General features: G+C 67.1%; 197 protein-coding genes and 1 tRNA gene (2 of these 198 running past the window's edge). 90 read left to right on the forward strand and 108 right to left on the reverse strand.

Annotated elements, in window-relative coordinates; genetic code table 11:
- Positions 1-657: the 5' portion of a transaldolase gene (gene tal, locus ABDJ85_RS14185; RefSeq protein ID WP_347705441.1), read on the reverse strand. It extends 285 nt beyond the left edge of the window; 657 of the gene's 942 nt are visible here — the first part of the coding sequence; its start codon is at positions 655-657; its stop codon lies off the left edge, out of view.
- 107 nt (positions 658-764) lie between these two features.
- Between tal and zwf the strand changes: the two genes are divergently transcribed.
- Both zwf and ABDJ85_RS14195 read left to right on the forward strand, forming a co-directional pair.
- Positions 765-2,210: a glucose-6-phosphate dehydrogenase gene (zwf, locus tag ABDJ85_RS14190; protein ID WP_347705442.1), complete on the forward strand. Its 1,446-nt coding sequence runs from the start codon at positions 765-767 to the stop codon at positions 2,208-2,210.
- 82 nt (positions 2,211-2,292) lie between these two features.
- A complete protein-coding gene (locus ABDJ85_RS14195; protein ID WP_347705712.1) occupies positions 2,293-3,153 on the forward strand; it encodes a MurR/RpiR family transcriptional regulator in 861 nt (286 codons plus the stop codon).
- Between the two features lie 20 nt (positions 3,154-3,173).
- On the opposite strand, the gene ABDJ85_RS14200 is transcribed toward ABDJ85_RS14195, so the two are convergent.
- From ABDJ85_RS14200 to ABDJ85_RS14225, 6 genes are all read right to left on the reverse strand, one after another.
- Positions 3,174-3,470, reverse strand: coding sequence for an STAS domain-containing protein (locus tag ABDJ85_RS14200; RefSeq protein WP_347705443.1), 297 nt, complete (start codon positions 3,468-3,470; stop codon positions 3,174-3,176).
- A gap of 19 nt (positions 3,471-3,489) precedes the next feature.
- Positions 3,490-4,116 carry an MlaC/ttg2D family ABC transporter substrate-binding protein gene (locus ABDJ85_RS14205; protein WP_347705444.1) on the reverse strand — a complete coding sequence of 209 codons (627 nt, stop codon included), beginning with the start codon at positions 4,114-4,116 and terminating at the stop codon, positions 3,490-3,492.
- Positions 4,117-4,201: 85 nt separating this feature from the next.
- Positions 4,202-5,065 carry an MlaA family lipoprotein gene (locus ABDJ85_RS14210; RefSeq protein WP_347705445.1) on the reverse strand — a complete coding sequence of 288 codons (864 nt, stop codon included), beginning with the start codon at positions 5,063-5,065 and terminating at the stop codon, positions 4,202-4,204.
- Positions 5,062-5,553, reverse strand: a complete 492-nt coding sequence (gene mlaD / locus ABDJ85_RS14215) for an outer membrane lipid asymmetry maintenance protein MlaD (protein ID WP_347705446.1) — start codon at positions 5,551-5,553, stop codon at positions 5,062-5,064. Before mlaD ends, ABDJ85_RS14210 begins: the two co-directional genes overlap by 4 nt.
- 21 nt (positions 5,554-5,574) lie before the next feature.
- On the reverse strand, positions 5,575-6,357 hold the full coding sequence (gene mlaE / locus ABDJ85_RS14220) for a lipid asymmetry maintenance ABC transporter permease subunit MlaE (protein ID WP_347705447.1): 783 nt from the start codon (positions 6,355-6,357) through the stop codon (positions 5,575-5,577).
- Complete coding sequence (locus tag ABDJ85_RS14225; RefSeq protein WP_347705448.1) at positions 6,354-7,169, reverse strand: ABC transporter ATP-binding protein; 816 nt, start codon at positions 7,167-7,169, stop codon at positions 6,354-6,356. The genes mlaE and ABDJ85_RS14225 overlap by 4 nt, the downstream gene beginning before the upstream one ends.
- Positions 7,170-7,461: 292 nt before the next feature.
- Here ABDJ85_RS14225 and ABDJ85_RS14230 point away from each other — a divergent pair, with 292 nt between their 5' ends.
- Genes ABDJ85_RS14230 through ABDJ85_RS14255 form a run of 6 tightly spaced genes read left to right on the forward strand, consistent with a single transcriptional unit; the run spans position 7,462 to position 14,975 of the window.
- The gene (locus tag ABDJ85_RS14230; RefSeq protein ID WP_347705449.1) at positions 7,462-7,914 is read left to right on the forward strand and encodes a type IV pilin protein; all 453 of its coding nucleotides are present in this window, start codon (positions 7,462-7,464) and stop codon (positions 7,912-7,914) included.
- Positions 7,908-8,504: a pilus assembly FimT family protein gene (locus ABDJ85_RS14235; protein ID WP_347705450.1), complete on the forward strand. Its 597-nt coding sequence runs from the start codon at positions 7,908-7,910 to the stop codon at positions 8,502-8,504. The genes ABDJ85_RS14230 and ABDJ85_RS14235 overlap by 7 nt, the downstream gene beginning before the upstream one ends.
- A complete protein-coding gene (locus tag ABDJ85_RS14240; RefSeq protein ID WP_347705451.1) occupies positions 8,501-8,893 on the forward strand; it encodes a type IV pilus modification PilV family protein in 393 nt (130 codons plus the stop codon). The genes ABDJ85_RS14235 and ABDJ85_RS14240 overlap by 4 nt, the downstream gene beginning before the upstream one ends.
- The gene (locus ABDJ85_RS14245; RefSeq protein ID WP_347705452.1) at positions 8,890-10,026 is read left to right on the forward strand and encodes a PilW family protein; all 1,137 of its coding nucleotides are present in this window, start codon (positions 8,890-8,892) and stop codon (positions 10,024-10,026) included. The genes ABDJ85_RS14240 and ABDJ85_RS14245 overlap by 4 nt, the downstream gene beginning before the upstream one ends.
- Positions 10,027-10,038: 12 nt before the next feature.
- Positions 10,039-10,683, forward strand: a complete 645-nt coding sequence (locus ABDJ85_RS14250) for a pilus assembly PilX family protein (protein ID WP_347705453.1) — start codon at positions 10,039-10,041, stop codon at positions 10,681-10,683.
- Positions 10,684-10,712: 29 nt separating this feature from the next.
- Complete coding sequence (locus ABDJ85_RS14255) at positions 10,713-14,975, forward strand: PilC/PilY family type IV pilus protein (protein WP_347705454.1); 4,263 nt, start codon at positions 10,713-10,715, stop codon at positions 14,973-14,975.
- Positions 14,976-15,029: 54 nt separating this feature from the next.
- Here the strand turns inward: ABDJ85_RS14255 and ABDJ85_RS14260 are convergent, their stop codons facing one another.
- From ABDJ85_RS14260 to ABDJ85_RS14315, 12 genes are all read right to left on the reverse strand, one after another.
- Positions 15,030-16,505 (reverse strand): glutamate synthase subunit beta, encoded by a 1,476-nt coding sequence (locus tag ABDJ85_RS14260; RefSeq protein WP_347705455.1) that lies wholly within the window; start codon positions 16,503-16,505, stop codon positions 15,030-15,032.
- A 9-nt stretch (positions 16,506-16,514) separates the two neighbouring features.
- Positions 16,515-21,260 carry a glutamate synthase-related protein gene (locus ABDJ85_RS14265; RefSeq protein ID WP_347705456.1) on the reverse strand — a complete coding sequence of 1,582 codons (4,746 nt, stop codon included), beginning with the start codon at positions 21,258-21,260 and terminating at the stop codon, positions 16,515-16,517.
- A gap of 133 nt (positions 21,261-21,393) precedes the next feature.
- Positions 21,394-22,104, reverse strand: coding sequence for a transposase (locus ABDJ85_RS14270; RefSeq protein ID WP_347705457.1), 711 nt, complete (start codon positions 22,102-22,104; stop codon positions 21,394-21,396).
- An 18-nt stretch (positions 22,105-22,122) separates the two neighbouring features.
- The gene (locus ABDJ85_RS14275; RefSeq protein ID WP_347705458.1) at positions 22,123-23,262 is read right to left on the reverse strand and encodes a deoxyguanosinetriphosphate triphosphohydrolase; all 1,140 of its coding nucleotides are present in this window, start codon (positions 23,260-23,262) and stop codon (positions 22,123-22,125) included.
- Between the two features lie 8 nt (positions 23,263-23,270).
- The gene (aroB, locus tag ABDJ85_RS14280) at positions 23,271-24,362 is read right to left on the reverse strand and encodes a 3-dehydroquinate synthase (protein ID WP_347705459.1); all 1,092 of its coding nucleotides are present in this window, start codon (positions 24,360-24,362) and stop codon (positions 23,271-23,273) included.
- Positions 24,363-24,422: 60 nt separating this feature from the next.
- On the reverse strand, positions 24,423-24,983 hold the full coding sequence (locus ABDJ85_RS14285) for a shikimate kinase (protein WP_347705713.1): 561 nt from the start codon (positions 24,981-24,983) through the stop codon (positions 24,423-24,425).
- A gap of 29 nt (positions 24,984-25,012) precedes the next feature.
- Positions 25,013-27,418: an autotransporter outer membrane beta-barrel domain-containing protein gene (locus tag ABDJ85_RS14290; RefSeq protein WP_347705460.1), complete on the reverse strand. Its 2,406-nt coding sequence runs from the start codon at positions 27,416-27,418 to the stop codon at positions 25,013-25,015.
- A gap of 2 nt (positions 27,419-27,420) precedes the next feature.
- Complete coding sequence (locus ABDJ85_RS14295) at positions 27,421-29,592, reverse strand: type IV pilus secretin PilQ (RefSeq protein WP_430765557.1); 2,172 nt, start codon at positions 29,590-29,592, stop codon at positions 27,421-27,423.
- 14 nt (positions 29,593-29,606) lie between these two features.
- Positions 29,607-30,146, reverse strand: a complete 540-nt coding sequence (locus ABDJ85_RS14300; protein ID WP_347705462.1) for a pilus assembly protein PilP — start codon at positions 30,144-30,146, stop codon at positions 29,607-29,609.
- Positions 30,143-30,835: a type IV pilus inner membrane component PilO gene (locus ABDJ85_RS14305; RefSeq protein WP_347705463.1), complete on the reverse strand. Its 693-nt coding sequence runs from the start codon at positions 30,833-30,835 to the stop codon at positions 30,143-30,145. The genes ABDJ85_RS14300 and ABDJ85_RS14305 overlap by 4 nt, the downstream gene beginning before the upstream one ends.
- Before the next feature lie 2 nt (positions 30,836-30,837).
- On the reverse strand, positions 30,838-31,449 hold the full coding sequence (locus ABDJ85_RS14310) for a PilN domain-containing protein (RefSeq protein ID WP_347705464.1): 612 nt from the start codon (positions 31,447-31,449) through the stop codon (positions 30,838-30,840).
- Positions 31,446-32,525: a pilus assembly protein PilM gene (locus ABDJ85_RS14315; protein ID WP_347705465.1), complete on the reverse strand. Its 1,080-nt coding sequence runs from the start codon at positions 32,523-32,525 to the stop codon at positions 31,446-31,448. Before ABDJ85_RS14315 ends, ABDJ85_RS14310 begins: the two co-directional genes overlap by 4 nt.
- 288 nt (positions 32,526-32,813) lie before the next feature.
- Between ABDJ85_RS14315 and ABDJ85_RS14320 the strand changes: the two genes are divergently transcribed.
- A complete protein-coding gene (locus ABDJ85_RS14320) occupies positions 32,814-35,177 on the forward strand; it encodes a penicillin-binding protein 1A (RefSeq protein WP_430765551.1) in 2,364 nt (787 codons plus the stop codon).
- On the opposite strand, the gene cyaY is transcribed toward ABDJ85_RS14320, so the two are convergent.
- Positions 35,167-35,508: an iron donor protein CyaY gene (gene cyaY / locus ABDJ85_RS14325; RefSeq protein ID WP_347705466.1), complete on the reverse strand. Its 342-nt coding sequence runs from the start codon at positions 35,506-35,508 to the stop codon at positions 35,167-35,169. The two genes, ABDJ85_RS14320 and cyaY, sit on opposite strands and share 11 nt — an antisense overlap.
- Positions 35,509-35,517: 9 nt before the next feature.
- Between cyaY and lptM the strand changes: the two genes are divergently transcribed.
- Entirely contained in the window at positions 35,518-35,646 is a 129-nt protein-coding gene (lptM, locus tag ABDJ85_RS20350; RefSeq protein WP_430765552.1) for an LPS translocon maturation chaperone LptM, read from the forward strand.
- A gap of 23 nt (positions 35,647-35,669) precedes the next feature.
- On the opposite strand, the gene ABDJ85_RS14330 is transcribed toward lptM, so the two are convergent.
- The 6 genes from ABDJ85_RS14330 to ABDJ85_RS14355 form a co-directional block, all read right to left on the reverse strand.
- Positions 35,670-36,728 carry an ABC transporter ATP-binding protein gene (locus ABDJ85_RS14330; protein WP_347705467.1) on the reverse strand — a complete coding sequence of 353 codons (1,059 nt, stop codon included), beginning with the start codon at positions 36,726-36,728 and terminating at the stop codon, positions 35,670-35,672.
- On the reverse strand, positions 36,725-37,747 hold the full coding sequence (locus tag ABDJ85_RS14335) for an ABC transporter ATP-binding protein (RefSeq protein ID WP_347705468.1): 1,023 nt from the start codon (positions 37,745-37,747) through the stop codon (positions 36,725-36,727). Before ABDJ85_RS14335 ends, ABDJ85_RS14330 begins: the two co-directional genes overlap by 4 nt.
- Entirely contained in the window at positions 37,744-38,664 is a 921-nt protein-coding gene (locus tag ABDJ85_RS14340) for an ABC transporter permease (RefSeq protein WP_347705469.1), read from the reverse strand. Before ABDJ85_RS14340 ends, ABDJ85_RS14335 begins: the two co-directional genes overlap by 4 nt.
- A 7-nt stretch (positions 38,665-38,671) precedes the next feature.
- Positions 38,672-39,649 carry an ABC transporter permease gene (locus tag ABDJ85_RS14345; RefSeq protein WP_347705470.1) on the reverse strand — a complete coding sequence of 326 codons (978 nt, stop codon included), beginning with the start codon at positions 39,647-39,649 and terminating at the stop codon, positions 38,672-38,674.
- A gap of 111 nt (positions 39,650-39,760) precedes the next feature.
- A complete protein-coding gene (locus ABDJ85_RS14350; protein ID WP_347705471.1) occupies positions 39,761-40,849 on the reverse strand; it encodes a porin in 1,089 nt (362 codons plus the stop codon).
- A 159-nt stretch (positions 40,850-41,008) separates the two neighbouring features.
- Positions 41,009-42,058 (reverse strand): porin, encoded by a 1,050-nt coding sequence (locus tag ABDJ85_RS14355; RefSeq protein ID WP_347705472.1) that lies wholly within the window; start codon positions 42,056-42,058, stop codon positions 41,009-41,011.
- A 166-nt stretch (positions 42,059-42,224) separates the two neighbouring features.
- Between ABDJ85_RS14355 and coq7 the strand changes: the two genes are divergently transcribed.
- The gene (gene coq7 / locus ABDJ85_RS14360; RefSeq protein WP_347705473.1) at positions 42,225-42,863 is read left to right on the forward strand and encodes a 2-polyprenyl-3-methyl-6-methoxy-1,4-benzoquinone monooxygenase; all 639 of its coding nucleotides are present in this window, start codon (positions 42,225-42,227) and stop codon (positions 42,861-42,863) included.
- Positions 42,864-42,865: 2 nt separating this feature from the next.
- Here the strand turns inward: coq7 and ABDJ85_RS14365 are convergent, their stop codons facing one another.
- A complete protein-coding gene (locus ABDJ85_RS14365) occupies positions 42,866-43,297 on the reverse strand; it encodes an OsmC family protein (RefSeq protein ID WP_347705474.1) in 432 nt (143 codons plus the stop codon).
- Positions 43,298-43,590: 293 nt separating this feature from the next.
- Between ABDJ85_RS14365 and ilvA the strand changes: the two genes are divergently transcribed.
- Positions 43,591-45,165: a threonine ammonia-lyase, biosynthetic gene (gene ilvA, locus ABDJ85_RS14370; RefSeq protein ID WP_347705475.1), complete on the forward strand. Its 1,575-nt coding sequence runs from the start codon at positions 43,591-43,593 to the stop codon at positions 45,163-45,165.
- A gap of 114 nt (positions 45,166-45,279) precedes the next feature.
- Complete coding sequence (locus ABDJ85_RS14375; protein WP_347705476.1) at positions 45,280-46,368, forward strand: nicotinate-nucleotide--dimethylbenzimidazole phosphoribosyltransferase; 1,089 nt, start codon at positions 45,280-45,282, stop codon at positions 46,366-46,368.
- On the opposite strand, the gene ABDJ85_RS14380 is transcribed toward ABDJ85_RS14375, so the two are convergent.
- The gene (locus tag ABDJ85_RS14380; RefSeq protein ID WP_347705477.1) at positions 46,369-46,932 is read right to left on the reverse strand and encodes a hypothetical protein; all 564 of its coding nucleotides are present in this window, start codon (positions 46,930-46,932) and stop codon (positions 46,369-46,371) included. It abuts the gene before it with no gap.
- Positions 46,933-46,978: 46 nt separating this feature from the next.
- On the opposite strand from ABDJ85_RS14380, the gene gspG reads away from it, so the two are divergent.
- The 14 genes from gspG to ABDJ85_RS14450 all read left to right on the forward strand — a co-directional run bounded on the left by gspG (position 46,979) and on the right by ABDJ85_RS14450 (position 60,650).
- Positions 46,979-47,428, forward strand: coding sequence for a type II secretion system major pseudopilin GspG (gspG, locus tag ABDJ85_RS14385; protein WP_347705478.1), 450 nt, complete (start codon positions 46,979-46,981; stop codon positions 47,426-47,428).
- Positions 47,400-47,882 carry a pilus assembly FimT family protein gene (locus tag ABDJ85_RS14390; protein ID WP_347705479.1) on the forward strand — a complete coding sequence of 161 codons (483 nt, stop codon included), beginning with the start codon at positions 47,400-47,402 and terminating at the stop codon, positions 47,880-47,882. The genes gspG and ABDJ85_RS14390 overlap by 29 nt, the downstream gene beginning before the upstream one ends.
- A complete protein-coding gene (gene gspI, locus ABDJ85_RS14395; RefSeq protein ID WP_347705480.1) occupies positions 47,879-48,244 on the forward strand; it encodes a type II secretion system minor pseudopilin GspI in 366 nt (121 codons plus the stop codon). The genes ABDJ85_RS14390 and gspI overlap by 4 nt, the downstream gene beginning before the upstream one ends.
- On the forward strand, positions 48,244-48,858 hold the full coding sequence (locus ABDJ85_RS14400; protein ID WP_347705481.1) for a prepilin-type N-terminal cleavage/methylation domain-containing protein: 615 nt from the start codon (positions 48,244-48,246) through the stop codon (positions 48,856-48,858). The genes gspI and ABDJ85_RS14400 overlap by 1 nt, the downstream gene beginning before the upstream one ends.
- On the forward strand, positions 48,855-49,883 hold the full coding sequence (gene gspK / locus ABDJ85_RS14405; RefSeq protein ID WP_347705482.1) for a type II secretion system minor pseudopilin GspK: 1,029 nt from the start codon (positions 48,855-48,857) through the stop codon (positions 49,881-49,883). Before ABDJ85_RS14400 ends, gspK begins: the two co-directional genes overlap by 4 nt.
- A 174-nt stretch (positions 49,884-50,057) precedes the next feature.
- A complete protein-coding gene (gene gspL, locus ABDJ85_RS14410) occupies positions 50,058-51,287 on the forward strand; it encodes a type II secretion system protein GspL (RefSeq protein ID WP_347705483.1) in 1,230 nt (409 codons plus the stop codon).
- On the forward strand, positions 51,284-51,811 hold the full coding sequence (locus tag ABDJ85_RS14415) for a type II secretion system protein M (RefSeq protein WP_347705484.1): 528 nt from the start codon (positions 51,284-51,286) through the stop codon (positions 51,809-51,811). Before gspL ends, ABDJ85_RS14415 begins: the two co-directional genes overlap by 4 nt.
- Positions 51,808-52,605 (forward strand): type II secretion system protein N, encoded by a 798-nt coding sequence (gene gspN, locus ABDJ85_RS14420; RefSeq protein WP_347705485.1) that lies wholly within the window; start codon positions 51,808-51,810, stop codon positions 52,603-52,605. Before ABDJ85_RS14415 ends, gspN begins: the two co-directional genes overlap by 4 nt.
- A 5-nt stretch (positions 52,606-52,610) precedes the next feature.
- A complete protein-coding gene (gene gspD, locus ABDJ85_RS14425; protein WP_347705486.1) occupies positions 52,611-54,749 on the forward strand; it encodes a type II secretion system secretin GspD in 2,139 nt (712 codons plus the stop codon).
- Positions 54,750-54,762: 13 nt separating this feature from the next.
- The gene (gene gspE / locus ABDJ85_RS14430) at positions 54,763-56,184 is read left to right on the forward strand and encodes a type II secretion system ATPase GspE (RefSeq protein ID WP_347705487.1); all 1,422 of its coding nucleotides are present in this window, start codon (positions 54,763-54,765) and stop codon (positions 56,182-56,184) included.
- 4 nt (positions 56,185-56,188) lie between these two features.
- Positions 56,189-57,400, forward strand: a complete 1,212-nt coding sequence (gene gspF / locus ABDJ85_RS14435; RefSeq protein ID WP_347705488.1) for a type II secretion system inner membrane protein GspF — start codon at positions 56,189-56,191, stop codon at positions 57,398-57,400.
- A 294-nt stretch (positions 57,401-57,694) separates the two neighbouring features.
- Positions 57,695-58,684, forward strand: a complete 990-nt coding sequence (locus ABDJ85_RS14440) for an AAA family ATPase (protein ID WP_347705489.1) — start codon at positions 57,695-57,697, stop codon at positions 58,682-58,684.
- A 43-nt stretch (positions 58,685-58,727) separates the two neighbouring features.
- Positions 58,728-59,621 carry a 5'-nucleotidase gene (locus ABDJ85_RS14445; RefSeq protein ID WP_347705490.1) on the forward strand — a complete coding sequence of 298 codons (894 nt, stop codon included), beginning with the start codon at positions 58,728-58,730 and terminating at the stop codon, positions 59,619-59,621.
- A 114-nt stretch (positions 59,622-59,735) separates the two neighbouring features.
- On the forward strand, positions 59,736-60,650 hold the full coding sequence (locus ABDJ85_RS14450) for a hypothetical protein (protein WP_347705491.1): 915 nt from the start codon (positions 59,736-59,738) through the stop codon (positions 60,648-60,650).
- Here ABDJ85_RS14450 and ABDJ85_RS14455 read toward each other — a convergent pair whose 3' ends face one another.
- From ABDJ85_RS14455 to ABDJ85_RS14465, 3 genes are read right to left on the reverse strand one after another with little or no spacing between them, the layout of a single operon-like run.
- On the reverse strand, positions 60,651-62,879 hold the full coding sequence (locus tag ABDJ85_RS14455) for a penicillin-binding protein 1A (RefSeq protein WP_347705492.1): 2,229 nt from the start codon (positions 62,877-62,879) through the stop codon (positions 60,651-60,653).
- A 21-nt stretch (positions 62,880-62,900) separates the two neighbouring features.
- Positions 62,901-63,743: an amidohydrolase family protein gene (locus ABDJ85_RS14460; protein WP_347705493.1), complete on the reverse strand. Its 843-nt coding sequence runs from the start codon at positions 63,741-63,743 to the stop codon at positions 62,901-62,903.
- A gap of 40 nt (positions 63,744-63,783) precedes the next feature.
- The gene (locus ABDJ85_RS14465; RefSeq protein WP_347705494.1) at positions 63,784-64,638 is read right to left on the reverse strand and encodes a transposase; all 855 of its coding nucleotides are present in this window, start codon (positions 64,636-64,638) and stop codon (positions 63,784-63,786) included.
- Positions 64,639-64,748: 110 nt separating this feature from the next.
- On the opposite strand from ABDJ85_RS14465, the gene ABDJ85_RS14470 reads away from it, so the two are divergent.
- A complete protein-coding gene (locus ABDJ85_RS14470) occupies positions 64,749-65,336 on the forward strand; it encodes a UPF0149 family protein (RefSeq protein WP_347705495.1) in 588 nt (195 codons plus the stop codon).
- On the opposite strand, the gene ABDJ85_RS14475 is transcribed toward ABDJ85_RS14470, so the two are convergent.
- Positions 65,333-66,883 carry a methyl-accepting chemotaxis protein gene (locus ABDJ85_RS14475; protein WP_347705496.1) on the reverse strand — a complete coding sequence of 517 codons (1,551 nt, stop codon included), beginning with the start codon at positions 66,881-66,883 and terminating at the stop codon, positions 65,333-65,335. The two genes, ABDJ85_RS14470 and ABDJ85_RS14475, sit on opposite strands and share 4 nt — an antisense overlap.
- Before the next feature lie 202 nt (positions 66,884-67,085).
- Here ABDJ85_RS14475 and ABDJ85_RS14480 point away from each other — a divergent pair, with 202 nt between their 5' ends.
- Positions 67,086-67,421 (forward strand): hypothetical protein, encoded by a 336-nt coding sequence (locus ABDJ85_RS14480; protein WP_347705497.1) that lies wholly within the window; start codon positions 67,086-67,088, stop codon positions 67,419-67,421.
- On the opposite strand, the gene ABDJ85_RS14485 is transcribed toward ABDJ85_RS14480, so the two are convergent.
- The gene (locus ABDJ85_RS14485) at positions 67,422-69,224 is read right to left on the reverse strand and encodes an ABCB family ABC transporter ATP-binding protein/permease (RefSeq protein ID WP_347705498.1); all 1,803 of its coding nucleotides are present in this window, start codon (positions 69,222-69,224) and stop codon (positions 67,422-67,424) included.
- Between the two features lie 59 nt (positions 69,225-69,283).
- Between ABDJ85_RS14485 and ABDJ85_RS14490 the strand changes: the two genes are divergently transcribed.
- The 3 genes from ABDJ85_RS14490 (at position 69,284) to ABDJ85_RS14500 (ending at position 71,385) form a co-directional block, all read left to right on the forward strand.
- On the forward strand, positions 69,284-69,694 hold the full coding sequence (locus ABDJ85_RS14490; RefSeq protein ID WP_347705499.1) for an acyl-CoA thioesterase: 411 nt from the start codon (positions 69,284-69,286) through the stop codon (positions 69,692-69,694).
- A 233-nt stretch (positions 69,695-69,927) separates the two neighbouring features.
- On the forward strand, positions 69,928-70,722 hold the full coding sequence (locus ABDJ85_RS14495; RefSeq protein WP_347705500.1) for a hypothetical protein: 795 nt from the start codon (positions 69,928-69,930) through the stop codon (positions 70,720-70,722).
- Positions 70,723-70,770: 48 nt separating this feature from the next.
- On the forward strand, positions 70,771-71,385 hold the full coding sequence (locus ABDJ85_RS14500; RefSeq protein WP_347705501.1) for a phage tail protein: 615 nt from the start codon (positions 70,771-70,773) through the stop codon (positions 71,383-71,385).
- A gap of 117 nt (positions 71,386-71,502) precedes the next feature.
- Here the strand turns inward: ABDJ85_RS14500 and ABDJ85_RS14505 are convergent, their stop codons facing one another.
- The 9 genes from ABDJ85_RS14505 to ABDJ85_RS14545 all read right to left on the reverse strand — a co-directional run bounded on the left by ABDJ85_RS14505 (position 71,503) and on the right by ABDJ85_RS14545 (position 81,336).
- The gene (locus ABDJ85_RS14505; RefSeq protein WP_347705502.1) at positions 71,503-72,267 is read right to left on the reverse strand and encodes an enoyl-CoA hydratase; all 765 of its coding nucleotides are present in this window, start codon (positions 72,265-72,267) and stop codon (positions 71,503-71,505) included.
- 10 nt (positions 72,268-72,277) lie between these two features.
- Complete coding sequence (locus tag ABDJ85_RS14510) at positions 72,278-72,814, reverse strand: DUF1569 domain-containing protein (protein WP_347705503.1); 537 nt, start codon at positions 72,812-72,814, stop codon at positions 72,278-72,280.
- Positions 72,811-73,662, reverse strand: a complete 852-nt coding sequence (locus tag ABDJ85_RS14515; protein WP_347705504.1) for an alpha/beta hydrolase family protein — start codon at positions 73,660-73,662, stop codon at positions 72,811-72,813. Before ABDJ85_RS14515 ends, ABDJ85_RS14510 begins: the two co-directional genes overlap by 4 nt.
- A 29-nt stretch (positions 73,663-73,691) precedes the next feature.
- Positions 73,692-74,906, reverse strand: a complete 1,215-nt coding sequence (locus ABDJ85_RS14520; RefSeq protein ID WP_347705505.1) for an acetyl-CoA C-acyltransferase — start codon at positions 74,904-74,906, stop codon at positions 73,692-73,694.
- A 194-nt stretch (positions 74,907-75,100) separates the two neighbouring features.
- Positions 75,101-77,512: a 3-hydroxyacyl-CoA dehydrogenase NAD-binding domain-containing protein gene (locus ABDJ85_RS14525; RefSeq protein ID WP_347705506.1), complete on the reverse strand. Its 2,412-nt coding sequence runs from the start codon at positions 77,510-77,512 to the stop codon at positions 75,101-75,103.
- A gap of 46 nt (positions 77,513-77,558) precedes the next feature.
- The gene (locus ABDJ85_RS14530) at positions 77,559-78,416 is read right to left on the reverse strand and encodes an alpha/beta hydrolase (protein ID WP_347705507.1); all 858 of its coding nucleotides are present in this window, start codon (positions 78,414-78,416) and stop codon (positions 77,559-77,561) included.
- A gap of 3 nt (positions 78,417-78,419) precedes the next feature.
- Positions 78,420-78,848, reverse strand: coding sequence for a DUF2147 domain-containing protein (locus ABDJ85_RS14535; RefSeq protein WP_347705508.1), 429 nt, complete (start codon positions 78,846-78,848; stop codon positions 78,420-78,422).
- 15 nt (positions 78,849-78,863) lie between these two features.
- Positions 78,864-80,654: an acyl-CoA dehydrogenase C-terminal domain-containing protein gene (locus ABDJ85_RS14540; RefSeq protein WP_347705509.1), complete on the reverse strand. Its 1,791-nt coding sequence runs from the start codon at positions 80,652-80,654 to the stop codon at positions 78,864-78,866.
- Between the two features lie 37 nt (positions 80,655-80,691).
- Positions 80,692-81,336, reverse strand: a complete 645-nt coding sequence (locus tag ABDJ85_RS14545; protein WP_347705715.1) for a TetR/AcrR family transcriptional regulator — start codon at positions 81,334-81,336, stop codon at positions 80,692-80,694.
- A 349-nt stretch (positions 81,337-81,685) separates the two neighbouring features.
- On the opposite strand from ABDJ85_RS14545, the gene ABDJ85_RS14550 reads away from it, so the two are divergent.
- From ABDJ85_RS14550 to ABDJ85_RS14560, 3 genes are all read left to right on the forward strand, one after another.
- Positions 81,686-82,243, forward strand: coding sequence for an HNH endonuclease (locus ABDJ85_RS14550; RefSeq protein ID WP_347705510.1), 558 nt, complete (start codon positions 81,686-81,688; stop codon positions 82,241-82,243).
- Positions 82,244-82,593: 350 nt separating this feature from the next.
- Positions 82,594-83,091 (forward strand): outer membrane lipoprotein, encoded by a 498-nt coding sequence (locus ABDJ85_RS14555; protein ID WP_347705511.1) that lies wholly within the window; start codon positions 82,594-82,596, stop codon positions 83,089-83,091.
- Between the two features lie 184 nt (positions 83,092-83,275).
- Entirely contained in the window at positions 83,276-83,773 is a 498-nt protein-coding gene (locus ABDJ85_RS14560; protein WP_347705512.1) for a 3'-5' exonuclease, read from the forward strand.
- On the opposite strand, the gene ABDJ85_RS14565 is transcribed toward ABDJ85_RS14560, so the two are convergent.
- The 5 genes from ABDJ85_RS14565 to ABDJ85_RS14585 form a co-directional block, all read right to left on the reverse strand.
- Complete coding sequence (locus tag ABDJ85_RS14565; RefSeq protein WP_347705716.1) at positions 83,763-85,289, reverse strand: malonate--CoA ligase; 1,527 nt, start codon at positions 85,287-85,289, stop codon at positions 83,763-83,765. The two genes, ABDJ85_RS14560 and ABDJ85_RS14565, sit on opposite strands and share 11 nt — an antisense overlap.
- Complete coding sequence (locus ABDJ85_RS14570) at positions 85,290-86,261, reverse strand: Bug family tripartite tricarboxylate transporter substrate binding protein (protein ID WP_347705513.1); 972 nt, start codon at positions 86,259-86,261, stop codon at positions 85,290-85,292.
- Between the two features lie 80 nt (positions 86,262-86,341).
- A complete protein-coding gene (locus tag ABDJ85_RS14575) occupies positions 86,342-88,333 on the reverse strand; it encodes a hybrid sensor histidine kinase/response regulator (RefSeq protein ID WP_347705514.1) in 1,992 nt (663 codons plus the stop codon).
- A gap of 87 nt (positions 88,334-88,420) precedes the next feature.
- Positions 88,421-88,879, reverse strand: a complete 459-nt coding sequence (locus ABDJ85_RS14580) for a globin family protein (RefSeq protein WP_347705515.1) — start codon at positions 88,877-88,879, stop codon at positions 88,421-88,423.
- Positions 88,880-88,890: 11 nt separating this feature from the next.
- Positions 88,891-89,049 carry a hypothetical protein gene (locus tag ABDJ85_RS14585; RefSeq protein WP_347705516.1) on the reverse strand — a complete coding sequence of 53 codons (159 nt, stop codon included), beginning with the start codon at positions 89,047-89,049 and terminating at the stop codon, positions 88,891-88,893.
- Positions 89,050-89,183: 134 nt separating this feature from the next.
- On the opposite strand from ABDJ85_RS14585, the gene ABDJ85_RS14590 reads away from it, so the two are divergent.
- From ABDJ85_RS14590 to ABDJ85_RS14605, 4 genes are all read left to right on the forward strand, one after another.
- Entirely contained in the window at positions 89,184-89,954 is a 771-nt protein-coding gene (locus ABDJ85_RS14590) for a response regulator (protein ID WP_347705517.1), read from the forward strand.
- Between the two features lie 125 nt (positions 89,955-90,079).
- Positions 90,080-92,431: a calcium-binding protein gene (locus tag ABDJ85_RS14595; protein ID WP_347705518.1), complete on the forward strand. Its 2,352-nt coding sequence runs from the start codon at positions 90,080-90,082 to the stop codon at positions 92,429-92,431.
- Between the two features lie 91 nt (positions 92,432-92,522).
- Positions 92,523-94,187 carry a type I secretion system permease/ATPase gene (locus ABDJ85_RS14600; RefSeq protein WP_347705519.1) on the forward strand — a complete coding sequence of 555 codons (1,665 nt, stop codon included), beginning with the start codon at positions 92,523-92,525 and terminating at the stop codon, positions 94,185-94,187.
- 14 nt (positions 94,188-94,201) lie between these two features.
- Positions 94,202-95,515: an HlyD family type I secretion periplasmic adaptor subunit gene (locus ABDJ85_RS14605; protein ID WP_347705520.1), complete on the forward strand. Its 1,314-nt coding sequence runs from the start codon at positions 94,202-94,204 to the stop codon at positions 95,513-95,515.
- Positions 95,516-95,533: 18 nt separating this feature from the next.
- Here ABDJ85_RS14605 and ABDJ85_RS14610 read toward each other — a convergent pair whose 3' ends face one another.
- A complete protein-coding gene (locus ABDJ85_RS14610) occupies positions 95,534-95,947 on the reverse strand; it encodes a response regulator (RefSeq protein WP_347705521.1) in 414 nt (137 codons plus the stop codon).
- Positions 95,948-96,522: 575 nt separating this feature from the next.
- Between ABDJ85_RS14610 and uvrA the strand changes: the two genes are divergently transcribed.
- The gene (gene uvrA, locus ABDJ85_RS14615) at positions 96,523-102,162 is read left to right on the forward strand and encodes an excinuclease ABC subunit UvrA (RefSeq protein ID WP_347705522.1); all 5,640 of its coding nucleotides are present in this window, start codon (positions 96,523-96,525) and stop codon (positions 102,160-102,162) included.
- A 434-nt stretch (positions 102,163-102,596) separates the two neighbouring features.
- On the opposite strand, the gene ABDJ85_RS14620 is transcribed toward uvrA, so the two are convergent.
- Positions 102,597-103,052, reverse strand: a complete 456-nt coding sequence (locus ABDJ85_RS14620; RefSeq protein WP_347705523.1) for a cupin domain-containing protein — start codon at positions 103,050-103,052, stop codon at positions 102,597-102,599.
- 217 nt (positions 103,053-103,269) lie between these two features.
- Between ABDJ85_RS14620 and ABDJ85_RS14625 the strand changes: the two genes are divergently transcribed.
- On the forward strand, positions 103,270-103,749 hold the full coding sequence (locus ABDJ85_RS14625) for a hypothetical protein (RefSeq protein WP_347705524.1): 480 nt from the start codon (positions 103,270-103,272) through the stop codon (positions 103,747-103,749).
- Positions 103,750-103,906: 157 nt separating this feature from the next.
- Complete coding sequence (locus ABDJ85_RS14630) at positions 103,907-104,524, forward strand: LysE family translocator (protein ID WP_347705525.1); 618 nt, start codon at positions 103,907-103,909, stop codon at positions 104,522-104,524.
- A gap of 53 nt (positions 104,525-104,577) precedes the next feature.
- On the opposite strand, the gene ABDJ85_RS14635 is transcribed toward ABDJ85_RS14630, so the two are convergent.
- Positions 104,578-106,026 (reverse strand): outer membrane protein assembly factor BamB family protein, encoded by a 1,449-nt coding sequence (locus tag ABDJ85_RS14635; protein ID WP_347705526.1) that lies wholly within the window; start codon positions 106,024-106,026, stop codon positions 104,578-104,580.
- A gap of 88 nt (positions 106,027-106,114) precedes the next feature.
- Positions 106,115-106,441 carry a hypothetical protein gene (locus ABDJ85_RS14640; RefSeq protein ID WP_347705527.1) on the reverse strand — a complete coding sequence of 109 codons (327 nt, stop codon included), beginning with the start codon at positions 106,439-106,441 and terminating at the stop codon, positions 106,115-106,117.
- Between the two features lie 197 nt (positions 106,442-106,638).
- Between ABDJ85_RS14640 and ABDJ85_RS14645 the strand changes: the two genes are divergently transcribed.
- Both ABDJ85_RS14645 and ABDJ85_RS14650 read left to right on the forward strand, forming a co-directional pair.
- Positions 106,639-108,669: an AsmA family protein gene (locus ABDJ85_RS14645; RefSeq protein WP_347705528.1), complete on the forward strand. Its 2,031-nt coding sequence runs from the start codon at positions 106,639-106,641 to the stop codon at positions 108,667-108,669.
- A gap of 85 nt (positions 108,670-108,754) precedes the next feature.
- The gene (locus ABDJ85_RS14650; RefSeq protein WP_347705529.1) at positions 108,755-110,173 is read left to right on the forward strand and encodes an esterase-like activity of phytase family protein; all 1,419 of its coding nucleotides are present in this window, start codon (positions 108,755-108,757) and stop codon (positions 110,171-110,173) included.
- 1 nt (position 110,174) lies between these two features.
- Here the strand turns inward: ABDJ85_RS14650 and ABDJ85_RS14655 are convergent, their stop codons facing one another.
- Positions 110,175-111,074, reverse strand: coding sequence for an alpha/beta fold hydrolase (locus ABDJ85_RS14655; protein WP_347705530.1), 900 nt, complete (start codon positions 111,072-111,074; stop codon positions 110,175-110,177).
- Positions 111,075-111,267: 193 nt separating this feature from the next.
- Between ABDJ85_RS14655 and ABDJ85_RS14660 the strand changes: the two genes are divergently transcribed.
- The 7 genes from ABDJ85_RS14660 (at position 111,268) to ABDJ85_RS14690 (ending at position 119,232) form a co-directional block, all read left to right on the forward strand.
- Positions 111,268-111,867 (forward strand): TetR/AcrR family transcriptional regulator, encoded by a 600-nt coding sequence (locus ABDJ85_RS14660; RefSeq protein ID WP_347705531.1) that lies wholly within the window; start codon positions 111,268-111,270, stop codon positions 111,865-111,867.
- Between the two features lie 92 nt (positions 111,868-111,959).
- Positions 111,960-112,085: a hypothetical protein gene (locus ABDJ85_RS14665; protein WP_347705532.1), complete on the forward strand. Its 126-nt coding sequence runs from the start codon at positions 111,960-111,962 to the stop codon at positions 112,083-112,085.
- A 7-nt stretch (positions 112,086-112,092) separates the two neighbouring features.
- Positions 112,093-112,998, forward strand: coding sequence for an alpha/beta hydrolase (locus tag ABDJ85_RS14670; protein ID WP_347705533.1), 906 nt, complete (start codon positions 112,093-112,095; stop codon positions 112,996-112,998).
- Between the two features lie 145 nt (positions 112,999-113,143).
- Positions 113,144-113,995, forward strand: a complete 852-nt coding sequence (locus tag ABDJ85_RS14675; RefSeq protein WP_347705534.1) for a hypothetical protein — start codon at positions 113,144-113,146, stop codon at positions 113,993-113,995.
- A 27-nt stretch (positions 113,996-114,022) separates the two neighbouring features.
- The gene (locus tag ABDJ85_RS14680; protein ID WP_347705535.1) at positions 114,023-115,111 is read left to right on the forward strand and encodes a helix-turn-helix domain-containing protein; all 1,089 of its coding nucleotides are present in this window, start codon (positions 114,023-114,025) and stop codon (positions 115,109-115,111) included.
- Positions 115,112-115,183: 72 nt separating this feature from the next.
- A complete protein-coding gene (locus tag ABDJ85_RS14685) occupies positions 115,184-117,319 on the forward strand; it encodes a hypothetical protein (protein WP_347705536.1) in 2,136 nt (711 codons plus the stop codon).
- A 2-nt stretch (positions 117,320-117,321) separates the two neighbouring features.
- Positions 117,322-119,232: an apiosidase-like domain-containing protein gene (locus ABDJ85_RS14690; protein WP_347705537.1), complete on the forward strand. Its 1,911-nt coding sequence runs from the start codon at positions 117,322-117,324 to the stop codon at positions 119,230-119,232.
- A 10-nt stretch (positions 119,233-119,242) separates the two neighbouring features.
- Here the strand turns inward: ABDJ85_RS14690 and ABDJ85_RS14695 are convergent, their stop codons facing one another.
- Positions 119,243-121,204: a methyl-accepting chemotaxis protein gene (locus ABDJ85_RS14695; RefSeq protein WP_347705538.1), complete on the reverse strand. Its 1,962-nt coding sequence runs from the start codon at positions 121,202-121,204 to the stop codon at positions 119,243-119,245.
- A 238-nt stretch (positions 121,205-121,442) separates the two neighbouring features.
- Between ABDJ85_RS14695 and hppD the strand changes: the two genes are divergently transcribed.
- Genes hppD through fahA form a run of 3 tightly spaced genes read left to right on the forward strand, consistent with a single transcriptional unit; the run spans position 121,443 to position 124,341 of the window.
- The gene (gene hppD / locus ABDJ85_RS14700) at positions 121,443-122,540 is read left to right on the forward strand and encodes a 4-hydroxyphenylpyruvate dioxygenase (protein ID WP_347705539.1); all 1,098 of its coding nucleotides are present in this window, start codon (positions 121,443-121,445) and stop codon (positions 122,538-122,540) included.
- On the forward strand, positions 122,537-123,073 hold the full coding sequence (locus ABDJ85_RS14705; protein WP_347705540.1) for a VOC family protein: 537 nt from the start codon (positions 122,537-122,539) through the stop codon (positions 123,071-123,073). The genes hppD and ABDJ85_RS14705 overlap by 4 nt, the downstream gene beginning before the upstream one ends.
- Positions 123,070-124,341 carry a fumarylacetoacetase gene (fahA, locus tag ABDJ85_RS14710; protein WP_347705541.1) on the forward strand — a complete coding sequence of 424 codons (1,272 nt, stop codon included), beginning with the start codon at positions 123,070-123,072 and terminating at the stop codon, positions 124,339-124,341. The genes ABDJ85_RS14705 and fahA overlap by 4 nt, the downstream gene beginning before the upstream one ends.
- Before the next feature lie 27 nt (positions 124,342-124,368).
- Here the strand turns inward: fahA and ABDJ85_RS14715 are convergent, their stop codons facing one another.
- From ABDJ85_RS14715 to aceE, 4 genes are all read right to left on the reverse strand, one after another.
- Complete coding sequence (locus ABDJ85_RS14715) at positions 124,369-125,439, reverse strand: endo-1,4-beta-xylanase (protein WP_347705542.1); 1,071 nt, start codon at positions 125,437-125,439, stop codon at positions 124,369-124,371.
- Positions 125,440-125,653: 214 nt separating this feature from the next.
- Positions 125,654-127,453 (reverse strand): dihydrolipoyl dehydrogenase, encoded by a 1,800-nt coding sequence (gene lpdA / locus ABDJ85_RS14720; protein ID WP_347705543.1) that lies wholly within the window; start codon positions 127,451-127,453, stop codon positions 125,654-125,656.
- A gap of 15 nt (positions 127,454-127,468) precedes the next feature.
- Positions 127,469-129,118 (reverse strand): dihydrolipoyllysine-residue acetyltransferase, encoded by a 1,650-nt coding sequence (aceF, locus tag ABDJ85_RS14725; protein WP_347705544.1) that lies wholly within the window; start codon positions 129,116-129,118, stop codon positions 127,469-127,471.
- Between the two features lie 18 nt (positions 129,119-129,136).
- A complete protein-coding gene (gene aceE, locus ABDJ85_RS14730; RefSeq protein WP_347705545.1) occupies positions 129,137-131,848 on the reverse strand; it encodes a pyruvate dehydrogenase (acetyl-transferring), homodimeric type in 2,712 nt (903 codons plus the stop codon).
- Between the two features lie 210 nt (positions 131,849-132,058).
- Here aceE and ABDJ85_RS14735 point away from each other — a divergent pair, with 210 nt between their 5' ends.
- The 4 genes from ABDJ85_RS14735 to ABDJ85_RS14750 all read left to right on the forward strand — a co-directional run bounded on the left by ABDJ85_RS14735 (position 132,059) and on the right by ABDJ85_RS14750 (position 138,150).
- Positions 132,059-134,617 (forward strand): PAS domain-containing sensor histidine kinase, encoded by a 2,559-nt coding sequence (locus ABDJ85_RS14735; RefSeq protein WP_347705546.1) that lies wholly within the window; start codon positions 132,059-132,061, stop codon positions 134,615-134,617.
- Positions 134,614-135,237 (forward strand): response regulator transcription factor, encoded by a 624-nt coding sequence (locus ABDJ85_RS14740; protein ID WP_347705547.1) that lies wholly within the window; start codon positions 134,614-134,616, stop codon positions 135,235-135,237. The genes ABDJ85_RS14735 and ABDJ85_RS14740 overlap by 4 nt, the downstream gene beginning before the upstream one ends.
- 61 nt (positions 135,238-135,298) lie before the next feature.
- A complete protein-coding gene (gene folD / locus ABDJ85_RS14745) occupies positions 135,299-136,150 on the forward strand; it encodes a bifunctional methylenetetrahydrofolate dehydrogenase/methenyltetrahydrofolate cyclohydrolase FolD (protein WP_347705548.1) in 852 nt (283 codons plus the stop codon).
- Positions 136,147-138,150, forward strand: coding sequence for a M3 family metallopeptidase (locus ABDJ85_RS14750; protein ID WP_347705549.1), 2,004 nt, complete (start codon positions 136,147-136,149; stop codon positions 138,148-138,150). Before folD ends, ABDJ85_RS14750 begins: the two co-directional genes overlap by 4 nt.
- 181 nt (positions 138,151-138,331) lie before the next feature.
- On the opposite strand, the gene ABDJ85_RS14755 is transcribed toward ABDJ85_RS14750, so the two are convergent.
- The 5 genes from ABDJ85_RS14755 to hrpA all read right to left on the reverse strand — a co-directional run bounded on the left by ABDJ85_RS14755 (position 138,332) and on the right by hrpA (position 147,462).
- Positions 138,332-138,940 (reverse strand): nucleoside/nucleotide kinase family protein, encoded by a 609-nt coding sequence (locus ABDJ85_RS14755; protein ID WP_347705550.1) that lies wholly within the window; start codon positions 138,938-138,940, stop codon positions 138,332-138,334.
- 95 nt (positions 138,941-139,035) lie between these two features.
- Positions 139,036-139,554: a hypothetical protein gene (locus ABDJ85_RS14760; RefSeq protein ID WP_347705551.1), complete on the reverse strand. Its 519-nt coding sequence runs from the start codon at positions 139,552-139,554 to the stop codon at positions 139,036-139,038.
- The gene (locus ABDJ85_RS14765; RefSeq protein WP_347705552.1) at positions 139,551-142,343 is read right to left on the reverse strand and encodes a M16 family metallopeptidase; all 2,793 of its coding nucleotides are present in this window, start codon (positions 142,341-142,343) and stop codon (positions 139,551-139,553) included. Before ABDJ85_RS14765 ends, ABDJ85_RS14760 begins: the two co-directional genes overlap by 4 nt.
- A gap of 73 nt (positions 142,344-142,416) precedes the next feature.
- On the reverse strand, positions 142,417-143,610 hold the full coding sequence (locus ABDJ85_RS14770; RefSeq protein ID WP_347705553.1) for an MFS transporter: 1,194 nt from the start codon (positions 143,608-143,610) through the stop codon (positions 142,417-142,419).
- 3 nt (positions 143,611-143,613) lie between these two features.
- Positions 143,614-147,462, reverse strand: coding sequence for an ATP-dependent RNA helicase HrpA (gene hrpA, locus ABDJ85_RS14775; protein WP_347705554.1), 3,849 nt, complete (start codon positions 147,460-147,462; stop codon positions 143,614-143,616).
- 37 nt (positions 147,463-147,499) lie between these two features.
- Between hrpA and argA the strand changes: the two genes are divergently transcribed.
- The 14 genes from argA to ABDJ85_RS14845 all read left to right on the forward strand — a co-directional run bounded on the left by argA (position 147,500) and on the right by ABDJ85_RS14845 (position 165,613).
- Entirely contained in the window at positions 147,500-148,849 is a 1,350-nt protein-coding gene (gene argA / locus ABDJ85_RS14780) for an amino-acid N-acetyltransferase (protein WP_347705555.1), read from the forward strand.
- A gap of 49 nt (positions 148,850-148,898) precedes the next feature.
- The gene (locus tag ABDJ85_RS14785) at positions 148,899-149,177 is read left to right on the forward strand and encodes an oxidative damage protection protein (RefSeq protein WP_347705556.1); all 279 of its coding nucleotides are present in this window, start codon (positions 148,899-148,901) and stop codon (positions 149,175-149,177) included.
- A gap of 164 nt (positions 149,178-149,341) precedes the next feature.
- A complete protein-coding gene (locus ABDJ85_RS14790; RefSeq protein WP_347705717.1) occupies positions 149,342-149,638 on the forward strand; it encodes an H-NS histone family protein in 297 nt (98 codons plus the stop codon).
- A gap of 116 nt (positions 149,639-149,754) precedes the next feature.
- Positions 149,755-151,611 carry a DNA primase gene (gene dnaG / locus ABDJ85_RS14795; protein WP_347705557.1) on the forward strand — a complete coding sequence of 619 codons (1,857 nt, stop codon included), beginning with the start codon at positions 149,755-149,757 and terminating at the stop codon, positions 151,609-151,611.
- 291 nt (positions 151,612-151,902) lie between these two features.
- On the forward strand, positions 151,903-154,185 hold the full coding sequence (gene rpoD, locus ABDJ85_RS14800) for an RNA polymerase sigma factor RpoD (RefSeq protein ID WP_347705558.1): 2,283 nt from the start codon (positions 151,903-151,905) through the stop codon (positions 154,183-154,185).
- 72 nt (positions 154,186-154,257) lie between these two features.
- Complete coding sequence (locus tag ABDJ85_RS14805) at positions 154,258-155,229, forward strand: adenylate/guanylate cyclase domain-containing protein (protein ID WP_347705559.1); 972 nt, start codon at positions 154,258-154,260, stop codon at positions 155,227-155,229.
- A 5-nt stretch (positions 155,230-155,234) separates the two neighbouring features.
- Complete coding sequence (gene hemH / locus ABDJ85_RS14810) at positions 155,235-156,347, forward strand: ferrochelatase (RefSeq protein ID WP_347705560.1); 1,113 nt, start codon at positions 155,235-155,237, stop codon at positions 156,345-156,347.
- Complete coding sequence (locus ABDJ85_RS14815) at positions 156,347-156,769, forward strand: RNA-binding S4 domain-containing protein (protein ID WP_347705561.1); 423 nt, start codon at positions 156,347-156,349, stop codon at positions 156,767-156,769. The genes hemH and ABDJ85_RS14815 overlap by 1 nt, the downstream gene beginning before the upstream one ends.
- 39 nt (positions 156,770-156,808) lie before the next feature.
- Positions 156,809-158,206, forward strand: coding sequence for an MFS transporter (locus tag ABDJ85_RS14820; protein ID WP_347705562.1), 1,398 nt, complete (start codon positions 156,809-156,811; stop codon positions 158,204-158,206).
- Positions 158,207-158,279: 73 nt separating this feature from the next.
- Positions 158,280-158,792 (forward strand): nucleotide exchange factor GrpE, encoded by a 513-nt coding sequence (gene grpE, locus ABDJ85_RS14825; protein ID WP_347705563.1) that lies wholly within the window; start codon positions 158,280-158,282, stop codon positions 158,790-158,792.
- Between the two features lie 18 nt (positions 158,793-158,810).
- Positions 158,811-160,826: a molecular chaperone DnaK gene (dnaK, locus tag ABDJ85_RS14830; protein ID WP_347705564.1), complete on the forward strand. Its 2,016-nt coding sequence runs from the start codon at positions 158,811-158,813 to the stop codon at positions 160,824-160,826.
- Between the two features lie 74 nt (positions 160,827-160,900).
- On the forward strand, positions 160,901-162,052 hold the full coding sequence (dnaJ, locus tag ABDJ85_RS14835; RefSeq protein ID WP_347705565.1) for a molecular chaperone DnaJ: 1,152 nt from the start codon (positions 160,901-160,903) through the stop codon (positions 162,050-162,052).
- A gap of 180 nt (positions 162,053-162,232) precedes the next feature.
- Positions 162,233-163,852, forward strand: coding sequence for a response regulator (locus ABDJ85_RS14840; protein ID WP_347705566.1), 1,620 nt, complete (start codon positions 162,233-162,235; stop codon positions 163,850-163,852).
- 120 nt (positions 163,853-163,972) lie between these two features.
- Positions 163,973-165,613, forward strand: a complete 1,641-nt coding sequence (locus ABDJ85_RS14845; RefSeq protein ID WP_347705567.1) for a phosphoethanolamine transferase — start codon at positions 163,973-163,975, stop codon at positions 165,611-165,613.
- Positions 165,614-165,628: 15 nt separating this feature from the next.
- Here ABDJ85_RS14845 and ABDJ85_RS14850 read toward each other — a convergent pair whose 3' ends face one another.
- Both ABDJ85_RS14850 and ABDJ85_RS14855 read right to left on the reverse strand, forming a co-directional pair.
- Positions 165,629-166,249, reverse strand: a complete 621-nt coding sequence (locus tag ABDJ85_RS14850; protein ID WP_347705568.1) for a DUF1349 domain-containing protein — start codon at positions 166,247-166,249, stop codon at positions 165,629-165,631.
- Between the two features lie 13 nt (positions 166,250-166,262).
- Complete coding sequence (locus tag ABDJ85_RS14855; RefSeq protein ID WP_430765553.1) at positions 166,263-167,297, reverse strand: PA0069 family radical SAM protein; 1,035 nt, start codon at positions 167,295-167,297, stop codon at positions 166,263-166,265.
- Between the two features lie 259 nt (positions 167,298-167,556).
- Here ABDJ85_RS14855 and ABDJ85_RS14860 point away from each other — a divergent pair, with 259 nt between their 5' ends.
- Positions 167,557-167,982 (forward strand): c-type cytochrome, encoded by a 426-nt coding sequence (locus ABDJ85_RS14860; RefSeq protein ID WP_347705570.1) that lies wholly within the window; start codon positions 167,557-167,559, stop codon positions 167,980-167,982.
- A gap of 5 nt (positions 167,983-167,987) precedes the next feature.
- Complete coding sequence (locus ABDJ85_RS14865; RefSeq protein ID WP_347705571.1) at positions 167,988-169,394, forward strand: cbb3-type cytochrome c oxidase subunit I; 1,407 nt, start codon at positions 167,988-167,990, stop codon at positions 169,392-169,394.
- 61 nt (positions 169,395-169,455) lie between these two features.
- Here ABDJ85_RS14865 and ABDJ85_RS14870 read toward each other — a convergent pair whose 3' ends face one another.
- On the reverse strand, positions 169,456-169,896 hold the full coding sequence (locus ABDJ85_RS14870) for a YciI family protein (RefSeq protein WP_347705572.1): 441 nt from the start codon (positions 169,894-169,896) through the stop codon (positions 169,456-169,458).
- 193 nt (positions 169,897-170,089) lie between these two features.
- Between ABDJ85_RS14870 and ABDJ85_RS14875 the strand changes: the two genes are divergently transcribed.
- A complete protein-coding gene (locus ABDJ85_RS14875) occupies positions 170,090-170,980 on the forward strand; it encodes an alpha/beta hydrolase (protein ID WP_347705573.1) in 891 nt (296 codons plus the stop codon).
- Positions 170,981-171,116: 136 nt separating this feature from the next.
- Positions 171,117-171,926: a PEP-CTERM sorting domain-containing protein gene (locus ABDJ85_RS14880; protein WP_347705574.1), complete on the forward strand. Its 810-nt coding sequence runs from the start codon at positions 171,117-171,119 to the stop codon at positions 171,924-171,926.
- A 12-nt stretch (positions 171,927-171,938) separates the two neighbouring features.
- On the opposite strand, the gene ABDJ85_RS14885 is transcribed toward ABDJ85_RS14880, so the two are convergent.
- Positions 171,939-172,304: an iron chaperone gene (locus ABDJ85_RS14885; protein WP_347705575.1), complete on the reverse strand. Its 366-nt coding sequence runs from the start codon at positions 172,302-172,304 to the stop codon at positions 171,939-171,941.
- Positions 172,301-172,516: a DUF4287 domain-containing protein gene (locus ABDJ85_RS14890; RefSeq protein ID WP_347705576.1), complete on the reverse strand. Its 216-nt coding sequence runs from the start codon at positions 172,514-172,516 to the stop codon at positions 172,301-172,303. Before ABDJ85_RS14890 ends, ABDJ85_RS14885 begins: the two co-directional genes overlap by 4 nt.
- 196 nt (positions 172,517-172,712) lie before the next feature.
- Here ABDJ85_RS14890 and ABDJ85_RS14895 point away from each other — a divergent pair, with 196 nt between their 5' ends.
- The 5 genes from ABDJ85_RS14895 (at position 172,713) to ABDJ85_RS14915 (ending at position 178,924) form a co-directional block, all read left to right on the forward strand.
- Complete coding sequence (locus tag ABDJ85_RS14895) at positions 172,713-173,039, forward strand: cupin domain-containing protein (RefSeq protein ID WP_347705577.1); 327 nt, start codon at positions 172,713-172,715, stop codon at positions 173,037-173,039.
- 105 nt (positions 173,040-173,144) lie between these two features.
- Complete coding sequence (locus ABDJ85_RS14900; protein WP_347705578.1) at positions 173,145-173,969, forward strand: CbbQ/NirQ/NorQ/GpvN family protein; 825 nt, start codon at positions 173,145-173,147, stop codon at positions 173,967-173,969.
- Entirely contained in the window at positions 173,950-174,873 is a 924-nt protein-coding gene (locus tag ABDJ85_RS14905; protein WP_347705579.1) for a 4Fe-4S binding protein, read from the forward strand. The genes ABDJ85_RS14900 and ABDJ85_RS14905 overlap by 20 nt, the downstream gene beginning before the upstream one ends.
- Positions 174,873-176,678 (forward strand): nitric oxide reductase activation protein NorD, encoded by a 1,806-nt coding sequence (locus ABDJ85_RS14910; RefSeq protein ID WP_347705580.1) that lies wholly within the window; start codon positions 174,873-174,875, stop codon positions 176,676-176,678. The genes ABDJ85_RS14905 and ABDJ85_RS14910 overlap by 1 nt, the downstream gene beginning before the upstream one ends.
- A gap of 149 nt (positions 176,679-176,827) precedes the next feature.
- Entirely contained in the window at positions 176,828-178,924 is a 2,097-nt protein-coding gene (locus ABDJ85_RS14915; protein ID WP_347705581.1) for a hypothetical protein, read from the forward strand.
- 6 nt (positions 178,925-178,930) lie between these two features.
- Here the strand turns inward: ABDJ85_RS14915 and ABDJ85_RS14920 are convergent, their stop codons facing one another.
- The 5 genes from ABDJ85_RS14920 to ABDJ85_RS14940 form a co-directional block, all read right to left on the reverse strand.
- Positions 178,931-180,268 (reverse strand): type II toxin-antitoxin system HipA family toxin, encoded by a 1,338-nt coding sequence (locus tag ABDJ85_RS14920; protein WP_347705582.1) that lies wholly within the window; start codon positions 180,266-180,268, stop codon positions 178,931-178,933.
- Positions 180,265-180,591, reverse strand: coding sequence for a helix-turn-helix transcriptional regulator (locus tag ABDJ85_RS14925; RefSeq protein ID WP_347705583.1), 327 nt, complete (start codon positions 180,589-180,591; stop codon positions 180,265-180,267). The genes ABDJ85_RS14920 and ABDJ85_RS14925 overlap by 4 nt, the downstream gene beginning before the upstream one ends.
- A 130-nt stretch (positions 180,592-180,721) precedes the next feature.
- Complete coding sequence (locus tag ABDJ85_RS14930; protein ID WP_347705584.1) at positions 180,722-182,317, reverse strand: GH39 family glycosyl hydrolase; 1,596 nt, start codon at positions 182,315-182,317, stop codon at positions 180,722-180,724.
- Positions 182,314-183,912 carry a family 43 glycosylhydrolase gene (locus ABDJ85_RS14935; RefSeq protein ID WP_347705585.1) on the reverse strand — a complete coding sequence of 533 codons (1,599 nt, stop codon included), beginning with the start codon at positions 183,910-183,912 and terminating at the stop codon, positions 182,314-182,316. The genes ABDJ85_RS14930 and ABDJ85_RS14935 overlap by 4 nt, the downstream gene beginning before the upstream one ends.
- 5 nt (positions 183,913-183,917) lie before the next feature.
- Positions 183,918-185,027: a LacI family DNA-binding transcriptional regulator gene (locus ABDJ85_RS14940; protein WP_347705586.1), complete on the reverse strand. Its 1,110-nt coding sequence runs from the start codon at positions 185,025-185,027 to the stop codon at positions 183,918-183,920.
- 393 nt (positions 185,028-185,420) lie between these two features.
- On the opposite strand from ABDJ85_RS14940, the gene ABDJ85_RS14945 reads away from it, so the two are divergent.
- Positions 185,421-186,662 (forward strand): thiolase family protein, encoded by a 1,242-nt coding sequence (locus ABDJ85_RS14945; RefSeq protein WP_347705587.1) that lies wholly within the window; start codon positions 185,421-185,423, stop codon positions 186,660-186,662.
- A gap of 24 nt (positions 186,663-186,686) precedes the next feature.
- Here the strand turns inward: ABDJ85_RS14945 and dnaB are convergent, their stop codons facing one another.
- The 7 genes from dnaB to ppsA all read right to left on the reverse strand — a co-directional run bounded on the left by dnaB (position 186,687) and on the right by ppsA (position 194,442).
- Positions 186,687-188,108, reverse strand: a complete 1,422-nt coding sequence (dnaB, locus tag ABDJ85_RS14950) for a replicative DNA helicase (RefSeq protein WP_347705588.1) — start codon at positions 188,106-188,108, stop codon at positions 186,687-186,689.
- Positions 188,109-188,255: 147 nt separating this feature from the next.
- Positions 188,256-188,708, reverse strand: coding sequence for a 50S ribosomal protein L9 (gene rplI, locus ABDJ85_RS14955; RefSeq protein ID WP_347705589.1), 453 nt, complete (start codon positions 188,706-188,708; stop codon positions 188,256-188,258).
- A gap of 12 nt (positions 188,709-188,720) precedes the next feature.
- Positions 188,721-189,011, reverse strand: coding sequence for a 30S ribosomal protein S18 (rpsR, locus tag ABDJ85_RS14960; RefSeq protein ID WP_347705590.1), 291 nt, complete (start codon positions 189,009-189,011; stop codon positions 188,721-188,723).
- A gap of 61 nt (positions 189,012-189,072) precedes the next feature.
- Positions 189,073-189,384, reverse strand: a complete 312-nt coding sequence (gene priB / locus ABDJ85_RS14965) for a primosomal replication protein N (RefSeq protein ID WP_347705591.1) — start codon at positions 189,382-189,384, stop codon at positions 189,073-189,075.
- A gap of 38 nt (positions 189,385-189,422) precedes the next feature.
- Positions 189,423-189,779 (reverse strand): 30S ribosomal protein S6, encoded by a 357-nt coding sequence (gene rpsF, locus ABDJ85_RS14970; RefSeq protein WP_347705592.1) that lies wholly within the window; start codon positions 189,777-189,779, stop codon positions 189,423-189,425.
- A gap of 124 nt (positions 189,780-189,903) precedes the next feature.
- On the reverse strand, positions 189,904-191,946 hold the full coding sequence (locus ABDJ85_RS14975; RefSeq protein WP_347705593.1) for a VC_2705 family sodium/solute symporter: 2,043 nt from the start codon (positions 191,944-191,946) through the stop codon (positions 189,904-189,906).
- A 78-nt stretch (positions 191,947-192,024) separates the two neighbouring features.
- Positions 192,025-194,442 carry a phosphoenolpyruvate synthase gene (ppsA, locus tag ABDJ85_RS14980; RefSeq protein WP_347705594.1) on the reverse strand — a complete coding sequence of 806 codons (2,418 nt, stop codon included), beginning with the start codon at positions 194,440-194,442 and terminating at the stop codon, positions 192,025-192,027.
- 217 nt (positions 194,443-194,659) lie between these two features.
- Here ppsA and ppsR point away from each other — a divergent pair, with 217 nt between their 5' ends.
- Together ppsR and ABDJ85_RS14990 are read left to right on the forward strand one after the other, a co-directional pair.
- Positions 194,660-195,481 (forward strand): posphoenolpyruvate synthetase regulatory kinase/phosphorylase PpsR, encoded by an 822-nt coding sequence (gene ppsR, locus ABDJ85_RS14985; RefSeq protein WP_347705595.1) that lies wholly within the window; start codon positions 194,660-194,662, stop codon positions 195,479-195,481.
- 25 nt (positions 195,482-195,506) lie between these two features.
- Positions 195,507-196,388: an EamA family transporter gene (locus tag ABDJ85_RS14990; RefSeq protein ID WP_347705596.1), complete on the forward strand. Its 882-nt coding sequence runs from the start codon at positions 195,507-195,509 to the stop codon at positions 196,386-196,388.
- A 6-nt stretch (positions 196,389-196,394) separates the two neighbouring features.
- Here the strand turns inward: ABDJ85_RS14990 and ABDJ85_RS14995 are convergent, their stop codons facing one another.
- Complete coding sequence (locus tag ABDJ85_RS14995; protein ID WP_347705597.1) at positions 196,395-197,405, reverse strand: hypothetical protein; 1,011 nt, start codon at positions 197,403-197,405, stop codon at positions 196,395-196,397.
- A gap of 224 nt (positions 197,406-197,629) precedes the next feature.
- On the opposite strand from ABDJ85_RS14995, the gene ABDJ85_RS15000 reads away from it, so the two are divergent.
- Positions 197,630-197,803 (forward strand): hypothetical protein, encoded by a 174-nt coding sequence (locus tag ABDJ85_RS15000; protein ID WP_347705598.1) that lies wholly within the window; start codon positions 197,630-197,632, stop codon positions 197,801-197,803.
- 192 nt (positions 197,804-197,995) lie between these two features.
- On the opposite strand, the gene glgA is transcribed toward ABDJ85_RS15000, so the two are convergent.
- Positions 197,996-199,462, reverse strand: coding sequence for a glycogen synthase GlgA (gene glgA, locus ABDJ85_RS15005; RefSeq protein WP_347705599.1), 1,467 nt, complete (start codon positions 199,460-199,462; stop codon positions 197,996-197,998).
- A 29-nt stretch (positions 199,463-199,491) separates the two neighbouring features.
- Positions 199,492-200,757 carry a glucose-1-phosphate adenylyltransferase gene (glgC, locus tag ABDJ85_RS15010; RefSeq protein ID WP_430765554.1) on the reverse strand — a complete coding sequence of 422 codons (1,266 nt, stop codon included), beginning with the start codon at positions 200,755-200,757 and terminating at the stop codon, positions 199,492-199,494.
- A gap of 188 nt (positions 200,758-200,945) precedes the next feature.
- Here glgC and ABDJ85_RS15015 point away from each other — a divergent pair, with 188 nt between their 5' ends.
- Positions 200,946-201,179 carry a FeoA family protein gene (locus ABDJ85_RS15015; RefSeq protein ID WP_347705601.1) on the forward strand — a complete coding sequence of 78 codons (234 nt, stop codon included), beginning with the start codon at positions 200,946-200,948 and terminating at the stop codon, positions 201,177-201,179.
- Positions 201,176-203,080 (forward strand): ferrous iron transporter B, encoded by a 1,905-nt coding sequence (gene feoB, locus ABDJ85_RS15020; protein ID WP_347705602.1) that lies wholly within the window; start codon positions 201,176-201,178, stop codon positions 203,078-203,080. The genes ABDJ85_RS15015 and feoB overlap by 4 nt, the downstream gene beginning before the upstream one ends.
- Here the strand turns inward: feoB and ABDJ85_RS15025 are convergent.
- From ABDJ85_RS15025 to rpsB, 16 genes are all read right to left on the reverse strand, one after another.
- Positions 203,066-203,845, reverse strand: coding sequence for a TrmH family RNA methyltransferase (locus tag ABDJ85_RS15025; protein ID WP_347705603.1), 780 nt, complete (start codon positions 203,843-203,845; stop codon positions 203,066-203,068). The genes feoB and ABDJ85_RS15025 overlap by 15 nt on opposite strands.
- Positions 203,842-204,477, reverse strand: a complete 636-nt coding sequence (gene rnhB / locus ABDJ85_RS15030; protein WP_347705604.1) for a ribonuclease HII — start codon at positions 204,475-204,477, stop codon at positions 203,842-203,844. Before rnhB ends, ABDJ85_RS15025 begins: the two co-directional genes overlap by 4 nt.
- A complete protein-coding gene (gene lpxB / locus ABDJ85_RS15035; RefSeq protein ID WP_347705605.1) occupies positions 204,446-205,567 on the reverse strand; it encodes a lipid-A-disaccharide synthase in 1,122 nt (373 codons plus the stop codon). Before lpxB ends, rnhB begins: the two co-directional genes overlap by 32 nt.
- Before the next feature lie 4 nt (positions 205,568-205,571).
- On the reverse strand, positions 205,572-206,363 hold the full coding sequence (gene lpxA / locus ABDJ85_RS15040) for an acyl-ACP--UDP-N-acetylglucosamine O-acyltransferase (protein WP_347705606.1): 792 nt from the start codon (positions 206,361-206,363) through the stop codon (positions 205,572-205,574).
- A gap of 9 nt (positions 206,364-206,372) precedes the next feature.
- Positions 206,373-206,813, reverse strand: a complete 441-nt coding sequence (gene fabZ, locus ABDJ85_RS15045; protein WP_347705607.1) for a 3-hydroxyacyl-ACP dehydratase FabZ — start codon at positions 206,811-206,813, stop codon at positions 206,373-206,375.
- Complete coding sequence (lpxD, locus tag ABDJ85_RS15050; RefSeq protein WP_347705608.1) at positions 206,810-207,865, reverse strand: UDP-3-O-(3-hydroxymyristoyl)glucosamine N-acyltransferase; 1,056 nt, start codon at positions 207,863-207,865, stop codon at positions 206,810-206,812. Before lpxD ends, fabZ begins: the two co-directional genes overlap by 4 nt.
- Positions 207,866-207,875: 10 nt before the next feature.
- Positions 207,876-208,385 (reverse strand): OmpH/Skp family outer membrane protein, encoded by a 510-nt coding sequence (locus ABDJ85_RS15055; protein ID WP_347705609.1) that lies wholly within the window; start codon positions 208,383-208,385, stop codon positions 207,876-207,878.
- Positions 208,385-210,700 carry an outer membrane protein assembly factor BamA gene (gene bamA / locus ABDJ85_RS15060; protein WP_347705610.1) on the reverse strand — a complete coding sequence of 772 codons (2,316 nt, stop codon included), beginning with the start codon at positions 210,698-210,700 and terminating at the stop codon, positions 208,385-208,387. The genes ABDJ85_RS15055 and bamA overlap by 1 nt, the downstream gene beginning before the upstream one ends.
- Before the next feature lie 3 nt (positions 210,701-210,703).
- Positions 210,704-212,074, reverse strand: a complete 1,371-nt coding sequence (rseP, locus tag ABDJ85_RS15065) for an RIP metalloprotease RseP (RefSeq protein ID WP_347705611.1) — start codon at positions 212,072-212,074, stop codon at positions 210,704-210,706.
- Positions 212,071-213,240 (reverse strand): 1-deoxy-D-xylulose-5-phosphate reductoisomerase, encoded by a 1,170-nt coding sequence (gene ispC, locus ABDJ85_RS15070; protein ID WP_347705612.1) that lies wholly within the window; start codon positions 213,238-213,240, stop codon positions 212,071-212,073. The genes rseP and ispC overlap by 4 nt, the downstream gene beginning before the upstream one ends.
- Entirely contained in the window at positions 213,237-214,076 is an 840-nt protein-coding gene (locus ABDJ85_RS15075; RefSeq protein WP_347705613.1) for a phosphatidate cytidylyltransferase, read from the reverse strand. The genes ispC and ABDJ85_RS15075 overlap by 4 nt, the downstream gene beginning before the upstream one ends.
- Positions 214,076-214,810 carry a polyprenyl diphosphate synthase gene (gene uppS, locus ABDJ85_RS15080; RefSeq protein ID WP_347705614.1) on the reverse strand — a complete coding sequence of 245 codons (735 nt, stop codon included), beginning with the start codon at positions 214,808-214,810 and terminating at the stop codon, positions 214,076-214,078. The genes ABDJ85_RS15075 and uppS overlap by 1 nt, the downstream gene beginning before the upstream one ends.
- Positions 214,810-215,370: a ribosome recycling factor gene (gene frr / locus ABDJ85_RS15085; RefSeq protein ID WP_347705615.1), complete on the reverse strand. Its 561-nt coding sequence runs from the start codon at positions 215,368-215,370 to the stop codon at positions 214,810-214,812. Before frr ends, uppS begins: the two co-directional genes overlap by 1 nt.
- A 13-nt stretch (positions 215,371-215,383) precedes the next feature.
- Complete coding sequence (gene pyrH / locus ABDJ85_RS15090) at positions 215,384-216,094, reverse strand: UMP kinase (protein WP_347705616.1); 711 nt, start codon at positions 216,092-216,094, stop codon at positions 215,384-215,386.
- Between the two features lie 93 nt (positions 216,095-216,187).
- Positions 216,188-217,093 (reverse strand): translation elongation factor Ts, encoded by a 906-nt coding sequence (gene tsf, locus ABDJ85_RS15095; RefSeq protein ID WP_347705617.1) that lies wholly within the window; start codon positions 217,091-217,093, stop codon positions 216,188-216,190.
- 75 nt (positions 217,094-217,168) lie between these two features.
- Positions 217,169-217,915: a 30S ribosomal protein S2 gene (rpsB, locus tag ABDJ85_RS15100; protein ID WP_347705618.1), complete on the reverse strand. Its 747-nt coding sequence runs from the start codon at positions 217,913-217,915 to the stop codon at positions 217,169-217,171.
- Between the two features lie 291 nt (positions 217,916-218,206).
- On the opposite strand from rpsB, the gene ABDJ85_RS15105 reads away from it, so the two are divergent.
- Entirely contained in the window at positions 218,207-219,484 is a 1,278-nt protein-coding gene (locus tag ABDJ85_RS15105) for an NAD(P)/FAD-dependent oxidoreductase (protein WP_347705619.1), read from the forward strand.
- A 12-nt stretch (positions 219,485-219,496) separates the two neighbouring features.
- The gene (locus tag ABDJ85_RS15110) at positions 219,497-220,960 is read left to right on the forward strand and encodes an NAD(P)H-hydrate dehydratase (protein WP_347705620.1); all 1,464 of its coding nucleotides are present in this window, start codon (positions 219,497-219,499) and stop codon (positions 220,958-220,960) included.
- Here ABDJ85_RS15110 and rnr read toward each other — a convergent pair.
- A complete protein-coding gene (gene rnr, locus ABDJ85_RS15115) occupies positions 220,937-223,279 on the reverse strand; it encodes a ribonuclease R (RefSeq protein ID WP_347705621.1) in 2,343 nt (780 codons plus the stop codon). The genes ABDJ85_RS15110 and rnr overlap by 24 nt on opposite strands.
- 112 nt (positions 223,280-223,391) lie before the next feature.
- Here rnr and ABDJ85_RS15120 point away from each other — a divergent pair.
- Positions 223,392-223,476, forward strand: a tRNA-Leu gene (locus ABDJ85_RS15120).
- 131 nt (positions 223,477-223,607) lie between these two features.
- On the opposite strand, the gene ABDJ85_RS15125 is transcribed toward ABDJ85_RS15120, so the two are convergent.
- From ABDJ85_RS15125 to der, 9 genes are all read right to left on the reverse strand, one after another.
- Positions 223,608-224,129: a phosphoribosyltransferase gene (locus tag ABDJ85_RS15125; RefSeq protein ID WP_347705622.1), complete on the reverse strand. Its 522-nt coding sequence runs from the start codon at positions 224,127-224,129 to the stop codon at positions 223,608-223,610.
- A 29-nt stretch (positions 224,130-224,158) separates the two neighbouring features.
- Entirely contained in the window at positions 224,159-225,544 is a 1,386-nt protein-coding gene (locus tag ABDJ85_RS15130; protein WP_347705623.1) for an adenylosuccinate synthase, read from the reverse strand.
- A 44-nt stretch (positions 225,545-225,588) separates the two neighbouring features.
- Positions 225,589-226,740: an ATP phosphoribosyltransferase regulatory subunit gene (locus tag ABDJ85_RS15135; protein ID WP_347705624.1), complete on the reverse strand. Its 1,152-nt coding sequence runs from the start codon at positions 226,738-226,740 to the stop codon at positions 225,589-225,591.
- A 59-nt stretch (positions 226,741-226,799) separates the two neighbouring features.
- Positions 226,800-226,988, reverse strand: coding sequence for a DUF2065 domain-containing protein (locus tag ABDJ85_RS15140; protein ID WP_347705625.1), 189 nt, complete (start codon positions 226,986-226,988; stop codon positions 226,800-226,802).
- Positions 226,989-226,990: 2 nt separating this feature from the next.
- On the reverse strand, positions 226,991-227,884 hold the full coding sequence (gene hflC, locus ABDJ85_RS15145; protein WP_347705626.1) for a protease modulator HflC: 894 nt from the start codon (positions 227,882-227,884) through the stop codon (positions 226,991-226,993).
- Between the two features lie 21 nt (positions 227,885-227,905).
- Positions 227,906-229,114, reverse strand: coding sequence for an FtsH protease activity modulator HflK (hflK, locus tag ABDJ85_RS15150; RefSeq protein WP_347705627.1), 1,209 nt, complete (start codon positions 229,112-229,114; stop codon positions 227,906-227,908).
- A complete protein-coding gene (gene hflX / locus ABDJ85_RS15155; protein WP_430765555.1) occupies positions 229,111-230,319 on the reverse strand; it encodes a GTPase HflX in 1,209 nt (402 codons plus the stop codon). The genes hflK and hflX overlap by 4 nt, the downstream gene beginning before the upstream one ends.
- Positions 230,320-230,325: 6 nt before the next feature.
- A complete protein-coding gene (gene hfq / locus ABDJ85_RS15160) occupies positions 230,326-230,568 on the reverse strand; it encodes an RNA chaperone Hfq (protein ID WP_347705628.1) in 243 nt (80 codons plus the stop codon).
- Positions 230,569-230,640: 72 nt separating this feature from the next.
- Positions 230,641-230,686, reverse strand: the final stretch of a protein-coding gene (gene der / locus ABDJ85_RS15165) for a ribosome biogenesis GTPase Der (RefSeq protein WP_347705629.1). The gene runs 1,286 nt beyond the window's last position; the window shows 46 of its 1,332 coding nt (coding positions 1,287-1,332); the start codon falls outside the window, past its right edge — the gene reads right to left on this strand; the stop codon is at positions 230,641-230,643.

Genomic DNA, 230,686 nt, shown 5'->3' on the forward strand with positions numbered 1-230,686 from the left:
CACCTCGGTGGCAATGCCATGCTGCTTGTAGTAAGCGTAGATGCGGGTCACGGACTTCACGCCCGGGTCGTTGAGTCCAGCGTTGGCCGCCTCGTCCCACGCGGCGCCGGCCGACTTCTTGTACCAGTCGTAGATGCGCCCGACAAAGGGCGAGATCAGCTGGACCTTGGCCTCGCCGCAAGCCACCGCCTGGGCAAACGAGAACAGCAAGGTCAGGTTGCAGTGGATGCCTTCGCGCTCCAGCTCAGCCGCAGCCTGGATGCCCTCCCAGGTGGCGGCCAGCTTGATCAACACACGCTCGCGCGGAATGCCGGCGGCCTCATAGAGCGCCATCAGGCGGCGCGCCCGCGCGATGCTGGCGGTGCGGTCAAAGCTCAATCGCGCGTCGACCTCGGTCGACACCCGCCCCGGCACGTACTTCAGGATCTCCAGGCCAAAACGCACCAGCACCTGATCAACGATTTCATCCAGCGCCTTGCCTCGGTGGGCCGCCATGGTTTCATGCAGCAGCGGCGCATAGTCGGGCGACAGCACCGCCTTGAGGATCAACGACGGATTGGTCGTTGCATCGCGCGGCGCGAACTGGGCAAGCTGCAAAAAATTGCCGGTGTCAGCGACGACAGTGGTGTAAGACTTGAGTTGATCTAGCTGGGTCATGGAACGGCTGGAATTGACCGGAGGAAGAAACCGGTGCATGATATTTCACGAAACTTTGTTACACAACGGACGCCCGCCGCGCGCGGTGAGGCGAAGAGGTAGTTCCCATGTCCTTCGATCTGGTGTTCTTCGGTGGTACCGGCGACCTGACCTGGCGCAAGCTGATGCCTGCGCTGTTCCAGGCGTTCCGGCATGGCAAGTTGCCCCCGGGTGGCCGGATTCTGGCGGTGGCTCGTGACGATCAGTCCGACCAGCGCTACCGCGACTGGCTGAAGGAGCGCTTCCGCGAGGTGGACGGCGCCAAGCGCCCGACCGAGGAAGAGTTCGAGCAGTTCGCGCAGCTGGTGCACTACCGGCGCATGGACCTGTCCCAGCCCGAGCACTACGCTGGCCTCAAGACCTGGCTGGAAGAGCGCAATGCCGACACCGTGGTGCTCTACCTCGCCACCAGCCCCCACCTCTTCACCCAGATCTGCGAGCAGCTGGGCGCCGCCGGCCTGAACCACGACCGCATCCGCGTCGTGCTGGAAAAGCCGCTGGGCCACGACCTGGCCAGCGCCCAGGCCATCAACCAAGTGGTGCGCAAGGTCTTCGCCGAGAAGCAGGCCTTCCGTATCGACCACTACCTCGGCAAGCCTTCGGTGCAGAACCTGATGGCGCTGCGCTTCGGCAATGCGCTGTTCGAGCCGCTGTGGCGCCGTGAGTCCATCGCCAACATCCAGATCACCCTGGCCGAGCGCCTGGGCGTGGGCACGCGCGGCGGCTTCTACGACGGCACCGGTGCGCTGCGCGACATGATCCAGAACCATGCGCTGCAGCTGCTGACCATGATCGCCATGGAGCCGCCGTCGAGCAACGACGCCGACGCCATTCGCGACGAGAAGCTCAAGGTGCTGCGGTCGCTCAAGCCCTTCACGGCCGAATCGGTCACGCGCGATGTGGTGCGCGGCCAGTACCGGGCCGGCAACGTCGAGGGCGCCGCCGTGCCGGGTTACCTCGAAGAGGTGAAGGTGCCCGAGGGCAGCCAGTGCGAGACCTTTGTGGCCCTGCGCACCGAGGTGGACAACTGGCGCTGGGCGGGCGTGCCCTTTTACCTGCGCACCGGCAAGCGCCTGGCTGAGCGCGATGCGCAGATCGTCGTCAACTTCCGCGACGTGCCGCACAAGATCTTCCCTGGCACCTACCACCCCAACCGCCTGGTCATCAAGCTCCAGCCGGAAGACGGCCTGGAGCTGCAACTGATGGCCCACAAGGGCACGGGCCAGGGCGAGCAGCTCACGCCCGTCTCGCTGGACCTGGACTTCGACAAGGCCTTTGCCACCAACCGCGTCGGCGCCTATGAGCGCCTGCTGCTGGACGCGATTGCCGGCCGCCTGAACCTCTTCGTCCGCAGTGACGAGCAGGAGCAGGCCTGGCGCTGGGTCGAGCCCATCCTCGCGGCCTGGGCCGCAGACACCAGTGGCCCGCGCCCCTATGCCGCGGGCAGCTGGGGCCCGGCCGCCGCCAGCGCCCTGGTGGCGCGCGACGGCTTCAGCTGGGTCGAAGAATCCTGATCTTTTCGGCGGGGCAGCGCCCCGCGCCCAGGGCCAGGCTTGTGGCCCCCTCTCGCCAACACGAGGACTTGAGAACATGAGCATCCTGGAGCGCGTCAAGGCCGCCCTGCCCGCCCTGCCGCCCGCTGAACAGCGCGTGGCCAAACTGCTGCTCGCGGACGCGCGCAGCTTCGCCAGCCTTCCCGTGAGCGAGCTGGCCGACCGCGCCCATGTGAGCAAGCCCACCGTGGTGCGCTTCTGCCGCAGCGTCGGGTACGACGGCCTGGCCGACTTCAAGCTCAAGCTTGCTGGCAGCGTGAACGAGGGCGTGCCCTTCGTGCACCGAGCGGTCGAGGAAGACGACAAGCCCGGCGACCTGATCGTCAAGGTCGTGGATAACGCCATCAGCGCCCTGCTCCACTACCGGAACGACGCCGCCAGCCACGCCTTTGAACGCGCGATTGCCGCGCTGGTGGATGCCGCCAAGCATGGCCGCCGCATCGAGTTCTTCGGCGTGGGCAACTCGGGCATCGTGGCGCAGGATGCGCAGCACAAGTTCTTCCGCCTGGGCGTCAACACCGCCGCCAGCAGCGATGGCCATGTGCAGCTGATGAGCGCCACCATGCTGCAAGGCGGTGACTGCGCGGTCATCTTCAGCAACTCGGGCCGCAGCCGCGACCTGATCGACACCGCCGACATCGCGCGCCGCAAGGGCGCCACGATCATCATCGTGACGGCCAGCGCCTCACCACTGGCGCAGATGGCCTCGGGCCCGAACCAGATCCTGCTGGCCGTGGACCACCCCGAGGACTTCGACCGCTACAGCCCCATGGTGTCGCGCCTGCTGCACCTGATGGTGGTGGACATCCTGACCACGGGCCTCGCGCTCAAGCTCGGCCCCGGGCTGCGCCCGATGCTGCAGGACATCAAGAAGAACTTGCGGACCAAGCGCTACGCGTCCTGAGCGCCAGGCTTGGCCTGGGCTCAGGCAGGTGTGGTCTCGCTCGGCCAGATCAGGTCGGTCAGTCCGTACACGCCGGCCAGTGCGCGCAGCTGCTCCGGCGCGTTGCTCACCACCAGCCGCAGGCCATGTTCGGTCGCCAGGCGCGCACAGCCCAGCAGCACGCTGAGCGTGGCGCTGTCGAAGGACTTGAGCTGGGCGGCCGAGAGACGCAACTCGCGCCCTGCCCCACTGCGCACCTGCAACGCCTCGGCGCGCAGCGCCGGCTCCAACTGCGCCCAGGCGGACGCCGCCTCGGCAAAGCCGAGCTGAGCAGGCAACTGAAGGCTTGCCACCGCGTCAGGCCTTTGCGCCGGCGGCCTTGGCGTTCTTGTCGGCCAGGCTCTTGATCAAGCCGTCGATGCCGTTGACGCCAATTTCCTGGGCAAAGCTGTTGCGGTACTGGTCGCCCAGCCAGATGCCCAGCACATTGACGTCGTAGATCTTCCAGACATCGCCCATCTTGGCCAGGCGGTAGTCCAGCTGCACCGGGTCGCCCTTGCCTCGGATCTCCGTCCGCACCACCACCTCCGGGTCACCCGGCTGGGCGCGCAGCGGCTTCATGCCAATGCTTTGGTCCTTCACCTGGCTCAGGGCGCCGGCGTAGGTGCGCATCAGCAGGGTCTTGAACTCGGCCTGCAGGCGCGTCTGCTGCTCAGGCGTGGCCTGGCGCCAGAAACGGCCAACGGCGGACGCCGTCATGCGCTGGAAATCCACATGCGGCAGGATCTTGGACTCCACAAGCGCCACGATCTTGGACACGTCGCCGGCCTGGATGGCTTTGTCGGCCTTGACGGCCTCAATCGTCTCGATGGAAAGCTGGCGGATCAGCGTGTCGGGCGCGCTGGCGTCGGCCGCATGGGCAGACAGCGCCAGGCTGAGGCCCAACAGGGCCAGCGTGCGTCGGGCGATGGTCAGGAGGTTCATGTCGTCAGTCTTTCGGCATCAAGGCTCTCGATGAGCCCTTAGGTCCAGATTCTGAGGGTGGCAACGCTTCAGGGGCCTGTTTGGTTCACCGGCGGGTGTTGGGGGCAGGTTCGGCGGGCTTGCGCACCTGGGGGCCTTCGCCCTTGGCGGGTTCGGCTTTGTCCGTCTTGTCGGCAGGCTTGGCCGGCTCTTCCGGCACCAGGAGCTCCACCTCGTCATCGTCGTCGAAATGCCCGCGCCGCTGCAGGTAGGCGTCACGGTAGAACACGTATTTGTCGAGGGCAATGCCGTCCACCAGCTCGCCAGCCTTGAGCAAGCTGGCGCGCGTGTTCACCACGCCCAGCACGCCGATGGCGGTCTTGGCCGCTCCGTCGTCAAACACGACCGGCGCCGCCACGCGCATGTCCACCGGCATTGCCAGCGAATCACGCAGCGACGAGGGCCCGAGCACCGGCCACACGACATAGGCCCCGGTGCCGACGCCCCATTTGCCCAGGGTCTTGCCCAGGTCTTGGGTGTTCTTGTCCAGGCCCGCATCGCTGGCGATGTCGAGCACCCCCGCCAGGCCCAGGCCGGTGTTGATCGCCACGCGCATGGTCTGTTCTGCGCCGGCCTTGAAGCGGCCTTGCAGAAAGAGGTTCACCGCCGACCAGGCATCCTGGATGTTGCCGATGAAGTTGCCCACGCCCGTGCGCACGGGCGACGGCACGACGGCCACATAGGCCTTGGCCACGGGCTTGAGCACGGCCTCGTCCAGCTTCTCGTTGAAGGCGAAGACCTTGCGGTTCCAGGACTCCCAGGGGTCTAGTCGGTCTCCCTTGGACCCCAGAACCTTGTCCACCGCGCCCTGCAGCTTGCTGCCCACGTGCTGCACGGTCTGGCAACCGGCCATGGACACGGCCAGGGCCAGCAACAGCACCACGCGGGCGATGGCGCGCGACAAACTCACTTAGCGCCCCCCGAGGCCGGCGTCGCGCTGCCCAGGTCCGAGGCCTTGCTGTTCAGGAACTGGCCAATCAGGCTCTCCAGCACCACAGCACTCTGGGTCTGGCGGATGGTGTCGCCGGCGACCAGGTTCTTCTCGTCAGCACCGGCTTCGAGGCCGATGTACTGGTCACCCAGCAGGCCCGCCGTCAGGATCTTGGCGGAGGTGTCCTTGGGGAACTCGAAGCCCTTCTGGATCTCCATGATCACCAGGCCCTGGTAGGTCTTCGCGTCGAGTGTGATGGTGCTGACCCGGCCGATGGTGACACCAGCGGTGCGCACCGGGGCGCGCGCCTTGAGCCCGCCGATGTTGTCAAAGCGCGCCTGGAGCGTGTAGGTGTCGCCGCCGCCCGCGCCGCCCAGATTGGCGGCCTTGAGTGCCAGGAACACCAGGCCCAGCATGCCCAGCAGCACGAACAGTCCGACCATCACCTCAATACTTTTCTTGGCCACAGCAAGAACTCCGCTGCCCGATCAGGGCGTCGAGAACATCAGGGCCGTGAGCACGAAATCCATGCCCAGCACCCACAAGGAAGAGATGACCACCGTGCGGGTGGTCGCATAGGCCACGCCCTCGGGCGTGGCGTCGGTTTCATGGCCCTGGTAGAGCGCCACCAACGTGCACAGCAGGCCGAACACGCTGGCCTTGACCAGGCCGTTGCCCACATCGCGCCACACATCCACGCGCGTCTGCATGATCGACCAGAAGTTGCCGGCGTCCACGCCAATCAGCATCACGGCCACCACATAGGCCCCAAGGATGCCAACAGCGGAGAACAACACCGCCAGCAGGGGCATCGAGACCAGCCCGCCCAGCAGACGCGGTGCCAGCACGCGGGCCTTGGTGTCCACCGCCATCATCTCCATGGCGGCCAGTTGCTCGCCAGCCTTCATCAGGCCGATCTCGGCCGTCAGCGAAGTACCAGCCCGGCCGGCAAACAGCAGGCCAGTCACGACCGGTCCCAGTTCGCGCACCAGGGCCAGGTTGACGATCAGCCCCAGGCTCTCGGCCGCGCCGTAGGTGACCAGCGCGTAGTACATCTGCAGCGCCAGCACAAAGCCCACGGCCAGGCCCGAGGCCATGATGATCACGAGCGAGCGGTTGCCAATGGCGTGAATCTGCGCCACCACCAGGCCAAAGCGCCGCAGCGCCGCCGGCAGGGCCTTGATGAGGTCGAGCACGAAGAGCGCGGCGTGGCCCCAGCCACGCAACTGGTCCAGCGCGATGAAGCCCAGCCGCTGCAGCACGGCGGTCATGCCACCACCCCGAAATCCACATCCATGTCAGCCGCCGGGTAGTGGAACTTGACCGGCCCGTCCGGCTCACCGCGCACGAATTGCCGAACTTCCGGGTCGGTCGAGTCCATCAGCTCCGCCGGCGTGCCCTGGGCCACCACCCGCCCACCGGTCGCCATCAGGATCACGTGGTCTGAAATCGCCATGCACTCCGGCACGTCATGGCTCACCACCAGCGAGGTCGCGCCGGTCGAGTCATTGAGCGTCCGGATCAACTTGGCGGCCACGCCCATGCTGATCAGGTCGAGCCCGGCGAAGGGCTCGTCATACATCACCAGCTCGGGGTCCAGCGCAATGGCCCGCGCTAGCGCCACACGGCGCGCCATGCCGCCCGAGATCTCGGAGGGCAACAGGTCTCGCGCGCCGCGCAAGCCCACTGCATTGAGCTTCATCAGCACGATGTCGCGAATCATCTGCTCGGGCAGTTGGGTTTGCTCCCGCAGCGGGAAGGCCACGTTCTCGAACACCGACAGGTCGGTGAACAAGGCACCAAACTGATAGAGCATGCCCAGCCGGCGCCGCAGGCGGAACAGCTGCTCCCGGTCACGGGTGTTGATCCGCTCACCATCAAAGATGACCTCGCCCCCCGTGGCCGCATAGACGCCGCCGATCAGGCGCAGCAGGGTCGTTTTCCCACAGCCCGACCCACCCAGGATGGCAGTGACCTTGCCCCGGGGAAAGTTCAGCGAGATGTGGGAGAGGATCGTGCGGCTGGCGTCGTAGCCGAAGCTCACGTCACGCAGCTCGATCAGGGCGGAATCAGAAGCACTCAAGCGGTGTGCCAGATGGAATCAATCGGGAAGGGGCGCAATGATAGGTGGAAACACTAGGCCCCACGAAAGTCACGGCTGCCCCAGGGCGTGGGGTTGCACCGCACATCAGCGGCTCCGTCACAACCCGTTGCAGCGCCACACCGGCCGAAACGATCTGACCCCAGCCAATTCGTGCGCCAGTTCACGAATCGCGATCCACGGCCGATCAGCGCGAATTGGTTCACGACCAACGGTTCGCGGGTCTGGAGGGCAACAACCACAATATCCACACCCCCTCGAATGAGTGTTCCCGATGAACCCGACCCGCCATTCCGCCCACGGCTTCACCTTGCTTGAGTTGTTGGCCGCCGTCGCCATCGTGGCCATCCTCGCCGGCGTTGCACTGCCCCAGTACAAGGACTACGTGACACGCAGCCGCCTGACGGACGCGACGGTTGGCTTGACCACCTTGCGCGCGCAGATGGAGCGGTACTTTCAGGACAACCGGACCTACGCGAACAGCGGCACCTTCGTCGCTCCTTGCAACGCGGACGCCTCGGCACGGACCTTCGGCAACTTCGTCGTTACGTGCACCGGCACTCTGGATGGCACCCAGTTCACGTTGTCGGCGGCGGGTACTGGCGCCTCTGCGGGCTTCACCTACACGATCAACCAGAAAGACGAGCGCGCAACGACGGCAGTACCGAGCGGATGGGGTAGTACCTGCAGCAGCAAGTGGATCCTCAAGAAGGGTGACGCATGTTGACGCGTCTCGTCAGGGGCTTCGGGCTCATCGAGTTGCTGATCGCCGTCAGCATCTTGGCGATCCTGACCGCCGTCACGGTCCCTAACCTGATGAGTTGGATTCGGGGGGCACGTACGCGCGCGGTGGCGGATGCCCTTCAATCCGGCTTGCGCGTTGCACAGGTCGAGGCCCAGCGTCGTTCACACACCGTCGTCTTCTTCTTCACCGACAGCAAAGTGTGCTCGACCGGAGCCACCGCAATCGCAGGCGGCAAGTACTGGCAGGCACGCGTTGTTCCAGATGCACTCCAGAGCGGCGACGTCTCTGAGGCCGTCCAGTGCGGCGTTCTCACGGACGTCGGGTCGGGTGTCAGCGTCACGCCTTCCGCAACGGCCATCTGCTTTGGCGGTGACGGGCGTCTGACTGCCGCCACGGACCCGACCGCCATCGGGGTCGACTGCGCGGCTGCAGCTGCCAACTTTCAGATATCGCCCGACAACCGCAAGAGTCAGGAGCGCCGGCTGACGGTCACCTTGAGCCTGGCCGGCGCGGTACGGATGTGCGATCCCGACAAGTCCTCGGCTGCACCCGACGGGTGCCGTGCGTCATGAACAAGCCCTCGTATCAGCGCCGCAATGGCTACTCGCTCTTCGAGATGCTGGTCTCGATCCTGATCATTTCCTTTGGCCTGCTGGGTGTCCTGGCCCTGCAAGGCCAGACGCTCAAGGCTTCCGTCACCAGCGAAGACGCGCAGCGGGCCGCACTGCTCGCCAGCGACATGGCCGCCGCCATACTGAACGCCAACACGGTCAACGTCTCGCAGGGCGTGATCGACAGCTGGGCGGCCAAGGTCGCTGATCCGTCGTCCGGAGGCGTGCCAAGTGGGGTGGGGACGGTGGCTGTCACGTCAGCGAACAGCGCGCGTATCAGCGTGGTCTGGACGCCCAGCGGTGCCGCGAGCGCCGTGCACAACTACGTCACCGACGTGATCCTGCCATGAACCGCTCATACGCACGCAGCCACGGATTCAGCCTGCCTGAGTTGATGGTCTCGCTGGTGATCGGCTTGGTGCTGGTCCTCGCGATCACCGTCATCGTGGCGCGGCAGGAAGACATTCGTCGCAGCGTGACTTCGGGCAACGATCTTTCCAGCAACAGCGCGTACTCGGCATTTGTGCTGGATCGCGAACTGCGCCACGCCGGGTCAGGCCTCGTGGGCTCCGTAAATTGGGGCTGCCCGGTGGCCGTTTCACGCAACAACGCACAGTTGCTTCCGGCGGTAGCCCCCTTCCCCGCGCCGTTTGCGGCCATCCCAGCGACTGTGCCGTTGGCGCCAGTGGTCGTCCACGCAGGCGCTGGGGCCAATGGCAGCGACGTTCTGGCCATCATGTCCGGCAACTCCGGCCTGAGCGAGTCCGGCCTGCCGATCGCGCCCAAGTCGGCCGCCGCAGGACGAGTTCAACTGAACAACACCATCGGCATGCGAGGTGGCGACCTCGTCCTTGTCACCCAAGCTGGGGCCTGCATGCTGCAGCAGGTCAGCAATGGGTTCGCCGGTGGCGCCACACCCACGTTGACGTTTGGCGGCACTTACGCAGCCAACACGATCGGAAGCGTCACGCTCACGGACTTCGCCAGCAGTAGCAGCAACGGAAGCGCCTATGTCTCGGTGCTCGGCAATGTGGTTGGCAATCGCCCTCGGTTTCAACTGCTCGGGATCGACAGCAACAACACGCTGGTGACCTACGACCTGCTGAACTTGGCTGGGACAACGCCGCAGCCGTTGGTTGAAGGTGTCGTCGAGTTGAAGGTGCTCTACGGCGTCGACGGTACAGGCGCCAGAACGGCAGTGACGACTTGGGTTGCGCCAAGCGCCGCAGGCTACACCGCTGCCGATCTTTCCAACGGCACCAGCGTCGCCCAAACGACGCTCGGCAACATCCTTGCCGTGCGCGTTGGCCTGGTGATCCGAAGCGATCAGGCAGCCAAGGAAGCGGTCACCGCCGACACGATCACGCTCTTCAGTGATCTGGGCGGCGCGCTGACCCACACCTACAACGTCCCGGACGGCACCCAGCAGCAGCGGTATCGGGCCGTCGAATTCACGATTCCGCTTCGGAACGTCCGCTTCTAAATCGAGCAAGTCATGCCCAACCGATCCTGCTCCTATCGAAGCTGCAAGTCCGAGCGCGGCATCGTCCTGATCTTTGCGCTCGTGACCCTGGTCATCATGTTGATCGGCGCGGTCGCGATTTCCAGGTCGCTGAGCTCGAATCAGTTCGCCATCGGCAATATTGGCTTCAAGCGCGACATGACCAATCAAACGGAACGTGCCGTGCAGGCCGCCATGGCAGCGTTCGGGGCCAGCGGTGCACTGGCCACTGTGAACCTGCGAAACACCAATCTCCCGGCGGCCAACTACAGCGCGACGCTGCTACCCACCAACACCCAAGGCATTCCGCTGGCGCTGCTCTCGGACAGCACCTTCAACACGGTCGGCCAGGCTGGGAACGACATCACGCTGGCCGACGTGGGCCTGACGATCCGCTACGTCGTGGATCGGATCTCAACCACGCCCGGCGTTTGCTCGGTCAGCACCTGTTCCATGGTGAACGACGTCATTTACGGCGGCGCGGTGACCGAACTGATCAGCGCACAAAACAACAGCAGTGCCGCCAATAGCACCAACCCATCAGCGGTCACACCACAGCCGGTCTACCGGGTGACGATCCGAGTCAAAGGACCGAGAAATACCTTGTCCTTCTTCCAATCAACGTTCACGTCGAATTGACCCGAGAAGCGACGCCCTGGAGGTACATGATGAACTTCAATCTGACCCAAAAGATCATTCAAGGAGCGTTGGTCGCCGCAGCGATTTCGGGGGTCTGCGTGTCCACGCCCGCTGCCATCCCGCTAGCTGACCAGCCTATCCTTTCGGCCGTCAGCGTCCCTGGCAATCTGGCACTGGCACTGTCCGTGGAGTTTCCAACTGCCATCAGCGTGGCCCACCCCAACCGCACCTACTCGGCGGACAACACCTACATCGGGTATTTCGATCCAGCGAAGTGCTATAGCTACCGCTACACCGATGGCACGAGCACCGACAACTACTTCTATCCTGACGGCGCGGCCACCAACCGCACTTGCTCGAACAAGTGGAGCGGCAACTACCTGAACTGGGCAACGATGCAGACCATCGATCCCTTCCGGTGGGCGCTGACCGGAGGGTACCGGGTCATCGACACCTCCAGCCTGACCGTGCTCGAGAAGGCCTGGGCCTCCAACCAGGGCGGCACGACCAACTTTCCGGACAGCACGCTTTCCGGCGCTACCTTGATCTCTGGGGCCACGCCCTTCAGCAGCACCAGCCTCACCAGCCGCGCCTGGGCCCAGGGCAACAAGTTGCGCTTGGTCACCCCAACCCCCGACGGCCAGAACGGCACGAGCTTCACGGCCACCTATTTCCACAACAAGACCCTGACGGCCCCTTCCGCGATGTCACGTGCAGAGGGCTCGATCAACTACGTCAAGGGCGGCACTTGGCCCACCGGCGTCAATCAGGACAACATGTCGGCACGCTGGGTCGGTCAGGTCACGGCACCGAGCACTGGCAACTACACCTTCAGGATTCGCGGCGACGACGGCGTGCGCTTGAAGGTCAAGAAAAATGCGAATGGCAATTGGACCAGTCTGGGTGACACCGGCTGGAAGGACCAGGGCGCCACGAACTATGACCTTGCCGTGAACGGCGTGACGGCCAACGACACCCTGTACATCGAGGCTGAGTACTACCAGGGTGGCGGTGGGGCAGAGATCAGCCTGCAGTGGCAGCCACCAGGTGCCGGCGGCTTCACCGTCGTAGGCGCCAGCACCGTTTCCATCACCGATACCGCGACACACTACAACCCGGCCAATGCCCTGGTGGCGGGCCAGGTCTACGAGTTCTTCGTCCGTGTAAAGGTCTGCGATTCGGCCCCAGCTGCTGGTGGCCTTGAATCCAACTGCACGCAGTACCCCAACGGCAACTACAAGCCGACCGGCTTGATGCAAGCCTATTCCGACAAGATTCGCTATAGCGCCTTTGGCTATCTCAACGACAGCAGCAGCACCCGGGATGGGGGCGTGCTGCGCGCCCGTCAAAAGTTCATCGCGCCCATGAAGCCCGTGCCAGGCGGCCTTCCTGTGGCAAACCCAAGCACGGAATGGGATGCCGCTACAGGCGTGATGCTGATCAACCCCGATGCCCAGGATGCGACAGACACCACCACCAATTTTGGCGTCACCGTCACCAACAGCGGCGTCATGAACTACCTGAACAAGTTTGGCGAAATCACACCGGGCACTTACAAGACCTATGACCCGGTAGGTGAGCTCTATTACGCCGCTCAACGCTACTTGCGCAATCTCGGCAATGTGTCGGCGTGGACATCCATGGGGGGGGCCAACGTCGCCACCAAGACAACGTATGTCGACGGCTTTCCAGTCATCACGAACTGGAACGACCCCATTCAGTACTCCTGCCAGCGAAACTTCATCCTCGGCATCGGCGACGTCAATACGCATGCGGACCGCAACCTGCCCGGTTCAACGGGGAATTCGGAACCCAGCAAGCCGTCCGAGGTGACCAGCGACAGCAGCGTCAATGCCACCGACTGGACGAACAAGGTCGGCGTCCTGCAGGGCCTGGGCAACTCTCTCGCCGCAAGTCAGCCATACAACGGCTGCTGCACCAACAACGGCGCGCTGATGGCAGGTCTGGCCTACTGGGCCAATGTGAGCGACATCCGACCGGATTTGACTGGAGTGCAGACCATTCAAACCTACTGGCTCGATGTCCTTGAGTTCCAAGCCTACAAGTCAAACAACCAGTTCTACCTGGCCGCCAAGTACGGTGGGTTCAACCCACCGGCCAACTTCTCGCCCGATACGGCAACGGCAGCCCAGTTTGCCAACAACGCCGCGACCAAGTCCTGGTGGGCCACAACTCCGGATACGGTCGCCGACGGCAGCCCAAGACCCGACAACTACTACACGGCAGCGCGGGCTGACCAGCTAGTCAGCGGCTTGAGCAAGGCGTTCTCCAGCATCGCCACCAAGCTGGCGGCCTACTCAACCTCGTTCTCCACCTCACAGCCCCAGGTTTCAACGCTAGGGGTGGCCACCTACTCGGCCAAGTACGATGCCAAGTACTGGACCGGCGACGTTGTGGCCTCGCAAACGTCCTTTGACGCCAACACTGGCGATCCCACCTCAGTGGGGCAATGGAATCTCACCAACACCCTGGCTGCACAGGCCAATGGCACAGGTTGGGACACCGGGCGAAACATCGTCAGCTACAACAGCAGTTCAAAGGTGGGGGTCGCTTTCCGACTTGCAAACCTGGCCGCCGGTCAAGTGACGGCGCTCAAGACACCCTACGGCGGCGGCAACGACGCTGGCAACTACATCAACTACGTTCGCGGTGATCGCACCAACGAGCGTTCATCAGTGACATCTGGCTCCACCCAGGCGTACCGAGATCGCGCCAGTTTGCTGGGTGATGTGGTGAACGCCAAGACCATCCCGGTGGGCCCACCTGCCTTCCCGTTTGCGGCCGCGTACAACCCGGGATACGACACCTTCAAGACCACCTACGCCAACCGCGCGCCAATGGTGTACGTGGCAGCCAACGACGGCATGCTGCATGCAATCGATGGCAGTCTGACCACGAGCACACTGTCCGGAAGCACGCCGGGGCGAGAGGTCTGGGCCTACATCCCGGGAGCCATCATTCCTGGCCCGACTGCCACCCCCAGCGTGAACGGTCTGGCATCGCTCGGGAACCCGGACTTCACGCACCACTACCTTGTCGATGCCACGCCGACTGTGGCTGACGTCAACTTCGGCAAATCGGGAGGCGACAACAGCTCGACGGACTGGCGCACCATCCTCGTCGCGGGGCTCGGCAAAGGCGGCAAGGCCTACTACGCGCTCGACATCACCAACCCGGCCAGTGTCACCAGCGAAGCCACTGCGGCACAAAAGGTACTGTGGGAGTTCTCAGACTCGTCATTGGGCTACACCTACGGGCAGCCCATCGTGACCAAGACGCGCAAGTACGGCTGGGTGGTCATCGTGAGCTCGGGCTACAACAACGCGGACGGCGTCGGCTACCTCTATTTCATCCACCCCAAGACCGGCGCCCTGCTTGAAAAGGTGGCCGTGCCCTGCTCTCCCGATTGCTCGGCCTCCAACCAATCTGGCCTCTCGCCAGTGAACGCCTTCGTGTTGAACGCAGCCGATGGCTATGCAGATGCTGTGTACGCTGGCGATTTGCTCGGCAATGTCTGGCGGCTAGACATCACGGGCACCAGCGGCTACCCCACGCCCATCAAGTTTGCCGTGCTGACGGCATCGGACGGCACTCCACTGCCTGTCACTGCCAAACCCCTGCCTGTCGTGCAGCCGCACACCAATCTGCGCTATGTCGCCATCGGCACTGGGCGCCTGCTCGACCAGAGCGACATCAGCAGCACGCAGCCTCAACGATTCTTCGTCATCCTCGACGGTACGAACGCGGTGTTCAGCAAGGATGGAACCGTCAACAACGAGACTTCGACGCTGCCGGAGAACGTTACCTTCCCGATTCGCACGTCGAACCTGGCCCAACGCGCATCGTTGACCACCCAGATCAATCTGGACCTGCGTACCCAGTTGGGCTGGTACTTCGATCTCGGCCTGTCTGGTTCAGGGTCTGGCTGGCGTGTCCTGACTGACCCGGCCTCGTTCTACGGCATGTTGGCGTTCGCCACGACATCCCCAACCACCGTGGATGCCTGCTCGCCCGACGGAAAGAGCCGCATCTACGTTGTGAGCATCGGCGACGGGTACTGTGCACTCGATACGGCCGACTCGGCCTGCTATGCAAGCAACTTCGACGGAGTGGTGACGGACCTCAGCTTCATCAGCCGAAACGTGGACGGTGTTGGCAAGCTCGGCTTGATCACCGGCACCAGCACGGGCGCCAAGCTGAATATCCGTACCAAGCAGCCAGGCACGATCGGCATCAAGCGGTTGAACACCCGCGAAATTCTGGTCAACTGAAATGAATTCGGGCCACCCAGGGGGTGGCCCGATCCTGTTGCCCAGTCGGATGGATCAGCGCGGCAAGTCGGACGAGCCCATCAGGTACTCATCCACCGCCCGCGCTGCCTGACGGCCTTCGCGGATGGCCCAGACCACCAGGCTTTGACCGCGGCGCATGTCACCGGCGGCGAAGACCTTGTCGACATTGGTCTTGTAGGCGCTCGCACCTTCGGTGCTGGCCTTGCCGTTGCCGCGCGGGTCCTTCTCGATGCCGAAGGCTTCGAGCACGGTGGCGACGGGTGACACGAAGCCCATGGCCAGCAGGGCCAGGTCGGCCTTGAGGATCTGCTCGCTGCCTTCGACTTCGGTCATCTTGCCGCCCTCCCACTTGAGGCGGACGGTCTTGACGCCGGTGAGCTTGCCCTTCTCGCCGATGAATTCCTTGGTGGCGATGGCGAACTCGCGCTCGCAGCCTTCGTCGTGGCTGGAGGACGTGCGCAGCTTGATCGGCCAGTACGGCCAGACCATGGGCTTGTCTTCCTTCTCGGGCGGCTGGGGCATCAGCTCGAACTGGATGACGCTCTTGGCGCCGTGGCGGTTGCTGGTGCCCACGCAGTCGGAGCCGGTGTCGCCACCGCCGATCACGATGACGTGCTTGCCGTCGGCACGGATCTGGTTCTTGAGCTTGTCGCCCGCGTTGACCTTGTTCTGCTGCGGCAGGAACTCCATCGCGAAGTGCACACCAGCCAGGTCACGGCCCGGCACGGGCAGGTCGCGCGACTGCTCGGCGCCACCGGTCAGCAGCACGGCGTCGAACTGGCTCTTGAGCTCGTCGGCCGAGACCGATTCCTTGGCCCAGTTGGTGACCTTGGAGCCCTCGGGCATGCTGCCCACCAGCACGCCGGTGCGGATCTCAACGCCCTCGGCCTTGAGCTGCTCGGCGCGGCGGTCGATGAGCGCCTTGTCGAGCTTGAAGTCGGGGATGCCGTAGCGCAGCAGGCCGCCGACGCGATCGTTTTTCTCGAACAGCGTGACGCTGTGGCCAGCGCGTGCCAGCTGCTGCGCGGCCGCCAGGCCGGCGGGGCCGGCGCCGATCACCGCCACCTTCTTGCCCGTCTTGACGGCAGCGGGTTGCGGCTTGACCCAGCCTTCGGCCCAAGCGCGGTCGATGATGGCGTGCTCGATGGACTTGATGCCCACGGCGTCGCCATTGACGTTGATCGTGCAGGCGGCCTCGCAGGGCGCCGGGCAGATGCGGCCGGTGAACTCGGGGAAGTTGTTGGTGCTGTGCAGCACCGCAATCGCGTTCTTCCAGTCGACCTCACGGCCCTTGTAGACCAGGTCGTTGAAGTCGGGGATGACGTTGTTGACCGGGCAGCCGTTGTTGCAGAAGGGCGTGCCGCAGTCCATGCAGCGCGCGCCTTGTTGCTTTGCCTGCTCGGGGCTCAAGCCGATGACGAACTCTTTGTAGTTCTTAACCCGCTCGGCGACGGGCGCGTAGCCCTCTTCCAGGCGCTCGAACTCGAGGAAACCAGTGACCTTACCCATGTCGACTCCTCAGACCTTGGCAGCCGCAGGCGACTTGGCCTGAGCGATGGTTTGCGCGGCTTCCTTGGCCGCATTCAACTCGCCGAGCGCGCGGCGGTACTCGTTCGGGAACACCTTGACGAACTTGGCGCGTTGCTCGGCCCAGTTGTCGAGGATGAAGCGGGCACGTTGGCTGCCCGTCCAGCGGTGGTGGTCCTCGATCAGCTTCTTGAGGATGGCCTCGTCGGTCTGCTGCTCTGCATCCACCTTGGCGCGGTGCCACAGGGCACGGTCAAGCGTGGCCTGCTGCTCTTCGCTGGAGGCCAGCTTCTCGAGCGAGACCATGCTGGTGTTGCAGCGCTTGGCGAAGCTGGCGTCCTCGTCATAGACGTAGGCGATGCCGCCGCTCATGCCAGCCGCGAAGTTGCGGCCGGTCTTGCCGAGCACAACCACGGTGCCGCCGGTCATGTACTCGCAGCCATGGTCGCCCGTGCCTTCGACGACGGCGCTGGCGCCCGAGAGGCGCACCGCAAAGCGCTCGCCACCCACGCCGGCAAAGAAGGCCTCACCGCGCGTGGCACCGTAGAGCACGGTGTTGCCGACGATGATGTTCTTGGTCGCTTCGCCGCGGAACTCGATGCTGGGGCGCACGACGACGCGGCCGCCGGAGAGCCCCTTGCCGGTGTAGTCGTTGGCGTCACCAATCAGGTAGAAGGTGATGCCGGTGGCCAGGAAGGCACCGAAGCTCTGGCCGCCCGTTCCTTCCATCTGGATGAAGATGGTCTGGTCAGGCAGGCCTTCGGGGCGACGACGGATCAGCTCGCCCGAGAGCATGGCGCCCACCGTGCGACGCACGTTGGTCACTTCCTGCATGAACTGCACCTTCTCGCCCTTCTCGAAGGCGGGCAGGCACTTCTCGATCAGCTTGACATCGAGCGCGCGGTCCAGGCCGTGGTCCTGCGTCTCGGAGTGCAGGCGCGGCACGGTGCCCGGCAGCTGCGGGCGGTAGAAGATGCGCGAGAAGTCCAGGCCCTTGGCCTTCCAGTGGGTGATGGCCTTCTTGGTGTCGAGCCAGTCGCTGCGGCCGATGAGCTCGTCGAACTTGCGCACGCCGAGCTGGGCCATGATCTGGCGCGCTTCCTCGGCCACGAAGAAGAAGAAGTTGATGACGTGCTCGGGCTTGCCGGTGAACTTGGCGCGCAGCACGGGGTCTTGCGTGGCCACGCCCACCGGGCAGGTGTTGAGGTGGCACTTGCGCATCATGATGCAACCCTCGGCCACCAGCGGTGCGGTGGCGAAACCGAACTCGTCAGCGCCCAACAGGGCCCCGATGACGACGTCGCGGCCGGTCTTCATCTGGCCGTCGGCCTGCAGGCGGATGCGGCCGCGCAGGCGGTTCAGCACCAGGGTCTGCTGCGCTTCGGCCAGGCCCAGCTCCCACGGCGTGCCGCAGTGCTTGATGGACGACCAGGGCGAGGCGCCCGTGCCGCCGTCATGGCCGGCGATCACGATGTGGTCGGCCTTGGCCTTGGCCACACCAGTGGCCACGGTGCCCACGCCGACTTCCGACACCAGCTTGACCGAGATGTCGGCCTTGCCGTTGACGTTCTTCAGGTCGTGGATCAGCTGGGCCAGATCCTCGATGGAGTAGATGTCGTGGTGGGGCGGCGGGCTGATGAGGCCGACGCCGGGCACCGAGTAGCGCAGGAAGCCGATGTACTCGGACACCTTGCCGCCGGGCAGCTGACCGCCCTCACCCGGCTTGGCACCTTGTGCCATCTTGATCTGGATCTGATCGGCCGAGACCAAGTACTCGGTGGTGACACCGAAGCGGCCCGAGGCGACTTGCTTGATCTTGGAGCGCAGGCTGTCGCCATCCTTGAGCTCGTAGTCGGCCTGGATGACGCTCTTGCCGAAGACGTCAGTCAGCTTGGTGCCCGAGGTGATCTTGATGCCCTTGAGCTCGTTGCGGTAGCGGGCCGGGTCCTCACCGCCCTCGCCCGTGTTGCTCTTGCCGCCAATGCGGTTCATGGCAACGGCCAGCGTGGTGTGGGCTTCGGTCGAGATGGAGCCCAGCGACATGGCGCCGGTGGCGAAGCGCTTGACGATCTCGGCGGCGGGTTCGACTTCTTCCAGCGGCACGGCCTTGGACGGGTCGAACTTGAACTCGAACAGGCCGCGCAGCGTCATGTGGCGCTTGCTCTGGTCGTTGATGATCTGGGCGTAGTCCTTGTAGGTGTCGAACTTGCCGCCGCGCACCGAGTGCTGCAGCTTGGCGATGGCGTCCGGCGTCCACATGTGTTCTTCACCGCGGGTGCGCCAGGCGTATTCGCCACCGGCGTCGAGCATGTTCTCCAGCAGCGGGTCGTTGCCGAAGGCGCCGACGTGCATGCGGATGGCTTCCTCGGCGACCTCGAAGACACCGATACCGCCGACCTGGGTTGGCGTGCCGCGGAAGTACTTCTCGACGAAGTCGCTCTTGAGGCCGATGGCCTCGAAGATCTGCGCGCCGCAGTAGGACATATAGGTCGAGATGCCCATCTTGGACATGATCTTCGACAGGCCCTTGCCCACAGCCTTGATGTAGTTGTAGCGGGCCTTTTCAGCGGTCAGGCTGGCGGGCAGCTCGTCCTTCATGGCCTCGAGGGTTTCGAGGGCCAGGTAGGGGTGAACGGCCTCGGCGCCGTAGCCAGCCAGCACGGCGAAGTGGTGCACTTCACGTGCCGTGCCGGTCTCGACGACCAAGCCGGCCGTGGTCCGCAGGCCTTCACGCACCAGGTGATGGTGCACGGCCGACAGCGCCAGCAGCGCGGGGATGGCGACACGGTCGGCACTGACGTGACGGTCCGTGATGATGAGGATGTTGTGGCCCGTCTTGATGGCATCGACGGCCGACGCGCACAGCGAGGCCAGGCGGGCTTCGACGCCGTCCTTGCCCCAGACCGCCGGGTAGGTGATGTCCAGCTCGCTGGGCTTGAACTTGCCGTTGGTGGGGCCGGCGATGGAACGCAGGCGCGCCATGTCATCGAAGTCCAGCACAGGCTGGTGCACCTCAAGCCGCATCGGCGGGTTGATGGCGTTGATGTCCAGCAGGTCGGGCTTGGGGCCGATGAAGCTGTTGAGCGACATCACGATGTTTTCGCGGATCGGGTCGATCGGCGGGTTCGTGACCTGGGCGAACAGCTGCTTGAAGTAGTTGTAGAGCGGCTTGTTCTTGCTCGACAGCACCGCGAGCGGCGAGTCATTGCCCATGGAGCCGATGGCTTCTTCACCGTTGGCGGCCATGGGGGCGAGCAGGAACTTGACGTCCTCCTGCGTCATGCCGAAGGCTTGCTGGCGGTCCAGCAGGTTGGCGGCAAAGGCCGGCGCCGGCGTGGCCGGGACGGCGATGTCATCCAGCTTGACGCGAACGTTCTCGATCCACTGACGATAGGGGCGCGCGTTGGCGTACTGGTTCTTCAGCTCTTCGTCGTCAATGATGCGGCCCTGCTCCAGGTCGATCAGGAACATCTTGCCGGGCTGCAGGCGCCACTTCTTGACGATCTTGTTCTCAGGGATGGGCAGCACGCCGCTCTCCGACGCAAGCACGACGAGGTCGTCATCGGTGATGCAGTAGCGGGCCGGGCGAAGGCCATTGCGGTCCAGCGCGGCGCAGACCTGGCGGCCATCGGTGAAGGCCATGGCGGCTGGGCCGTCCCAGGGCTCCATCATGGCGGCGTGGTACTCGTAGAAGGCGCGACGGCGCTCGTCCATCAGCTCGTGCTGCTCCCAGGCTTCCGGGATCATCATCATGGCGGCGTGGGCCAGCGGGTAGCCCGCCATGGTCAGCAGTTCGATGGCGTTGTCGAAGGTCGCGGTGTCGCTTTGGCCCTCGAAGCTGATCGGGTAGAGCTTCTTCAGGTCGTCGCCCAGCACGGGCGACTTCATCACGCCTTCACGGGCGCGCATCCAGTTGAAGTTGCCCTTGACGGTGTTGATCTCGCCGTTGTGGCAGACCATGCGGTAGGGGTGGGCCAACGGCCACTCGGGGAAGGTGTTGGTCGAGAAGCGCTGGTGCACCAAGGCGATGGCCGAGACCACGGCCTCGTTGCCCAGGTCCAGGTAGTACTTGCCGACCTGGTCGGCCAGCAGCAGGCCCTTGTAGATGACGGTGCGGCAGCTCATGCTGGGCACGTAGTACTCGCGGCTGTGCGTCAGGTGCAGGGCCTGGATGGCGCTGGAGGCCGTCTTGCGGATGACGTAGAGCTTCCGCTCGAGCGCGTCGGGGACGATGATGTCCGAGCCACGGCCGATGAAGATCTGGCGGATCACCGGCTCCTTCTCGCGAACCGTGGGCGACATGGGCATGTCGCGGTCCACCGGCACGTCGCGCCAGCCCAGCAGGACTTGGCCCTCGGCCTTGACGGCGCGCTCCAGTTCCTGCTCGCAAGCAAGGCGGGAGGCGGCTTCCTTGGGCAGGAAGATCATGCCGACGCCGTACTCCCCCGGGGGCGGCAGGACCACGCCCTGCTTGGCCATCTCGGCGCGGTAGAACTCGTCAGGGATCTGGATCAGGATGCCGGCGCCGTCGCCCATCAGCTTGTCGGCCCCCACAGCACCCCGGTGATCGAGGTTCTCGAGGATCTTGAGGCCCTGCTGGACGATGTTGTGCGCCTTGGTGCCCTTGATGTGGGCGACGAAGCCAAGGCCGCAGGCGTCTTTCTCGTTGGCGGGGTTGTAGAGCCCTTGGGCGGTCAGGTCCTGAACTTCGCTCTGAAACTGCTGGGTATCGCCCATGGCGCACCTCCTGATACACGACGAGGTGCAAATTTACTGCACCGCAGCAGATTCTTCAATGATAAAAACAGGGGTCAGGTTATTTTTATGAATGCCACCAATGCCTCATAAAAATAATTAGGGTCAAATTAAATCATCCCTCAGCCGATCCTGGCTGAGTTGATTTACGCGGCCGCCCCCGAGGCCGCGGCGTGACCGGGCTACCCAAGGCGGCCTCCAGGCGGGGCTGTTGCGCCTCGTCCGCCAGCGGCCAGCCGCGCAGCACGCACTGGGTGATGCGCGAGGCTTCGTCCACACGCAAGCCCTGTTCCAGCAGGCCTCGGTAGACGTGTTCCCGCTCGAAAGGCGTGTTGCCCAGCGCCCAAAACGCCGGGTGTTCGGTGATCAAGGGGTCACGCCGGCGCCCGAGATGGTGCTGAGCGCTGGACCAACGCCAACTACCTGCCTCGTTCGAGTGCCCGATGCGCACCGGATTGAGTTCGATGTAGCGCAGGCAGGCCAGCACCCAGTCGCTGCCCGCCACAAGATTGGCGCGGAAGCGCCCTTCCCACAGCGTGCCACTGCGGCCATGCCGCAGATTGAACGCGGCGACATAACGTCGCCCCAGGGCTTGCATCAGGCTGCTCAAACCCTCGTCTCCGGCCGGCGTGGCCAGCAGATGGAAGTGGTTCTCCATCAGCACATAGCCGTGGAGCGCTACCTGATGCTGCTGGGCACACTCACGCAGCAGGTCCAGCAGGCGCTGGCGGTCCTCATCGTCCTGGACGATGGGCTGCCGGTTGTTGCCCCGGTGAATGACGTGGTGCGTCTCGCCGGCAAGCATGAGTCGGGGGAGTCGAGCCATCGCGAAGGGAGCTGACGCTCAGAGACCGTCCATGATGTGGGTGCCGGTAATGCGCGCATGCTCACGCAGCGCGAAACGATCCGTCATGCCGGCCAGGTAGTCGGCACAGCGCCGCGGATGGGTCTCTGCACCGGGGAAGTCAGCCGGCAAATCGCTAGGCTGAGCCAGGTAGTGCGCGAACAAATCTCGGACCACCTGCTCGGCACGCGCTCGCTTTTCCAGCACCTGAGGGTGGCGGTAGAGGTTGGCGAACAGGAAGCGCTTGAGGCCCGTGCTCTCGGTGCGCATCTGGCCGGAGAAACGAACGAGCGGCTCGGGCAGCTTGCGCACCTCGTCCGCCGACTGAGGGTCTGCTGTGCGCAAGGCAGCACGGGTGGCGTCGATGATGTCGTAGACCTGGGCCGACAGCATGCGCCGGATGACCTCGCAGGCCAGGCGCTTGCCGGCAAGCCCCGGGTACTCATCGAGCGTTGCCAACAGGTGGCGGCGCACCAGCGGCACCTGTTCCAGCATCTCCCAGGTCAGCAAGCCCGAACGCACGCCATCGTCAACATCATGGGCGTTGTAGGCCACCTCGTCGGCGAGATTGCAAAGCTGGGCCTCGAGGCTCGGCTGCCCACCCGCGAGAAAGCGCCGTGCCACGCCGCCCGGCTCAGCCAGTTCGAGCCTTTCGGCGTTGCTGCGCGAGCAGTGCTTGAGGATGCCCTCACGCGACTCGAAGCAAAGATTCAGTCCATCAAACTGTGGATAGCGTTGCTCCAACTGATCCACCACGCGCAGCGACTGCAGGTTGTGCTCGAAGCCACCATGGTCGCGCATGCACTCATTGAGCACGTCCTGGCCCACATGGCCAAACGCGGTGTGCCCCAGGTCATGCGCCAGAGCGACCGTCTCGACCAGGTCCTCCTCCAGTTGCAGACTCCGCGCGATGCTGCGCCCGAGTTGAGCGACTTCCAGCGAGTGCGTCAGGCGTGTCCGAAAGAGATCGCCCTCGTGGTTGAGGAAGACCTGCGTCTTGTAGACCAGGCGCCTGAACGCCGTGCTGTGGATGATGCGATCGCGGTCACGCTGGAACTCCGAGCGAGTAGGCGCCGGCGCCTCGGGCACCCGCCGGCCCCGACTGAGCGCCGGTTGACAGGCATAGGGGGCGAGCAACACGGCGCCAGTCACGCGCCGCCGTGGGTTTCAAGAACCTGGGCGACCAAGTCGTCCGGTGCGGCATGGGTGCCCGCTCGGCCCAGTGCTTCGATCAATACGAAGCGGATCTCGCCAGCCTCGGACTTCTTGTCGCCCCGCATGAGGCTCATATAGCGCTCCACGCCGAGCGCAGGCGCCACCACGGGCAGGCTCGTGCGCTCCAGCAAGCGGCGCATGCGGTCCACGAAGTCTGCGGGCATGCGCCCCGTACGGGCACTGAGATCCGACGCGAGCAACATGCCGCAGCCGACCGCCTCCCCATGCAGCCACGCCCCATAGCCGAGGCCGGTCTCGATGGCGTGGCCGAAGGTGTGTCCAAAGTTGAGGATGGCGCGCAACCCCGACTCGCGCTCGTCCTGCTGCACCACCCAGGCTTTGATCTCGCAGCTGCGGCGCACGGCATGTGCCAGTGCGGCCTTGTCACGCGACAGCAGTGCGTCCAGGTTGACTTCAATCCAGGTCAGGAATTCGGCGTCGGCAATGGGACCGTACTTGATGACCTCGGCCAGGCCAGCGCGCAGCTCGCGATCCGGCAAGGTGTCCAGCGAATCCAGGTCGGCGATGACCCGGGCGGGCTGGTAGAACGTGCCGATCATGTTCTTGCCCAGCGGGTGGTTGATGGCGGTCTTGCCCCCCACCGAAGAATCAACCTGAGCCAGTAGCGTTGTGGGCACTTGCACAAAGGGCACGCCGCGCATGTAGATGGACGCAGCGAAGCCCGTCAGGTCACCGATGACGCCGCCACCCAGCGCGTAAAGCACGGTCTTTCGGTCGGCTTGACGCTCGAGCAAGGTATCCATGACCGTTTGCAGGGAAACCCAATCCTTGTGGAACTCGCCGTCCGGCAACACAAGCGCCTCCACAGATGCGTGGCGGGCCAGCAGGGCACTGCGTAGGCGCTCCAGGTAATACGGCGCCACACGGTCGTTCGTGACGATGAGGGCCGCTGCAGACTTGGGCAGCCCTTGCCAAGAAGTGGGTTCGCCAAGCAGCTGAGAGCCAATGCGGATTTCGTAGGCGCGCCCGTCCGGCAGCGCAATCGAGACGTTGTGAGCAGTCATGCCCCGAAGTGTAGGAGCCGTCGATGCGGCAAGGCGCGACGGCATTCACCAGCCGACACCTCACACAGGCTCAGCACCAACCGTCGCAGCCACTCGCCCTGGATCAATCAACCCCGCCAACTCCAGTTGCATGAGGGCCATGTTCACCAGCCCATGCACACTCGGGCGGGAACTCTCGAGCACGTAGTGTGCCGTCTTGCGGTACAGCGGGTCACGCTGTTGGTACAGCTCGCGAAGCTTTGCAAGCGGGTCCGCGACCTGAAGCAGCGGCCTTGAAGTGTCATGGCGAAGTCGGCGGTAGATGTCCTCAGGGGTGGACCGGAGGTAGAGCACCGTAGAGCATGCCCTGAGAGACTCACGGTTCCGCTCTCGCAGAACTGCGCCGCCTCCGGTGGCCAATACGCCATCTTTCAGTTGGCCCAAAAGCTCCTCGATGGCAACCGACTCCAATTCCCGAAAGGACTCCTCACCCTCTCGCTCGAAGAAAGTTCGAATGGATTCCCCGATACGCGCCTCAATTTGAGCATCAGAGTCCATAAACGGCACGCCAAGTTGCCTCGCCAGATGCTTGCCTACGGTGGACTTACCACCGCCCGGCATGCCTACCAACGATATCAACAAAGGTTGGCGCGTGGACACGCCGAACACGTCTAGTTAGGGCTCAAGCAGGAGGCTACTTGCCCGTAAGGGCTGAGCTTGAAAGGCGGATCGGCAACTTCCTTCAGTTTCGCCGCGGGAACCGCTGTGCGCTGCTCCGTCCCAGTCAAGGTGAAGAGTGTGTCCCCGGCCTTCGCAACACGTCCAAAGAAGGCAGGCGGGCTGACCACACCGGTCGCACCGACGCGAATCGAGTACTCGGTCCAACTCCCATAGTTCTGCGGATATTCGATACGCAGAACTGCAGTCCCGGAGGCATCTGTCTTGGTCGACCCGACCAAGGCAATCGACACGTCAGATTTCCGAGGATCCAGCTGACCATTGCCATTTACGTCCTCAGAAACACCACCAAAGGTTTCGATGGTGCCGTTCCGATAGCCGTTCACCGCACTGTCCTCGTTCAAACAATGTGCGACTGGACGCCAAACCCAGGACTGCTTGATGTCGTCGTAGAACCAATCCCCCTTGTAGTAGCTGGGGAGGTCCAGAACCGGCGTGAGTTGGACGTCTGACTTTGGATTGCCCGCAGCATCGACAACAAGCACCGTGAAGCGCTGCACATAGGTGAGGCCGCTTGAACCGTTCTCGATAAGTGCATTCGTGCCGATTGAAATCGAGAGCGGCTGTTCGACAACGGTGAGGGAGCCAACGAGCTTGCGGGGCGCAGGGCACGTAGCAATCGACTCAACGGTGTCGTCCTTGGCGTAGCAAGCGAAGATCTTTACCTGATCGGTCGAACTCGCCCGCTGACCAGGAATGAAGCTCGAAACGGCGATGCCGTTCGCATCGGAAGTGACTACCGCATCCTTGCCGGACCCGATATCACCATCCGTGCCGGCGGAGTTGTCCCCCAATCCCAAACGCACACGCACGTTAGGAACCGGCAGATTCTTGTCGGACAGGAATAGCAACCGTAGCTCGGCTCGGTTGTCCTTGGATCCAACAGCATTCACGCTGACGACCGTTGGAGCCACCGTGAACGTAGCAGAAGCGATATTGGTAGATGCTGGTACATCTGACAACTTGGCGTCGATCTGCACAGTGCTGGAAAGCGTAGCCCCACCAGCGCTCGCTGTGATCGGAGTCGGCCCAGATCCAGCAGCAACGTACGAGTAGATGAACTGCCCCCGCCCGTCTGTAATTCCAGTGGCAGATGACGCGCTTCCAGGACCGTTTACTGAGATCGGAACTCCGACCATTGGATTGGCGTTGACATCGCTCAGCGAGTATTGAACCTGCCCCGAATCCCCCACCTTCAGCGTCGCTGGCTGCAACGTGGCCTGGAGTTTCGCCCCCGTCACACGGAAGGATGCTTGGCGGGTGAACGTACCACTCTTCGCTGTGACAGTGACTAGTCGATTCGCACGATCAGCGCCAATGGTGACCGATGCCTTCGCCGTACCGTCAGCGCCAGTCTTGGAGTTGCCAACCACAAGTACCGCATTGCTATCTACCGAGAAGCTCACATCAATGCCTGCGACAGCGTTTCGCTTGCTATCAACAGCGGTAACCACCACGTCGACCGCATCGCCGCCAGAGTTGCCGATGGTGCTCTTGCTCAGACTGATGCTCATGTCAGCTGCGAGAGGCGTGACGGCATTGGAATCGACGACATCAAAAGTGATGGATCGGCTCACCGTGCCACTCGTCGCGACCACGGCGATCGTGCGGTTGGTCAACTTGCCGCCCAAAGAAACCGTGCCGAGCAGCTGCCCACTTTCAGCACCGGTGGTGGTTGCGCCACCGCTTGGCACCACAAACGCTGACTTCTCCGGATCATTCACCGAGAACAGGAGAGGCGCTCCGCCTGCGGCTGCACGTTGCGTATCGAGTGTTGTTGCAGTGACGAGCAGTTGTTCCGTTCCGTTGTTGGGAACATTGACCTTGTTCGCAACCAGAGAGATGTCCGCCACCTTGCTACCAGTGACGCTATCCACCACGTCGAACTTGAACTGCTTCGACAAGGTACCGCTCGTCACTGTGACGACGACAGTACGCGCAGTGCGGTCCGTCAGGCTCACCGTTGCCGACAACTTGGCATCAGACTTACTGGTCACCTTTCCAGCAGGCGTGATCACGGCCCCTGCATCGACACTGAAGGCGATGGGCGTCTCAACGCCAACCAGTGCGGCGTTACCTGCGCCCAAGGCCGTCACGGTCAAGGTGAGCACGTCCGCGCCAGTATTGGGTAGCGTCGCAGGGCCCGCTACCGAGAGATCAGTCGCGGTGCTAACGGCGCTTCCGCCGCCACCACCAATGATGGGCGTGCCTGCTGAACCGCCACCACCGCCGCAAGCAGCAAGTGTTGTGACGAGAACAACAGTGGCCACCCCACTCAAGATCTGGCCGAGCCAGCGCTTCAGATTCTTCATGTCTAGAAACTCCACGACAGTGGCCAAGCTCAGCGCACCTGGGCCCGCTCGCTCACAACTTTGGGGGTCAGAAAGATCAGCAACTCAGTCTTTGACTGAGTGCGCACTTTGTTCTTGAACAGATTGCCGACCACCGGCACATCACCCAGCAGCGGGACCTTGTTCACGGTTTCGCTCTCGTCCTGCGTGTAGATACCGCCAATCACGACGGTGCCGCCGTTTTCGACCAAAACCTGCGTCTTCACATGCTTGGTGTTGATGGCGAAGCCTTGTGGAGTCAGGGTGCCACGGCTGTCCTTGTTGACGTCGACGTCGAGGATCACATTGCCCTCCGGCGTGATCTGCGGCGTCACCTCCAGCTTGAGGTTGGCCTTGCGGAACTGGATGGACGTTGCACCACTCGCGGTCGCCACCTGGTAGGGGAGCTCTTCACCCTGCTCAATCAAGGCCTTGACCTGATCGGCGGTGATCACCCGCGGGCTGGAAACGATCTTGCCCTTGCCATCGGCCTCTAGCGCTGAGAGCTCCAGATTCAAGAACCGGTTGGCCGCCGCGCTGAAGAGTGACAGCGCAAAGTTGGTAGCGTTGGCGCCGCCAAAGGCGTCCGACGACACGTTGGCCGGCAGGTTCACGAACTGGGTGTTGTTGTAGCCCGGGTCCGTGGCGTTCTGGCCGGTCTGCCAACCGACGAGGTTGTAGTTACTGCCGACGGTCACGTAGTTGTTGCCGCTCAGGTTGTAGCCCGGGATGCCCCCAGCGCGACCACGCGCGTCATACGCGCCAAGTTTCACACCCAAGGACCGCCCGAATCGATCATTGGCCTCAACGATGCGCGCCTCGATCAGCACCTGGCGGACCGGCACGTCGATCTTGGCGATCATGGCCGTGATCTCTTCGAGCTTGCTAGGAACGTCACTGACAAAGAGCTGGTTGGTGCGCGGCTCCGCGATGACGCTACCGCGCTGCGACAGCAAGCGCGAGGCCCCACCACTGGCGCCACCACCGCCGCCACCGCCTTGACCCTGACCTGTCAGGCCCTTGGCGATTTCTTCGGCCTTCACATAGTTGAGTTGGAAAGCTTGGCTGCGAACGGGCTCAAGCTGCGCAATTGCAGCCTTGGACTCCAGCTCCATCTTTTCCTTGGCGGCCAGCTCGTCCTTCGGTGCGATCCACAGCACGTTGCCGGACTTCTTCAGCCCCAAGCCCTTGGCCTGCATGATGATGTCAAGCGCCTGGTCCCAAGGCACATCCTTCAGCCGCAAGGTCACGCTGCCGGTGACGGTGTCCGAGGTCACGACGTTGAAGTTGGTGAAGTCCGCAATCACCTGCAGCAGGGCGCGCACTTCGATGTTCTGGAAGTTCAGCGACAGCTTGTCGCCCGCATAGCCGGGTCCTTGCGTCAGCTTGTTCGGATCGACCTTTTGCGGGCGCACCTCCAACACGAACTGGTTATCGCTCTGATAGGCCGAGTGCTCCCAGTTGCCCTTGGGATCGACCACCATGCGAACCTTGTCACCGACCTGGGTGGTCGTGATCAGTTGCACCGGTGTGCCAAAGTCAGTCACATCCAGCTTGCGGCGCAGGTTTTCGGGCAAGCGCGACCGCAAGAACTCCACGACGAGCGACTGGCCCTGCTGCTGAATGTCGACACCGACCTGGTTGCTCGGCAGATTCACCACCACGCGGCCCGCACCATCCGGCCCACGACGGAAATCCACGTCGGTGAGCGACTGCGGTGCGTTGTTCATCGGCTGAGCAAAGTGCACCGGCTCCGCTGCCGAGGCCACCGGCACAGCGGCGCCACCCGCATCCAACACCAGCACCAAGGCACTGCCTTGCAGTTCCGCACGATAGGCAGAGGCTTGCCGCAGGTTCAACACCAAGCGCGCGCGTTCGTCGGACTGCGCGATCGCGGCGGACCGAAGATTGCCTTGGTTGATCTCGATGAGGTTGCGCCCCATGCCGTTGACCACGCCCGGCAGGTCGATGGCAATGCGCGGAGGCGTTTGAACCGTAAAGCCACGCGGCACTGCGGCCAGAGGCTCACTCAACTCGATGCGCACAACCTCGACGCCCGCCTGCTGCGTGCTGTTGATCGAACGAACCTGGTTCTGTGCCCAGACAGCCTGCGCCGCCATGACTGCGACCAAGCCAATAGCCCATCCACGCCAAGCGCCCATCGGCTTGTTCTCCTGATGCATTGCAGCTGTGTTCTTCATCGTCCCTTCTCCTGGAGTTGGAGGGTACTGGTGCGTTCAATCCATTCGCCCGCAGCGTCCTGGACGACTTCTCTCAAGGTGATCGCGGTCTCAGAGATCTTCGTGATGCGACCGAAGTTCTGGCCCAAGTAGTTGCCCACCGAAACCTTGAAGGTCTGGTTGTCCACGCGCAGCAGCGCGTAAGCCTTCTTTTCCTCAGCGCGGAACATCCAGCCGATCATGCTCATGCTGTCGAGGGGGAACTGTTCCAGCTCCTCCTTGCGACGGTTGATCTCGGCCGTCAGCAGCGAGTTGGGCTGCACGGCCTCCTGCTTGATCGCCACGCTCAGCTTTTGTGGGCTGAACGGGTCGACGCCGGCGCCCGCCTCATAGGGCTGTGGCAGGAATTTCTTGGGCGGCAGCAGCGGCGTGACAGTCGCCTTGACTTCCCGATGCTGCTGCTCCATCCACTGGCGCAATTCATCCACGTCTGCACTACAGCCCGCAAGCAAGGCCAGCACCGCCACACCCACCAAAGTCCAGGAGCGCTTGATCATTTCTTGGCCCCCGTCTTGGCATCCTTGGCCGCGGCCTTCTTCTGTTCCGCCACTTCTGCGGTGTCGAGGTAGCGATAGGTACGCGCGATGGCTTCCATGGTCAGCGGCGCATTCGGGTCCTTGGCCGCCGGAGCCAACAGCACGATGTTGTTCAGCGTCACGATGCGCGAGAGGTTGGAGACGTCCGCAGCGAAGGACCCGATGTCGTGATACCGCCCCGACACCTTCACGGCGATGGGCAGCTCGGCGTAATAGTCCTTCACCACGACCTGCCCTGGCCTGAAGAGCTCGAACTGCAGGCTACGCCCGATGCCCGACTGGTTGATGTCAGTCATCAGGGAATCGATCTCGGCTTTGCCGGGCAGTTGCTTCTCCAACTGGGTGACGTACTCCTCGACCTGACTCTTTTGCTTGCGCAACTCGGGCAGGTTGACCGCCTGTGCGAGCTTGGCCGAGTAGTCCGAGCGCAGTTGCGGCTCTCGGTTCTGCTCGGCTTCCAGCGCAGCCTGCTCGTCAGCCAGCACGAGCACATAGCCCACCACAACAGCCACCACCATCACGGCAAACGCCGTGGCCAGCTTGGGCAACAGCGGCCATTGACCGGGCTCCTTGGGATTCAGCCCCCGGAACTGATCGCCGGCGGACTGCAGCCAAGTCTTCAGATTCTGCGGATTGGAAGACTCTGCCATGTTCAGCTCTTCTTGGGAGAGGCCGCGCCAGGCGCACCGGGTGCCGGCTCACGGGCTGGCGCCTTGATGGAGACCCGAAGCGAGAACTCGAACAGCCGCTTCTGGTCGCGGCTGTTGGTCGTCACCGCTGCCACCTTGCTTTCGATCAACTCGGGCCGCTCCAGCCATTCGGAGTTGCGCGACAAGTTGCGCAGCAGTTCAGACACGCGCTCCATCGTCTGCGCCATGCCGCCCACGGTGACGATCTTGTCGGACTGACGGATGCTGGTCAGGAACACGCCCTCGGGTGTCAGACGTGCCAGATCGTTCAGCAGCAGCACCGGCGTGTTGCGATCGGTCTGCAGATCTTCGACCGCGCGCTGGCGCGCCTTCAGCGCTTCAATCTCAGACTTCAGGTTGGCGATGTCCTTGATCTGGGACTCCAGCCGCGAGATCTCGCTGCTGATGTATTGGTTTCGCCGCTGCTGCTCGGTCGTCAGGAAGGTGAGCAGCAGATAGATGGCGACCACGATGCCCGCGCCGATAGCCGCCGCGACTCCCAGAGACACAAAGAACGCGGCACGCCGCCGCTTGCGCCGCTCCTCGCGGTACGGAAGCAGGTTGATCAAAATCACTGGTGGAACCTCCGCATCGCCAGGCCACAAGCCGTGAGATACGACGGAGCCTCCCGCCGCATGCGTGACTCACGCACCGCGGAACCGACACCCATGTTCTCGAAAGGATTGACCACCATGCAGGCAAAGCCCGTGAGGTCCGTGACCCGGTCTTTCAGGCTGGGCAAGGTCGCCGTACCACCCGCCAGCATCACGTAGTGCACCTTGTGGTGCGGCGTGCTGGTGAAGAAGTACTGAAGCGCGCGCCCGATCTCCTGGGAAAGCGTGTCCACGAAGGGGTTCAGCACCGAGGTCTCGTAATCCTCCGGCAAATCGTTGGCCAGCTTCTTTTGCTCAGCTTCTTCAAACGAGAAGCCGTACTGACGAGAAATCAATTGCGTCAGCTGCGAACCGCCAAACGACTGATCACGGTCATAGAGCAGTTCGTCATTGCGTAGCACTTTCAGGCTGGTGGTATCGCTGCCAATCTCGAACAGCGCCACCAGCGCATCGCGCCCCTCGCTGGGCAGGGTTTCGATCAACCGCCCCATCGCCGTACGCGTGGCGTGCGACTCGACATCCAGCACCACAGGCCGCAGGCCGGCCGCCTCGGCCAAGCCCTGACGGTCTTGCACACGGTCTTTGCGTGACGCGGCAATCAGCACCTCCACATCGCCGGCCGACGTCGGACTCGGGCCAATGACGCAGAAATCGAGGCTCACCTCATCCAGCGAGAACGGGATGTACTGGTTGGCTTCAGCCTCAACCTGCAACTCCAGCTCTTCTTCGCGCAGACCGGCGGGAAGCATGATCTTCTTGGTGATCACCGCAGATTGCGGCATCGCCAGGGCGACTTCGCGGGTCCGGGTGCCGCTGCGTGAAACCACACGCCGCACCGCCTCAGCGACCTCGTCGAACTTCTCGATTTGCCCGTCCGCAATCCAGCCCTTTTCAAAGGGTTCACTGGCAAAGCGTTCGAGCACCAATTCCCCATTGTTGGACTGACTCAGTTCGACCAGCTTCACGCTGGAAGAGCTGATATCCAGTCCAATCATGGGCGGGTGCTTGCGACCCAGCAGGATGTCGAGGATTCCCATGCCCTTTGTTCCCCGAGGAGAAAATCCCCTCGGACTATTAATAAGTTACTTGAATGCTAGCAGCAAAGCCCTTGATGCCGAACACGAATTCGGCGCTCGAAAGTAACACCACGTTGCGAAACATACACGTCAAGGGCAAGCCCTGATCCTCTGAATACCCCGTGCTGCAACACAGCGAGAGCTTGTTCACGATTTCTATAATCCCAACCAGCAACGCGCCCGCCCAACATCGTCTTCTCGACATTGGGTGCAGCCTTGAAGGTTTGGCAGCGACTGACATTTCGGCCCATGACTGCCTCCTCCCCCTCCGGCGCGACTGACGCCCCCGCCTCACACGCGCTGCGTACCGCCACCCAACGAGCCCTGGCGTGGCTGGGCATGCTGGTGCTGGGCGGCGCGTTGGGTGTTGCGCTGCTGGTGGGATTGGCCCTGGCCTTGGTCTACCCCCGACTGCCAGACATCGGCGGCTTGACCGACTACCAGCCCAAGCTACCCATGCGCATCCTCTCGCGCGACGGGCAACTGCTGGGTGAATTTGGCGAAGAACGGCGCTCCTACCTGCCGATCGAAGAGATCCCCAAAGTGATGCAGGAGGCCGTCCTGGCCATCGAGGACGCCCGTTTCTATCAACATGGCGGCGTGGACTACCTGGGCGTGCTGCGCGCGGGGCTGGCCAATATCGGCGAGTCCCGCAGCCAGGGCGCCTCCACCATCACGATGCAGGTGGCGCGCAACTTCTACCTGTCGACCGAGAAAACCTTCACCCGCAAGATCTACGAAATCCTGCTCGCGCTCAAGATCGAATCAGCGCTGCCCAAGGACAGGATCCTTGAGATCTACATGAACCAGATCTTCCTCGGGCACCGCGCCTACGGGTTCGCGGCAGCCGCTGAGGTCTATTTCGGCAAGCCACTCGACAAGATCTCGCTCGCCGAGGCGGCCATGCTGGCCGGGTTGCCCAAGGCGCCGTCCGCCTACAACCCCATCAACAACCCCCGGCGCGCCACCGTGCGCCAGCAGTACATCCTCGACCGCATGTACGACACCGGCTACATCACCGAGGAGCAGCGCGACGCCGCCAAGGCCGAGCGCCTGCGCTACCGCGTGGTGACCATTGACACGCCCGGACATGCCGAGTTTGCTGCAGAGACAGCCCGCCAGCTCATCTTCGGCCAGTACGGGGACGAGGCCTACACGCGCGGCATGAACGTCTACCTGACGCTCACCTCGGACGAGCAGACCGCCGCCTACCGCGCGCTGCGCCGCGGGATCATGGACTACGAGCGCCGCCAGGTCTACCGTGGGCCCGAGGCCTACGCCGACCTGCCCGCCGACCCCAAGGCCCTGGATCAGCGCGTGGCCGAACTGCTGGCCGATCACCCGGCCAACGACGAGTTGCTGGCTGCCGTCGTGCTGGAGGCTGACCCGAAAAAGGTCAGCGCCGTGCTCCAGACCGGAGAAACCATCCAGATCACCGGCGAGGGTCTGCGTCCCGCGACCTCGGGCCTGTCAGACCGCGGCAACCCCAAGACCCGCATCCGCCGGGGCGCGGTGATCCGCGTCGTCAAGGACCCCGTCAAGCCACTCTGGACGATCACCCAGCTGCCGGAAGTCGAAGGCGCCTTTGTGGCCCTGGACCCGCAAAGTGGCGAGGTCCATGCGCTGGTCGGCGGCTTTGATTACGCCAAAAGCAAGTTCAACCACGTCACCCAGGCCTGGCGCCAGCCGGGCTCCAGCTTCAAGCCCTTCATCTACTCGTCCGCCCTGGAGCGTGGCTTCACGCCCGCCACCATCGTGAACGACGCGCCGCTCTTCTTCGATGCCGGCGCCACCGGCAGCCAACCCTGGGAGCCCAAGAACTACGACGGCAAGTTCGAGGGGCCCATGCCCCTGCGCACGGCGCTGGCCAAGTCCAAGAACATGGTCTCGATCCGCGTGCTGCACTCCGTGGGCGTCAAGTACGCACAGGAGTGGATCACCCGCTTCGGCTTCGACGCCGAGAAGCACCCGGCCTACCTGACCATGGCGCTGGGTGCCGGCTCCGTCACGCCCATGCAGATGGCGCAGGGCTACGCGGTGTTCGCCAATGGGGGCTACCGCATCACGCCGCAGCTCATTGCCCGCATCACCGACAGCAAGGGCCGACAACTCTACGAGGCGCCCCAAGCCACTCAGCCCAGCGAGGACCGCCGCGCCATCGAGCCGCGCAACGCCTTCATCATGTCGCAGCTACTGCAGGAGGTGACGCGCAGCGGCACCGCCGCCCGCGCCCAGGCCACACTCAAGCGCTCCGACATCTACGGCAAGACCGGCACCACCAATGACTCGATGGACGCCTGGTTTGCCGGCTACCAGAAGGACCTGGTGGCCGTGGTCTGGATCGGTTACGACCAGCCGCGCAAGCTGGGCGACAAGGAGACCGGTGGCGGCCTGTCACTGCCAGTCTGGATCGAGTTCATGGCCCAGGCGCTGAAGAACAAGCCCCAATCCGAACTGGAGCCGCCCGAGGGCGTGGTCCACATCGGCAACGAGTGGTTCTACGACGAATACTCTGGCAAGGACGGGGTGCGTGAGCTGACCGGCGATGAAGGCATCCCGGGCACCGTCAGCGAGGAAGAGAAGAAGTCGATCCTCGACATCTTCAAGCGCTGAAGCTCAGCGCTTGCCCGGCCTGCTCCGACGCCCGCTCCGACAGCAGTGCAAAGAACTCGGCCCCGCTGCGGGTGTCGCGCCAGCAGCCGTCGTCCGCCCACTTGAAGTGATAGCCGCCCGCGCGCGCCGCCAGCCAGATTTCATGCAACGGTGGCTGCGTGTTCAACACGAGCTTGGAGCCGTTGGGCAGGCTGAGTTCCAGCATGCCGCCGGTGCGGCGCGCGTCGATGTCAACAACGTCCGCCTCCAGCAGCGCATCCGTCACCGCCTCCACGCGCGCCAGCACGGCAGAGGCCTTGGCGTGGAATTCGGCATCGCTGAGCTGAGACATACTGGCTGCATGAAGTCAAAGATTCTTGCCAGTGTAGGTCTCGCCCTGATGGCCCTGGCCGCATTGACGGCATGCGGCCAGAAAGGCCCGCTCGTGCTGCCGGACGCAAGCCCGCCGGCCTCCGCGCCCAGGCGCTGACTCGCCTCAGACTCGCCACTGACTCAGGTCCGCCCTTCCTCCACCGCGTGGCAGGCCACCCGTCTGCTTGGCGAGATCTGGCGCAGCACGGGCACTTCCGCACGGCAGCGCGGGCCGGCCAGCGCGCAGCGCGGATGGAAGGCGCAGCCACTGGGCGGCTGCATGGGGTTGGGCACCTCGCCCTCGATCGGCTGACGCGCCTGCGCACGCGGGTGCAGCTTCGGGATCGCGTCCAGCAGCAGCCGCGTGTACGGGTGCAGGGGCGCCTCGAAGAGGCTGGCCTTGTCCGCCCACTCCACCACGCGGCCCAGGTACATCACGCCGATCTCGTCCGCCATGTGGCGCACCACGGCCAGGTTGTGCGAGATGAGCAGGTAGGTCAGGCTGCGCGCTTGCTGCAGGTCGCGCATCAGGTTCAGCACCTGCGCCTGCACCGACACATCAAGCGCCGAGGTGGGTTCGTCGCAGACCAGGAACTCCGGCGACGTCGCCAAGGCCCGCGCGATCGAGATGCGCTGCCGCTGCCCACCCGAGAACTGGTGGGGGAACTTCTGTCCGTCCTGCGCCCGCAGGCCAACCGACCCCAGCAATTCAGCGACCTTGGCGTCAATCGCCTCGCGGTCGCCGAGAAGCCGGTGCTCCAGCAAGGGCTCGGCCACCGTCTGCGCCACGCGCCAACGCGGGTTCAGCGAGGCATAGGGGTCCTGGAAGATCATCTGCACGCGCCGCCGCCAGGCCTGAGCCTGCGGCTCCGTACCAAGCGCCGTGATCGGCTCGCCGCCGATCTCGACCCGCCCTCGCGTGGGCGGGAGCAGTCCCACCAGCATGCGCGCCACCGTGCTCTTGCCGCAGCCGGATTCGCCCACCAAGGCCACGGTGCTGCCGCGCCGGATGCTGAAGTCCACGCCGTCCACAGCCCGCACCAAGCGCTGTGGCGCTCCGGTCAGCTTGCGCTCAAGCCAGGGTGCCGACACATCGAAGGTCTTGCTGAGGTCCAGCGCTTGCACCAGCACGGCATCCAGAGGCGCGCTCACAGCGGCTCCTGGCAGCGGTTCAGGCGCGTGCAGACGTGCAGGACTCATGGGTGCGCTCCATCAGTCGAGATCGGATGCCAGCAAGCGCTGCGGGTGTGTGCGCCGTCCGCCAACTCCGGGCGCTCTTGATGGCAGCGCTCGCTGGCATGGGTGCAGCGCGGGTGGAAGGCACAGCCCGGCGGGATGGCATCGAGCCGCGGCATGGCGCCGTCAATCTGCGCGAGGCGCGGCCGGGTCTGGTCGGTGTCGGGGATGGAGGCCATCAGCCCTGCGGTGTACGGATGGCTGGGCCGGTGAATCACCTCGGCCACCGGCCCCATCTCCACGATGCGCCCGGCGTACATCACGGCCACACGGTCGCAGGTTTCTGCGATCACGCCCATGTCGTGGGTGATAAGGAGCACCGCCGTGCCCTGCTCGCGGCACAAGCCCCGCAGCAGCGCCATGATCTGCGCCTGGGTCGATACATCGAGGGCCGTGGTTGGCTCGTCGGCCACCACCAGCTTGGGCCCAGCCGCCAATGCGAGCGCAATCACCACCCGCTGCCGCATGCCACCTGACAGCTGATGCGGGTACTGGCCGAGCCGGGCCTCGGCCGCTGGAATGCCGGTGGCCTGAAGCAGCGACAGTGCTCGCGCGCGTGCGGCCGCGGCATCCAAGGGCAAATGGGTGCGGATCGTCTCCACCAACTGATCGCCGATCTTGATCAGCGGGTTCAGCGAGGTCAGTGGGTCCTGGAACACCGCGCCGATCTCGCGGCCACGTATGTGGCGCCACTCAGCCTCGGGCAGCGCGTCGAGCCGGCGCCCGAGCCAATGGATCTCGCCCGCACTGACGCGCCCCGGTGGGTCGAGCAGGCCGATGAGGGCTGCGCCGGTGAGTGACTTGCCCGCCCCGGACTCCCCCACCACGCCCAACACCTCGCCGGCCTGCACGTCGAAGCTCACGCCATCCAGCGCCCGCAGCGTGCCCCGCCGCGATGCAAAGTCCACGCACAGACCGCGCACGCTCAGCAAAGGCTGGGGCGCAGCGGCGGCCGGGGTGTTGGCTTGATCCGTGGTGCTCATAGCAACTTCGGGTTCAGCGCATCGCGCAGCCAATCGCCCAGCAGGTTCACGCTCAAGGCAATCAGGACGAGCATGAGCCCGGGCCAGATCGTGATCCACCACTCGCCGGAGAACAGGAAGTCGTTGCCCACCCGGATCAGCGTGCCGAGAGACGGGCTGGTGGGCGGCACCCCCACGCCCAGGAAAGACAGCGTCGCCTCAGTGAGGATGGCCGAGGCCACCTGGATGGTGGCCAGCACCAGCACCGGGCCCAGGACATTGGGCAGCACATGGCGGCGCATGATGCGCAGCGGACTGACGCCGATCAGGCGCGCGGCCTGCACGTATTCGCGGTCCCGCTCAGCCAGAGTGCTGCCGCGCACCGTCCGCGCGTACTGCGCCCATTCCCTGAGCCCGATGGACAGGATCAACACCACAAAGGCCAGGCTGTCATGCCCGCCACCTTGGGCCGCCAGCAGCGCCCGCCCCAAGCCATCGATGAGCAAAGCAATCAGGATCGACGGGAAGGACAGCACCACATCGCACAGCCGCATCAACACCGCATCCAGACGCCCGCCCACATAGCCTGCCAGCAAGCCGGCACTCACCCCCACCACCATCGACAGCAACACCGCCGCACAGCCCACCGCGAGCGAGATGCGGGCGCCATACATGATGGCCGACAGCAAATCCCGCCCTTGGTCATCCGTGCCCAACAGGTATTTGGCGCTGCCGCCGTCCAGCCATGCCGGCGGCAATCGGGCGTCCAGCAGGTCGAGGCTCGCCAGATCGAACGGATCATGCGGCGCCAACCACGGCGCCAGCACCGCCATGGCCATGCACAACAGCGCCAGCACGGCAGCGGCCATCGCCAGCGGCGAGCCGCAAAAGCTCTGCCACAGCTCGCTCTCGGCCCAGCGCTCACGCCATCCGCGCATCACCGCTTCACGCCTTCGCCCGGTCCGCGCGCAAACGCGGGTCGAGCGCAAAGTAGCTGAGGTCCACGACCAGGTTGATCGTGACGAAGATCAACGCGATGAGGCACAGGTAGGCCGCCATCACCGGCACATCGGCGAACTGCACCGCCTGGATGAACAGCAGGCCCATCCCCGGCCATTGAAAGACTGTCTCGGTGATGATCGAGAACGCGATCAGCGAGCCCAGTTGCAGGCCCATCACGGTCACGACCGGGATCAGCGCGTTGCGCAGCGCATGGCGCAGCAGGATCGTCCCCTGCGACAAGCCACGGGCGCGCGCAAAACGGATGTAATCCGCCCGCAGCACTTCCAGCAACTCAGCCCGCACCAGGCGCACGATCAGTGCCAACTGAAAGACCGACAAGGTCGCCGCCGGCAGGATCAGATGCCGCCAGCCGTCGAGGCTCAACAAACCCGTCGTCCAGCCCCCCAAGGCCACCACCTCACCCCGGCCAAAGCTCGGCAGCCACTTCAGGTGAACCGAAAAGCCAAGGATGAGCAGGATGCCGATCAGGAAAGTGGGCAAGGACACCCCCAGCAGCGAGATCGACATCACCACCTGCGCACTCGGCTTGCCCCGCCGCAATGCGGCCAGCATCCCAAGCGGCAGGCCCAAACTCACCGCCAGCACAGCGGCCGCCAGCGCCAACTCGAGTGTTGCCGGGAAGCGCTCCGCCAGCAGCTCGGCCACGCGACGCCCCTGCCGCAGGCTGACGCCAAACTCGCCCTGAACCGCCTGCCCAACAAAGTGCGCGAACTGCACCGGAAAGGCGCGGTCCAGTCCAAGGCTGCTGCGCAAGGCCGTTCGCTGCGCTTCCGTCGCGTCCTGGCCAAGCAGGTTGGTGACGGGATCGCCGACGTACTGGAACAAGGCAAACGCCACAAAGGCCACGGCCAGCATCACGGCAGCCGCCTGGCTCACTCGGCGAAGAACAAAGGCCCACATCGGCAGTCAACAAAGTCCAGGGACTCGATGGTCGCCAGCCTAACCGCACGGAGCCAGCCCCAAAACAAAAAGGGCCGCTTGCGCGGCCCTTGAGACATTCGCTGACGCGAATCAGAAACGGTGACGCAGACCCAGGGTCACGCCAGTGCGCTTCGAAGCGCCATTGGCGAAGCGGGCAACACCAGCGCTGTTGAAGCTCGAAGAATCCGCTTCGAGATAGGCGTCAGTGCGCTTCGAGAACGCGTAGTCAGCAACTGCCGACCAAAGCGTAAGCTTGCTCTTCGCGCGGCCAGCCGTTTGCGGCGTCTGATCAACCAGATACAGGCTGGTACCCAAGTTCAGCTGAGGAGTCAGTTGGTAAGAGACACCGGCTTGGAACATATTGCGCTTCGACACGTCGTTCGTGAGCGCGTTGTAAGCCGCGCCACCCGCGTTGGCACCGAGAGAGCCGGTAATGCTTGCTTGCAACAAGCTGCCCGTATCAAACTTGTTAGTCGCATACACCACGTTCCAGTGCGCAGGACCAGCCGTGTAGGTCGCTCCAACGATGGTGGCGGTGGCCTTCTTGCCCGAGCTATCGGTCACGCCGAGATAGGTACCAACAACAGCGAACGGGCCGGACGCGTACTTCAACAGGCCACCTGCGCTCTTGTTGTTAGTAGTGGCTTCGCCAGCACTCAGCTGCAGCGAGCCAGAGAGACCGCCCGAAGCGAAGCTGTACTTCACCATGTTGTCCTGGCGAGCACCCAGGGTCATGCCAAGTTCAGGTTTGAAGATTTCAGCGAAGGGGGAATACTTGTAGGACGCCAGCGTCGCGGCGTAGGCATCGAACAGCACGTTGTACTGACGGCCCAGGCGGACAATGCCTGCATTGGTTTGCAAACCAACCCAGGCTTGGCGCCAAAAGTCATTCACACCGCTCGCGTTGACGGACGAGGGGACACCAGTGTCCGAGTTCAGGCGGTGCTCAATATTTGCCAGCGCCTTCATGCCACCGCCCATATCTTCGGTGACATTGATACCCAGTCGGCTTTGCGACATACCGCCGGGAATCAGTTGGCGCTGAGAAGTACCAGCATTGGCATTGGAGGTATAGCGAATACCCGCGTCCATGATGCCGTAGAGGGTCACGCTCGACTGCGCCCATGCAGCCGAAGTGCTGGCGGCCAGAACTGCCAAGGCCAATGAAGCTTTTTTCATCAAATGTCTCCTGGTAGGAAGAATGGCGAACCGGCTTATTGTGATCTATCGAAGTACCTGCGATTCCAGGCTGTTGCGCGCCGCCCACATTCCAGGAGTGCTGCGCGGCAGTGTCGGGGCTTGGCGAAAGCCGCGCCCTGACACCGCCGGCCGCCAGGATCAGAAGCTGTGACGCAGGCCCAGATCAAAGCCGCTGGACTTCTGTCCGGCGGTGACTGCAGGCGAGTTCGTCACAGAGAACTGGCCCTTGCCGTTGTTCTCGATCTGGCTGTAAGTCGTGTAGATCGCCGTGCGCTTGGACAGGTTGTAGAGGTAGCCCAGCGCGAACAGCTTGGCGTCGCCCACGCCGGCCAGTGCCTCGGCCGCCGCGTTGGCCTTGGCGTCGGTGTAACCCGCCGTAATCTGGCCTTGCCCAATTGGCACGATAAGGCCGATGGTGGTAAGGCTCTGCTTGCGATCCAGGTACTTGGTCTCGCCCAGATTCAGTTGCAGCTTGGCTGCACCGAAGTCGTACGCCGCACCAAACACGGTCATGGTGAACTTCTGCTGCAGCGCGCTGGTGGTGCTGTCGTAGCCCAGCCCCAAGTTCAAGCCGCCTTGCTTGAAGCCAAAGCGGAAGCCTTGCATCTTCTTGCCGCCTGAGCTGGTGTTCGTGCTGGGCGACGCGGCCACGTTCGAACCCTCGCCAGCAGCCAGGTCGATCGAACCATAGAAGCCACCAAGATTGCCAGGCAGCACGTAGTTGATCTGGTTGTCGGCGCGGTTCAAGGTGTCCACATTGCTGCCCAGGCCGTTGTAGAGGCGCGAAACGTCACCCAGGCCGGTGGTACCGAAGGGATCGAAGTCGTCCAGGTGCAGGCGCGCCGAGGTCTTGCCGCGCCCCAGGCGCAGCTCGCCAAAGTTGCCCATCAGGCTGACGCTGGAACGCCGGTTCCAGAAACGCAGTGCGTCTCCCTGCGCGCCCGTGTCCGTCGCCACAGCGGCTTCGATCCAAAAGCCGGCCTTCAGGCCGCCGCCCAGATCCTCAACGCCACGAAAGCCCAGCCGGCTGCTGGACAGGCCATCGCTGCCCAGCGACTTGAGCGTCTTGCCGCTGGACTTGGTGTAGCGTGCGGCCGCATCCAGCACACCGAACACCGTCACGCTGGACTGCGCCGCAGCCGTGAGGGACACAAGCATGGCCGCCAAGGCCACCGCAGACTTTTTCATTTGAATGCTCCGAAAGTTCATGGAAACTGCCTCGCGAAACCCTCGCCCCGCAGCAACCCAGTCATTCGAGCAGTCGAATGTGACAAGCTGATCTCACGGCGCCCTGCCGTGCCCTGCTGTCGGCACATCGCCACGTCACACAACCGTCATCCAGCTTCGCTTAAGCATGCAGCGCCGCCATACCCGTATCGACGAGCTTTGCATCGGGCTCGACAACGGCCTTCGCACCCTGTTCGCGCGGGCACACGCCGCACGGCGGTCCCCTGCGGCCGATTTGCCTGAGCCAGCATTGACCGAGGCGGAACGGCAGACCTCCGCCGCGCTGATGCGCGTCAACCACGTGGGGGAGGTGTGCGCGCAAGCGCTTTATCAGTCGCAGGCATTGTGGTCACGGGACGGCGCACATGCTGCCCACTTCCGTGCGGCGGCGGCCGACGAGTGGGACCACCTCGCGTGGACGGCGGACCGGGTTCATCGCCTGCAGGGGCACACCAGCTACCTGAATCCACTGTGGTGGGGCGGCGCCTTCGCTATCGGCAGCCTGGCCGGACTGGCCGGCGACCGCTGGAGCCTGGGCTTTGTGATCGAGACCGAACGCCAGGTTGAAGCCCACCTGGCCAGCCACCTCGACCGTCTGCCTGCGGCCGACCTGCCCTCGCGGGCCATCGTTGACGTGATGAAGGCCGAAGAGGCCGAACACGCCGCCACGGCAGCCAGGGCCGGAGGAGAGACGCTGCCAGCCCCTGTCCAGCAGGCCATGCGTCTGGCGGCCAAGGTGATGACCTCGGTCGCCCACTATCTCTAAGCTCAGACCTCTTCGATTTCGAACGAAGTCGTGATGGCGGCCGTCTTGTCCAGCATGGCGGTGGCCGAGCAGTATTTTTCGTGCGAGAGCGCAATGGCACGCTGGACCGACTCGGGCTTCAGCGCCCGGCCAGTGACCTTGAAATGCAGGTGGATGGCCGTGAAGACTTTGGGATCGGTCGTGGCTCGCTCGGCCTTCAAGCTGACTTGGCAGTCGCGCACGTCCTGACGACCACGCTGCAGGATCAGCACGACATCAAAAGCCGTGCAGCCACCAGCGCCAGCCAGCAGCATTTCCATCGGGCGCGCGGCCAAGTTGTTACCACCGGCTTCCGGCGCGCCGTCCATCTGCAGCAGATGCCCGCTGCCGGTCGTCGCCACAAAGGTCATGCCGCTCGGGCCACCCTTGCCCATCCACTGAACCTTGCATTCCATCGCGGTCTAGAGCTTTTGCTCAAAAAGTTTCACAAAAGAATATTGCGGCGCAGCATACCTGCGTGGCAAACTCGAACCATGCTTTGGTCCACAGACCATTCGCATCTGGCTAAGATGTGAATCGTCTTTGGGAATTCCCAAAGCGACGTTTGTCTCCTCCACCGCCTACTGGTGGATTCAACCCGGACTCGCAAGAGTTCGGGTTTTTTTTCGCCGCAAGCCGCCTGAAGCCGGCCTAAAACCAGCGCCCCCTATGATGCCGGGCCGCCTTTCACTGCCTGGACACCACGCCCATGAGCGCCCGCTCGCGCCGCCCGTCGGCCGCCGCTGCACCAAGCAGCATCGCCCTGCTCCCCACCGCCAACAGCTACCTGCAGCGCATCCTGAATGCGCGGGTCTACGAGGTGGCCAAGGAGACACAGCTCACAGCCGCCCACAAGCTCAGCAAGCGCCTGCACAACAAGGTGTTGCTCAAGCGGGAGGATGAGCAGGCCGTCTTCAGCTTCAAGCTGCGCGGGGCCTACAACAAGATGGCGCACCTGACCGAGGCCCAGCGCGCCAAGGGCGTCATTTGCGCTTCCGCCGGCAACCATGCTCAGGGCGTTGCGTTGTCAGCCAAGCGGCTGGGCTGCCGCGCTGTGATCGTGATGCCGGTCACCACGCCCCAGGTGAAGGTGCAAGCGGTGGCTGCGCTGGGCGGCGAAGTCGTGCTGCACGGCGAGAGCTACAACGATGCCTTTGGCCACGCCCAGCAACTGGAGCGCGCGCAGGGTCTGACCTTTGTCCACCCCTTTGATGACCCTGACGTCATTGCCGGCCAGGGCACCATTGCCATGGAGCTGCTGCGCCAGCATCCAGGCCCGATCGACGCCGTCTTCGTCGCCATTGGCGGTGGCGGGCTGATCTCAGGGGTGTCGGCCTATATCAAGGCCTTGCGCCCGGAGATCAAGGTGATCGGGGTCCAGACCGTGGACTCCGACGCCATGCTGCGGTCCGTCAAGGCCGGCAAGCGGGTGCAACTGAGCGATGTCGGGTTGTTCGCCGACGGGACGGCTGTCAAGCTGGTGGGAGAGGAAACCTTCCGAGTGGTCAAGGAGCTGGTGGACGACTTCATCGTCGTCAACACCGACGAGGTCTGCGCGGCGATCAAGGACGTCTTCGAGGACACCCGCAGCATCCTGGAGCCCTCGGGCGCCATGAGCGTCGCAGCGCTCAAGAAGTATGTGGCCGCCACCGGCGCCAAGGGGAAGAGTCTGGTGGCCATCACCTGCGGCGCCAACATGAACTTCGACCGGCTGCGCTTCGTGGCCGAGCGCGCAGATGTGGGTGAGCAGCGCGAGGCGCTGTTCGCCGTCACCGTCCCGGAAGCGCGCGGTAGCTTCAAGCGCTTTTGCGAGCTGATCGGCAACCGCAGCGTCACCGAGTTCAACTACCGCATCGCCGACGCCAGCCAGGCCCACATCTTCGTTGGCCTGTCGATCCAGAAGCGCGAGGAGGCCGCCAAGTTGGCGCGCACCTTCAAGCGCGCCGGCTTCGAGGCCATCGACCTCACCGACGACGAGCTCGCCAAACAGCATCTGCGCCACATGGTGGGCGGACGCAGCCCCTTGGCCCAGGACGAACGGCTGCTGCGCTTTGACTTTCCGGAACGACCCGGGGCGCTAATGCGCTTCCTGTCGGCCATGCATCCGGACTGGAACATCAGCCTCTTCCACTACCGCAACCAGGGCTCGGACTACGGGCGAATCCTCGTCGGCTTGCAGGTGCCCAAGCGCGATTCCGCCGCGCTTAGTAAGTTTCTTGCGACGCTGAACTACCCTTTCGAGGACGAAACCGCCAATCCGGTCTATCGCATGTTCCTCCGTTGAGTCGAAAATGCGACCCCAGGCGGTCGGACCGCCACTGAGGCCGTTGGCTGGAGACGTTCTGCAGGCGCTGCGGCCTTGGACCGCATGGCCTGACCCTGGAGCACGCTGACATCGATGACCGAGACCGCGCCGCAATCCTTGATTTCGCCCACCTCCAACCCTGAGCTGGAGAGTGCACTGCGTGACCGCGTGGACCGCCGCGCTGCCATCTGTGGCGCGCTAGGCGAGCTGGAGCCGCTGGCTGTCCGCCTCGGTTTGATCCAAAACTCCCTGACGCCGCGTTTCCGCGACCCGGTGCTGGCGATGTTTGCGGCCGACCATGGCCTGGCCGTCGAGGGCGTGTGCAACCAGACCGCCTCGGGCCTGCTGCGCCCCACCAAGGAACAGGTCCACATGGCGCTGCACGCCCAGCTGCCAGTGGCCGTGTTCGCGCGCCTGCAGGGCCTGCACCTGACGGTGGTGGACTGCGGTGTGGCCGACAACCTGGCACCGCACGCGCGCCTGATGGCCCGCAAGATCGCCCATGGCACGCGCAACGCCAAGTCCGCCCTCGCGATGAGCCTGGAACAAGCCCACGCCGGTGTGCGGGTGGGCATGGAGATCGCCGACAACCTGCCTGGCAACGCCCTGGCCTGCTCGGGCCTTGGTGTGGGCGCTGCCGAGAGCGCCGCGCTGGTGCTTTCGCGGCTGTCCGACCAATCGGTGCGCGAGTTCGTCGTTTCAGGCCCGCAGATGCGGCAGGACGAACTCGTCCACCTGCTCGACGTCCTGCACGCCGCCCTGACCCGTCACCGCGATGCGCTGAGCCCGATGGAAGTGCTGGCGGCCCTTGGCGGCTTCGAGGTGGCCGTCATGGTGGGTGCCATGCTGGTGGCGGCCAGCAAGCGCAGCCTGATCATCGTGGACGGCATCGCCGCCTGCGCGGCACTCAAGGTGGCCTCGCTGATCTGCGCGCCCGTCACCGACTACGCCGTCTTCTGCCGCAGCCGCGTGCACCGCGGGCTCGACGAAGCGCTCTCGCTGTTCCACTCGTCCGCACTGCTGGAGCTGGGCATGGACTGCGCCGATGGCACCGGCGCCGCGCTGGCCTGGCCCATGATCCGCGCTGCGGCCGCCTTGCTCAGCGACCTGCACGAAAGCAATGAGGGCCGCCTCTCCAGCCGCCCCGACCCCAACAGCGCGCAGTTGCCCACGCTCAGCTAATTACTGAGTGGGATTGCGCTGCCGCGTCGGCGCTCCAGGTGCCGGTGCAGATTGATCACCAGCCGATGCTTCACCGCCCAGCACAGTGGCCGAGGGCGCTGCCGGTGGCAGATTGCCCGTCGCGGCCGCCGGCTGGGCTTGCATCTGCAGCACCTGGGCGGGGGCCTGAGCATCCACACCCAGGCTGGCGCTTCGGGCGTCCACGCGCAGCAGGCGCAATTCGCCATCCACCTTGGCGCCCACCCGAACGGTGCGCACCACGCCATCCACCTCGATCAGGGCCACCCCTTCGCCGGCACGCGCAGCACGGTCCGACTTCGGGGCCACCACGCCCACCAGGCGCAGGCGGCTTGACACGGCGGCACTGTCATCCTGGGCTGGGTCCGCAGCCACCGGCGTCGCTCCCAACAGCCGCGTCAGGTCTGCACGCACGGGCTGAGAATCCGTCGCGGCCAGCGCATGGCTCGGCGTGGCCAGAGGCTGCGCTACAGCCAGCAGCAACCAGTACACGGAGGAGGCTCCGAGCAGGGTCCAGACGATGAAGGTCATCAGGCGGGGCAACATGCTGCCGATTATGATGCGTCGCCCTGCCGGACCACCGCCACTGACCATGCTTGCACCCTCTCGCTCTGCCCCGTGCTTTCGTCAGCAGCGCACGCGCGGCTTCACCCTGATCGAGCTGCTGGTGGTGCTGGTCATCATCGGAGTGCTGGCCGCCCTCGTCGTGCCCAATGTGCTGGACCGCGCGGACGACGCCAAGGTCACCGCCGCGCGCACGGACGTCAACAACCTGATGCAGTCGCTCAAGCTTTACAAGCTGGACAACCAGCGCTTCCCGAGCGCCGAGCAAGGCCTGGAGGCTCTGGTGCGCAAGCCCACCGCCGGCACGCCCCCGCCCAACTGGCGGCCCTATCTCGACAAGCTGCCCAACGACCCCTGGGGCCGGCCCTACCAGTACGCCAACCCGGGCGTGAAGGGCGAGGTCGACGTCTACAGCTTTGGCGCCGATGGCCGCGCCGGTGGCGAAGGACGTGACGCCGACATCGGCTCCTGGCAGTGACGCGGTGCTGAAGCGCGGGTGGCAAGCCGGCTTCACACTGATCGAACTGCTGGTCGTGGTGGCCTTGATCGCCATCGCCACGGCCACCTTGAGCCTTGCGCTGCGTGACCCGGCCGAGAGCCAGTTGCGCCGCGAGGCCGACCGCCTCACCGCCCTGCTCGAAGCCGCCCGTGCCGAAAGCCGCGCCTCCGGGCTCGCGGTGCGCTGGCGCCCGACCGGCAACGAGCCTGGTGAGCAATTCCGCTTCGAGGGCCTGCCGCGCAGCATCCAGTTGCCCAGCCGTTGGCTCGGCGACCCGGTGGCCGTCAGTATCGAGAACGCGCGCGTGCTCGTTCTCGGCCCCGAGCCCCTGATCCCGCCGCAACGCCTCACGCTCCAGCTCGGACGCCAGCGCGTGCTGCTGGCCAGCGATGGCCTGTCGCCGTTTGAAATCGTTGAGAGCGGCGCACTGTGAACCCAGGCCGTCAGCGTGGCTTCACCCTCATTGAAGTGCTGGTGGCCCTGGTCATCGTGGCCATCGCGCTCGGAGCCGGCATCAAGGCGGCTGGCGCACTGACCGACAACGCCGAGCGCTTGGCCCGCGTGACCGCCGGCCAGTGGTGTGCCGAGAACCGCCTCACCGCGCTGCGTCTGAGCAAGTTGCCCCCCGAGCTCGGCGAACAGCCCTTTGGCTGCGAACAGCTCGGCCAGCAGTTCGCGGGCGTGCTGCGCGCCAGCCCCACGCCCAACCCGTTGTTCCGCAGGGTCGATGCCGAGGTGCGCGATGCCCAGGGCCTGCCGGTGATCACGGTGTCGACCATCATTGGACAGTTCTGATGCGCAGCCAGCACGGCTTCACGCTCGTCGAGGTGCTGGTGGCGCTGGTCATCATGGCCACCATGGCCGCCATGTCCTGGCGCGGCCTGGACGCCCTCACCAAGACGCGGGAAGTTGCACAGCACCGCCTGGCCCAGACCGCACGCCTGCAGACCGTGCTGGACCAGTGGGAAACCGACCTGCGCGCGCTGCAAGACAGCAAGAGCGAAGTGCCCCCACTCAGTTTCGACGGCGGCACCCTGACGCTCACCCGTGCAACGCCCGACGGCTTGCAGGTCGTTGTCTGGAGCCTGCGCGAAGGGACGGTCTACCGCTGGGCCAGCGCGCCACTGCGCACGCTCAACGAGGTGATCGGTGAACGTCAGCGCGGCCAGCAAGCGCTGGCCCAGCGCAACCAGGCGCTGCGGGCGTTGGAGGGCGTGGCCGGTTGGCAGTTCTATTGCTTCCGCGGCAATGCGTGGTCCAACTGTCTTTCCAGTGCTGACGAGGTGCCCGACCAGGCACCCATCCCGAAGAACGCGCTGCCAAGCGGTCTGCGCATGCAGATGCAGTTCGCTCCTGGCGCGGGGCTGAACGGCAGCCTGGTCCGGGAAATCGAGTTGGCGGCGCCATGACCACCGTCCAACGCCGCCGCCTGTCTGCTCTAACCGGCGAACGCGGCGCCGCACTCCTGACGGCCATGATCATCGTGACCCTGGTTGCCAGCCTCGCGGCCGGCATGGTGTGGCAGCAGTACCGCGCGGTGCAGACCGAGGCGGCTGACCGCGCGCGAGCCCAGAGCGGCTGGATCCTGGTTGGCGCCCTGGATTGGGCGCGGCGCATCCTGCTGGAGGACGCCAAGGGCGACCAGGAAAAGCCCCCCGCCACCGACCACCTCGGCGAAGTCTGGGCCGTGCCCTTGGCGGAATCGCGCCTCTCCACCTTCCTCGCGGCCGACCGCACGGTGGGCGCGGACGACGGGCCCGAGGCCTTCCTCTCCGGCTCGATCGTGGATCTGCAGTCGCGCTACAACCTGCGAGCCGTTCTTGGGGGCGACAAGGTCGCGCCCGTGGAACGGCAGACCCTGGAGCGCTTGTGCCAGTCAGCACAGCTGCCCAGTTCGCTGGCCAGCGTCATCATCGATCGGCTGCGCGGCAGCTTTGGCTCCGCACCACGCGAGGCTGCAGATGGAAAGCCCGGTAGCCCCGCCGTGCCTCCGGATGGCAGCGTCCAGCCCATCAATCTCAGCCAGCTCACCTGGCTCGGCATTCCGGCCGACGCCGTTGAGCGTCTGCGTCCTTTCGTCGTGCTGCTGCCCCGGCCCACCGCCGTCAACCTCAACACCGCACCGCGCGAGGTGGTGGCCGCCGTCATCGACAAGGCCAGCCTGGCCGACGCCGAACGCATCGTCCAGGAGCGCTCGCGCACGCGGCTGCGCACGCTGGAGCAGGCCAAGCGCCTGCTGCCCCCGGATACCGACCTCTCCCCCGACCGCGTCGGCGTCGCCAGCAGCTTCTTTGAGGTGACCGGGCGCCTGCGCCTGGAAGAAAGGCTGTTGGAGCAGCGTTCGATCATCGAACGCCGGGGGCTGGAGATGCGTGTCATCGCGCGCTACCGGGCCTCGCAACTGCTCGATCAGCCCCTCGGGGGCCGATCCTAGGAGGCTGTCGGGCTTTGGGCCGGCGGCGCGCCGGGGCGAGTTGCGGGGCCATGCGTCGTTGCCGGCTCGTTGTTGGGGCCGATCCAACGCCTCGCCGACGCCTAGCCTGGCCCCGCAACTCGCCCCGGCGCGCCGCCGGCCCAAAGCCCGACAGCCTCCTAGAATCCGCGCTTCATGGCCACCCTGCTCGTCCTGCTGCCTCCTCGCCCACGCCTGCGTGCTCAGAGCCTGAACGCCATGGCCCGCGAGGGCGACATCGAGTTCGACTGGTTGCTCACGCCGGATGGCCGGAGCGTGTCTGCCGAAGGTCGCAACTTGCCAGCCGCATTGCCACATGCCGACAACGTCGTCGCCGTCATGGCCGAGAACGACGTGAGCTGGCGGCGCGTCGAGCTGCCCAAGGCCGGCCGCCAGATGCGCGCCGCCCTGGCCGGCAAGCTGGAAGAAAGCCTGCTCGACGAGCCCGAGAACCTGCACTTCGCCCTTGAGGCGGATGCGACCCCCGGCGACACCGCGTGGGTCGCCATCACCGCGCGCAACTGGCTTGCCGAGTTGCTGGGCCAGTTGGAAGGCGCGCAGATCTTTGTGGACCGCGTGGTGCCGTCTGCAGCGCCCGACCTGCCGCCCGGCGGCCACTTTCACGACGCCAGCACCGATGGCTCCTGCCTCGTCGAGTTGAGCTGGACCCACGCCGAGGGCGTGGCCTCGCTGCCCATTGGGGGCTCGCTGGCGCGCCAGTTGCTCTCGCCCGCCAGTGTCGAAGGCACGCGCTGGACCTCGGCGCCCGGCGTTGTCGCGCTGGCCGAACGCTGGCTGGGAGCATCTGTCCCCGTGCTCGGCCGTCAAGGGCGGGCGCTGGCCGCGCTTCAGACCGGCTGGAACCTGCGCCAGTTCGATCTCGCTCCCAAGGCCCGGGGCACCAAGGCGCTGTGGCAGTTCCTGCGCACCTTCCTACGGCCGCAGTGGCGCCTGGTGCGCTGGGGCCTGGCGGTGCTGCTCCTGCTCGAACTGTTGGGGCTCAACCTGCGGGCCTGGCGTCTGCAACATGAGCTGACGGCCCAGCAGGACGCCATCAACGCCACGCTCAGCAGCACCTTTCCCCACGTCCGCGCCATCCTGGACGCCCCCATCCAGATGCAAAAGGAACTCGACCTGCTGCGCCAGCGCAGTGGCGCGCTGGGTGAGCAAGACTTCGAGACCCTGCTGGCCGCAGCCGCGACCGCGTGGCCGGCTGACCGTGGCCCGGCCGACATCCTGGCCTTCGAGCCCGGGCGACTCATCTTCTCCGACCAAGGCTGGAGCCCCCAACAGGTCGACGCCCTGCGCAGCCAGCTGCGCAGTGAGGGCTGGGCGCTGGAAGCCAGCGACGGTCGCCTCGTCATCAGCCGTCCAACGCGCCCATGAGAAGCACCGCCGCCTCCCCCCTCGCCCGCGCTCGCACGGCCTTGGCTCAGGCCCAGGAGCAGGCCAGCGCGCGCTGGTCGCGCCTGGCTGAACGCGAGCAGCGCCTGCTGACCCTGGCCGGCGCCGCCCTCGGCCTGTTGCTGACCTACACCGTCCTCATCGCGCCGGCCCAGCGCACCTTGCGCAATGTGCCCGTACAGCTCGAAGCGGTGGAGCGGCAGCTGCAGACCATGCAGGCCCAGGCCGCCGAAGCCCGGCTGCTGGCCGCCAGCCCCAGCGTGCCCGCTGCCGATGCCCAGGCCGCGCTGTCCGGCGCCACGGATCGCCTGGGCCCCAAGGCCCAACTTCACATGCGCGGCGAGCACGCCGTGCTGATGCTGAGCGGCGTGCCCAGCGAAGCCCTGCAAGCCTGGCTCGGCGAAGTGCGCGCCGCCGCGCGCGCCCGGCCCGTCGAGGCGCAGCTGACGCGCTCGCCCCAGGGCTTCACCGGGAGCATCGTGCTCAGCCTTGGAGGTGGCGCTTGAAGCCCGCCCTGCCGCGCCGCTGGGCGATTGCTGGCGGTCTGCTCGGGGTGCTGATCGGCCTGGTGTCCTTTGCGCCAGCCAGTTGGTTGGCCCAGGCGCTGGCCTCGGCCACGGGCAGCCATGTGCTGCTGACCGATGCGCGCGGCACCGTCTGGTCGGGCTCCGGCGTGCTGGTGCTGACGGGCGGCGACGGCAGCCGCGACGCCACCAGCCTGCCCGGCCGCATCAACTGGAAAACGGGCCTTCAAGCCGGCGGCGTGCGGCTGCTGGCCAGCCAGGCCTGCTGCGTCAATGGCGAGCTGGAGCTGCTGATCCAGCCCGGCCTGGGTCGGCTGGCCATCACGGTGGCCAACCGCAGTGACTGGCTGGTGCGCGTACCCGCCGCCTGGCTGGCAGGCCTGGGCACGCCTTGGAACACCCTGCAGCTCAGCGGCAGCCTGCGCCTGCAAAGCCGTGACCTGCAGTTCGAGCGCATCGAAGGGCGCTGGCTGCAGCGGGGCTCCGCCCAATTCGACCTGGTCAACCTCTCCTCGCGCGTCTCGACGCTGGCACCGCTGGGCAGCTACCGCTTCAGCGTGGTGGCCGACGCCGCCAATGCCGGCACCAGCCTGTTGCAGCTCAGCACGCTGGACGGTGCACTGCTGCTGACCGGGCAAGGCCAGCTCTCGCCCAACGGCAAGAGCCGCTTCCAGGGCGAGGCCAGTGCGGCGCCCGGGCGCGAGGAAGCGCTGAACAACCTGCTCAACATCATCGGCCGGCGGCAAGGCCCGCGCTCGATCCTCACACTCGGATGACGCCCATGAATGCCACCCCCTGGCTTGCAGCCATCCCCACCGCCATCGCCCTGCTGGGCGCAGCCCAGGCCCAGATGCCGGGTGGCGCGCCCACCGCACCCCGAAGTGCACGCGGGCCCGCCGTCAAGGCCGCCACGCCAGTGACGCTGAACTTCGTCAACGCCGACATCGAGGCCGTGACGCGCGCCATGGGCGTGATGCTGGACCGCCAGATCGTCATCGATCCGCGCGTCAAAGGCGTGATCACCGTCTACAGCGAGCAGCCCGTCAGCCCGCGCGACGCCTACCTCAACTACCTGGCCGCGCTGCGCGGCCTCGGGTTCACCGTGGTTGAGAACGCCGGCCTGCTCAAGGTCGTGCCCGAGCCCGACGCCAAGCTGCAAACCGGCGCCGTGGCCATCGAACCCACCCAGGTGCGCGGCGACCAGATGCTGACGCAGATCTACCGTCTCAACCACGAGAACGCCAACAACCTCGTGGCGGTGCTGCGGCCCTTGATCAGCCCCAACAACACCATCAACGCCAACCCGGGCAACAACACCCTCGTCATCACCGACTACGCCGACAACCTGCAGCGCATCGCCAAGATCATTGCCGCCATGGACACCCCCGGTGCCGGCGACATCGAGCTGGTGCCGCTCAAGCACGCAGTGGCCGCCGACCTGGCGCCCCTGGTGCAAAAGCTGCTGGACGGCATCGCAGCCGCGCCCGGTGGTGCGGCGCCGGGCGGTGTGGGTGGCATGACCGTGCTGGTGGACCCGCGCTCCAACGGCCTGATCCTGCGCGCGCCGAATAGCGCCCGTCTGGCCGCCACGCGCGCCATGGTCGAAAGGCTCGACCAGCCCGCCTCGGACGCCGGCACCAGCATCCGCGTGGTCTACCTGAAAAACGCTGATGCCGTGAAGCTCGCCACCGTGCTGCGCGCGGCTTTCGGCGGCGCCTCGGGCTCGGGCGGGGGCACGACCGGCAGCTACACCAGCACCACCTCGGCCACGCAGCAGGCGGCCAACACCCAAGGCGGCGTGCAGACCGGCGCCGCCATGTCCGCCGCCGCCACCACGCCGGTGGCCCAGAGCGCCAGCCCCTCGACCGGCGGCATCGTGCAGGCCGACCCCGCCACCAACTCGCTGATCATCACCGCCGCCGAGCCGCTCTACCGCCAGATGCGCCAGGTCATCGACCAACTCGACGCGCGCCGCGCCCAGGTCTACGTCGAGTCCATGATCGTCAAGATCGACAACTCGCAGGCCGCGCAGATCGGTGTGCAGTGGCAGAACATCTTCGGCAGCAAGGGTGACAGTGCCATCCAAGGCGCGGGCACCAACTTCGGCACCGGCCTGGCCAACATCATCAACGGCACGGCGGCCGTGGCCAATGGGCGAAGCGGCATCGCCACCGCGCTGGGCACCAGCTCCGTGCCTTCGGGCCTCAACTTCGGCTTGCTCAAGAAGGTGGGCGACTTCTACACGCTCGGGGCCATGGCCAACTTCTTCGAAGGCCAGAGCGGCGCCAACGTGCTGTCCACACCCAACCTCGTCGCGCTCGACAACGAAGAGGCCAAGATCGTCATCGGCCAGAACGTGCCCTTCGTGACCGGCTCCTATGCCAGCACCGGCACCACCGGCTCGGTCAACCCCTTCACCACCGTGGACCGCAAGGACGTGGGCCTGACCCTGCGCATCAAGAGCCAGATCGGCGAGGGCGGCACCGTGCGCATGATCGTCTACCAGGAGAACTCGTCCGTGGTGCCGGGCTCCAGCGGCACCACCGGCCCCACGCTCGACAAGAGCGCCATCGAGACCTCGGTGGTGGTGGACGACGGCGACATCATCGTGCTCGGCGGCCTGATGAAGGACGAGTACACCGACGGCGCCGACGGCGTGCCCGGGCTGTCCAAGATCCCACTGATCGGCAGCCTCTTCAAGAGCGAGAACCGCAAGCGCGTGAAGACCAATCTGATGGTCTTCCTGCGGCCGGTGGTGATGCGCACGGCCCAGGCCGCCAACGAGCTGTCCATGTCGCGCTACGAGGCCATCCGCGGCGCGCAGCAAGCGCCGCTGCCCACCGACAAGAGCGTGCTGCTGCCGAGCACCGGCACCCCCGTGCTGCCCGAGCCGGCCGCCAGCAAGCCGGCCGCGAACTGACCGCCCGAGCACCATGGCCACCCGGCACCCCCTGCCCTACGCCTTCGCCAATGCACACACCGTGCTGCTGGAGGACGACGGCCAGCAGCTCACGCTGTGGGCACCGCCCGAGCTGAGCCTGGCCACGCTGTCCGAGCTTCAGCGCCAGTACGCGATCGACCGCATCGAGACCGAGGCCCCCACCAGCCTCGCCGACCGCATCAACACCACCTACTCGGGCAGCGAGTCCAGCGCCGCCACGGTGGTCGGCGAGGTCGAGAGCGCGGTGGACCTGTCGCGCATGATGCAAGACCTGCCCGCCGTGGAGGACCTGCTGGAGGCCGCCAACGACGCGCCCATCATCCGCATGCTCAACGCCCTGCTCACGCAGGCTGCCAAGGACGGCGCGAGCGATATCCACATCGAGCCCTATGAGCGCGCCAGCGCCGTGCGCTTCCGCGTGGACGGCACGCTGCGCGAGGTGGTGCAGCCCAACCGGGGCCTGCATGCCGCGCTGATCTCGCGCCTCAAGATCATGGCCGAGCTCGACATCGCCGAGAAGCGCATGCCGCAGGATGGCCGCATCTCGCTGCGCATCGGCGGCCGCGCCATCGACGTGCGCGTCTCCACCCTGCCCAGCGCCCATGGCGAGCGCGCCGTGCTGCGCTTGCTCGACAAGTCCGAATCCAAGTTCACGCTCGAAGGCCTGGGCATGGACGGCGAGGTGTTGACGCGCTTCAAGCAGCTCGTCCAGCAGCCACACGGCATCGTGCTCGTCACCGGCCCCACGGGCTCAGGCAAGACGACCACGCTCTACGCCGCGCTGCAGACCGTGGACACCACCACGTCCAATGTGCTGACGGTCGAAGACCCCATCGAGTACGAGCTGCCGGGCATCGGCCAGACCCAGGTCAACGCCAAGATCGACCTCAGCTTTGCCAAGGCCCTGCGCGCCATCCTGCGCCAGGACCCGGACGTGATCATGATCGGCGAGATCCGCGACTTCGAGACCGCGCAGATCGCCATCCAGGCCTCGCTCACCGGCCACCTGGTGCTGGCCACGCTGCACACCAATGACGCACCCAGCGCCGTCACGCGGCTGATCGACATGGGCGTCGAGCCCTTCCTGCTGTCGTCCTCGCTGCTGGGCGTGCTGGCCCAGCGCCTGGTGCGGCGCCTGTGCCCGCAGTGCCGCACGCTCGGTGCCGATGGACATTGGCATCCGGTGGGTTGCGAGGCCTGCGGCCACACCGGCTACAAGGGCCGCACCGGCGTCTACGAGCTGATGGTGGCCAACGACACCGTGCGCGCGCGCATCCACGAGCGCGCCTCCGACGCCGAGCTCACCGACGCCGCACGCGCCAACGGCCTGCGCGCCATGCGCGAGGACGGCGAACGCCTGATCCGCGACGGCGTGACCTCGCTGGAAGAAGTCTTGCGCGTCACACGCGACTAGCCCGGTGCCCGCCTACAAATACCAAGCCCTCACCGACGCCGGCCGTCAGACCAGCGGCCTGCTGGAGGCCGACAACCCGCGTGCCGCGCGCGCGCAGTTGCGGGCCCAGGGGCTGACGCCGCTGCAGGTCGAGGTCGTGCAGCAGCATGGCCAGGCCGAGGGCAGCCGCTTCACGCGCCGGGTGTTCTCCAACACCGCGTTGACCGTCTGGACGCGCCAGCTCGCAGGGCTGGTCGGGTCGGGCCTGCCCATCGAGCGGGCGCTGACCGCGCTGGCCGACGAGTCCGAAGACCCGCGCCAAGCCGAGCTGATCAGCCAGCTCAAGGCCGAGGTGAATGCCGGCTCCACGTTTGCCCGCGCGCTGGGCACGGCGCCGCGCGAATTTGATGACGTCTACCGCGGCGTGGTGGCAGCCGGAGAGCAAAGCGGCGCCCTGGGCCTGGTGCTGGAGCGCCTGGCCGACGATCTGGAAGAACGCCAGGCGCTGCGGGCCAAGGTGATCGGCGCCCTGCTCTACCCGGCCGTGGTGTCGCTGATGTCGCTGGTCATCGTGACCTTCCTGCTCACCTATGTGGTGCCGCAGATCGCCACCGTCTTCACCAGTTCCAAGCGCGCACTGCCGCTGCTCACCACGGTCATGCTGGCCATCAGCGACGCCGTGCGGGCCTGGGGCTGGCTGGGCCTGGTGGCGCTGGTGGCCGGTGGCGTGGCGCTGCGGCTGGCGCTGCGGGCGCCGGCCTTCCGGCTGCGCTTTGACGCGGGCGTGCTGCGCCTGCCGCTGCTGGGCCGCCTGGCCCGGGGCTACAACGCAGCGCGCTTTGCCGGCACCCTGGCCATGCTGGCCGGTGCGGGCGTGCCCATCCTCAAGGCCCTGCAGTCGGCAGCCGAGACGCTCTCCAACCACGCGATGCGGGCCGACGCGATGGATGCCCTGGTACAGGTGCGCGAAGGCGCGCCGCTGGGTTCGGCCCTGGCCGGCAAGAAGCGCTTCCCTGGCCTGATCGCGATGTTCGCCCGCCTGGGCGAGCAAACCGGCGAGCTGCCCGACATGCTGGGCCGCTGCGCGCGCCAACTGGGCGCCGAAGTGCAGCGACGGGCCATGGCGGCAGCCACGGTGCTGGAGCCGCTGCTGATCGCCGTCATGGGCCTGGTGGTGCTGCTGATCGTGCTGGCGGTGTTGATGCCGATCATCCAACTCAACACCTGGGTGAAATAGGCCCACCCCCTACCGCAGCGCAGCTGCGGCCCCCTCAAGGGGGCACTCCCGACGGACCGGCGGAGCCGGATCCGTGGGAGTCGCTGGAGGGGCGGCGGCGCGGAGCGCGCCTTTTTGGGGTGGCGCTGATCGCGCGATCGGTTGCTTGAGCGGCACTCCACGCGGTCTTCGGAGGTTCACACGTCGGGGTCGATGGAGCTAGCCCGGGAACGGGTGGGGAATTGCGCTTTTCGGCGGGGTGGGTGGCGTGCTAATTTTGGGTCGACGCCACTCTTCAGAGACGAGGTCCCTGGCATGAGCAGCAACGCGCTCACCTGTGTCGGCATGCGCATCCCGGTTGCGCGGATGCGGAGCATTTATCGGTTGGAGGAGGTCTCGCAGCGGCTGGAGAAGCTGCCGGCGCGGGACCACGAGAGCTTGCGGGCCACCTACGAGCGCATGCTCGAAAAAGGCGAGGCGCGCTTCCAGGTCAAGCCCTCGGGGCTGCCGGCGATGGAGTCGCTCTACGACGAGCTGCCCAACTTCCACGAGGTGCTGGACGACGTGCGGCGCCAGATTGCGCTGTGCGAGGCCAGCAGCGATGCGCTGGAGATCACGCCGCTGCTGCTGCTCGGGCCACCGGGCGTGGGCAAGACGCACTTTGCGCGCCAGTTGGCAGAGCTGCTCGGCACGGGCATGGGCTTTGTGTCGATGAGCTCGCTGACCGCCGGCTGGGTGCTGTCCGGCGCCTCCAGCCAATGGAAGGGCGCGCGGGCCGGCAAGGTCTTCGAGGCCCTGGTGGAGGGCGACTACGCCAACCCGGTGATGGTCATCGACGAGATCGACAAGGCCGGCGGCGAGGCCGCTTACGACCCGCTAGGCTCGCTCTACAGCCTGCTGGAGCACGACACCGCCAGCAAGTTCATCGACGAGTTCGCCGAGGTGCCGGTGGACGCCAGCCAGGTGATCTGGGTGGCGACAGCGAACGATGCGCACGCCATCCCCGAGCCCATCCTCAACCGCGTCAACGTCTACGAGGTCAGCGCGCCAGACTTTGAGGCCGCACGCGCCATCGCACGGCGCCTCTACGAGAAGCTGCGCAGCAGCCACGACTGGGGCCGCAGCTTCGATACCGATCCCACTGACGCCGTTCTCGACCGCATGGCCGAGCTGGCCCCGCGCGAGATGCGCCGCGCCTGGATGACGGCCTTTGGCAATGCCCGGCTGGCCAAGCGCGCCACCGTCCTCACGGAGGACCTGCCCGCCGCTGGCAGCAAGCGCGGCAAGATCGGCTTCATGCAGTAGCTGGCATGCAAGCGGCAGGGGCAGGCAGCGCCACAATCGCGCCATGCCCGCCACCCTGCACGGTCAACTCGTCGTCGCCATCTCGTCCCGCGCGCTGTTCGACTTTGAAGCCGAGAACGAGGTCTTTGAAGCCGGCGACGATCGCGCCTACATGGCCCTGCAGCAGGCCCGGCTCGACGAGCCTGCGCCGCCCGGCGTGGCCTTCTCGTTGGTGAAGAAGCTGCTGGCCTTCAATGCCGACGGCGAGAAGCGCGTCGAGGTGGTGGTGCTGTCGCGCAATGACCCGATCTCGGGCCTGCGCGTGTTCCGCTCGGCGGCGCATTACGCGCTGCCCATCGAGCGCGGCGTGTTCACGCGCGGGCAGTCGCCCTGGCGCTACCTGCGGCCGCTGTCCAGCCAGCTCTTCCTGTCGGCCAACGACGACGACGTGCGCCAGGCGCTGGCCGCTGGCGTGGCCGCTGCGCGGGTGATGCCGCTGTCGCGCCAGGCCAGCAGCGCGCACCCGCAGGAGCTGCGCATCGCCTTTGACGGCGACGCGGTGCTGTTCTCCGACGAGGCGGAGCAAGTCTTCCAGCGCGATGGCCTGCAGGCCTTCCAGGCCCACGAGCAGGCACGCGCACACCAGCCGCTGCCGGCCGGCCCTTTCAAGCCCGTGCTGGAGGCGCTGCGCCGCCTGCAGGCCGCCACGCGCAGTGGCATGCGCGTGCGCACCGCCCTCGTCACGGCGCGCAGCGCACCTGCGCACGAGAGGGCCATCCGCACGCTGATGAACTGGCAGATCGAGGTGGACGAAGCCATGTTCCTCGGCGGCCTGGCCAAGGGCGAGTTCCTGCGCGAGTTTGAGCCTGACTTTTTCTTCGACGACCAGGCCGGCCATGTGGCCAGCGCGGCTGCGCATGTGCCGGCAGGCCAAGTGGCGGCAGGCGTGGCGAGCTGAACACGCACACGGGTGCTTTCGCGGATTGCCCTGGCGCGCACTTGCGCCGAGAGTTGCAAAGGTCGCGCCGCAGCACCGCCAGCCCCGCGCCGCCGACTTGCCCTGGAGGGGCCGATGACCTCACCCAACCGCAGACAGCTGCTCCTGGCGGGCCTGTCCGGAACCAGCCTCAATGCGGGCGCCAGCAGCCCGCAGCAGGTGATCTACCCGGCACCCGAGACCCCGCAGGACTCGCGCGCTGACGACCTCGTCGTGCTGCTGCGCGCGGCGCTGGAGCGCACGCTGCCCACGCACGGGCCCTACCGCCTGGCGCCGGCCACGCAGTTCATGACCTTGACGCGTGTGCTGCGCGAGCTGCGGCCCAATGGCCTGGCCACGGTGGGCTGGGTATCGCCGGTGATCCAGGAGTACGCGCAGCTGCTGCCCATCAAGGTGGACACGCGCCGTGGCCTGCTGGGCCTGCGGCTGCTGCTCATCAAGGGCTCGCGGCAGGCCGAGTTCGACCGCGTGCGCGCGCTGGCTGACCTGCGCCGCTTCAGCCTGGGCCAGGAGGTGAGCTGGCCCGATGCGCGGATGTTCGAGGCGCTGGGTATCAAGGTGGTGCGCTCAACGCATTACCGCAATATGTTCCGCATGTTGATGGCCGACCGGTTCGACGCTTTCCCGCGTGGCGTGAACGAAGCCTTTGACGAGCAGCAGGCCCATGTGGCCGAGTTGCCCGACCTGACCGTGGACAAGAGCCTCTTGCTGCACTTTCCGTGGCCTTTCCACTTCGTCGTGGGGCCGCACAACACGGCGCTGGCCGAGCGCCTGGAGCTGGGCCTGAAGCTGCTGGCCGCCGATGGCAGCTTTGACCGGCACCTGTGGGACTTCCATGGCGACGCCGTGCGTCGCGCCAAATTGCGCGAGCGCCAGCTGATCTGGCTGGGCCAAGGCCGGCCGGATGGCGCTCAGAGCAAGAGCGACCTGGAGTTCTGGCTGCGCGAGCCGCCGCCCAAGGACGTGCGGCCGCGCAGCCGCAACGGCTGATCAGCGCGGCTCGCTGGCCGCCGATGCCGCCGATGCCGCGGGTGAGGCGGACTCGGCGGTGGCTGCCGCGCCGATGCGCGCCAGTGCGGCGTCGCCAGTGAACTCCTCGTAGAACCAGTCCTCACCCACCTGGGTGAGCCCGGCGGCAGGCGGGGCCAACGGGTCGGTCGGGATGCCCTTGAGCGCCTCACGCATCGTTGCCACCCAGACGGGCAAGGCCAGGCCACCGCCGGTCTCGCGTTCGCCCAGCGATTTGGGCGTGGGGTAGCCAATCCAAACGGCCCCCACGCGCGAGCGCTGGAAGCCGACGAACCAGGCGTCGACGGCGTCATTGGTAGTACCGGTTTTGCCGTACAGGTCCCAGCGGCCCAGCATCTGGCTGGCGCGCGCGCCGGTGCCGTCGCGCATCACACCCGACAGCAATTGCGCCGTCATGAAGGCGTTGCGCTCGCTGACAGCCTCCTTGGGCTCGGGCGGGGCCTCGGCCTTCCAGATCGTGATGCCTTGGGCGTCTTCGATGCGCTCGATCAGCCGCGTGGCGGCGATGCGGCCGCCATTGGCAAAGGCGCCATAGGCCCGCGCCATCTGCAGCGGCGTGGCGGCGCCGGTGCCCAGGGCCAGCGTGAGGTTGAGCGGCTGGCGCTCTTCCTCAAGCTCGAAGCGCGCGGCCCAGGCGCGTGCGCGCTGCGGCCCGATCTCCTGCACCAGGCGGATGGTCACCATGTTCTTGGAACGCGCCAACGCCTCGCGCAGCGAGAGGCTCTCCTCGTACCTGCCGTCGTAGTTGCGCGGCGCCCAGTCGCCGATCTCGATGGGCTGGTCACTCACCTGGGTGCCGGCCCAGGCGCCCTGCTCGATCAAGGCCGAGTAGACCAAGGGCTTGAAGGCCGAGCCCGGCTGGCGGTAGGCCTGGGTGGCGTGGTTGTACTGGTTGCGCGTGAAGTCAAAGCCGCCCACCAGCGCGCGGATCTGGCCGCTGCTGGGGTCGAGCGTGACGACGGCGCCCTCGGCCTCGGGCACCTGCCCGAGCGCCCAGCCAGCGCCCTGTGGCAGCAGGCGCACCACCGCGCCGCGCTGCAGTTTGGCCAGGGGCCGCGCAGCGCTGCCCTTGAGCGTCACGGCCTGGCCATCGCTCAGCGCCAGCTCGGCGGCATCAGGGCCCTGTACTTTCAGCAAGACTGCGGTGCGCAGTTCACCCAGGTCGGGCCACTGCGCAAAGGCGCGGTCCAGCTCGTCGTCAAAGCCTTCGGCGGGCAGCTCGACGCGCCCTTCAGGGCCCCGGTAGGGCTGGCGGCGCTCCAGGTCGAAGAGGGCATGGCGCAGCGCCTGCTGGGCAGCCTCTTGCTCGGCCGCGTAGAGCGTGGTCGTGACCTGCAGGCCGCGCTCGTAGGACTCGGGCCCAAAGCGCGCCACCACCTCGGCGCGCACCTGCTCCATCGCGTGGTCGGCGATGCTGCTGAGCCGGCCCACGCGGCGCAGCTGCAGTGGCGCGGCCTTGGCGGCGTCGGCCTGCTCCTGGGTGATCTGGCCCACGGCCACCAAGCGCGCCAGCACCACGGCCTGGCGCTTCTTGGCACGCAACAGGCGTGTGTGCGGGTTGTAGCCGGCGGGGTTCTTGGGCAGGCCGATGAGCAAGGCCATCTCGCCCACGTCCAGCTCGGACAGCTCCTTGCCAAAGTAGCGCTGCGCGGCAGCGGCAAAGCCATAGGTGCGCCCGCCGAGCCAGATCTGGTTCATGTAGATCTCAAGGATCTCGTCCTTGCTCAGGGTCTGCTCGATCTTGTAGGCCAGCACGGCCTCGGTGATCTTGCGGCTCCAGGTCTGCGCCTTGGTCAGGTACATGTCGCGCGCCAGCTGCTGGGTCAGCGTGGAGCCGCCGTGCAGGGGGCCGCTGTGGGTCAGGTTGCGCACCGCGGCGCGCAGGATGCCGCCGAGGTCGATGCCGGGGTGGGTCCAGAAGTCGGCGTCCTCCACGGCCACCAGGGCGTCGCGCATGGGCTTGGGGATGTCGGCAATCGGTACCAGCTTGCGGCGCTCCGCGCCGAACTCGCCCAGCAGCTGCCCATCGGCCGCCAGGATGCGCAGCGGCAGCTTGGGCTGGTAGTCGGTCAGGCGGTCGAGCGAGGGCAGCTGCCACCAGATGAGCAAAGCCACGATCAAGCCCAGCAACAGCAGTCCCGCCGGGATGCCCACCCACAGCGCCTTGCGGCGCGACACGTTGAATTTCATCCGCGCATTATGGGAAGCCGTTCAGCCCAGGCCGCGCAGGCTGAACAGCTCGGCTGCATTCCCCCAGGCGATGCGCTGCGCTGCTTCTTGCGGCAGGTCGCCCAGCCAGTGGCGGTAGTCGGCAAAGAGCGCCTCGTAGTGTTGCCAGCGCTGGGTGATCCAGGTGTCGGAGCCGATCAGGAAGCGGCCCGCATGCTGGGTCAGCAGCGCGCGCCAGTCGTCGCTGAGGCGGCCGTCCACCGTCAGGCCGGGGCGGTAGGACAGCTCACCGCGCAGGCCAGGGTGCTTGTCGAACAAGGCGCGCACGCGCCGCACGGGCTCGCCGCCAATGCCGGTGTGGGCCCAGATGAGGGCCGCGCCGGGGGCGTGGCCCAGCAGGCGGTCCACCGCCACGGCGTCCACATGCGCAAGCACGCACAGGCCGCGCTCGCGGGCCAGCTTCATCAGCGCAATGGCCGTCGGCCCATCGGCGTTGGCGCTGTCGTAGAGATGAAACTCGCCCAGGCCGCGAAAGGGGCCGGCCGGGCTGCCGGCCTGGAGCAGATCCAGCACCATGCGGCGGATGCTGTCGTCGACGAACCAGCTGTCGTAGTCAGCCCGGTTGCGGTAGAGGCGGATGAAGGGCACCCACTGCGCGCCAGGCGTGGCCACCAGGCGCAGCGTGCCGTCGTTGGGGCGGCTGTTGACGAGCGCGCCCTGTACGCCCGCCCGCTTCATGCGCGCCAGCACATCCTCCGGCGGGTGGGGCTGCTGGGCGTCGTCGTTGTAGTGCAGGTGGGCGTCGAAGACGGGCCCGCTGTAGGCGCCCGCCGCACGCACCGGCCAAGGCAGCCCAGCCGCCAACAAAGCACGCCGCTTCAGCATCAGACAGCCCTCTTCAAGAACGGGATGAGGGCGATTTTGCCTAGCCGCCCAATCGCTCTTGCGCGGCAATGATGCGGCTCACGCGCGAGACCGAGAGGCCGGCCTCGCCGGCCAGGCTGGTCATGGACAGGCCGCCTTCAAAGTGCGCGGCAAAGAGGGCTTCGGCCCGATCCGGGTAGCGCGCGCACCAGGCCCGCCACTGCGTGCGAACCGATCGTGCCGAGGGCTCTGGAGGCGCGCCCGCAGCCGCACGCCGCATGCGTTCCACAAAGGCCGCATCGCCCAGGAAGATCTGCCGCCGCAAGCGCCCGGTCCACGGGTCAAAGCCGGGATCGCGCTCCAACAGCTCAAGGTAACGGGTGGCGGCACGGCGGTGGTCCTGCGCCGTGCGTGCCGGGCGGCCGAGCAGATGGCCGTGCAGCCCGTCCACGTCCAGCCACGCAGGGGCTGGCACCTGGCCCAGATGCGCCGGCAGGCTGGAATGCGGCCAGGCGGCCACGCGCTTGACCAGGCCGGCTTGCCTGGGCGCCAGCTCCACCGCGCGGCAGGCATCGAGGAGATGGGCCTCGCGGTCCACCAGCACGGCACGGAAGCGCCCCTGAAAGAGCGCCCCACCCGCACCGTGCCGGCGCTGGTGGTTCTGGGTGTAGACGCCGATCACATGCCGCATCAGCCGCGAGAGATTGGCCTGCCGCGTGAACAGCAGCAGCTCATAGCGCGTTGGCAGCAGGCTGTAGGCCAGCACCTGGGCGTCAAAGCGCCGCATGGCCTGGGCCAGGATGCCCTGCAGGGCGAGCGCATCCTCACCATCACGGAAGGCAACGCTGCCTTCGGGACAATGCGAGCTGACGAAATAGACCGCGCCAGCGACTTCAAGGCGGAGGGGTCGGGCCATGCCCCAAGGTAGGCTCGGTCACCCTGTCCTTTCAAGCAAACCGTTACGTCGCCTGCAGCTGGCGCGATGAAAACTCACGAAAACGACGCCCAAACCACAAAGCACCGGCCATGAACTACCCGCACTATCAGCCTGACTCCGACCACCGCCCGCTCACCGACGCCGAGCTCGAACAGCTGGACGACGCCCTGGCCGCCACGGGCCGCGAGGAGGCGCTCAACGTCGAGGCGCTGGACGGCTTCCTGGCCGCCCTGCTGCTCTCGCCCGTGCCCCTGCCCGCAAGACCTGGTGCCGACTGGCTGCCCGCCATCTGGGGCGGTGATGAGCCCGCCCCTTTTGCCAGCGGCAAGCAGGGCAAGCGCGTGGTGATGTGGGTGCTGCGCCATTTGCAGTCCATCGACAACGCCTGGCGCCACATGCCCGAGGCCTGGGAGCCGATCTACTCGGTGGCAGAGACGGACGAGGGCGAGTGGGTGGACGCGCAGGACTGGGCCGCTGGCTTCCTGCGCGGCGTGGCCGTGGACGAAGCCGCCTGGGCACCCCGCTTTGAGTCGGGGCCGGCCGCCGCAGCGCTGCAATCGCTGGCCCAGCTGGGTGCCGAAGAGGCCGATGCGCTGCCCATGGAAGACATCGACCGCCTGAGCCGCGCGCTGCCGGAGGCGGTGCTGCAGTGGCGGGCGATCTGGATGGGGGCCTAGAAGAACTCCACGCCGGCTGGTTCTGCTGCCGGCGCAGGACTTGGGGATGGACGGGGCGACGGACTGGTCGACGGACCGGCCGCTGCCGGTGGCGCGGATTCGGCACCAGAGGTCGAGAGGTCGGACACCAGGGCGCGCAGCGCGGCTGCGCTCTGGTTCATACCATCAGCGGTCATGACGGACTCGGCCACCAGGGCTGCGTTGTCCTGGGTGAGATTGAGCAGGGCGCGCAGGTCGTCCAGCATGCGAGACAGCTCGCCACTCTGGGTGCGCGCATCGCCACTCAGTTGTTGGGTGTTGTCGGCCACGTCCTGCACAACGCCGAGCATGGCGCTCAGTTGCTCACGCACGCCCTGCACCTGGGCGATACCGCCTTCGATCTGGCTGCCGGCACGCGCGATGAGGTCGCGCACCCGGCGCGCCGCCTCGCTGGTACGGCCCGAGAGGCTGCGCACCTCGCTGGCCACCACGGCAAAGCCACGTCCGGCGGCGCCGGCGCGGGCAGCCTCGATGGCGGCATTGAGCGCCAGGATGTTGGTCTGGAACGCAATCGACTCGATCAGCGACACCGCCTCCTGCATCTCTGCCGAGCGTTGGCCGATCAGCTCGATGGTCTGCGCCGCCGTCTGGACCTGCTCGGTCCCGGTGAAGGCCTGCTCGCGCAGGCGCGCGCATTGCCCATCCACGGCGCTGATGCGGTCGGCCGTGACCAGCACCTGGGCCACGGCACGGTCCACATTGCCGGCGATGGCTTGCAGGCTGCCGGTCTGCTGGTCGGTGCGGATGGCCAGTTGCTGTGCGCCCACCGACATCCGCTCGCCGGACTCGGCCACGCTGTCAGAGCCTTCCAGCATCGCCGCCAGCACGGCATGCAGCCGCTCCTGCGCTGCTTCCAGGGCGCGGACATCGGCATCACTGCGGCTTTGCAGGTCCAGCACGCGCTGCACCAGCGTGGCCATGGTGAGCAGCGCCGCCGCCATCCCGAGCAGGTAGCGCAGCGCGTAGAGCTCCGCACCACCCAGGACCACCACGCATTGCATGACCGGCACGGCCAACAGGGCCAGCAACAGCAGCCAGCTCCGCACCAGCTCCCGCCAACCGATCATGACGAGCAGCAGACCGATCTGCGACAGGAAACCCACCGAATAGCCCCAGAAGAAGCTGCGCCGATTGAATTCGAGCCCTACGGTGAGCGCCAGCCAAACTGCCAGCAGGGCAATGTGGAGCCACAGGGTCGCGCGTTGCAGCCGGACCTGCATCTGACGGTCCGGGCGTCCATTGGGGCCCAAGATGAGGATGGAGCCTGCACTCGCGTGCAGCATCGCCACGGATAGCGACATGCCGATGGCTGCCGCCCAAAGGTTGGGTCGCTCACCCACCGGCCGGGTCAACCCGTCCATCGCATAAAAGCCCGCCGCGAGCAGGCAGACCCAGGCGAATTGGCTGAACACAGCCTCCCGCTGGCGCAGCCACAGCCTGAACGAACACAGGCCGGTGGATGCCAGGGCCACCATGGTGCACATCGAGAACGCGTCTTGTGCCGTCATCCCCGTCTTTCAATCTTCAATGTTTCGGGCGCCGTAACCAGCCGCCGATTTTCGGGCGCCCCAGCGGGGCACCTGGCCAGATGTCAGCCCCGGCCGGCAGGCGTTCGTGACGGATAGCCCGCAATCCCGAGGGCGAAGGGGGCCCCACCCCCACCTGAACGGCTAGACCGTGGGTCGGGACATCGTGCAAACTTGGCAGGTCATGACATTGACCCACGTCTTCGCTGCGCTCGGCTTCCTGGTCTGCCTGGGGCTGGGCGTGCACATGCTGCTGCCGGCCCGGATGCAGGCGCGGCTGGGCGCCTGGGCAGCGGACCGCTGGCTGCGCCTGAGCACGGCCTGGGCCAACACCCGCGTCAGCCGGCGCCGCAAGCGCCTGGAGCGCACGGCCGAGGCCGAGGCCGAAGCCGCCATCCGCCGCGCCAAGGCGCTGTCGCGCGAGTCGGTGCGCAAGCCCGATGGGGTCTGGGAGGGCAATGTCTTCCGGCCCGACAACTTCAAGCAGGAATCCGACGACGACCGCCGGAATCTGCACTGATCACTGCGACTGCAGCCGCCACATCTCCGCGTAACGCCCGCCCTGGGCCAGCAGTTCGTCGTGCCGGCCACGCTCGACGATGCGGCCGGCGTCCATCACCAGGATCTCGTGCGCGTCGGTGACGGTCGAGAGCCGGTGGGCAATGACCAGCACCGTCTTGTCCTGCCCCACGGCCTCCAGCTCGGCCTGGATGGCGCGCTCGTTGTTGGAGTCGAGCGCCGAGGTGGCCTCGTCGAAGATCAGGATCGGCGGGTTCTTGAGCAGGGTGCGCGCGATGGCCACGCGCTGCTTCTCACCGCCTGAGAGCTTGAGGCCGCGTTCGCCCACACGAGTCTCGTAGCCAGCCGGCGTGGCGGCGATGAAGTCGTGGATGTGGGCGGCACGCGCGGCGGCCTCGATCTCGACCTGGCTGGCCCCCGTACGGCCGTAGCCGATGTTGTAAGCCACGGTGTCGTTGAAGAGCACCGTGTCCTGCGGGACGATGCCGATGCTGCGGCGCAAGGACGACTGGGTGACCTGGCGGATCTCCTGGCCGTCGATGCGGATGGCGCCCTGCTGCACGTCATAGAAGCGATAGAGCAGGCGCGCCAGCGTGCTCTTGCCCGAACCGCTGGGCCCCACCACCGCCACCTTCTTGCCCGCCGGGATCTCGAAGCTGACGCCATGCAGGATGGGCCGCGCCGGCTCGTAGGCGAAGTGAACGTCCTCGAAGCGCACGGCCCCGCCCGAGACCTGCAGCGGCTGCGCGCCCGGAGCGTCAGCCACCTCGCGCTCGCGGTCCAGCAGACGGAACATCTTCTCGATGTCGGTCAGGCTCTGCTTGATCTCGCGGTAGAGCACACCCAGGAAGTTGAGCGGGATGTAGAGCTGGATCATGAAGCCGTTGACCATCACCAGATCGCCCAGGGTCATGCGCCCCTCGACCACGCCCGCCGTGGCGCGCCACAGCATCAGCACCAAGGCGGTGGCGATGATCAGCTGCTGACCCGTGTTGAGCAGCGATAGCGTGGTTTGCGACTTGAGCTGGGCGCGGCGCAGCTTCTCCAGGCTCTCGTCGTAGCGCGAGGCCTCGAAGTGCTCGTTGTTGAAGTACTTGACCGTCTCGTAGTTGAGCAGCGAGTCGATGGCCTTGGTGTGCGCCACCGAGTCCAGCTCATTGAGCTGGCGGCGGAACTGTGTCCGCCACTCGGTCACGATGATGGTGAAGATCACGTAGACGACCAGGGCCCCGAGCGTGATGCCCGCGAACCAGGCGTCGAACTGGACCGCCAGCAGCGTCAGCACCAGCACCACCTCGATCACCGTGGGCAGGATGCTGTAGAGCGAGTAGCTGATCAGCGAATGCACGGCCCGCGTGCCGCGCTCGATGTCGCGCGTCATGCCGCCCGTCTGGCGCTCCAGGTGGAAGCGCAGCGACAGCGCGTGCAGGTGCTCGAACACCTGCAGCGACAGCCGCCGCGCTGTGCCCTCGGTGGCCTTGGCAAAGATCAGCTCGCGCAGCTCCGTGAAGAGCGAGGTGGTCAAGCGCAGGCCACCATAGGCCAGCAGCAAGCCGAACGGCACCACCAGCAGCGCCTGCGGGTCGCCGGGCTTGAGGTCCAGCGCATCCACCAGGCGCTTGAGCAGCAGCGGCACGCCCACATTGCTGAACTTGGCCGCCAGCATGAAGGACAGCGCGATGCCGACCCGCCAGCGGTAGCGCCAGAGGTATGGCAGCAGCCGCTGCACGGTGCCCCAGTCGCCCGAGGGCTGTCCGGCAGGAGACACAGAAGTGGTGGGGGCAGTCAAGGCCTGGCGTCGCATCGGAACCTGTCGCGGCTCACAATGCCGCCTTCAAGCTCTGCATTGTCTGCATCCGCCGCATGTCCACACCCACCGCCCCCGAAAGCACCCTGGCCCCCAACGTTCAACGTGAGCTGGTGTTGCGCATGATGCCCATGCCGGCGGACGCGAACGCGAATGGCGACGTGTTTGGCGGCTGGATCATGGCCCAGGTGGATCTGGCCGGCTCGGTGCTGCCGGCGCGCATCTCGCGCGGCCGCATCGCCACGGTGGCGGTCAACGAATTCATCTTCAAGCAGCCCGTGAGCGTGGGCGACCTGCTGAGCTTCTACTCCAGCGTGGTGCGCATCGGCCGCACCTCGATCACGGTGCACGTCGAGGTGGTGGCCGAGCGCAACCCCGAGAACCCGCAAGCCGTGAAAGTGACCGAGGCCAACCTGACCTACGTCGCCATCGACAAGCAGGGCAAGCCGCGCGAGATCCCGCGCTGAGGCCCGAGGGCCGTGCCGACAAGGGCCGGAGGTGCCCCCCCCGGAGTCGGCCCGGCCGATTGACGGGCAGGCAAGCGCCGCAGTACTCGTAAACCCGATGTCGGCGCAGTTTCCAGTTGCCTGAGCTTGCTCCGAGCATTGCGCTGTCAAGCCCTTGATTTGGTGGGGCAAGTCTGAAACGGCATGAAACCTGCATGGATTCCCACGCGTCAAGTCACCCTAGGGAGTCAAGCATGCGGTCTTCAACACTTCGTTTTGGATGGGCCCTTGCCACCACATTGGTGTGCAGTGCAGCATGGGCCGGGCCGGTGCCCGTGGCGCTGTCCATCAATGCCAAGGTCGCCTTCGACCTCGTCAACTCCTCGTCACCCGTCAATGCCAGTCAGGCTGGCACGCTCACCTACCGCAACGGTGGAGCGGACACCACGGCCGGCTTCGCTGGTGCACCCAGCGGTGGCCCGTTGTCAGGCGCGCTCACGCAGACGGGCGACGGCATCGGTGTGCACTTCCAGGCCTCGGGCAGCAGTGCCAACGGGGACAGCACGGCAGGCTACCTGTTTGCCGACTACACCTTCGATCTCGCCAACAGTTCGGCCACGGAAACCTTCACCCTCGTCTTCAAGGCGCTATTTGGCGCGTTGGGCAACACAACCAACGCCTCCGGCGTTGACGCCTTTGCCGAATCGCTGCTCAGTGTGTTCGACACGTCGAACAATGAAGTGATCTATTCGGACTTCTTCGCCGACTCGGCCAACCCCGGCAACAACAAGTCGGCAGCCAGCGGCAGCGACGAGTACACGTTGTCACTGGCACCGGGCCAATCGGTGAGCTTCACGGCGTTCCAAAAGATGCGCGGCGGCGCATTTGTTCGAGGCGCATTCGATGTCGATCTCGACGCCTTTCTGCGACTCGAAAGCATCCAGTCCGATCGCGTCCCCCCACCCAACGACGTTCCCACACCGGCCTCGCTCCCGTTGACGCTCACCGCGCTCGGCCTGCTGGCGCTGGCACGCCGTCGCCAGCACTGACGCGGCGGCTCAGTTCACTTCCCTCACCACCACGGAAAGAGACCTGCCATGAAACTCCGCGCCAAGCGCCTCGTGTTTGTCGGCCTGTTTGCAGGCCTTTCAGCCAGCTCCGCATTTGCCTGCTCCGGCTCCGAGCCCTATCTCGCCACCGTCTGCACGACCGCCGCCAACTTCTGCCCGCGCGGGTATCTGGAAGCCGATGGCCGTCTCCTCTCCATCGCCCAGAACACCGCGCTCTTCTCGCTGCTCGGCACCAATTTCGGCGGCGACGGCCGAACGACCTTCGGACTGCCAGACATGCGTAGCCGCGCCGCGATTGGCGCCAGCTTTACCACCGCCCCTGGGTTGAGCCCCGTGGTGCTGGGTGAGAAGGCCGGCGCTGAGCAGGTGACGATCTCGCTCAACCAGATGCCTCTCCACTCGCACACCGCCCAAATGCGAGGCACAGCATCGGCGGGCAATACCGACAGTCCGGCCGGCGCGGCGCCCGCCAAGCTCGCACGATCAAACAACTACAGCTCGGCAGGTGCCGACACGAACATGGCGGCCAGTACGGTCACCGTCGGAACCGCCGGTGGCGGCCAGCCGCTGAACATCCGCAATCCGTATACCGGCTTGCTCTTTTGCATCGCGTCTCAGGGCATCTTCCCTTCCCGGGACTGAGTCGAAACGCCGGATTGCAGCGGTCTAGGCTCGTCGCCCGGCTCACGCGGCAGCTCGGCCGCTCCGCTTCCAGAAGCCCCGCTCCGGCATGCGCCGGGCGGGGCTTTCCCGTTCTGCTCAGCTGAACTTCGAGAAATCCGGCGCCCGCTTCTCGAAGAAGGCCTGCATGGCCTCGCGCGCCTCGGGGCTGCGCAGGCGCTGGGCAAACACCTCGCTCTCGCGCTTGTTGGCGGTCAGCACGGCCTCGCGCATCGGCTCGCGCAGCAGGCGTTTGCTCTCACGCACCGCCGCCGGGGGCAGCTTGTTGAAGCGTTCGGCCACACGGCGTGCGTGGTTCAGCACCTCGCCTGCCGGCAGCACGGCATTGGCGATGCCGCACTCCACGGCCTGTTCGCCGGTGAAGGGGTCGCCCAGCAGCAGCTTCTCGGCGGCGCGGCGCATGCCCATCAGCTCTGGTACCAGCAAGCTGGATGCGTACTCAGGCACCAGGCCCAAGCCCACGAAGGGCATCGCCAGGCGGGCGTCGTCAGCCACGTAAACGAAGTCGCAATGCAGCAGCATGGTGGTGCCAATGCCCACGGCGCCGCCCGTCACCGCCGCGACCACCGGCTTGCCGCAATCGAGCAGCGCAAGCTGGAACTGGAAGACCGGCGCATCCTCGCCCTGCGGCGGCCGGGCCATGAAGTCTTCGAGGTCGTTGCCCGAGGTGAAGATGCCCGGCTGGCCGGTGATCAGCACGGCGCGCACGGCCGGGTCGGCGTCGGCAGCGCGCAGGCCGTCGGCCAAGGCCTGGTACATGGCCATGGTCAGCGCGTTCTTCTTCTCGGGGCGGGCGATCTCCAGGGTGGTGACGCCGTTGAGGGTGTAGGTCTTGATCGTCATAGTCGGCACTTTAGGCGGTGGCACTGACGGGCTGAATCTGCTGCCAGTGGTTGGACAGGTGCATCAGGTGAGCCCGCTGGTACTGAGCCTTGCTGAGCTCACCGTAGGCAAAGTGCGGCTGCAGCGGGCCGCTCCAGGCGGCGAAGGCGTCCATCGCGTCCAGCAGGCGCTGGACCGAGGTCTTGAGGGTCTGGTCAGCCGCCAGTGCCGGTGCGCCGGGGATGGGCTCGTCGAGCGAGTGGCTCATCGCCCCTCGGGCATTGAACACGGCAAAGGCGGCGTTGCCCAGCGTGGCGCGAAAGACGGCGCCCTTGAGCTCCGGAAAGCCCTTCATCGAGAACTCGATGCTCTGCGCCAGATGCTGCAGCACCTGACTCAGGTTCCAGGTATTGCCCTGAACCACACGCGGCTGGAAGAGCAGCTCCAGCACCGCCTTCTGGGCGTCCGCCCAGCTGCCAAAGCCCGTCAGGCTGCCGCTGCAGGCGGTCAGAGCCGGAGCGGTCAACGCCACGACGCTGGCGCGAGCCAGGACTTGTCGGCGCTTCATTGCAAAAAGGCGCTGACCTGCGGCCACAGGCTGGCCTGAAAGCGGGCACGGAAGAAACCGAAGTGCCCAATGCGGCGCTCGCCGATCTCGGCCGGGGCGATGTGGCGCATCTCGGGCTTGGCGCCAGCGTAGAAGGCGTGCAACGACTCGATGCCCCGGCGCGACATGAATTCGTCGTCTGAGAAGCTCATCGACAGCATCGGCGTCTTGAGCGATGCGTACTGCTGGCGCAAAGCCTCGCCGCCCTCGCCCATCATGTAGTCGCGGTCCAGACACCAGCGCCGCCACTGCGCCATCACGCCACGCGGCAGGTCGCCCACCTTGCGCAGGCTGCGGCCGGGGAAGTAGCCAAAGAGCGGCAGCGTCACCGGCACCAGCACGTACCAGAGCCACCAGACATAGCGGCGCAGCGCGGCGGCGTTGTCGCGCCAGTAGCCGTTGCCGGCCCCGACAGTGACCGCCCTGGCGACGCGTTCCCGGTTCGGCATCAGGCCCAGGATCTGGCCGCCCAGGCTATGGCCCAGCCAGTGGATGGCGCGCTCGGGCCCAAGGCGGCGATCGAGCTCATCCAGCGCCGCAGCGGCGTCCTGGGTCGCCCAGGTGTGGATGTCGGCCTCCAGCCCCTTGAGCGAACGCTTCCAGGCCTCGGGCCGCGAGGCCCCCATGCCCCGGTAGTCGAAGCTCAGCACCAGCCAGCCCTGCGCCGCCATCCACTGCGCGAACTCGGCGTAGTAGCGCTGCTCGACACCCATGGCCGGCGCGATGACGAGGCCCGCTTTCGCGGTCTCAGCATTGCCATAGAGGTGGCCCTTGAGGGGGAAGCCGTCGCGGCTGTTGAACTCGATCATGGCCACCTCGCTGGCAGTTGGTGAGTGGGTCAGAGCCGTTCAAAAATCCCAGCGGCACCCTGGCCGGCACCGACGCACATCGTCACCATGCCGTACTTGCCCCCAGTGCGGCGCAGGCCGTGGATGACCGAGGCCGCGCGGATGGCGCCGGTGGCGCCGAGCGGGTGGCCCAGGGCGATGGCGCCGCCGTTGGGGTTGACCTTGGCACGGTCGAGCTCGATGCCCTTGCTGTCGAGGTCATTCAGCACGGCCAGGCTCTGAGCGGCGAAGGCTTCGTTCAGTTCGACCCAATCCAGGTCCTTGGCCGAGATGCCGGCGAGCTTGAGCGCGGCGGGGATGGCCTCGATGGGACCGATGCCCATGATCTCGGGCGGCACGCCGCGCACGACGAAGGAGACAAAGCGGGCCAACGGCGTCAGGTTGTAGCGCTTGAGCGCGGCCTCGCTGACGACGATGAGGCCGCCGGAGCCGTCGCTGGTCTGCGAGCTGTTGCCGGCCGTCACGCTGCCTTTGGCGGCAAACACGGGCTTGAGCTTGGCCAGGCCTTCGAGGCTGGTGTCAGGCCGCGCGCCTTCGTCGAGCTTGACGGTGCGGGTCTTGGTATTGACCGAGCCGTCCGCCAAGTTGGGCGTGCGCTCAACCACATCGAAGGGCGTCATCTCGGCGTCGAAGTAGCCGGCCTGCATGGCCGCCACGGCCCGCTGGTGGGACTGCAGCGAGAACGCGTCCTGCGCTTCGCGGCTGATCTTCCACTGCTCGGCCACCTTCTCGGCGGTCAGGCCCATGCCGTAGGCGAGGCCGATGTTCTCGTCACGCTCGAAGATCATCGGCGGCAGGCTGGGCTTGTTGCCGCCCATCGGGATCATGGACATGGACTCGACGCCGCCGGCAAACATCACGTCGGCCTCGCCAACGCGGATGCGGTCCGCCGCCATCTGGATGGCCGTGATGCCCGACGCGCAGTAACGGTTGACCGTGACACCACCCACCGTGGGCCCAAAGCCCGCCAGCACCGAGGCCACGCGGGCGATGTTCATGCCCGCCTCGCCCTCGGGGAAGGAGCAGCCGACGATGGCGTCTTCAATCGCCTTGGCTTCCAGACCGGGGGCCTGGGCCAGTGCCGCCTGCATGACCTTGACGAGCATCTCGTCGGGCCGGGTGTTCTTGAAATAGCCCCGGCCGCTCTTGCCGATGGGCAGGCGGGTGGCGGCAACGATGTAGGCGTCTTGAACTTGCTTGCTCATGATCCTGATCCTTTCAATTGATCAGCGTGTCTTTGAATTCGTGTGCCTGGAACGGAGTGAAGGTTCGCGGCTGAGGGGGCGTAGCGAGCGGACGGCAGGCTAGGCGGACGGAGCACAGGAACCGGAACGACCTCCCTGGTCGTGAGGATTCCGAGCACCGCCCAACGACGCATGGCGTTCGCGCAGTAGCCCCATCAGTTGCGAACCGGCTTGCCGGTCTGGAGCATCCCCATGATGCGTTCCTGGGTCTTGGGGTTGTCGAGCAGGCTGCAGAAGTGCTTGCGCTCGATGGCCATCAAGTACTCCTCGGTCACCATCGACCCGGCCTCGACCTCGCCGCCGCAAACGACGTCAGCGATGCAGCTGGCCAGGTGGTAGTCGTGGTCACTGACGAAGCCGCCGTCGCGCATGTTGGCGACCTGGCCCTTGATGGACGCGATGCCGCTGCGGCCCGCCACCGGGAACGTGCTCTTCACCGGCGGCCGGTAGCCCGACTCGGCCATGGCCCGCACCTGCGCGCTGGCCACGTGCAGCAACTCGTCCTTGTTGGGCACGATCACGTCGCTGTCCAGCAAGTAGCCAATCTTGCGGCCCTCGTGCGCGCTGGTGCCGACCTTGGCGGTCGCGGCGGACAGGAAGCCGTCCTTCAGGAACATCAGCAGGTCGGCATTGGCATTGCCGGCTGCCGCCATCTCCGCCGCGCGGCGGGCGATGTAGGTGAGGCCACCGGCGCCCGGGATCAGGCCCACGCCCACTTCCACGAGGCCGATGTAGCTCTCGACATGCGCCACGCGGCGGGCGCAGTGCACCGCCAGCTCGCAGCCGCCGCCCAGGGCCAGGCCACGCACGGCAGCCACCACGGGCACCTGCGCGTAGCGGATGCGCAGCATGGCGTCCTGCAGCTTCTTCTCTTCGGGGGCGATGCCCTTGCTGCCCAGCTTCATGAAGACGGGCATCAGGCTCTCAAGGTTGGCGCCGGCCGAGAACACGTCGTCGGGCGACCAGACCACCAGGCCTTGGTAGCCGCCTTCGGCGATCTCGACCGCCTTGACCAGGCCCTCGGTCACGGCCGGACTGATGAGGTGCAGCTTGGCGGTGATGGAGGCGATGACCACCTGGCCATCGAGCGTCCAGACGCGGATCTCGTCGTTCTTGAAGAGCTCGGTCCCCGCCTTGAGCGGGTCAGCCGCGTTGGTGCCCACCAGCGCCTCGGGGAAGGGCTGGCGTGCGTAGACGGGCAAATTGCTGCGCGGCTTGAAGGCGCCATCGGCGGCGCTCCAGGAGCCCTCGGGCGTGTGCACACCACCTGCGGTGGCCACAGGGCCCTCGGTCACCCAGGCCGGCAGCGGCGCGCTGGAGAGCGTCTTGCCCGCGGCAATGTCCTCGGCGATCCAGCCGGCCACCTGCGTCCAGCCAGCGGCCTGCCAGAGCTCGAAGGGGCCTTGCTGGGAGCCAAAGCCCCAGCGCATTGCGAAGTCCACCTCACGCGCGGTGTCGGCGATGTCGGCCAGGTGCACGGCCACGTAGTGGAAGCTGTCGCGCAGGATGGACCACAGGAACTGCGCCTGCGGGTTGCTGCTCTCGCGCAGAAGCTTCAGGCGGTCGGCCGGCGCCTTCTTGAGCATGCGGCTGACGATCTCGTCCATCTTCTTGCCGGCGGGGACGTAGGCGCCTTCAGTTCCCAATTTCTCGGGGTCGAGCCGCAGGATGTCCTTGCCGACCTTCTTGTAGAAGCCAGCGCCGGTCTTCTGGCCCAGCGCGCCCTTCTCGATCAGGCCGGCCAGCACCTTGGGCGTGGCGTAGGTGCCGTAGAAGGGGTCAGCCTGCAGGTTGTCCTGCATGGTCTTGACCACGTGGGCCATGGTGTCCAGGCCCACCACGTCGGCAGTGCGGAAGGTGCCGCTGCTGGCGCGGCCGAGCTTCTTGCCGGTGAGGTCGTCGACGAGGTCGACGCTGAGGCCGAACTTCTCGGCCTCGATCATGGTGGCCATCATGCCGGCGATGCCGACGCGGTTGGCGACGAAGTTGGGCGTGTCCTTGGCGCGCACCACGCCCTTGCCAACACTGGTGGTCACGAAGGCTTCGAGCTGGTCGAGGATCTCGGGGCGCGTGGTGGGCGTCGGGATCAGCTCCACCAGGTACATGTAGCGCGGCGGATTGAAGAAGTGGATGCCGCAAAAGCGCGGCTTGATTTCTTCCGGCAGCACCTCGGCGAGCTTGGTGATGGAGAGGCCCGAGGTGTTGGACGCCACGATGGCGTGCGGGGCGATGTAGGGCGCGACCTTGGTGTAGAGGTCGAGCTTCCAGTCCATGCGCTCGGCGATGGCCTCGATGATGAGGTCACAGTCCTTGAGCAGGTCGAGGTGCTCTTCGTAGTTGGCCTGCTGGATCAACGCAGCATCCGCAGCGTCTCCCAGAGGCGCGGGCTTGAGCTTCTTGAGCCCGTCGATGGCCTTGGTGACGATGCCGTTCTTGGGGCCCTCTTTGGCCGGAAGGTCGAACAGCACCACCGGCACCTTGACGTTGACGAGATGGGCCGCGATCTGCGCGCCCATCACGCCGGCGCCGAGCACGGCGACCTTGCGGACTTGGAACTTGGAACTCATGAGGTCTCCTGGGAAATTCAATCAGGGGCAATCGAAAGGGGTGGGCTCAGTCCGCCGTGAAGAAGCGCTCGACGGCAGGCCAGTAGGTGTCACGTTCGTCGCGCAGGCCATGGGTGTGGTCGGCGCGCTCGAGGGTCAGTTGCTCAACGGCCGCACCGGCCGGGGCCGCCCGCAGCAGGCGCTCGCCCTGGGCCACCGGCGTCCAGCGGTCGCCACGGCTGTGGACGAGCAACAGGCGCACGGGGGCGGGCAGCTGGGTGATGGCCAGCTCGGGGCGCATGCGGCGCTCGATCTGGGGCGCCACCAGTTGCGAGGCGCGCAGGAAGGCATAGGGCAGCGGGTAGTGGCGCCAGAAGTCGGGCAGCGTGGCGGGCACGCCTTCGGCCACCACGCGGTCGAAGGGGAAGTCGGGCCGTGTCAAGGCATTGAGCGTGTGCATGGCGCCAAAGGATGCTGACAGCGCATGCACCGGCAGGCCCGGGAAACGGCGGCGCGCCTCCTGGCCCACGGCAACCACATCGGCCGCCCAGTCGAAGTTGGTGCACTCGCTCTCGCCAAAGCCATTGAAGTCAAACGCCAGCACGTGGAAGCCCGCCGCCAGCAGGGCTTCAGCATGCCCCTGGCGCAGCCAGAAGCCTTTGCAGGCCAGGCCCATGGGGTGGGCACACACGACAACGCCTCGCGCCGGCTGAACCGGCGTGCACTGCAGCACCGCCGACAAGCGCGCATGACTGTCGCTCAGGATGCTGAGGCGCTGCCAGCCCTGCTCCGGCACACCGGCAGGCCAGCGCCAAGGCTTCATGAAGCGCCCGAAGAAGGGCTTCTTCAGCTGCCGGTGCCAGAACCAAGCCTTGCCAGCCGGCTGGGTGCTGTGGTTCCGCGCGTGCGCCAAGACTTCGCCCATGGCCTACTCGGTGCGCTGCCAGACCTGCGTCCGGCCAAAGAGCGGTGCGCCGATGTAGCCGCGCACCTCAAGGCGGGCGCCGCCCTCGATGGGCTTGAGGCGCACCTTGTAGGTCTTGCCGTCCTTGGGGTCGAGGATCTCGCCGCCCGCCCACAGCCCGTCGCCGTCGGCCTTGACGCCGCGCAGGATCTCCAGGCCCACGATGGGCTTGTCCTTGCGGTCGTCCTTGCAGAGGTCGCAGCGGTTGTTGACCGCCTTGGGGTCGAGGACCTTCTCAATCACGGCCGACAGCACGCCGCCGGTCTCGGTGACGCGCACGATGGACTTGGCCGTCTTGCCGTCGTCATCGATGGTCTTCCAGACCCCAACCGGCGTGGACTGCGCCATGGCCAGGCCAGGCAGCAGCGCAATCGTCGCGAGCAGTCGCTTCATGGCGTTCGGCCTCCTTCAGAACAGAGCTTCGTCCATTTCCATCAGCGGCGCCAGCCCTGCGCGGCAGCTGCGGATCAGGCCGGCCGTCTCGGGCAGCAGCTTGGCAAAGTAAAAGCGTGCGGTGGCGAGCTTGGCCTTGTAGAAGGGGTCGCCGCTGGCTTGCTTCTCCAGCGCAATCTTGGCCATGCGCGCAAAGAAGTAGGAGAAGCACAGGTGGCCCACCACACGCAGGTAGTCCACGGCAGCAGCGCCCACTTCGTCCGGGTTGCCAAAGGCCTTCATACCCAGCTCTTGCGTCAGCTTGGTGACCTTGTCGCCAATGTCGGCCAGCGGGTTGACGAACTCCTGCATGGCCTCGTTGACGCCCTCTTCCTCGACGAAGTCGATGATCTTCTTGCCAAAGGCCTTGAGCGTGGCGCCGTTGTTGTGCAGCACCTTGCGGCCCAGCAGGTCGAGCGACTGGATGGTGTTGGTGCCTTCGTAGATCATGTTGATCCGCGCGTCGCGCACGAACTGCTCCATGCCCCACTCGTGGATGTAGCCGTGGCCGCCAAAGACCTGCATGCAATGCGAGGTGGCGATCCAGCCGTTGTCGGTGAAGAAGGCCTTGATGATGGGCGTGAGCAAGGCCACCTCGGCCTCGCAGGCCTTGCGCTCGTCTTCGTCGTCAGAGCCCAGGGCCTTGTCGAGCTGCAGCACGGTGTAGGCCTGCAGCGCGCGGGCACCTTCGGCATAGGCGCGGGCGGTCAGCAGCATCTTGCGCACGTCGGGGTGGACGATGATGGGGTCGGCCGGCTTGTCCGGCGCCTTGGGGCCCGAGAGCGAGCGCATCTGGATGCGGTCCTTGGCGTAGGCCACGGCGTTTTGGTAGGCCACTTCGGTCAGGCCGAGCGACTGGTTGCCCACGCCCAGGCGGGCGGTGTTCATCATCACGAACATCGCAGCCAGGCCCTTGTTGGGCTCGCCCACCAAGGTGCCCACGGCGCCTTCCAGCGTCATCTGGCAGGTGGAATTGGCGTGGATGCCCATCTTGTGCTCGAGGCCTGAGCAGAAGATGCCGTTGCGCTCGCCGATGGAGCCATCCGCCGCCACCTTGAACTTCGGGACGAGGAAGAGCGAGATGCCCTTAGAGCCCGCCGGTGCGTCCGGCAGGCGCGCCAGCACCAGGTGGACGATGTTGGCCGCCAGGTTGTGCTCGCCGGCCGAGATGAAGATCTTCTGGCCGGTCAGCGCGTAGGTGCCGTCCGCTTGAGGCTCGGCCTTGGTCCGCAACAGGCCAAGGTCGGTGCCGCAATGGGGCTCGGTCAGGCACATGGTGCCGGTCCACTCGCCACTGGTGAGCTTGGGCAGGTAGACGGCTTTTTGCTCGGGCGTGCCATGCGCATGCAGGGCCTCGTAGGCGCCGTGGCTGAGGCCGGGGTACATGGTCCAGGCCTGGTTGGCCGAGTTCAGCATCTCGTAGAAGAACTGATTCAGCGTGTGCGGCAGGCCCTGGCCGCCGTAGGCGGTGTCGCAGGACAGGGCCGGCCAGCCGCCTTCCACATAGGTGGCGTAGGCCTCCCTGAAGCCCTTGGGCGGCGTGACTTCATGCGTGCTGCGGTCCAGCGCGCAGCCTTCCGAGTCACCGCTGAGGTTGATCGGGGCGATCACCTCGGAGGCGAACTTGCCGCCTTCTTCCAGCACGGCATTGATGGTGTCGGCATCGACCTCGGCGTGCGCCGGAATCATCTTGAACTCGTCCACGACGTTCAGCAGCTCATGCAGAACGAATTGCATGTCGCGCAGCGGCGGGGTGTACTGAGGCATGGAGAAGACTCCTGGGTGAGTGAATCTAAGAAAAGGGTCAGCGGCGAGCCGCTGCGGGTTTGGCAAGCGCCTTGCGGTCCGCCTGGCGGCCCGCATCGGTGGCGTATTGGTTGAGCATCCGCTCGAAGCCCTGGCCCGCCCGCGCCAAGGCACCGGGGTTGCGCAGGAAACGTGCGTCGTGGTGCAGCGACAGGATCAGGCCGTGCAGTTCAAAAAGGATTTGCTCGACATCGGCATCGGGCAGCAGATGGCCCTCCTCCAGCGCGAGCACGATGGCCTTGCGCAGCGCCGACTGCCAGGCCTTGACCATGGACACCAACGCATCGCGCACCGGCCCGGGCCGGTCGTCAAACTCAACGGCGCCGCTGATGTAGAGGCAGCCCGAGTCGATCTCGACCGAGACGCGGCGCACCCAGCGCTCGAACAGCGCACGCAAGCGCGGCAGGCCGCGCGGGTCGCGGATGCTGGCGAAGAAGACTTCTTCCTCGAACTTGCCGTGGTACTCGGCCACCACGGCGATCTGCAATTCTTCGCGCGAGCCGAAGTGGGCGAACACGCCCGACTTGCTCATGCCCGTCACCTCGGCCAGGGCGCCGATGGACAGGCCCTCCAGCCCCATGTGCGAGGCCAGGCCGAGCGCAGCGTCCAGGATGATGGCGCGCGTCTGCTGGCCCTTGTGCATGGAGCGCGCCAAGGCCTCGCGCTTGCGCAGCGAGAGCGGGCGCTCCTTCTTGCTGGACTCGGTCAGGCTGGGCACTGGCGTGGGGTGGAATAAAACGAACGGTCGTTCTATTTTGCAGATTTCACGCGGGTTACACCGCAGCCGCCGCCGGCTTTTTCTAGGGTTGCTGGCCTAAACCCCGGGAAGTCCCCAAGAAAGTCACGGCCCCCCACACGCATTGCCCCGTCTTGAGAGCTGTCAAGCGCTTGCAGTACCCTTGGAGCCTGCGCGGCAGGATTTCACGGTCCTTCGCACGCGCGTGGTTTTCAGTGCTCGTAGGTGTCTGCTTCTTTTCAAGGAGAGTGATCCCGTGGATGTGCTGCAGCTTGACGTATCTGGCCGCCCCCAGGCCTGGATCACCACGCGCGAGGCGGCCGTCCTCTACAGCTGCGACGACGTGGCCTGGACGCTGGGCGAGCCCTGCCAGGTGCTGCGCGGCGGCTGGCAGCGGGTCACGGGGCGGCAGTCCCGCATCGAGGTGCACCCCATCATCGCGGTGCGCGGCGCCATCCCGACCCGCGCCTGGCGCCAGGCGCCCGCGCTCACCAACTCCAAGCTCTTCGCGCGCGACCGTTATGTGTGCGCCTACTGCGGCGGGCTGTTCAACCCGGACATCCTGACCCGCGAGCACATCCACCCCACCTCGCGCGGGGGCCGCGACACCTGGATGAACTGCATCACCGCCTGCCGTCCCTGCAACGGCCGCAAGGGCAGCCGGCTGCCCGAGGAGGCCCACATGAGCCTGCTCTACCTGCCCTACACGCCCAGCCTGCACGAGGACATGATCCTGCGCGGCCGGCGCATCCTGACCGACCAGATGGAATTCCTGCTGGCCAGCGTGCCGCGCTCCAGCCGCTTGCACGGGTAAACCTGGATAAAGCGGCTAGGCGCGTGGGCGGCAGAAATCCAGGCCCGCGTTGGCCCCGGAAGGGGGGCGAGGCAAGGCGCAGCGCGCCGTCCGGGGTAGGCCCCCGGACAAGCGGTGCAACGCCGAATCGCCCCCCTTCCGGGGCCAACCCTTCGGGCCGGGGCGAGTTGCGGGGCCACTCGTCGTTGCCGGCTCGTTGTTGGGGCCGATCCAACGCCTCGCCGGCGTCTAGATTGGCCCAGCAACTCACCCCGGCGCGGGCCTGGATTTCTGCCGCCCACGCTCCAAGGCCGTCAACGGCTCAGCAGGCTCATCCGTTGGGCGGCGATCTGCTGTCCCTGGAGCCCCAGATGTCTCGTCTTGCCCTGCCCACCGTGATCGCCCTGGCCTTGGCCCTGAGCGCCTGCGCCACCTCCAACCCCGACGTCATCGGCCGGCATGAAGCCCAGCGCATGTCGCAGGTGCTGGATGCAACGGTGCTCTCCAGCCGCCCGGTCGTGGTGGAAGGCAACCAGAGCGGTGTCGGCGCCGTGGCTGGCGGCGTGGTGGGCGCCATCAGTGGCGGCTCGGTCGGCGGCCGGCGTGAGGGCCAGGTGGCTGGCGTGCTCGGCGCGGTGGCCGGGGCCGTGATCGGCAATGCCATCGAGCGCAGCACCACGCGTGAATCGGCGGTCGAGATCCTGCTGCAACTGCGCAATGGCGAGCGTCGCTCGGTCGTGCAGGCCCAGGGTTCTGAGCAATTTGCACCGGGCGAGGCCGTGATCCTGGTCACAACTGGTGGCAAGACGCGCGTGATGCGTGCGCCGCCTGTCACGGCCGCGCCGCCGGCGCCTGCCGCCAGCCATTGACCGTGCCAAGCGCCGGGGGCCACACTCCGCCACGCGGAGGTGAGGCAGGTCCGGCGTTCGTGCTCAGCGACTGAGCACGGCGGGCTGCGGCTGCTACCGCCGCGTCAAGGCCGATCAGCCCGCCCATGCCCACCCACACTCAACATCGCAGCCCATGCCCAGGCGCCTTTCAAAGGCGCGGGGCATGAGCGCGCTGCCCGCCATCCTCGACATCGAAGCCTCGGGCTTTGGCCGTGGCAGCTATCCCATCGAGATCGGCTTTGTCGACCCGGACGGCGCGCTCTTTTGCACCCTGATCCAGCCCGAGCCCGACTGGGTCCACTGGGACGCCTCGGCCGAGCAATTGCACGGCATCCAGCGCGAGCTGCTGCTGCAGCACGGCAAGCCTGCCGCCTGGGTGGCCCAAGAGGTCAACAAGCGCCTGGCCGGCCAGACGGTGTACTGCGACGCCTGGGGCCACGACTACGCCTGGCTCTCGCGCCTCTATGACGCCGCCGAGCGCTCACCCAGCTTCAAGCTCGAAGACCTGCGCTGCCTGCTGACCGACGACGAAGCGGCCCGCTGGCACGCCACCAACGATGCGGTGCGTGAACGCCAGGCCCTGCGCCGTCACCGCGCCAGCAGCGACGCCAAGGTGCTGCAACTCACCCTGGCCGAGCTGCGTCGCCGCGTTACCGCTTGAACAGTGCCTGACGCGCGGCGCGCAGCAGGTTCTTCTGCACCTTGCCCATCGCGTTGCGCGGCAGCTCGGGCACCACGTCCACCTGCTTGGGCACCTTGAAGCCCGCAATGCGCGCCTTGAGCGCCGCAATCAAGCCAGCGGCATCCACCGCCTGCCCCGGCCGCGCCGTCACCACGGCAACGACTGCCTCGCCAAAGTCTGGGTGCGGCACGCCGATCACAGCCGACTCGGCCACGCCGGGCATCTCGTTCAAGTAGCTCTCGATCTCGGCCGGGTAGACGTTGAAGCCGCCGGTGATGATGACGTCCTTGCTGCGGCCCACGATGGTGAGGTAGCGCTTGGCATCGAAGCGCCCGACGTCGCCGGTCTTGAACCAACCGTCCGCGGTGAACTCTTCAGCCGTCTTTTCCGGCAAGCGCCAGTAGCCCGAGAACACATTGGGCCCCGAGACCTGCACGTCGCCGATCTCGTCAACACCGCATGCGCTGCCATCCGCCCGCACCACGCGCACGCGCACGCCAGGCAAGGCCGGGCCCACCGTGCCACCCACGCGCGTGCCATCGGCAGCGCGGCAGGGGTTGGAGGTGAGCATCACGGTCTCGCTCATGCCGTAGCGCTCCAGGATCGCATGGCCGGTGCGCGCCTCGAAGTCCTTGAACGTCTCGATCAAGAGCGGCGCCGAGCCGCTGATGAAGAGCCGCATCTGGCGGCAGGCCTCGCGCGTGAGCGTGGCCTCGGCCAGCAGGCGCACATAGAGCGTGGGCACGCCCATGAAGACGGTGGCGCGGGGCAGGCGCTCGATCACCGCGCGCGGGTCAAAGCGGTTGAGCCACAGCATGGTGCTGCCATTGAGCAAGGCGCCGTGTGAGGCCACGAAGAGCCCGTGCACATGGAAGATGGGCAGTGCGTGGATCAGCACGTCGCCCGGCTTCCAGTCCCAGTAGGTTTTGAGCGTCTGGGCGTTGGACAGCAAATTGCCGTGACTCAGCATCGCGCCCTTGCTGCGCCCCGTGGTGCCGCTGGTGTAGAGGATGGCGGCCAGGTCGTCGGCCTTGCGCGCCACGGGCGTGTGCGCATCGGGCATCTGCGCCGCACGGTCCAGCAGGGTGCCGCTGCGGTCGTCGTTGAGCGTGAAGACATAGGCCGTGCCCAGCTGGAAGGCCAGCTTGCTCACCCACCCGAAGTTGCGCCCCGCGCACACCACCACGGCCGGCTCAGCGTCACGCAGAAAGTGATCCAGCTCGGCCTGCTGGTAGGCCGGGTTGAGCGGCAGGTAGACGAGGCCAGCGCGCAGCACCGCCAGATAGAGCAGCAGCGCCTCGACGCTCTTGTCGGTGTGCGCCGCCACCCGGCTGCCGGCCGGCAGGTCGAGCGAAGCCAGCAGGTTGGCCAGCATGGCCGACGCACGGTCCAGGTCACGCCAGGTGTAGAGCGCACCTTCGGCATCGATGGCCGTGCGTTCCAGGTCGGCCGGGAAGCCCTGACGCAGGGCGGTGAACAGGTTCATGGTGTTGATTCAATCCAATCGTGCGCCAGAGCGCTTGACGACCTCGGCCCAGCGCCGCGTCTCGGCCGTGACGAACTGGCCAAAGGCCTCGCCGTAGAGGTTGGGCGGCTCGGTGCCCAGGCCGATCCAGATCTGGCGCAGGTCCTCGTTGGCAAAGGCCTTGCGCAGCTCGGCCTGCATGGCGGCCACCAGCTCCTTGGGCGTGCCCTTGGGCGCCCAGAGGCCGTACCAGGTGGCCACCTCGTAGCCAGGCACGCCGGCCTCGGCGGCGGTGGGGATGTCGGGGAAGCCGGGCGCGCGCTTCGTGCCCGCCACGGCCAGGGCCTTGATGCGGCCGGAGCGGATGTGCTGAGCTGAGGAGCCCAAGCCGTCGAACATCAGGTCCACCTGGCCGGCGATCAGGTCCTGCAGTGCAGGCCCGGCGCCCCGGTAGGGGATGTGGGTGATGAAGGTTTGCGTCTGCATCTTGAACAGCTCACCCGCCAGGTGGTGCGAGGTGCCGTTGCCGGCGGAGCCGTAGTTCAGGGCGCCGGGCTTGGCGCGCAGGGTGGCGAGCAGGCCCTTCAGGTCAGCCACCGGCACCTTGCCCGGGTGCACCACCACCACCTGCGGCACGCTGGAGATCAGGCCCACGGGGATGAAGTCGCTGTCCAGCTTGTAGTCCAGCTTGGGGTACATGGCTGGCGCGATGGCATGGTGCACCGCGCCCATGAAGAAGGTGTAGCCATCGGGCGCCGCCTTGGCCGCCACGCTGGCACCCAGCGTGCCGCCGGCACCGCCCTTGTTGTCGATGATGAACTGCTGGCCCGTCTGGCGCGTGAGCACCGCTGTCAGCGGCCGCGCAAAGGTGTCCGTGCCACCCCCGGCCGGGAAGGGCACGACCCAGGTGACGGGCCGCGTAGGCCAGGCCGGGCTCTGGGCCTGGGCGGGGAGAGAAACGGCGGCAGCTGTAAGGGCTGCCAGGGCAATGCGGCGGTGCATCAAGACGAACTCCGTGAGCCAAAGGACCTGCCCATTCTTGGGCCGCCCGGCGGCTCCGCCTACACAGGCTTTCCTGACCCCTATTGCTCCAGCAGCTGTCTCACGCGTGACAGCAAATCGGCCTTGGCAAAGGGCTTGTTCAGGCTGTCGCAGCGCGTCTCGTCGAGGAACTGGCGCGCGCTGGCCGACAGGGTGTCGCCCGTCACAAAGAGCATGCGCCGCGCGAGCGCCGGGTACTGGCGCTTGACCTCGCGCCACAGCCGCGCGCCATCGAGGTCGGGCATGTGCAGGTCGCTGATGATGGCGTCGAAGCGCGCCTCGGCCAGCATGGCCAGCGCCACCGCGCCGGACTCGGCCGTCATCACCTCAAAGCCCACGCCCTCCAGCATCTCGCTCATCAGCTCGACGATCTCGGGCTCGTCGTCCACCACCAGCAGGCGGGCCGAGCCCTCGGTCGACGCGGCCAGCGGCGCCGGCTCGGAGTCCAGCACCTCACGCTCGCCACTCACCGGCAGTTGCAGGCAGAAGCAGGCGCCCTCGCCTTGCGGCAGCAGCATCAGCTCGCCGCCATGCTCGCGGGCGATGGAGCGCGACACCGCCAGCCCCAGGCCCGTGCCCATGCCCTCGCTCTTGGTGGTGAAGAAGGGCTCAAAGATGCGGTCCTGCACCTCGCGGCGGATGCCGGGGCCGTTGTCACGCACGTGCAGCCACACGCGGGGGGAGCGGCGGCGGTCCATGTTGGAAGTCGGCGTGAGGCCGGTGGAGACGGTGATGCGCCGCACGCCGTCGCGCCCGGTCAGCGCCTGCTGCGCATTGACCAGCAGGTTGAGCACGATCTGGCCGATCTGGTCGGCATCGGCATTCACGCTCGGCAAACCCGGCAGCAGGTCGGGCTCGATCTCGATGCCATGGCTGCGCAGCGCATAGCCCAGCATGTCAATGGCTGCGGTGGCCAGGTCGTTGAGCGAGACCTCGGTGCGGTTGGCCGGCCGGCTGCGCGCCATGTTCAGGAAGGTGCGCACGATGCGGCCGCAGCGCTCGGCCGCCTCGTTGATGCGCTGGGCATCCGCCGCCAGCGCCTGGCCCGAGAGCTTCTCGGCCAGCAGGGCCGCGCGGCCCATGACGATGGACAGCGGGTTGTTCAGCTCGTGCGCCACGCCGGCCAGCAGGCTGCCCATGGCGGTCAGCTTCTCGCTCTGGCGCAGGGCCTCACGCTGGCGCTCGATCTCGGTCTGCGCGGCCTGGCGCTCTGACAGGTCGAACAGCGAGGCCGTGTAGAAGGTCTCGGTGCCCACCGCCGTGCGCCACAGGATCATCTCGATCGGGAATTCACTGCCATCGGCCCGCAAGGCCGACATCTCGACCCGCTGGCCCATCACCCGCGCCTCGCCCCCGCTCGACACGCGCGCCATGCCGGCGTTGTGGGCGCTGCGGTAGCGCTCGGGGATCATGACCTCGGCCACCGAGCGGCCAATGGCCTGCTCGCGCGGCAGCCCGAACATGGCCACTGCGGCGGGGTTGAACTCGACCACGATGCCTCGGGCATCGGTGGACACCAGGGCCGCCATCGCGTTGTCGAAGATGCTGGACTTGAGCGCCTCGCTGGCCTCCAGCTCCTGCACCTTGGCCGACAGCTCGGCGTCGCGCAGCTTCAGCTCGGTCACGTCGAGGCTGACCACGATGATGGCCTGCGGCTCGCCGCTCTGGCAGTCCACCGGGATCAGGTGCTCGCGCATGTAGCGCCGGCCGGCGCCCGAGAGCTCGATCCAGCCCTCCCAGGCCACGGTCTGCCCGCTGGCCAGGCGCCCGCGCACCGACTCGTAGGCGCTGTAGGCCATGCTGCCGATGATGCGGGCGATGGGTTGCTCCAGCACCTGCACCGGGTGCAGGCCCGTGAACTTGAAGAACTCGTTGTTGGCCCAGACCAGGCGCTCGTTCACGTCCAGCACCACCACCCGCGCCGGCACGGCCTCCAGCAGCTGGGTCAGCAGCTGCATGGTGGCCGAGAGCACGCCATCGAGGCGGCCGGCCCCGCCATCGGGGGTGGGGTGGAACTTGAAGGCGTCAGTCATGGGGCGTCGTGTCGAGGGCCTGCCGCTGGAAGCGGGCGATCATAAAGACGCCGGCCCCAGCGCCCGAGGCAGCGCCGCTCAAGCCGCTCAAGCTGCTTGCGGCAGCGTGAGCCCAAAGCCCGGCAAGGCCGGCGGTGCCAGGGCGGCCGCCCCGCGTTGCATGGTGGTGGCAACGAGGGTGTACATCGCCGTCCAGGCCTCGCGCAGCTCGGGCGTGAAAGCGGCCCCGAGGCCGGCGTCCAGCGTGTCCAGCAGCGCAGCGCCCACGGTGTCGTAGTGCGCAGCCTGCACGCCGTAGCCGGCATGGCGCACGCCCAGTTGCAGCAGCACCGGCTCCAGCGCGGCGGGGCGGTCCAGCAGGGCCACGGCGGCGGCAATCATCTGCATCAGGCGCTCGCCCTGTTCACGCGGGTTGCCGCGGAACAGCGGGCGCAAGGCGGGGTCACGCTCAAAGAGGCGGGCATAGAAGGCCTCGGCCACCTGCTCGGCCATCGGCACCAAGGGTTCAAAGCTGGCGCGGACGGCCTGGATCTGTTGGGGGGTCATGAAAAGCTCCTTCAGTGGTGGAGCCATTGCTCGGCCACGGGGCCCAGCAAGGCAAGGATGAACAGGCCGGCCCAGAAGCCGCGCGGCGTGCGGCCGGCTTGGAAGGGCGCAGGGACGGGGGTGAGGAGGTCTTCCACGTCCTCATAGAAAGCTTCGCTGCGGTAGTGCATGGCGGTCTCCGGTTGTCGATGTCGCCACTGTCTGCGCGGCGGGTTTCAGGCTTGCTTCAACCCAAGGCCGGCTGTGTTGCGTTTGTTTCAGCCGCCGGCGAGGCCCGGCCCGGCCTGCCTATGATTTGCCCGCCATGCCTCAGACCACCCCCGCTCCTACCGTGCTCGTCGTGGACGACGAACCCGAACTGCGCGCCTTGCTGGCCGAGTACTTCGGCCGCAATGGCTTCATCGTCATGCAGGCCGAGAACGCCGCCGTCGCGCGCGAGCTCGTGGCCGAGCAGGTGCCCGACGCCGCCGTGCTGGACATCAACATGCCGGGCGAGAACGGCCTCTCGCTGGCCCGCGCGCTGCGCGAGAGCCACCCCCAGATCGGCCTCTTGATGCTGACCACGGCGGGCGAGGCCATCGACCGCATCGTCGGCCTGGAAGTGGGCGCCGACGACTACGTGGCCAAGCCCTTCGAGCTGCGCGAGCTGCTGGCCCGCGTGCGCGCCGTGCTGCGCCGCTTGCAGGTCGGGGCTGCGGCTGCGACGACCACACCGACCGCCCCGGCCACGCCGACCGCGCAAGCCGCAGCCACCGGCCATCCAGACCGCGTGCCCTTCGGGATCTGCCAGCTCGATCTCATGCAGCGCAAGCTCTTTGGCGCCGAGGGCCAGGAGATCGACATCACTGCGGCCGAGTTCGACCTGCTCGCACTCTTTGCCCGCCACCCCAACCGGCCGCTCAACCGTGACCAGATCATGGAGCAGGCGCACAACCGGGGCTGGGACGTGTTTGACCGCAGCATTGACCTGCGCATCATGCGGCTGCGCCGCAAGATCGAGCGCAACCCCGACAAGCCCGAGGTCATCAAGACCGTGCGCAACGTCGGCTATGTCTACGTACCAGGCAACCATTGAAACGAACCGGGACGGCGCGTGAAGCCTGATTGATACGCGCGCTTTCGAGACTGCTCCCTGTTGGCAACGCACCGGTCATCGCCGGTCCGCCACCAGATCTCAAACCAACCTACTTTGGAGCAGCCATGATCAAGTCCCTCACCCCCGTCCTCGGCGATCTCGACAACGGCATCGTCACGTCCAGCCTCGGCAGCGTCAGCATGACGATCAATGCCAACGGCAAGCCCCAGAGCGTCGTGCGCAGCATGCAGCAGTACGACCTCAGCGACTTCATCGACGAAGTCACCGCCACCACCAACGCCGACGCCATCTACGCCGAAGCCGGCGACGACAAGATCTACGGCGACGCGGGCGACGACTACATCAACGGCGGTGCCGGCATGGACACGCTCTACGGCGGCGCCGGCAATGACCACCTGGTCGGCGGCCTCGGCGGCGACTACCTGCAGGGCGACGCCGGCAACGACGTGCTCGAAGGCGGCGCTGGCCTCGACACCCTGCGCGGCGGCGAGGGCGACGACCTCTACATCGTCTGGGACAACGACACCATCACCGAGTACAGCGGCCAGGGCACGGACACCGTGTCCAGCGCGCTCAAGACCTACACCCTGGGCGCCAACATCGAGAACCTGATCGCCGACACCAGCCAGGGCGTGATGAACTTCGACTTCACCGGCAACGAGCTCGACAACCGCATCACCGGCGGCGCCAACAGCTACGACGTGCTGCGCGGCGGCGCCGGCAATGACACGCTCGACGGCGGCGCCGGCGGCGACACCCTGATCGGTGGCACCGGCAACGACCGCTACTACGTGGACGACGCCAACGACGAGGTCTTCGAGAAGGCCGGTGAAGGCACCGACACCGTCTACGCCACGGTCTCGCGCCAGATCGAGTTCCAGGTCGAGAACCTCGTGTTCGAGAACAAGCCCGGCGCGCCCACCACCGGCTACGTCGGCTATGGCAATGACCTGGGCAACACCCTCATGGGCGCCAACGGCGACGACAAGCTCTACGGCCTGGGCGGCAGTGACTACATCAACGGCGGCGCCGGCAACAACACGCTCTACGGCGGCCAGGGCGATGACTTCTACACCCTCTGGCTGGGCAACGACACCGTGGTCGAGTACGCCGGCGAAGGCACCGACCTGATCTCCAGCAACCTCGCCACCACCACCTTGCCCGACAACGTCGAGAACCTGGAGTTCTTCGTCACCGTGTCGGGCGGCCAGGTCACCGGCACCACCAAGTTCACCGGCATCGGCAATGCGCTGGACAACACCCTCAAGGGCTGGGACTCCGACGACGTGCTGCAGGGCATGGACGGCAATGACCACCTGTTTGGCGGTGACGGCAACGACAAGCTCGAAGGCGGCAATGGCGACGACTACCTGGACGGCGGCGCCGGCACCAACAAGCTGATCGGCGGTGCGGGCAACGACACCTATCTGGTGACCGACATGCTCAAGACCACGATCACCGAGGCCGCGGACGGCGGCTTCGACACCATGGTCAGCTACGACGCCAACTTCACCATGCCCAAGAACGTCGAGGCCGTGCGCTACGACGGCACCGGCCACTTCCAGGTCTGGGGCAACGAGAGCGACAACAGCATTTCGGGCAGCAAGGCGGGCACCAACTACCTGAAGGGCGGCGCCGGCAATGACCTGCTGATCGGTGGCTCCGACGACGACTACCTGAACGGCGACGAAGGCAACGACACCATGCAAGGCGGCGCGGGTGACGACAAGTACTACGTCGACAGCTACGGCGACAAAGTCATCGAACTGGCCGATGGCGGCACATTCGACAGCGTCTACACCGCGCTGGCGAGCTACCAGATGGACGCCAACGTCGATCGCCTCTACCTGACGGACGCCGGCAACCACACCGCCTACGGCAGCGCCGAGAAGAACGTCATGTACGGCAACGACGGCGTGGACACGCTGTTCGGCATGAACGGCGACGACGCGCTCGTGGGTGACTCCGGCAACGACTTCCTGTACGGCGGCAACGGCAACGACACCCTGTACGGCGATACCGGCAACGACACCCTCGCCGGCGGCGCCGGGGACGACCGCATCTACGGCGGCGACGGCGACGACCTGATCAACGGCGGCACCGGCAACGACATCCTGCTGGGCGAGGCAGGCAAGGACGTCTTCCAGTTCAGCCAGTTCATCGCTGGCACGGGCAGCGCCATCCACGGCTTCGTCAAGGGCGAGGACAAGATCGACCTCAGCAAGTTCGACGGCAACCTCAGCGTGGCCGGTGACCAGCAGATGGCCTTCTCCTTCAACGGCCAGTTGGTCGGTGGCGGCCAGGGCAGCTTCTGTGTCGAAAAGATCGTGGGCGACTACGGCTGGAAGTACACGACCCTGCATGTCGACGTGACCGGCGACGGACAGCGCGACTTCGACATCACGCTCGCGGGATCCGACTTCTACAACCTCTCGATGAGCGACTTCGTGATGTGACCCGCCCGGTGAAACAAATGAAACCCGGCCCGAAGCCGGCTTGAAACCATGGCCCGCAACACTGCGGGCCATGTCATTTCAAGAGGTCGTCATGCCTGCCCTGCCCTCGATCCCACGCTCGGTGCAACTGCGCCAGCAACTCACCCGCCACGCCGGGCCCTTTGCCATCTTCAGCCTGGCGCTGACAGCCCTGCTGCTGGCCCCCACGCTCTACATGCTCCAGGTCTATGACCGCGTGCTCACCACACGCAACGAGACCACCCTGGTGGTGCTGACCCTGCTGGTGCTCGGCGTCTACGGCCTGACCGTGGCGCTGGAGGCCGTGCGCGCGGCCGTGTCGGCGCGGCTGACGGCCCAGGCCGACGCGGCGCTGGCGCCGGTGGTCTTCGAGGCCTCGCTGCAACCGCGCCCCGAGGCCTCGGCCCTGCTGCTGGCCGGTGACCTCGGCGTGCTGCGCCAGGCCCTGGCCGGGCCGCTGCCGGCGCTGGCTTTCGACCTGCCGCTGGGCGCCGTCTTCCTCCTTGTCGCGGGCTTGATCGACGTCTGGCTCGGCACCTTCATCGCGGCCTCGGTCGCCCTGCTCGTGGGCCTCGCGCTGTGGCAAGAGCAGCGCCTGCGAGAACCCACGCGCCTGGCCCAGCTGCAATCCACCGAGGCCCAGCAGGCACTGCAAGAAGCCGCCCGCCAGGCCGAGACCGTGCGTGCGCTCTCGATGGCCGACCGCGTGGGCCAGCGCTGGCTGCAATTGCACCAGGCCGCCAGCGCCCGCCAGCTCGGCACCAGTGCCGAGGCCGGCCGCATCAACGCGCTGCAGCGCCTGGCCCGGCTGGCGCTGCAATCGCTGGGCCTGGGCCTCGGCGCTTGGCTGGTGCTGGAGCAACGCATCAGCCCCGCCATGATGATGGCCTGCACCCTGCTGCTGGGCCGCGCGATGGCGCCCTGGGAGAGCCTGATCCAGCAAGGCCGCCAACTCAGCGCACTGCGCCAGAGCTGGCCTCGCCTGCGTGAGGCGCTGGACCGCCCCGCTGAAGCCGACCCCCTGCCCCTGCCCGCCGCACGCGGTACGCTGTCGGCCGAAGGCCTGAGCCTCAGCCTCGACGGCCAGGCGCCCCTGCTGGCTGAGCTGGCGCTGGACGTGAAGCCGGGCGAGACGGTCGCCATCGTCGGGCCCAGCGGCTGCGGCAAGTCCAGCCTGGTGCGCCTGCTCAGCGGCGCACAGCCGCCCAGCAGCGGCTGTGTGCGGCTCGATGGCGCCGAGCTGGCCCAGTGGCCGGCCGCCCAGCGCGCCGCCGCCCTCGGTGTGTTGCCGCAGGACGTGCAGTTCTTTGACGGCAGCGTGGCCGAGAACATCGCCCGGCTGCAGGCCCTGGACACCGACGAAGCCCGTGCCGCCGTCGTCCGAGCCGCGCAGACGGCCGGCGTGCACGAGCTGATCCTGCGCTTGCCCGAGGGCTACCAGACGCGCCTCGGCCCCCAGGGCCTGCCGCTATCCGGCGGCCAGCGCCAGCGCCTGGGTCTCGCCCGCGCGCTGTTTGGCGAGCCTGCCGTGCTGCTGCTGGACGAACCCAACGCCCACCTCGACGAAGCCGGTGAACAAGCGCTGAAGCGCGCCGTGCTGGCCCACAAGGCGGCGGGCCGCAGCACCGTGTTCGTCACCCATCGCCAAAGCCTGCTGGCCGTGGCCGACCGCGTGCTGCTGCTGCGCGACGGCCGCCTGCAAGCCCTGACCCCACGCCCCGCCCTGCGCACCGCCTGACCCTGGAGATCATCATGCAAGCCACAGCGCTCACGACACCTCACGACGAACTCAACACCCTTATCAAGCGCAGCCTGCGCTGGTTGGCCCTGGGCCTGGGTGGGTTGGTGCTGGCCGCCGCCCTGGCGCCGGTGGACCAAGCCCTGCCAGGCCAAGGCAACCTGGCCGCCGCCTCGCAGCGCAAGAGCGTGCAGCCCGCCCTGGGCGGCACCGTGCGCGCCATCCACGTCGCTGAAGGCGCCAGCGTCAAAGCCGGGCAACTGCTGGTCGAACTCGACGTCACCGCCGCCCAAGCCGAGCTGGCCTCGGTGCGCCGCCAGGGCTTGCTGGTGGCCGCCAGCCGCGAGCGCCTCGCGACCCTGCTGCAAGACCGCAGCAGCCTGCAGTTCTCGGCCGCGCTGCAGCAGCGCGCCCAGGGCGTGGACGGCGGCGCCGACCTGCTCGCCACCCAGCAGGCCCTGTTCCGCAGCCTGGTGCTGGCGCAGCAGGAGAGCCGCACCCAGCTGGGCGCCCGCCGCGCACAGCTGGCCCGCGAGTCCGAAGGCCAGCTGGCCAGCCTGACCGAGCAGCGCGCGCAAGGCGCCTTGGTCAAGCAGCAAACCGCCCAGCTCGAAGACCTGGCCCGCCAGGGCTACTACCCCCGCCTCAAGCTGGCCGACGCGCAGCGCCAGCTGCACGCCAGCCAGCAGGAGGAAGCCCGCAGCCTGGCCGAGATCGCGCGCCTGCAGGAGGCCGCCCGCGAGGCCAATGCCGCGCTGGCCCACCAGGGCGCCGAGGCCCGCCGCGACTGGCAGGCCGAGCTGCTGGAGGCCGAGCGCCAGGGCGACCAGCTCGGCGCCCGCGCCGCCGCGCTGGAGCAGCAGATCCAGCAAGCCCGCCTCGTGGCGCCGGTGGACGGCGTGGTGGTGGCGCTGGCCGTACACACCGTGGGCGGTGTGGTGCAAGCCGGCCAGACCCTGATGGAGTTGGTACCGAGCAGCGACGAGCTGGTGGTGGAGAGCCGCTTTGCACTGCAGGCCGGCGAGAAGCTGCATGCCGGCCAGCCGGCCGACCTGGTCTTCACCAGCCTCGACCGCACCCGCACCCCGCTGCTGCATGGCCAGGTCTTGACGGTGAGTGCCGACAAGCTGGACGACACCCGCAACGGCGCCAGCTACCTGCGCGTGCGCGTGGCCCTGCCGCCGGCCGAGCGTGCACGCCTGGAGGGCGTGGAGCTGCGCGCCGGCTTGCCGGTGGATGTGATGGTGAAGCTCGGCGAGCGCTCGCTGCTCGCCTGGTGGCTCAAGCCCCTGAGCGACCGCCTGGGCCGCACGTTCAGCGAGGCCTGAGCCGTCCTGGGCCTGGCTTTACTGCGCCGACGGCAGGTTCAGCCAGCGCTGCAGGTGCTTGCGCAGCGAGGCAAAGTCGAGCGGCTTGGTCAGGTGCTCGTCCATGCCGGCCTCCAGGCTGGCGCAGACATCGGCATCCAGCGCGTGGGCGGTGAGCGCCAGGATGGGGAAGGCGGCCAACTGCCCCTCACGCTGCAAGTTGCGCAGGCGGCGGGCGCACTCCAGGCCGTCCATGCCGGGCATCTGGATGTCCATCAGCACCAGGTCGGGCACCTGGCGCGTGCAGGCATCGAGCGCCTCCTGGCCGTCAGCGGCCAGCACGGCCACCACACCCATCATGTTCAGGAATTCGAGTGCGACGACTTGATTGACCGGGTTGTCCTCCACCAGGAGGACACGGGGCCGTGAGCCCTCGTCCAGCGACAACCGCACCTCGGCAGCGACGAACCCACTCCGTCCTGCCTCTCCCCCTTGCGATGCACTCAAACCAGCCCCCCTGGGTGCACTGATCTGGGCAAGCGCTGTTTTGAGCACTACGTCCATTCGGATCTCACTGCCTCTGCACTACTGGCGACCTTTTCTTGGACCGCCTTGATGAATCGAACGATTGTTGCGCCGCCGCCGCCGGGGCGCAACCATCCACCCCTAGTTCGCCCCGGCCCCAAGGGCCTGTTAACACTACGGGAATGGGTCGCGTTGTGACCAAAACAATCGCAGGCAAGGCGCAAACCGCAAGTCGGGGTCGGCCCCCGACGAGGATTTGCAACGCCGCATGCGGTTGTTTTGGTCACACCCCTTCGGGAAGGCCCGCCACAAGGGGCCACTCGGCGTTGCACCTCTAGCCCGCACGCGAGTGCGGGCGGCGAGCTGCGCCTTGATTGGCCCCTTGTGGCGGGCCTTCGCAACCCATTCCCGTAGTGTTAACAGGCCCTAGCCACCTTGCCCCTGCTGACAAATTGAGGCGGCCCGCGTTCCTAGAATGCTCGGCCCCCACCGCATAAACCCCAATGTCTGAGCCCAAGTCCGACGGCCTGATCCGCATCCGAGGCGCCCGACAGCACAACCTCAAGAACCTGGATATCGACCTGCGCACGGCAGAGTTGACCGTCGTCACGGGCCCCTCGGGCTCGGGCAAGTCCAGCCTGGTGTTCGACACCCTCTATGCCGAGGGCCAGCGCCGCTACGTGGAAACGTTTTCGGCCTACGCGCGGCAGTTCCTCGACCGCATGGACCGGCCCGCCGTGGACAAGGTGGACGGCGTGCCCCCAGCCATCGCCATCGACCAGACCAACCCGGTGCGCACCAGCCGCTCCACGGTCGGGACGATGACCGAGCTGAACGACCACCTCAAGCTCCTCTTCGCCCGCGCCGGACAGCTTTTTGACAGGCAGACCGCCCTGCCCGTCCGGCACGACACGCCCGCCACCATCCTGGACGACCTGCAAGCCCGCGCCGCCGCCGCCGACAACCCGCGCCTGGTGCTGACCTTCCCGGTCGAACTGCCGGCCAACACCACGGCCGCCCAGGTGGAGCAGTGGCTGTCGGCCAGCGGCTTCACGCGCGTGCAGGCCGAGCGCGAGGTGGACGGCAAGAAGCTGCTCGACGTGGTGGCCGACCGCTTCCGCCTGCAAGGGGCCGACACCCAGCGCGTGATGGAAGCCATCGAGACCGCCTTGAAGCGCGGCACCGGGCGGCTCAACGTCTACGCGGGCGATGCGGGTGAGCAGCTTTGGAAATATTCGACCGGCCTGCACTGCCCCGAAAGCGACCTGCGCTACGCCGACCCGCAGCCGGCCCTGTTCTCCTTCAACTCGGCCTTTGGCGCCTGCGAGAGCTGCCGGGGCTTTGGCCGGGTGATCGGCGTGGACCTGGGCCTCGTCATCCCCGACGACAAGAAGACCCTGCGCAACGGCGCCATCAAGCCCATGCAGACGCCGGCGTGGAAGGACTGCCAGGACGACCTGCTCAAGTACGCCGGTGAGGCCGGCATCCCGCGCGACACGCCCTGGAAGGACCTCTCCGCCGAGCACCGCAAGTGGGTCATCGACGGCACGCCCAACTGGAGCGGCAACTGGAACAAGCAGTGGTACGGGGTCAAGCGCTTCTTCGACTACCTGGAGAGCAAGGCCTACAAGATGCACATCCGGGTGCTGCTGTCCAAGTACCGCAGCTACACCGAATGCCCATCCTGCCGGGGCGCGCGCCTCAAGACCGAGGCCCTGCTGTGGCGCGTGGGCAGCAAGCCGCTGGCCGACACCGCCCTGCCGCCGGCCCAGCGCTTTTTGCCTGTTGGCGCGCCATGGTCGCGTGATCAGTTGGAGGCCTTGCCCGGCCTCAGCCTGCACGACCTGATGCAACTGCCCCTGCACCGCCTGCGCGACTTTGTCGAGCAGTTGCAGCTGCCCAGCACCATGCTGGACGAAGCGCTGAAGCTGCTGCTCGGCGAGATCCGCCACCGCACGCGCTACCTGTGCGACGTGGGCCTGGGCTACCTCACTCTTGACCGCCAAAGCCGCACCCTGTCGGGCGGCGAGGTGCAGCGCATCAACCTCACCACCGCGCTCGGCACCAGTCTGGTCAACACGCTCTTCGTGCTGGATGAGCCCAGCATCGGCCTGCACCCACGCGACATGAACCGCATCGTGCAGGCCATGCACCGGCTGCGCGACGCGGGCAACACCCTCGTCGTCGTCGAGCACGACCCCGCCGTGATGCTCGCTGCCGACCGCCTCATCGACATGGGCCCCGGCCCCGGCAAGCTGGGTGGCCAGATCGTCTTCGACGGCACGCCCGAGCAGGTGCGCGCGGCCGACACCCTCACCGGCGCCTACCTCGGCGCGCGCAAACACGTGGGCATGGGGCTCAAGCGCCTGGTCGAGGCCAATACCCCGAAGCTCATCCTGCAGCGCGCCACCGAGCACAACCTGAAATCGGTGACGGTCGAGTTCCCGCTGCAGCGCTTCGTCGTCGTCACCGGCGTCTCGGGCTCGGGCAAGAGCACGCTGATGCAGGACGTGCTGGCCCCCGCGCTGGCCCGCCACTTCGGCAAGGCGACTGAATCCCCAGGCGCGCACGAGGCCCTGCTGGGCGCTGAGCAATTGGCCGACGCCGTCTTCGTCGACCAGTCCCCCATCGGCAAAACCGCGCGCTCCAACCCGGCCAGCTACGTCGGCGCCTTCGACGAGATCCGCAAGCTGTTTGCCGACACCTCGCTGGCCCGCGAGCGCAGCTACACGGCCGGGCACTTCTCCTTCAACGCCGGCGACGGCCGCTGCCCCACCTGCGGCGGCTCGGGCTTCGAGCACGTGGAGATGCAGTTCCTCTCCGACGTCTACCTGCGCTGCCCGGATTGCGATGGCAAGCGCTTCCGCGCCGAGCTGCTGGATGTGAAGCTGGGCCTCAAGACATCTCAGCTGAGCGTGTCCGATGTGCTCGAACTCACCGTCGCCGAGGCCGTGCAGCTGTTCAGTGACCACCGCGCCGTGGTCGCCAAGCTGCAGCCCATCGTCGATGTGGGGCTGGACTACGTCACCCTCGGCCAGCCCGTGCCCACACTCTCGGGCGGCGAGGCCCAGCGGCTCAAGCTCGCCGGCTTCCTGGCCGAGGCCGCCGCGTCGCCGCGCTTTGGCGTGGCCAAGAAGGGCACGCTCTTCCTCTTTGACGAGCCCACCACCGGCCTGCACTTTGACGACATCGCCAAGCTCATGCGCGCGCTGCGCAAACTGCTGGCGGCGGGGCACTCGCTCATCCTCATCGAGCACAACCTCGACGTCATCCGCGCGGCCGACTGGCTGATCGACCTCGGCCCCGAGGGCGGTGAAGACGGCGGCGAGATCGTCTGCCAGGGCACGCCCGAAGACGTGGCCCGCCACCCCACCTCGCACACCGCCATCGCCCTGCGCGACTACGCGCTGCAGATGGACCGCCCGCCCGTCACGGTGGAGGAAGGCCGCCCGCTGCAAAGCCTGCTGCGCGCCCGCCGCGCCGCGCAGAGCGAGGCCATCCGCGTCGTCAACGCCCGCGAGCACAACCTCAAGGGCGTGAGCGTGGACATCCCGCGCGGCAAGTTCAACGTCGTCACCGGCGTCTCGGGCTCAGGCAAGAGCACGCTGGCCTTTGACATCCTCTTCAACGAGGGTCAGCGCCGTTATCTCGAATCCCTCAACGCCTACGCCCGCAGCATCGTGCAGCCGGCCGGGCGGCCCGAGGTCGATGCGGTCTGGGGCATTCCGCCCACGGTCGCCATCGAGCAGCGCCTCTCGCGCGGCGGCCGCAAGAGCACCGTCGCCACCACCACCGAGGTCTGGCACTTCCTCAGGCTTCTGTACGTCAAGCTCGGCGTGCAGCGCTGCATCCACGACGGCGCACCCGTGCGGCCGCAGAGCGTCGAGTCCATCGCCGCGCAGCTGCTGCGCGACTATCGCGGCCAGCACGTTGGCCTGCTCGCGCCCCTGGTCGTCAACCGCAAGGGCGTCTACACCGACCTCGCCAAATGGGCCAAGACCCGGGGCCACACGCATTTGCGCGTGGACGGCGAGTTCCTGCCCACCGCCAACTTCCCGCGCATCGACCGCTTCAAGGAGCACACCCTGGAGCTGCCCGTGGGCGACCTCGTCGTCACGCCCGAGGCCGAGCCTCAGTTGCGCGAGCTGCTGGCCAAGTCGCTCGACATCGGCAAGGGTGTGCTGCACCTGCTGGCCCCGCTCGACGGCCTCAAGCTTGACGAAGGCAGCACCGGCGCGGGCATCGGCACGCTCAGGGTCTTCAGCACCAAGCGCGCCTGCCCCACCTGCGGCACCAGCTACCCCGAGCTCGACCCGCGCCTCTTCTCCTACAACTCCAAGCACGGCTGGTGCGGCCACTGTGTGGGCACGGGCCTGGCCCTGTCGCGCGAGCAGCGCAAGCAGCTGGACGACAGCGTGCAGGGGGACGACAACCGGGGCCGCGAGCAGTCCTTCCCGTCCGAAGAGGCCGAGGTCGAAGGCCTGGCCGACACCCCCTGCCCCGAGTGCCACGGCAGCCGCCTCAACGCCACCGCGCGCAGCGTCGAGTTCGATCAGCACACCATCGCCACCGTTGCCGCCTGGAGCGTGCGCCAGGCCCGCGAGTGGGTCGCTGGCCTCAAGCTTGAAGGGCGTGACGCCGACATCGCGCGCGACGTGGTCAGCGAGATCCGCGGACGCCTGGAGTTCCTGGAAGACGTCGGCCTTGGCTACCTCACGCTCGACCGCGCCGCGCCCACGCTCTCGGGCGGCGAGGCCCAGCGCATCCGGCTCGCGGCCCAGCTGGGCAGCAACCTGCAAGGCGTCTGCTACGTGCTCGACGAGCCCACCATCGGCCTGCACCCGCGCGACAACCAGATCCTGCTCAAGGCCCTGGCCACCCTGGGCGACAAGGGCAACACCCTCGTCGTCGTCGAGCACGACGAAGACACCATCCGCCGCGCCGACCATTTGATCGACATCGGCCCCGGCGCCGGCAAACGCGGTGGCCGCGTCGTAGCCCAAGGCACCGCCGCTGACCTCGCCAAGGTGGCCGACTCCACCACCGGCCGCATGCTGTCCCACCCCCTCATCCACCCGCTGCAACCCCGCCGCGCGGTGGACGCCGACACGCCCCGTCTCAAGGTACTGAACGCCAGCCTGCACAACCTGCGCGGCCTTGACGTGGACGTGCCCCTGCAGCGCCTGGTGGCCGTCACCGGCGTCTCAGGCTCGGGCAAGAGCACGCTCGCGCGCGACGTGCTGCTGGCCAATATGGCCATGGCCGTGCCGCTGCGCAAAGCACCTTCCAACTGGACCGGCTGCGCCGGCATCGAAGGCCACGCCCAGGTGGACCGCGTGCTGGAGGTCGACCAGACCCCCATCGGCAAGACCCCGCGCTCCTGCCCCGCCACCTACATCGGTTTCTGGGACGCCATCCGCAAGCTCTTCGCCGAGACGCTCGAAGCAAAGGCACGCGGCTACGCGGCCGGCCGCTTCAGCTTCAACACCGGCGCCGGCCGCTGCCCGGGGTGCGAAGGCCAGGGCATGAAGACCATCGAGATGAGCTTCCTGCCCGACGTCAAGGTGCCCTGCGACCAATGCCACGGCCAACGCTTCAACCCCGAGACCCTCGGCGTCACCTGGCGCGGCAAGAACATCGGCGACGTGCTCGCCATGGAGGTCGATGAAGCCGTGGACTTCTTCGCCGCCATGCCCGCCATCGCCCACCCGCTGCAGTTGTTGAAGGACGTGGGCCTGGGCTACCTCACCCTCGGCCAACCCAGCCCCACCCTCTCAGGCGGCGAGGCCCAGCGCATCAAGCTGGTGTCCGAGCTGGTCAAGGTGCGCGACGACGTGACCCGACGCGGGCAGAAGCCGCCGCACACGCTGTACGTGTTGGATGAGCCCACTGTCGGCCTGCACATGGCCGACGTTGAGAAGCTGATTCGTGTGCTGCACCGGCTGGTGGACGGCGGGCACTCCGTCGTCGTCATCGAGCATGACCTGGATGTGATCGCCGAGGCGGACTGGGTGCTGGACCTGGGGCCGGAGGGTGGGACGGCGGGTGGGCAGCTCGTTGTGGCTGGGACGCCGGAGGGGGTGGTGGCGTCGGGGAGTCATACGGGGGTGGCGTTGAAGGCGGTGTTGGCGCGGGTCGCCTAAGAACGGCTTCATTGCTAGCGCTAATCTAGTCAAAGATCAGGGCTCCCAACTATCGGAGCAACCGATGAATCACTCGGATCTTGTTCATGTCATCGACTTTCGCAATAAGGCGAATTGCAATCGAATTGAATCAGCAGAACCAGGCGAAGAGCTTGAAATTCTTGTTCGCTTAGAGGCACCGCACACCTCCCCAAGCGTCCGCGCAAGAGGATGGCGAAGCCTGGATGGCGAGTCATTTGAAGTCACGGTTCCCACGCGAGATGGCCCAGAAGCGCATTCGTGGACGTGGGAGTTCTTGATGGCCTGTCTTCCGCATTTGCGCGAGTCTCTGCGAGTCCGGTAGCTAGGTAGGGCGGGTCGCTGACCCGCCAATGCGGCGTCGGGCCAAACCTCCACTATCCGCTCCGCAGCGCGCGCCGTCGCTTGCCGCCCGGTCAGGGGTACGGTGTGCCGTCTTTATGGACGAAGCGTCCGTCGCGGTTTGAACTCATCAGGTCGATGTCAGAGCAGGTGGTGAGGTCGTCTGGATGCCTTGAGCCCACCTCAAGGTACACGGCGACCGCCGAGCTGTGATTCCGCAGATGGTGCCCGTTGCCCGTGCCCTGGGGGAAGGCGGCGCACTCACCAGCTCGAAGTACGGTCTCGCCCTCGTGCTCGACCAGGGTCAGTTCGCCCTCGAGCACGTACACGAACTCGTCTTCGTGGCTGTGCCAATGGCGTTGACTGGACCACTTGCCTGGCGGCAGCGTCATCAGGTTGACGCCGAACGCCTGCAGCTTGCCGGCATCTCCCAGCCTTTGCCGCGTGCGGCCGGCGCAAGCGTCGTTGAAGGCTGCGGGGTAGCCCGTGCCTATGTGAATCGGGACAGCAGAAATGTCGACCTTGGGCATCGTTGCGAACCTCGGTGGGCCTTTGTGCGACCTGGTGCCGTGTGTCTGCGTGGGTGGACGGCGCCGCGAGGGGGAATGTAAGCCCGGCGGCGTCCACCTACGCAGTCTGCATAGCATTACTGCGGCGCGCGCAACTTTTAACGCCGGGCGAACTCAGGTGAAAGCCGCCTCCTGGGCCGGTAGCAACACTGGAGGCCTTGAACTTCAGGAGTTATCTGTGATCCAAGTAGGACGTATTCGCGGGCTGTGGGCGGCGCTGTCGCTCGCGGCGGCATCGACGGTCGCCCAGGCTACCGACATTGCGCTGACGCTGGATGTGAGCGACGTGGCGTCGTGCAAGCCCGATGGAGGCTTGAACGTGGATACCGCCTTCATTCGATCTGCTGCCATGCAGGCTCTGAGCGCGAAGGGCTACCGTGTGGTCCCTCAGCCGACTGGCCCGGTCGGTTTGGAGTTGCTGCTGCAGGTTTCGCTGTGTCAGAACGTCCGCGCAGCAGCGACCCTGGGCTACGCGGCCTCGGTGGGCTTCTTCTACCGGTCCAACGGGACCTCAGCGGCCGCCGATACCAAGCGCGTGGCGTTCAACTACGGCTCAGCGCTGGTGGCGTTTGGCGGCGATGCGGCCAACGACCAGGGCGCCAAGCTGAGGGCGGAACTGGTCAAGGTGATGAAAGCCGTGGTGAACGCGGGCGGCTGACCGCTGGTGTCGGGCCGCCCAAGACTTCACGCCGCTGGCCGACCTCCCGCCTCGTAGGGCGGGTCGATGACCCGCGCATGATTTCTTTCGGGCATGGCTGCCCAGCAGGCGTACAAACGTGCCTCCGCGTCTCCGCGCTTCCTGCCCAAGCCCTGCCATGCTCACGCCCGAATTCCTGCTCACCTCGCTCATCGTCGTGCTCATCCCCGGCACGGGCGTGCTGTTCACGGTTTCTGCGGGCCTGACGCAAGGCCGCATGGCCAGTGTGTATGCAGCGCTGGGCTGCACGCTGGGCATCGTGCCGCACCTGCTGGCCACGGTCCTGGGTTTGGCAGCGGTGTTGCACACCAGCGCGCTGGCATTCGAGGCCCTGCGCTTGGCGGGGGTGCTTTACCTGTTCTATGTGGCCTTCGCCACCTGGCGGGATCGGTCGGCCTTTGCAGTGGACTCGCGAGCGCCGCGCAGCTCTCGCGCAAGGCTGGTGGTCAAAGCACTGCTGCTGAACATCCTCAACCCCAAGCTGACGCTGTTCTTCCTGGCCTTCCTGCCGCAGTTCGTGCCGGCCGACGCGGCCCACCCGTTGGTCACGCTGCTGGGCCTGAGCGGGGTCTTCATGGCCATGACCTTTGCGGTGTTCGTCGTCTATGGCCTGCTGGCCCACGCCTTCCGCCGCTCAGTCATCGAGTCGAGCACCGTGCAGGCCTGGCTGCGGCGCAGCTTCGCGGCGGCATTTGCGGGGCTGGGGCTGAAGTTGGCTTTGAGCGAGCGCGGCTGAGGCTGCGGCGCCGGTTCGGCAGCTCTGCTGCGGTGCAGCGGGGCTTCAGGGTCTCACGGCCTCGGCGCCTCATTGCCCGGCGGCCTCTGCCGCAGATTGAACGCAATCACATCGAACGGGTAGGTGTCTTGAGCGATATAGAGGGTGCCGTTTTCGGACACCGCCATACGCCCCGAGGCTGGGTATTGCCATACCGCTTTGTGGGTGTTGAGGTCGATCGCGTAGGTCATGTCTTCCAGGCCCACGAAAGCGAGCGTGCCCACAACAAGCAGCGGCGCGTCCTTGCGCAAATTGGTGTGCCGAGTGGGCCCACGCCATGTCCAGAGCACAGCGCCGGTCTCAGGATCGAGCGCTGTCAAGGTCCGGTCTGAGGTCTGCACCAGCACCGCACCCGCCGCCAACACGGGGTTGCTGATTGCACCAACCGGCGCGGACCACAACCTGCGCATGCCGACGGCGTCGTAAGCGACCACGCGGGGCACGCGGGGCGAGCCATCCAAGGCAAGGTAGTCCGAGACGTAGACCCGGCCTGAATCTCCCACCACGGGAGAGCTGTCGAGGTCCCAGATGTTGACTGTGGGATCAGGCTTGGCTGGAGCTACCGAGCCAAGTAGCGCCCCGCTCGTGGCATCGAGGACCCACAAGGTCTGGCGGTCAAACACGTACGCCCGGCCACCCGACACGGCGGGCGCCCAGCTGTTGGTGCTGACGGTGGACAAGGCCCGGTCCGGCGTGGTGGACCACTCGAACGCGCCGGACTGGCCATCGCGCCGCGCAACTTGCACGCCATAGCCGTCCTGGTAGTACACCTTGGCACCTACCGTCACCGGCGTCCCATGCACCTGTGAAGAAGCGTAGCCAAAGGCCTGTTTGAACAGCGTCGCTCCGGTGCGTGCGTCAAGCGACAGCAACCAGTCCTGAGCCTCAATCAACGGCTTGGACCGCACCCAGATGCGGTCGCCGTCGATGGCTGCACCGCCGTGGGCGAATGTGGGACTGCCGCTGATCGTGGCATCTTGATACCGCCAGAGTTCGGCACCGGAGTCTTCGGAAAGCGCCTTCAAGACACCGAAGCTCCTGGGAGGCGGAGGGAGGAAAACGCGACCATTGGCCGCTGTGACGGTGCCAGCCGAAAGTCCACTGACGACCCAGCGCCGGCTGATGGCCTGTGCACTGATGGATGCTTGCACCGCACCGGTGTGGGCCGGATCGCCTTGGTAAGCAGTCCAGCCCGTGCTGCCGGGCAGAACGGCCAAAGTTGGCCGTGAATCGCTGCTCGCGACGGTGATCTTGTAGGGCAGGATCCAGGGCGACCCTGGCAGCGGGTCGCGGCAGGTGTCGGCGGAGTCCCTGCACAAGCGGACCTCGAACTGGCCGACGTACTGACGGGGCGCAAGGTTGCTCCGGATCGTGGCCCGCGCCTGGTAGCGATTGCCACCCAGCGCTTCGACAGGAACGACTGTCTCGACCACCCCCGTCGAGTCGAACACGGCGATGTTCACCGCAGGGTCGATGTCCTGGGTGGCACTCCCCAGCACCCAGAAGGTCGGCGCCTGCCCCGGATAGACCGTGATCTGGGGAACGAGGTTTTCAATGGTCAGCCAGGCTCCTGCGGGAGCGGGAGCGGGAGCGGGAGCGGGAGCGGGAGCGGGAGCGGGAGCGGGAGCGGGAGCCGGTGCCGGTGCCGGTGCCGGTGCTGGTGCTGGTGCTGGTGCTGGTGCTGGTGCTGGTGCTGGTGCTGGTGCTGGTGCTGGTGCTGGTGCTGGTGCTGGTGCTGGTGCTGGTGCAGCGCCAGACGTCGATCCACCGCCTCCCCCACAGCCAGTGGCGGCCACGACGAGCGACAGGCCCACGCAGGGCAACAAGCCGGGTAGCAATCGCCCGCTCGGCGTCTTCTTCATCTTGGATCTCCCTCACATCGCGCGTCCCGCGCGAAGCGCCGCACTGTAGCCGGCCAAGCAGCTGGCGCAGCACCCCTGAAACCGGCGTCGCTCGCTGTTTGACGCAGCAGACCGGACCGACGACCGGCGTGGGCGCCGTAGCCTCTGCAGCGGCCTCGCCGCCAGCATCTACCATCGCTTCAAGCCCGATGGGCCTGGGCAGGAGTGATCAGGATGCGTGCATTGAAGCTGCTGGCGTGGACAGCGGGTGGGGTGGTGGCGCTGGTGGCCCTGCTGCTGGCCGCCGTGCTGCTCTTCGTCAACCCCAACGACTACAAGGACCGCATCGAGGCGGGCGTGCAGGCGGCGACGGGGCGGAGCTTGCGGCTGCAGGGGGAGTTGAAGCTGTCGGTCTTCCCGTGGCTGGCCCTGCAGGTGGGCGAGGCGCAGCTGGGCAACCCGCCGGGGTTTGGGGACGAGCCTTTTCTCAAGCTCGCCAGCGCCAAGCTGCGCGTGAAGCTGCTGCCGCTGCTGCTGCAGCGCAAGCTGGAGGTGGACCGGGTCGAGATCGACGGCTTGCAGCTGGCCTTGAAGCGCAATGCCGCCGGTGAAGGCAACTGGGTGATGGGGCAGAGCAAGGAAGAAGCAGCCAAGAGCGGCAGCAGCGCCCCGGCCGGGCTGGAGCTGGGCGGGGTGGAGGTGAAGAACAGCCGCATCAGCTTCGAGGGCCTGGTGGCAGACCAGCTGGAGCTGCACCTGGGCCGCGTGGCGCCGGGCACGGCCACGCCGCTGCGCATGGCGCTGCAGCTCAAGCCCTCGGCAGACGCAGCGCCCATGCCGCTGGCGCTGCAGTTTGCGTTGACCATGGACGCTGCCGCGCAGCGCTACCAGCTGGCACAGCTGAAGCTGGACGCCTCGCTGCCACGCGCGGGCAAAGCGGCGCTGGCGCTGCGCTTTGAGTCACCCTTGATCGACCTGGACCTGGCCCGCCAGACCCTGGCCGAGGCGAGCTTTGACAGCACGGTGGCCGGCGCGCGGCTGACGGGGCGGCTGAGCGGCAAGCAGTTGCTGGACGGCGCCGCGCTACAAGGCGGCTTCGAGCTGGCCGAGCTCTCGCCGCGCAACCTGCTGGCTACGTTGGGCCTGCCCGCGCCCAACACGCGCGATGCCACGCGGCTGACGCGCCTGGCTGCCAAGGGCAGCTTCAGCTGGGCCAAGGGGCAGGCGCAGGCCGAGGGGCTGGCCTTGCGGCTGGACGACTCGGAGCTGAGCGGGCGCCTGGGCTTCACGCCCGCGAGCGGCGCGCTGAGCTTTGACATGGCGGTGGACCGCATCGACCTGGACCGCTACCAGGCGCCGCCGTCGGCGGCCCCGGCTGCTGCGGCCGCCGCGTCCGCCACCAAGCACGAGCCCATCGAACTGCCAGTGGACTTCCTCAAGCCCCTGCACGCGCACGGCCAGTTCAAGGTGGGTGAGATCCGCGTGGCGGGGCTGACGCTGACCGAGCTGGGCGCAGGCATCGCCATTGCCGACGGCCTGGCGCGCCTGGCGCCGCTGCGCGCCAGCGTCTACGGTGGGCAGTACCAGGGCGAGGTGCGCATCGACACCCGCCCGGCCACACCCACGCTGGCGCTGGACGCCCAGCTCGCCGGCATCGACGTGGCCGCGCTGATGAAGGACTTTGCCAAGACCCAGCGTCTGAGCGGGCGCGGCACCGTCACCGCCAAGCTGCAAGCCCAAGGCCGCCACAGCGATGCCCTGGTGCGCAGCCTCAGCGGCAGCGTGGTGGCCGACCTGGCCGATGGCGCGGTGGAGGGGCTGGACCTGTGGCACGCGCTGGCCCAGGCCCAGTCGCTGCTGAAGCAGCGCAGCCTGAGTGCCGAGGCCAGCCGGGGCCGCACGCCCTTTGACAGCTTCCACGCCTCGGCCCAGCTGACCGACGGCGTGGCCACCACACGTGACCTGCTCGTCGCCTCGCAGCGCCTGCGCGTCTCCGGCGAGGGCACGACCCACCTCGTCAACCAGTCGCTCGACTGGCGCATCAAGGCCGCCGTGCTCAAGGCCCCCGAGGGCGACACGGCGGGCATGAGCGAGCTGGAGCGTGCGTCCATCCCGGTCACCATCACCGGCCCCCTGGCCGACCCCAAGATCCGCCCCGACCTCGCCGGGCTCGCGCTGGGCCGGGTGAAGGAGCAGATCGAGCAGAAGAAGGACGTGATCCGGGAGAAGGTGAAGGACCGGTTGAAGGGGCTGCTGGGGCGCTAGGGCCCGGTGTTCGGCGCACCGTCACACGCCTTTCATTCACGGTCTCTAGGCTGGCGGCTTTCATGCCTGCTACCTGGAGCCTGCCGTGCAATGTCGTCCCACCTCACGCCTTCTGAGCCTGGCCCTGAGTGCCGCCCTGCTGCCCGCTGCGGCGTCGGCCGCCAGCTTCGTCAACGGCCTCGCCATCCCCGGCAGCCTGCTCGACCTTTCGGGCGGCACCACGGTCAACAACGGCCGGGTGGGGTTCTTCTCGGACATCTACTACGACCGCAACCGCAATGAGTGGTGGGGCCTGTCGGACCGCGGCCCCGGCGGCGGCACGCTGGACTATGCGACCCGGGCGCAGCGCTTCACGCTGGACGTGGACGCGAACACCGGCGCGATCAGCAATTTCAAGATCGTGCAGACCGTGGTCTTCAGCAGCAATGGCAGCCCGCTCAATGGCATTGCGCCCAGCCCCGTCTCCAACCTTGGCTTGGCCCACGACCCCGAGGGCTTGGTCGTGCTGCCCAAGACGGGCAACCTGCTGGTGTCTGACGAATACGGTCCCTCGGTGCGCGAGTTCACGCGCAGCGGCGAGCTGGTCCGCACCTACATCACGCCGGCCAACCTGATCCCGCGCAGCGCGGGCACGGGCACGCCCAACTTTGCGAGCGACACCGGCAACACCGCCGGCAAGCGCACCAACCGGGGCTTTGAAGGCCTGGCCGTCAGCCCTGATGGCAACTACGCCTACGCCGTGCTGCAAAGCGCCACGCTTGACGAGGGCGGCGGCAACGGCAGCATCAACCGCATCGTCAAGTTCGACACCAGCACCGGCAAGGCGGTGGCGCAGTACGCCTATGCGATGAAGCGCAGCGGCCAAGGCCAGGGCGTGTCGGCCCTGGTGGCCATCAATGACCACGAGTTCTATGTGCTGGAGCGCAACAACCGTGGCGTGGGCATTGGCGCCGACTTCGCCACCGCCGACAAGGAGGTCTACCGCATCGACCTCGCCGGCGCGACCGACGTGACCAGCCTCAACCTGGCCACCGCCCCGGCGGCCAGCTATGCCAAGGTCAGCAAGTCGGGCCAGGTGATTGACCTCGACGCCAACACCCTGGCCGCGCTGGGCAACAAGAGCCCCGAGAAGTGGGAGGGCCTGGCCATCGGCCCCAAGCTGAGCAACGGCAGCTACCTGGTGCTGGCCGGCACCGACAACGACTACAGCGTGACGCAAAACGGCAGTGGCACGCAGTTCGACGTCTACCTGCGCTTCAGCGATGCCGACCCCTATGCCACCAGCATCCAGTGCCCGCTGGGACAGACCACCGGCTGCACGGGGGCGCTGAGCAGCGTGCCCGGCAATGGCAGCTACCAGCTGCTGCCCGGCGTGCTGCACGCCTACACGGTGTCGGCTGCCGAGCTGGGCGCCTTCCAGGCCCCGGTGCCCGAGCCCACCACCTGGGGGCTGATGGGCGCGGGGTTGCTGGGCATGGCAGCCTATCGTCGGCGCCGCGCCTGATTTACTTTGCCGCGACGGCCTCGCGCACCGCGTTGACGACGAGGGCGTTGTCGTCCCACATCAGGAAGTGGTAGCCGGCGGCGCTCATGCGGATCTGCACGCCGGCGAGGCCCGCGTACTGCTGTTCAAAGATCGCCTTGGTGCTGGCCTCGGTGCTGCCCATGGGGGCGTAGGCCGCCCAGGCGCCGAGCACCAGGGTGGGCGTCTTGACCTTGGGCAGCAGCGGGCGCAGGTCAGCCGTCCAGAGCTCTGACATGGCGGCCGCCGTGGTGGCGCGGTCGCTGGCCAGGCCCCACTCGATGACGGTCGCAATGCGCGCCGGGTCCTTGCTCATGCCGGCGGCGCTTTGGCGGGTCTGCTGCTCGTAGGCTTCTTTCGGGCTGGACAGGACGCCGGCCTTCATCTGCGAGGCCATGGCCTGCAGTTGCTCGGGGGTGGCGCTGGGCATGCGCAGGCCCATGATGAAGGGCAGGCTGTCCACCACCACCAGGCGGCCCACGGCAGCGGGTTGCTCGGCCGCCATCATCAGCGCCAGCGCGCCACCCAGGCTGTGGCCGACGACCACCGGGGCCTGCAGCTTCTCGGCCGCGATATAGGCCAGCAGGCGGTCACGCATGGGGGCGAGGAAGGTGTCCGACGCCGCCGGCTTGGCACCGGCAAAGCCGGGCAGCTGCACGATGTGGCATTGCACCTGGGGCTGCAGGGCGGCGCAGGTCTCGCGCCAGACGCTGGCGGCACTGTTGAGGCCCGGCACCATCAGCACGGGCTTGCCGGTGCCGACGACTTCGACCTCCAGGTCCTGGAACTGCTTCTTGGTCTGCGCCTGGGCGGCGACAGCGGCAACGAGGACAGTGGCCGCCACGGCCAGGCGGCGGAACAGGGTCTTGGGGGATGCGTTCATGAGGGTCTCCTTCGGGTTGGGGCGCAGCGCGGTGTGCGCCTGGCTGGAACGCATGGTCTCGAAGACCGGCCACCGGCGCCCGCCCCTGCCGACGAATCGCCAGCCGGCACGACGATTGGCAAATCCCCCGGGCGAGCGGGGTCCTGTGGGCCTGTGGCTTGCTATTTCGCACGACCGTGCTAAATTTCGATCCATGGAAGCCAAGACCGAGCGCAGCGAGCTGACCCAGACCGCCATCGTGGACATGGCGCTGGAGATGGCCGCGCTGGACGGGCTGGAGAGCCTGAGCATTGGCGAGATCGCCAAGCGGCTGAGCCTGTCCAAGAGCGGCGTGTTCTCGCGCATCGGCTCGCGCGAGGCGCTGCAGAAGGCCGTGCTCGATGAATTCGACCGCCGCTTCCAGCAAGACATCATCGTGCCGGCGCTGCGCGAGCCGCGCGGCCTGCCCCGGCTCGACGCCATGCTGCGCGCCTGGCTGGAGCGCGCGCTGCGCCCGGGCTCACGCGGTGCCTGCCTCTACGCGGCCGGCGCCTTCGAGTTTGACGACCGCGACGGCCCGCTGCGCGAGATGCTGATGGCCGGCATCCAGCGCTGGCGGCAGTCGCTCAAGCGCACCGCGATGCAGGCGCAGGAGGCCGGCCAGTTGCGTGCCGACGCCGACCTCGACCAGCTGACCTTTGAGCTTGACGGGCTGATGATGGCCCTGATGCGCGAGGCCCGCTTCCTGCGCAACCCCGACACCGCCGCGCGCGGCTGGGTCAGCTACCAGCGCCTGCTCGACCACTACCGCTGAACCCCAGCCACCCCTGATTTGCTTTGCCCTCACCCGCCCATCCCTGCTGACCAATTTCGCACGACCGTGCGACAACCTTCAAAGGAATGACCATGCTGCTGACCATCCTGGTGTTTGCCGCCCTCGCCGTTGGTGCGGTGGTGCTGAAGCTCGTGGCAGGCGCTGCCGCGCTGAGCCGCCAAGTCCCCAAGCGCAACGAAGACTTCATCTTCTATTGAGCCGCCCATGACCACCACGCCCACCGCCACCTCCCCTGCCCCCAACCCGACCGACCGCTTCTACGCCGCCGGCTGGGCCCAGCGCGCCCTGGCCGGCGGCCTGCGCCTGGTGCAAGCCACCTCGCCATCAGCGGGTGCGCGCCTGGCCTTTGCCATCTTCTGCACGCCCTTGCCGCTGAAGTGGCTGGTCCGCCAGCGCCTGCCCGCACCTTGGCGTGCGCAGACCTGGGAGCTGATGGGCCAGCAGCAGTGCGCCTGGCGCCATGCCGATGCACCCCTGCACCCGCAGCGGCCCCGGGTCCTGCTGGTGCATGGCTGGGGTGGGCAGGCGCGGCAGTTCCAGGCCATGGCCGAGCAGCTGTGGGCCGCCGGGCTGGACCCCATCCTGCTCGACATGCCCGCCCACGGCCACAGCAGCGGCTCGCAGAGCCACATGCCCGCCTTCTTGCAGGCCCTGCACGCGGCACGGCAGTTCTTCGGGCCCCTGCATGGCGCCGTGGCGCACTCCATCAGCGCCGTGGCACTGAGCCATGCGGTGGCGCGTGAACTGCCGGTGCGCCGCCTGGCGCTGATCTCGCCCTCGTCGCCCCCGCGCCAGCTGCTGGCCTGGTATGGGCAGACCTTCGGCCTCTCAGCCGCCGTGATGAGCCGCATGAAGGCACGCATCGAGCGCCTCGCCGGCATCGGGCTCGACAGCTTCGAGCCCGAATGGATCGGGCCCCGCCTGAAGCAGCCCACCCTGCTCGTCCACGACCGGGGCGACCGCGCCGCCCCGCTGGCCCAGTCGCAGCGCCTGCAAGTCACGGCGCCCGACGCCGAGCTGTGGGTGACCGAGGGCCTGGGCCACCAGCGCATCCTGCGCGATGCGGACGTGATCGAGCGCGTGACGCGGCACATCGCCGTCGGCGCGTGAAGCGACAACGGGCCCGACGGCCCGCAGTCGTGATGCGTCCTCTTCGAACGAGAAGGACAGTTCCGGGGCCCTGAAGTCAGACCATGCCGCCGCCGCTCGGCTCCCAGGAGCACGGGCGGCCGCTCAGCCTGACTTTGGAGATCCCATGCAAACCGTCAACCTCGCCCGCCTGACCCGCCGCCTCGCCCTGCCTGTGCTGCTCGCACTCGCCGGCACCGCCTGTGCCAGCGACCTCGGCAGCCCGTCGCGCGCGATCCACCCGATGGACTTCATCGGCCAGGACTTCAACCTCCAGATCGAGAAAACCCAGGGGCCGGCTGCCAGCAGCTATCCCAACCAGGGCGCCATCGTGCGGCGCATGCTGGCCCATGGCCAATGGAGCTCGCAAGGCGCGGGCGGCCCCAACCATCGCGAGGCCGCGGGCACCTCGCAATGGCGCCGCAGCGGCACGGGCGAATGGGTCGAGATCTCGACCGAGACCTCGACCATTGCCCCGGGCGGCCCTGCCAGCTCCGTCCTCACCTACACCTTCGATGGCCCGAGCCACGGCCGCTGGAGCTGGAACATCAATCATGGGCAGGCCCTGCTCAGCGGCAGCTTCACCACCGCGCCCAGCAAGCCCAGCGCCGAGCAGGTGCTCGCCCCGGTCACCAACGCCGGCCTGCATGTGCCGCTGATCATCAAGTCAGCCGTCTCGACCGACCTGCCCGCCGGCAGCTTCCCGGCCGCCGGCCTGGTGCTGCAAAGCTACGCCGCCGACGGCACCCTGAGCTTCCAGGGCTTTGGCCCCGGCACCATCAACTCCAAGGGCAGCTACACCTACAAGCGCCTGTCGGCCAATACGGCGGTCGAGGAAACACTGCAGACCAGCGACTTCTTCACCCTGCCCTACACCATGGTCTACACCTTCAAGACGGCCAACTCGGGCGTCTGGTACCAGAACTTTGCCAACGGCCTGATCCGCTTCTCCGGTACCTTCGACACCTTTGCCCGATAGACCAAGCCTGGACCTCCGAGAGCGCCCGTGACCGAAACCCAAAAGGCCCTGTGCCTGTGCGCCGTGAGCCTGGGCAGCTGGACCCTGCTCAGCCTCTTGCTCTCGCGGACCGGCGAGCGGGCCTTGCGCCGCACACTGGCAGTGCTGGTTGCGCTGCTGCTGCTGCCCCCGCTCAATGCCTATGTGTTGCTGCTGCGCGGCGAGGCCTGGGCACCGCTGGCTGTGTGGAGCCACTGCCTGACCTGGGCCTACGGCCCGCTGCTGCTGCGCAGCCTCGGCCTAGCGCTGCTCTGGCCGACCGGGGCTTGGGACCGGGCCTGGCACCTGCTGCCGGCGGCCCTCGCGCTGGCGGCCGGCGCGGCCGGGCTGGATTGGGCCAAGTCGCCGCTGCTTGCGGCGCTGCTGGCGCTGCAGACCCTGGGATACGGCGCCTTTGTGGCGCGCTCCAGCTGGCGCCAACGGGTGCGGCTGCGCCAGCTCGCACGCGGGCACCGCAACAGCCGGGCGCATTGGTTGCTGTTCCTGGCCGGAGGCCTGGTAGCGGCAAGCGTCTGGGACCTGGCCGTGTTCGCCGCCATCAAACTCGGCCACCTGCCCCCAGCTGGCTTGCTGCTTGGCTCCGCTCTCGGCATGGCCGTCTATGTCGATGCCATCGCCCTGCTGGCCCTGCATCCGCCGGCCTGGCTGGATGCGGAGCCGGCGACGGAGCCCACACCGGAGCACACACCGGAGCCCGCGCCGCCCCGGGTCGTCGAACTCAGCCCCGACGCCGTCCGTGACCTGGCCGCGCGGCTTGAACAGCTGATGCAGCGCCACGGCCCGCACCGCGACCCCGACATCTCCCTGCCCCGCCTGGCCGCGCTGATGGACATCACGCCGCACCAGCTCTCCGAGCTGCTCAATCTGCACCTGGGCAGCAGCTTCTACGACTACCTTAACGACCGCCGTCACGCCGATGCGCTGCAGATGCTCGCGCAGGGGTCCGCCGAGCTGACCGTGGCCGACATCGCCTACCGGGCCGGCTTCAACAACCGCAACAGCTTCTACAAGGTGTTCAAGCAAAAGACCGGCCTCACCCCGGCCGACTACCGCCGCCAGTACCAGCGCCGCGCCTGAGGCGAGAACGGCGCCCGCAGGCCCCTGGAGCAGGGCCTAAAGTCCGCATCCCACCTCCGCCGGGGATCGATCTTGTTCCAACGCCTGGTCCTGCTGATCACGCTGCTCGCGCTGTCCGCCAGCGCCCATGCCGGCCTCTTCCAATTCGGCAAGCGCGTCGACAGCCCGCAAGGCCGCTATGCCGAGCGCATGTTGAGCGCCAGCGCACCGCCGCAGCAAGGCACCGCACCGCCCGTGCAGGTGGACATGTCCATCGACGCCAGCCTCGGCGCCGAGGCTTTCTCGATTCAAGCCAAGCACCAGCACCTCAGCATCACCGGCGGCGATGCGCGCGGGCTCATCTATGGCGCGCTGGAAGTGCGCGAGCAGCTGCAGAACGGCACGCGCATCGACCGCCTGAGCACGCGCAGCCACACCCCCAAGCAGGCCTTCCGCGGCATCAAGCTCAACACACCGTGGGACAGCTACCGCCCCAGCTCCGCGCTCGCCCAGCACACGGACGCGATGAAGGACCTGAAGTTCTGGGAGGCCTACCTCGACATGATGGTGGCCAACCGCTTCAACGCCTTCACGCTATGGACCATGCACCCCTTCACCTACATGGTGCGGCCCACGAACTTCCCCGAGGCCAGCACCTGGACGGATGCGGAGTTCGCGGAGTGGCAGCACCTGTACCGCGAGATCTTCCGCATGGCCAAGGAGCGTGGCCTGGACACCTATGTGGTGTTCTGGAGCATCTTCGTGAGCGAGGCTTTCGAGAAGGCGCACAACCCCGCCGCCAAGAACTTCTACCCGCACTACTACGTGGACGGCGACACGAGTGACGTGACCAAGCGCTACCTGCGCGAGAGCGTCACGCAGATGCTGCTGGAGTACCCCGACCTCGACGGCATTGGCGTCTCGCATGGCGAGGGCATGGGCGGCATGACACCGCTGCAACGCCAGCAGTTTGTGGACGAGGTCTACGTCGCCGGCGCGCAGGAAGCAAACAAGACGCGGCCGGTGAAACTGATCCACCGCGTGCCCTTCTCGTCCGGACTCAGCTCCGGGCCCGGCGTGAGCAACGACGTGGAGAGCCTCACTCGCGCCGCGATGGAAAAGCTCGGCAACCAGTTCGCCGGCCCCATCTGGGTGGAGATGAAGTTCAACTGGTCGCATGGGCACTCCACGCCCAAACTCGTGAAGGTGCATGGCGGCAAGCTCGGCGACACCTACTTCAAGCCCACGCCCACCAACTACCGCGTGGTCTGGCAGGTGCGCAACGAGGACTTCTTTGCGCTGCGCTGGGGCGATGCCAGCTTCATCCGCGAGCAAATTGCTCTGAATGGGCAGGCCGATGCGGTCGGCGGCTACTTCGTGGGCTCGGAGACCTATATCCCCGCGCTGGACTACTTCACCGCCGAGGGCCAGCGCGTGCCCTGGCACTGGGCCTTTGAGCGGCAATGGCTGTTCTACAAACTGTGGGGCCGCTTGCTCTACGACCCGAACACGCCGGAATCGGTGTTTGCTGCCGACTTCACGCGGCGATTCGGTCGCGCGGGCGCCAAGCTGTTCCAGGCCTATGCCCACGCAAGCCAAACGCCGCTGCTGCTGGCGCGCCTCTACGACTCGCGCTGGGACTTCACCCTGTACGCGGAAGGCCTGCTCGCACTGCAGGGCGAGACCACGAAGTACATCGGCGTCGAGGCCCTCATCAACCAGCCGCCGCTGGACCCGGCCTACGTCTCGATCAAGGACTTCGTGCAGGCAACCAACGCGGGCCGCCGCTTCACCACTGCGAAGCAGACACCCATCGCGGTGGCGGACGAGCTGCATGCCCGTGCGAGCCAGGCGCTGGCGCTGATCAAAGGCATCGACCTGCGCCGCGCGCCCGATGACGGCGTGCGCCAGGAGGTGGCTGACGTGGCGATCTGGGCGCACCTCGGGCTGCACCTGGAAGCCAAGATCCGCGGCGCCATCGAACTGCAGCGCTTGCGCACTGTGGGCGGCGAGGCGCACCGGCAAGCGGCCCTCCGGCACCTCAGCGCCGCGCTGGCGCAGTGGGACGAGGTGATCCGCCTCTCGCGCCCGCTCTACAAGGACATGCGGCTCACCCACTACAACCACAACGCCTTCGAGGCCAACCCGGACAACTTCTTCCACTGGGCGCGGATCCGCGACGAGGTGGCGCGGGACCTCGAAGTCGCTCGCAGCGCGAAGGCGCCTTGACCATGAGACGCCTCTTCCTCCTCCTCGCGAGCCTGCTGTACATCGGGGTCGCACACGCCCGGCTCCAGTCCGGCGAGGTGCACGTCTGGGACACCCAGGAGATCACCTTCGAGGCCGCGCGCGACTACGCCAACCCCTACGTGGATGTCACGGTCTGGATCGAGCTCAGTGGCCCGGGCTTCAAACGCAAGGTCTACGGCTTCTGGGACGGCGGGCGGACCTTCAAGGTGCGCTTCGTCGCCACCGCGCCCGGCGAGTGGCGCTGGAAGGTGGCCGCCACGCCGGCTGACGACGCGGGGCTCAACGGCGGCGCCGGTGCGCTGCGCGCGGTGGCCTGGTCAGACGCCGAGATCGCCGACAACCCCAACCGCCGCGGCTTTGTGCGTGCCAGTGCCAACGGGCACGCGCTGGTCTATGCCGATGGCTCGCCCTTCTTCCTGCTCGGCGACACCTGGCTCGCAGCCTCGACCTGGCGGCTGCCCTACCGGGGCGTGCCTGCCGCTGCGGGCTATGTGCCGGGGCCTGGCATCTCGTTCGAGGAAGCGGTGGCCTGGCGCAAGCGGCAGGGCTTCAACTCGGTGTCCTTCATTGCCGCCTTCCCCAACTGGGCGGCCGACGCGCACGGCGCCACGCACGCCAACAAGGACGGCGTCTTCCTGCGCAACGCCTGGGAGAAGTTCGGCGCCTGGGCGCCCAACGCCAAGATCTCGACGCCCGACGGCGCCACCACCACGGCCAAGGACATGCATGACGAACAGGGCCATCGCCCCTTCGAGGTGTTCCCCGACCGCGAAGGCCTCGCCAACTTCGACCGCATCGACCCGCGCTACTTCGCCAGCCTCGACCGCAAGATGCAGCACCTTGCTGCCCAGGGCTTTGTGCCCTTCCTGGAGACCATCCGCCGCGACAACGCACCCGCGTGGAAGCGCTACTTCGATTTCAACGCGTCCTATGCGCGCTTCGTCAACTACATGGTCGCGCGCTACGGCGCCTACAACCTCGTATTCAGCGGCATCCACCTCGACTGGATCCCCAAGGACTTCAGCCTCACGGCCGACGAGTTCAATGCCGCGCTCACGCACCACCACCGCCAGTACGGCGGCCTGCCCTTCGGTCAGCCCTACACCACGCTCATCGACAGTTCCACCTACAAAGCCTTCGGCCATGCCGAGCAGGCGCCGTGGCTGACCATGCACACCGTGGGCAACAACCCGCGCAACCACGCCATCTACGCCTCCATCGAAGAGCTGTTCCACCTCCAGCCCGCGATGCCAGCCGCCAACCTGGAGCCCTACTACACGGGCTGGAACCACAGCATCAACCGCCCCGGCGGCGAGACGCCCGACGAGAACTCGCCGCGCGACAACTACTTTGCGCGCGCCATGATGTATGGCTCCGTGCTGTCCGGCGCGCTCGCGGGCCATGTGCACGGCACAGCGGCCTACGACCTGACGACCACGGGCGAAGCCGCAGGCTGGCGGCCCTACATCTGGACGGCGTTGCAGTACACGTCAGGGACCTATATGCAGCACCTGCGCAGCTTCGTGCTGTGCGAGGGCGCCCGCTACCAGGACCTCGCGCCCGTGCCGCAGGACCTCGCACCCCGCGCCGTGCCCGGCGCGCTCGCCGATGGGCTCGACGGTTGGTCCTTCCTGGCACGCACGCCGGCACGCGACTTCGCGCTCGCCTACTTCGAGAGCCGTGCGGTGCGACCCAAGCTCGCGAACTTTCAGCCGGGCGGGCGCTACGTGTGGACCTGGTTTGAACCCGAGACCGGGCGTTGGCACCGCCCCCTCACGCTGAGTGCCGATGCAGCCGGCACATTGACGGCGCCTCCGTTCCCGGCAGGCGTCACGGCAGCAACGCGCGACATGGCAGCCAAGATCGTTGCCGTGTCGGCGAAGACGCGTTGACGCGCCTGAGTCAAGGCAGCCTGAAGACGTCGACCGAGACGACCAGCCGCTGCGCACGCTCCTGCATCGCCTCGGACGCAGCCGCTGTCTGCTCGACAAGCGCAGCGTTCTGTTGGGTCATCTGATCCAGCTCCTGGATGGACCTGGAAATCTGCCTGACCCCATCCGTCTGCTCATTCGCACCGGTCGAGATCTCCTGCAAGAGCCCGCCCACCTTCTCGGTGCTGGCGACGATCTCATTCATGGTGCTACCTGCAGCCCCGACGATGCGGCTGCCCACCTCGACCCGCTCGGTGCTGGCCACGATCAGGGACTTGATCTCGCGGGCGGCGCTGGCCGAGCGCCCGGCCAGGGCGCGCACTTCGGACGCCACCACCGCGAAACCTCGACCATGCTCGCCCGCGCGCGCCGCTTCGACAGCGGCGTTGAGCGCCAGGATGTTGGTCTGGAAGGCGATGCTGTCGATGACGCCGATGATTTCGCCGATGCGATGGCTGGAGGCCCGGATCTCATCCATGGTCTGCACCACCTGGCCAATCACCTCGCCACCGCGCCGCGCCAGCCCCACATTGCCCGACGCGAGTTGCGACGCCTGTTGCGAGCCCTCGCTGGTACTGGCCACTCGCGCGCCGATCTGCTCCATGGCGGAGGCCGTCTGCTCCAGATTGGCCGCTGACTGCTCGGTCCGCCGTGACAGGTCCACCGTGCCGGACGCCACCTCCACGGCTGAATCGATGATCTGATGCGAGGCCTCACGCACCTGGGCCACGGTGTCGCGCAGGGAATGCTGCATCTCGGCCAGCGAGCGCAGCAGCACCGCCGTTTCGTCCCGACCCTTGACGGTGATGGTTCGCGACAGATCGCCGTTCGCCATCTCGTACATCAGCACCACCAGCGTCTGGTTGCCACTGCTGACGGCACGATAGAAGCAATAGAAGAAGTAGCCGCCGGCCAAGCCCAGCAGCAGGACCAGGCTGACCGCGCCTGCGATGCCGGTGCGCAGGCGGGCATCTCGCTGCGCGAGCAAGCCGTCCAGCGCCTCGGCCACCCGGCCTTGCAACTGCAGCAGGTCCTGCAGCGCGGTTGTGCCTTCACGCACCACAGCGTCTGCGCCTTGCGCGCCGGGGCCGCCAACGATGGTCGCCTCGGCCGTCTTCCTGAAAGCTGCCGTGCTCTGCAGGGCGTCTTTGAGTTTCAACTGCTTCAGGTCGGGGTTGAACTCGACAGCGCGCTCGAAGCTGCGCTCGATCCGCGCGACGACGGCTTGGCCTCCGGCCAGGGATGCCGCTGCCGGCGCCACGGTGGCTGGTGAGATGCCATCAAGAGCCAGCGTGGCCAGCGCCGCTCGCGTCTGCCCCAAGGACTCCATCAAGTCGGGCATGTCGACCATGGCGATCAGCATCACGTAGTAGCTGTCGCCCTCAGGATCCAGGGCCAGGCCACTCAGGCCGACGATGTGCTCGACAACGCCAGCAAGCTCGGCATTGAGCGTCACCAGCGGCTGACGCTGCTCGGCGGCCGGGACCTTGGGGTCCATCGCCTTGGCGGCCTCACGCGCAGCCCGCAGGCGAGCGATGTGCTGATCAGCCTTGCCGCCGAAGTGCGCCTGCTCCCGCCGGAGGGTCGCCAAGGCAGCCTCGTAGCGCTTGTCGAAATCGCCGCGCAGCTGTTCCAGGTCCGGCCTGTCCTTGCCGTTGGCCCGGTCCACCATCGCGCGACGCAGGAGCTGCGTGGCATGCATCGCAGGCACCACCGCCTGCACCACGGCAACGCCGCGTCGCTCATTGCGGGTCCCTTCGAGCGCACTCAGCCTGTCACGCAGGAAGAGGGTCATCAACAGCAGCAGCGGTGCCACCAGCAGCACCAGCACGACCGCCGCCTTGCCGGGAAACATCATCTTGCGGAACCACTCCACCCCGGGGCGCAGCCATACGGGGGTGGCGGTCGGCAACTCTGGCGCCGTCTGCTTCATGGCGACCTGCTCAGCTAGAGATGAAACCAGCACTCTAGAGGCGCCCGCCTGCGCGCGCCCGCGCGTCCCGCCCGCCGCAGGCCAAACCCGGGAATACGAAACACAAACCCGGTTTCTAGGCACGCCGCCCCCCCAGAAGGCCTCGCTCATGGGGTCCCAAGCCAAGCACGCACAGCCCGCCCTCGCAGGCATAAAGTGCCACGGCGCGCAGCTGGCCGCGACGACCGGAGACCTTCCCATGGCTGACCTCTTCGAGAACCCGATGGGCCTGTGCGGATTCGAGTTCGTCGAGTTCGCCGCGCCCACCGCCGGCGTGGTTGAACCGCTGTTCGAGCGCATGGGCTTCACGCTCGTGGCCCGCCACCGCTCCAAGGACGTGGTGCTCTATCGCCAGGGCGACATCAACTTCATCGTCAACCGCGAGAAGCACAGCCCGGCCTGGTACTTCGCCGCCGAACACGGCCCGAGCGCCTGCGCGATGGCCTTCCGGGTGCGGGACTCGCACAAGGCCTACCAGCGCGCGCTGGAGCTTGGCGCCCAGCCCATCGAGATCGCCACCGGCGTGATGGAGCTGCGCCTGCCGGCCATCAAGGGCATCGGCGGCGCGCCGCTCTACCTGATCGACCGCTTCGAGGACGGCCGCAGCATCTACGACATCGACTTCGAGTGGCTGCCCGGCGTGCCGCGCCACCCGGTGGGCCACGGCTTCAAAGTCATCGACCACCTGACGCACAACGTCTACAAGGGGCGCATGGCCTTCTGGGGCAGCTTCTACGAGCGCATCTTCAACTTCCGCGAGATCCGCTACTTCGACATCCAGGGCGAGTACACCGGCCTCACCAGCCGCGCGCTGACCGCCCCCGATGGCCTGATCCGCATCCCGCTCAACGAGGAGTCGGGCAAGGCCGGCGGCGGCCAGATCGAGGAGTACCTGATGCAGTTCAACGGCGAGGGCATCCAGCACATCGCGCTGCTCACCGACGACCTGCTGGCTAGCGTCGATGCACTGCAGATGGCCGGCATCCCGCTGCTGACGGCACCCAACGACATCTACTACGAGATGCTCGCCGAGCGCTTGCCCGGCCACGGCGAACCGGTGGAGGCCCTGAAGGCGCGCGGCATCCTGCTTGATGGCAGCACCACCGGCGGAGACAAGCGCCTGCTGCTGCAGATCTTCAGCCAGCCGGCACTCGGGCCCGTGTTCTTCGAGTTCATCCAGCGCAAGAACGACCAAGGCTTTGGCGAGGGCAACTTCAAGGCCTTGTTCGAGAGCCTGGAACGCGACCAGTTGCGCCGCGGGTCCCTGGGGGCCACGTCGTCGAAGGAGCCGGCATGAAAATCCAGCGCATCCATCACGTCGCCTACCGCTGCCGCTCGGCCAAAGAAACGGTGGACTGGTACATCAAGCACCTGAACATGGACTTCGTGCTCGCCATCGCCGAAGACCAGGTGCCCTCGACCAAGGCCACCGACCCCTACATGCACGTGTTCCTCGATGCCGGCAACGGCAATGTGCTGGCCTTCTTTGAACTGCCGAACTCGCCGCCCATGGGCCGCGACCCCAACACGCCCGAGTGGGTGCAGCACATCGCCTTCAAGGTCGACAGCTTGGCCACGCTCGAAGCCACCCGGCAACGGCTGATGGCAGCCGGCATCGAGGTCATCGGCCCCACCGACCACACGATCTTCCAGAGCATCTATTTCTTCGACCCCAACGGCCACCGCCTGGAGCTGGCCTGCGACACCGCCACTGCCGACATGAACGAGAAGCTCGACGCCGTGAAGTGGGCGATGCTGGAGGAATGGGACCGCACGCGCCGGGCGCCCAAACACGCGGCCTGGATGCACGAGAAGGCGCTCAAGGCATGAGCTGCGCCCTGGACGCCACGCACGACCCGGCGCTCACGAGCTGGGTCGAATCGGCCAATGCGCCGGACGCCGACTTCCCCATCCAGAACCTGCCGCTGGGCCGCTTCCGCCGCCCGGGCGACAGCGCCTGGCGGCTCGCCACGGCCATCGGCGGCCAGGTGCTGGACCTGCAGGCGGCTGGCTTCGTCGGTCACGCCGACATGAGCCTGCTGCTCCAACAGCCCGCAGAGCGGCAGGCCCTGCGCGCCGCGCTCTCAGCCGCGCTGGCCGCAGGCAGCCCCGAGCGCACTCGCCTGGCGCCCTGCCTGCACGCACAAAGCGAGGTCGAACTCGGCCTGCCCTGCGACACGCGCGACTACACGGACTTTTACGTCGGCATCCACCACGCCACTGCCGTCGGCAAGCTGTTCCGCCCCGACAACCCGCTGCTGCCCAACTACCGCTGGGTGCCCATCGGCTACCACGGCCGCGCCTCGACGCTGATTGCCAGCGGCGAGCCGGTCTACCGCCCGCAAGGCCAGGTGATGGCGCCGGGCGCGGCGCGGCCTGAGCTGCGTGCCACGCAGCGGCTGGACATCGAGCTGGAGCTGGGCGTCATCGTCGGCCAGCCCAACCTGCGCGGTCAGGCCGTGCGGCTGGGCGAAGCCGAGGCCCACATTGCCGGCCTGACGCTGCTCAACGACTGGAGTGCCCGCGACATCCAGCCCTGGGAGTACCAACCGCTCGGGCCTTTTCTATCGAAGAACTTCGCCACCACGCTCAGCCCCTGGATCGTCACGCTCGAAGCCCTGGCGCCCTTCCGCCGTGCCCTGCAGCGGCCCGCCGAGGACCCACCCTCGCTGGACTACCTCGACAGCGACGCCAACCGCCAACGCGGGGCCTTCGACATCACCCTGGAAGCCTGGATCGACACGCCGGCCATGCGCGCTGCCGGCGCGCCTATGCACTGCCTGGCACGGTCGAACTTTGCCAACGCGGCCTACTGGACCATCGCCCAGCTGGTCACGCACCACACCGTCAACGGCTGCGCGCTGGCCGCTGGCGATGTGCTGGGCACCGGCACGCTCTCTGGGCCGCAGCCCGACCAAGCCGGTTCGCTGCTGGAGCTGACGCAAGGCGGGCAGCAGCCCATCACGCTGCCGAGCGGCGAGACGCGCACCTTTCTGCAGGATGGCGACCGCATCACGCTGCGCGCTCACGCGAGCGCGCCGGGCGCTCGGCGCATCGGCTTTGGCGCCTGCGTGGGCACGGTGGTCGAGCGCTGCTGAGAGCGCTGTACCGGCTGTCGTTCTGAACTACAGCGCCAGCACCCGCTGGTAAGCGTCCTTGGGTTGGTGCTTGCGATCAAACAGCAAGGGATAGGCCGTCCGGCCTCGAATGGGGAAACCATTCAGCCAGGAAGCGTCGTCGCTGACGCCCCACAGGGTCACGCGGTCGATCTTGTCCTTGTGCTTGATGAAGAGCTTGAACAGCTCCTCATAGCGGCTGCTGAGCTTGTCGTTCATCTCCTGGGTCAAGCCGTCCTTGAACGGGTCGCGCTCGGGCCTGTACTCAAAGCGGGTGGAAATCTCGGCCACAGGCAAGTTCCACACTTGGGGCAGCACGTCGACGTCGAGCTCGGTGAAGTGCACGCGCAAACCCAACTCGGCAAAGGCGAGGATGCTCTGCTCGATGTCGGCAATGCTGGGCCCATCGACGGCCACGTGCGCCTGGATACCCAGGCCATGCACCGGCACGCCGCGCTTCTTCAGCCGCTTCAGCATCTCCACACAGGCTTCACGCTTGCCTGGTCGCTCGATGTTGTAGTCGTTGTACATGAGGTGCGCCTTGGGATCGACTTCGTGCGCGAGGTGGAAGGTTCGGTCGATGAACTCCTCTCCCAAGACATTGAAGTAGTGGCTCTTGCGCATCTGGTTGTCATCACCGATCGCCTCGTTGACGGCATCCCACGCCTGCAGCTTGCCCTTGTAGCGGCCCACGATGGTGGTGATGTGTTCCTCCATCTTCTTGATCAGCTCGGCGGGCTTGACGTACTCGCCGCTTCGGTCCTTGAAAACGGACTGCGGAATCTGGCTGTGCCAAGCGAGCGTGTGGCCGACGGCGTGCAAGTTGTTCTGGAGCGCGAAGTTCATGAAGTGGTCGGCTGCCTCCCACTTCCAACCTCCGTCTGCCGTTCTCACCGAGCCCCACTTCATGTCGTTCTCAGAGGTCACGGAACTGAAATCACGCTTGATGATTTCGGTGATGTCCGGGTGCTTGCCACTCGCGATCGCGGTGTTGATGGCGGCACCGATCAGGAAGCGGTCTTTGTAGGCCTCCTTCAATCCCGTTCGTTCAGCGGCAGCGGCCATGGCGGTGAACTTCATCTGGCCTGCAAATGCAGCCGCCAAACCGGAGCCGACGACAAACTTTCTTCTGCTGGAGTGCATTTCGATGGCTTTCTGCTGTTGAACTGATCGAGCATTGACAGGGTCAAGCGGGGCGCATTTTGCGTGAGCGCTCGCGGGCCTGGCCCGCCAAGGGGCAAGCGCACAAACGAAAACGGGGCCAAAGGCCCCGTTGCAGTTGGCTGCGCCAGCTTCAGCGCTTCTTGACCGGCGGCACGTCCGTGCAGGAGCCGTGTGCCACTTCCGCTGCCATGCCGATGCTTTCGCCCAGCGTGGGGTGGGGGTGGATGGTCTTGCCGATGTCCACGGCGTCGGCGCCCATCTCGATGGCCAGGGCGATTTCGCCAATCATGTCGCCGGCATGCGTGCCGACGATGCCGCCGCCGATGACGCGGTGGCCGCCCTCAGGACTGGCGTCGAAGATCAGCTTGGTGAAGCCCTCGTCGCGCGTGTTGGCGATGGCACGGCCCGAGGCCGTCCAGGGGAACAGGCCCTTCTCGATCTTGAGGCCGCGCGCCTTGGCGTCGTCCTCGGTCACGCCCACCCAGGCCACTTCGGGGTCGGTGTAGGCGACGCTCGGGATGACGCGGGCGTTGAAGGCGCTCTTGGCGAGCTTGGCATCGCCCAGCAGTTCACCGGCAATCACCTCGGCCGCCACATGGGCCTCGTGCACGGCCTTGTGGGCCAGCATGGGTTGGCCGACGAGGTCGCCAATCGCAAACACGCTGGGCACATTGGTGCGCATCTGGATGTCGACGGGCACGAAGCCACGGTCGGTGACCGCGACGCCTGCCTTGTCGGCGCCGATCTTCTTGCCATTGGGCGTGCGGCCCACAGCTTGCAAGACAAGGTCGTAGCGCTGGGGTTCGGTCGGGGCGCCCTCGCCTTCGAACTTGACCCAGATGCCATCGGGTTTGGCCTCGGCCGACACCGTCTTGGTGTTCAGCATGATGCGGTCGAAGCGCGGGGCGTTCATCTTCTGCCAGACCTTGACGAGGTCGCGGTCGGCGCCGGTCATCAGGGTGGGCAGCATCTCGACGACGTCGAGGCGCGCGCCGAGGGTGGAGTACACCGTGCCCATTTCGAGGCCGATGATGCCGCCGCCGACGATGAGCATCTTCTCGGGCTTGGAGGCCAGGCCGAGCGCGCCGGTCGAGTCAACGATGCGGTCGTCCTGCGGCAGGAAGGGCAGGCGCACGGCCTGCGAGCCGGCCGCGAGGATGATGCGCTTGAAGGCCAGCGTCTGCGTGGCGCCGGTCTTGGCTTGGGCTTCACCCTCGGTCAGCTCGACCTGCAGATGCTGCGGGTCCAGCAGCGTGCCGTAGCCGCGCACCACGGTCACCTTGCGCATCTTGGCCATCGCCGCGAGGCCGCCGGTGAGCTTGCCCACCACCTTGGCCTTGTGGGCGCGCAGCTTGTCGAGGTCCACCACCGGCGCGCCAAAGGCCACGCCGAGATCGGCCAGGTGGCTGGCTTCGTCCATCACCGCCGCGACGTGCAGCAAGGCCTTGGTGGGGATGCAACCGACGTTCAGGCAGACGCCGCCGAGCGTCGAGTAGCGCTCGACGAGGGCAACCTTGAGCCCGAGGTCGGCCGCGCGGAAGGCGGCCGAATAGCCGCCGGGACCGCCGCCCAAAACGACGACGTCGTACTCGGCATCGGAGCTGCCGCTGTACTGGGCGGCCGGGGCTGCAACCGCGACTGGAGCGGCCGCAGGAGCAGCAGCCACCGGTGCAGGCGCAGGTGCCGCCGCTTCGGCCGACTCCAGCGACAGGATCACCGAGCCCTTGGCGACCTTGTCGCCCAGCTTGACGCGCAGTTCCTTGACCACGCCGGCGTGGCTCGACGGGATCTCCATCGAGGCCTTGTCGCTTTCGACGGTGATCAGGCTCTGCTCGGCCTTGACGCTGTCGCCTGCCTTGACGAGCACTTCGATGACGCCGACTTCGTCGAAGTCGCCGATGTCGGGAACTTGAACTTCAATGAGTGCCATGAGTTCAGCCCCCGATCACAGCGCGATGCGGCGGAAGTCCGCCAACAAAGACGCGAAGTAGACGTTGAAGCGCGCAGCTGCAGCACCGTCGATCACGCGGTGGTCCCAGCTCAAGCTGAGCGGCAGGATCAAGCGCGGTTGGAAGGCCTTGCCGTCCCAGACGGGCTCGGTCGAGCTCTTGCAAACGCCCATGATGGCGACTTCGGGCGCGTTGATGATCGGCGTGAAGTACTTGCCGCCAATGCCGCCCAAGCTGGAGATCGAGAAGCAGCCGCCGCTCATGTCGGCCGGGCCCAGCTTGCCGTCGCGCGCCTTCTTGGCCAGCTCCGACATTTCCTGACTGATCTGGAAGATGCCCTTCTTGTCGGCGTCCTTGATGACGGGCACGACGAGGCCGTTCGGCGTGTCTGCTGCGAAGCCAATGTGGAAGTAGTTCTTCATCACCAGCGTGTCACCGTCGAGCGAGCTGTTGAACTCGGGGAACTTCTTGAGCGCGGCGACAGCGGCCTTGATCATGAAGGCGAGCATCGTGACCTTGATGCCCGACTTCTCGTTCTCCTTGTTGAGCTGAACGCGGAAGGCTTCGAGCTCGGTGATGTCCGCATCGTCATGGTTGGTGACGTGGGGAATGACGACCCAGTTGCGGTGCAGGTTGGCGCCAGAGATCTTCTTGATCCGACCCATCTCCTTGCGCTCGACGGGGCCGAACTTCTCGAAGTCCACCTTGGGCCAGGGCAGCAGGCCGGGGAAGGCACCGCCGCCACCGGCAGCCGCTGCAGGCGCTGCGGCCTTTTGGGCGGCCGTCTGCACGGCGCCGCTCATCACGGCCTTGACGAAGCCTTGCACGTCGGCCTCGGTGATGCGGCCCTTGAGGCCGGAACCCTTGACCTCGGCCAACGGCACGCCCAACTCACGCGCCAGCTTGCGGATGCTGGGCGAAGCGTGCGGCAGATTGGCCTGGGGGGCGGTGGGTTCGTGGGCGGGCACGGCGGCAGCAGCGGGGGCAGCGGCCACCGGTGCTGCAGCGGCGGGAGCTGGGGCTGCTGCTGCCGGAGCGGCAGCTGCAACAGCGACAGGAGCCGCAGCCCCCGCCACCAACACACGCGCCAGCGGCGAGCCCTTGGCAACCTTGTCGCCGACCTTGACCAGCAGCTCTTCCACCACGCCAGCGTGGCTGGACGGAATCTCCATCGAGGCCTTGTCGCTCTCGACGGTGATCAGGCTCTGTTCGAGCTTGACGGTGTCGCCGGCCTTGACGAAGAGCTCGATCACGGCGACTTCGTCGAAGTCGCCAATGTCCGGCACCACCACGACGACCGACGAGGCAGCGGCAGGGGCAACAGGGGCAGCGGCCGCAACAGGTGCGGCGACAGGCGCAGCAGCGGGAGCGGGTGCTGCCACCGGAACCGGCGCGGGCGCTGCAAGCTCGGCGCTCTCGATCAGCAGCAGCAAGCTGCCTTCGCTGATCTTGTCGCCCACGGCGACCTTGAGTTCCTTGATCACGCCGGCGTGGCTGGACGGGATCTCCATCGAGGCCTTGTCGCTCTCGACGGTGACCAGGCTTTGCTCGGCCTTGACCGTATCACCCACCTTGACCAACAGCTCGATGACCGCCACCTCGGCAAAGTCGCCGATGTCCGGAACCTTCACTTCAATCAGTGCCATTGCTTGTCTCCGGTGCGCTTAGGCGTAGAGCGGGTTGATCTTGTCGGCCTTGATGCCGTACTTGGCAATGGCCTCAGCCACCTTCTCGACACCGATCGCGCCTTCGTCAGCCAGGGCCTTGAGGGCGGCCACGACGATGTAGTGGCGGTTGACCTCGAAGTGCTCGCGCAGCTTGCTGCGGAAGTCGCTGCGGCCAAAGCCGTCGGTGCCCAGCACCTTGTAGCTGCGGCCACGCGGGACGAACGCGCGGATCTGCTCGGCGTAGTTCTTCATGTAATCGGTCGAGGCGATGACCGGGCCCTTGGTGTGGCTGAGCTGCTGGGTCACGAAGGGCACGCAGGCCAGCTCGGTGGGGTGCAGCAGGTTCCAGCGCTCGGCGTTCTGGCCGTCGCGGGCCAGCTCGTTGAAGCTGGGGCATGACCAGACGTGGGCGCCGATGCCCCAGTCTTGCTCCAGCAGCTGCTTGGCGGCCTGGCTCTCGCGCAGGATGGTGCCGGAGCCCAGCAGGTTCACGGCGAGGCCCTTGGAGGCGTCAGCCTCTTCAAGCAGGTACATGCCCTTGAGGATCTGCTCCTCGGTGCCGGCCTTGAGGCCCGGCATCGGGTAGTTCTCGTTCAAGAGGGTGATGTAGTAGAAGACGTTTTCCTGGTCTTCGACCATGCGCTTCAAGCCGCGCTGCATGATGACCGCCACTTCGTGCGCGAAGGTCGGGTCGTAGCTGACGCAGTTGGGGATGGTGCCGGCCAGGATGTGGCTGTGGCCGTCTTCGTGCTGCAGGCCTTCGCCGTTCAGCGTGGTGCGGCCCGAGGTGCCGCCGAGCAGGAAGCCGCGGGCTTGCATGTCGCCCGCCGCCCAGGCCAGGTCACCGATGCGCTGGAAGCCGAACATCGAGTAGTAGACGTAGAACGGGATCATGATCCGGTTGTTCGTCGAATAGCTCGTGGCAGCGCAAATCCAGCTGGCCATGCCGCCGGCTTCGTTGATGCCTTCCTGCAGGATCTGGCCCGACTTGTCCTCGCGGTAGTACATCACCTGGTCCTTGTCGACCGGGGTGTAGAGCTGGCCCTTGGGGTTGTAGATACCGATCTGGCGGAACAGGCCTTCCATGCCGAAGGTGCGCGCCTCGTCAACGAGGATGGGCACCACGCGGGGGCCAATTTCCTTGTCGCGCAGCAGCTGGGTCAGGAAGCGGACGTAGGCCTGCGTGGTCGAGATCTCGCGGCCTTCGGCCGTGGGGTCGAGCACGGCCTGGAAGGTGCTCAGCTCCGGCGTCTTGAAGTGCTCGTCGGCCTTGGTGCGGCGGTGCGGCAGGTAGCCACCCAGGGCCTTGCGGCGCTCGTGCAGGTAGCGCATCTCCGGCGTGTCGTCGGCCGGCTTGTAGTACGGGATCTTGGGCAGCTCGCTGTCGGGGATGGGGATGTTGAAGCGGTCGCGGATGTAGCGGATGTCGTCGTCGCTGAGCTTCTTGGTCTGGTGGACGGTGTTCTTGCCCTCACCGGCCTTGCCCATGCCGTAGCCCTTGACCGTCTTGATCAGCAGCAGGGTCGGTTGGCCGGTGCTGTTGTTGTGGGCGGCGTGGAAGGCGGCGTAGACCTTCTCGGGCTCGTGACCACCGCGGCGCAGGTCGAAGATCTCGTCGTCGCTCATGTGCTCGACGAGCTTGGCGGTCTCGGGGTACTTGCCGAAGAAGTTCTTGCGGATGAAGGCGCCGTCGTTGGCCTTCATGGCCTGGTAGTCGCCGTCCAGGGTTTCCATCATCAGCTGCTTGAGCTTGCCGGACTTGTCGCGCGCCAGCAGCTCGTCCCAGCCCTTGCCCCAGATCAGCTTGATGACGGCCCAGCCGCTGCCGCGGAACTCGCCTTCGAGCTCTTGAATGATCTTGCCGTTGCCGCGCACCGGGCCATCAAGGCGCTGCAGATTGCAGTTGATGACGAAGACCAGGTTGTCGAGGCCCTCGCGCGCGGCCAGGCCGATGGCTCCGAGCGACTCGGGCTCGTCCATCTCGCCGTCGCCCATGAAGGCCCAGACCTTGCGGTTCTCGGTGTTGGCGATGCCACGGGCGTGCAGGTACTTGAGGAAGCGCGCCTGGTAGATGGCCATCAAGGGGCCGAGGCCCATGGACACCGTCGGGAACTGCCAGAAGTCCGGCATCAGCTTGGGGTGCGGGTAGCTGGACAGGCCATTGCCGTCCACCTCCTGGCGGAAGCTGTCGAGCTGGGCTTCGCTCAGCCGGCCTTCCAGGTAGGCGCGGGCGTAGACGCCGGGGGCGCTGTGGCCCTGGATGTAGATGCAGTCGCCACCGTGGCCTTCGCTCTCGGCGTGCCAGAAGTGGTTGAAGCCGGCGCCCAGCATGGAGGCCAGCGAGGCAAAGGAGCCGATGTGGCCACCCAGGTCGCCGCCGTCAGCCGGGTTCAGCCGGTTGGCGCGCACGACCATGGCCATGGCGTTCCAGCGCATGTAGGCGCGCAGGCGCTTTTCGATCTGGATATTGCCGGGGCAGCGGGCCTCGTGGCTGGGCTCGATGGTGTTGACGTAACCCGTGGTGGCCGAGAAGGGCAGGTCGATGCTGTGCTGGCGGGCATGCTCCAGCATCTCCTCGATCAGGAAGTGCGCACGCTCGGCACCTTCACGGTCGATGACGGCCGACAGCGCGTCCAGCCATTCTTTGGTTTCCTGCGGATCAGCGTCGTTCGGTGTGGCGCCTAGAACGGTCTGGGGCTGGGCGGACATCGGGGTCTCCTGGTTTGTCTCCAAAACGGCCGCAGTTCCTCCCGGCTGTTCCGGGTGGACCGCGTGTGCGGGCGCAGTGTCTCACAGGCTCGTTCAAATTTCCAAATGGCGCGACTTGATTTCACATTATGAATTTGCCTGTGCGATCTGCCCGCCCCTACGGGGAGTCCTGCAGGGGCGGTGAGCGGGGCAGCCGGGATAATTCGAGCCATGTCTTTCCTGTCCCGCCCGCTGGACTCCTTGTCTCCAGAGCCGCTGCGGCGGCGCCTCGCGCTTTGGTGGCGCCGGCAGTCCCCCGCCCGGCAGGACCGCCTGGCCACGCTGGGCCCCTTGGTCTCGGTGCTGCTCTTTCTGGCCGCCATCATTTCGGCCTTCTGGTACCTGCGCAACGAGGAAATCGACCGCGAGATGGAGTCGGTCAAGCGCGACACCGAGATCGCGCAGCTGGCGCTCCGCTCACGGCTGATCGACAACCAGGAGCAACTCGTCCGCCTGGCGCGCGAGGTGGTGACGCGGCAGGTGGACTCGCAGGAGTTCGTCTCGCAAGCCCAGGCACTGGCCGCCGAACGGCCCGAGATCAGCGAGATCAGTTGGGTCACGGGCCAAATGGCTTGCCGCGCCCGTGTCAGCAACGTCGGCCAGAACGCCACCAATGCCTGCCAGATCACGGCCGAGACCGGGTCGCTGCCCCGCGCCGGCCGCTCGGGGCCGCCCGAGCAAGCCTTCAACGCCGCACGGCAGCGCCGCCAGCCGGTCTACTCGCCACCGCTGATCAATTCACAGGGCGCCCCGGTCTTCCAGATCCAGGTCCCGCTGATGGACCGCAACGGATTTGCCGGCGTGCTGGTGGGCGAATACACCATCGAGGCCCTGCTGCGCTACCACGTGCCCAGCGAGGTCGCCACGCGCCACGTGATCTCGGTGATGGACGGCGACGAGCACTCACTCTCCAGCACCGTCACCCAGATGCCCGGCCAGGTGGCACGCCGCGCCGCCATCGTGCACTACGTGCCGCTGGCGCCGGCGCTGAATGGGCTGGTGCTGCGCGGCCAGGGCTGGCGCGCCGGCCTCACCTTCGTGGACAACATCCTCTTCTGGATGGTGGTAGCCCTGGCGGGCCTCACGGTGTGGATGTTGCTCGGCACCTGGCGCCACATGCGCCGCCGCACCCAGATCCAGAACGCGCTGACGCTGGAGACCAACTTCCGCCGCGCCATGGAGAACTCCATGCTGACCGGCATGCGCGCCATGGACATGGAGACGCGCATCACCTATGTGAACCCGGCCTTTTGCGCGATGACGGGTTTCTCGGAGTCCGACCTCATCGGCCGCACACCGCCCTACCCCTTCTGGCCCAACGACCGGCGCGAGGAAAACGCCCGGCTGCTGCAGCAGGAGCTGCAAGGCCGCAGCCCCTCGGGCGGCGTGGAAGTGCGCATCGCCCGCAAGGACGGCAGCACCTTTGACGCCCGCGTCTACGTCTCGCCCCTGGTGGACCACCGCGGCAAGCAGACCGGCTGGATGACCTCGATGACCAACATCACCGAGGCCAAGCGTGTGCGCGACCAGCTCTCGGCCTCGCACGAGCGCTTCACCACCGTGCTGGAGGGGCTGGACGCCGCCGTGTCCGTGCTGGGCGTGCAGCCACCCGAGCTGCTGTTTGCCAACCGCAGCTACCGGATGTGGTTTGGCGCCGACCCCGCCGGCCACGCCGTGCTGGCCGGTGGTCAGTTGGGCGGCAGCACCCCCCCACGCGGCCTGGACGAAGACCTGGACGCGGTGGACGACTACTCCGGCCTGCCCGCTGAAGCCCTGACCGAGACCGGCTCCGACCCGCGCGAGGTCTACGTCGAGTCGCTGGACATGTGGTTCGACGTCCGCAGCCGCTACCTGGCCTGGACTGACGGCCGCCTGGCGCAGATGCTGATCGCCACCGACATCACCACCCGGCGCCGCGCCGAGGCCCTTGCCGCCCAGCAGGCCGAGAAGGCCCAGGTCACCAGCCGCCTGATGACCATGGGCGAGATGGCCTCCAGCGTCGCCCACGAGCTGAACCAGCCACTCACCGCCATCGCCAACTACTGCAACGGCATGCTCAGCCGCGTGCGGGGCGACAACATCGACAAAGAGTCGCTGATGGCCGCGCTGGAAAAGACCGCCAAGCAGGCCGACCGCGCCGGCCAGATCATTCACCGCATCCGCGCCTTCGTGAAGCGCAGCGAGCCCCAGCGCCAGCCGGCCAATGCCGCCGCCATCGTCGAGGACGCCGTCGAGCTGGCCGGCATCGAGCTGCGGCGCCGCAACGTCGCCATCCACACCTACGTGGCCCAGCGTCTGCCGCAGATGCAGGTGGACCCCATCCTGATCGAACAGGTCATCATGAACCTGCTCAAGAACGCCGCCGAGGCCATCGACAACGCCGCCCTGCCGGCCTCGCGCCGCCACATCGAGCTGCGCGTCGTGCCCAAGCACAGCGCAGAGCTGGGCGGGCAGATCGAGTTCTCCGTCACCGACATGGGCCCGGGCCTGCCGGACGAGGTCATCGCCCGCATGTACGAGGCCTTTTTCTCCACCAAGGCCGATGGATTGGGCATTGGCCTAGGGTTATGCCGGTCGATCGTCGAATCTCACCAGGGGCGGATCAAAGCCGAGAACCTCTACAATGGCCCTCTCGTCGTGGGGTGTCGGTTCGCCTTCACCATCCCCGTCGAAATCCCCCGGCAGGAGCTCGCAGCCGGCGCGCGAACAGAAAGCAACAGCACCCTATGAGCCTGATCCCCAAGAAAGGCAACGTCTACGTCGTCGATGACGACGAGGCCGTTCGCGACTCCCTCCAGTGGCTGCTCGAAGGCAAGGACTACCGGGTCAAGTGCTTTGACTCTGCCGAGTCCTTCCTCTCCCGCTACGACCCGCGCGAAGTCGCCTGCCTGATTGCCGACATCCGCATGGACGGCATGACCGGCCTCGAGCTTCAAGACCGCCTGATCGAGCGCAAGAGCCCGCTGCCCATCGTCTTCATCACCGGCCACGGCGACGTGCCCATGGCAGTGCAGACCATGAAGAAGGGTGCGATGGACTTCATCGAGAAGCCCTTCAAGGAAGCCGAGTTGCTGGCCCTGGTCGAGCGCATGCTCGAACAAGCCCGCGAGGCCTTCTCCAGCCAGCAGGAAGCCGCCAGCCGCGACGCCCTGCTCGCCCGCCTGACCACCCGCGAAGCCCAGGTGCTGGAGCGCATCGTGGCCGGCCGCCTGAACAAGCAGATCGCCGACGACCTCGGCATCAGCATCAAGACGGTCGAGGCCCACCGCGCCAACATCATGGAAAAGCTCAACGCCAACACCGTGGCCGATCTGCTCAAGATCGCACTCGGCGCCACCGCCAAGGCTTGAGCCCCCGCTTTCAATCACAGAGGCCGCTGCATGCGGCCTCTTTGCTTTTAGGAGTCCCCCCATGACCGCCCAACTGATCGACGGCCTCGCCCTCGCCAAGCAACTGCGCCAAGAGGCCGCCACCCGCGCCGCCGCCCTCACCGCCCAGGGCCGCCAGCCGGGCCTGGCCGTGGTGCTGGTGGGCGACAACCCCGCCAGCCAGGTCTATGTGCGCAACAAGGTCAAGGCCTGCGAGGAAGCCGGCATCCACTCCCGCTTGGAGAAGTACGACGCCAGCATGACCGAGGCCGAACTGCTGGCCCGCGTCGATGCGCTCAACAACGACCCCAGCATCCACGGCATCCTGGTCCAGTTGCCACTGCCCAAGCACATCGACGACCACAAGGTCATCGAGTCCATCTCGCCCGCCAAGGACGTGGACGGCTTCCACATCGCCTCGGCCGGCGCCCTGGTGGTGGGTGAGCCCGGCTTCAAGGCCTGCACGCCCTATGGCTGCATGAAGATGCTGGAGCACATCGGCATGAAGGACCTGCGCGGCAAGCACGCTGTGGTCATCGGCCGCAGCAACATCGTCGGCAAGCCCATGGCCCTGATGCTGCTGGCCGCCAATGCCACCGTCACCGTCTGCCACAGCGGCACGGCCGACCTGAGGCATCACACCCGCCAGGCCGACATCGTGGTGGCCGCTGTGGGCAAGCGCAATGTGCTCACCGCAGACATGGTCAAGCCCGGCGCCGTCATCATCGACGTCGGCATGAATCGCAATGACGAAGGCAAGCTCTGCGGCGACGTCGACTTCGACGGCGTCAAGGAAGTGGCTGGCTGGATCACGCCGGTGCCCGGCGGCGTCGGCCCTATGACGATTGCGATGCTGCTGGTCAATACCCTGGAGTCTGCTGAAAGAAGTGCATGAGCAACCCCCTGCTGTCTACCGCCGCGCTGCCGGATTTCGCAGCCATCCGTCCCGAGCACATCGCGCCTGCCATCACCGAGCTGTTGGCTACTGCCCAAGCCGCGCTGGATGAAGCCACCAAGGCCGAAACGCCGGCCGACTACGACACGCTCTCGCGCATCCTCGACACCGCGACCGAGCGGCTCGGCAGCGCCTGGGGCGCCGTGGGCCACCTCAACGCCGTGGCCAACACGCCCGAGCTGCGCGAGGCCTACAACGCACAGCTGCCGGTGGTCACCGAGTTCTACACGGCGCTCGGCGCCAATGAGGCGCTCTTTGCCAAGTACAAGGCCGTGATGGCGGCGCAAGGCAGCAGCCTCAGTGCCCCACGCCGCCAGGTGCTACAGCACGCCATCCGCGACTTCGTGCTCTCGGGTGCCGAGCTGCAAGGGCCGAATCGCGAGCGCTATGCCGCCATCCAGGAGCGCAGTGCCGCGCTGCAGCAGCAGTTCAGCGAGCACGTGCTCGACGCCACCGACGGCTGGAGCCACATCGCCAGCACCGCCGACCTGGCCGGCGTCCCGCAGGACGTGCTGGACGCCACGCGCCTGGACGACGGTGGGCACAAGCTGACCCTGCACTTCCCCGTCTACCTGCCCGTGATGCAGTACGCCGAGAACCGGCAGCTGCGCGAGACCGTCTACCGCGCCTACGCCACCCGCGCCAGCGACCAGGGCGGCAAGCCGGAGCTCGACAACTCGGCCGCCATGCGCGAGATCGTCGCCCTGCGCCAGGAAGAAGCAGCGCTGCTCGGCTACGCCAACTTTGCCGAGGTCTCGCTTGCGCCCAAGATGGCCTCGACGCCGGCCGAGGTGATGCAGTTCCTGCGCGACCTGGCCCGCCGCGCCCGGCCCTTTGCCGAGAAGGACCTGGCCGAAGTGCGCGAGTTCGCCGCTCAGCAGCTGGGCCTCCCCGACCTGCAGGCCTGGGACATCCCCTTCGCCAGCGAGAAGCTCAAGGAAGCGCGCTACGCCTTCAGCGACCAGGCCGTGAAGCAGTACTTCACCGCGCCCAAGGTCGTGGCCGGGCTGTTCTCGATCATCGAACGCGTCTTCCATGTCCAGATCCGCGAGGCCCAGGCCCCGGTGTGGAACGAGACCGTGCGCTTCTTCGAGCTCACGCGCGACGGCAAGCCCATCGGCAACTTCTACCTCGACCTCTACGCCCGCACCGGCAAGCGCCCCGGCGCCTGGATGGACGAAGTACGCAGCCGCTGGCTCAAGCCCGGGGGTGAGCAGCAGTTGCCCGTGGCCCAGCTCGTTTGCAACTGCGCCTCACCCGTTGGCGACAAGCCTGCGCTGCTGACGCATGACGACGTCATCACCCTCTTCCACGAGTTCGGCCACGGCCTGCATCACCTGCTGACCCAGGTGAACGACCTCGGCGCCTCGGGCATCTCGGGTGTCGAGTGGGACGCCGTCGAGCTGCCCAGCCAGTTCATGGAGAACTTCTGCTGGGAATGGGATGTGATCACCCAGCTCAGTGGCCATGTGGACACGGGCGAGCCCCTGCCGCGCGAGCTGTTCGACAAGATGCTCGCCGCCAAGAACTTCCAGAGCGGTCTGCAGACCCTGCGCCAGATCGAGTTCGCGCTCTTCGACATGCGCCTGCACACCGAACCCGGTGTGGAAGCCGATGTGATCGGCCTGCTGCAGCAAGTGCGCGACGAGGTGGCGGTCATCAAGCCACCGGCCTTCAACCGCATGCCGCACAGCTTCAGCCACATCTTTGCGGGCGGCTATGCGGCGGGTTACTACAGCTACAAATGGGCCGAGCTGCTGAGCGCCGATGCCTGGAGCGCTTTCGAGGAAGAAGGCGTCTTCAACCCCGCCACCGGCAAGCGCTTCCTCACCGAAGTGCTGGAACGCGGCGGCTCGCGCGATGCGATGGACAACTTCAAGGCCTTCCGCGGCCGCGAGCCCACCATCGACGCGCTGCTACGCCATCAAGGCATGAGCTAAGGCAACGCTGAACAAGTCCCTCACGCGCGCCGCATCCCTGCTTTGGGCGATCTGCGGCGTTGCAAATGCTCGCTGTAGCCCGAGCTACAGCTCCGCTTTGCGCCTAGCAGCTCATCCCAAACCAGGGCTCGGCACATCGCGGGGACTTATTCAACGTCGCCTTAAGCGCGGCGCGGCCGCGTCAGGGCTCCTCGCCCTTGAGCAGCTTCTCCACGAACTCGGCGCCATGGCGGCGCGCGATCTCGTCTTGCACGATGCGGTTGTAGCCCGCTGCGCGCGCGGCGAGTACGTGCGCGGGTGTCTTGCCGCCGTCCTTGAAGCCAACCGCCCCCCCGTCCTTGCCGGCCTCGACCTTGACCGGGGCGGGGATCTCGATGAACTGCCAGTCGATGCCATAGCGCTGCTTGAGCCGGCGTTGGCGCGCCCGGTCTTCGTCGCTCGGCTTCTCGCTGCCCACCAGGCGCAGGCGCAGCTTGCCAGCGGCGATGTCCTTGCGCGCCTCGTCCTCGCCCTGGCCAAAGGCCTCGGCGGGGTTGGCAATGCGCAGGTCGACGTCGGCCACCAGCTGCGGCTTCGCCGGGATGTGGATGTGGTTGCTGGCGCGCAGCTTGTCGAAGACGACAAAGATCGTGGTGGCCGCCACCAGCGCGATGACGGCGGCCATAACGTGCACGCGGCGCAGCCCGCGGGCTTGCTGCCAGACAGGCATCTGGGCGCCGCCCGTGCGGTGGGCCGGCGCGAGGCCAGTTGCAGCGGGCGTGGGCGCCGCGCTGCTGGTCGTTGGATCCATGGTGAGGTTCAGCCTTTCCTAGGGAAACGACGGGCCGCTCCCGAGGTTCCTTAGCCCCCTCGGGGGGCCTGCCGCGTCGCGGCAGGTTCGGGGGCTCAAATACTCTGATTGTCGGCGAGGGGGGCCAAGGCGGTCCGCACGCGATCGCGCCAGGTGGCCTCGTGCTCGGGCGACCAGGTGGGCCAGTTGGGCGCCTCCGCCGCCAGCTGCGCGGCCAGTTCGCTCAGCCCCCCCGGGCTGCCGGGCAGTGCGGCCGCCAGCGTTAGCGTGGCCAGCAGCTCCTGCACGCGGCGCATGCGCGGGTAGGCCGCCATCAGCCAGCGCGCCACCTCGGGCCGCTCGCGCCACTGCGCGCTGCCAAAGCGAGCCTGGGCCTGGGCGGTAAGGCGCTGGCCGGCGCCCAAGCAGTCAAAAGCCACGCAGCCACTGAAGCCGCGCTCGATCAGGTCGTCGTGGATGGCGCAGCGGTGGTCGGCGCACAGATGCTGGCAGGGTGTTTCGGCCGGCTTGTCAAAGCCAAAACCCTGCTCGGCATCAAAGGGCGGCACCAGGCAGCACAGGCCGACGCATTGCGAGCAATCCGCTCGCAATGACGCCGGCAAGGTCGGGGTCACTTGAAGTCGCCCGCCGTCGAGATCACGAACGCCTCCGGACGCACGTGCTTGCGCCATGCCGCGTTGACCTGCTCGACCGTCAAGGCCGCCATGGCCTCGTCACGGCGCTGGGCATCCGCCCAGGTCTCGCCGTGCTCGGCCAGGATCTGCACGCCCTGGGTCAGCGAGCCCAGGTCGGCGCGCGACTGGCGGCGACCCTCAGCGATGTCCTTCTTGGCGCGGTCCAGTTCGGCGGCGGTGACGCCGCTGTCGGTCATGCGCTTGAGCTCTTCCTTGATGACGGCGACGACGCGCTCGCGCTTGTCCGGCGCATAGGTGGCGTAGAGCCCGACATTGCCGGCATTGCCCCAGTACCCGACATGCAGCCAGGCGCTCGCGCCATAGGTCAGGCCTTCCTTCTGCCGCAGGCGCTCGTTGAGCCGGCTCTCCAGGCTGCCACCACCAAAGATGTGGAAGGCCACGCGCAGGGGGATGGCATCAGCGTCCTGGTCGCTCAAGGCCAGTTGGTGGTCGAACTGCACGATGGCATTGGGCTTGTCGCGGGCAATGGCATCAAAGCGCGCAGCCGGCACGTCCTTGAACTGTGGCAGGTGGCGCACAAAGGCCGGTGCGGCCGGCTTCTTCCAGCTGCCCAGCAGCTGCTCCACGGCGGCGGCGAGCTGATCCGGCAAGGCGCCGACGACCGACACCTGCATGCGGTTGGCCGACCAGTAGTCAGTATGGAAGCTGCGCACGTCCTGCAGCGTGACGCGCTGCTGCACGGCAAGGCGCTCGTCCAGGCCCATCCAGTAGTCGGGGTGGCCGAGGCTCACACCGCGTGCCTGGTTGTAGTGCGCGCGGGCCGCTTCCTGGCGCAGAGTCTCGGGTTCCTTGCGTGAGGCCTCCATGCCAGCGAGGCTGGCCTTTTGCACGCGCTCAAAGGCGTCCTGCGGCAGGCTGGGCTCGCGCAGCAAGGCCGTCACCAGGGCCAGGGCGGGCAGCAGGGTGTCGCGCTCGGCGGTGAGGTTGACCGTCACGCCCTGGTCGCCGCTGCTGGCATTGAAGTTGGCTCGCAGCTTGATCATGGCGTCCTGCACCTGCTGCTTGCTGATCTGCGCCGTGCCCTCGTTCAGCAGCTGGGCCACCATCGCCGTGCCCAGGCGCTTGTAGGTGGTGTCGCGGTCGCCCCATTGGCCTTGGATCTGCAACTGCACGCTGTTGCCGCGCGTCTGCTTGCGCAGGGTGTGCAGCTCGATGCCGCTCGGCAGCTTGGTGCGCGTCATGCGCGACTCCAGCACGCTGGGCACGGGCTCGAGCTGTTCGCCCTCTTCCACCTTGGGCGGGCCCTTGAGTTCAGCCAGGCGAGCGTCCAGCGAGGGCGCCACCGGGATCTCGACGCGCTCCACCGCCTGCGCGGGCTCGTAACGGCCCAGCGTGCGATTGGCCGGCACGAAGTAGGCCTTGCGCACGCGCTCCACGTCGGCCAGGGTGACCTTCGGGATGTCTTCCATCAACTGGAACAGCAAGCGCCAGTCCCCCGCCGCGATCAGGCCCGAGATCTGCTGGATCAGTGCCTCGGGGTTCTTCATCTGCTGGCGGTAGCTGTTGACGGCGATGTCGCGCACGCGGGTCAGTTCGCTCTCTTCAAAGGGCTTTTGGCTGCGCCCTTCGACCAGGTCCAGCCACTGGGCCTGGATCTTGTCGACGTCGGCCCCCGGGGGCAAAAAGGCGAAGGCATTGACGGCGCCGGGGTCCACGCCGCCGATGCCGCCGATGCCGGCCGCCAAGGCCAGCTTGGTCTCGACGAACTGCTTGTAGAGCTGGCCGCTGGGCTGCAGGCTCATCAGGAGGCCGTAGACGATCAAGGGCGCCGTGTCGGGGTGGCTGACGGCGGGGATGTGATAGTTGGCCAGCAGGATGGGCTGGCCACCCACGCGCCGCACCATCACGCTGCGCTCGCCGTCCTGCGCGGGCTCCACGGTGTAGGGCACGGGCACCGGCTCAGCGGGTTTGGCGAGTAGGCCGAAGTGCTTGCCCACCAGAGCCAGCGTGGCCGCCTTGTCGAACTGGCCGGCGATCAAGAGCGTCGCGTTGTCGGGCCGGTAGAAGCGCTTGTAGAAAGCCTGGAGCTTCTCGATCGGCACGTTCTCGATGTCGCTCTTGGGGCCGATGGGCACCTTGCCATACGGGTGCCAGGTATAGGTGGCCGAGTTGACGCGCGCCACCAGCACCTGGATGGGGTTGTTCTCGCCGCGCTCGAACTCGTTGCGCACCACGGTCATCTCTTTGTCGAGATCCTCCTTGGCGACGCGGCTATTGACCATGCGGTCAGCCTCCAGGTCGAGCAGGAAGGCCAGGGTGTCCGGGTTGGCGTTGAAGGACCCGAAGTAGTTGGTGCGGTCCACCGTGGTGGTGCCGTTGAAGCGAATGCCGCGCTTGGCAAACTCGCCCGGCAGGTCGTTCTGCCGCTGGGTGCCCTTGAAGAGCATGTGCTCCAGCAAATGCGCCATGCCGTACTCGCCCGGCGCTTCATGCCGGCTGCCGACGCGGTAGGTGATGTTGACCGTGGTGGTGGTCTGCGTCGCGTCGGGGAAGAGCAGCACCTGCAGCCCATTGGGCAGCCGGTATTCCTCGATGCCGCCCATCTCGCGCACAAAGCTTGGCGCGGGAGTCGGCGCCGGTGCCACGGCCACCGGCTTGGTAGCGGGGGCGTCCTTCTTGGCGGGTTTGGCCCACACCGGCGTGGCAGCCAGGCCGAGACTGAGCAATAGCGCGGGCAGCGCCGGGATCGCGAGCAAATGGCGTTTCAAGTGAACTCCCAAGTGGGCCCCCAGCCTTGGAGGCGGGGGCGATTCTGGCTCAGAGCAACGGCCAGGCCGGTCGTCATAAAGGTGATGAATCCCCACCCGCCGCCTCACGCGCACCGGCACCTTGCAGCTTGCGCGCCGGCCACTGCGCGGCCGACAGGGCCACGGCCATCAGCCACAGCGGCATGGCCGGCACGGTGGCGGCCGCCAGCAGGCCAAAGCCCGTGGGCATACTGACAGTGGCGCTGTTGATGACCAGCATGCGCAGGCCCAGGGCCTGGCCCTGGCGGTCGGGCGGGGTGGCGTGGTGCATCATCGACAGCACCATGGGCTGCACCGACCCGAGCGCCATGCCCAGCAGGCCGGAGCCCAGCATCAGCCCGACAGTGCCGGGCAGCCAGGCATAGGCCACCAGCACGCCGGCGGCCAGCAGCATGGCACCGCGCAGCGCGCGCACTTCGTCGATGCGGTCGCCATAGCGCACGATGACCAGGCGGATCAAGGTGGCCGCCGTGGCAAAGCTGCCCAGCACCAAGCCGATGCTGGACGCCGAGAGCCCGCGCGCATAGCCCACCACGGGCACCACGAAGATGTGCGCGTCCCAGCAGGCCGAGAGCGCCAGGTTCACCAGCAGGATGCGGCGCAGCATGGGCAGTTTGAGCAGGTCCCAGGCGGCACGCTCGCGGCTGTCGGCATGCGGCGGGGCGGGCGTCACGCGCGGCACGCCCAGCGCCACCAGCCAGGCCACGGGCGGCAGCAGCGCGGCCAGGCAGAAGGCGGCCTTCACGCCCCAGCCGTCGATCAAGAAGCCGGTCACCACGGGCGCCAGCGCATTCGACAGCGCCGGCCCCAGCGCCAGCCAGCTGAAGATCTGTTTCAGCTCGGCAGGCTCGGCCGCCATCTGCCCGGCCTCGCGCTGGATGGCGACGATGGCCATCGAGATGGCGCCGCCGCTGCACAGGCAGGAGATCGCCAGCGTCCACACCGCTTCGTGCAGCAGCACCGACAGCGCGCCCGCCGTGGCCAACAGCACGGCAATGCCCAGCGGCCGGTGCAGGCCAAAGCGGTCAGCCAGATGGCCGGCCCAGAGCGACAGGAAGATGGGCCCCACCGCGAACAGGCTGAGCATCATGCCCACCGCCGACTCGCCATAGCCGCCGCGCAGCACCCACAGGCTGGCGGTGATGCGCGTCACCGCCATGCACGAGTGCACAAAGATGATGGTGAGGATCACCCAGCGGATGGCGGCGCGGCGGGCGTGCGTGCTCATCTGTCAGGCCTGCCCGATCTGCTGCCAGACCTTTTCCAGCCGCTTCACGCTCACCGGCTGCGGCGTGCGCAGCTCCTGCGCGAAGAGGCTGACGCGCAGCTCCTCCAGCTGCCAGCGGAAGTCCTCCAGCCGCGCATCGCGCACGCCCTTGAGCTCGGCCACGCGGCGGGTGTAGCGCTGCTCCAGGGCCTTGGCTTCCTGCATCAGCTTGGCGTCACGGGGCGCATCGGCGCGCTGCTTGTCGAGCCGGGCGGTGATGGCCTTGAGGTAGCGCGGCAGGTATTGCAGCTGCTGCCAGGGCGTCTCCAGCACGAAGCGCTTGGGCACCAGGCGCTGTAGCTGGGCGGCGATGTCGTCCTGCACGTCCTTCGGGGGACGCGCGTCCTTGAGCTTGCGGCTGGCGGTGCTGAACTCCTGCAGCGCCACGTGCACAGCGCGTGCCACTTCCTGGGCAATGAGGTTGAGGCGGGCCCGGCCTTCGTCCAAGCGCCGCTTGAAGCTGAGGGCGTCAAGCGGCAGCGGCTCGGCCAGGAAGGCGCGGTCCAGCGCGATGCCGACGATCTGGTCGCGCAGCTCGTCGGGCGTGCCCAGGCCCATGTAGAGCACGGCCATGCGCTGCAGGTCGGGGATGTTTTTGTCGAGGTACTTGAGCGGCTCCTTGAGCTGCAGGGCGATGAGCCGGCGCAGGCCGACACGGTGCTTGGCAGCGGCGACCTCGGGCTCGTCAAAGACCTCAATCTCGACGTGCGCGCCCTTGTCGATCAGGGCGGGGAAGCCGATCAGGCTCTGGCCGCCCTTGCGGACTTCCAGCAGCTCGGGCAGCTCGCCAAAGGTCCAGTCGGTGAAGCGCGTCTCTGGCGCAGCCGCAGGCGGCTTGACGACCTCGGCCCGCACGCCCTTGCCCACCACGGCGGCGGGTGCGGGCACAGGCGCCACCGGTTCAGCCGTGGGCAGCTTGAGCGCCGCCAGCGCCTGGAAGGCCGAACGCGCCTGCCCGCCCAGCTCGGCCTTGAGCACCGCGAGTTGCCGGCCCTGGCCGAGCTGGCGGCCATGCTCGTCCACCACGCGGAAGTTCATGAACAGGTGCGCGGGCAGCTGTTCGAGCTTGAAGTCGTTGCGCTGCACGGCGAGCTGCGTGCGCTCACGCACGGCCTTGAGCAAGACGTCGAGCAAGCCGCCCTGGCCAAAGGGACTGAGCTCGATGAACTCGGCCACAAAGTCAGGCAGCGGCGTGAGGCGTGCGCGCGGCTTCTGGTGCAGGCTCTTGAGCAGGGCCGTCACCTTTTGCGCCAGCATGCCGGGCACCAGCCACTCTGCGCGCTCCTCGCTGACCTGGTTCAAGGCAAAGAGCGGCACGGTGACGGTGAGGCCGTCGCGCGCGTCGCCCGGCTGGTGCAGGTAATGCGCCGCGCAATCCACGCCGCCGAGGCGCACGATCTTGGGGAAGGCATCGCTCGTGACGCCCGCCGCCTCGTGGCGCATCAGCTCGTCCTGGCTGAGCAGGAGCAGCTTGTCGCTCGACTTGCTGGCCACGCGCCACCACTTGAGCAGCGTGGTGCCCGAGTACACATCGGCCGGCAGGTGCTGGTCGTAGAAGGCGTAGATCAACTCGTCGTCGACCAGCACGTCCTGCCGGCGCGACTTGTGCTCCAGCGCCTCGACCTTGGCGATCTGCCGCCGGTTGTGGCCAATGAAGGGCAATTGCCGAACGAGGTCTTCAGGCAGCTCGTCATTGACCAGGCCCTCGCGGATGAAGATCTCGCGCGCGGTCTTGGGGTCCACGCGGCCGAAGTTCACCCGCTTGCCGCTGTAAAGCACGATGCCGTACAGCGTGGCCCGCTCCAGCGCGACGACCTCGGCGGCCTTCTTCTCCCAGTGCGGCTCCAGCAGCTGGGTCTTGATCAGGTGGCCGGCGATGGGCGGCAGCCATTGCGGCTCGATGTTGGCGAGGCCCCGGCCGTAAAGCCGCGAGGTGTCCACCAGCTCAGCGGCCACGATCCAGCGCCCGGGCTTCTTGCTCAGGTGCGCGCCCGGGTGCCGGTAGAACTTGATGCCGCGCGCGCCGAGGTACCAGTCCTCGTCATCGCTCTTGCAGCCGATGTTGCCGAGCAAGCCGGCCAGCATCGACAGGTGGACCTGCTCGTAGGTGGCGGGGCTTTGGTTAAGGCGCCAGCCGTGCTCGGCCACCACGGTGTGCAGCTGCGAGTAGACGTCGCGCCATTCACGCACGCGGCGGGGCGAGACGAAGTTCTCGCGCAGCAGCGCCTCATGCTTGCGGCTTGAGAGTTTGTGCTCGGTGCCATGGCCGCCTCGGCTCTCGTCCAGCCACTTCCAGAGCTTGAGGTAGCCCATGAACTCGGACTTCTCGTCGTCGAACTTCTTGTGCTTCTCGTCAGCGGCCTGGGCCTGCTCCTGCGGCCGGTCGCGAACGTCCTGGCCCGAGAGGGCCGAGGCGATGACCAGCACCTCGCTGAGCGCTTCGCGGTGCCGGGCCTCCAGGATCATGCGGCCCACCCGCGGGTCCAGCGGCAGGCGCGACAGCTCCTTGCCGAGCGGGGTCAGCTCGTTGGCGTCGTCGGTGGCGCCCAGCTCATTGAGCAACTGGTAGCCATCGGCAATCGCCTTGGGGCGCGGCGCCTCCAGGAAGGGGAAGCGCTCCACATCGCCCAGGTGCAGCGACTTCATCCGCAAGATCACGCCCGCCAGACTGCTGCGCAGGATCTCGGGGTCGGTGAAGCGCGGGCGCTCGTTGAACTCCTTCTCGCTGTAGAGCCGGATGCAGATGCCGTTGGACACCCGGCCGCAGCGGCCTGCGCGCTGGTTGCTGGCGGCCTGGCTGATGTTCTCGATCAGCAACTGCTCGACCTTGTTGCGGTAGCTGTAGCGCTTGACGCGCGCCAGGCCCGGATCGATCACATAGCGGATGCCCGGCACGGTCAGCGAGGTCTCGGCCACATTGGTAGCCAGCACGATGCGGCGCGCCCCATGCGACTCGAAGACCTTGTTCTGCTCGGCCTCCGAGAGGCGGGAAAACAGCGGCAGGATCTCGACCCCAGGTGGGTGATGCTTGCGTAAAGCCTCGGCCGCCTCACGGATCTCGCGCTCTCCGGGCAGGAAGACGAGCACGTCGCCCGGCCCCTCGCGCCACAGCTCGTCCACGGCGTCGCAGATGGCGTTGTTGAGGTCGTACTCGCGCGATTCTTCAAACGGCCGGTAGCGCTGCTCGACCGGGAACAGCCGGCCCGACACCATCAGCACCGGCGCCGGGCCCTTGCTCGACTCGAAATGCTTGGCAAAGCGCTCGGCATCGATGGTGGCCGAGGTGACGATGACCTTCAGGTCGGGCCGGCGCGGCAGCAGCTCGCGCAGGTAGCCGAGCAGGAAGTCGATGTTCAGGCTGCGCTCGTGGGCCTCGTCGATGATGATCGTGTCGTAGGCCTTGAGCAGCGGGTCGCTCTGGGTCTCGGCCAGCAAGATGCCGTCGGTCATCAGCTTGACCGAGGCCTCGCGCGAGAGGCGGTCCTGGAAGCGGACCTTGTAGCCCACCACCTCGCCGAGCGGCGTCTTCAGCTCCTCGGCAATGCGCTTGGCCACGCTGCTGGCGGCGATGCGGCGCGGCTGGGTGTGGCCGATCAGCCGGCCGCCATTGAGCTTGCCGCGCCCCATGGCCAACAGGATCTTGGGCAGCTGGGTCGTCTTGCCCGACCCGGTCTCGCCACAAACGATGACGACCTGATGCTCACGCAGCGCCGCTTCGATCTCGCTGCGGCGGGCCGAGACGGGCAGCGCCTCCGGAAAAGAAATGGAAAGAGCCGACGCGGATGCTCGGCTCTCTACGGACGGCGAATTCATTGAGCCCGCATTGTCCCTTGCCCGAGAATGCGCGCCCATGACTGCCACCAGCTTCGTCTTCCCCCACACCTTCGTGCCGTGGTTTCGCGCGGTGGCGCCCTACATCCACGCCTACCGAGGCGAGACCTTCGTGGTCGGGATGCCGGGCGAGCTGATCGCCGCCGGCAAGCTCAACAGCTTCGTGCAGGACCTGGCCATCATGCACGCCATGGGCATCAAGATCGTGCTGGCGCACGGCTTCCGGCCCCAGGTGAACGAGCAGCTCGCCGCCAAGGGCCAGCCAGCCCGCTACAGCCACGGCCTGCGCATCACCGACGCCGTGGCGCTGGACTGCGCGCAGGAGGCCGCCGGGCAGCTGCGCTTCGAGATCGAGGCTGCCTTCAGCCAAGGCCTGCCCAACACGCCCATGGCCAATGCCACGGTGCGTGTGGTCTCGGGCAACTTCCTCACGGCCCGCCCGGTCGGCATCGTGGACGGCGTGGACTTCCAGCACTCGGGCCTGGTGCGCCGCGTGGATGCCGCTGCCATCCAGCGCGCCATCGACACCGGCGCCATCGTGCTGCTATCGCCCTTTGGCTTCTCGCCCACCGGCGAGGCCTTCAACCTGACGATGGAAGACGTGGCCACCTCCACCGCCATCGCCCTGCAGGCCGACAAGCTGGTCTTCGTCTGCGAGTCCGCCGGCGTGCCCGAAGACCCGAACGACCCGGAGAGCCCGGTGGATACCGAGCTGGCCCTGGCCGACGCCGAGCGCATGCTCGCGAGCAGCCCGCCCTACCCATCGCCCAAGGAGGCGATGTTCTACCTGCGGCATTGCGCCCGCGCCTGCCGGGCCGGCGTCGAGCGTTCGCACATCATCCCGTTCAGCGTGGATGGCGCGCTGCTGCAGGAGGTCTACACCCACGACGGCATCGGCACCATGGTCGTCGATGAAAAGCTGGAAAGCCTGCGCGAGGCCACGTCCGACGACGTCGGCGGCATCATTGCCTTGATCGACCCCTTCGAGCGCGACGGCACCATGGTCAAACGCGATCGGAATGAAATCGAACGCGATATCCAGGCCTATACCGTCATCGAGCACGACGGCGTGATCTTCGGCTGCGCCGCGCTGTTCCCGTATGTCGAGGCCCATACCGCCGAAATGGCCGCGCTCACGGTTTCTGCCGAGGTGCAGGGCCAGGGCGATGGCGACCGCCTGCTCAAGCGCATCGAGCAGCGCGCCAAATCCATGGGCCTGGAAAGCATATTCGTGCTGACCACCCGCACCATGCACTGGTTCATCAAGCGCGGTTTCCAGACGGTCGACCCTGAATGGCTGCCCGAGGAGCGCAAGCGCAAATACAACTGGGACCGGCGCTCGCAAGTCCTTGTGAAGCGCCTGACTTGATTGGCCCGGCTACATTGCCCGCCGATTTGCTGTTGAAAAGGAATCCACCATGACCCGCACCGTTCAATGTGCTTACCTCAAGAAGGAAGCACCTGGCCTTGATTTCCCGACCTATCCCGCCCATACCGAACTCGGCAAGCGGATCTGGAATGAGGTCAGCAAGGAGGCCTGGGCCGCCTGGATGAAGCACCAGACCATGCTCGTCAATGAGAACCGCCTGAATCTGGCCGACCAACGCGCCCGCCAATATCTGGCCCGCCAGATGGAACAGTTCTTCTTTGGCGACGGAGGCGACAAACCGGCGGGATATGTTCCGCCTGCGGCCTGAAGGGCCGATCCAAGCGCGAACCCAGGGTTTCCCTTTGCTGCCAGTCTGGGCTGCGAGTATCAAATGTGGCATAAACCACGATTCAATACTTGCGATACCCAGTGGGCTTGGATTAAATTCCGCCCATCCAGATATTGGACCTTCGCAAAAAAGGGATTCAGACCATGTCCTCGCTGAAAGAACTCCTGGCGCAACGCGCCGCGCTTGACGAACAGATCAGCCAAACCAAGGACCGCGAGCGTTCCGACGCAATTGCCAAGGTCAAGACGCTGATGTCCGAATACGGCCTGACCCTGGCCGACCTGAGCACCCGCGCACCGCGCGCGGTGAAGGTTTCCAAAGTGGCACCCAAATATCGCAACCAAGCCACCGGCGAAACCTGGAGCGGCCGTGGCCTGCAGCCCAAGTGGTTGAAGGCGGCCATCGCCGGCGGCGCCAAGCTGACCGACTTCGCCATCTGAAGCTCGCGCCACGTGCGCCTGCGCCCCCAGGGCGCTAACACCTCAGGCCACCCTCGCGGTGGCCTTTTGTTTTGGGGCTTTGATTTGGGTCCAATGCGCCCCGATAGACTCGCGCCGTGATCCCGCCTGGCTTCGTCCACGACCTGCTTGCCCGCACCGACATCGTCGAGGTCGTCGGCCGGCATGTCGAGCTGAAAAAGGCCGGCATCAACCACAAGGGGCTCTGCCCCTTTCATGGCGAGAAAACACCCAGCTTTACCGTCAGCCCCAGCCGCCAGACCTATCACTGTTTTGGCTGCGGCGTGCATGGCAACGCCATTGGGTTTCTGATGGAGCACACCGGCGCCGGTTTTGTGGAGGCAGTGGAAGACCTCGCACAACGCGTCGGCATGGTGGTGCCGCAAGACGAACGGAGCAGCGAAGAGCGTGAGCGCGCCAAGGCACAAAAAGCCCGCCAGATCACCTTGACCGATGTCTTGGCCCGGGCCGGCGATCATTACCGCGCCCAGCTGAAGAAAACACCCCGCGCCGTCGAATACCTGAAACGGCGCGGCCTCACCGGCCAGATCGCCAAACATTTCGGCCTGGGTTATGCGCCCGAGGGCTGGCGCACGCTGGCCAGCGCCTTCCCCGCTTATGACGACCCGCTGCTGGTCGAAGCCGGCTTGGTGATCACGCCGGAGGCCAGCGACGCGCAGGAGCAAAAGCGCTACGACCGTTTCCGTGACCGGGTGATGTTTCCGATCCGAAACGTCCAGGGCGAAACCATTGGATTTGGTGGCCGTGTCCTGGATCGTGGCGAACCCAAATACCTCAACTCCCCGGAAACCCCCGTCTTCCACAAGGGCCGCGAACTCTATGGGCTTTTTGAGGGGCGCACCGGCATAAGGCAGCGCGGTTATGCGCTGGTGGTCGAGGGGTATATGGACGTCGTGGCCTTGGCCCAGCACGGTTTCGAAAACGCCGTGGCCACGCTGGGCACGGCCTGTACGGCCGAGCATGTGCAAAAGCTGTTTCGATTCACCGACTCGGTGGTGTTCAGCTTCGATGGCGACGCCGCCGGCCGCCGCGCGGCAGGCCGGGCGCTGGAGGCCGCCCTGCCCCACGCGACCGAGCAGCGGACCATCCGCTTCCTCTTCCTGCCCACCGAGCACGACCCGGACTCCTACGTCCGAGACCTCGGCGCCGAGGCTTTCGAGCGCGCCGTCGAGGCCGCCATGCCGTTGTCGCGCCAGCTGCTGCAGGTCAGCAGCGAAGGCTGCGATCTGGCCGGCCCCGAGGGCCGCGCCCGCATGCTGGCCACGGCTCGCCCGCTGTGGAGCCTGCTGCCGGACGACGGCCTGCTCAAGCGCCAGATCCTGGGCGAACTGGCCCGCGCCGCGCAGCTGCCCGAGGAGGAGTTGCGCGCACTCTGGTCCGGCCAGCCCACACGGCCTGAAGGCGTCCGCCCACCCGCTGCCGACAGCACCAGGCGGCCGGGGCGCGCTGGCCCACCCCAGCGCGCCGCAGCGCCGCGCGGCGCGCGCCGCTCTCCCGCCAAGGCGGCCGACCACGCGGTGCGCTTGCTGCTGCAGCACAACGAGCTGTGGGCCGACCTGAGCACGGAGGAGCACGCCTTGCTCCATGAATTGCCGGGCGGACACGGCGACCTGGTGGCCTGGCTAGAGCGCCACCTGCTGCACCATGGGCCGAGCCCCTGGGCGGTCGTCGAAGCCGGGCTCGCTGCCGACGGCTTGGTCGAGCCCTTCCAGGCGCTCCTGCGCCCGACCGTCGGGCTGGCCGAGGAGACCCAGCCGCTGGCGGACCTGCGGGCCTCCTTGCGTCTGCTGGAAAGTGACCGCCTGGAGCAGGCCGCCGCCGAAATCGTCCGCGTAGCCCAGCCCAGTTCAGCGCAGTTGCAAGAACTCTCCCGGCTCAAGCGTCGGCTGGCCGAATTGAAGGCCTCACGCCTGCCGCCTACAGTTGAGTCATAATCTTGCCTTTCAGCGCGCGTCAACAAGAGTGACGGCAGAGCAGTGCCGGCCCCGGCCACCCAGCGACACTGGGCACCCAAAGCGGTATGAAAGGCCACCCTTTCCGCCACCTCTGCACACCAAACGATCACGCCAGCCTTGTTCGCGCCACGCCACGGCATCGTTCGTGACGCATGAGAGCCGCCGCAGGCGCCCCGCCAGCTTTGTCGCTAGGCCCGGGCACCCCGGTGGCTGCTGCATTTGTGCGCCAGAACCACCGCCGACCTGACTGCCGCCCGCTTAAGGATTTGCATGACCGCCAAGAAGACCGCACCCAAGGCTGAACCCGTCGAAGACACGAAGAAGAAGGGTGCCGCCAAGGCAGAGCCCGTGAAGGCCAGCAAGGCAGCCCCCAAGGCTGAGAAGGCAGAAAAGCCCGCCAAGCCCGCAGCCAAGGCGGCTGCCAAGTCGAGCGCCAAGGCTGCGGCCCCGGCCGACGACGACAAGCCCAAGCGCGGCCGCAAGCCCAAGGCGGCGACCGAGAACAAGAAGGGTGCCGCCGCCAAGGTCGAGGACGAAGAGGAAGACTTCAGCGACATCGACGCCGAGCTTGAAGCCGGTGGTGACGAGGTCGCAGAGGAACCCACAGCCGAAGTGGCCGAGGTCGAGAAGGCCAAGCCGCTGCGCATGAAGGTCAGCCGCGCCAAGGAGCGCGCGCTGATGCGCGAGTTCGGGCTCGAAGAGACCACGCTGACCGAAGAGGAAGCCGCCAAGCGCCGTCATGAGCTCAAGACGCTCATCAAGATGGGCAAGACGCGGGGCTTCCTGACGCACCAGGAAATCAACGACCACCTGCCCGAGAAGCTGGTCAACGAGGAAATCCTCGAAGCCATCGTGTCCATGCTCAACGACATGGGCATCGCGGTCTACGAGCAGGCGCCCGACGCCGCCACCCTGCTGATCCAGGGCAACACCACCGCCACCTCGACCGAGGAAGAAGCCGAAGAAGCCGCCGAAGCCGCGCTGTCCACGGTGGACTCCGAGTTCGGCCGCACGACCGACCCGGTGCGCATGTACATGCGCGAGATGGGCACCGTCGAACTGCTGACGCGCGAAGGCGAAATCGAAATCGCCAAGCGCATCGAAGGTGGCCTGCAGGCCATGATGCTGGCCATCTCGGCCTCGCCGACGACCATCGCCCACATCCTGGACATGGCCGCCAAGATCCGCGCTGGCGAATCCCAGATTTCCGAGGTGGTGGACGGCTTCGTCGCCGAGGACGAGGCCGACGACTATGTGGCCGAAGAAGACTTCGACGAGTTCGACGAGGAAGACGACGACGATGGCAATGGCGGCTCCAAGGCGCTGACCAAGAAGCTCGAAGAGCTCAAGATTGCCGCCCTGGTCAAGTTCGACCTGATCTCGACCGGCTTCGACAAGATGCGCAAGGCCTTCGAGAAGGACGGCTACAAGTCCACGTCCTACAACAAGGCCCAGGAGATCATCAGCTCCGAGCTGATGACCATCCGCTTCACCGTCAAGACGATTGAAAAGCTGTGCGACATCCTGCGCAGCCAGGTCGATGACGTGCGCCGCTACGAGCGCGAGCTGCGCAAGATCGTGGTGGACAAGTGCGGCATGCCGCAAGAGCACTTCATCAAGACCTTCCCGCCCAATGCGCTCAACCTCAAGTGGGCCGAGAAGGAAGTGGCGGCCGGCAAGGCCTACAGCACCATCCTCAGCCGCAACCTGCCGCCCGTGCAGGAGCTGCAGCAAAAGCTGATCGACATCCAGGCCAAGGCCGTGGTGCCGCTCGATGACCTGAAGCTCATCAACAAGCGGATGAACGAGGGCGAAAAGGCCAGCCGCGACGCCAAGAAGGAAATGATCGAGGCCAACCTGCGCCTCGTGATCTCCATCGCCAAGAAGTACACCAACCGCGGCCTGCAGTTCCTCGACCTGATCCAGGAAGGCAACATCGGCCTGATGAAGGCGGTGGACAAGTTCGAGTACCGCCGCGGCTACAAGTTCTCGACCTACGCGACCTGGTGGATCCGCCAGGCCATCACGCGCTCCATCGCCGACCAGGCCCGCACCATCCGCATCCCGGTTCACATGATCGAGACGATCAACAAGATGAACCGCATCTCGCGCCAGCACTTGCAGGAGTTCGGCTTCGAGCCCGACGCCCCGACGCTGGCCGAGAAGATGGAGATGCCCGAGGACAAGATCCGCAAGATCATGAAGATCGCCAAGGAGCCGATCTCCATGGAGACGCCGATCGGCGACGACGACGACAGCCACCTGGGCGACTTCATCGAGGACACCAACAACACCGCGCCCATCGAGGCCGCCATGCAGGCTGGCCTGCGCGACGTGGTGAAGGACATCCTCGACAGCCTGACCCCGCGCGAGGCCAAGGTGCTGCGCATGCGCTTCGGCATCGAGATGCAGAGCGACCACACGCTGGAGGAAGTCGGCAAGCAGTTCGACGTCACCCGCGAACGCATCCGCCAGATCGAGGCCAAGGCCATCCGCAAGCTCAAGCATCCCAGTCGTTCAGACAAGCTGCGCACGTACCTGGACAATCTGTAACCCTTTTTCGCTTCCCCCAAGGGCCGGCAATGCCGGCCCTTTTTCATGGTCGCGCCCCGTAAACTTCCGGCAATGACCGACTTGCGCGACCGCACTGTCCTCTTCGCCGATCTGCGCGGCAGCACGGGGCTGTACGAGGCGCTCGGCAATGCTGCGGCCAGCAGCGCCATCACCCAGGCCATCAGCCAGGTGGGCGAGTCGGTCACCGAGGCGGGCGGCCTCGTCATCAAGACCCTGGGCGACGGCCTGATGGCCGCGTTCGACACCCCCCGTGACGGCGTGCGCGCCGCGCAGCGCATGCAAGACCAGATTGAGCGTCTGGTGCTGCGCGGCCAGCAGCAGGGCCAGCCCGCCATGCTCGCGCTGCGCCTGCAGATCGCGCTGGCGCGAGGCGAGGTGGTGGAAGTGGGGGGCGATTGCTTTGGCGACGCGGTGAATGTGGCCGCGCGCCTGATCGACCACGCGGGCGACAGCGAGACGCTGATCACCGCCGAAGTGCTGACCGGCCTGCACCACACCCTCAAGGCGCGCTTTCGCAGCCTGGACCGCATCCCCGTGCGCGGTCGGGCCGAGCCCGTGCACGTCTACCGCATGGACCTGGCCCACTCGCAAACAGGCGATGCCGCCACGCAGTTTGGTGAACCCATGGCCAGCACTGAGCCCGATGGCATCCGCCTGGTCTGGCGTGACCTGGACCGCGTATTCGACCTGGCCGCCCTGCCCATCGTGCTCGGGCGCAGCGTGCAGGCCACCTACTGCATCACCGATGCCCGCGTGTCGCGCTCTCACGCGCGCATCGACTGGCAGGGCAGCAGCTTCTCGCTGACCGACCTCAGCTACAACGGCACCTATGTGCGCTTTGGCCCGAGCGGCGAGCTGCTCAGCCTCAAGCGCGGCAGCTGCACCTTGCACGGCGCCGGTGCCATCGGCCTGGGTGGCCCGCCGGGGGATGACCAATCGCCCACCGTGCACTTCGAGATCCTGCGCTTTGCGGACACCGTGCCCCAGGTGCTGCACCACGGCGCCCCCAAGACGCGTTCCTGACCCCCATGCCCTTTCGCCCTGAACCGCCGTTCACGCACGGCGCCACGCCCGCAGGCCCCATCGATACCGACACGGCCGTGCTGCTGTGCAACCTGGGCACGCCCGACGCGCCCACCGCGCCGGCGCTGCGCCGCTACCTGGCGCAGTTCCTGGCCGACCCGCGCGTGGTCGAGATCCCGCGCGCCGTCTGGATGCTGATCCTGCACGGCATCATCCTGCGCGTGCGGCCGGCCAAGTCGGCCGCCAAGTACGCCAGCGTCTGGATGGCCGAGGGCTCGCCGCTCAAGGTCCATACCGACCGCCAGGCCAAGCTGCTGCAGGGCGTGCTGGGCGAGCGCGGCCACCGCGTGCGCGTGGCCTACGCAATGCGCTACGGCAGCCCGGCCGTGGCTGACCAGCTCGACGCCCTCAAACGCGAAGGCATCCGCCGCGTGCTGGTGCTGCCGGCCTACCCGCAATACTCCGGCGCCACCACGGCCAGCGTGATCGACGCGGTGGCCCAGTGGTCACTGCAAACCCGCCATGTGCCGGAGTGGCGCTTCATCAACCGCTATCACGACGACCCCGGCTACATCCAGGCCCTGGCCACCACGGTGCGCGAGCACTGGGCGCGAGAGGGCCGGGGCGACCGCCTGGTGATGAGCTTTCACGGCATGCCCGAGCGCACACTCAAGCTCGGCGACCCCTACCACTGCGAATGCCTCAAGACCGGCCGCCTGCTGGCCGAGGCGCTGGGGCTCGCTGCGGATCAATGGCAGGTCACCTTCCAGAGCCGCTTCGGCAAGGCCAAATGGCTGGAGCCCTACACCGAGCCCATGCTCATCAAGCTGGCGCGCAGCGGCGTGAAGCGGGTGGACCTGATCTGCCCCGGGTTTGCAGCGGACTGCCTGGAGACCCTGGAAGAGATCAACCAGGAAGCGCGCGCCGCCTACCTGAAGGCCGGCGGCGAAGGCTTTGCCTACATCCCCTGCCTGAACGACCACCCCGCCAGCATCCGCCTGCTGGCCGACCTGGCCGAGCGCCACCTGCAGGGCTGGCCCACGCGTGAGGCGGCCCCGTCCGCCGACAGCCGCGCGCTGCAGGCCCGCCGGGCGCGTGACGCGGGCGCAGCAGGCTGATGGCGGCTGAAGTCCTGGAGGCCATGCGCCTCGACAAATGGCTGTGGGCGGCACGCTTCTACAAGACCCGGGCCTTGGCGGTGGACGAGATCAACCTCGGCCGGGTGCGGGTCAATGGCCAGCCCGTGAAGCCAGCGCGGGACGTGAAGCCGGGGGACCGCCTGAGCATCCGCCAAGGGGTGCTGGAACGCGAGGTGGACGTGCTCAAGCTTTCATCGATGCGCGGGCCTGCACCTATCGCGCAGACCCTGTATGTCGAGACAGAATCCAGCCGCCTCAAGCGCGAGGCGGTCGCCGAGGCCCGACGCCTGGCGCCCGAGCCTGCCGCCACCTTGAGTCATGGCCGCCCGACCAAACAGGACCGGCGCCGGCTCGCAGACTGGAACCGCTGGTCAGCCGAGCACCCTCACGACCCTGAGTAGTTTTCGGGCCCGCCCCTCACTCCGTTCCCGCCCCACGCCATGAGCTCGACGACCGCCCGCCTGGGCAACTACCGCTGGACCATCTGCGCCCTCGTCTTCTTTGCCACCACGGTCAACTACCTCGACCGCAATGTGCTGGGTCTGCTCAAAGGGCCGCTGGCCGAGGCCGGCGTCTTCGGGCCCACCAAGGCCGAGCAGGAACTGAACTACTCAACCGTGGTGATCTGCTTCCAGCTGGCCTATGCCATCGGCATGCTGGCGGCCGGCCGTTTCATCGACTGGGTGGGCACCAAGAAGGGCTATGCCTACTCGCTGATCGGCTGGAGCTTCGCCGCCATCGGCCATGCCTTTGGCCACCACACCTGGAGCTTCGGCTTCTGGCGCGCGGCGCTGGGGGTGACCGAGGCCGGCAACTTCCCGGCCGCCAACAAGACGATTGCCGAGTGGTTCCCCAAGAAGGAACGCGCGCTGGCCACGGGCCTCTACAACTCGGGCGCCAATGTGGGCGCCATCGTGGCGCCGCTGTGCGTGCCCTTCATCGCGGTCGCCTGGGGCTGGGAGTGGGCCTTCATCCTGACCGGCATCGTGGGCCTGCTGTGGCTGGTCTTCTGGTGGCGCGGCTATGCCTCGCCGGCGGACAAGCTCAAGAGCGGCCAGCTCAGCCAGGCCGAGTACGACCACATCCACAGCGATGCCGACGAGCAGCAACAGGCGCCGGCCAGCAACGTGCCCTGGCTCAAGCTGCTGGGCTTTCGGCAGACCTGGGCCTTTGCGCTGGGCAAGTTCCTGACCGACCCGATCTGGTGGTTCTACCTGTTCTGGCTGCCCGCCTTCCTGGCTGACGAAAACGCCCGCAAGACGACGGCCTACCTGGCCAGCCACCCGGGCTTCGTGGGCGAGGTCCCGGGCGTCATCTCCTGGCCCTTTGCCGTGGCCCTGGTCTACACGGTGGCCACCGTGGGCTCCATCATGGGTGGCTGGCTGCCCAAGCGCCTCATCGGCGGTGGCATGGCGCCCTTTGCGGCCCGCAAGACGACCATGTTCATGGTCGCCCTGGTGCCGCTGTCGGTGCTGGCGGCCACCCACCTCGGGGCCATCAACACCTGGTATGCGGTCGGCGTGATCGCCCTGGCCTGCGCGGCGCACCAGGCCTGGTCGGCCAATATCTTCACGACCGTGTCCGACATGTTCCCCAAGTCCACCGTGGCCAGCGTGACGGGCATTGGCGGCATGGCCGGCGCCATTGGCGGCATCCTGATCGCCCGGGCGGCGGGCGTGCTGCTCAAGACCTATGCCGAGCAGGGCCGCACCGAGGAGGGTTATGCCATCCTCTTCGTCATCTGCGGCAGCGCCTACCTGGTGGCCTGGGTGGTGATGCACCTGTTGGCACCGCGCCTGGAGCCCATCCGCCTGCCGGAAGAGCCAGCCGGCCGCTAAAAAAGCCTTCCAAGGCCCTCTTGAAGTCATGGCTACCGGCCCCATTTGGCGCCGGATTGCCCGTTTTTGCGCCATGACTCAAGACCAAGCCACCCCCCCGCAAGACACCGGCGCCGACGCCGGCACCCCTGACGCCGCCACCGAACTGGCCAGCCTGAACCAGCGCCTGGCCGAAATGAGCGACGCCTACCTGCGCGCCAAGGCCGAGGTGGAAAACACCCGCCGCCGCGCGGACGACGAGGTCGCCAAGGCCCGCAAGTTCGCCGTCGAAGGCTTTGCCGAGGCCATGCTGCCCGTGCTGGACAGCCTCACTGCCGCCATCGCCCTGCCCGACGCCAAGGTCGAGACCGTGCTGGAAGGCGTGCACGCCACGCTGCGTCAGCTGACCAGCGCCCTCGAGCGCAACAAGGTCGTCGAGATCAACCCCGGCGCCGGCGCCAAGTTCGACCCCCACCAGCATCAGGCCATCTCGGCCGTGCCGGCCGATCAAGAGCCCAACACCATCGTGATGGTGCTGCAAAAGGGCTTCCTGATCGCCGACCGCGTACTGCGGCCGGCCTTGGTCACGGTCAGCGCGCCCAAGTAATTCACAACTTGCCCGCCCTTGAAGGCGGCCGAGTTATCCACAAATTCCAAAGCATTCAAGCAAGTTCTTCAGGAGCACCTCATGGGAAAGATCATCGGCATTGACCTCGGCACGACCAACTCCTGCGTCGCGGTCATGGAAGGGAACACCACGCGCGTCATCGAGAACGCCGAGGGCGCCCGCACCACGCCGTCCATCATTGCCTACCAGGAAGACGGCGAGATCCTCGTTGGCGCCAGCGCCAAGCGCCAGGCCGTCACCAACCCGCGCAACACGCTCTATGCCGTCAAGCGCCTGATCGGCCGCAAGTTTGGCGAGAAGGAAGTCCAGAAGGACATCGACCTGATGCCCTACACCATCGCCGCCGCCGACAACGGCGACGCCTGGGTGGAAGTGCGCGGCAAGAAGATGGCGCCCCCGCAGGTCAGCGCCGAGGTGCTGCGCAAGATGAAGAAGACCGCCGAGGACTACCTCGGCGAGGAAGTGACCGAAGCCGTGATCACGGTGCCGGCCTACTTCAACGACGCCCAGCGCCAGGCCACCAAGGACGCCGGCCGCATTGCCGGCCTGGAAGTCAAGCGCATCATCAACGAGCCCACCGCTGCCGCCCTGGCCTTTGGCCTGGACAAGCACGGCAAGGGCGACCGCAAGATCGCCGTGTATGACCTCGGCGGCGGCACCTTCGACATCTCGATCATCGAGATCGCCGATGTCGACGGTGAAAAGCAGTTCGAAGTGCTGTCCACCAATGGCGACACCTTCCTGGGCGGCGAGGACTTCGACCAACGCATCATTGACTACATCGTCACCGAGTTCAAAAAGGAACAAGGCGTCGACCTGACCAAGGATGTGCTGGCCCTGCAGCGCCTGAAGGAAGCCGCCGAAAAGGCCAAGATCGAGCTGTCCAACTCGTCGCAGACCGACGTCAACCTGCCCTACATCACGGCAGACGCGACCGGCCCCAAGCACCTGAACGTCAAGCTGACCCGCGCCAAGCTGGAGTCGCTGGTGGACGAGCTCATCGAGCGCACCATTGCCCCCTGCCGCACCGCCATCAAGGATGCCGGTGTCTCGGTGGCCGACATTGACGACATCATCCTGGTCGGCGGCATGAGCCGCATGCCCAAGGTGCAGGAGAAGGTCAAAGAGTTCTTCGGCAAGGACCCGCGCAAGGACGTCAACCCCGACGAGGCCGTGGCCGTCGGCGCCGCCATCCAGGGCCAGGTCCTGGGCGGCGAGCGCAAGGACGTGCTGCTGCTCGACGTCACCCCGCTGTCCCTGGGCATTGAGACCCTGGGCGGTGTGATGACGAAGATGATCAAGAAGAACACCACCATCCCGACCAAGTTCAGCCAGACCTTCTCCACCGCCGACGACAACCAGCCGGCCGTGACCATCAAGGTCTACCAGGGCGAGCGCGAGATGGCCACGGGCAACAAGAGCCTGGGCGAGTTCAACCTCGAAGGCATCCCGCCCGCACCGCGCGGCCTGCCCCAGATCGAGGTCACCTTCGACATCGACGCGAACGGCATCCTGCACGTCAGCGCCAAGGACAAGGGCACCGGCAAGGAAAACAAGATCACCATCAAGGCGAACTCGGGCCTCTCCGAGGCCGAGATCGAGAAGATGGTCCAGGACGCCGAGGCCAACGCCGCCGAGGACAAGAAGAAGGTCGAGCTCGTCACGGCCAAGAACCAGGCCGATGGCCTCGTGCACAGCGTGCGCAAGAGCCTCACCGAGTTCGGCGACAAGCTTGAGGCTGGCGAGAAGGACAAGATCGAAGCCGCGATCAAGGACCTGGAAGAAGCCATCAAGGGCGACGACAAAGCCGCGCTGGATGCCAAGAGCGAAGCCCTGATGACGGCCAGCCAGAAGCTCGGCGAGAAGATGTACGCCGCCCAGCAAGGCGCCGAGGCCGCCGCTGCGGCAGCCGCTGGCGCCGGTGCTGCCGAGCAGCCCCAGGCGCAAGCGGCCAAGCCGCAGGACGACAACGTCGTGGACGCCGAGTTCAAGGAAGTCAAGGACGGCAAGTAAGCCCTCCGCCCTGCCCTGGCCCGGCCGTGCGCTCCCGCGCCGCCGGGCCTTTGCCTTGAAAGCACCACTCTGCAATGGCTTCCAAACGCGATTACTACGAAGTCCTCGGCCTTGCCAAAGGCGCGAGCGAGGACGAGATCAAAAAGGCCTACCGCAAGCTGGCCATGAAGTACCACCCTGACCGCAATCAGGGAGACGGGGCCAAGGCTGCCGAGGAGAAGTTCAAGGAGGCCAAGGAGGCCTACGAGATGCTCTCCGACGCCCAGAAGCGCGCCGCCTACGACCAACACGGCCACGCGGGCGTGGACCCCAATATGGGCGGCTTCCGGGGCGGCCCGGGGGCGGAAGGCTTTGGCGGCTTTGCCGAGGCCTTTGGCGACATCTTTGGCGACATCTTCGGGGGCGGCGCCGGTGGCCGGCGTGGCGGCGGTGGCCAGCAGGTCTACCGCGGCAGCGACCTGTCCTACGCCATGGAGATCACGCTGGAAGAAGCCGCGCGTGGCAAGGAGACGCAGATCCGCATTCCCAGCTGGGAGCACTGCGAAACCTGCAGCGGCACCGGCGCCAAACCGGGCACCAGCGCCAAGGCCTGCGGCTCCTGCGGGGGCTCGGGCCAGGTGCACATGCGCCAGGGCTTCTTCAGCATCCAGCAGACCTGCCCGCACTGCCACGGCACCGGCAAGATCATTCCCGACCCCTGCATGGCCTGCAATGGCCAGGGCAAGGTCAAGAAGCAAAAGACGCTGGAGGTGAAGATCCCCGCCGGCATCAACGAGGGCATGCGCATCCGCTCGGCCGGCAATGGCGAGCCGGGCGTCAACGGCGGCCCGCCGGGGGACCTCTACATCGAGATCCGCATCAAGCAGCACGACCTCTTTGAGCGTGACGGCGACGACCTGCACTGCACCATGCCCGTCTCGCTGGTGACAGCGGCGCTGGGCGGCAACATCGAGGTGCCCACCCTCGGCGGCAAGGCCGAGATCGAGCTGCCCGAGGGCACCCAGCACGGCAAGACCTTCCGCCTGCGCGGCAAGGGCATCAAGGGCGTGCGCTCCAGCTACCCGGGCGATCTGTACTGCCACATCAGCGTCGAGACCCCGGTCAAGCTCACCGAGCACCAGAAGAAGCTGCTCAAGGAACTCGACGAATCGCTCAAGAAGGGCGGCGAGAAGCACAGCCCCAACGCCAAGAGCTGGACCGACCGGGTCAAGGATCTCTTCAAGTAGCCCCGACAAGTCCCTGTCGCGCCAGCAGGGCCGCAGGGCCGTGCACAGGCGCAGCAAGCGCGTCTTACTTCACAAGGCCCCCGCAATCCGGGGGCCTTGCTGCTGGATGTCGCCTAAAGTCAGCCGATCGCATATCCGAAAGGTGTCCTGTGACGCTCGGAAGCACCGGAGGCTGGTTCCATGCTGTTGGATGACAGCATCCACCTTGCCAAAGCCCTGATCATCGACAGCAACGCGAACTCGCGGATGCTGCTGTCGGCGCAGCTGCGCGATCTCGGGCTGACGCAGGTGCGCCAGGTCTCGCGCGTGCGTGACGCACGGCTGCTGCTGGAGCACACGCCCTTCGACATCGTCCTGTGCGACTACCACTTCGAGGGCCACGAGACCTCGGGGCAGGACCTGCTCGACGAGCTGCGCCGCGAGGGCCTGCTGCCCTACTCCACCGTCTTCGTGATGGTGACCTCCGAGGCCACCTACGCCAAGGTGGCCGAGGCGGCCGAGGCCGCGCTCGACGCCTACCTGATCAAGCCCTTCAACCTGGTCAACCTGGCCGAGCGCCTGACCCTGGCACGGGCCCGCAAGCGCGCGCTGGCGAGCATCTTCGAGGCTATCGAGCAGCTCGACTTCGAGACCGCCGCCAACCTGTGCATGCAGCGCTTTGAATCCAAGGCGCGCTACTGGCTCTATGCCGCCCGCATAGGCGCCGAGCTGCTGCTGCGCCTCAAGCGCTTTGACGACGCCCGCGTGCTCTACGAAGCCATCATCGAGGCCAAGACCGTGCCCTGGGCGCGCCTCGGCGTGGCGCGCACCGAGGTGGGCAAGGGCAACCTGCAGGCGGCCCGCCGCACGCTGGAGAACCTGACCGGCGAGCTGCCCGACTACGCCGACTCCCACGACATGCTGGGCCATGTGCAGATGGAGCAGGGCGAGCTGACCGCCGCGCTGCAAACCTACGAAACCGCCGCCAAGCTGACCCCCGGCTGCCTGCTGCGCCTGCAGCGCTGCGGCTCACTGGCCTACTACACCGGCCACCGCGAGCAGGCCACCAAGATGCTGGAAAGCGCCATGGCCCAGGGCCTGCGCTCCAAGCTCTTTGACATGCTGAGCCTGGTGTTGCTGGGCTTCATGCGCTTCGACAGCAAGGACTCCAAAGGCTTCAAGTACGCGCGCGACGCCATGAGCTCCGCACTGGAGCGTGCGCCCAACTCGATCCGGCTGCAGCGGCTGTCGCTGATCTTCGAGGCGCTGGCGCGGCTGATGGAACGGCAGGTGGGCCGCGCCCTGGTGGTGGCCCGGGACTTCAGCCAGCAGATCGATGACGGCAACTTCGACCTCGAAGCCGCCAGCCTGCTGACCGGGCTGTGGATCCGCATCTCCAACCAGGAAGTCGAGCTGGAAGAAATGATGCCCGTGCTCAGCAAGCTGGGCATGCGGCACTGCACGACCAAGTCATCCACCGAGATCCTGGTGGCCATGACCGAAGGGCACGAGAAGACCATCACCGAGTTCCGCGAGTGCCACACGCGGATCTTCAACGTGGCCGAGACCGCCATGCGCCACTCGATGCGCGGCACGGCCCGCACGGCCGTGGAGCTGCTGATCCAGCAGGGCGAGACCACGCGCAATGCCAAGCTGATCGACATGGCCAGCGCCGTGCTCAAGCGCCACGCCGAGAAGATCGACGACGCGGCCGAACTGAGCGAGCAGATTGCCTCGCTGCACGAACGCTTCGTCAAGCCCATGGGCGGCCTGGTGCCCAGCCGCGCGCGCGAGACTGGCGGCGTGGCGCTGCGCGCCTGATCAAGCACGCCAGCGCGCCATCACGGGCGCGTGTGGGGAAGGCGCCCGTGAGGCGCCCCTGAAGCGCCCGTCACACGCTGCGGGTGACAATTCCCGCCCCTGCACCGCCCTCTGCCGCCCATGCGCCTGCCTGACGCTTTCCGTCCCGACCTCCGCGCCCCACTGACCCAGACCTGGCTGGCCTCGCTCTGGATGGGCCTCGCCTGCAACTGGCCGCTGTGGCTCAAGCTGCAGGGGCTGGAGGACGTGAGCGGTGGCCGCGGGCTGCTGTTCACCATCGTGTTTGCCGCCGTGGTGGTGGCTGGCACGGGCGCCCTGCTCAGCCTGCTGGCCTGGCCGCGCCTGAGCCGCGCCGTGCTCGGTTTCCTGCTGCTGGCCAGCAGCGCGCTGGCCTACTTCATCGGCAGCTACGGCATCGTGTTCGACCCCGGCATGGTGGTGAACACCCTGCAGACCGACGTGCGCGAAACGCGCGACCTGCTCTCCTGGCGCCTGGCGGCCAGCCTGGTGCTGCTGGGGGCCCTGCCCGCCTGGTGGCTGTGGCGCCAGCCTGCAGCGCCGGCCGTCAAGCCGCTGCGCCGGCTGCTGCACAACGGGCGCGCCTTCGGCCTGGGGCTGCTGGCCATGGTGCTGCTGATGCTGACGGTGTTTGCCGACTTCTCCTCCACCCACCGCAACCACAAGGAGCTGCGCTACCTGATCACGCCGCTCAATGCCGTGTATTCGATCGGCGCGGTCGCCTTCCAGCGCCAGGCGGCGCCCAAGGGGCCACCCACCGTGATCGGGGTCGATGCCCGGCTGCTGCCCCGCCCCGAGGGCGCCCGCCCGCCCCTGCTGATGCTGGTGGTGGGCGAAACCGCGCGGGCGATGAACTTCAGCCTCAACGGCTATGCCCGCCCGACCACGCCTGAGCTGGCCAAGCTACCGGTGCTGTCCTTCACCGACGTGAGCTCCTGCGGCACGGCCACCGCCGCCAGCCTGCCCTGCATGTTCTCGCCGCTGGGGCGAGAAGCCTTCGACCCACGCGCCTCGACCGAAAACCTGCTCGACGTGCTGCAACGCGCCGGCCTGGCCGTGCTGTGGCTGGACAACCAGTCCGGCTGCAAGGGCCTGTGCGAGCGCGTGCCCAACGCCGAGACCCCGCAGCTGCCCCCCGGCGCCGCCGCCTTGCCACCCGGCCTGTGCGATGGCGAAGAATGCTTTGACGAAGCCCTGCTGCACGAGCTGGACAAGCGCATCGCCGCGCTGGACCCCGAGCGCGTGAAGCGTGGCGTGGTGTTGGTGCTGCACCAGATGGGCAGCCACGGCCCCGCCTACTACAAGCGCTCACCGCCTGACCTCAAGCCCTTCCAGCCCGAGTGCCGCAGCAATGCGTTGCAGCGCTGCGCGCGCGAGGAGGTCATCAACGGCTACGACAACACCATCGCCACGACAGACCGCATGCTGGCCCGCGCCATCGGCTGGCTGCAAGGCCAGCAAGCTCGCTTCACGCCCGGCATGTATTACGTCAGCGACCACGGCGAGTCCCTCGGCGAGAAGGGCCTCTACCTACACGGCATGCCCTATGCCATGGCCCCGCGCGAGCAGACCCATGTGCCCATGATCCTCTGGACCCCGCAGGCCGATCGTGCGGCCTGCCTCACGGCCAAGCGCCGGCAGCCGGTCTCGCACGACCACATCTTCCACACAGTGATGGGCTGGATGGGCGCGCGCGCCGACGTCTACAAGGCCGAGTGGGATTTGCTCGCTGGCTGCCCCTGAGGTGCCAGCATGGCGTCAAAGCCGCCCGGGCTGGAAGCTCAGCAGCTCAAAGTCCGCCAGATAGCCCGCCGCCTTGGGGCTGCAGGCGTAGAGCCCGCATTGCACCGGCAGTGACGCGTCGCGTTCCTGCAGCCGCGCCATGCGGATCTGCTCCCAGTGCCGGCCGTCGAGCGAGGTCTCGACGATGCAGTCGCAGCCCTCGGCCCGCAGACGAAACCACACCCGGTCCACCGACTTGGCCAGCGGCTGGGTCGACCAGTCCGAGTACTGGTGGTTGGTGACGACCGCGCCCAGGCGGTTGGTGGCTTCTGCAGGCTCGAACTCGACCGAGGTCTTGATCCAGCAACTGGGCGAGACGCGCAGCATCAAGCCGGCCTGGTCGTACTGGTGCACGGGCTGCCCGAGCACGCAGGTGGTCAGCACAAAGTCGCCCTCGGCCTCCAGGCAGAGGAAGTGGCCGTTGTCGGCCTCGAAGCCGTAGTGCGTGCGCTGCCAGAAGTCCGTCCCGGCGGCAGTGGCCACACGCAGGCGCCCGTCACCCACGCGCCAGTCAGGCGGCTCGCAGTGCCAGCGCAGGCGCGCGTCGAGCGGCGCGCCGCTGAGGTCGAGGGTGAAGGCAGGGGTGGGGGCAAGCATGAAGCCGAGTGTTTCAGAAAAGCGCGCCCTGCCCCTGGACGGAAGGCCGCACGAACTGGCTCAGGTCCACCGGCCGCCGCTCGCGCCGCAGGCCGAGCTTGTTGGCCGCGCGCCTGAAGCGCTGGTGCATCAGCTCGGCCCACAGGCCCTCGCCGCGCATGCGGCTGCCGAAGCGGGCGTCGTTGTCCTTGCCGCCGCGCATGTCGCGCACGCGTGCCATCACGCGCTCGGCGCGGTCGGGGAAGTGGCGTTGCAGCCAGTCCTGGAACAAGGGGTTCACCTCCCAGGGCAGGCGCAGCGGGATGCTGAAGGCACTGCCGGCGCCGGCGGCCGCGGCGGCCTCCAGGATGCGCTCGATCTCAGGCTCGTTGAGGAAGGGGATCACCGGCGACACGCTCACGCCCACCGGCACCCCCGCCTCGCTCAGCCGCCGTATCGCCTGCAGCCGCCGCTCGGGCGCCGCAGCGCGGGGCTCCAGGATGCGGGAAAGGTCGTTGTCCAGCGAGGTGACCGACAGGTAGACGCTGCACAGGCCACGCGCGGCATGCGGGGCGAGCAGGTCCAGGTCGCGCTCGATGCCGGCAGACTTGGTGACGATGGAGAACGGGTGCCGTGCGGCCACCAGCACCTCGATGCAGGCGCGCGTGAGGCCGAGCTGGCGCTCGATGGGCTGGTAGGCGTCGGTGGCGGTGCCGATTACCAAGGCCGCGGGCTCGTAGGCGCGGCTGGCCAGGGCCTCGCGCAGGCGCTCGGCGGCGTTGACCTTGGCCACGATGTGCGTTTCAAAGTCCAACCCCGGCGAGAGGTTGAGGTAGCTGTGCGTGGGCCGCGCAAAGCAGTAGATGCAGCCGTGCTCGCAGCCCCGGTAGGGGTTGATGGAGAGGTCGAAGGAGATGTCGGGCGACTGGTTGCTGGACAGGATGCGCCCGGCACGCTCTTCGATGATCTGCGTCTGCGGGGCCAGGCGCTCGTTCTGGGCGTCCTGGTCAAGCGTGCCCCAGCCGTCGTCCACCTGCTCGCGCTCCACACGCTCGAAGCGGTGCGGCATGGCGGTGGCACTGCCTCGCCCCTTGATGGAGGCAAGCGGCACGATCTGCGGCTGCGCGGGCCCGATGCGAAAGCGCGGCCGAGCTGGGCCGGAAGGGTCTCTGGGGTCTTGCATAACTGTAAATATATACAGTCTTTGGCCACCCACAAACCGAGCTCCAGCTTGCCTGTGTCGGCCGTTTCTTGAACCTCTTCAAGGACGCCCGGTGGGCCGAGCCCTAGCCTTCGACCCGTCCCCTACAGCATCCATCGGAGGCCTCATGAGCCCAGGCTTGACAGCCCAAGCGGCGCGCAACATCTTTTACGGCGGCACGCTGTTTTTCGTGTTCGTCTTTGCAGCGCTGATCCTGCACACCGAAACCCGCATCCCAGAACGTTCGAAGGCGGCTGAGATCACGCCCGCCGTCGAGCGCGGCAAACGCATCTGGGAGACGCGCAACTGCATCGGCTGCCACACGCTGCTGGGTGAAGGCGCCTACTTCGCGCCCGAGCTGGGCAATGTCGTCACGCGGCGTGGCCCTGAGTTCATCAAGGCCTGGATGAAGGCGCAGCCCACCGGCGCGCCGGGCCGCCGCCAGATGCCGCAGTTCCACCTTGACGACAAGCAGCTCGACGACCTGGTCGAGTTCCTCAAGTGGACCAATGGCGTCAACACCGAGCAGTGGCCACCCAACAAGGAGGGTTGAACACCATGAGTCTCTTGAAATTCCAATCGCAGTCGGTGTCGCGCCTCTACTTCATGGGCGCCATCGGCCTCTTCGTCGGGCAGATCGTGTTCGGCATCGCGCTCGGGCTGCAGTATTTGATCGGCGACTTCGGCTTCCCGGCCGTGCCCTTCAACATCGCCCGCATGGTGCACACCAATCTGCTCATCGTGTGGCTCCTGATGGGCTTCATGGGCAGCGCCTACTACCTGATCCCGGAAGAAGCGCAGACCGAGCTGCACAGCGTCAAGCTGGCCAAGTGGCTGTTCTGGATCTTCCTGGTGGCCGGCGCGCTGACCATCCTCGGCTACCTGCTGGTGCCCTATGCCACGCTGGCAGCAGCCACCGGCAATGACCTGATCGCCACCATGGGCCGCGAGTTCCTGGAGCAACCACTGCCCACCAAGGCGGGCATCGTGGTGGTGGCGCTGGGCTTCCTCTACAACATCAGCATGACCGTGCTCAAGGGCCGCAAGACGGCCATCAGCCTGGTGCTGCTGCTGGGCCTGTGGGGGCTGGCGCTGCTCTTCCTGTTCAGCTTCGTCAACCCGCACAACCTGGTGCGCGACAAGATGTACTGGTGGTTCGTCGTCCACCTGTGGGTGGAAGGCGTGTGGGAGCTGATCCTGGCCTCGCTGCTGGCCTTCCTGCTGGTCAAGACCACGGGCGTGGACCGCGAAGTGATCGACAAGTGGATGTACCTGATCATCACCTTCGCCCTGGTCACCGGCATCCTCGGCACCGGCCACCACTTCTACTTCATTGGCTTGCCCGGCTACTGGCAGTGGATCGGCTCGGTCTTCAGCGCCATGGAACCCATCCCCTTCTTCGCGATGACCCTGTTTGCCTTCAACATGGTCCAGCGTCGCAAGCGCGAGCACCCCAACCAGGCTGCCATGCTCTGGACCGTGGGCTGCGCGGTGATGGGCTTCCTGGGCGCCGGGCTCTGGGGCTTCATCCACACGCTGAGCCCGGTCAACTACTACACCCACGGCAGCCAGGTCACCGCCGCCCACGGGCACCTGGCCTTCTACGGCGCCTATGTGATGGTGGTGATCGCGATGATCAGCTACGCCATGCCCATACTGCGCGGCCGCGAGGCCAACCCGCAGCGCGCGCAGAACCTGGAGATGTGGGCCTTCTGGGTGATGACCATCAGCATGGGCGTGATGGTGCTGGCCCTGACCGGCGCCGGCATCCTGCAGATCTGGCTGCAGCGCATCCCGGCCGACGGCCAGGCCATGGGCTTCATGCAGACCCAGGACCAGCTGCGCTTCTTCTACTGGATCCGCCTCGGCGGCGGCGTGGGCTTCCTCACCGGGCTGCTGATGTACCTGGGCAGCTTCTTTGTGGGGGCGGGCGACGAGCCCGTGCCCGCCACGGCAGCAGCCTGACGCGCATCACCCTAAGCACCAACGCCCGGCCCCAGCCGGGCGTTTTTCATTGGTCGGCAGCTCAGCCCTTATGGGTCTTCCAGACCTCGGCGCTCCAGCGGGGCGCGGATGCCTCGATCAACTTCAGGATCTCGGGCGGCAGGTCGTTCGGGCCCGTCAGTTGGCGCACCTCCAGGACGTCGTCCGCGCCCATGCCCGAGGGTGCGCGCAGCGCCCACGCGATCGCGTCGTCCAGCGATGGCACGTCAATCACATAGAAGCCGCCCACCAGCTCCTTGGACTCGGCAAAGGGCCCGTCCACCACAAAGCGCTTGCCCTGCTTCACGGCAATGCGAGCGCCCTTGGCGGCAGGGTTCAGGCCCTCGGACGCGACCAGCACGCCGGCCCTGTGCATCTCTTCGTTGAAACGCATGTAGGCCTTGAAGAGGGCCTCGTCAAAGCCGGCGCTGGTGTCGGCGGGTACGGCTTGAGGGTCGGCCTGGGCCGTGATGATGAATCGCATAAGGCTGCTCCAAAGTGAATGTCGGTTTTGGCGGCGACGAGAGAGGTTGTCCCGATTCGACAAACCTCAGGGTTCGACGTGGATTGCTGCCCCACCATGATGCGGGTTTGCCAGGGCGGCCATGCATGTCTTTCAGCAGTCGGCGGGGTGCCGCCACTAGACTGCGCCGTCTCGTTCAACCCGCCTGCTGCCCATGAACCGTCGCTCCCTCCTCGCCGCCTGCCTGAGCCTCGCCTGCTACTTCGGCGTGACCAGTGCTGCCCACGCCCAAGCTGCTGCGCCCAAGTACCCGCCGCACAGCCTCGACAACACCGAGCTGCGCGTACTGCCCACCAATGCGGACGGCCGCAGCTACCAGCTGCACGTCCACCTGCCGGCGTCCTTCGGCACGGACAAGGCGCGCCGCTACCCGGTGCTCTTCGTGACCGACGGCTACTGGGACCTCGCCACCATGGCCGTGTCCTACAACAACCAGGTCTACGACAAGGTCCTGCCCGAGATGATCATCGTGGGCCTGGGCTACGCGGGCCAGAACCTCGACTACGGCTCGATGCGCGGCTGGGAGCTGTCGCCCGTGCGGCTCGGGATGCTGAACTTCGGCAGCGGCCACGCCGACAAGTTCCTGGCCTCGATCGAGAAGGACATCATTCCCTTCGTCGAGCGCGAGTACCGCGCCGACCCTGCCCAGCGCTTCCTGGGCGGCAGCTCGCTCGGCGGCCTCTTCACGCTCTATGCGATGTACACCAAGCCCGAGCTCTTCAAGGGCTACATCGCCGCCAGCCCCGCCGTGGGCCTGGACGACGACTGGCTGATCCGCCGCGCCCGCGACTGGGCCAAGTCCGGCAAGCCCATCAACGCCCGCCTCTACGTGACCGGCGCTGAGTTCGAGTGGCCCAAGTTCCTGGCCGCCATCAAGCGCTACCAGGCCGCCCTGCCCGAGCTCAAGCACCCCGGCCTCACGTTCCAGAGCCGCATCATCGACGGCGAACGCCACGCCGGCACCAAGGCCGAGAGCTATGCGCGCGGCCTGCGCTTCGTGTTTGCGCCGCTGGCACCGGAGACGGGGCCGGACAAGGACAACTGAGGCACAGCCGAGCCCGCGCCCGGCTTGGGCCCCACGCAGGACGGCGCGTCCAAAAAGCTCATGCCTGCAGCCCCCGGCTGCGGGATGCGGTGCCCGCAGGGCGGCGGCAAACTCCACGCAACCTTGGAGCTTGCCCATGCGCACCGCCTTGCCCACCACCCTTCCTGCCGCACTCGCCCTGTCGCTGAGCCTGTCCCTCAGCGCCCCGGCGCAGGCGGTCGAGGTCAACTCCCTGCCGTTCAACAACAGTGCCGACTGGACCGTCATCGTCTTCGGCGGCACCACCATGGTGGCCGGCGGCGGGCAGACGGTGCTGACGACCTCGGGTTCGGTGGGCGTCTGGTACGGCAACGGCGCTGCCTATGGCGACACCCCCGCCTGGAGCCTGGGCACCAATGCCAGCGGCAACTACCTTAGCCTCACGGCCAGCTTTTCGGGTGACGCGCGCGATTGGTCGGCCTATCTGTACGACCGCACCCACTTCGCCTCGTTCAGCTTCGCGCCCACCGACTGCAATGGCAACCTGGGGAGCTGCTACGCCGCCCCAGCCTATGCCGGCGTGAGCGTCTCGCACGGCGCGGCCGGCGATGCCAGCCAGTTCGACCAGACCTATGTCCCGCTGGACCTGACCCAAGCCCACACCTTTGAGTGGCTGCTGAAGAACAGCCAGGTCAGCTATCGCATCGACGGCAACGTCGTCTTTAGCGGCGCGGCCTACGCCGTGGTGCCCGGTAGCTGGGTGGCCAGCACCGGCCTGCTCGTCATTGGCGATGGCAGCGCCACCACGCTGACCGGCACCGGCAGCATGACGATCTTCGGCAATGCGGTGGACACCGCCCCGACAGCCAACAGCCTCGCCCCGGTGCCAGAGCCTGCCAGCCTCGCACTGCTGATGGGCGGCCTGGGCCTGCTGGGTGTGCACCACCGGCGCAGCCAGCGCCGCTGAGCGCTGCGGGGTTCAGCGGGCCAGGTTGGCCTTCAGCCGTGCCCGCACCACATTGGCAATCAAGTCCAGCGGCAGCGGGTCTGCGTAGGGGAACTGCAGGTTGCCCTTGGGCCCTGCGTAGGGCGCCGCGCGAGCCAGCAGCGCGGCATCAGTGGCCACCACGGGCGGATACAAGCCCAGGTGCTGCTTGAAGGCGCCGTAGTACACGACCGCGCCGCGCTGGAACAACGCCGGCATGCGGTAGCTGATGCGCTCCTCAGCTTGAGGCGCCGCCGCGCGAACGGCCTGGCGCACGGCGCTCAGCACCGCCTGCACCTCGGGCGCAAAGCTGGCGATGTAGGCATCCACCGCCGCTGCGCCATCCGGCGCAGTGCTCATGCCTCGCCCTGGGCGCGCAGATAGGCCACCAGCGCATTGGCGTGGCCATGGCCCATGCCGTGCTCGCTCTTGAGCCAGGCCACCATCTCCATGTGCTTGAGGCCCTTTTGCTGCTTCAGCAGCTTGAACCAGTGGGCCACCGGCTGGCCGTAGGTTTTCTCGATGGAGGGGAAGTAGGACGCAGGGCCTTTGACCTTTTCTGCAGCGGGCATGGGCAACTCCAAACAGTGAGGGACGGGCTCGAACGACTGGCAAGCACCTTGCGCCTTCGACGATTCAGCCCCGGCCGGATCGACAGCGGCCTGGGCATCCGCCCAACGATAGCGGCAACGCGGCGCAGGCTGGCAGCAGAACAAGGCCACATGCTCCAATGTCCGCCCGACTGACGCAGCAACACGAGGTGCTCGCATGGCGATTCCACACGCAGGGTCTGGCGACCTGGTGAATCTGGAGCCCTTGGGCGCGGAGCTGGCCCGCCATCGCACGACGGCGCTGGTGAAGACGGACCGGCTGGAGCTCGTCCGCGTGGTCCTGCCGGCCGGCAAATCGCTGCCGCCGCATCAGGTGCCGGGGGACATCACCATCCAGTGCATCGAAGGCTCGGTGACGCTCAGCGTGGGCGAGCACACGCAGCGCATGCAGGCCGGCCAGTTGGTCTACCTGGCCGGGGGCACGCCGCATGGCTTGCTGGCGCTGGAAGACGCGTCGCTGCTCGTCACCCTGGTGCTGCACTAGCGGGCCGAGGCTTTATGGGTGGCTCTCACCCACTTCTTGACCCCCTTCAAGGACACCCGCCACGCGCCCACCTAGGCTCCGTCAAAACCATTCCGGAGCCCTGCCATGCGCCCATCCCTGCACGCCGTGCCGCCGCCCACCGCGCCGGCCCCGGCAACGCCCGCCTACCTGCCGCAAGGCGACGAGTGCGAGGTCTTTGCCCACGCCCATGCCGCCGGCCTGCCGGTGCTGCTGAAAGGGCCCACCGGCTGCGGCAAGACCCGCCTGATCGAGCACATGGCGGCGCGGCTGGGGCGCCCGCTCATCACAGTGAGCGGCCATGACGACCTGGGCGCTGCCGACCTGACGGGGCGGCATTTGATCGAAGGCGGCGACACGGTCTGGGTGGACGGCCCGCTGACCCGCGCGGTGCGGCAAGGCGCCATCTTCTACCTGGACGAGGTGGTGGAGGCGCGCAAGGACATCACCGTGGTGCTGCACCCGCTGGCCGACGACCGGCGCGTGCTGCCGCTGGAACGCACCGGAGAGCAGCTCGCCGCGGCGCCGGGCTTCCAGCTTGTGCTGGCCTACAACCCCGGCTACCAGCACCTGCTCAAGGGCCTCAAGCCCAGCACGCGCCAACGCTTTGTGGGGCTGACGCTGGGCTACCCCGCCCCGGCGCTGGAGGCGCGCATCGTGGCCAGCGAGAGCGGCTGCAGCGACGCGACGGCAGCCAGCCTCGTGCGCCTGGCGCAGGCGCTGCGCCGGCTGACCGACCACGACCTGGAGGAGACCGCCTCCACCCGCCTGCTGGTGATGGCCGCGCGCCTGCACCAGGGCGGCCTGCCGCTGGCCCGCGCCGCCCAGGTGGCGGTGGCCGAGGCGCTGACGGACGACGCCGTCACGCTGGCCGCACTGCAAGAGGTGCTCGGTGCCGTGCTCCCCAGCTGATCTACAGCGTAGGCGGCGCTGGACGCAGGCTGGCTTCTTCGCGCTCTTTCTCGTCGCCCCCGCGCTGAACCTGCTGCGCTTTGACCTGCACGAGGCCCAGCTCTGGGTGCTCGGGCAGCGCTGGAGCCTGGGGATCGCGGCCTTCCAGCGCGGCGAGCTGGACGCCGCCGGCGTGACCCTGTCCATCCTGCTGCGCGGCGTGCTGCCCGCACTGCTGTTGATAGGCACTTTTTTGGCCGTGGCCTGGCGCTACGGGCGCGTTTACTGCGGCTGGCTGTGCCCGCATTTCAGCCTGGTCGAAGGGCTCAACGCCCTGCTGCTGCGTGCCAGCGGCAAGCTCAGCCTGTGGGACCGCACACGCCAGCCCGGCAGCTCGCCACGCAAGGCCTGGTGGCCGGTGTTCGTGCTGACCGCCCTGGGCTGCGGCTTCCTGTGGGCCATCACGCTGCTGACCTACCTGCTGCCCCCGCGCGAGATCTGGGGCGGGCTGGTCACGGGCACGCTCACCGCCAACCAGGCGCGCTTCATCGGCATCGCCACCTTGGTCTTCACCGCCGAGCTGACGCTGGCCCGCCATCTGTTCTGCCGCTTTGGCTGCGCGGTGGGCTTCTTCCAGTCGCTGGCCTGGATGGCCAACCCGCGCGCCTTGGTGATGGCCTTCGAGCGTGAACGCGCCGCCGAGTGCCGCGACTGCGAGCCCAGCCCCGACAGCTGCGAGAACGCCTGCCCCATGCGCCTGCGCCCGCGCACGGTGAAGCGCCTGATGTTCTCGTGCGCGCAGTGCGGCCAGTGCCTGGACGCCTGCAGCCAGTCCCACGCCACGCGCAGCCCAGGCCCGAGCTTGACCTGGCAGATCGACCTGCAGGCCGTGCGCGAGAGCCTGCCGAGCCGGAGGAAGCACTGATGGAAGAGTGGGTTGGTGAACGTTGGCACCACTGGGTGAGCCGCCGCGCCACCGCCGGCCACCCCGAGGCGGTGGTGACCCTGGCCGAGGTGGCACCTGCCGTGCGCCTGCTGCTGCATGCGGCCGGCTGCACGCAGCGCCTGGCCACCGCCACACCACTGGCTGTGGGCGGGCGGCGCAGCTGGTGGCAGCGCGTGGCGGGCAGCGGGCAGCGGGCGCCGCTGGCGCAGCTGGACGCCGACGCCCTGGCCCTGCCCCAGCAACTGGCCGTGTTTGACGATCCGGCGCTGAACCGCGACCTCTACCTCTGGCTCGCCGTGCAGGCTGCCCACCTGGACCCCGCCCTGCCCTGGGCCACGGCCAACGGCCTGGCCACCCAGGCAGCGCTGGCAGCCTTCCCCGGGATGCAGGCCCGCTGGCAGCGCCTGCGCGAGGCCGAGCTGGCCCTGCGCGAAGACTGCACCGGCCCGCACGAGACTCGCCTGCAGGCCTGCCTGCACGGCGACGCCGCCCTGCAGCAAGCACTCACGGCCGACCAGCCGCTGGCGCAAAGCACGCTGGCGCCGGTGTGGACCTGGGTCAACGCCCTGCCCGGCTCAGCCGCGCTCAAGCCCACTGCGGATGCCCAGGCCGCGCGCAGCACCAGCACCGCCGTACAACTGGCCGGCCGCCGGCGCGCCCGCAGCGCCGAGCCCGGCGAGCGCCGTGCGCCGTTGCTGCTGGCGCCCAAGGGCGAGTGGCTCAAGACCTTTGCCGAGCCCTTCAACATCGACCGCGCCGAGGACGATGATGACGAGTTGCAGGACGCCGCCGCAGCGGCCGAGCAGTTCGACACCCCCACCCTGCAGGCCGATGCGCGTGCCGCCCGCTCCCGCGTGCGCTTCGACCTCGACCTGCCGAGCGAGGACGCCGACGACATCGCGCTGGACGGCCGCGATGGCGGCGAGTGGCTGCCCGAGTGGGACCCCCGCCGCGCCACGCTCGTGCCCGCGCGCGTGCAGGCCCGCCGGTTCGAGGCCCGCGTGGCGGCCGAGCCCTGGCAACCCCCGCCCGCGCTGCGCGCGCTGGCCCAGCAACTGCGCCGCCGCCTGGCCTTGCAGCAGGCCGCTCCGCGCTGGCGGCGTGGCCAGCGCGATGGCGAGACCCTCGACCTCGATGCTTGGGTGCGCCATGCCGCGCTGCCCGTCGGGGTGGCCGCCGTCTACCAGCGCCAGCAACGCTCGGCGCGCGACCTGGCTACGTTGCTGCTGGCCGACCTCAGCGTCTCCACCGACTCCTATGCCGACAGCGAGCGCCGCGTGATCGAGGTCATCCGCGACAGCCTCTACACCTTTGGCGAGGCCCTCTCGGGCAGCGGCGATGCCTTTGCCCTGCTGGGCTTTTCGTCGCTGCGCCGGCAGTTGCGCCTGCACGAGCTGAAGCGCTTTGACGAACGCTGGGGCCCGCGCGTGCACACGCGCCTCGGGGCCCTGCAGCCTGGCTACTACACCCGCCTGGGCGCCGCGCTGCGCGCCGCCACGCTGCGCCTGCAAGGCCGGCCCGAGCGCCAGCGCCTGCTGCTGCTGCTGACCGACGGCAAGCCCCATGACCTGGACGGCTACGACGGCCGCCTGGGCCGCGAAGACACCCGCGAGGCCGTGCGCGAGGCCCGCGCCGCCGGGCTCACACCCTTTGCCATCAGTATCGACACCGAGCCCCCGACCCTGCTGCCCGAGCTGTTTGGCGCCAAGGGCTACGCCTGGGTGCGCCGGCCGGTGGACCTGCCACAGCGCCTGACCGGGCTGTACGGGCAGTTGCTGCGCTGAGGCACGGGGCGATCCTCAATTCGGTATATACATGGACAAAATCCGAACCGAAAACTCCTGGAGGCGCGCTGGCAATCGGAATTGAGGCGGCTAGACTGATCGATAGCCCTGCTACCGATCATCCACCCCCAACCCCCAGGAAACCCCCAGTGAAAGACACCGCCTCCCTGACCAGACGCAATATTCTTTTAGGCACGGCGGGTCTCGCCGGTGGGCTGGGGATTCCGGCTCTGGCGGGCGCGGCCACTGCGGCCCCAGCATCTGCCGCGCTCAAGGGCGTCATCCATACCGGCCAGAAGTTTCCCGCCATCAATCCGTTCATCTATGGCGGGTTTCTGGAACACGGCGCCAACATCATCAATCACACGATGTGGGCCGAGGTTTTCCATGACCGCAAGTTCTATTACGGCATCCAGGAGAAGGAAGAAGCGAAACCCGACCCCTCCAATTTCAGGGCGGCCATGGCTTATATCCACAAATGGACGGCCATCGGCCCCATGTCGGATATTTTCCTCGACAAGTCGGCACCCTATGTGGGCGAGCAAAGCCCCGGCGCCAAACTGTCCAGCATGCCGCGTGGGTTTGCGCAGTCGCATATCGCGCTGGTAGCAGGCAAGGCCTATACCGGCCGCATTGTGGTGAGCGCCGAGCAGGACACGGAAATCTCACTGACCCTCATTGAGGAGATGAACCGCCAGACCGTCAAGGTCAAGGCCAGCAAGGAATGGCGCACCCTGCCCTTCCAGTTCACGGCCGCCTCCAATACCGCCGAAGCCCGCTTTGAAATCACCGCCACGGGCACCGGCAGTTTCCGGGTGGGCGCGGTTTCGATGATGCCGGCCGACAATATCAAGGGGTTCCGTGCCGACACCATTGCCCTGATGAAGGAAATGGATTGCAAGACCCTGCGCATGCCGGGCGGCAATTTCATCTCGGCCTATGACTGGAAGGACACGATTGGCGACCCGGACAAGCGCCCGCCGATTTTCGACCCGGTCTGGAAAGCCCTGCAGCCCAATGATGCTGGCCTGGACGAATTGCTCCAGATGTGCGAGCTGATCAATTGCGAGCCCAACTGGTGTGTCAATACCGGTTATGGCGAGCCGCGCTCGGGTGCCGAGATTGTTGAATATGTGAATGGCGCCGCCACCACCTTCTGGGGCGCCAAGCGGGCGGCCAATGGCCGGGCTCAGCCTTACAAGGTCAAGTACTGGAATATCGGCAACGAGATGTATGGCCACTGGCAGTTTGGCCATATGTCGCGCGACCAGTATGTGATCAAGCACAACCTGTTTGCCGATGCGATGCGCAAGGTCGACCCCTCGATCTACATCATCGTGCCCGGCGGGTTTGTGGACGAGATGACGACCGGCCAGGGCATCTTCATCGCCGGCCAGCCGCAGGTGCAGGTGGGGTCCGAGCGCGACTGGGCCTACGGCATGCTGAAGCACTCCAAGGGCAAGTTCGACGCGCTGGCTACGCACGCCTACCCGCCCGAGAACAAGCGCTTTGACCTGAAGACCGGCAAGCTCTTCGATGTGACGCAGACCCTGACCGAATGGGCCCGCCAGCCGGCGCAGCGCATCGCCACCATGGCGGACGCCTGGGAGGAATACAAAAAGCACTTCCCGGAACTGAACGAGGGCAAGGTCAAGGTGTTCTTTGACGAGTGGGCCTTCAGCTTCCGGGACAGCTACAAGGGCACGCTGGCGGTGGCCCTGGCCTTCCACGAGTTCTACAAGCACACCGACTTCATCGAGATGGCCGGCTACACCATGGCCACCGCCTGGATGAACGTGACGCCGACGCAGTCCAGCATCAGCGCCAAGGGCCGGGTCTTCCAGCTCTACAACAAGTACTTCGGCAGCATTCCGCTGGGCGTGAGCGGCAACTCACCTCAACCGGCCCCGCAGTACCCGGCGGGCGGCGACCAGCCCAAGGTCAACACCGGCAGCGCCACCTACCCGGTGGACGTGATGGCGGCGCTGACCAAGGACGGCAAGACCCTGACCGTGGCCGTGGTGAACCCGACCGAATCAGCGCAAAGCCTGGAGCTGAGCCTGGAGGGCTTCCAGTCCGGCAGCCAGGGTCGCGTCTGGAGCCTGGTGGGCAAGGACCTGAACGCCACCAACACGCCCGGCAAGCAGCCCGACGTGCTGATCCAGAACGCCGCCTTCGATGCACGCACGCGGCGCTTCCAGCTGGCCCCGGCCACGATCCAGATCTACCACTTCCCCCGAGCCTGACGCGGCTCAAGCCACCAGCGCCACGCCGCCGGCCAGCCGCTCGCTGACCGTGCGGCGCACGGCGGCTGGTGCGTCCTGCAGCAGGGCCGGCCACTCGGCCCGGGCCTGCGCCACGGCCTCGCGCGCAGCGCGCAGCAGTTGCGTGAGCCGGCGTTGCGGCAGGCGGGCCGCTCGCAGCAGGGTCTCCAGGTCGGCCATCGAGAAGGCGCGCAGCCGCGCGTCGATGGCGCGGTTGTAGCCATAGCGGCGCGGGTCCGCGTCGTCGAAGTGCGCGGCCACGCAGACGGGGTCGTACACGGGCGCAAGGCGGGGGCTACGGCCATCGGCATAGAGCAGGCCCCAGTTCTTGAGGTGGGCGTCGCAGTTGCCCATCAGGATGAAGGCGACGAAGCGGCGCACGAACTCGATGAGGTCGTGTGCGGGCTGGGCTGAGAGGTGCTCCAGCACCAAGGCGATGTGGCCGTAGTCCCGCAGCAGGTCGGTGCCGTACTTCTGGCGCGGCTCCAGGCCAAAGGCCTGGCAGAACTCTTCAAAGTGCACACGCCGCAGCTCGCCCGAGGGCAGCAGTTCGCGGTCAAAGCGGCGCACGGCCAGCACGTGTTCAAAGGGGCTGGTCTCGGGCAGCTCCGCCTCCGCGCGCGGGATCAGCTCGGCCTGTGCGCAGTCCAGGCCCAGGGCCTGGCAGAGCCGGTAGCCGGTGTACTCGTTCTCGGCCAGGTCGGGGTGGTCGGTGGAGGGCAGCTTGAGGATGTAGCTACCGGCCTGGCCCTGGCGCTTGACGACGTAGCGCCGGCCGTCCTTGATGGCCGAGAACTTGTCCACCACGCCGGGCAGCGCGGCGCCATCCAGCACCGGGGTCTCGACAAAGCCGGGCTCCAGCACGTCGAGCCCCAGCGCGGTGTGCCAGTGCCGCACCTCGCGCGGGATCTCGTCGCTGCCGGGCACGGGCGCCACCTCCAGCGCGCCCATCAGGTCATGGCCTGCGGCGGCGAGCAGTTCGAACTCGTCCTCCTCGCTGCAGCCCCGCTCGCGCGCAAGGCGACGGCGGTTGTGGCTCTCGGGCAGCAGGTTCATGAAGTAGGCCGGCCAATGCCCGTCGCTGCGCGCCACGCGGGTGTCGCGCGCGGCACGCAGGATGGCCTGGGTCTGCGCCTCGGTCTCGCCCTGGTAGCCCTGGGAGAGCACGGGGCGCTGCGGGTCGGCGATGTAGGCCTCGTCGAAGGAGACGCGCATCAGGTCGCCGTATTGCGACAGGTAGCCGATGGCGCGGCGCTCGCTGCCCCCACCCACCGGCACATGCAGGTGCAGGCGCAAATACTTGATGGCGGTGATGGCATTACTCATGACGAGCCAGGCTGCGAGCGCTTGCGCAGCCGGTCCACGGCCGAGGGCGGGGCCTCCACGCCCACCGGCTGGCCGATGAGCTTGCCCTGGCCCTGGATGAAGCTCTGCAGCTCGGGCCGCAAGGCGGTGGGCACCAGCATCAGCTCCAGGCCCAGCACGCGCAGCAGGTCCTGCAGGGTCTGCAGGCGCACATCGGCACCGGCCTCGATGCGCTGCACCGTCATGCGCGACACGCCGGCCTGGCTGGCCAGCGCTTCCATGCTCAGGCCTGCGGCCTTGCGCAGCAGGCTCAGTTGCTCACCCAGTTCCACGCTCGCGGCCATGCTGAGGCTCCTCACGCACCCCAGGGTGCGCGTGGGCTCAGTGTACCGAGCAGGGCGCCGTATTGAAACTTATATTTATCAAAACAAGTTAAATGATAAATATATTGATCAATACCTGCTGAGCGTGTCCTCAGCGGCCCACCGGCTCCAGGCTGAGCAGCACCACGTCGTGGCTGCGCATCTTGAGGCTGAGATTCAGCGTGCCGCTGGCGCCGACCTGCACCTCGCGGCGCAACTCCGGCCGGTCCTGCGTGAGGCCTTGTAGCTGGGCCAACTGCCGGGCATCCAGGTTCTTCGGTGCCCCCATCTTGAGGTAGGCGGTGTGGGCGTCGTTGATCTGGTAGCCGGTGCGCTGCTGCACCAGGCGGTAGCGGCCGGGCGCCAGATGGCTCAGGGCCACCTGCACCGTGCCCGCCGGCTTGGCCGGCTGGGGCTTGCCGAAGAAGCTGCGGTTGCTGACCTTCTGCTCGGTGTTGCGCCAGTCCCAGACGATGGCGCGCAACTGCTTGCCATCGGTGGCGGCCCAGGCCTGCGAGTCGCTGCTGGGGACCTCGCGGCCATTCAGCTGCGCCAACGCGGCGAGGTATTTGTAGGCGAACCAGACCGGCTTGCGGATGCCCTCACGCGTCATCATCCCGAAGCCGCCGTGGAAGGGCGCGTCTGGCGGGCCGGGCTCCTCGAAGAGGTCGGTGTAGGTCCAATAGCTCATGTGCTGAGCCAGGCCCTGCGTGGCCTTGAGTTTGGCGAGCACGTAGGACGCGCTCATATAGCTGTCGTGCACCTTGTCGCGCGGGTTGTAGCTGGTGCTCCATTCGGTGAAGAAGAGCGGCAAGCCGGGCAGGTGCGAGGCCTCGATCTCCTTGCGAACGCGGCGCACGTCGCCCACGATGGCATCGGGGTTGGGAGACAGCATGCGGTCCTCGACACCGAACTCGTCCAGGAAGCCGTGATCCACGCCATAGGTGTGGGTGGTGATGAAATCCACCGGGCTGCCCGTGGCCTTGGCATGCGCCAGGAACTCGGGCACCCAAGCCGCGCCGGCGGTGGACGGGCCGCCCACGCGCAGCTGTGGGTCGATGGCCTTGATGGCCTTGGCGGTGCGGGTGTAGAGGTCGAAGTAGGCGGCCTGGTCGGCCTTCTCCCAGAAGCCGTCGAGGTTGGGCTCGTTCCAGACCTCGAAGTACCAGCTGCGCACTTCAGCGGCGCCGTAGCGCTGCAGGATGTGCTTGGTGAAGGCATCGATCAACTGCCCCCAGCCCTGGGGCTCAGGGTGGGAGGTGTTGCCCTCCCAGTAGAAGATCTTGTTGTCCGAGGTCTTGAGCGCCTGGGGCGTGAAGCCGAGCTCGATGAAGGGCTTGATGCGCCGCGCCAGCATCGCGTCGTAGAGCTTGTCGATGTTGCTGAAGTCGAAGACGAGCTTGCCGGCCGCATCGCGCGTCACGGTCTTGAACACGTCGTGAAAGATCGCGTGGAAGCGCAGGTAGCGAAAGCCGAGTTCATCCACCGCCGTCTTGAGCTGGCCCAGCGAGTCCTCGCGGAACAGCGTGCCGGGGAAGTCGGAGCCGACGCAGTGGTCGAAGAAGCGGTCGAGCGGCGCCTTGGCCTGCGCCAGATCGAGCGCGACGCGGCGCCCGGTGGGGGCCGCCAAAGCGGCAGCCGGCAGCAGCGGCAGCGCAGCGGCCGCCCCGAGCAGGTGGCGGCGGCGCAGGGTGCGAAGCGTGGTCATCGTGTCTCTCCGTGATAGCTGAAGTTGCGGGCCACGACCTCGCCGGGCCCCGCGCTGAACAAGGCGGGCCGCAGGCTGAGGAAGCCGCCGAAAACGTTGTGATGGAAGCCCGAGACCTCCATCTGCCAGGGGTGCTCGCGCCAACTGGCGCCGCCATCGAGCGAGTAGCGCCAGCGCAGCACGTTCTCGTGGTTGCGCAGGTGGATGCGCACGCGCGAGACGGCCATGGGCTCACGCATCCAGCTCTGCTCCTGGCCATAGCCATAGGTGCGCAGCTCGTGGCGGCTGAAGCCCAGCCCCACATGGCCGCGCTCGTCATAGAACAGGGCCAGGCCGCCATGGCCGTCGCCGCGGATCTCCAGGTCCACGGTGATCTCGTAGCTGCGGTCGCCCACGATGCAGCACAGCGGCGAGCTGTCTGCGAGGCCCTGGCCCTTGCCTTGGATCACGAGCCCGCCATCGGCATGGCGCAACCGCGCGGCCTCGTTGGCGCCGGGCGCATGGAAGCTCCACTGCAGGCCCAAGCGGCTGCGCGAGAAGTCGTCGCTCAGCGGCAGGCCTGAAGGCCCCGGCTGGCCACCGCGCGGCAGCGGCAGTGGGCGGGCCAGCGTGCCGCCCTTGGCGCGGAACCAGCCGTCCGCCGTCCACTCGATGGGCTCCAGCAAACACTGGCGGCCCAGGGTGCGATAGCCGTTTTCGTAGGCGTGATAGACCATCCACCAATCGCCCGCCGGCCCCTCGACGAGGCTGGCATGGCCGCGTGACCACCAGGGCTCCTTGCTGCTGGTGGTTCGGACGACGGGGTTGTGCGGGCAGTGCTCCCAGGGGCCATGGACCGAGCGGGAGCGTGCCACCGTCACCATGTGACTGGTGGCCGGCCCGGCAGTGCCCCCAACGGCCGAGATCAAGTAGAACCAGTCGCCGCGCCGCAGGAGCTTGGGGCCTTCGGGGGCGAACATCTCGACTTCCCAGTCCTTGGGGTATTGCCAGGGCGTCCAGGCGCCGTTCTCGAGCGGGCCGTCGGTCGCAAGGCCATCGTCACGCAAGCGCACGCGGCGGCCGCCGTTGACGAAGAGGTAGCGCCGGCCGTCCTCGCCCACCACGTGGCCGGGGTCGATGCAGCCTGGCACCTGCAAGTCGATGGGCTCGCTCCAAGGGCCACGGATGTGGTCGGCCCAGGTCACGAAGATGCCCGTGCCTGCGTCGCGCAGCACGGGGATGTAAAGGTAGTAGCGGCCCTGGTGCTTGATCAGGTCCATCGCCCAGACCGTGCCGATGGGCCGCGTGAGCGCCGCCACGACGGGCACCCAGTTCACCAGGTCGCGCGAATGCCAGATCACCGCGCCCGGGTAGGACTGGAAGGACGAGAAGGTCATGTAGTAGTCAAGACCGTCCTTCAGCACCGTAGGGTCGGGATGGTCGCCCGCCACGATGGGGTTGAGATAGCGCCCGCCGGGCAGCAGCGGGTGGCGGCGGCCTTCGGCGTCGGTCAGCGCTACGGGCATTGCAGGCACCGCAGCAGCCGCTTGGGCGGTGAGTGCACTGACGATGCTGCCGCCCAGGGCGGCGCTCAGGTCTCGACGGGTCCAGCGCATGGGCATCAGGCTTTCGGAGTTTTGCGTGCACCGCGCTTGGGTGTGGCACTCGGCGCAGCGCGCTCGATCAAGGTCTCGCGCATCACCAGGGCTGTGGGCATGTGCAGGTAGCGCACCCAGGGCCGGCCATAGGTGTCACGCACGCCGCCTTGCTCGTCCAGCAGTTGGTTGACCGCCTGGCGCCCGAGGTCGGGCAAGGGCTGGCGCACGGACGTGAGGCCCGCCGCGCGCGCCAGCACGTTGTCGTCAAAGCCCACCACCGAGACCTGGGTCGGCACCGCAATGCCGCGCTGCTTGAGCTCGTCCAAGCAACCCAGGGCGATGCCGTCAGCCGCGCAGAACACGGCGTCCGGCAGGGCCTGGCCGACGTGGGCGTCCAGCCAGCGCGACATGGCGGCCTTGCCCCCCTCGCGGGTGTAGTCGTCGCTGACGATGGCATCGCTGGCGAGCGGCAGGCCGGCGTCCTCCAGGGCCCGCACAAAGCCGCGCTGGCGCCGCTCGGCCCCGACTGAGCCCACAGGGCCCGCCAGGTGCACCAGGCGGCGATGGCCGAGGCGGATGATCTCGCGCACGGCGTCGTAGGCGCCCTGCTCTTCATCCACGCCGATGTCGGTGATGCCCGGCACTTCGGTGTTGGAGTGGATGGACACATAGGGCAAGGCGCGCGGCAGCCAGTGCTCGGCTGGGCTCTCGAACATCGGGCCCACCAGCACCACGGCATCGACGCTGCCATTGCAGAGCTTGGGGATCTGGTGCTCGGCCTCGCTCCAGCTCTCCAGCGCCAGGATGTGCACCGAGTGCGCGTGCTCGCGCGCGGCGGCCAGGATGCCGGTCAGCACTTCCAGGAAGTAGAGGTTGGGCTCGTCGCTGAGCAGATGGGCCACGACACCAATGGCTTGCGAGCGACCCGCCACCAGAGCACGGGCGTTGACGTTGGGGCGGTAACGCAGCTCGGCGGCGGCCTCCAGCACACGCTGTTGGGTCTCGGCCGAGAAGCGGCTGGTGGACTTCTTGCCACTGAGCACGGCCGAGACGGTCATCACCGACACACCGGCAATCTGGGCCACATCGGCCAGCGTGGGCCGGGCACGTTTGGGGCGGGGAGCAAGGTTCATGGCAAGGCTAGGAGAACGAACTGCAGGCAAGGTGCTTGAGGCCTCAACCGACCCCGCGCCAGCCCCATCGGCTGCCTGCGCGAGACCGACTTATCGATACATCACGCCTTTCCCAGCCCAGAGATCCGCACAGCGCCCGTCGGGCCACCGCAATGGATCAGACTGTAGGCGGCCCGAGGCAGCGTGGCGCCTAGGGAATGCCCCGCCAGCCGCGCGAAACCGCCACGCCAGAGGCAGCGCCGCCATCTGCTTTCATAACGTAATCAATTTTCAGGCGACTGAGTTTGCATTCCTTGCGATGCACTTAGCAAAAACGAGTCAATGCCCTGGCGTAAACCCGTATCCATCAGCCATCCATATCATTAATACTGTTAACTATTAGACGAGGACGATATGGCTCAGTTTTCTGCCCAATTCAATGATCACTGGCTGCTCGGAGGCGCGCGCACGCCGCTGGTGGACTACTGCGGCGCGCTGGCCGAGGTCTCGCCCATCGACATGGGCATCAAGGCAGGGCGCGCGGCGCTGGAGCGCTCGGGCGTCACTGGCGCTGACATTGATTCCGTCGTCGCCGCCAGCATGGCGCAGGCCTCATTCGACGCCTTCTTGCTGCCTCGCCACATCGGGCTCTACAGCGGCGTGCCGCTGGAGGTGCCGGCCATCCTGGTGCAGCGCATCTGCGGCAGCGGCTTCGAGATCATCCGGCAGGCGGCTGACCAGATCAGCCTCGGCTACGCCAACATCGCCCTGGTGGTGGGCACCGAGTCCATGTCGCGCAACCCCATTTGCGCCTACACGCACCGCAGCGGCTTCAAGCTGGGCAGCCCGGTGGAGTTCAAGGACTTCCTCTGGGAGGCCCTGGACGACCCGGCCGCAGAGGTCTCGATGATCCAGACTGCCGAGAACCTGGCCAAGAAGTACGGCATCACTCGCGCCGAGGTGGACGCTTTTGCGGCCATGTCCTTCGAGCGTGCACTGCGGGCGCAGGCCGAGGGCTTCCATGCCGGCGAGATCGTGCCGGTGACGAGCGAGCGCTTCGAGCTCTCCGGCTACCAGCCTCGGGGCATCAAGCTGCCGCGCAAGATCACGGCGGTGGACCGTGACACGCACCCACGCCCCTCCCCCATCGAGGCGCTGGCGAGCCTGCGCACCGTCTACCCAGATGGGGTGCAGACGGCCGGCAATTCTTCGGCCCTGGTAGACGGTGCGGCCGGCGTGGTGGTGGCCTCGGGCGAGCAAGTGCGTGCACGTGGGCTCAAGCCCCTGGTGCGCCTGTGCGGCGCCGCAGCGGCCGGAGTGCCACCCGAGATCATGGGCATCGGCCCGGCGCCCGCGATCCGCGCGCTGCTGGCGCGCTGCGGCCTCGCCCTGTCCGACATTGACCTCTTCGAGATCAACGAAGCCCAAGGCGCGCAGACCCTGGCCTGCGCGCGCGAGCTGGGGCTGGACCTGAACAAGCTGAACGTGAATGGCGGCGCCATCGCCCTGGGGCACCCGCTGGCTGCCACCGGCGTGCGCCTGACGCTGACGGCTGCACGGGAGCTGCAGCGCCGGGGCGGCCGCTATGCGGTGGTGTCCGCCTGCATCGGCGGTGGCCAGGGCATGGCCCTGCTGCTGGAGAACACCGCTCGCTGAGCGGGCAAGGCTGCGTCGTAGGCGTCAGTACTCGGCGCCGCCGCCCGTGCTCACATAGCCGGGCGCAAGGTTCTCGAACTTGGTGTGCATGCGCTGGAACATGAGCTTCACAGTGCCCACCGGGCCATTCCGCTGCTTGGCGATGATGATCTCCGCCACGCCCGGCTCCTTGCACTCTTCCTTGGTGTAGTACTCATCCCGGTAGATGAACATGATGATGTCGGCGTCCTGCTCGATGGCGCCGGACTCGCGCAGGTCACTCATCATGGGCCGCTTGTCGGGGCGCTGCTCGACCGAGCGGTTCAACTGCGAGAGCGCGATCACCGGGCAGCGAAGCTCCTTCGCCAGGGCCTTGAGGCCGCGTGAGATCTCGCCCAGCACGGTGGCGCGGTTCTCTTCGCTGCCACCGCCGTTGCCGCTCATCAGCTGCAGGTAGTCGATGACGATCAGCCCCAACTGGCCGCAGATGCGCGCCTGGCGGCGGGCACGGGCGCGCACCTCGCTGGGCGAGAGGCCGGGGCTCTCGTCGATGAAGATGCTGGCCTTGCCGAGCTTGTCAACGGCCTCAGAGAGCCGGCTCCATTCGTCGTCCGTCAGGCGGCCGGTGCGCAGATGGCTCTGGTCGATGCGGCCGATGGAGCCCACCATCCGCAGCGCGAGCTGCGAGGCGCCCATTTCCATCGAATAGATGACGACGGGCAGGCCCTCGTTGATGGCCACGTTCTCGGCGATGTTGACGGCAAAGGCCGTCTTGCCCATCGAGGGGCGCGCAGCCAGCACGATCAAATCGCCAGCCTGCAGGCCGGCGGTCTGGCGGTCCAGGTCGTAGAAGCCGGTGCGCACGCCGGTCACGTCCTGTGCGCCGTTCTCGGCCAGCTCGTTGACGCGGTCGATCAGCTGGACCACGAGCTGGTCCATGCTCTGGAAGCCCTGCTTGCTCTTGGAGCCCTCTTCGCCGATGCGGAAGATCTTGCCCTCGGCCTCGTCCAGGATCTGCGTGACCGCGCGGCCCTGGGGATTCATGGCCGCTGTAGCGATCTCGTCGGACGTGGCCACCAGCTTGCGCAGGATGGCGCGCTCACGAACGATCTCGGCGTAGCGGCGCATATTGGCCGCGCTGGGCACGCTTTGCGCGAGGTCGTTCAGGTAGCTGAGGCCGCCGCAGTCGTCGGCGTGGCCGACAGAGGTCAGCTCCTCGAACACCGTCACCACATCGGCGGGCTTGCCGGCGTTCACCAGCTTGCCCACCGCCGCATAGATGTGCTTGTGCTCGAAGCGGTAGAAGTCGCTTTCGGTCAGCAGGTCGGCAGCACGGTCCCAGGCCGAGTTGTCGATCAGCAGGCCGCCGAGCACGCTCTGCTCGGCCTCCACCGAGTGCGGCGGCACGCGCAGGCGCGCAACTTCATCGTCCGGGGGCAGCGAGGTGGGCGGATAGACGGCTGACATCGTGGGGCTTGTGAACAAGGCTGTGGACAGGCTGGGGGCAGCCGGTGCACAAATCCAGGGGCCAGAAACACCGAAGGCCGAACCCTTGCGGGCCGGCCTTCGTTGCATGGTGCGGCGGACTCGCGCCCGCCGCCATCAGGGGAAGCCTTACTCGGCTTCGGGCACCACGTGGATCGTGACGTCCACCACCACATCGGTGTGGGCAGCGATCTGGATCGGGAACTCGCCCACGGCCTTGATCGGGCCATAGGGCAGACGCACCTGAGCCTTGACGATGGCCGTACCGGCCTTGGTCAGGGCTTCAGCGATGTCGGCATTGGTGACCGAGCCGAACAGACGACCGTCAACGCCGGCCTTCTGGCTGATGGTCACGGTCTTGCCGGCGATCTTCTCGCCCAGGGCCTGAGCGGCGGCCAGCTTCTCAGCGGCGGCCTTTTCGAGTTCGGCGCGCTTGGCTTCGAATTCCTTGATCGCGGCCTCGGTGGCACGGCGTGCCTGGCGGGTCGGGATCAGGAAGTTGCGGGCGTAGCCGTCCTTGACCTTGACGACATCGCCGAGGTTGCCCAGGTTGGCCACTTTTTCAAGCAGGATGACTTGCATGTGAGTGGCTCCTTAGACCTTGTGCTGGTCAGAGTACGGCAGCAGGGCCAGGAAGCGCGCGCGCTTGATGGCGACCGTCAGCTGACGCTGGTAGTAGGCACGCGTGCCGGTCAGGCGAGCGGGCGTGATCTTGCCGTTCTCGGAAACGAAGTCGCGCAGGGTGTCCACGTCCTTGTAGTCGATGGCTTCGACATTGGCGACCGTGAAGCGGCAGAAGCGCTTGCGACGGAAGAGCAGGGACTGTTGGTTGCGCTTGGGCTTCTTGTCCTTGGAGAAGCGGCCTTTTCCACGTGGCGGGGGCATAGTGATCCTCTTGGGTTGATCCGGTTGAATTCGAACAGGGTGTCAGCGGGAGCTGGCGGCCTCAGGGGCGGGCGTCTTGAGCATCAGGCTGGGGCAGTAGATCGGTCACGTGAAGCACGTAGCCACGGCCATTGCGCTGGTGGGTGAGGAATCCGGAAAACCGAGCTGGTTTGCCGACACCCAAGCCTTGCAAGGCTTTGACGAGCTCTCCCACCACCACCGCCCTGATCTCCAGAGAGACCTTGCGCGGTTGCCCGGCTTCAACGACTTCGGATTCAGCCTTGAGGCTGCAATCCAGGGCCGCGAGCCCGGCGGGGGTGTAGCGAAGCTGTCCGAGGCTTTCGATCTGCGCCGTGAGATGAAGCTGGTTCACACCACGGAGCGCTGCACCGCCATGACGCCCGAAGGCGCTCAGGCTTCCTGGGGCTGCTTGCGAGCTTCCTCGCGCTCGACGGCCTTCATCATGACCGAGGGGGTCGTGATGGCCTTGTCCTGAGCCACGGTGAGGTGGCGCAGCACGGCGTCGTTGAAGCGGAAGCCGGTTTCAAGCTCGGCCAGGACTTCCTTGCTGCACTCGATGTTGAGGCAGATGTAGTGAGCCTTGGCAAGCTTCTGGATCTGGTAAGCCAGCTGACGGCGGCCCCAGTCTTCGACACGGTGCAACGCACCACCACCGGTGGTAACGAGGCCCTTGTAGCGCTCCAGCATGGCCGGAACCTGTTCGCTTTGATCCGGATGGATCAGCAGAACGATTTCATAGTGACGCATGAATACTCCTCATGGATTCCAGCCCGGCGGGATTGCCTGGGCCGAGGAAGCCGCACCACGGCGTCGACTGTGGGTGCAGCAAGGGGAACCCGAGATTCTAGCCGCAAGCGGCCGGAGCACCAAATCAGGCCGGCGCGCGCAGCTTGGCGACGGCCGCCGGCTCCCGCCGGTCGGGCCAGAACAGGCTGCCAAGCAGGATGGCCACGAAGCCCGCTGGCACGCCAAACACCCCGGCCGATTCAGCCGGAATGCCCCACCAGGTCTGTGGCGGGCCGGCCAGCCCGAGCAGGCTGCGCAGCGACGGGTGGCTTTGCGCCAGATAGCCGACGCACACCGCCAGGCCACCCAGCATGCCCAGCAGCGCCCCGGCGCGGCTGGCGCGGCGCCAGAACACGCCGCACACCAGGGCCGGGAAGAAGATCGACCCCGCCAGCGAGAAGGCCGCCGTGACGAGTTGCAGGATGCCGGCCGGCCGGCTCGCGGCCATGGCTGCCGCCAGCACGGCCGCCGCCAGGAGCAGCGCCTTGGACAGCGTCACGCGCCGCGTGCGCGAGGCGCCCGGGTTGACGGACTTGAAGTACACGTCATGCGACAGCGCACTGGAGATGGACAGCAACAAGCCATCGGCCGTGGACAGCGCCGCCGCCAGCCCGCCGGCCGCCACCATGCCCGACACCACGAAGGGCAGACCGCCCAGCTCGGGCATGACCAGCATCAGCAGGTCGGGGTTGATGTTGATTTCACCGAGCTGGAGACGGCCATCGCCATTGAGGTCAGCCACTGCCAGCAGGCCTGGGTCCACGCGCGACCACTGGCGGATCCAACTCGGCAACTGGTCAAACGAGGAGCCGACGAGGTGGTCGAACACCTCTACCTTGAGCATCACCGCCAGCGCCGGGGCTGAGAGGTAAAGCAGGCAGATGAACACCAGCGACCAGGTGACTGACTGCCGCGCCTCGCGCACGGTGGGCGTGGTGTAGTAGCGCGTCAGGATGTGCGGCAGGCCGGCCGTGCCGACCATCAGGCACAGCACCAGGGCAATGAAGTTGCGCCGCGAGTTGTCGAAGCGCTCCTGCTCGGCCGGGCTGCCCGCCGGGTCGCCCGCAAAGGGCTTGGCGTGCGGCTGCATGCCGCCCAGAGGTTGGGCGCGGCGCGTCTCGGCCGCCAGCTCACGCCGCCAGCGTTCCTCGGCCTCGACCGAGGTGCGCGGCAGACCGGCGCGGTGCTTCTCGGCGGCCTGGATCTGGGCCAAGGGCGCGTCGCTGGCCTTGAGCGCCTGCAGGCGAGCGGCGGCGGCACTCTGTTCGGCCGACAGCGCCGCCGGCACGTCCTGCAGCTTGCGGGCCGCCTCCCGCGCCTGCTGTGCATGGATCTCCTGCACCTGCAACTCGGCCGGGTCGCGCATCAGCGCCTGCTCACGCTCGGCCACGATCTGCAACTGCGTACCCAGGTGCAGCTGCGGCACGGGCCAGCCCGTCTGCTTGACGCTCAGCCAGATCACCGGCACCAGATAGGCCAGGATCATGATCAGGTACTGGGCCACCTGGGTCCAGGTCACCGCGCGCATGCCACCGAGGAAGGAGCAGACCAGCACGCCCCCGAGACCCACGAAGACGCCGACCTCGAAGGTCAGGCCCGTCAGCCGCGTGGTGATGAGGCCCACGCCGTAGATCTGCGCCACCAGGTAGATGAAGGAGACCAGGATCACCGCAGCCGCCGACATCAGGCGCAGGGTCGGGCTCTCGAAGCGTTCGGCCATGAAGTCGGCCACCGTGAACTGCCCGACGCGGCGCAGATAAGGTGCCAGCAGCAGCGCCACCAGGCAGAAGCCGCCGGTCCAACCGATCACATAGGCCAGGCCATCAAAGCCGGACACATAGAGCGTGCCGGCCAGGCCAATGAAGGAGGCCGCGCTCATCCAGTCGGCCCCGGCCGCCATGCCGTTAAAGAGCGCCGGCACACGCCGCCCGGCCACGAAGTACTCGACCGGATCGGTCGTGCGGCACATCAGGCCGATGACCGCATAGACCAGCACCGTGGTGCCGAGGAAGGTGTAGCCGATCCAGGGCTTGGGCAGCCCAAAGCGCTCCGCCACGCCCAGCACCAGCACCAGGGCGACGAAGCTGAGCGTGAAAAGCGCGTAGTTGCGCGTGAGGCGGAGCAGCACGGGCGGCATCTTGCCCGGATCACCTCGCCCCGGTCAGAGCGACAACCCGAGGCCCGGGCCGCCGCGCTGCACCAGCGCTCAACGCGACTGCGCGGCCAGGCGCTGCCAGGTCTCGATCACCGTGTCCGGGTTGAGCGAGATCGACACGATGCCTTCCTGGGCCAGCCAGTCGGCAAAGTCGGGGTGGTCGCTCGGGCCCTGGCCGCAGATGCCGATGTATTTGCCCACCGCGCGGCAGGCGCGGATGGCGCGCGAGATCATGGCCTTGACGGCGGGGTCGCGCTCGTCGAAATCGCCGGCCAATTGCTCCAGGCCCGAGTCGCGGTCCAGGCCTAGGGTGAGCTGGGTCAGGTCGTTGGAGCCGATGCTCATGCCATCGAAGTGCTCCAGGAACTGCTCGGCCAGGATGGCATTGCTGGGCACCTCGCACATCATGATCACGCGCAGGCCGTCAGTTCCGCCCGCCGCACCCCGCTTGAGGCCGCGCTCGGCCAGCATGGCCAGCACGCGCTCGGCCTGCCGCACCGTGCGCACGAAAGGCACCATGATCTCGATATTGGTCAGGCCCATCTCCTTGCGCACGCGTTTGAGCGCCTCGCACTCCATCGCGAAGGCGTCGGAGAAATCGCCGCTGATGTAGCGGCTGGCACCCCGGAAGCCGAGCATGGGGTTTTCTTCATCGGGCTCGTAGCGCGTGCCGCCGATGAGCTTGCGGTACTCGTTGGACTTGAAGTCCGACAGCCGCACGATGACCGGGCGCGGATAGAAGGCCGCCGCAATCGTGGCAATGCCTTCGGCCAGCTTGTCCACGTAGAAGGCGCGCGGCGAGGCGTGTCCGCGGGCCACAGACTCGACGGCCTTCTTCAGGTCGGCATCGATGTTGGGGTAGTCGAGGATCGCCTTGGGGTGGACGCCGATGTTGTTGTTGATGATGAACTCAAGCCGCGCCAGGCCCACGCCGCTGGACGGCATCTGCGCGAAGTTGAAGGCCAGCTGCGGATTGCCCACATTCATCATGATCTTGATGGGGCAGTAGGGCAGCTCGCCGCTGTGCACCTCGGTGATCTCGGTCTCGAGCAGGCCGTCATAGATGTGGCCGGTGTCGCCCTCGGAACAGGCCACGGTGACGAGTTGGCCGTCCTTGAGCCGCTCGGTCGCGTCGCCGCAGCCCACCACGGCCGGGATGCCCAGCTCGCGGGCAATGATGGCTGCATGGCAGGTACGCCCGCCCCGGTTGGTGACGATGGCGCTGGCGCGCTTCATCACGGGCTCCCAGTTGGGGTCGGTCATTTCGGTCACGAGCACGTCGCCCGGCTGCACGCGCTCCATCTCGGCGGCCGTCTCGACCAGGCGCACCGGGCCCGTGCCGATCTTTTGGCCGATGGCGCGACCCTCGGCCAGCACGGCGCTGTGGGCCTTGAGCTTGTAGTGCTGCTCGACCTGGCCGGCCGCCTGGCTCTTCACGGTCTCGGGGCGGGCCTGCAGGATGTAGAGCTTGCCGTCGTCGCCATCGCGGCCCCATTCGATGTCCATGGGCCGGCCGTAGTGCTCCTCGATGATCAAGGCGAAGCGCGCCAGCTCGGTCACGTCGGCGTCGTTCAGCGAGTAGCGGTTGCGCTGCTCGGGCACGGTGTCCACGGTCTTGACGAGGCGCCCGGTGGCGGCCTTTTCTTCGGGCGAGGCGAACTCCATGCGGATCAGCTTGGAGCCCAGGTTGCGCCGGATGATGGCCAGCTTGCCGGCCTTGAGTGCGGGCTTGAAGACGTAGAACTCGTCGGGGTTGACGGCGCCCTGCACCACCGTCTCGCCGAGGCCATAGCTGGAGGTGATGAAGACCACGTCGGGGAAGCCGCTCTCGGTGTCGAGCGTGAACATCACGCCCGAGCTGCCGAGGTCGGAGCGGACCATGCGCTGCACCCCGGCGCTCAGGGCCACCTCGGCGTGCGCAAAGCCCTTGTGCACGCGGTAGCTGATGGCGCGGTCGTTGTAGAGCGAGGCGAACACCTCGCGCATCTTGTGCAGCACCTCGTCGATGCCATGCACGTTCAGGAAGGTCTCCTGCTGGCCGGCAAAGGAGGCGTCTGGCAGGTCTTCGGCCGTGGCGGACGAGCGCACGGCGAAGCTCGCGTTCGGGTGGTCGGCCGTCAGCTGCGCATAGGAGGCGCGAACGTCGGCTTCCAGGTCGGCCGGGAAGGGCTGGGCCTCAACCCAGCCACGGATCTCGGCACCGGCCTCGGCCAGAGCGCGCACATCATCGACGTTCAGCTTGGCCAGACGCGCTGCGATGCGGGCATCCAGGCCCTGGTGCTTGAGGAACTCGCGGAAGGCGTGCGCCGTGGTCGCAAAGCCTCCGGGCACGCGGACCCCCGAGGCAGCGAGCTGCGAGATCATTTCGCCGAGGCTGGCGTTCTTACCGCCAACGACCTCGACATCGGTCATTCTCAGGTTCTCAAACGGAACGACCAGGGCGGTCGCCTCATAGCGGGTTGCAGACATGGGAAAACTCCAGGAGGTAAAAAACTTGGGGCCTTCGCCATTGCTGCCGCCTCGCCAGGCATGAAACCTGACGTAATCGCACCACTTGTTGTGAGTTGGAGTCGGGTGGACGGGCGCATCGCAATCAAAAGCTGTTGAAGCCATTGTAGGAGCGGTGCTCTCCTAAGATCGTTGGAACTTCGCAGTGCAAGGCCCCGATCTCTGGGGGAAGCTCTCCATGACCCAGCGCACCGTCTTCTTTGTGTCCGACGGAACCGGCATTACGGCCGAAACCTTCGGTAACTCCATCCTGGCGCAATTCCCCTTCAAGCCGCGCCACATCCGCCGCCCCTTCATCGACAGCACCGAGAAGGCCCTGCAGGTGGCCCAGGAGATCAACGAGACCGGCGTCCGCGAGGGCCAGCGGCCCATTGCCTTTGCCACCTTGGTCAACGCCGAGGTGCTGGAGGTCTTCAAGCGCCACTGTCAGGCGCGGGTGCTGGACATGATCTCCAGCTTCATCGCGCCGCTGGAAGACGAGTTCGGTGTCACCTCCAACCACCGGGTCGGGCGCTTCTCCAACGTGGCCCAGAGCCGCGAGTACCACGACCGCATCGAGGCCATCAACTTTGCGCTGGCGCATGACGATGGGCAATCGGCCCGCCACCTGGCCGAGGCCGACGTGATCCTGCTGGGCGTCTCGCGCTCGGGCAAGACACCCACCTCGCTCTACCTGGCCATGCAGCACGGCATCAAGGCGGCCAACTATCCGCTGATCCCCGAGGACTTCGAGCGCCGCAAGCTGCCCACGGCGCTCGTGCCGCTCAAGCGCAAATGCTTTGGCCTGACCATCGACCCCGAGCGCCTGGCGTCCATCCGCAACGAGCGGCGCCCGGGCAGCAAATACGCCGAGTTGCTGAACTGCCGCTACGAGGTGAACGAAGCCGAGGCCATGATGAAGCGCGAAGGCATCGCCTGGCTGTCCAGCACGCACAAGTCCATCGAGGAGATCGCGACGACAATCCTCAGCGACATCCGGCCGGACCGTCTCATCTACTGAAGCGGGTCGGCGCTGAGCCGCCTCCATGCCCCTTCACGCCCTCGCCTGCGTCCTCGTCGCCGCCCTCCTCCACGCTGTCTGGAACCTGGCCGCCAAGAAGGCGCAAGGCGGCGCCCACTTCACCCTCGCCGCCGCCCTCGGCGTCAGCCTCGTCTGGCTGCCCGTCGCGGCTTGGGCGGCTGTCGACGACCTGCCGCACTGGACGAGCACCACCTGGGCCATCGTCTTCGCCAGCGCCGTCGTCCACCTCGGCTACTTCAACTGCCTGATGGCCGGCTACCGCGCGGCGGACCTCACCATCGTCTACCCAGTGGCACGCGGCAGTGCGCCGCTGCTCTCGGCCCTGTGCGCCGTCGCCTTCTTTGGCGAGCACTTGGGGCTCCTGGGCGCCCTCGGCCTCGCGGGCGTGGTGGCCGGCATCGTGCTCATGACCGCCGGCCCGCAGTTCGGCAAGCCACACGACCCCGAAGCAACGGTCGCCCGCCGCCGCCGCGCCGGCATCTGGTGGGGCCTGGCCACCGGCAGCCTGATTGCTGGCTATTCGGTGATCGACGCCTATGCCGTCAAGGTACTGCTCGTCTCGCCCCTGCTGCTCGACTACTTCGGCAACGTGCTGCGCGCCCCGCTGATGCTGCCCGCCGCGCTGCGTGACGCGCGCGGCTTCTGGCCCGAAGTCCGCCGCACCTGGAAGGCCGTGCTCACCATCTCCACGCTCGGCCCCATCGCCTACATGCTGGTCCTCTACGCCATGCGCGAGGCCCCGCTCTCCCGCGTCGCCCCGGCGCGCGAGCTGTCGATGCTCTTCGCCGCCTTGCTGGGCGGGCAAATGCTTGGTGAAGGGGAACGCGGCTGGCGCATTGGCGGCGCCGGGCTGATTGCAGCGGGTGTGATTGGGCTGGCGCTCTGACGGCGGTCAATCGAACCGACGTCCGCGCAGTTGGGCGCACTGCTTGGTGGCATCCAACGTACAGGCCGCTCGAGGCTCAACCCAGGCCACGACAGCGGCTCCGAAGTAGTTGATCGATATCACCGGCTGGCCACTGCCTGGCGGCAGATTGAGTTCGGTCTTCGTCCAATAAGTAGGACCGGATTGGCTCTTCGCAAAATAGGTTTGGCAGTCAGCGTCGCTCGCCTGACTCGCGCACTCTTGCCAAATCACGGCCATCCACGCGTCCGACCCTGGACCGCTTGCCTGTGCAAGCAGGCGGGACACAGGCCGGGTGGAAAGCTTCGTCGGCGCTGACCAGTCGGTCGAAAAGGGCGCTCGCTGGCTCCATGCCACTTCAGAAGGCCCAGACCGGTCAGGGCCCGATTGCTGCTCCCACACCACGGAGTAGTCGTTCAGCGCAAATTTGCCAACGTGAGTGCCGTTGGCGTTGAGCACCCACCCATCAACCAACAGATTGCAGGCGGTTCCTGCATCGTTCGATTCGAGCCACCCCACCACACCGCCACGACGAGTTGCAATGCCAAGGAGCGAGGGGAAGCCAGCCCGATCGGAGCGACAGTTTGGCAGGTCTGTCGTCGTGGAGTGTGCGAGGCCAAAGGGACCGAAGTCCCGCCCAATTGCACCAGTGGCGGTGTCCACCACCCGGCGGAATCCTTGGCCATCTGACGTCGTACCCACCCAAAACAAGCCGAACGGAAAGCCCGCGAAACGCTCCCGCACGGGCTGAGTCGGGATGTCGGAAACACTCTGGCGGGCCAAGATCTGGGCCTGAATCCCTGCGCCCAAGTTGACGGCGCCCGGCGTTGCTCCGTAGGCGATCGTCAGAAGCTCGTGGTCTGCGGAGGAGACGTCCGTGAAATTGCGCACCAGTTCATCGCTCAATGTCGTGGCGACCTTCTCGGCTAGCAACGGCTGCACAGCTGTCGTCGTGAAATCAACGAGCGTGCTGCGCCAAATGCCCGACTCTTTCGTCAAGACCGAGTACTGCCCCGACGCGGCGGTTACCACTCGCAAAGGGACATCGACGCTAGCCGAGATCCGAGTTCTCGGCTTGATCTGAGGAAACCCGGCAAGAACACCAAGGTGCGTACCGACCTCTGTGCTCGGCAGTCGTTCTCGCCAACCCACCACGACGGCAGATCCTCGGTCGATCCGAACGTGCTCCAGTTGCAGGCAGTTGTCGCCCGGCGAAGGGCAAGGTGCCGACAGCTCAGCAAGTACCCAAACGTTGGGATCAGCCGGTGCCGGTGCCGGTGCCGGTGCCGGTGCCGGTGCCGGTGCCGGTGCCGGTGCCGGTGCCGGTGCCGGTGCGGGTGCGGGTGCGGGTGCGGGTGCGGGTGCGGGTGCGGGTGCGGGTGCGGGCGAAGCACTAGGGCCTCCGCCCTCGCCTCCGCCACAGGCCCCAAGGGCCAATGTCATCAACACCAATGCAGGCTTTGCGCGCATGCTTGCTCCCATTCAAGCGCCAACTCGTTCTTGTACAAATCTCGTTGCCGCTAGCTCCGCCAGCGGCTGGCGCAAATTCTAGGCACGCGCCCACTGGCAATGGCGCGCAGTGCGCTCGATCAACCGACGTGCAAATTCCTAAAAACGTCGAGATAGCGCCGGGCCGCAGCATCCCACCCAAAGCGCTGGCGCATGCCGGTGTCGCGCACCTGGGCCCAGGCGTCGGGCTGCTGCCACAGGGCAAAGGCGCGGCGCAGGGCGCGGCGGTAGGCGTCGGTGTGGAAGCCGTCGAAGACGAAGCCGGTGGCGTGCTTGCTGGCCATGTCTTCAAGGGTGCAATCGACCACGGTGTCAGCGAGGCCGCCGACGCGGTGGACCAAGGGCAGCGCGCCGTAGGCCAGGCCGTAGAGCTGGGTCAGGCCACAGGGCTCGAAGCGGCTGGGGACAAGGACGATGTCGGCGCCGGCAAAGATGCGGTGGGCCAGGCGCTCGTCCATGCCGGTGCGGTGGGCGACCTGCAGCGGGTGGCGGGCAGCGGCGTGGTTGAAGGCGGCGTCGAGACGCGCGTCTCCGGCACCCAGCACGATGAGCTGGCCGCCGCCGTCGAGCAGGTCTTGCAGCGCGTCCACGACGAGGGGCAGGCCCTTCTGTTCGGTCAGGCGGCTGACGATGGCGAAGAGCGGTGCTGTAGGGTCCTGCGCAAGGCCATGCGCCTTTTGCAGGGCGGCCTTGCAGGCGGCTTTGCCCGCCGGGTTGGCGGCGTCGTAGGTCTGGGCGAGGTAGGCGTCGGTGGCGGGGTTCCACACGGCGCCATCCACGCCATTGAGGATGCCATGCAGGCTTTGGCTGCGGCTGCGCAGCAGGCCGTCGAGCCCGCAGCCCTGCTCGGCGCCCTGGATCTCATGCGCGTAGGTGGGGCTGACGGTGGTGATGGCGTCGGCGAACTGCAGGCCGGCCTTCATGAAGCTCACCTGGCCGTAGAACTCGACGCCCTCGACGGCCCAGAAGTGCGGCGGCAGGCCGAGCTCGTTGAACACGCCCGCGCCGAAGGTGCCCTGGTAGGCGAGGTTGTGAATGGTGAAGACGCTGCGCGCCTGGGTGCGCCGGCGCTGGCGGCTGGCGGCGACCTGGGCGGGCGCGAGGCCGGCGTGCCAGTCGTGTGCGTGGACGACATCGGGCCGCCAGTCGGGGTCCAGGCCCTCGGCCAGGCGCGCGGCGGCGAGGCCGAGCAGCGCGAACCGGCGGTGGTTGTCAGCGTAGGGGATGTGGCCTTCGTCGTGGTACGGGTTGCCGGGCCGGTCATACAGCTCGGGCGCCTCGATCACATAGGCAGGGATGCCGTCGAAGCCTGGCAGGCTGCCGCGCAGCAGGGTGGCGCGGCCTTCGCCCCAAGGGTAGCCAAGCGGGCCCACCGGGGTCTCGCGCTGCAGCGCCTGACGGATGGCCGGAAAGCCCGGCAGCAGCAACCGCAAGGCCGCGCCCTGGGCTTGCAGCGCGGCCGGCAAGGCGCCGGCAACGTCGGCCAGGCCACCGGTTTTGAGAAGCGGAAACAGCTCCGCCGTGACTTGGAGAACCTGGGTCACCACTGAAGAAGACTCGACTGAGGGGCCGGCGCTCAAAGGCGCGCCAGCATGGGCTTGGTGATGAGCGTGACGCCCTGCTCCGTGCGTTCAAAACGCTGCGCATCCAGCTCGGGGTTCTCGCCCACGACGAGGCCTTCTGGAATCTCGCAGGCGCGGTCGACGATGACCTTGGTGAGCCGGCAATGCCGCCCCACCGTGACGCCCGGCAACAGCACCGATTGGTGGATGTTGCAGAAGGAATTGATGCGCACGTTGTTGAACAGCACCGACTGCACGACGTGCGAGCCCGACACGATGCAGCCCGCGCTGACGATGGCATTCACCGTCATGCCGTGCATGCCATTGGCATCAGGGATGAACTTGGCCGGCGGCAACTGGCGCTGGTAGGTCCAGATGGGCCAGTCGGTGTCGTAGATGTCGAGTTCGGGGCTGATGGACGCGAGGTCGAGGTTGGCGGCCCAGAAGGCGTCGAGCGTCCCGACGTCACGCCAGTAGGGCGGCGTGCCATTGGGGTTGTGGATCACGCTCAGCGCAAAGGGGTGCGCCACGGCACGGCCCTCGGCCACGGTCTTGGGGATCACGTCCTTGCCGAAATCGTGGCTGGAGTCGGGGTCGGCCAGGTCCTCTTCGAGCAGGCGGTAGAGGTAGTCGGAATTGAAGATGTAGATGCCCATGCTCGCGAGCGAAGACTCGGGCTTGCCGGGCATGGCGGGCGGGTCGGCGGGCTTCTCCTGGAAGGCGGTGATGCGGCGTTCTTCGTCCACGGCCATCACGCCAAAGGCCGAGGCCTCGGCGCGCGGCACCTCGATGCAGCCCACCGTGCAACCCGCGCCCTTGGCGACGTGGTCGGCCAGCATCACCGAGTAGTCCATCTTGTAGACGTGGTCCCCGGCCAGCACCACGATGTATTCGGCATTGGTGCTCTGGACGATGTCGAGGTTCTGGTAGACGGCATCGGCGGTGCCGCGGTACCAGTGCTCTTCGTCGACGCGCTGCTGCGCGGGCATCAGGTCCACCGTCTCGTTCAGCTCGGCCCGCAAGAAGCCCCAGCCGCGCTGGATGTGGCGCAGGAGCGAGTGGCTCTTGTACTGGGTCACCACGCCGATGCGGCGGATGCCGGAGTTGACGCAGTTGGACAGGGCGAAGTCGATGATGCGGAACTTGCCGCCGAAGTACACGGCGGGCTTGGCGCGCGCGTCGGTCAGTTGCTTGAGGCGCGAGCCTCGGCCGCCGGCCAGGACCAGGGCGATGGCTCGGCGGGCGAGCTGATGGGGCACGGGGGACACGGGAGGCGGCATGAAAGAGAGCTCCTTGTTATCTGCCGAAACCACTGACTGGGGCGCGACTACGGGGGTATTTCAAGAGCTGTGCCAACTCCCGGCCTTGATGCAGGTCAGCCTGCAAGCCGAAGGCCGGCGGACAATGCAAAGCTTCTCATTTGCATTTGCCAGGCTCCATGTCGCCCAGCCTACCACCGCCCATGAACGTGGCCTCACTCCCCGTGAAGGGGCGTGGCATCGTGCGCGCCATCCATGCGCCCGAAGGCCAGGCTGCCCTGGTGCAACAACTCGGGGATCTGGGCTTCCTGCAGGGTGAGGCGGTCACCGTCCTGCGGCATGGCTGGCTGGGCGGAGACCCGATTTTGGTGCGCGTGGGCGGCGCCACCTATGCGCTGCGCCGCGCTGAGGCGCAATGCATCGAAGTGGAGCAGGCTGCATGACGGCCGAGGCCATCGTCCACATGCAGCGCGGCCACGGCCCGCTGCTGGCCCTGGTGGGCAACCCCAACTGCGGCAAGACCGCCCTCTTCAACCGCCTGACTGGCAGCCGCCAGAAGGTGGCCAACTACGCGGGCGTGACCGTGGAGCGCAAGGAGGGCCGCATGGCGACCACCGCCGGCCGCAGCCTGCGCCTGCTGGACCTGCCCGGCACCTACAGCCTGCACCCCCGCTCGCCCGACGAGCGCGTGACGCGCGACGTGCTGACCGGCCACGCGGCTGGCGAGCGACGGCCCGATGTGGCGCTGTGCGTCGTCAATGCCACCCACCTGCGACGCCACCTGCGCCTGGTGCTGGCCGTGCAACGCCTCGGCCTGCCGGTGGTGGTGGTGCTCAACATGATCGACATCGCCCAGCGGCGCGGCCTGCGGGTGGACGCCGAGGCGCTGTCGCGCGAGCTGGGCGTGCCGGTGATTGCCACCGTGGCGACCAAGGGCCTGGGGCTGGACGAGCTGCGCGCCGCGCTGGATGAGCCGGGGCTGTGGGAGCGCTCGGCCCGCGCCGTGGCTGCTGCGCCGGCCCCGGCCGGCTCACCCGAAGACCGGCACGATGCCGAGCGCGTGCACGACCTGCTGGACCGGCTGGGTATGGCGGCCGAGCACCCGGCCCAGTTGGAGGACCGCGTGGACGCCGTGCTGCTGCACCGCGTAGCGGGGCCGCTGCTGCTGGCGGCGTTGCTCTTCCTGATGTTCCAGGCCGTGTTTGCCTGGGCGCAGGCGCCCATGGACGCCATCAAGGAGGCGACTGAATGGCTGGGCACGGCCGTGGGCCAGCTGCTGGCCAGCAGCGTGCTTGACGGCTGGCCGCGCAGCCTGCTGGTGGACGGCGTGATTGCGGGCGCGGGCGGCGTGGTGGTCTTCCTGCCGCAGATCGTGATCCTGTTCTTCTTCATCCTCGTGCTGGAGGAGTCGGGCTATCTGCCGCGCGCGGCCTTTTTGCTGGACCGCATCATGGGCAGCGTGGGGCTGTCGGGGCGGTCCTTCATCCCCCTGCTGTCCAGCTTTGCCTGCGCCATCCCCGGCATCATGGCCACGCGCACCATCGCCAATCCGCGCGACCGCCGCATCACCATGCTGATCGCGCCCTTGATGACCTGCTCGGCCCGGCTGCCGGTGTACGCGCTCTTGATCGGCGCCTTCATCCCGCGCCGCGAGGTGGGCGGCTTCGAGCTGCAGGGGCTGGTGCTGTTTGGCCTCTATGTGGCCGGCATCGTCAGCGCTTTTGTCGTGGCCTGGGTGCTCAAGCGCTTCACGCAGGGCGCGCAGATCCGCACCCTGATGATGGAGCTGCCCAACTACCACTGGCCCGATCCGCGCTCTATCGCCATCGGCCTGTGGCAGCGGGTGGTGATCTTCATGCGGCGCGTGGGCGGCGTGATCCTGACCATGACCATCCTGCTGTGGTTCCTGGCCAGCTTCCCCGGCGCCCCTGAAGGCGCCACGGCGCCGGCCATCGAGTACAGCTTTGCCGGTCGCATCGGGGCTTTGCTGGCGCATGTGTTTGCGCCGCTGGGCTTCAACTGGCAGATCAGCATCGCCCTGGTGCCCGGCATGGCGGCGCGCGAGGTGATGGTCAGCTCGCTGGGCACCGTGTACGCACTCTCAGCCACCGGCGAAGAGGCTGCGCAGGCCTTGATGCCGGTGCTGGCCCAGGCTTGGAGCCTGCCCACGGCGCTGGCCTTGCTGGCCTGGTTTGTGTTTGCGCCGCAGTGCCTCTCGACCCTGGCAACGGTGAAGCGCGAAACCGGTGGCTGGAAGATGCCCGCGCTGATGGCCGGCTATCTGTTTGCGCTGGCCTACGGGGCCGCCTTCATCACCTACCGCGTGGCCTCAGCCTTGCTCTGACCGGCGCCGCTCGCTCTCGTACAGGCAGATCGCTGCAGCGGCGGCGACGTTGAGCGATTCCTCGCCGCCCGGCTGCGGGATGCTGACGGTGAGCGGGCAGCGCGCCAGCAGCGCGTCGGACACGCCCTGCCCTTCATGCCCCATGACCCAGGCGCATGGGCTGGGCAGGGCCGCGCGGTGCAGCGGCGCCATGGCATGCGAGCTGGTGGCCACCAGGGGCACGCGCAGGGCATCCAGGTCCTCAAGCGCCAGGCCTTCAATCAGCTGCAAGCCGAAATGCGCCCCCATGCCGGCGCGCAGCACCTTGGGGCTCCAGAGCGCCGCCGTGCCCTTGAGCGCCAGCACCTGGCGCACACCAAAGGCCGCAGCGCTGCGCAGGATGGCGCCGACGTTGCCGGCGTCCTGCAAACGGTCCAGCACCACGCTGGCTGCGTCGGGCAGCAGCGCGGGCGCTGCGGGTAGGGTGAACTCGGCGCCCAGCAGCGCGGGGGATTCGAGCGTGCTGAGTGGTTTGAACAGCTCGGCCGGCACCACCAGGGCCTTGGCGGCACCTTCGGCCAGGGCGAGCAGCTCGGGGCGCGCGGCGGCAGCTTCGGTCAGCACGACGAGGCTGGGCGTCCAGCCCCGCTGGCGCGCGGCGCGCAGCAGGTGGTCGCCCTCGACCCACAGGCTGCCGAGCTTGCGATAGGCGCTGGCGTCACCCGCGAGCTTGCGCAGGCGCACGAGGTTGGGGTTGTCGCGCGAGCTGACGTGGATGGGGTTCATCGCTTGGGCTCCCGTGCTGACTCTCTCACCGGCGCAAAGCTCAGGCGGTGCCAGGGACTGGGACCATGCTCGCGCAGCGCAGCCAGATGCTCGGGCGTGGGGTAGCCCTTGTGGCCGTCGAAACCATACACCGGATGGCTCTCGTGCATCACCAGGCACTGCCGGTCGCGCGTCACCTTGGCCAGGATGCTGGCCGCTGAGATGGCGGGCACCTTGGCATCGCCCTTGACGATGGCCTCGGCCGGCATGGGCAGCTTGGGCAGTCGGTTGCCGTCCACCTGCACCAGGGTGGGCTTGAGGCGCAGGCCGGCCACCGCCCGTTGCATGGCGAGCAAGGTGGCCTGAAGGATGTTGAGCTGGTCGATCTCGGCCGGGCTGGCCTCGGCGATGCAGAAGCACAGGGCCTTGGCGCGGATCTCGTCGAAGAGCCGCTCGCGCTTGGCCGCCGTGAGCACCTTGGAATCGGCCAGGCCCTGGATGGGCTGCAACTCGTCCAGGATGACCGCAGCCGCCACCACAGGGCCCGCCAGCGGCCCCCGGCCGGCCTCGTCCACCCCAGCCATCAGGCCAGGGCCATCGAGCAGGCCCAGGGCCATTTGCTCAGGCGTGGCCAAGGACTTGCGCGATGGCATGGGCGGCCTGCGTGGCGGTGTCGCGCCGCAGCAGTTCGTGCTGTTGAACAAAGGCCGCGTGCAGGCGCGCGCGGCGCGGTGCATCAGCCAGCAGGCTCTCGGCCTCGCGGACGAGGTTCTCGGGCGTGCAGGCGTCCTGCACCAGCTCGGGGACCAGGAACTCGCGGGCAATGATGTTGGGCAGGCCGATCCAGGGCTGCAGGGCCTTGCCCTTCATGCGCCAGTGGTTGAGGGCATGCAGCTTGTAGGCGATCACCATCGGCCGCTTGAAGAGCGCGGCCTCCAGCGCCGCCGTGCCGCTGGCCACCAGGGTCAGATCGCAGGCGGCCAGCACGGTATGCGACTGGCCATCAACGAGCTGAATGGGCGCGTCTCCCACCAGGGGCTCGACCAGGGGCCGCAAGCCCGGCGCCACCGGCAGCACGAAGCGGCGACCCGGCTGCTGCAGGCGGCGTGCCGCGGCAATCAGTGGGGGCGCGATGTAGCGGATCTCGCTCTTGCGGCTGCCGGGCAGCAGGGCGATCACGGTGTCGTCGGCGGCCAGCCCCAGGGCCGCGCGCGCAGCCTCGCGTGGGGGCTCCATCGGGATCGCATCGGCCAGCGGGTGGCCCACATAGCTGGCCGCAATGCCACCGCGCTGCAGGATCTCGGGCTCCCAAGGGAAGAGGCAGAGCACATGGTCAGCAGCGGCGCGGATCTTCTCGATGCGCTCGGGCCGCCAGGCCCAGATCGAGGGGCAGACGAAGTGCACGGTCTTGAGCCCCGCCGCGCGCAAACGCGCTTCGAGCCCGAAGTTGAAGTCGGGCGCATCGATGCCGATGAACACATCCGGCCGCTCGGCAAGCAACCGGTTGCCCAGCTGCTTGCGAATGGACAGCAGCTCGCGCAGGTTCAGCAGCGCATCCACATAGCCGAACACCGAGAGCTTGCTGCTCGGCCACCAGGCCTCGAAACCCTGGGCCTGCATCTTGGGGCCACCAATGCCCTGGGCCCGCAAGCCCGGCCAGCGGGACTGGAGGCCTTGCAGCAGCAGGCTGGCCAGCAGATCCCCGCTGGCCTCGCCCGCGACCATGCCTAGGCGCGGCTGCATGGGGTCAGCGGACGATGCCGTATTTGGCGGCGGTGACGAAATTCAACAGCACGTCAATGTCGCCATCAGCGACGCCGCCCTCGCTGCCCCGCAACGCCTCGATGGCGGCCTTGGCCTCATCGAGCGAATGCCCGCTGCGGTAGAGCAGCTTGTGCATCTGGCGAATGACGCCGATGCGCTCGGCCGAGAAATCGCGCCGCTTGAGGCCGACAACATTGACGGCCCGCACGGCGAGGGGGTTGCCGTCCACGGTCATGAAGGGCGGCACGTCCTGCGCCACATGGGCCTGGAAGCCGACCATCGCATGGGCGCCAATGCGCATGCGCTGCAGCACGCCGGTGAGGCCGCCCACGGTGGCCCAATCCTCGACGACGACGTGGCCCGCGAGCGTGGCGTTGTTGGCCATCACCACCTGGTTGCCGATCTGCACGTCGTGCGCGACGTGGCAGTAGGCCATGATCCAGTTGTCGTTGCCGATGGTGGTCTCGCCACGGTCCTGGACGGTGCCCACATTGAGCGTGCAGAACTCGCGGATGGTGTTGCGGTCGCCGATGACCAGGGTTGTCGGCTCGCCCGCGTACTTCTTGTCCTGGTTGGCGGCGCCGACGGAGTTGAACTGGAAGATGCGGTTGTCGCGCCCGATCGTGGTGTGCCCCTCGATCACGCAATGCGGCCCGACCGTGGTGCCGGCACCGATCTTCACGTGCGGCCCGATCAGCGTGTAGGCGCCAACCTCGACGCTGTCATGCAGCTCGGCCCCGGGCTCGATGATGGCGGTGGGGTGGATCTTGGACATCTGCCGAGATCAGCCTTCCAAACGGCGCATGGTGCACATCAGCTCAGCCTCGGCCACGACCTGATCACCGACCAGGCCCCGTGCGGCGAACTTGTAGATGCCGGCCTTGCCTCGGCCCAGGGTCACGTCGAGGACGAGTTGGTCGCCCGGCTCGACGGGCCGCTTGAAGCGGGCTGCATCGACACCGGCGAAGTACACGACGGACTTGTCGTCGAGCACGATGTCCATGCTCTCGATGGCCAGCAGCGTAGCGGCCTGGGCCATCGCTTCGAGGATGAGCACGCCGGGCATCACGGGCCGGTGCGGGAAGTGGCCGACGAAGAAGGGCTCATTGATCGAGACGTTCTTGATCGCGCGGATGCGCTCGCCCTTGATCAACTCATCAACCCGGTCCACGAGCAGGAAGGGGTAGCGGTGCGGCAGGCGCTTGAGGATGTCGTGGATGTTCATGGTGCAGGTGTTTTGTTGCTGTGCGGCGCCGCCTCCAGGGTGCGGACGCGATCTCGGAGCTGATGCAGACGCCTCAGGGTGGCAGCGTTCTTTTCCCAGCTGGCATTGTCTTCAAAGGGATAGACGCCGGTGTAGAGGCCCGGCTCGCTGATCGAGCGCGTGATCAAGGTGCAGGCCGAGACATGGACCTTGTCGGCGATGGTCAGGTGCCCCACGATGTTGGCCGCGCCAGCGATGGTGCAGTAGGCCCCGATGCGCGTGCTGCCGGCAATGGCCGTGCAGCCGGCAATGGCGGTGTGGCGACCGATGTGCACGTTGTGGGCGATCTGGATCAGGTTGTCGAGCTTGACGCCGTCTTCGAGCACGGTGTCGCCCAGCGCACCGCGGTCGATACAGGTATTGGCGCCGATCTCGACGTCGTTGCCGATGCGCACGGCGCCCAGCTGCTCGATCTTGACGTAGCCCTCGGGCGACGGCGCAAAGCCAAAGCCATCGGCCCCGATGACGGCGCCGCTATGGACGATGCAACGCTCGCCGATCTGGCAATCGAAGCTGACCACCACCCGAGGCGCCAGCCGCGTGCCGGCGCCGATCTGGGCGTTGCGGCCGACAAAACTGCCGGCTCCGATCTGCACGCCATCACCGATCCGCGCGCCGGACTCGATCACGGCCTGCGGCCCGATGAGCACACCGTCGCCCAGCACGGCATCCTCGGCCACGACGGCACTGGGGTGCACGCCTGTGGCTGCAGCAGGGCGCACGCGTCCAGCCCACCACTGCGTGAGCCGAGCGAAGTAGCGGTAGGGGTCGGGCGTGACGATGGCAGCGCCACGCGCGCGCGCCGCATCCGCCGCCGCAGGCGCCACGATCACGCAGGCCGCTGCCGTGCTGGCCAGTTGGGCTTGGTACTTGGGATTGGCGAGGAAGCTGATGCTCGCGGCATCGGCCACGTCGAGCGGTGCAATGCGCTCGATGCGCGTTTCGGGCGCACCAAACAAATCGCCGCCCAAGGCGGCGATCAGCTCTCCAAGCGTGGCGGGTGCCGGCTTCACGGCACGCGCCTTACTTCTGCGCGTTGAGGGCGTCGAGCACCTTCTTGGTGATGTCGACGCGAGCGCTGAAGTGAATCGCATCCTGCAGGATGAGGTCGTACTTCTCGTTGTCGAAGATCTGCTTGATCACGCGGTTGGCCTTCTCGACCACAGCGGACAGTTCTTCATTGCGACGCTGGGTGACGTCTTCCTGGTACTCGCGGCGCTTGCGCTCAAGGTCGCGCTGCTGCTCCAGGAAATCGCGCTGGCGGCGGCTACGCTCGGCCTCGGACAAGGTCGGGGCGTCCTTCTCCAACTTCTCGGCCGTGGCGCGCAGCTTGTTGTCCAGCCCGACGAGATCCTTCTCGCGCTTGCCGAACTCGGCTTCCAGCTTGGTCTGTGCGGCCTTGGCGAGGTTGGACTCACGCAGCACGCGCTCGCTGTTGACGTAGCCGATCTTCAATTCCTGGGCTTGAACTGCCAGCGCCGGCATGGTCAAGGCTGCAGCCAAGGCAGCCACTTTCACAAACTTGCTGATCATCAGAATGCAGTCCCGACTTGGAATTGGAAACGTTCGATTCTATCGCCCGGCTGCTTGCGGATCGGCGTGCCATAGCTGAGGCGCAGCGGGCCCATGGGCGAGATCCAGGAGATGCCGACACCGGCCGAGGCCCGAATGCTGTCGGTAGTGATCTTATCTTTCGGGCCCCAGATGTTGCCGGCATCGGCGAACAGGAAGAGGCGGAAGCTCTTGTCATTGCCCGAGCCCGGCACGGGCAGGTAGAGCTCGGCATTGATGTTGGCGCGGCGGTTGCCGCCAAAGTAGGCGCCGTTGATGTCCACCGGGCCGAGCGAGCCGGACTCGAACACGCGCACCGAGCCCAGACCACCCCCGTAGAAGTGCTTGAAGATCGGGTACGGGCGGCCGCCCAGGCCGAAGCCCCAGCCCAACTCGCTGTTCACGCCCAGCGAGATCTTGTTGGTGATGTCGATGTACTGCTGCAGTTGGACGTTGGCGCGCCCGAAGCGGGCATCACCCAGCGGGGAGAGTTCGACGTTGACGCGCTTGAAGCTGCCCTTGGTCGGGGTGATGACGCTGTCACGCGTGTCGCGCGACCAGCCAATGGTCAGCGGCACGGAGTCGCTCTTCTCGCCGAACTGCTGGCGGTAGAGGAAGTAGCTGTTGGGCAGGCCGCGCGTCGTGGTGATCTTGGTCTGCTCGTAGCCGATACCGAAGAAGACGGTGTCGTCCTCAGAGTAGGGCACACCAAAGCGCAAGGCGCCGCCCTGGGTGATGAACTCGAAGGGGTCGCCGAGCGTGTTGTAGGGCTTGTTGGTGCGGTAGAAGGCTTCGATGGAGCGCGAGACGCCGTCCACCGTGAAGTACGGGTCCACGGTGCTGACCTGGAACACGCGGCCGGTGCGCGCGGTCGAGATGTCAACGCCCAGGTAGTGGCCGGAGCCGAACACGTTGTCCTGCCGCAGCGAGCCCTGGAAGGACAGCTTGGTGTAGCTGGAGTAGCCAGCACCCACGCTGATGGAGCCGGTCGGGTTCTCGACCACGGTCAACACCAGGTCAACCTGGTCAGGTGCGCCGGGCACCTCCTGGGTCTCGATGTTGACTTCCTTCTCCTTGAAGTAGCCGAGACGCTCGACCCGCTTCTGGGAGGCCTTGATCTTTTCGCCGTCGTACCAGGCGGACTCGAACTGGCGGAACTCGCGGCGGATGACTTCGTCCCGCGTGCGGGTGTTGCCCGAGATGATGACCTTGCGCACGTAGACGCGTCGGTTCGGCTCGCCCACCAGGGTGATCACGGCCTGGGCGTTGGCTCGGTCGATCTCGGGCCGGCTGTCGGCGCGGGCGAAGGCGTAGCCGAAGCCGCCGTAGTAGTCGGTGAAGGCCCGCGTGGTCTGCACGACCAGCTCGCCGTTGTAGGACTGGCCGGGCTTGAGCTTGATGAGGTGCTTGAACTCGTCCTCGCGCCCGAGGTAGTCGCCCTCCAGCTTCACGCCGGTGACCGTGTAAGGCTGGCCCTCACTCACGGTGATGGCGATGCTGATGTTCTGTTTGTCGGGCGAGATCGTGACCTGGGTCGAGGTGACGGCGAACTCCAGGTAGCCACGATTGCGGTAGTAGCTTCCGAGGGTTTCCAGGTCGGCGTTGAGCTTGGCGCGCGAGTAGCGGTCGGTCTTGGTGTACCAGGTCAGCCAGCCGGAGGTGGTCTGCTCGAAGAGACCCAGCAGGGTGCTCTCGGAGAACACCTTGTTGCCGACGATGCGGATGTCCTTGATGCGGGCCGGTTCGCCTTCGGTCACGTTGAAGCTGACGTTGACGCGGTTGCGCTCGATCGGGGTGATCGTCGTCGTCACCTCAGCGCCGTAGAGGCTGCGGGTCAGGTACTGGCGCTTGAGCTCCTGCTCGGCGCGGTCGGCCAAGGCCTTGTCGAAAGGCTTGCCTTCGCCGATGCCCACGTCCTTCAGCGACTTGGTCAGCGCCTCGTTGTCGAACTCCTTGAGCCCGACATAGGTCACGTTGGCGATGATGGGGCGCTCGTCAATGATCACCACGACGGAGCTGCCGTCGATGTTGATCTTGACGTCCTTGAAGAGGCCCGTGGCGAACAGGGCGCGCAGTGCGGCGGCGCCCTTTTCGTCGTTGTAGGTGTCGCCGATGCGGAAGGGCAGCGAGGCGAAGACGGTGCCGGGGTCGGTGCGCTGCAGGCCCTCGACGCGGATGTCTTTGAGCACGAAGGGATCGACGGCCCAGGCCGAGCTCGCATGGAGCAGCAGGCCGGCAAGTGTCAACGTCAGGAAAGTGGGGCGCAGACGCGCTCCGAAGCGAACAGGAGAGGACATCGATCAGTGCCAGCCCGCTAGGCGGGCCACGTCGTTGGAAAGGGCCAAGGCCATCATCAGCATCAGGATCAGCGCGCCGACGCGCTGGAGTTGCTGCTGCCACCATTCGGAGACGGGGCGGCCACTCAGACCCTCGAAAAGATGATACATGAGGTGTCCGCCATCGAGCATTGGCAGCGGGAGCAGGTTCAGCACCGCCAGGCTCAGGGAGATCTTGCCCAGGTAGTCGAAGAACGGCGCGAGGCCGGCACGCGCGGACTGGCCCGCATATTCGGCAATCGACAGCGGGCCGCTGAGGTTCTTGACCGAGGCTTCGCCGACCAGCATGCGCCCGATCATGCGGACCGTGAGCACGGCCAGGTTCCAGCTGTCCTGCGCGCCTTTGGCGACGCCGTCCAGCAGACCGTAGCTGACGCTGACACGCTCCGGTGCCGCGCCAATGCCGATCTCCAGCCGGGCAAACCGCTGGCCGTTCTCGGTCACCGCACGGGGCGTGGCGCCGAGCTCCAGCACCTGGCCGTGGCGCTCGATGCGCAGCAGCAGCGACTGGGGCGCCACGTCATCGATGGGTGCGGCCCGGATCAGGCTGCGCAGTTGCCCGGCGTCTTCGACGGCCCGGCCGTTGATGGCCAGCACACGGTCACCCGGCTGCAAGCCAGCCTGGGCGCCGGGGCCTTCCGGCTTGACGCTGCTCACCAGCGGCGCGGCGTAGGGCAGGATCCCGACCGACTGCAGCACGCGCGCGCCGATCGAGGCGTCGGCGGGGGCTGTCATGTCCAGGTGCAACCGGCGCTCACCGCGCCCCTGGCCATCCGTCACGTTGAGGTAGAGGTCCTCACGAAGCGCCTGGGCACGGGCCACAGCGTCCAGCAGTTCGGGCAGGCCGCGCACCTCATCCCAGCTTTGACCGTCGGAAGAAACGGCATGCACCCAGTCGCCCGACCGGATGCCCGCCCGCTCAGCCGCTGTGGCGGGCACAGGCGTGCCGAGCACGGCCTTGGGCACGTCGGCGCCCATCCAGGCGACGAGGGTGAACATCAGGATGGCGACCAACCAGTTCACCACCGGCCCGGCCGCAACGATGGCGGCGCGCTGCCGCAGCGGGCGTTGGTTGAAGGCATGCTGGCGCTCGGTAGGGCTGACGGGGCCATCGCGCTCGTCGAGCATGCGCACATAGCCACCCAACGGCAGCATGGCGAGCGTGAACTCCGTGCCGTCGCGCCCGACGCGGCGCCACAGCACGCGCCCGAATCCGACCGAGAAGCGCAGCACCTTGACGCCGCAAGCCCGCGCCATGCGGAAGTGCCCCCACTCATGCACGGCGATCAGGAAGGCGACCGCGAGCAAAAAGGGTGGCAGGTCGGCCGGGCTCATAGCAACTCGCGCGCCTTGGTGCGGGCCCGGGCGTCCAGGTCGAGCAAGGCCTCGATGCTGCCGCAGTCGCCGGGCACGATGCTGTCCAGGCAGGCGCGGTTCAGCGCATGGATGCGGTCGAAGCGCAGCCGGCCGCTCAGGAAGGCCTCGACCGCCACTTCATTGGCCGCGTTCAACACGGCGGTACTGCCCTCAGCGGCGCGCAGCGCCTGCCAGGACAGATGCAAGCCGGGAAAGCGGCGCTCGTCGGCCTCTTCAAAACTGAGTGCGGGCGTGCTGAGCAGGTCGAGCCGGCTGGCGCCAGACTCGACACGCTCAGGGAAAGACAGCCCATAGGCGATGGGCACCCGCATATCGGGCGTGCCCAGTTGCGCCAGCACCGACTGGTCGCGGCAGACCACCATCGAGTGGATGATGCTCTGCGGGTGGATCAGCACCTTGATCTGCTCGGGCGCAAGACCGAAGAGCCAGCGCGCCTCGATGACTTCGAGCGCCTTGTTCATCATGGTGGCCGAGTCCACCGAAATCTTGCGGCCCATGACCCAATTCGGGTGGGCGCAGGCTTGGTCGGGCGTCACGTCGCCCAGGGTTGCCGGGTCGCGGGTGCGGAAGGGCCCACCCGATGCGGTGAGCACGATGTGGTCGATGCGCGCGTGCCAGGTGCTGCGATCTTCCGGCAGGCACTGGAAGATGGCCGAGTGCTCGCTGTCGATGGGCAGCAAGGTGGCGCCGCCCTCCTCCACCGCGCGCATGAAGAGCGCGCCCCCGAGCACGATGGCCTCCTTGTTGGCCAGCAGCAGGCGCTTGCCGGCGCGTGCGGCGGCCATGGCAGGCGCCAGGCCGGCAGCGCCGACGATGGCGGCCATCACCGTGTCCACCTCGGGGTGTGCAGCGACCTCGGCCAGCGCCTCAGCGCCGTCCAGCACCTCGGTCGCGCAGCCAGCCTCTCGCAACTGCGCACGCAGTTGCGCGGCTGCCGCACGGTCGGGCATCACGGCAAAACGCGGGCGCCAGGTCAGGCACTGTGCGGCCAGCGCATCGACGCGGCTCATGGCCGACAGCGCGACGACCTCGTAGCGATCCGGGTGCCGGGCGATCACGTCCAGCGTGTTGACGCCGATGGAGCCAGTGGACCCCAGCACGCAGACGCGTTGCAGGGAACTCATGCGTGGCTGGCCAGCGCCAGAGCGAGCGGGAAGACGGGCAGCAGCGCGTCGATGCGATCGAGCACGCCACCATGGCCGGGCAGCAGCCCGCTGCTGTCCTTGGCACCTGCAGCGCGCTTGATCAAGGACTCGAAGAGGTCGCCCACGACGCTCATCGCCGCCAGGAAGAGCACGGCCAAGAGGCTGGTGGCACCCAGTTGCCGCACCAGGCGCGTGTACAGGCTGGCGCTGTCCACCGGCAGGCGCACGTCAATGATGTGCACCCACACAAAGCCGAGCACCAGCACACCCACCATGCCCGTCCAGACGCCTTCCCAGCTCTTGCCGGGGCTGATGCCGGGCGCCAGCTTGCGCTTGCCGAACGCGCGCCCGCCGGCGTAGGCAGCGATGTCGGCCATCCAGACCAGGCAGAAGATGGAGAGCAGGAAATTGGTGCCCACGGCCTTGGCCTGCACGATGGCGATCCACGCGCCCCACAGCAGCACGGCGCCCAGCGCAATGCGCAGGGCGGGCGCCATGCGCGGCCAGCCCGTCGGGCCCTGGCGCAGGGCCCAGGCGCCACCCAGCACCCAGGCGCCGCCGGCCAGCCACCACACGGCCGGCGGCGGCGCGGTGATGCCCAGGGTCAGCAAGGTCGCCACGCAGGCGCCGCCAAGCAGCACACCCCCCGCCAACGCGCCCGACCCAGGCAGGCCGTTAAGCCTGCACCACTCCCAACCTGCGGCCGCCATCATCAGCACCGTGACCCAGGCGAAGGGCCAGGGCGATGCCGCAAAGATCTCGGGCAGCAGCACCGCCAGCAGCACCACGGCCGTGAGGATGCGGGTCTTGAGCATCAGCTGGCGTCCTTGACGCCGCCAAAGCGCCGGTCGCGGGCGTGGAACTCGGCAATCGCGGCATCGAGTTCCTTCTCGCCGAACTCGGGCCACAGACAGTCGGAGAAGACGAACTCGGTGTACGCCACCTGCCACAGCAGGAAGTTGCTGATGCGCACCTCGCCCCCGGTGCGGATGAAGAGGTCGGGGTCAGGCGCAAAGGCCATGGCCGTGTACTCGGACAGCTTGGCCTCGGTCAGTTCGTCGGCCGGCACGCCAGCGGCAATCGCCTTGCGCGCCGCCTGCACGATGTCCCAGCGGCCGCCGTAGTTGAAGGCGACGGACAGCGTGAGCTTGGTGTTGTGCGCGGTGGCTGACTCGGCTTCGTTCCAGGCCTGGCGCAGCTTGTCGGACACCGATTCGCGGTCGCCAACGATGCGGATGCGCACGCCCAGCTGGCCCATCTTGGCCAGGTAGCGCGACACCGCCGCCAGCACCAGGCCCATCAGGCCCGAGACCTCGTCCTGCGGGCGGCGCCAGTTCTCGCTGGAGAAGGCGAACACGGTGAGGTACTCGACCTTGCGGTCGATGCAGGCCTGAACGACCTTGACCAGCGCGTCCACGCCCTGCTTGTGGCCGAAGAAGCGCGGCAGAAAGCGCTTCTTGGCCCAGCGGCCATTGCCGTCCATGACCACCGCGATGTGACGCGGCGGCGTGAGCTGTTCGGAGCCCGGCACGGTCGTGCTGCCGCGCATCAAACGGCGAGGATCTCGGCTTCCTTGGCCGCGATCAGCTTGTCGATCTCGGTGATGACCCGGTCGGTCAGCTTCTGGACTTCATCAAGGCTGCGGCGCTCTTCGTCTTCGCCGATTTCCTTGTCCTTCAGCAGCTTCTTGGCTTGGTCGTTGGCGTCACGGCGCAGATTGCGCACAGCCACCTTGGCGTCTTCGCCCGCATTGCGCACGACCTTGGTCAGGTCCTTGCGGCGCTCTTCGGTCAGCGGCGGCATCGGCACGCGGATCAGGTCGCCCTGGGCCGAGGGGTTGAGGCCGAGGTCGCTCTCGCGGATGGCCTTCTCGATCTTGGCGCCCATACCCTTTTCCCAGGGCTGGACGGAGATGGTGCGGGCATCTAGCAGGCTGACGTTGGCGACCTGCGAAATCGGCACCGGCGAGCCGTAGTAGTCGACATGCACCTGGTCCAGGATGCCGGGGTGAGCACGCCCGGTGCGGATCTTGTGCAGCTCGTTCTTGAGGGCCTCGACCGACTTGGCCATGCGGCCCTCGGCGTTCTTCTTGATGTCAGCAGTGCTCATCGCAGTTCTCTCGTCAAACGTGGACCAGGGTGCCTTCGTCTTCACCCTGCACGACGCGCTTGAGCGCGCCAGCCTTGAAGATACTGAACACCTTGATCGGCAGCTTTTGGTCACGGCAGAGCGCAAACGCGGCGCCGTCCATCACCTGCAGGTTCTTGGAAATGGCTTCGTCGAAAGTGATGCTGGCGTAGCGCGTGGCGCTGGGGTCCTTCTTGGGGTCGGCCGTGTAGACACCGTCCACCTTGGTGGCCTTGAGCACGATCTGGGCGCCCACCTCGGCCCCGCGCAGGGCGGCGGCCGTATCGGTGGTGAAGAAGGGGTTGCCGGTGCCAGCGGCGAAGACGACGACCTTGCCCTCTTCGAGGTACTGCAGGGCCTTGGGGCGCACATAGGGCTCAACCACCTGCTCGATACCGATGGCGCTCATCACGCGGGCCGTCATGCCCTCCTGGCGCATGGTGTCAGCCAGCGCGAGCGAGTTCATCACCGTGGCCAGCATGCCCATGTAGTCAGCCGTCGCGCGGTCCATGCCGACCGAACCGCCAGCCACGCCGCGGAAGATGTTGCCGCCGCCAATCACGACGGCCACTTCCACGCCCAGCTCGGTCACCTCACGGACCTCTTGCACCATGCGCACGATGGTGGCTCGGTTGATGCCATAGGCGTCGTCGCCCATCAGGGCTTCGCCGGAGAGTTTGAGCAGGATGCGTTTGTACGCGGGCATGGATTCCTCGGGTGTGACAGTCGGCGAAACGGGCAGAAGTTTAAAGGGCGCCTCGGTGGTGTGCCGGGCGCCCTTGCAAGGAGTCAAGGATCTTTACTGACCCTTGGCGGCGGCCACCTGGGCAGCCACCTCGGCGGCAAAGTCGTCTTGCTTCTTCTCGATGCCTTCACCCACCACGTAGAGGGTGAAGTGCTTCACCGTGGTGGCCTTTTGCTTGAGCATCTGGCCCACGGTCTGCTTGCCGTCGGCAGCCTTGACGAAGACTTGGTCAAGCAGCGAGACCTCCTTGAGGAACTTCTGCACCGAGCCTTCCACCATCTTGGCAACGATGTCGGCCGGCTTGCCGGACTCGGCAGCCTTCTGTTCGGCCAGCGAGCGCTCCTTGGCGATCAGCTCGGCCGACACGCCCGAGGCGTCGATGGCCTGGACACGGGTGCCCTTGGTCGAAGCGGCAATTTGCATGGCCACGTCCTTGGCGGCGACATCGTCACCAGCGTACTCGACCAGCACGCCAATGCCCGTGCCGTGCAGGTACTGGGCCAGGGTGGTGTTGGCGTAGCGGTGGAAGCGGCGGATGCTCATGTTCTCGCCGATCTTGCCAACCAGACCCTTGCGCACGTCCTCAACGGTCGGGCCAAAGCCTTCTTGGCTCAGCGGCAGGGCCGACAGCGCAGCCACGTCGGCGGGGTTGTGCTCGGCCACCAGACCAGCCAGTGCGCCCACGAAGGCCTTGAAAGCGTCGTTCTTGGAGACGAAGTCAGTCTCGCAGTTGACCTCGATCAGCGCGCCGTTGCCGCCGACGACGGCCGAAGCCACCATGCCTTCGGCGGTGATGCGCGACGCGGCCTTGCCGGCCTTGTTGCCCAGCTTGACGCGCAGGATCTCTTCCGCGCGGGTCAGGTCGCCCTCCGCCTCGGTCAGCGCCTTCTTGCACTCCATCATCGGGGCGTCGGTGCGGGCGCGCAGCTCGGCCACCATGCTTGCGGTGATTGCAGCCATGTGTCTCTCTCCAGGGGAATCAGGTTGGACAAAAGGGGCTTTCTCAAGCCCCTTTTTGATGGTGAGGGGAAGGGCTCAGGCCTCTTCGGAGACCTCGACGTACTCTTCGCCAGCCGGGGCCACGGCCGCCAGCACGTCGGCGGTAGCGTTGGCCTTGCCTTCGAGCACGGCATCAGCGATGGCGCGGGCGTAGAGGGCCACGGCCTTGGCCGAGTCGTCGTTGCCGGGGATCACGTAGTCGATGCCCAGGGGCGAGTGGTTGGTGTCCACCACGCCGATGACGGGGATGCCGAGCTTCTTGGCTTCAGCCACGGCGATCTTGTGATAGCCGACGTCGATCACGAAGATGGCATCAGGCAGCGCGCTCATGTCCTGGATGCCGCCGATGTTCTTTTCGAGCTTGGCGACTTCGCGTTGGAACATCAGGGCTTCCTTCTTGATCGCGGGCTGGGTGCCGGCGTCGATCTGGGCCTGCATGTCCTTCAGGTTCTTCAGCGAGGTCTTGACCGTCTTGAAGTTGGTCAGCATGCCGCCCAGCCAGCGCTGGTCCACAAAAGGCATGCCGGCGCGCTGGGCTTCAGCGGCGATCACCTCACGGGCCTGGCGCTTGGTGCCGACCATCAGGATGGTGCCGCGCTTGGCCGCGAGTTGGCGGATGAACTTGGTGGCCTCGTTGAACGCGGGCAGCGTCTTCTCGAGGTTGATGATGTGGATCTTGTTGCGATGGCCGTAGATATACGGGGCCATCTTGGGATTCCAGAAGCGGGTTTGGTGGCCGAAATGGACGCCGGCTTCCAGCATCTCGCGCATCGTGACAGACATGGGTCTTCTCCGAAGGTTGGTTCTAAAATCCGGCCCGAATCGCATGCCTAGCAGACCCATTCAAGGCCTGCAGCAACGACGACACCTTTGGGGGCCGGTTTGCGATTTCGCTGCCCCGACTGAGACAGCGGCTTGACCAGAGGATGCACCCCCGGCAAAACCCGCAGAGTATACACAGAAGATGACGCGCCAGCGGCCCGCCCCTCCCCCTTTCGAACTCGCCCACGCCTTCGAACGCCTCCATCAGCGCCCTCACCTCGGCCAGGCCGGCTTGGCGCGCCTGCCCGCGCCATGAGCGGCGCCCTCGCAAGCGGCCAGCGCGTGGCCGTGGTGGGCGCGGGTCTGGCGGGCGTCTGCACAGCCTGGGAGCTGGCGCAACGGGGCTGCGCGGTCACGGTCTTCGAGCGCAGCGGCAGCATCGCGGAACGCGCCAGCTTTGCCGGCGCAGCCGTCACCTTGCCGGCGGCGCCCGGCCTGCTGCCGGCGCAGCCCAAGAGCTCGCTGGCCTGGCGTTGGCAGCAATGGCGCGCCAACCGGCAGGGCTCGGGCGGCTTCCCCGCCGCGTGGACGGCCCTCAGCCTCGCCGGCCTGGAGACGCTGGCGAGCTTGCGACGCGAGCTGAGCCTGGAGGACGAATCCCACCCCGGTTTGCTGGTGCTGGCGGCATCGAGCAGCGAACACAAAGCGCTGGAGGCCCATGCCTCGGCGTGGGCCGAACTGGGCGTCGCCGCCACCTGGCTGAATGCCGAATCCGCACGCCGGCTCGAACCGGGCCTGGCCCGCGATGCCAAGCTCGCAGGCGCCCTCGCCGTGGCGGCGGCCGGTGCCGGCAATGGCCGCCTGTTTGCACAAGCCCTGCGCGGCCACGCGCAGCGCGCGGGCGTGAACTTCCGCTTCCACACCACGGTCGAAGGCCTGGCTGGCGGCACACCGGTCCAACTCCGCCACCGATACGACCCGCCACCAGAGCCCGCGACGGGCGTGCGCCAGCGCCGGGACGCCGCCGACACGCTGTCCGCACCGCCGGGCGAGCAAGTCGAAGACTTTGAGGCCGTGGTGCTGTGCGCCGGCAGCGAGGGTCTGCGCCTCGCGGGCCTGACCACGCCCATGGCACTGTGGCGCGAACTGTCGGTCACCTTGCCCCTCAGGGTGCTGGAGGCGCACCCGGAGCTGGGGCCGCAATCGGCGGTGATCGATGCCGCGCGTGGCTGTGCGATCGCGCGCATCGGGCAGCGCGTTCGCGTGGCGGGCCGGCACGCGCTGGTGAGTGCCTCCGAGCGCGCGCCCGGCCCTGAGGACTTTGAACTGCTGCACCGCGCACTGCAGGCCTGGTTTCCCGGCAGCGGTCAGCACGCGCAAGCGGTGCATTGGCACGGTGTCCGCGCGGTCGTGCCCGACGGTGCCCCGCTGCTGGGGCGCACGGCGCAGACGGGCATCTGGCTGCACAACGCAGCCACCGACTGGGGCTGGGGCTTTGCCTGCGGCGCGGCGGCGTATCTGGCCGACAGCATCGTGGGCCGCACGTCAGCCGTTGATGCCGCTGCACTGGACGTCCAGCGCCTGCGCTGAGAAGCTGGGAGCATGCGCGCCCTCCACCCTCCGCTCGAACGCATGCCGCTCTACGGCGCCGCCAGTAGCCGCGCGATTGAACGTCAAAACACCCACCTGCCGCTGATGGAGCGCGCCGGGCTGGCCGTGGCCAAGCTGGCACTGGCGCTGTGGCCGGGCTCGGGTCCCATCTGGGTGGCCTGCGGCCCGGGCAATAACGGCGGGGACGGCCTGGTCGCCGCACGCTGGCTGGCTGCGCATGGTCTGCCGGTGCACGTCTCGCTCAGCGCCGATGCGGGTGCCCTGCCGCCCGACGCTGCGGCAGCGCACGCGCGGGCGCTGGCCGCCGGGCTGCCGATCCATGCCGAGCCCCCGGACACCACCCCTGCGCTCATCGTCGACGCGCTGTTGGGACTGGGTCTGTCGCGGCCGCCGGCCGGGGCGGTGGCGGCCAGCCTGCACGGCGTAGCCAAGTTTGCTGCCCAAGGCGCGCGCGTGCTGGCGGTGGACCTGCCCAGCGGACTGATGGCCGACACCGGCACGGCGCTGGGCGAGCACACGGTGCGCGCCGACCACACCTTGAGTCTGTTGACGCTGAAGCCCGGCCTCTTCACCGGCGCAGGCCGCGCGCACGCCGGTCAGGTCTGGTTTGACGACCTGGACGTGAGCCCCCCCGGCGCCCATCACCCGGCGGACGCCGAGCTGCTGGGCGACGACGCGCTGCGCCCCATGCCGCGCGATGCCACGGCCCACAAGGGCAGCCAAGGCAGTGTGCGCGTGGTGGGTGGTGCGGCGGGCATGGAAGGCGCCGCACGCCTGGCCGCCCGCGCGGCGCTGGCGGCCGGGGCGGGACGCGTTTACCTGGACGCACTGTCCAATGCGCCCGGCCCGGCCGACCCAGCCTGGCCCGAACTGATGCGCGCTGGCGCCGAGCCCGCCGTGGCGCAGCCCGGCGTCGTCACGCTCGCAGGCTGTGGGGGCGGCGCCGCCATCGCCACGCACCTGCCGGGCCTGCTTGCGCAAGCCGCGCGGCTGGTGCTGGATGCCGATGCCCTGAACGCAGTGGCCGGTTCAGCCGCTTTGACCTCGGCCCTGCAGGCTCGCACGCAGCCCACGGTACTCACGCCCCATCCGCTGGAGGCCGCACGCCTGCTCGGTTGCACGGTGCCGGAGATACAGGCCGACCGCCTGCGTGCCGCACAGAACCTGGCCGAGCGCTATGGCTGCAGCGTGGTCCTGAAAGGCTCGGGCAGCGTGATCGCATCGCCGGGCCACCGCTTGGGCGTTTGCCCGCGCGGCAGCGCAGCCTTGGCCAGCGCCGGCACGGGAGACGTACTGGCTGGCTGGCTGGCCGGCTTGTGGGCACCGGAGCCCGAGGCGGACCTGCATGCACTGTGCGGCAGGGCCGTCAGCCAGCACGGTGCTGCGGGCGAGGCACTGCCCCTGCGTGCCTCGACCCTGATCGAGCGCCTGTCAGCGACGCTTGGCGCCGCGTGATGCGGCCTTGGCTGCGGCCCGGTCCGCAGTCTTGCCGCTGGCCTTCCTGGTGTCGCTGCCAGCAGCGCTCTTCGCTGCACTCTTGGACGCTCGCTTGGCCGCCTGTTTGGCGGCCCTTACCGGATTGGCCTCCGCGGCGGCCTTGCGCTGCTGCTTGACGGCCCGGTCGACGCGGCGCACCTCGTCCAGCGCCTCGACAGCGCTGATCGGTTCGCGTGCCGCATCGCCCCGCGCCGGCCGCGTCGCGCCGGCCTTCTTGCGCCCCGCGCGCTCCACGGCCTGTTTGGCCGCAGCGCGCCCTGGGTCAACTTCCTTGACGAGACGGAAATCGATCTTGCGGCCGTCCAGATCGACCCGGCTGACCTGCACCCGGACCTTGGTGCCTACCGCGTAGCGGATGCCCGTGCGCTCACCGCGCAGCTCCTGACGCACCTCGTCAAAGTGGTAGTACTCGCCACCCAGCTCGGAGATGTGCACCAGGCCTTCGACGTAGAGCTCGCTCAGCTGCACGAAGAGGCCGAAGCTGGCGACCGAGGACACAGTGCCCGCGAATTCCTCACCCAGGCGTTCACGCATGAAGCGGCACTTGAGCCAGGCCTCGACGTCCCGGCTGGCTTCGTCGGCACGGCGCTCGTTGGCGCTGCAATGCGCGCCCACCACTTCCCAGCGCTCGGCTTCATTGCGGGCCTTGGCGGGGTCGGGCGGCGCAGGGCGGCCCGGACGCTTCTCGACCTTGGCCGCCGTCATCTTGTGAGCATCAAGCAGATAGCGCTTCTCGCCCAGCAAGGCCTTGATCACGCGGTGCACCAGCAGGTCCGGGTAGCGGCGGATGGGGCTGGTGAAGTGGGTGTAGGCCGGATAGGCCAGACCGAAGTGGCCGGAGTTGGTGCCGGTGTAGATCGCCTGCTGCATGGAGCGCAGCAGCATGGTGTGGATCTGCGCCGCGTCGGGCCGACCCTTGGTGGCCTGGGCCAGGGACTGGAACTCGCGCGGGTGCGGGTCGTCGCTGACACCGAGGCCGATGCCCAGGGCCCGCAGATAGGCCTGCAGCGCGGCACGCTTTTCGGGCGTTGGGCCCTCGTGCACGCGGTAGAGCGATGCGTGCTTGTGCGTCGCGATGAAGTCGGCCGCGCAGACGTTGGCAGCCAGCATGGCTTCCTCGATCAAGCGGTGGGCGTCGTTGCGCGTGCGCGGCACGATGCGTTCGATGCGGCCGTTGTCGTCACAGACGATCTGGGTCTCGGTGGTCTCGAAGTCGATCGCACCACGCCGCTGGCGCTCGGCCAGCAAGGCGCGGAAGACTTCATGCAGATGCACCAGGTGCCCCACCAACGTCCGGCGCTTGGCAGCCTCAGGGCCATGCGTATTGCCCAGGATGGCCGCGACCTCGTTGTAGGTGAAGCGCGCGTGCGAGTGCATCACGGCCGGGTAGAACTGGTAGGCCGTGACAGTGCCGTCCTTGGTGACGAGCATGTCGCAGACCATGCAGAGCCGGTCCTCGCCCGGGTTGAGCGAGCACAGGCCGTTGGAGAGCTTCTCCGGCAGCATCGGGATCACGCGGCGCGGGAAGTACACCGAAGTGGCGCGTTCGTAGGCGTCTTCGTCGAGCGCATCGCCGGGCTTGACGTAGTGGCTCACGTCGGCGATCGCGACCAGCAAACGCCAGCCCTCAACGGCCTGCTTGCCTCGGCCCTGCTTGTAGGGCTCGCAGTAAACGGCGTCGTCAAAGTCGCGGGCGTCCTCGCCATCGATGGTGACGAGGGGCACGTCACGCAGGTCCACGCGCTGCTTGAGGTCTGCCGCGCGCAAGCGGTCGGGCAGCTTGGCGGCCTGGGCCAGCGTGGCGGCGCTGAAGCTGTGCGGCACGTCGTACTTGCGCACCGCGATCTCGATCTCCATGCCCGGGTCGTCGATCTCGCCCAGCACCTCGACCACACGGCCCACGGGCTGCGAATAGAGCGTCGGCGGCTCGGTCAACTCCACCGCCACCACCTGGCCGGCAGTGGCATTGGCGATGCCGTTCTTGGGTACGAGGATGTCCTGACCCATGCGCCGGTCCTCCGGCGCCACCAGCCACACGCCGCTCTCCAGCAGCAGGCGGCCGATGATGGGACGCTTCTTGCGCTCGAGGATCTCGAGCACCTTGCCCTCGGGCCGGCCGCGCTTGTCGAGCCGCTGCACGCGCACCCGCAATCGGTCGCCGTGCATCACGGCATGCACTTCCTGCGGCGGCAGGTAAACGTCGGGCGAGCCGTCGTCGGGAATCAGGAAACCGTGGCCGTCTCGATGCCCTTGCAGGACACCCTCGACTTCACCCATGGGGCCGGGACTTGCCGGCTTGATCGTCTTTGAATTCTTCAATGGTTCTGTGCTATAGTCTTTGTCTTCCTGAGACGGCCAGAGAACTTGAATCAAGTTGACTGGTCACCTTGCCCAGGTGGCGGAATTGGTAGACGCACTAGTTTCAGGTACTAGCGGGTAACTCCGTGGAGGTTCGAGTCCTCTCCTGGGCACCAAAATTCAACAAAAGCCGGCCACAAGCCGGCTTTTGTCATTCTGGGCCCAAGAGCTGACCGAGTGGACGGCATCCTGGGGCCATCGCTCCGGCACTCGAAGGGCTCGCAGCCTTGCTCCGAGCCGGTGGCGCTCAAACCGAAAACTTCCTCGCCAAAGCCTCGGGGCCCATGCCGTCGTACTCTTCGAACGGCTGGTGGATCCAAGGTGAGGTTTCCAGCATTTCGCAGTAGTAGTCCGGCGTGTAGGCCGAGACCTTCTTGGTCCAGATCACGGCGGAGCGCAGCTCCTGGATCGCAGGCATGCCGCGCAAGCGTTCGACCACAGCCTTGAGCGTGATGCCGGAGTCGGCCAAATCGTCGATCAGCAGCACCTTGCCGCCCAGTTCGCCGGAGGGCATAGTGATGTACTTGGCGATATCGAGCCGGCCCTGGATGGTGCCCGCTTCAGCACGGTAGGAGCTGGTGGACATGATGCCCAGCGGCTTGTCGAAGACGCGCGAGAGCACGTCCCCTGGCCGCATGCCGCCCCGCGCCAGGCACAGGATCTGGTCGAACTTCCAGCCCGAGGCATGCACCTTCAGCGCCAGCCGCTCGATCAACAGGTGGTACTCGTCCCAGGACACATAGAGGTGCTTGCCATCATCGGTGAGCATCACAGCTTCTCCTTAGCGAGCGGCAAGTATCAGGCCGAATAGGGGTGATGCAGGACGATGGTGTGGTCGCGGTCGGGGCTGGTGGACACCACGTGGATGGGCACACCCGTCACTTCCTCGATGCGCTGGAGATAGCGCCGCGCATTGACGGGCAGGCGGTCAAAGTCCGTCACGCCAGCGGTCGGCTCCGACCAGCCGGGCAGGGTCTCGTAGATCGGCTTGCAGCGCGCGATGTCGTCCGCCCCCATGGGCAGCAAGTCCACGATCTCGCCGTCGAGTTCATAGCCGGTGCAGAGCTGCAATTCGGACAAGCCTTCCAGGACGTCGAGCTTGGTGATGCAGAGGCCGGACAAGCCGTTGACCTGCGCAGACCGCTTGAGCAGCGCGGCGTCAAACCAGCCGCAACGGCGCGCACGGCCCGTGGTCACACCCTTCTCCGCACCCACGGTGCTCATGTGGTAGCCGGGCGTGCCCTTCGCTTCCCAATCCAGCTCGGTCGGGAACGGGCCACCGCCCACGCGCGTGCAGTAGGCCTTGGTGATGCCCAGCACGTAGTGCAGCATGCCAGGGCCCACGCCCGAGCCTGCGGCGGCATTGCCGGCCACGCAGTTGCTGGAGGTGACATAGGGGTAGGTGCCGTGATCGATGTCGAGCAAGGTGCCTTGTGCGCCTTCAAAGAGCAGGTTCTCGCCCCGCTTGGAAGCCTCGTTCAACTCGCGCGAGACATCGGCCATCATGGGCTTGAGCAGCTCGGCGTGGCGCATGGCTTCGTCATACACCGGCTGGAACTGCACCTCGCCGTTGGCGATGTAGGGCTTCAGGCCTTCCGGGAATTCGAAGCTGCGCGACCCGAGGAAGCTGGTCAGCACATGGTTGTGCAAGGCCAGCAATTCGCGCAGCTTGGCGGCAAAGCGCTCGGGGAATTTCAGGTCTTGCACGCGCAATGCGCGGCGAGCGATCTTGTCCTCGTAGGACGGACCGATGCCACGGCCGGTGGTGCCGATCTTCTCGGTCCCGCCTTGCTCACGAGCGGCTTCACGGGCCACATCAAGGGCTGCATGGAAGGGCAGGATCAGCGGGCAGGCCTCGGACACACGCAGTCGCGAGCGCACTTCGACGTTGGCCTTCTCCAGCCCTTCGATCTCCTCGAAGAGCTTGGCGGCGGACAGCACCACGCCATTGCCGATGTAGCACTTGACGCCCGGTCGCATGATGCCGCTCGGGATCAGGTGCAGGGCCGTCTTGACGCCATTGATGACGAGGGTGTGGCCGGCGTTGTGGCCGCCCTGGAAGCGCACCACGCCCGAGGCCGTTTCGGTGAGCCAATCGACGAGCTTGCCTTTGCCCTCGTCACCCCACTGGGTGCCCACCACGACCACGTTTCGGCCACGCGCGATTTCGCTGCTGCTGTGCATCTTTTGCTTGCCTGCTAAGAGGGAGTCTGAGTGTCGGGGCCGCGCTAGAGGGGGCGCAGTTCCCAGCCCGAGCCGCCGCGAACCAGTTCGCGGTCACATTCGAATTCATCGCCTTCGTGCTCATGCCCGGGCAGCACGCAAACGACGGTATGGCCCTGCTGCCGCAGGTCGCGCACGGCGGCGCGCAAAGTGGCGTCCTCGCCCCAGGGGGCGCGCACGGCCGCTGCAAACGGCGTCTGGGCTCCCAGCGACACGATGGCCTTGAGATCCAGGCTGAAGCCAACGGCGGGACGCCGCCGGCCGAACACCGCGCCAACTTCGTCGTAGCGGCCTCCGCGCAGGATGGCGTCCGGGCTGCCAGCCGCGTACACACCAAAGCGCACGCCGCTGTAATAGGCGTAGCCGGTGAGGTCGGCCAGGTCGAAGCCAAGCTTCACTTCGGGGTGCACCGCCTCCAGATGCCCGTGCAGCCAGGCGAGGTCAGCGAGTGCCGCGCGGATGAGCGCGTGGTCGGGGAGCAGCGCCTTCGCCTGCTCAAGCACCTCAAGGCCGCCGTACAGACGCGTCAGCGCGCAGAGGGCGTCGCGCGTGGCCGACGGAAGATCGGCCGTCAATTCACGCAAGGTGGTCACATCCTTGGCCGACAGTGCTGCGAGCGCTTCGGGTGACAGTTGCCGACCATCCAGCAAGCCTTGCAGCAGGCGCGCGTCGCCAAGGTCCAGCACCAAACCCTTCAGGCCGGCACGGCGCAGGGCATCGAGCGCCAGATCCTGCACCTCGAGGTCGGCTTCCAGGCCGGCGTGGCCGTAGACCTCGACGCCGAACTGCAGCGGCTCGCGGCTGGTGTGGAAGCCATCAGGCCGCGTGTGCGCCACCGGGCCGCAATAGCAAAGCCGGGTCACGCCCTGGCGGTTCAGCAGGTGCGCGTCGATGCGTGCGGCTTGGGGGGTCATGTCCGCCCGCAGGCCCAGGGTGCGGCCGGAGAGCTGGTCGACCAGCTTGAAGGTCTTGAGCCCGCTGGCATGGCCGGCACCAGACAGCAGGGACTCCAGGTGCTCGATCAGCGGCGGCATGACCAGCTCGCAGCCATAGCTGCGGGCCATGTCGAGCAGTTCGCGGCGGAGTTCCTCTATGCGGCGGGCCTGCGAGGGCAGCACATCGGCAATGTGCTCAGGCAGCAGCCAGGCTGACGACATGGGTAAGCGGGGCGGTTAAAAACGGCATTGTACCGGGGCCGTTTTTCCGGTTTACGGCTTCAGCTCAGTGCGAGCAACAGGGCGATGCCAGCCAGCATGCTGAGCAGCCCGATGAAGCGGATCTGCCCGTCCGTCAGAGCCATCAAGCGCGCGAACAGCTGGCGCCACTGGGCCGGGCTGGCAAAGGGCAGCAATCCCTCCATGACCAGCATGAGGCCCAGCGCCAGCCAGAGACTGTCGCTCGACACGCCTACTTCTTGGCCGGGGCAGCGCCGCCGGTCGGGGCCCCGCGCATGGCCTTGAAGAAGTCACTGCTGGGATCCACCACCATCACATCGCTGCGGTTGCGGAACGAGGCGCGATAGGCCTCCAGCGAGCGATAGAACTGGGCGAACTGAGGGTCGCGGCCAAAGCTCTCGGCGTACAGCGCCGAGGCCTTGGCATCGCCTTCGCCCTTGACCTTCTGGGCGTCGCGGAAGGCCTCGGCCACGATGACTTCGCTCTGGCGATCGGCATCGGCGCGGATCTTTTCACCCTCGGCAGCGCCGGTGGAGCGCAGCTCGTTGGCCACGCGCTTGCGCTCGGACTCCATGCGGCGGTAGACCGACTCGGTGATGCCGGCCGCAAAGTCCACGCGCTTGATGCGCACGTCCACGATCTCGATGCCGAACTGCTTGGCTTCATCGGCCAGACGCTTGCGCACGTCTTGCATGATCTTTTCGCGCTCAGAGGCCAGCACGGCGATCACGGTGCGCTTGGTGATCTCTTCGTTGAACGCGGCCTGCACCACGGGCGCGAGGCGGTTCTCGGCGTTGCGGATGTCGGCATTGCTAGTGCGGATGAACTGACGCGGCTCGGTGATGCGCCACTTGATCAGCCAGTCGATGACCAGGCTCTTCTTCTCGGCCGTGAAGATGGGGCGGGACTCGGGGCTGTCGAGCGTCTGCACGCGGCGATCGAGCATGACCACGTTCTGCAACGGTGGCGGCAGCTTGATCTTGAGCCCGGGCTCGGTGATGACTTCCTTGATCTCGCCCAGGGCGTAGATGACGGCGAACTGGCGCTGATCGACGATGAAGAGCATCGAGCTGGCGACCAGCAGCGCAACGAGGACGCCGGCGATGAGGCTGGTGAAACGGTTCATGGCTTGGGTCTCCGTCGCGGCTCAGCGGCCTTCACGGTCGCGCGTGCGCTGGCCGTCGCGGGAGCGTAGATCTTGGGTCGGTGCGGGATCGGCAACGGCCGGCGCGGCGGGCTGGGGCTGCGACACGGTGACGCTGCCATTGCCCTGCTGCATCAGCTTGTCGAGCGGCAGGTAGAGCAGGTTGGAGCCACTGCGGCTGTCCACCATCACCTTGCTGACGTTCGTGAAGACCTGCTGCATCGTGTCCAGATACAGGCGGTCGCGGGTGACCTGGGGCGCCTTCTGGTACTCGGTGAGCACCGACTTGAAACGCTGCGCATCACCCTCGGCCATCGCCACCACGCGGGACTTGTAGCCCTCGGCTTCTTCACGCAGGCGCGAGGCCTTGCCCTGTGCCTTGGGGATCACGTCGTTGGCATAGGCCTCGGCCTCGTTCTTCAGCTGCTCGCGGTTGGCATTGGCCTTGAGCGCGTCTTCAAACGCGGCCTGCACCTGCTCGGGTGGCTGCACGCTCTGCACGTTGACGTTCTTGACCTGCACGCCCGCCTTCAGCCGGTCGAGTTGAACCTGGATGGACTTGGCCAGCTCGATCGGGATCTGGTCGCGCTGCTCGTAGAGCACCGCGTCCATCTTGCTGCGGCCGACGATCTCGCGCACGGCGGACTCGGCGGCCAGCATCACGGCCTGCTCGGGGTCGCGGTTCTCGTAGAGGAAGTCGCGGGCGTCCTTGACCGTGTACTGCACGGTGAAGCGCACGTCCACGATGTTCTCGTCCTGGGTCAGCATCGAGGAATCACGCAGCCCGGTGGCCGCACCGATGGAGTTGCGACCAACGTCCACCTGCTGCAGGCGCGTGACCGAGACGATCTCATGCTGCTGCATCGGGTAGGGCAGGCGCCACTGGAAGCCCGCCTCCACCGTCTTGCTGTACTTGCCGAACGAGGTGATGACGCCTTGCTGGCCTTCCTGCACGATGAAGAAGCCACTGCCCAGCCAGCCCAGCAGCACCACGCCGGCGATCAGGCCGACACCGATGCCGGCGCCTTTCAGCTCGGGCGGCATGTCACCGCCATTGCCGCGCGGCGCGCCCTTGCCGCCAAAGAGGCCGGCGAACTTGCGCTTGAAGTCGCGGTAAAGCTCGTCCAGGTCGGGCGGGCCGTCCTGACGGCCATTGCTGAGCAGGCGTTGGGCGGCGCGCTGCCACCAGCTGGGAGAAAGTGTGCGGCTCATTCGTGGATGGAGAGTTGAGCTTCGTGGTCGGGGGCGTCGGCGGCTGCCTGCGCGCCTTGCATGGCCTCTGCGATCAAAGCTCGCAGCTCGGCAAGGCCTTCGCCGGTCAGGGCACTGACAAACACGCGCGGCGTGGGCTCGGCAGCTCCGTCGCCGCGCAGCAGTTGATCGACCAGCTCACGCGGGCGCTGGTCCGGGTCCAGGCTGTCCAGCTTGTTGTAGACCAGCAGCTGCGGCAGGTCACCGGCACCGATGTCGTGGAGCACGCGCTGGACTTCGACCATCTGCTCGTCAAGCTGCGGGCTCGCCGCATCGACCACGTGCAGCAGCAGGTCCGCATCGGCGGCTTCCTGCAGGGTCGCCTGGAAGGCCTCGACCAGCTTGTGCGGGAGGTCGCGGATGAAACCCACGGTGTCGGACAGCGACACGCTGGCGCCGGCCTCGCCCAGGTACATGGACCGGGTGGTGGTGTCCAGCGTGGCGAAGAGCTGGTCCGCCGCATAGCTGCGCGCCTTCGTCAAGGCATTGAAGAGCGTGGACTTGCCGGCATTGGTGTAGCCCACCAGGGAGACGCGGAACACACCGCTGCGGCCACGTGCGCGGCGCTGGGTGTTGCGCTGCTTCTGGACGCGCTTGAGGCGCTCCTTCACCTGCTTGATGCGGTCTTCGATCATGCGGCGGTCCAGCTCGATCTGGGCCTCACCGGGGCCGCCGCGCATGCCGATGCCGCCGCTCTGGCGCTCCAGGTGGCTCCAGCGGCGCACCAGGCGCGTGGCCAGGTATTGCAGACGGGCCAGCTCGACTTGCAGCTTGCCCTCGTGGCTCTGCGCGCGGCGGGCAAAGATTTCGAGGATCAGCGCCGTGCGGTCAGCCACCGGGACGCCGAGGGCGCGCTCGAGATTGCGTTGTTGCGCCGGCGAGATGGCCTGGTCGAACAGCACGGTGTGCGCACCATGGGCCTGCACCAGCAGCTTGATCTCATCAACCTTGCCGGAGCCGACGAACAGTGCGGCATCAGGCGCCTGGCGGCGGGCCACGACGCGGGCCACGGGCGAATCGCCGGCAGACTCGGCCAGCAGCGCCAGCTCGTCCAGGGTCTCGTCAAACCCCTGCTTAGCAGCGCGGGAGCTGAAATCGACGCCGACAAGAATGGCGCGCGCCGCCTCGGAGGGCGGCGACGCGGGGTTGACTTCGGGAGCGGCCAAGCGAGATCAGGCGTCCGGGTTCGCGTCGCCCGCGTGGAAGTTGACGGCACGGCCGGGCACGACGGTGGAGATGGCGTGCTTGTAGACCATCTGCGTCACGGTATTGCGCAGCAGGACCACATATTGGTCGAAGGACTCGATATGGCCTTGGAGCTTGATGCCGTTCACGAGGTAGATCGAGACGGGCACGTGCTCTTTGCGCAGCAGGTTGAGAAAGGGATCCTGCAAAAGTTGGCCTTTATTGCTCATCGGTATGCTCCGAGTTTGTGGGTGGGGGGTGGTCGGGTTAGACCTTAACACAGCCCCCAACGCAGTCCATGGTCAGGGCTTTTCGTTGAAGGGATTGGCCTGCGACTTGAACTCGATC

It is taken from the genome of Roseateles paludis (assembly GCF_039872745.1).
GTDB lineage: Bacteria > Pseudomonadota > Gammaproteobacteria > Burkholderiales > Burkholderiaceae_C > Pelomonas > Pelomonas paludis.

Coding starts and splice junctions, on each gene's coding strand:
- zwf (WP_347705442.1), top strand. CDS start 765: ATGTCCTTCGATCTGGTGTTCTTCGGTGGTACCGGCGACCTGACCTGG.
- ABDJ85_RS14205 (WP_347705444.1), bottom strand. CDS start 4,116: ATGAACCTCCTGACCATCGCCCGACGCACGCTGGCCCTGTTGGGCCTC.
- mlaE (WP_347705447.1), bottom strand. CDS start 6,357: ATGACCGCCGTGCTGCAGCGGCTGGGCTTCATCGCGCTGGACCAGTTG.
- ABDJ85_RS14230 (WP_347705449.1), top strand. CDS start 7,462: ATGAACCCGACCCGCCATTCCGCCCACGGCTTCACCTTGCTTGAGTTG.
- ABDJ85_RS14235 (WP_347705450.1), top strand. CDS start 7,908: ATGTTGACGCGTCTCGTCAGGGGCTTCGGGCTCATCGAGTTGCTGATC.
- ABDJ85_RS14240 (WP_347705451.1), top strand. CDS start 8,501: ATGAACAAGCCCTCGTATCAGCGCCGCAATGGCTACTCGCTCTTCGAG.
- ABDJ85_RS14245 (WP_347705452.1), top strand. CDS start 8,890: ATGAACCGCTCATACGCACGCAGCCACGGATTCAGCCTGCCTGAGTTG.
- ABDJ85_RS14250 (WP_347705453.1), top strand. CDS start 10,039: ATGCCCAACCGATCCTGCTCCTATCGAAGCTGCAAGTCCGAGCGCGGC.
- ABDJ85_RS14255 (WP_347705454.1), top strand. CDS start 10,713: ATGAACTTCAATCTGACCCAAAAGATCATTCAAGGAGCGTTGGTCGCC.
- ABDJ85_RS14260 (WP_347705455.1), bottom strand. CDS start 16,505: ATGGGTAAGGTCACTGGTTTCCTCGAGTTCGAGCGCCTGGAAGAGGGC.
- ABDJ85_RS14265 (WP_347705456.1), bottom strand. CDS start 21,260: ATGGGCGATACCCAGCAGTTTCAGAGCGAAGTTCAGGACCTGACCGCC.
- ABDJ85_RS14270 (WP_347705457.1), bottom strand. CDS start 22,104: ATGGCTCGACTCCCCCGACTCATGCTTGCCGGCGAGACGCACCACGTC.
- aroB (WP_347705459.1), bottom strand. CDS start 24,362: ATGACTGCTCACAACGTCTCGATTGCGCTGCCGGACGGGCGCGCCTAC.
- ABDJ85_RS14295 (WP_430765557.1), bottom strand. CDS start 29,592: ATGCATCAGGAGAACAAGCCGATGGGCGCTTGGCGTGGATGGGCTATT.
- ABDJ85_RS14300 (WP_347705462.1), bottom strand. CDS start 30,146: ATGATCAAGCGCTCCTGGACTTTGGTGGGTGTGGCGGTGCTGGCCTTG.
- ABDJ85_RS14305 (WP_347705463.1), bottom strand. CDS start 30,835: ATGGCAGAGTCTTCCAATCCGCAGAATCTGAAGACTTGGCTGCAGTCC.
- ABDJ85_RS14315 (WP_347705465.1), bottom strand. CDS start 32,525: ATGGGAATCCTCGACATCCTGCTGGGTCGCAAGCACCCGCCCATGATT.
- ABDJ85_RS14320 (WP_430765551.1), top strand. CDS start 32,814: ATGACTGCCTCCTCCCCCTCCGGCGCGACTGACGCCCCCGCCTCACAC.
- cyaY (WP_347705466.1), bottom strand. CDS start 35,508: ATGTCTCAGCTCAGCGATGCCGAATTCCACGCCAAGGCCTCTGCCGTG.
- lptM (WP_430765552.1), top strand. CDS start 35,518: ATGAAGTCAAAGATTCTTGCCAGTGTAGGTCTCGCCCTGATGGCCCTG.
- ABDJ85_RS14330 (WP_347705467.1), bottom strand. CDS start 36,728: ATGAGTCCTGCACGTCTGCACGCGCCTGAACCGCTGCCAGGAGCCGCT.
- ABDJ85_RS14335 (WP_347705468.1), bottom strand. CDS start 37,747: ATGAGCACCACGGATCAAGCCAACACCCCGGCCGCCGCTGCGCCCCAG.
- ABDJ85_RS14340 (WP_347705469.1), bottom strand. CDS start 38,664: ATGCGCGGATGGCGTGAGCGCTGGGCCGAGAGCGAGCTGTGGCAGAGC.
- ABDJ85_RS14345 (WP_347705470.1), bottom strand. CDS start 39,649: ATGTGGGCCTTTGTTCTTCGCCGAGTGAGCCAGGCGGCTGCCGTGATG.
- ABDJ85_RS14350 (WP_347705471.1), bottom strand. CDS start 40,849: ATGAAAAAAGCTTCATTGGCCTTGGCAGTTCTGGCCGCCAGCACTTCG.
- ABDJ85_RS14355 (WP_347705472.1), bottom strand. CDS start 42,058: ATGAAAAAGTCTGCGGTGGCCTTGGCGGCCATGCTTGTGTCCCTCACG.
- coq7 (WP_347705473.1), top strand. CDS start 42,225: ATGCAGCGCCGCCATACCCGTATCGACGAGCTTTGCATCGGGCTCGAC.
- ABDJ85_RS14365 (WP_347705474.1), bottom strand. CDS start 43,297: ATGGAATGCAAGGTTCAGTGGATGGGCAAGGGTGGCCCGAGCGGCATG.
- ilvA (WP_347705475.1), top strand. CDS start 43,591: ATGAGCGCCCGCTCGCGCCGCCCGTCGGCCGCCGCTGCACCAAGCAGC.
- ABDJ85_RS14375 (WP_347705476.1), top strand. CDS start 45,280: ATGACCGAGACCGCGCCGCAATCCTTGATTTCGCCCACCTCCAACCCT.
- ABDJ85_RS14380 (WP_347705477.1), bottom strand. CDS start 46,932: ATGTTGCCCCGCCTGATGACCTTCATCGTCTGGACCCTGCTCGGAGCC.
- gspG (WP_347705478.1), top strand. CDS start 46,979: ATGCTTGCACCCTCTCGCTCTGCCCCGTGCTTTCGTCAGCAGCGCACG.
- ABDJ85_RS14400 (WP_347705481.1), top strand. CDS start 48,244: ATGCGCAGCCAGCACGGCTTCACGCTCGTCGAGGTGCTGGTGGCGCTG.
- gspK (WP_347705482.1), top strand. CDS start 48,855: ATGACCACCGTCCAACGCCGCCGCCTGTCTGCTCTAACCGGCGAACGC.
- gspL (WP_347705483.1), top strand. CDS start 50,058: ATGGCCACCCTGCTCGTCCTGCTGCCTCCTCGCCCACGCCTGCGTGCT.
- ABDJ85_RS14415 (WP_347705484.1), top strand. CDS start 51,284: ATGAGAAGCACCGCCGCCTCCCCCCTCGCCCGCGCTCGCACGGCCTTG.
- gspD (WP_347705486.1), top strand. CDS start 52,611: ATGAATGCCACCCCCTGGCTTGCAGCCATCCCCACCGCCATCGCCCTG.
- gspE (WP_347705487.1), top strand. CDS start 54,763: ATGGCCACCCGGCACCCCCTGCCCTACGCCTTCGCCAATGCACACACC.
- ABDJ85_RS14440 (WP_347705489.1), top strand. CDS start 57,695: ATGAGCAGCAACGCGCTCACCTGTGTCGGCATGCGCATCCCGGTTGCG.
- ABDJ85_RS14445 (WP_347705490.1), top strand. CDS start 58,728: ATGCCCGCCACCCTGCACGGTCAACTCGTCGTCGCCATCTCGTCCCGC.
- ABDJ85_RS14450 (WP_347705491.1), top strand. CDS start 59,736: ATGACCTCACCCAACCGCAGACAGCTGCTCCTGGCGGGCCTGTCCGGA.
- ABDJ85_RS14455 (WP_347705492.1), bottom strand. CDS start 62,879: ATGAAATTCAACGTGTCGCGCCGCAAGGCGCTGTGGGTGGGCATCCCG.
- ABDJ85_RS14460 (WP_347705493.1), bottom strand. CDS start 63,743: ATGCTGAAGCGGCGTGCTTTGTTGGCGGCTGGGCTGCCTTGGCCGGTG.
- ABDJ85_RS14465 (WP_347705494.1), bottom strand. CDS start 64,638: ATGGCCCGACCCCTCCGCCTTGAAGTCGCTGGCGCGGTCTATTTCGTC.
- ABDJ85_RS14470 (WP_347705495.1), top strand. CDS start 64,749: ATGAACTACCCGCACTATCAGCCTGACTCCGACCACCGCCCGCTCACC.
- ABDJ85_RS14475 (WP_347705496.1), bottom strand. CDS start 66,883: ATGACGGCACAAGACGCGTTCTCGATGTGCACCATGGTGGCCCTGGCA.
- ABDJ85_RS14480 (WP_347705497.1), top strand. CDS start 67,086: ATGACATTGACCCACGTCTTCGCTGCGCTCGGCTTCCTGGTCTGCCTG.
- ABDJ85_RS14485 (WP_347705498.1), bottom strand. CDS start 69,224: ATGCGACGCCAGGCCTTGACTGCCCCCACCACTTCTGTGTCTCCTGCC.
- ABDJ85_RS14490 (WP_347705499.1), top strand. CDS start 69,284: ATGTCCACACCCACCGCCCCCGAAAGCACCCTGGCCCCCAACGTTCAA.
- ABDJ85_RS14495 (WP_347705500.1), top strand. CDS start 69,928: ATGCGGTCTTCAACACTTCGTTTTGGATGGGCCCTTGCCACCACATTG.
- ABDJ85_RS14500 (WP_347705501.1), top strand. CDS start 70,771: ATGAAACTCCGCGCCAAGCGCCTCGTGTTTGTCGGCCTGTTTGCAGGC.
- ABDJ85_RS14505 (WP_347705502.1), bottom strand. CDS start 72,267: ATGACGATCAAGACCTACACCCTCAACGGCGTCACCACCCTGGAGATC.
- ABDJ85_RS14510 (WP_347705503.1), bottom strand. CDS start 72,814: ATGAAGCGCCGACAAGTCCTGGCTCGCGCCAGCGTCGTGGCGTTGACC.
- ABDJ85_RS14515 (WP_347705504.1), bottom strand. CDS start 73,662: ATGATCGAGTTCAACAGCCGCGACGGCTTCCCCCTCAAGGGCCACCTC.
- ABDJ85_RS14520 (WP_347705505.1), bottom strand. CDS start 74,906: ATGAGCAAGCAAGTTCAAGACGCCTACATCGTTGCCGCCACCCGCCTG.
- ABDJ85_RS14525 (WP_347705506.1), bottom strand. CDS start 77,512: ATGAGTTCCAAGTTCCAAGTCCGCAAGGTCGCCGTGCTCGGCGCCGGC.
- ABDJ85_RS14530 (WP_347705507.1), bottom strand. CDS start 78,416: ATGGGCGAAGTCTTGGCGCACGCGCGGAACCACAGCACCCAGCCGGCT.
- ABDJ85_RS14535 (WP_347705508.1), bottom strand. CDS start 78,848: ATGAAGCGACTGCTCGCGACGATTGCGCTGCTGCCTGGCCTGGCCATG.
- ABDJ85_RS14540 (WP_347705509.1), bottom strand. CDS start 80,654: ATGCCTCAGTACACCCCGCCGCTGCGCGACATGCAATTCGTTCTGCAT.
- ABDJ85_RS14545 (WP_347705715.1), bottom strand. CDS start 81,336: ATGCACAAGGGCCAGCAGACGCGCGCCATCATCCTGGACGCTGCGCTC.
- ABDJ85_RS14555 (WP_347705511.1), top strand. CDS start 82,594: ATGTCTCGTCTTGCCCTGCCCACCGTGATCGCCCTGGCCTTGGCCCTG.
- ABDJ85_RS14560 (WP_347705512.1), top strand. CDS start 83,276: ATGAGCGCGCTGCCCGCCATCCTCGACATCGAAGCCTCGGGCTTTGGC.
- ABDJ85_RS14570 (WP_347705513.1), bottom strand. CDS start 86,261: ATGCACCGCCGCATTGCCCTGGCAGCCCTTACAGCTGCCGCCGTTTCT.
- ABDJ85_RS14575 (WP_347705514.1), bottom strand. CDS start 88,333: ATGACTGACGCCTTCAAGTTCCACCCCACCCCCGATGGCGGGGCCGGC.
- ABDJ85_RS14580 (WP_347705515.1), bottom strand. CDS start 88,879: ATGACCCCCCAACAGATCCAGGCCGTCCGCGCCAGCTTTGAACCCTTG.
- ABDJ85_RS14585 (WP_347705516.1), bottom strand. CDS start 89,049: ATGCACTACCGCAGCGAAGCTTTCTATGAGGACGTGGAAGACCTCCTC.
- ABDJ85_RS14590 (WP_347705517.1), top strand. CDS start 89,184: ATGCCTCAGACCACCCCCGCTCCTACCGTGCTCGTCGTGGACGACGAA.
- ABDJ85_RS14595 (WP_347705518.1), top strand. CDS start 90,080: ATGATCAAGTCCCTCACCCCCGTCCTCGGCGATCTCGACAACGGCATC.
- ABDJ85_RS14600 (WP_347705519.1), top strand. CDS start 92,523: ATGCCTGCCCTGCCCTCGATCCCACGCTCGGTGCAACTGCGCCAGCAA.
- ABDJ85_RS14605 (WP_347705520.1), top strand. CDS start 94,202: ATGCAAGCCACAGCGCTCACGACACCTCACGACGAACTCAACACCCTT.
- uvrA (WP_347705522.1), top strand. CDS start 96,523: ATGTCTGAGCCCAAGTCCGACGGCCTGATCCGCATCCGAGGCGCCCGA.
- ABDJ85_RS14620 (WP_347705523.1), bottom strand. CDS start 103,052: ATGCCCAAGGTCGACATTTCTGCTGTCCCGATTCACATAGGCACGGGC.
- ABDJ85_RS14630 (WP_347705525.1), top strand. CDS start 103,907: ATGCTCACGCCCGAATTCCTGCTCACCTCGCTCATCGTCGTGCTCATC.
- ABDJ85_RS14645 (WP_347705528.1), top strand. CDS start 106,639: ATGCGTGCATTGAAGCTGCTGGCGTGGACAGCGGGTGGGGTGGTGGCG.
- ABDJ85_RS14655 (WP_347705530.1), bottom strand. CDS start 111,074: ATGAACGCATCCCCCAAGACCCTGTTCCGCCGCCTGGCCGTGGCGGCC.
- ABDJ85_RS14660 (WP_347705531.1), top strand. CDS start 111,268: ATGGAAGCCAAGACCGAGCGCAGCGAGCTGACCCAGACCGCCATCGTG.
- ABDJ85_RS14665 (WP_347705532.1), top strand. CDS start 111,960: ATGCTGCTGACCATCCTGGTGTTTGCCGCCCTCGCCGTTGGTGCGGTG.
- ABDJ85_RS14670 (WP_347705533.1), top strand. CDS start 112,093: ATGACCACCACGCCCACCGCCACCTCCCCTGCCCCCAACCCGACCGAC.
- ABDJ85_RS14675 (WP_347705534.1), top strand. CDS start 113,144: ATGCAAACCGTCAACCTCGCCCGCCTGACCCGCCGCCTCGCCCTGCCT.
- ABDJ85_RS14690 (WP_347705537.1), top strand. CDS start 117,322: ATGAGACGCCTCTTCCTCCTCCTCGCGAGCCTGCTGTACATCGGGGTC.
- ABDJ85_RS14695 (WP_347705538.1), bottom strand. CDS start 121,204: ATGAAGCAGACGGCGCCAGAGTTGCCGACCGCCACCCCCGTATGGCTG.
- hppD (WP_347705539.1), top strand. CDS start 121,443: ATGGCTGACCTCTTCGAGAACCCGATGGGCCTGTGCGGATTCGAGTTC.
- ABDJ85_RS14705 (WP_347705540.1), top strand. CDS start 122,537: ATGAAAATCCAGCGCATCCATCACGTCGCCTACCGCTGCCGCTCGGCC.
- fahA (WP_347705541.1), top strand. CDS start 123,070: ATGAGCTGCGCCCTGGACGCCACGCACGACCCGGCGCTCACGAGCTGG.
- ABDJ85_RS14715 (WP_347705542.1), bottom strand. CDS start 125,439: ATGAAGTTCACCGCCATGGCCGCTGCCGCTGAACGAACGGGATTGAAG.
- lpdA (WP_347705543.1), bottom strand. CDS start 127,453: ATGGCACTCATTGAAGTTCAAGTTCCCGACATCGGCGACTTCGACGAA.
- aceF (WP_347705544.1), bottom strand. CDS start 129,118: ATGGCACTGATTGAAGTGAAGGTTCCGGACATCGGCGACTTTGCCGAG.
- aceE (WP_347705545.1), bottom strand. CDS start 131,848: ATGTCCGCCCAGCCCCAGACCGTTCTAGGCGCCACACCGAACGACGCT.
- ABDJ85_RS14735 (WP_347705546.1), top strand. CDS start 132,059: ATGTCTTTCCTGTCCCGCCCGCTGGACTCCTTGTCTCCAGAGCCGCTG.
- ABDJ85_RS14740 (WP_347705547.1), top strand. CDS start 134,614: ATGAGCCTGATCCCCAAGAAAGGCAACGTCTACGTCGTCGATGACGAC.
- folD (WP_347705548.1), top strand. CDS start 135,299: ATGACCGCCCAACTGATCGACGGCCTCGCCCTCGCCAAGCAACTGCGC.
- ABDJ85_RS14750 (WP_347705549.1), top strand. CDS start 136,147: ATGAGCAACCCCCTGCTGTCTACCGCCGCGCTGCCGGATTTCGCAGCC.
- ABDJ85_RS14755 (WP_347705550.1), bottom strand. CDS start 138,940: ATGGATCCAACGACCAGCAGCGCGGCGCCCACGCCCGCTGCAACTGGC.
- ABDJ85_RS14770 (WP_347705553.1), bottom strand. CDS start 143,610: ATGAGCACGCACGCCCGCCGCGCCGCCATCCGCTGGGTGATCCTCACC.
- hrpA (WP_347705554.1), bottom strand. CDS start 147,462: ATGAATTCGCCGTCCGTAGAGAGCCGAGCATCCGCGTCGGCTCTTTCC.
- argA (WP_347705555.1), top strand. CDS start 147,500: ATGACTGCCACCAGCTTCGTCTTCCCCCACACCTTCGTGCCGTGGTTT.
- ABDJ85_RS14785 (WP_347705556.1), top strand. CDS start 148,899: ATGACCCGCACCGTTCAATGTGCTTACCTCAAGAAGGAAGCACCTGGC.
- ABDJ85_RS14790 (WP_347705717.1), top strand. CDS start 149,342: ATGTCCTCGCTGAAAGAACTCCTGGCGCAACGCGCCGCGCTTGACGAA.
- rpoD (WP_347705558.1), top strand. CDS start 151,903: ATGACCGCCAAGAAGACCGCACCCAAGGCTGAACCCGTCGAAGACACG.
- ABDJ85_RS14805 (WP_347705559.1), top strand. CDS start 154,258: ATGACCGACTTGCGCGACCGCACTGTCCTCTTCGCCGATCTGCGCGGC.
- hemH (WP_347705560.1), top strand. CDS start 155,235: ATGCCCTTTCGCCCTGAACCGCCGTTCACGCACGGCGCCACGCCCGCA.
- ABDJ85_RS14815 (WP_347705561.1), top strand. CDS start 156,347: ATGGCGGCTGAAGTCCTGGAGGCCATGCGCCTCGACAAATGGCTGTGG.
- ABDJ85_RS14820 (WP_347705562.1), top strand. CDS start 156,809: ATGAGCTCGACGACCGCCCGCCTGGGCAACTACCGCTGGACCATCTGC.
- grpE (WP_347705563.1), top strand. CDS start 158,280: ATGACTCAAGACCAAGCCACCCCCCCGCAAGACACCGGCGCCGACGCC.
- dnaJ (WP_347705565.1), top strand. CDS start 160,901: ATGGCTTCCAAACGCGATTACTACGAAGTCCTCGGCCTTGCCAAAGGC.
- ABDJ85_RS14840 (WP_347705566.1), top strand. CDS start 162,233: ATGCTGTTGGATGACAGCATCCACCTTGCCAAAGCCCTGATCATCGAC.
- ABDJ85_RS14845 (WP_347705567.1), top strand. CDS start 163,973: ATGCGCCTGCCTGACGCTTTCCGTCCCGACCTCCGCGCCCCACTGACC.
- ABDJ85_RS14850 (WP_347705568.1), bottom strand. CDS start 166,249: ATGCTTGCCCCCACCCCTGCCTTCACCCTCGACCTCAGCGGCGCGCCG.
- ABDJ85_RS14855 (WP_430765553.1), bottom strand. CDS start 167,297: ATGCCGCACCGCTTCGAGCGTGTGGAGCGCGAGCAGGTGGACGACGGC.
- ABDJ85_RS14860 (WP_347705570.1), top strand. CDS start 167,557: ATGAGCCCAGGCTTGACAGCCCAAGCGGCGCGCAACATCTTTTACGGC.
- ABDJ85_RS14865 (WP_347705571.1), top strand. CDS start 167,988: ATGAGTCTCTTGAAATTCCAATCGCAGTCGGTGTCGCGCCTCTACTTC.
- ABDJ85_RS14870 (WP_347705572.1), bottom strand. CDS start 169,896: ATGCGATTCATCATCACGGCCCAGGCCGACCCTCAAGCCGTACCCGCC.
- ABDJ85_RS14875 (WP_347705573.1), top strand. CDS start 170,090: ATGAACCGTCGCTCCCTCCTCGCCGCCTGCCTGAGCCTCGCCTGCTAC.
- ABDJ85_RS14880 (WP_347705574.1), top strand. CDS start 171,117: ATGCGCACCGCCTTGCCCACCACCCTTCCTGCCGCACTCGCCCTGTCG.
- ABDJ85_RS14885 (WP_347705575.1), bottom strand. CDS start 172,304: ATGAGCACTGCGCCGGATGGCGCAGCGGCGGTGGATGCCTACATCGCC.
- ABDJ85_RS14890 (WP_347705576.1), bottom strand. CDS start 172,516: ATGCCCGCTGCAGAAAAGGTCAAAGGCCCTGCGTCCTACTTCCCCTCC.
- ABDJ85_RS14895 (WP_347705577.1), top strand. CDS start 172,713: ATGGCGATTCCACACGCAGGGTCTGGCGACCTGGTGAATCTGGAGCCC.
- ABDJ85_RS14900 (WP_347705578.1), top strand. CDS start 173,145: ATGCGCCCATCCCTGCACGCCGTGCCGCCGCCCACCGCGCCGGCCCCG.
- ABDJ85_RS14910 (WP_347705580.1), top strand. CDS start 174,873: ATGGAAGAGTGGGTTGGTGAACGTTGGCACCACTGGGTGAGCCGCCGC.
- ABDJ85_RS14920 (WP_347705582.1), bottom strand. CDS start 180,268: ATGAGTAATGCCATCACCGCCATCAAGTATTTGCGCCTGCACCTGCAT.
- ABDJ85_RS14925 (WP_347705583.1), bottom strand. CDS start 180,591: ATGGCCGCGAGCGTGGAACTGGGTGAGCAACTGAGCCTGCTGCGCAAG.
- ABDJ85_RS14930 (WP_347705584.1), bottom strand. CDS start 182,317: ATGACCACGCTTCGCACCCTGCGCCGCCGCCACCTGCTCGGGGCGGCC.
- ABDJ85_RS14935 (WP_347705585.1), bottom strand. CDS start 183,912: ATGCGCTGGACCCGTCGAGACCTGAGCGCCGCCCTGGGCGGCAGCATC.
- ABDJ85_RS14940 (WP_347705586.1), bottom strand. CDS start 185,027: ATGAACCTTGCTCCCCGCCCCAAACGTGCCCGGCCCACGCTGGCCGAT.
- ABDJ85_RS14945 (WP_347705587.1), top strand. CDS start 185,421: ATGGCTCAGTTTTCTGCCCAATTCAATGATCACTGGCTGCTCGGAGGC.
- dnaB (WP_347705588.1), bottom strand. CDS start 188,108: ATGTCAGCCGTCTATCCGCCCACCTCGCTGCCCCCGGACGATGAAGTT.
- rplI (WP_347705589.1), bottom strand. CDS start 188,708: ATGCAAGTCATCCTGCTTGAAAAAGTGGCCAACCTGGGCAACCTCGGC.
- rpsR (WP_347705590.1), bottom strand. CDS start 189,011: ATGCCCCCGCCACGTGGAAAAGGCCGCTTCTCCAAGGACAAGAAGCCC.
- rpsF (WP_347705592.1), bottom strand. CDS start 189,779: ATGCGTCACTATGAAATCGTTCTGCTGATCCATCCGGATCAAAGCGAA.
- ppsA (WP_347705594.1), bottom strand. CDS start 194,442: ATGTCTGCAACCCGCTATGAGGCGACCGCCCTGGTCGTTCCGTTTGAG.
- ppsR (WP_347705595.1), top strand. CDS start 194,660: ATGACCCAGCGCACCGTCTTCTTTGTGTCCGACGGAACCGGCATTACG.
- ABDJ85_RS14990 (WP_347705596.1), top strand. CDS start 195,507: ATGCCCCTTCACGCCCTCGCCTGCGTCCTCGTCGCCGCCCTCCTCCAC.
- glgC (WP_430765554.1), bottom strand. CDS start 200,757: ATGCCGCCTCCCGTGTCCCCCGTGCCCCATCAGCTCGCCCGCCGAGCC.
- feoB (WP_347705602.1), top strand. CDS start 201,176: ATGACGGCCGAGGCCATCGTCCACATGCAGCGCGGCCACGGCCCGCTG.
- ABDJ85_RS15025 (WP_347705603.1), bottom strand. CDS start 203,845: ATGAACCCCATCCACGTCAGCTCGCGCGACAACCCCAACCTCGTGCGC.
- rnhB (WP_347705604.1), bottom strand. CDS start 204,477: ATGCCATCGCGCAAGTCCTTGGCCACGCCTGAGCAAATGGCCCTGGGC.
- lpxB (WP_347705605.1), bottom strand. CDS start 205,567: ATGCAGCCGCGCCTAGGCATGGTCGCGGGCGAGGCCAGCGGGGATCTG.
- lpxA (WP_347705606.1), bottom strand. CDS start 206,363: ATGTCCAAGATCCACCCCACCGCCATCATCGAGCCCGGGGCCGAGCTG.
- fabZ (WP_347705607.1), bottom strand. CDS start 206,813: ATGAACATCCACGACATCCTCAAGCGCCTGCCGCACCGCTACCCCTTC.
- ABDJ85_RS15055 (WP_347705609.1), bottom strand. CDS start 208,385: ATGATCAGCAAGTTTGTGAAAGTGGCTGCCTTGGCTGCAGCCTTGACC.
- bamA (WP_347705610.1), bottom strand. CDS start 210,700: ATGTCCTCTCCTGTTCGCTTCGGAGCGCGTCTGCGCCCCACTTTCCTG.
- rseP (WP_347705611.1), bottom strand. CDS start 212,074: ATGAGCCCGGCCGACCTGCCACCCTTTTTGCTCGCGGTCGCCTTCCTG.
- ispC (WP_347705612.1), bottom strand. CDS start 213,240: ATGAGTTCCCTGCAACGCGTCTGCGTGCTGGGGTCCACTGGCTCCATC.
- ABDJ85_RS15075 (WP_347705613.1), bottom strand. CDS start 214,076: ATGCTCAAGACCCGCATCCTCACGGCCGTGGTGCTGCTGGCGGTGCTG.
- uppS (WP_347705614.1), bottom strand. CDS start 214,810: ATGCGCGGCAGCACGACCGTGCCGGGCTCCGAACAGCTCACGCCGCCG.
- frr (WP_347705615.1), bottom strand. CDS start 215,370: ATGAGCACTGCTGACATCAAGAAGAACGCCGAGGGCCGCATGGCCAAG.
- pyrH (WP_347705616.1), bottom strand. CDS start 216,094: ATGCCCGCGTACAAACGCATCCTGCTCAAACTCTCCGGCGAAGCCCTG.
- tsf (WP_347705617.1), bottom strand. CDS start 217,093: ATGGCTGCAATCACCGCAAGCATGGTGGCCGAGCTGCGCGCCCGCACC.
- rpsB (WP_347705618.1), bottom strand. CDS start 217,915: ATGTCTGTCACGATGCGCGAGATGCTGGAAGCCGGCGTCCATTTCGGC.
- ABDJ85_RS15105 (WP_347705619.1), top strand. CDS start 218,207: ATGAGCGGCGCCCTCGCAAGCGGCCAGCGCGTGGCCGTGGTGGGCGCG.
- ABDJ85_RS15110 (WP_347705620.1), top strand. CDS start 219,497: ATGCGCGCCCTCCACCCTCCGCTCGAACGCATGCCGCTCTACGGCGCC.
- rnr (WP_347705621.1), bottom strand. CDS start 223,279: ATGGGTGAAGTCGAGGGTGTCCTGCAAGGGCATCGAGACGGCCACGGT.
- ABDJ85_RS15125 (WP_347705622.1), bottom strand. CDS start 224,129: ATGCTCACCGATGATGGCAAGCACCTCTATGTGTCCTGGGACGAGTAC.
- ABDJ85_RS15130 (WP_347705623.1), bottom strand. CDS start 225,544: ATGCACAGCAGCAGCGAAATCGCGCGTGGCCGAAACGTGGTCGTGGTG.
- ABDJ85_RS15135 (WP_347705624.1), bottom strand. CDS start 226,740: ATGTCGTCAGCCTGGCTGCTGCCTGAGCACATTGCCGATGTGCTGCCC.
- hflC (WP_347705626.1), bottom strand. CDS start 227,884: ATGAACCGTTTCACCAGCCTCATCGCCGGCGTCCTCGTTGCGCTGCTG.
- hflK (WP_347705627.1), bottom strand. CDS start 229,114: ATGAGCCGCACACTTTCTCCCAGCTGGTGGCAGCGCGCCGCCCAACGC.
- hfq (WP_347705628.1), bottom strand. CDS start 230,568: ATGAGCAATAAAGGCCAACTTTTGCAGGATCCCTTTCTCAACCTGCTG.